This window comes from Amycolatopsis ponsaeliensis (assembly GCF_030182635.1).
GTDB classification, from domain to species: Bacteria; Actinomycetota; Actinomycetes; order Mycobacteriales; family Pseudonocardiaceae; genus Amycolatopsis; species Amycolatopsis ponsaeliensis.
Genome location: NZ_JAPZLD010000005.1, coordinates 112,494 through 327,936, shown reverse-complemented (window position 1 = coordinate 327,936; position 215,443 = coordinate 112,494). Strand labels below are relative to the sequence as shown.

The following is a 215,443-nucleotide window of genomic DNA, read 5'->3' as shown; positions in this document are numbered from 1 at the left end:
ACCACCGTGCCGTTCCCGTCCGGAACGAACCACCGTGCCGTTCCCGTCCGGAACGACCACCGTGCCGTTCCCGTCCGGAACGAACCACCGTGCCGTTCCCGTCCGGAACGACCACCGTGCCGTTCCCGTCCGGAACGAACCACCGTGCCGTTCCCGTCCGGAACGACCACCGTGCCGTTCCCGTCCGGAACGAACCACCGTGCCGTTCCCGTCCGGAACGAACCACCGTGCCGTTCCCGTCCGGAACGACCACCGTGCCGTTCCCGTCCGGAACGACCACCGTGCCGGGAACTCAACTTCGGCCGCGCTACCGCGTGAAGGCGGACCCCCTGCGGGGCCTCGCCGCGACACACGCCGTCACGGCGCATGACCTTGGATTCGAAGGCAACCTCGGATCGCTAGTCCGCCGAGCCGCGTCGTCGCCCGCCGTCGCATGGACTCCGCCCACGGACTTCACGTGTGTCCACGCCCCGCCGACCGGTTCGCCGCTGCACAGCAGCGGCCACTATCCGCATGACTGGCTGCTCGGCCCGACCGCGAGCCCGATGCTCCCCGCCTCCGCCACTGTCGCACCGCTCGCGTCGGTCCGTGGCACCGACGCACCCAGGATCCCGATCGCCCACAGTGAAGCGCTTGCCGCGGCCTACTGGCGGGCCGGCCCCAATGATCACCCAGCCAAGTACGTCGTTCCCGTCCGGAACGACCCGGCGCACGACGGCTTTCGGAGTGAGTTGGTCACGTGTCGGCATGCCGTCAGGACCCCCGCCTGAACGCCGGCAATTTGCCCACCGAGTTGTATGAGCGCTGGCCAACTATGAGATTCCATGATCATCGGCAGCTAGAAAACCCCAGGTCAGACGGGGTAAGAGAGCCACAGCTTGCCAACTTCACAAGTTGGCCACACTATGACCAGGTGCGCGATTTAGCTGGAAACTTGACGGAGCGGCCGGTCGAAATCACGGCGTCCATCATAGGTCGCTTGACTTCGAGCGACCGTGGCGTCGTGCCAGCATACCCACTCGGGGTCCTGGAGTACATCGCCCGGGGTGGCCCAACCAGTCGACCAAGCGATCGAGACATTCTCGACGCACTCGAGTTGGTTGTAGCTCTGCGTAACGTCTCGATCTACCTCGAAGTCCGGCTTCTCCGGCGAGGCCAGCACTGGAGAGGCTGGATATCCCAAGCCGAGATTGGCAAGAGGCTCGGAGTCAGCGTCTCAGCGGTAACCAACCGACGAGCTCGGCTCCCGCAGAAGATCGCATCCGGCAGCCCCGTCCAGGTTCGGCCAGGCACTCCACGCGTCGACACAAAGACCGCAGTAGCCCTCGCGACCGAAGTACTTGATCGCCGTGAAGAGACCCAAGACGAAGTCGAGCGGCTGCCCGATCCTGCCGACTTAATCTCAGTCGTCAGCTACGCCCTCGCAAACGAAAGGCTGGTGCCAGTCGAAGTCTTCGTCGAAGACATCCTTGCCTGCTTGAGCATCGTCGTATCTGTACGCCGTCAACTTGATGACCTCGAACTGACACTTCTAGACCTCGGCCGCAACCACCAGGTTCCAAACAAGCTACTTGGGCAGCCGTTTGGACGGAGAGACCAGCACGCAACATGGAAGGCGCGTCGACGACTGCGGAACTCGAGCACGGGAGGACGCCATGAAGTCGTTGGCTACCACGTCCAGGAGAGTGACTCCTCGGAGCCGAGCCGGAGCACTCCTGATACAGGCGCCGCGGCTGAGCTGCGGACTGTGGCAGCTGGCCTCCTCCAGCACCACAGGTCACTTGCTGATGACGAGGAACTCGACAGCTGGCTGCGATGGCTTGAAGAAGCCGGACTGCATCACGAAGAAGTGAGCCTGACCCGCGGTGGAATTGGTCTGCTATGGACCGTGTTTGATGACGTCGCCGAAGCAATTGGGAGTCTCAAGTCGGGAGCGTCAAGTCGGCTCCGGCTGACGAGCGATGAACTAACTGAGTTGTGCGAGCTTGTCGACGGGGGCAATGCCCTACGGCAGCGACTACGAGCGGCCCAGCGCGACCAGGGCAACGCATAAGCAACGGCTGGAACAGAAGGCCGAGCCTCGAACCTCCCAGGGTGAGGTTCGAGGCTCGGCCTTCGGACAGATCTACTAAGCGACGCGAAGGTCACCAATCCGGGCAGTCAGCCTCGCCCAGGCAACAGCGCCGACGGTCAGATGCCCACCTGCGGGAAACCGCGACGTGCGTATCAAGGCTTCGGACCTAGTGATGGCAACTTCCACGCACTCACCAGTTTCAGCGCTCTCTGGGGACTTCTCCCAGATCACACTGGCCAGTGCGTCACTTTCTCTCACTGAAGCTCCTTCCACAGCTGTTTCATCAGACGAGTCGATTGTTCCTGGCTCTTCGCTCGAGCACGAAGATGGTCCATGATCCGCTTGTAGCGCATGATCTCGTCGGCCTCTTCAAAGAACAGCCCCTTGATCAAGGTCTCGACGTACACCAAGCCAGAGTCACCAGGGATGGGGAAGGTCATGATCGTGAACGGCCCGTGCGACGCCCGATGCACACCGGTGCCCTTCGCGAGGACCTGGATGTCAACATGGGGCAGTTTGGCTAGTTCTACGAAGTGCTGGAGCTGTTCGCGCTGCACCTCAGGTGGGCCGGGAAGATCCTCTAGAACGGCTTGTGGAATCACCATCCAGAGCTTCAATGGGTTGCTCTTCCGATGAAGAACGCTCTGGCGTTCCAGGCGTTGCTCCAGTCGCTCCTGGATCTCGTCTTCGGTGTACTCCTCTTCGCCGGTGCGCATGATCGCCTCGGCAGTCCCAGCTGTCTGAGATAGGCCGTGGGGAACAAGGAGGCTGGCGGTTTCGACTCCGGTGGCACCTTCCTCCAGCCCGGCATAGCTCGTGTACCGCGTCGGGTCGCCGTTCACCACCGGAGACACGGGACGCCGCTTCTTTGCCAGCTTGACCAGTTCGAGGAACGAGTCAACAAGCTGAGGACATTTGTAGAGGCTAAAAAGAGCCTGCACCTCGAGTTTGTTCAGCATGTTGCGCCCAGACTCGAGGTGAGCCACCTTCTCTCGTCCGCAACCAAGCAGCTCAGCAATGTCTTCTTGCACCAGCTTGCGACCGAGAGGCGCTGACGACGTCCGTTGGCGCCGAAGGGCAAAGCCAATCCAGCGCTTCAAGACTGCAGGCGGCAGTTCAGTCAGCGAGGCCGGCAAGTCAGCCGGATCCTCAGGAAGATCCAGAAGTTCCATGAATTCAGCATCTCCTATCGCTGCCGGTTCGCATGTCTGCGCCGTGCCGCGCAAGAGAGCAACGGCAGGTTCACCCAATCGAACTATCCCGGCAGTAACGTCCACGTTGTAACGTTACTGTTGTTCGAATGGTACTCAAAGACCTGCTGGTCAGAGCACCTATGAACCCTAGTGCAGCCAGTGCATGGACGCCCTGCCCCCTCGGGAATCCGGGCACTGGTGTCCATGACGGTGGCCGCTGGCGGACCCCCGACCTGACAGCGGTCACCGTCTCCAATCAGCAGCGTCCGGGGGGACCGGGATGGGAAGCCACACACGCAGTGGCCAGGAGCTTGGCGTCTTCGTGGTGAGCGGCTCGGTCAGCGGCTCGCCGAAGAAGACCTCTACGAGTTCCCCGGCCTACGCTGCCGCTCTGCTGGCGAACTGGCTACGCGACGACCCGAACGCGAGGGAATTGTCGTGGGTCGTCGACGCCGAAGCGGCCGCGGCGGTCTTCGCCGCCCGCCTTCGCAAGGGCCTGATCGGCGAGACCGCTCGGATCGCTCACATCTTCGTCGTGCACCCGGGCAACGGCGTCGGGCCGACGCTGACCTCGGTGTGCAGGAAGCCGTTCCCGTGGTACGACCTCGAGTTCGAGACCGCCTTGGGCAAGCCGATGGGCCAGCCGTGTCTCGGATGCCAGGCAATGCTGGCGCCCCCTCCGCCGCCAGTGCCGATCGCGCCGCCGCCGGCGGACCGCACGTCGCACGCCGATTGGGCGGGCTGGGATCGCTACTACCGGGAGCTGGGCTGGCCCGTCTCGGAGGTCGACGGCCAGCTCCTGCTGGCCGCGGGTCCAGACGTCGACGTCGTGGTGATCAGCCTCGACCGTGCTCTTGGCGAGCAGGTGCGGGAAGCGCTGTTGCCGATGAGGGCGCAGCCGCCGGTGCTGGCCTTGCCGACCTTGCCCGATCAGCTCCTGTTCATCGTCGAGCGAACCAACATCCCGGCGCCGATCCCCAAGGGCGTGCTGATGCTGGCCGCGGCGGTGCCGCTGTATCCATCCCCGACCATCGCGGGGGAGGCCATGTGGCACATCGCGCCGGACGAGGTCGAGGACGTGCGTCGCTGCAACGACATGTTGCTCTTGACCACGGTGAACACCGTGCGCGCAGCGCGGCCGCGCCGGGAGATCACGTCATGAACCTCGTTGTCACCGCTGCGGGCCTGCCAGGTCCGCGACGTCCCGGAAGCCGTTGCGCAGCAACGAGTATTGCCGGGAATTCCGCTGCCCCAGGTAAAGGAACTCGGATGACCCTCACGCTGGACGCACCCCGCCACGCCGTCGTCGACGAGCAGGAGCAGCGAGAGCGAGCTCAGCTGCGCAAGGCGGTCGAGTGGATGCCGGCCGCGTGGCTCGCCGCGGCCAACGCGGCGCTGGCCGACCTCGCCGAGCTGGCCGGCCTCCAGGTGGCTCGTCGCGCGGTCAACTTGGGACGTATTCACACGCCAGAGGTGCGCGCGCTCATCAGCGAGACGTTCACGGAGCTGACGTACGACATGGACGAAGGTCCCGACGGCACGGTGGCTCACACCTGGCGGTGCGCGAACACCGGCGCCACCGTCCACTACGTGCAGGGCCCGGATGGGTGCATGGTGGTGGAGGATGCTGGGTCCCCGCGGCGGAGCCTGTGGGACGAGCTGGTGGTCCTGATCGGCGCCTACCAGATGCACGCGGAGAAGACCGACAGCGCGGTAAAGCGTGCGCTCGGAGACTGACCATCTGGCGGTCCCCGACTTCGTGGCCCCCGACGCCCCTCGTCGGGGGCCACGAGGTCCGTTGAGCTGTCACCTGCTGGCGGGGCAGCTCGGCGCTGTTCGTGTTCCTTCTGATCTAGGGGGCTTCGCATCGGCCGTGACAGGCGCAGTGCGGGTGGCTGAGGTTCGCCGATCGGTGGCCGGCGTTCGAACAGGTCGCGCCGATAACGGCGCGGGTGCGTCGTTTCCCACCTGGGCCGACTTTCCGCTGATCAGGGTGGGCGGCGCAGTTCACGATTGCGCTGCGCCGCGGTCCGCGTACCGAGCGGGGTTGGTCCTGCGTCGGAAAGGGGCGAGGTTCTAAACTGCTCGCCCATATGTCCTGAACCATTTTCAGATACCGAGGGGGAACCGACCCATGGCACAGCGTGTGGAGGTCGCACTTGTTGACGATCTCGACGGCAGCGACGCCGAGGAAACAGTGGAATTCGGCTTGGACGGGGTCAGCTATCAAATCGACCTGAGCGAGGACAACGCGGCCGAATTGCGTGACGCGCTGGCTCAGTACGTCGAGCACGCACGTCGCATGGGCGGCCGGCGCCGGTCCGCCACCCGTCCTTCGGTTGCCGTTGCGGCCGCGACGAAAGCCCCGACCCATGTTGATCGGGAGCAGAACCAGGCGATCCGCAAGTGGGCCCGCTCGAACGGGTACGACGTCTCCGACCGCGGGAGAATTCCTTCCGAAGTGGTCGAGGCGTATCACAAGAAGCGATAGCGAGACGGATTCGCGCATCGGCATACGAGGCCAGTGACGTTCTTCGCATCCCAACGCCGGACGGTGGGCCGCAGACGTTCAGCGCCTACGTCGAAGCCATCGGCTGACGCAGGTTCCGAGGTTCTTACGCGTCGACCTCTGATGCGGTCGCGGAGGCGCAAGAGCTGATCACGCAGGTGGCGGGCGGACGGTCATTCTCTCGGATGATCGTCCGCCGGGAACCTGCGCCACCGCGGCGGAGTTGAGCCCTGTGCTGTTGGTTGTTGTCGACTGGAGGTGCCTGCTGTTGTCCGCTTCTGCTGCTGATGAGTACGCCGACTGGCTGACCGCGCCCGGAGCGCGCGAGGCTGTCCGCCGGCTCGCCGACCTGTTCGCGATGGTGCCGCCGACCACCGATGCGAGCTGGTGGCAGCGGCTGTTCGAGCTGACCCGCACCGCTCCCCCTCGCGACGAGGACGTGGCGAGCCTGGAAGGTGCCCGGCGGCGCGGCAGTGAGGTGGACCAGCTGGAGAAGGCGCACCTCGCGTTTTCGGTGGACCCGTACTCCTCGGCCGCGTTCGACCTGGCGCAGATCGTCGGCTGGTGGTTCACGTCGCATGATCCCGAGCTGGTGGAGCAGCACATGGCTGATCTCAGTGCTCGGGCGCTGCCCTCGCAGCTGCATGGCGGGGTCTGGTCGTGGCGATCGCAGTCGTTCGGTGCGCAATGGGTCCAGGATGTCGTCGACGCCGCCTGGGTCGTAACGCGCGCCTACGCCGCCGCCCAGGTGCGGCAGGGTGGGCCGGCCCCGTGGCGGGATGTTGAGCAGCGCGACGATTGACGATCAACCGAGGTGTTCGGATCGTGTGCTCTGGGCCTCTGATCAGCGGCGTCATCCTCGCAGAGTCGCGGCGGATGCGGTGCTGAGGGCAAAAATAAACCCGGCCCACGAGGGGCCGGGCGGGTATGGCAATAGTGTAGCCGCTCTGGGAGCGGCTTTCAAATCAGGTCACCAGCCCAGCGGCTTGGTGTAGGTGCCGGCGGGATCGGGCAGCTGGTGGGCGGTGTAGTCCAGCGCCTTCAGTGTCCGCCACCAGTGATGCCCGGCGCCCCCGGCAGGTGCGGTCGAGAGATCGCCGGCGGTGTATCCGCTGCCGGGGTTGACCGCTCCGACCGGCACCCGGCTCCACGCCTGGTGCACTGGCATCCGCAGATCGCTGTCGTTGCTGATCACGACCGCCGCGTCGACGGCGTTGGTCAGGATGTCGACCAGCAGATGGGAGGCGACGTTGACGTCGGAGCCTTTTTCCTCCCAGGTGCCCACCGATGCCATGAAGGTCGCGTCGGGCTCCGGGATGCCGTGGCGCTGGACCTTGATCGGCCACTGCGGCGTGACGAGGATGGGCCGGCCTCGGCGGCCTTCAGTGGCCAACGGCCGCTTGATGACCTTGCTGATGTAGTTGCCGAACTCGATGTGGTCCACGCTGCCCGACGAGCGCAGTGCCTTGAGGTAGACGTCCTGATCAGCGGCGCCGCTCGGGTTGGCGGCGCCGTTGATCCTGGCTGTGCAGTACACCAGCCGGGTGACTGACGCTCCGGGCCAGACCTGGGCCTGTTCGGCGACCAGGGTGGCGGCCAGGGCGCGGACGTCGAGCCATCGCCAGCCCGCCGATCCTCGGCCGCAGGCCTTCCGGCCGCCGTAGTAGAGGTTGTAGCCGTCCACGTAAACCCCGACACGCATCCGGCGACCTTAGCGACCGAGCTTCCTCGTGAGGCACACGGCACGGCGGTGAACTCCGTCCGCCGGGTTGTCCTGACCCTGGCCCAGACCGCAGACTGCGCCTCGATGCCGCACCTTTCGGTCCGCTCGGAAGCTGTGATCAGCAGCTTCTGTCTGACGAGCACGTCTTGGTCGACGTCGGCAGTCGGCCCAGCACTCGGATCGATGTCCCAGCGGCGGTGGTGCTCATCGCCGGTCGAATCGGTCGGCGGAGGGCAACAGGACTCGCTGGTGGTGGATCAGCTTGCACAGCATCGGCAGGTCGACCGGGTGCGGCCGCGCCCCCTGGGGGACGCCGCGGCCGCTGCGGAGTGGGCGTGAGTCCCCCGGTCGACCTCGCCGAGCCCGAAGCACGGCCAGCGAGGTCGACGGGCCAGGCCGTTGGGGTGCCGGGCGCAGATGTGCGGTTCTGATCAGGAGACACCCGGCACCGGGCTCGGTGGCTGGGAGGCTCCGCGGCCCTATGCGACGGGAGGCATCACCTCGTTCCACAGCGTCGCGGCCGCGGTCGCGAGCAGGATGACGGTGATGATCAAGCGGTACATCGCGGCCGCGAGCGACCGCAGGGCATTGAGCACGGTGCAGGCCGCCCGGGCCCATTGGGTGATGCGAGTGAAAATCGACATGCCCACAGTGTGATGACTGCACATCCGTGGGTATTAAAATCAAAACCCGTGGTAGACGAGGTCGAGATCCGGAAGTGGCTGACGAAGCACCTGCGCGGCGCCGTCACGGAGCGGGAGTGGGCCTTCCTGCAGAAGAAGCGAGTCGTCGGGCAGCTGCAGGAGGCGGCGGACGACGAGCTGCAGGAGGAACTGGACTCTTGCGCCTCGCTGATCAAGGACATGCGGGCGACCTATCCCGACGTCGAGCCGGCCGGATCTACGTCCCCGGAGCAGACCCTGGCGCCGGTCTCGGTCAGCTCCCGCTCAGCTGACGTCGGCGCGCGGTCGGCGGCGTACTCGCTGGCGTTGAGCGAGAACGTCGCGGCCGAGGCCGACCATGACCGTCAGGTCGCCGCGTTCCGCAAGAAGTTCCTACAGGGCGGACTCATCCAGCTCGATCAGGTCGAAGGCTGGATCGCCGAGCGCACCGGCCGGGGTGAGGACGCCCAGCAAGCGCAGGTGCGGATCCCGCCGGGCTGGGAACCCGGGCAGCCTCTGCCGGGCGAGGTGATCGAGGTGTTCGTCGACAGGCTGGCCTACGTGGCCCCAGGGTACGACCGGGTCCGCAAAGTCGTCGTGGCGCCGGGCACGGCACTGGGTCGGTTGCATCGGCTGGCGACCGGTCTGGCGGTGTCGCACGGCTGGGAGCCGGCGCAGGCCGCGACCTGGGTGCTCACCGGCGTCACGCCGCTGATCGGCCTGATCAGAGTCACCGAAGGAGCCCAGAACATCCGCGAACAGAACTGGACGGCGTGGTCGGAGCGGATCACCCTCGACGTGCATCCGGCGGCCGCGCCCGACGAAGTGGCGGACGCCTATCGCGCGGCCCGGGCCCGACTCGATCATCGCCGCACCGACGGCAACTACCGCGCGCGATCCCAATCGGTCCGGCAACTGGTGCTCGCCAGGTTCGTCGCCAGACCTCGCGCTCAAGGAATTGCCTGGGACACTCTGCGCAAGAAATGGAATTCCTGGATTCTCCAGCAAAACGAATACGCCGATCTCAAGCGCTTCGAGTCCGAAAACGCGTTCCGGCGCGCCGGTCTCCTCGCGTGTAAACGAGTTCTCTACCGCGGACTGTTCGCAGGCCGCGGTGCGACGGCCGCCGCGATCGCCGCTGATCAGAGCAGGCGATGATCGATGCTCGGCCGGGTGCCGCCCTCGGGAATGCCCCAAGTTCGAGTGTGCTCGCCGAGGGCCGACGTCAAGCGACCTGCTGAACTCGGCCAGTTCACGTCCGAACCGTCGGAACGAAGCAGCAAGCTACCGCAACGGGCCTGGCCCGATCTGCGAAGCCCGGCCGGTCCTGCCACAGCTGCTTGTCATCGACCCGCGCTGGAGGCTGTGATCAGCAGTTCTTGACCGACAACGTCGTCCTGGCTGACGTCGATGATCAGCCCGGCGCCCGGGTCGAGCACCCAACGACGGTGCTGGTCCCCCGCCAGGAACACCACCGGGACGGTTGGACGGCAGGGACAAGCCGGAAGTGCGGGCTGGTAGTAGAGCCGCTGGCAGAACATCGGCAGGTCGAGCGGCGCAAGCGCGAAGCGGGTGAGCCGCGTCGACGGGGCGACGCGGTCCGGGCAGCCGGAAGCCGCGGTCGCCGCGGAGTGGACAACGAGCCCCCAGCCGCCGAGCACGAGCAGGAGCACGGCGATGCCGGTGGCCAGGCCCGCGCGGCGCCAGAGCTGATGAGCGGTTCTGATCAGCAGGAACATGGCACCGAGTCCGATGGCCGGAAGGATCAGCAGCCCCAGGTCTGGCACGGGCTGCTGTGACCACGCCGGGCCGGCACCGAGCGCGTTGAAGGCCAGCAGGCGCAGGCCGGCGCCGACGAGCACGGTCGCCGCGACCGCACCGAGCAGCAGAGGAACCCAGGCCCGGACGCCGCGGTTCACGAGAACCACTCGTTCGGGTCGGGGTTGGCCAGCCCTAGCTCCTCGAGTTCGTCGTCGGTGACCTCAGGAACGCCCAGCGCCCGGGTGTGCTCGCCGAGCGCCGACTCGAAGTCGTCCAGGCGGCCGCTCACCTCCGCCAGCTCGGTCCCGACCCGCTCGCAGAACGCGGTGTCGTGCAGGAACGGCATCCTGTCGCGCATGAAGCGGTGCACAAGGTAGTTGCGGGCCTCGACCGCGCGGCGTGCTTCCTCCTCCAGCTCGGCCGGCAGGTCAGCCGCGGCGACGAGGTTGCCCAGGACCCCGCGGTTCCAGCCTTCGATCTTCGCCAGCCGCTGATCCAGCGTCATGCCGCGCTTCTGGCGGTGCGCCAGTATGCCCCAGAAGGTCAGCTCCAAGACCTGGAAGCGCGCGAGCAGCTCGCCGAAGGCACCGAACACCACGAACCTGGCAACGTTGCCGGGTTTGAGGTCAGGTTCGCCCTGATCACCGTCAGTTGTCATCGTGTCCCCTTCGTACCGCGACGCGGTCGTAGTGGCTACGCATCCGCGGGCCGCCCGAGCCGGCCAGTGTTCAGGAGGACATCGTGCGGTCAGCTGCCAGCCACAGCTGGGGCGCCTGCTTGGTACCAGGTGCAGGGGGCCAAGTACGAGCGTCGCCACGGCCGAGCACCACGCGGGCATCGGTGAACAGCGCCGAGTCGGAGGCAGCGAAATCGGCGATCGCGACGAACACCCCGAGGTGCGACGCTTGCCGATCAACGGTGTCCCCGAAGGCCGTTCCAGGTCCGGTGACCGGGACGGCATCGCTGCCGGCGAGGACATTCGCGCGCATCGCCGTGGCCGCCCAGGTGGCTGCGAGTGCATCCCGAACCGTCTGCCCGGTTAGGTGCACCGGTTGCACCTGGAGGGAGTCGAGTCCGCCGACAGGGTCGTGGTCGAGCAGGAAGCGCAGTTCAGTGCGCCGTTCCGCGGCGTCCCACTCGAGGTGGACGAAGAGCCCCGCCGCGCCGCTTGGCGTCTCGGAGGTCAGGTAGATGCACGGCACCACCCAGCGTCCGGGCAGATCACCGGGCAGCGTGTCGGCTGCTGCTTCGAAGCGCGGAACGAGCTGGTCGTGGATGTTGACCAGAGGCCGACCGCTGGCGCGCCACGACCCGACCGCGGCGAGCACTGCGGCAAGGCGAGATTGCTCGAGCAGGTCGATCATCGACCCTGTTGGCGGAAGGCGCTCGGCCAGGAGCTCGAGGATCCGGGTGATCGGCATCCAGCACCAGGACGGCCAGTCACCACGGTCAGCGGCAGCCTGCAGAAGGTGTTCCACCATTCCGGGAACCCGGGTCTCGAGTTGTTGTTCGAGTGTGTGCAGCCGTCGTGCGGTCGCGCGGTACAGCTCGGGGATCCAGCGGTACTGCCTGTCCAGTTCACCATCGCGGATCCGCGCAAAGGCCTCGTCCTGGCCTTCGGTCTCGCTACCGTGATGCATGCCGACCCCAGCGGGGGCCGAGGCGCCGAGGCAGCACACGGGCGGGATGGTGACGTTCATTCGGGCGCCTTGCTTGCGCAGCGGTTTCGGGGCGACGAGCTCAGCGGTCACGGATACGCTGCCGCTTGCCATTGCCGCCCAGGTGCTGATCACGGCCTGGTAGAAGTCGTGGAGGGGGTGAGCGGGGTCGTCGGCTTGGGCTGGCCAGCTCCGCGGGACGATGTGCGTCTCGCGGTCGTAGCCGAGGTGGCCGTTGACCTGGAGCAGGGCGTCCACGTCGTCTCCGAGCCGAATCGCCGCGGCTGCGTTGTCTGACCACCACGTGATCCAGAGGCCGCCGTCTTCGGCTTCGCCCCAACTCGCGGCGACGATCGGCACTCCGGTGTCGGTGGTGCAGGGCGGGGTCGCCCACATCACCATCCCGGCCGGGGCAGGCACGATCCCCGCGAGGTCGCATGGCACCAGGTCGGTCGCCAATGCGGCTGCCGTGGCTTCCTCGTTGAGGTGGTAAAGCGCGGCGGCGCCGAGCCGCCGTCGCTCGGCGGCGGCGAGATGCCGGGCACGTGCCTCGTTGGAGGTGAGCGTGGCTACCGCGGTCGGCAGTGTGAAGCCCACGCCGCTGTCCATCAGGTGCGTCCATACGCGGGTCGCGTTAAGACGCAGGAAGTCCAGGGCTGACAACCAGGCGAGATGCAGGTTGGCGGGGGCTGTGAAGTCCACTGGAACGTCCTCGGTGCGTTGAGCTGCGGCCGGTTTTGGCGTCGCGTTCACGACGACGGACAAGCAGAGTATCGGGCAGTACTGACAGTTCCCGCGCTCGCGGTGCTTCCCGGCTAGCGCGCTCGTCGAAGCCCACGAGCGGCCAGTCCAGATGGGGGTCGTTCGTCGGATTCATCTCACGTGGGTCAGCGGACGGTTGCCAGCTGGTCCCAGCGGGTGGTGTAGGCCGGGGAGAGCCGCTGCTGGCGCATCGCCCATGCGGCGCGTTGGCGGATCCCGGCCCGGCCGAGGCCGATCGCGTCCCGGCCGAAGCGCGCGGTGACGGCGTCGAGGGTGGCCGCGAGGGCGTCGTCGCGGGCCGGGTGTATCCAGAGGCCGGGGTGGCGCTGGTCGGGAACGAGGTCGAGCGCCATCACCCCGACCCGGCGATACTGGTAGCCCGGCTGCCACAGGCGTCGGGCGAGCCTCGCCGCGGTGCGCGCTAGCGGGACGGTGGCGCTGGTCGGGGCGAGCAGGGTCTGTGTGGCCTGTGCGTTGCGAGAGGGGCCGGTGTAGAAGTCGCCGCCGGTGGACAGCCACACGCACAGGGTGTTGGTGGCGCGTTGATGGCGGCGCAGTTTCGTGGCGATCGACTGGGCGTAGGAGCTGGCGACGTCGGCGACGTCGGTTTCGCTGGTCACCGGCTGGCCGAGCATCCGGCAGTGCAGCAGCTGCCGGCGCGGCGGCGGGGTGTGCTCGAGCGGCAGGCACGCCGTTCCGGCGAGTTCGCGCACGGTCCGCTCGACGACGATGGTGTAGGAGCGGCGGACCCAGCCGGGATCAAGGGCCGCCAGCTGCGCGGCGGTGGTGACGCCGTGGGCGGCCAGGCGGGCCGACAGTCGTCCGCCGATGCCCCAGATCTCCTTGGTGGGCAGAGAGTCCAGGATCTCGTGCAGGGCCGTGGGGCTGGTCGTGCTCAGGTCGTGGACGCCGGTGCCGGTGGTCTTCGCGATCTTGGTGGCGACCTTGGCGAGGGTCTTGGTGCCGGCGATGCCGACCGACACCGGAAGCCCGACCCACCGTCCGATCTGCTCGCGCAGGGCCGCGGCGATCTCGCCGGCGCGGCCGGCGGGCAGCCGCAGGAAGCACTCGTCGATGCTGTAGGGCTCCACAAGCGGGGTATGGCGCTCGACGACGGCGAGCATCCGGGCGGAGAAGTCGCCGTAGAGCGCGAAGTTCGACGACAACGCCACGACGGTGCGGAATTTGGGGCGGTCCCGGATCTGGAACCAAGGCTGGCCCATGCCGACGCCCAAGGCCTTGGCCTCGCGGCTGCGCGCGACGGCGCAGCCGTCGTTGTTCGACAGCACGATCACCGGCGCCGTGCGCAGGTCCGGGCGGAATACGCGCTCGACGGATGCGTACATCGAGTCGACGTCGACCAGGGCGTAGACCTGCTCACCGGGCACCGGACGCTCCCGGGAACACGTGGTGGATCACGGTCGTCACGACGCCCCAGATCTCGATGCCGCCTTCCGGGATCGGAATATTCGGGAATTCGGGGTTCGCCGGTTCCAGCCGCGGTGGGCGGGTGCGCAGGGTCTTGACGGTGAACTCGGTGTCGACGATCGCGACGACGATGCTGCCGTCGGCGGCGCGGAGGCTGCGGTCGACGATGATCTCGTCGCCGTCGCTGATCCCGGCGTCGCGCATCGACCAGCCGGTGACCCGCAGGATGTAGGTCGCAGCCGGGTTGCGGATCAGGTGCTTGTCCAGGTCGAGCGGCCCGTCGTAGTGGTCTTCGGCGGGCGAGGGAAACCCCGCCGCCACCACCGGCGGGCCCTGCACCGTGATCGTCTTCAGTCCTGACACCCCGCCATTAGAACACACGTTCGAGACGATGGCTGTGGCGTGGACGACCTGTGACCAGCGACAACAACTCTGCTGGAGCCCGCTATTCGCCACCCGCCCAGGTCGACTGTCGCGGAGTCCGCACGTGCAGGACCACCGAGCAGCAGCGGTACCGGAATACTGGGTCGCGTGGACGAGGTGGTGAAAGGGTGGCGAGCCCTCAGGCTCGTCAGCCGTTGGCAGGTCCGGCGACTTGAGCCCGGCGCGCAGGCCGGAGACCCGGTGGACGCCTTCAACCTCGCGCTCGCCCTTGAACGACTTGGCCGTGATGGTGACGCCGAGCGGTGGTACCGGTGGGTCGCCGAGACCGGGGACGTCGATGGCGCGTGCAATCTGGGCCTCCTGCTCGCACGAACAGGTCGCGAGAACGCGGCCCTCAAACACCTGGGGATCGCGGCCAAGCAAGGCGACTCCGGGGCCGCGTACTGCGCCGGCGAGGTATGCGAAGACACCGACGACATCGAGGGCGCCCGATACTGGTACGACATGGCCGCGAGGCTGGGCGACCAAGATGCCAAGACCTGGCTGGAGCGAAACCCGCCGAAGACCGGCCTCGCGGCGAACTGACCAGATCCCGCCGCGCGCGTGGTGAGCCGCTCGCGGGTTGCTTGAGACTGGTGATCACACGTGGCGGAGCCGGTCGGCGACGTCCGTGATGGCGTTCTCGTCGCGGCGGTAGAAGGTGAACCCGCCGCCACGTCGGTCGGCGGTCTTCACGCACAGCCCAGCCTCGACCAGCTTGCTCAGGTGCTGCAGCGCGGTCGGGCCGGCGATGCCGACCGTGCGCGCCAGCAGTGCCAGGCACACACCGTGTTCACTGACCTCACCCGGCGCGGCGTCGAGCTGTCTCGGATCCAGCATGGCCCGCAGCAACTCCAGCCGGGAGGCCGACCCGAACGCCCGCATGGCTCGGACCAGTTCCTCGGTCCGCGCTTGCGGCGGTGTGCTCGCCATGTCGGTTAGCGTATCGGCTAAGCAGCGCTCTGGACGGAAGGTGCCCGGTCGGTAGTCACGTGCTGTCGCCCCGAGCACGGTCATCTCCGGCGGCATTGCCCGCGGCTGTCGGGGTGCGGGTCTGCAGGCGGCTTCAGTTCCGAAGCAAGATCCACGTGGTGAATTCGGCTGCGGCGAACACCCACCAGCCCAGCGCGATCCCGGCACCGACCGGCCGGCCTCGGCCGCTGAGTACCGCGCCCAGAGTTCCCCCAGCGGCCATACCGATCGCCGCGCCAATCGGCGGAAGCCACACGATCCACCACTGCGCGGCCGTCGAACAGAGCAGCGTCGTCGAGTCCGCACGGCACGAGTCGGCGCCCATCAGCAGGAAGCTGCTCACCACGAACCCAACGAATCCCGCGGGGATGAGCATCAGCAGCCGGGTCGTCAGTCGGACGACACGGGCGTCGGCCGCGATCGACGCGGGATCGGCAGCGGGGAGGTTCGATCTGTTCACCTTGCGGAGCGTATGACTCGGCGGGCTGCACCGACACGGTAGGACTACTCAATGTCGCGACAGCGTCACGGGCGTTACGCCGAAGCTCAGCGCCCGTGATCAGGATGCGGTGTGGTCGGACGACCTCGCCGCTGGGCAGGTAGAGCGCGGCTCAGTTCCCGTCCTTCATCGGCGCCCCTGCCGCCGCGATTTCCGAGCTGTCTTTCGTGCGGCCTTCTTCCGGGCGTCCGCTGTCCGCGCCGGGGTGGACGGCTGGGGCGACGGCGCCGATGCGGCTCGGGGTGAGTCGAGCTTGCCTTGCGACAGTCGCAGGGCCGCGGTGGCCAGCCGGAGGTATTCCGCGTCCGGGTCGGGGACGCAGGCCGGCTCTTGCCACAGCGCGGCGGTGAGCGCCGCTGCCAAGTGCAGGGCCTCGAACGGCTGCTCATTGGCGGCTCCGGTGATCCGGATCCGGGCACGAGCCAGGGGCAGGCCCTTGGTCGAGGTGACGACCTTCAGCAGGTCCTGCACGTCACCCCGTCGTTCTGGCGCGACCAGCCCGTCCAGCAGCGTCGTCATCGAGGGCAGGAGATCGTCGATCGTGGCGTCGTATCGGGCGGCCGTCCACCACTGCTGGGCCTCGCGGGTGATCGCTTCGACGGCGTCTGGGGCGTCCGAGGGTCGCAGGTGCAGCAGTTCCTCGGCGACGTCGGGTGCGTGGTCGGCGAGCTGCAGGTGCACGTCGACGAACTTCTTCGCCAGGCGCTCACGCTGCGTGTAGGCCTCCGCCGACTCGCCGGCTTTCCGGGGCCCCGCAAGGGCATCCGGGATGTCGATGTGGCGATCAAGGATTGAGGTGAGGTAGTGCAGCAGGAGCGTCTGGCCGCTGATCGCGCCTTGCACGACGCGCAGCGCCCACTGCCTGCTCTCACGCGGGGGGTACGGCTCGTCGGCGGCCATGTACTCGGACAGCTCGTACGGCCGAGGATTCGGATCGACGAGTGGAAGGGGCTCCTGCGCAGAACCTTCAGCCCTGCCGGTGATGACCTGCAATGACGTGACACCGCGAGCTCGATCGGCCGAGGAAACGCAGGTGAGCAGCATGTTCGCCACGAAAGCCTGCCCGTCTTCGCCCCGTTCGTACCAGGTCCGGGCGCCGGTGCGGGCCTTCGCTCGACGCTGGTCGTCGGGCAGCGCGGCTCCCGGTTTGGTGGCGCGGTCGACTTCGGCCTTCATCCGGAAGAACAGCTCGTGCGCCGGCTCCCCGGCGGCGGGGATCACCGCCCGGTTGTCCGGTGACAACGTCGACACCGACGCGAGCAGGCGCGGAGTTTCCAGTCGCTCCCACAGCTCCATTCCCGACAGTTCCGCCAGGTCGGAGGGACTGGTGGCGTCGATGCCTTTTTCGTCGGCGTAGGCCGCCAGCGCGTAGGCGATGAGCATGGTCGGCGCGTCGAAGTACTCGGACCGCTCCCCAGAAGGATCGTGTTTGGCCGCCATGAGGTCGCGCATCACCTGCGCGTAGGCGTATGCCGCGCTCCACAACGTCCACATCGGACTCGCGTCCTGCTCACTACGATCCAAGCCAGCGTCGTCGGTCATGCACACAGGGTCTCAGGCTGACCACACAGCGCCGCACGCCACCTCGCCGGACGCCACCGCGGCGACACCCGGGGATCACCGCGGCACGGGGGGCACGGCGGCGGGGTGAACGGATCAGTCGATGTGAATCGAGTACGCCTGCGGGTACTTCTTGCCGGGCGCCGGCTTCGGAGAGCCGGTGAACGAGACCGGTGTACCGACGTCCAGGTTGTCGTACCCGTCGGGCAGCTCGTCGCGTGAGACGAACCAGGAGCCGCCTCGGTTGTCGGTGATGAAACCGCTGGTCTGTCCTTGGCGCCAGCCGGTCACCGTCCCGCGCCACCTGCCTGCCGGGTTCGTCGACGGCGCGGCAGCCGATGAGGGGTTGCGCACGAAGGGGTATCGCAGCGGGTAGTCATCGTGCTCGCTGGCCAGGAACAGTTCGTCGAAGGTGGGGTGGTCCTTCGTCGCGCTCGCCAGTTGCGGGGCGGTGCGCAGCGTTGAGGGGCCCGAGGTCGGTCGATCGGCCACGGCGTTGATCACTGGAACGACTACCCTCACGCCGCGGCTGATGAGGCGGGTGACGAGCGGAACGAAGTCGGCATCTCCGGTGATCAGGACGACGAACTCCAGAGGCGTGGTGGTGGCGCGCTCCCACACCTCGAGGGCCAGGTAGACGTCGGCGCCCTTCTCTCGTCCGTCGGCCAGCTCGACGTCGTGGCGTGTGATGCCAGCGTTGTCGAGGACGTTGTCAAAGACGGTCGAGGGTGTCGTGCTGCGGCCGCGGATGTAGTGCGCCTCCGTCATCACGCAGTTGTCGAGGTCAGCTCCGGTGCAGACATGGACGTACTGCCGAAACGCGTCGTGCAGTCCACCGAACGAAATCCGTGCCTGTCGCAGGTGTTCGGTGGCGTAGAAATCGCTGACGTGGGCAAACCAGGTGCCGTCGTAGAAGACGCCTATCCGATGTGCGGTCATCGTGATCGTCGGTTCGCGAGCCGGAGGAAGCCGGGTACAAGCAGCCGGCTGTCGGCCGCAGTTCTCGCGATGCCCTGTGGTGAGTCCATCGGAGCTCGTGTCCAGTTGCCCGGCACTGTGAGTGTCGACCAGTAGCCGGGCTTCGCTTCGGCGCTGACCATGAGGAAGGACTCTAGTTGCCGCACCCAGCGGTGACGCCCGACGTAGCTGGGCACGCCCGGGTGACCCCCGGAGCCGCCGCGAGATCCGCGTCGCGAGGATCCCTGGGCCGCTGTCACGGCATCGGGCGGGCTGCGCGCCGATCCGTGTCGGCCGGGGGCGGGTGCGGCTCCCAGCCAGCGTCGAGTTCGGCGGTCTCACCGCGGTCGTTGTCTCCGATGATCGCGATGATCCGGCGCAGCGGGATCCGCAGCACCGCGTGCTCGCCGAGCGGGAGGAACCCGATGTCGCGGCGGGCGAGGTCCACGTCGGCCAGGTTCCCGGCCAGTGTGTGCGTCGACGTCGACGGGCGCCGGCCGGTTTCCACCAGCACCCGCACCGGCGGGATGCGGTAGATCCGCGCCAGCATGCCGGTGAGCGCGGCGGCCGCCGCGGTCTCGGTGGCGCCGTCGTCGGGGATCCAGCTGATCCTCCCCTCGCACCACGCCCACGCCTCGTCCCGGGAACCGGAGGACACGTGCGGGGCCGGGCGCAGGCGGATCACGTTGTCGTGGGCGGGGCGTCGCTCGCCGCGGGCGCGGATGACCGCGCGGGTCGGTCGGGCTCGGACGCCGTCCGCGGCGGCGTCCTCGACCAGGTACGGGTACGCGGTGCGGGCGAGTGCGAGCGCCTGCTCGATCGTGCTGGCCGGGTCGTCGGCGAGGACCGGTCCGACGGTGATCTGCTGATCGCGGCGCCGCGAGGTGAGCTCGACGGCGTGGGTGGCGGCGAACGCGGGAACCGCCAGGGCCACCGACCACGCCGGTTCCCATCCCCACGGCCCGTAGTCCCCCACCAGTGGCCGCCGCCCCGCGGGGACCGCCGGGCCGTGCTGCTCGTACTGCGCGAGATAGGCCAGGTCTCGGTCCACCGGCCGGGTCAACGGCCAGTTGGCGACCATGACCAGCCGCTGATCATCACTGCCTGGGCCGCCGGGCCCGCGGTATACGTCTTCGAGCAGCTGGACCCAGCCGGTGGCGACTTCGCGCCAGAGATGATCGAACTCCCGCTCCGCCCACGCGCCGACCGAGCACTCCCCCGCGTAGGCGGTGTGCGAGGGAACCGGCAGCAAGGACACGTCCCGCACCGCGCGGCCGGCGAGGTGCTGCGCGGCGGTGGCCAGGGCGAAGGCCCGGCAGCCGTCGGGGGTGTCGCCACGGCCGCGTGCGACTTTCCAGGCCTCGAGGACCAGCCCGGCCAGGAAGTGCGCCTGGTTCCATCGGTCGACGTCGCCGACGATCCGCGAGAGCAGGTCGCTTTCCTTGCGCAGCGCGGGGTTCTTGATGACCTCGTCGCAGGCCGCCGACGCGGTGGCGGTGAGATCGGCATCGGGCGACGCCCGCCGGTAGTCGGCCAGGAAGATCTCCCAGTCCGCGGCGATCCTCGCCCACGCCTCGGCGAGCCGGTCCTGATCAGCACCGTAGACGGGATCCGGTGCGGCGACTGCGTCCAGCAGCGCGGTCACCGTGGGGTTCTCGTGGCGAGGGGACGCGGCGAGCGCGGCGGCGTAGCCGGACCAGCTGTGGGCGCGGGTCGAGGTACGCAACCTCCCGAGCCGGGCGTGGGCCGCCACGATGCGCACCGCGACAGCCCACAGCGCGCCGACCGGTGCGGGGACGTCGAGCCGGTGCCGACAACGCTTGCACACGTCCGGCAGCACCGTGATCAGCACCGCCGCGACGCCGGGCCCATCTGGGGAGTTGCGGCACGCACGGTTGTACGGCCTGGTGTCGCTGGGTTCAGGGACGTGCCGCTTTCCGCCGCCGGCGGCGGAGACCGTGACGGTGGCGTGCTCGAGCGCGGGCAGGATCAGGTTCACCGCGCGCAGGTCGGTCACCGTCAACGACGGCAACCCGACGTGCGTGTCCTGGCCGTGCATCACCGCGCTCCCATCCCGGCATCGTAGAAGGTCACTCGCCGGCGGAAACGTCGCAGCGGCGGTAGCCGCCGAGGGTTGCGATCAGGGAAGTCGGGCTCGGTGTGGATCGTGGCGGTTCAGGGCCGCATTGCGGGGAGCAATCGGTCCGCGGCCGCGCGGGCGGCATCGAGCCGCGGTTCGTGCGCGCCGGCCGGTGTCCGCAGGATGGCGGCGAGGCACAGCAGCTGCATCAGATGCCCGTCGCGGCTGTCGAGGTCGCTCTGGCGAAGGGCGTGGACCTGCTCGGCCAGACCCGGCACGGCCAGGGACGCGGACCACAGCATCGCCGCGTCGAGTCCCCGGGGCGCCAGGCCCCAGTCTTCCCAGTCGAGGATCGCCAGCGCCGGGCCGGTCAGGTTGGTCCAGGCGAAGTCGGCGTGCGCGGAGACCCACCGCTCGATCGTGGTGTTCAGGCCGGGGCCGAAGGCGTCCCGGATTTCCTCGTCCACTCGGTTTTGGCTGATCAGAACCGTGTGTAAGGTGGCGACCCGCGTGGTGTGAGCCTGAGCGAGCGCGTCGAGTGAGCTCCCCAGTGCGGTCCACCAGGTCGGTGGCAGCTGCGGGTCGGTGGTGAGGATGCCGCCCGGCTTGATCGGCGCGTCGGTGACGAGATCGGACTCGTCGGCCCGCCACATCAGGCTCGTGGTGGTCTCGGTCCAGGCGAGACTGGCGTGCCAGGCGGGCTTGGCGACGCCGGCCAGCGTCGCCGCGGCTTCGGGTCCGTTGAAGCCCTGACCGGCCATCTTCGCCAGCGGGCGGGCTTCGATGCGGATCCACGTGCCGCGGTCGGTGGCCGCGCCGAGCGAGCGGCGTTTGCGCACGGGTGCCGTCCGGTCCAGCCGAACATCCAGTGCGCGCTCGACGCGGTCGAGGATGTCGTCACGCGGGTGAGCCCGCAGGTCCGGCGCCGCGGGAACGGCGACAGGCCGTGCTGCGGCGGCTGGATGGACGGTCGGCATCCCCGTGCTCTCCCTCACGCCGGGCCGTATCTGCTGATCGGACGGTACCCGCGTGGGTCGAGTTGAGGATCCGGGGTCGGGCAGGTCAGGACGGTGGCAGCTGCGGGTCGGTGGCTTACGCGCACGCGTGTCAACGATGAACGCGCGCTTCGACGGGCCGCTGCGACCAACAGCACCACGTCGGTACGATCCGATCCCATGACAGACCACTCCGGTCCAGGACCTGACGAGTGGCTGGCTCGCTGCAAGACCAAGGCCTATGAATCGCTTGACCACGGCGACAGCACCCGCGACGCGTGGAAGTTATTCCTCTCTGAAATGAATAAGCATCCCGGCACCCGCGTGCACCCAGCCTTGGGTGAAGGCACATCGTTTGACCTGGACGGTGTTTTCACGAATGCGGGCATCCTGCGCCTCTACATCGAACGCGTCGGCTTCGACGTCGGCGGCTGAGTTCCGCGATCCTCACCCGATCACAGCGACGATCATCATGGAGCAGGAGTGAGTTTTCCCTTCAACCGCGTGCAGACAGCCATCGAGCGCTTCACCGCTCAGGGTGCCATCGATCTGCGGCGCCGTGGCGTCACGCCGCTGCTGGGTGTCCTCATCAGTTATGCCGACGACTCATTCCTCGCCGAGGTCATTTCTGCCGCGCACGCGGCCGGCGTCGACGTCCGTTGTCTTGACCTTGACAGCCAGGCACAGGACAACCATCGCCTGCCCCTGCAGGTGCAGCGCGAACTCGACACCCTGGGTTCCGCCTGGGAATGGGACGCGGGACACGCGCGCATGGAGTCCGGGCTCCAGGCCATGCTGACGCATCAAATGGACGCCGAGCTGACGCAGTTCCTAGCCCTGCACGGGCACTCCCAGCCTCCTTGCGGCTACCGCGCACCTGGGCCTGCCGAGCATGGATTGGCCCTGGGCGCGTGGGTGCACAAGCAGCGGGTTGGCCGCGTCGCCGGCGCGCTCGCGGCGCTCACCGAGGACGAGTCCGTCCATGGCGTGATCTGCCCGCCCCCGCTTTCCCACGGACTGTCGCTGCGTTCCGACATCGCGCCGTACCTTCCTGTAGAGAAGGACGTCGACGGTGTGCACCCAACCTCTCTGGCGACGCTGCTGCCTTTTCCCGAGCTGTCCCTCGACGAGGTCGTCCTCACCCAAACCGCAACGGCGGCCCTCGCACCCGACCCTGTCCGCAGGCTCGCATGCGCGCTACTGGTGATGGCCACCGTCGCCGCAGCCCAACGCCAGCACCCCCATGCGCTCACGGCGGGATGAGCGCACCCCTGATCGAGATAACCCGCGCATGCTACTCGCGGGCCCGAGTTGGACTGTTCCAAGATCGGTGGCTTCGGCCTGAGGGCCCGGCGGACGGGCACTGTCAGTGATGTCAACGGCGGGCTGCGTACTGCGGCGGCCGGCCCGACGGATAGGCACACCGGTGCTCCCACTTCGCGACGGGACAGTATCTGCTGATCAGACGGCTCGCCGCGCGGGCTGCGCGGTCGGCCGCGCGGCGTCGGCGCGCAGGACGCGGCCGTGGGCTGCGACGATCTGCGTCATCTGCGGGAGCAGTGTCGCGACGAGCATCCTGGTGTCGGCGATGATGTCGAGGGTGTCCAGGTCGGCCTCGCGACACCAGCGGAACGGGTGCTCCGGCGTTGCGACCGTCGTCATCGGGTCTTGGGCGATGGCGAGGTATTGGTGATCGACGTGAATGTGCGGCTCGGGGGTGTGGCCGTCGGCGGGCACGGCCAGCTCGTTCATCCACCATGGCCGCGCCACCTCCGGGACCGGGTAGCCCGCCGGCAGCGGCAAGCCCGGTGGCCGCAGCAGCTCGACGTGACGGCCGGTTTCCTCCAGCACCTCGCGCACCGCCGCTTCGGCCGTGTTCTCGTTCTCGACGTGCCCGCCGGCGTTCATCCACTGCTTCAGCCGCGGGTGGTAGATCAACCCGAAGTTCCAGGCGTCGTCGATCTGGGCGAACACGAACACGGTCGCGGTGGACTCTTTGATCACTGGCGCTCCTGGTTCCACGGGCCTATCGCCGCGGGGTGTCGGCAACCGGCCCAGTGTCGCCGGGACCACCGACAAGAACGGCTCCCTCTCCGCAACGAGCTGCCTGATCAGGTGACGCCGGGGATCGTGGGCGACAGAAATCGTCGGTGGGCGTCGCTAGCGTGGCGCCCGTGAGCGCCCACGCCGCGACCGAGCCGGTCGCCTCCATCGACTGCCCTGCCCTGGCCCTCGATGCCCCCTCGCAAGTGCTGATCCGCCGGGCCCGCGTCGAGAAGGTCACCGCCGGTCCCGCCGGGTTGGGCGACGCCGGCCGATGACGACGACCTACTGGAACCGCTACGCCTTGGGCGCGGCCAACGCCGCGGCCGACGACGAGTCCGCGCCGACCTTCAGGTGGACGCAGTACCCCTCCCACGGGCCCGGGATCGAGCTGCTCGGCGACCCCCGATCCAGTGTGGAGCTGGGCTGCGGACGGGGTGACGCGGTCGCGGCACTCGCCGCGCGGGGAGTCGCCGCGACCGGCGTGGACCTGTCCGGCACGCAGTGCGAGCAGGCGCGACACCGCTGGGGCCATGTCGCGGGCGCCCGCTTCGAACACACCGATGTGCTGGATTTCCTGGCCGCGACGGACCGGACGTGGGACGCGATCTACTCGATCTGGGGCGCGATCTGGTTTCTCGATCCCGCCCTGGTGCTGCCGCTCGCGCGGGAGCGCCTGGCTCCCGGCGGGAAACTGGTGTTCTCCCACGCTCCGCCGGTGCCCGGCGCCTACGGAATCCAAGGGATGTACGGCGCCGCGTTCACGGCCGATCCCCTGTGGGTGTACCGGTGGTCCTACGAGCCGGACGTGTGGGCGGAGTTGTTGCGCCGCCACGGCTTCGGAAACATTCACGCGCGCGTCGAGGCCGCTCCGGAGCCCGGGAAGCTGGGAACTCTCATCGTGGAAGCCGAGCGGCGGCCCGATCCGGCGCGAGTCTCTGCCCATGGCTGACGACATCGACGCCGGCGGCGACCTCGCGGTGCTGCGCCGGGAACTGCTGCGCCGCGCCGAGGTCGACCAGGCAGCCCGCGCCCAGCTGGATCCCCGCTCCCCCACCCCGCGGCAGTGGCAGCGGGTGGCCGAGGTCGACGCGGACAACACCGCCTTCCTGGCCTCCGCCGTCGACCGCGTCGGCTGGCCCGGCACGGAGCTGGTGGGCTCGGCGGCCTCGCACGCAGCCTGGCTGATCGCCCAGCACACCACCCGGGAGCGCCGGGCCCGCTGGCTTCCGCTGCTCGCCGCCGCCGTCAACGCCGAGGACGTCATCGCGGTACGCGACCACGCATACCTGGCCGACCGAGTCGCCACCGACCAACGGCATCCGCAGCGCTGGGGCACCCAGTCCTTGTGCTTCCCGAACGCGGGATGCCGGCTGTATCCCCTTGACGACGCAGCCGGAGTGAACGCGCGGCGCCGGTCGATCGGGCTGGAACCGCTGACCGAGGCCGACCTCGCCGCGGCGTATCCCAGCTACGCCGACATCGACGCTGCGCGCGGCCCCTCGACCCCGTAACCGGGACGTCGTCGAGCCGTCATGGTCTTCGGGTCGGGCGCGGGCGCCGTTCACCCTGCCCAGCTGCTCAGGGAGGCTCTGGAGCGGGGCCACGCGGGGTTCGCCGACCGCTGGCCGGCAGTCGCTGGTGTAGCCCGCGGCTATTCGCCGTCAGATCAAGCCCCTGTTTTTCAGGCGTTGAGCTGCATCTTCGAGATTTTTCAAGAATATTCACGGCCAGCGATTCGCAGACGGGGGTCTGGGCCGGTGTGGGGGTAAGTAGGAAAGGAGGCCCCATGGACTGGGACCCCGACGCGGACTTCATCCGGATTCCGCGCCCTCGTAGTGTGCTGAGGGTGCTGGCCGACCTCGCCTTGCTGCGCTTCCGCCGCTCGGTCGCCCGCGACCGCGGTGCGACGATCGTCGACGCCGCGCAAGTGCTCAGTGCGTCCGGCCGGGCCGGGCATGTGCTCAGCCGGGACAAGACCGGCGGCGAGTGGTCGATCACGCTCGGCCCGCCGGCCGCGCGCCTCGAGCCGCCGGAGGCGGCATGACCGGCGACGCGAAGTCCCGCTCGACGTGTCCGTCCGGCACCGACGAGGACGAGGACGCGGATCAGCCGGCGGACCAGTACGCCCATCAGGCCGAGGTCCCGTTCAGCCGGCATGCGCTCCAGGCGGTGATCGCCGATCACCGCCTGGAGGCGGTGCGGTCGGCAGCCGCGATCGTCGGCAACCACGCCAGCGGAGAGGACGTCGCGCAGGTGGCGTTCATCGAGCTGGCACGGAAGTGGAAGAAGAAGGGCGTCCTGCGCGAACCGCGACGCCTGCTCTTCCAGACCGTCAAGCTCCGCGCGCTCGACGAGCGGGCCAAGCGCACGCCGGTCCCCCTCACCGATGACGCGTTGATCAGCAAGATGACGGCCGATCGCGTGATGTCGATGCCGGACTTCGCGCCCGGGATCGACGGGTTGTTCACCAGCATGGCGGTGGTCACGGCGCTCAAGCAGCTGCCGATCCGCCAGCAGCAGGTGCTCGTCCTGCGCATCGGCCTGCAGTGGGAGCTGGCGGCCGTCTCGTCCGTCATGGCCTGCTCGGCGGAAGCCGTGAAGAGCCTGCAGGAACGCGGCCTGCAGACCCTGAGGCAATCGCCCCTGCTGATCGGCCGCCGCACGACCCTTCCGGAGGTGCACCAGTGACCACCACCATCGACACCAGCGACGTCAGCGAGGACCGCTTCGACGTCGACCTGATCATGGAGCGCGCGCTCGCCGCCGACGAAGCCGACCTTGCCACGCACGGACGGCTCATGCCGACGGTCGCGGACCTGGCCGAGACCGCCTACCGCGCGTTCGAGATCGGCATCTGGGAGATGTCGCGCGACCGCCACGCCGAGGCGGTGCCGTGGCTGTCCACCGCGGTCGACAGCGGGATCGAACAGGCTCGCCCGCTGCTGGCGATCTGCCTGCAGGTCACCGACCCAATTCCGGAACGTCGCGCAGCGGCGGCCGACGAACATGATGAGCAGCTCGCCGAAGAGCTGATCATCATGGAGGAACAGCCGAGTGAGGTTGCCGAGACACGCCCAACGCCGATCTACGAGGCGGTCCTGGCCTACGCGCACGCGGCGGCGCGGGAGGTGACGGCCCGGTGGTGGGGCGGGTCGGGCATGGTGCTACCGGCGCACGAGAGCGCGTTCGACCGCCACGCGAGCGCGCGGCTGGTGCACAGCCGCATCGACGTGGTCTACCCGGCGATGACCTGGTGCCCTGACCTCGTGCTGTTTCACGACCGGCTGAGCCGGTCGGCCGTCGTCGACCGGAATGGGCCCGCCTCGGCGAACCTATGTCCGGAATGGACCATGCTGCAGATCAAGTGGCGATCGCCGGAGGACACCGCCATCGACTTCCGGATGCGGTCGCTCGAAGTGCTGCCGCAGGGCTCCTTCAGCCGATCCACCCGGGTATCTCCGGCTGCGGACACCGCTGCGCGCGCGGCAGACATCAACCTGCTGGCCTGCGACGCCGCGGACGGGAATCCCGCGGCGGTCGGGGCGGTGCTGGAGCTGATGCGGCCGCTGGTCGTGCGGTACTGCCGCGCGCGCATCGGCGGGCGCGACCTGGCGTACCTGACCGCCGACGACGTCGCGCAGGAGGTGTGCCTGTCGGTGCTCAAGATCCTGCCGAACTACCGCAAGCGCGGAGGTTCGTTCCTTCGGCTGGTGTACGCGATCGCGGCCCACAAGGTTACCGACGCCGTCCGCGCCGCCGCCCGCGACCGCGCAAAGCCGATCGCCGACGTCCCCAGCCGGGCACTGCTTGAGCGGCCCGGTGCGGATGCAGGCGCATGGATGGATGTCGGAGCTCGCCTCGGCCGGATGCTCGCGGTGCTCCCCCGCGCGCAGCAGGAAGTGCTGGCTCTGCGCATCGCGGTCGGGCTGTCGGCCACCGAGACCGCCGAAGCACTCGGCGTCTCGGCGGGCAACGTCCGCGTCACCCAGCACCGCGCTTTGACGCGGCTGCGCGGAATGCTGCAGGAGGAGAAGTACTGACTTCCGCGCAGCGGTGCCGCAGCTGAGGCCGGTGCCGTCGCGTCGCGTGGGTAGCTGAAGGGCGCTCGGCGGCCGCGACTCGGTCAGTTGCCCGCCACGCCCGCGACCCAGTGGCGGGCCGCATCAACGTGTTCGCGCGCCAACTCCGCCACGTGCAGCTCGTACATCTTCGAGACGCGGCCTCCGGTCGCGCGGACGGCGGCCACCAACTGCTTGCGGGTGGTGGCCACGTCGCGGTGTTCCACGATGGCCGGCAGGAGGTCCAGGACCGCGGCGACATCGCCGTAGCTGCGCCAGGCGGAGACAGGCAGCGGAAGGCCCACGTTCAAGTGCCAGTGCGTGGTGGCCGCCCAGAGCGCAGTCGCGGAGTAGCCGCCCGCGACGTTGCGGGCCGGAACGGTCTGTCGCCGGGGAGCGTGGTGCGCGAACAGCGTCGTGAACTGCCGATCCAGGCCGTCACGGGTGAGCTTGTTCCCGGTGACGGCGGTGAACACGTCGGCCATCGAAGTCCACGGAACCGTCCCCAGCGCCCAGAACGGCCCCACGCAGGAGATCCAGGCCCGGACAACCGCTTCGTCGGCAAGGACATCGAGACTGCCGATCGCATCCCGCAGCCGGGTCCGGGCCGCCTCGATCGTCGATGTGTCACCGGTGGTCAGCGTGTCAATGTCGGTCATCGTCCGCACGAGATCCGCGCGGATGCCCTCGACGCGCCGGCGCGCGATCGGATCCAGCACTGTTGACATGACCGAGAAGGGTAGGCGGCGGCCCACGCGAACTCTTTCGGGTGACACCACCGGGCCCCTGGATTGGTCTGCTGGGGCACGCCGCGATCACGCTGGCAGCGGCCGCGAGGGCTGCTAGCGTTCGGATGCACAATCACGTTGCGAGACAAGGGGAACGGCATGACAGACTCCGGGAACAACACACCCGGGCAGCAGAACATCGTGCCCGCCCCCGGCCCCGGTGAACTTCTCGCCGCGATGTCCGCGGCGATCCGCAGAGATGATGAAAGCACCGCGCCGGCGTGGGACGACTGCGCGGTCGCCGGGCTGATGATCGCCCAGGCGCACGGGCGGTTCGGCGACATCGAGCGCGGGCTGATGGCCGCGTTGCTGTCCCGGATCCGTTGGCACGCAGGCAAGTCCGGAACGAACAGCGCATTTCCCGACGAGCACCGCGAGGGTGCCTATATCAAGGTTCGTGACGTGTTCGCCGCGATGGCCTTGGAGAACCCTCCGCTGATGGGGACGGTGTACATCAACGCTGTCACCGAGGTGTCTGCGTTTCCGTCGCCGACTTAGCCGACGAGCCGCGCACGGTCCAGCGGGCTGCCTGATCATGATCCGCCAACCACCTTCGACCGTGGACGCGTGCCCCTTCCGAGCCGGGCGGCGCGTGGGCAGATGACGAGTCGCTGGACTAGAATATGCAGGTGGGAGATGGTGCAAGGGCTCGAACGGCTGACGTCGGAACAGATCGTCAACGACGTCGTGGCCAGCCACGAGCTGGCCGGCTCCACCTTCGATGACGCGGATCGGCGACGTCTCCTCGCGATCGCCGGGGGCAGGCTGTCAGCGGATGACGCGGTCGCCGCCGCGATCCGGGAGGCCACTTCGATGAAGTGCGCCGTGCCCGGTGGCGGGGCAATCGTGATGTGCGACGACGGCATCTCACCCGACCCCACCTAAGACGTGCATTCGTCAAGTCCGCCCTGTCAACGCGGTTCCCGGTGCGGCTGACTGGTTGCGGTGGCATCGGCGGGACGCCGTACGGTGATCGCTGTGCGCGATCGGGAGGATGGACGGCTGTGACCAAAGGTAAGCGGCGCAAGGCGGACGGCTTGGCGAAGGAGGCGCGCCGACGCGCCCGGAAGGCCGCGACTGCACCGGTGCGGACCGGCTCGGCGGCCGCGCCCACAGCGCTCGAAGACCGCGTGGCTGTCGCCACGCAGGTCGATGCGTGGCAGTTTCTGCTGAATTACCTCAACTACATGCGCGACGGCGGCTTCGACGTCCCGCTAGACAAGTTCGGTCCCCAGCGCCCCGGCGAAACGGCTAAGGAAGCCGAGCTGCGCCTGACCGTGGCGCGCAAGACCAAGGAAGTGCAGACGCTGATCGGCGACTGGGCCGAGCTGTGCGCCGAGGTGGCGGCGCGCCCCACGCTCACGCTCAACCCCGGCACGATGGTGGCGCACGTCGTCGATGTGGGCCGTGGATGGCTGAAGGCGACAGGCCACGTCCCGGACCGAGACACCTGGATCGCCGGGGCACGTCCGCTGCTGGGGATACTGTGCGCCCCGCAGCACTGGCCCGACGCGCTGAACGTACTCGACCAGGTCGGCACCATGGGGATCACGCCGAGCGAAGACGCCTCCTTCGTTGCTGCCGCCGCCCAGGCCAAGCCCACCGCCGCGCTGCACGCGGCCGCGGCGCTGGTGGCCTGGCTGTTCGGGCAGCGCAGCATCGTGTTCGACCAGACCTCCGCGATGCACGCCCTCGCCCGCAAGACCCACGCCCTGGCCGAATCGCTGGAGTCCGCATAGTGCTGCTCTGCACGGCGAACCTGTTCGACTACAACAAGGCTCCTATCGACGCCGACCGGCAACTGCGGGAACGCGAGACGATCCGGGCCGCAGCGCCGGACGTGCTATGCGTGCAGGAGTTCTGGCACGCCACCCGCGACCCCGACGATCCCGCTTTGGCCCGCGCGTTCGCGGAGTTCTGCGACCAGCTCGGCATGGTCGGGCGTTTGGCCTACGCCCCGTCGTTCTGCCACGTCGGAGTCCTGTGGCGTCCAGATTCGGCGAGTGTGGAGTCCTGGCAGGAGTACAGCCGCTGGCAGTGGCACCACGGCCTGGGCATGGCCGTGCTCGACATCGGCGCCGCGGCACCAATCCGGGTGGCGACCACCCAGCTGCACCCCGCCGATCCGGCGGGCCGCCTCACCGAGGCCGGCTATTTGGCGATGGCCGGGCTGGGCAACCCGAATCTGATCACCTTCCTCGGCGCCGACTTCAACGCCGCCGGACGTGAGCCCGCGCTGCCCGACCAGCACGGCCCGTTCTACGACCCCGAGCCCTACCGTGACCAGCAGCGTGGCCTGCCGCATCAGCAGTTCCAGATCGAGTGGAACGACGACCCGGACGCCGAGCCGCTGCTGGACCGGCGAGCACTGGAACGGGCCCGCCGCGCCGGGCTGGTCGACATCGCCCACCATCTGCGCGCGCCCTGGCGGCGGACCAGCGGCCACCACCCCGGCGATCCTCACGGCGATCGGCGCCCGGACGGCTGGCGCGGCTCGGCCGCCGCGCTCCCGCTGGTCACGAACTACCAGGTGGACGAAACCGCCGACAGCGACCACGCACGCGTCAGTATCCGCATCGCTCCCGACCGCATCGGGAACCGCTGATCCCACCGCGGTGGGCGTCGACTACCGTCGCCATCTCGGCGTCACGCCGGGCAAGTCTCGCCAAAGGCATGCCTCACCTCGATCCGGCCGCCTGCTGCGGCAAGATCGGGTACATGACATCCTGCAGCTGCGACCCGCCGGTGGATCAGCCGCCGCCCAGCGGTGCGATCGACACCCCGCCGCGCGTTCCGCCGGCCGCAGCGTGAGCGCGATCGGGACGCTGATCCTCGCGTTGGCTCGTCTGCTGCCGGAGGAGGAGCGCGAGCGCATCGGCCTGTACCTCGGCGAAAGCGTGAACAACCCGGACATCGTTCCCGCCGTTCCCGACGTGCAGGCCGGCGGCAAGCCGGACTGGGACTACGTGTGGAGCGCGTTGCTCGACGCTGCCGCTCACGCACACCGCATCACGGAGCTGCTGGAAACCGAGCGCGCGTACTTCGACTTCACCGACCTCACCCGCCTCGCCGTCGACCTGCGGACGCAGATCAATGAGGCCTACGGCCTGATGTGCGAAGCCGGCAACCTCAACGGCCTCGTCCCGCACGCCGGCGACAATCTCGATCAGCTCCGGACAGCGTCCGGACTGCGCCGCGCGGAGATCGTCGACGCCGAACTTGCCCCAATGCGCCCCGATCCTTCGCCCGACGCGTCGATCTGGACGGTCGACTTCGACCAGCACGGCGGCTTCGTCGCCGCGACCACCCCGCAGAACGACGACGTCGCGCCGTGGAAGTTCTGGGGTATGGCCTCGACCCCGGCATCGGCGGCCCACACGCTGGAGTGGTGCTTTCTCAACGCGCCACCGACCGTCGTCTTCGACCCGCCGGTTCGCACTCAACCCTGCGCGCGGACCGGCCCGGACGCCGATCGCTCCCAGGAAGGCCCGTCGGTGCCGGAGCTGCTCGCCCGCCGCGGCTCGGTCTACCAGCAGCACCTGACCGCGGTCCGAGTGGCGCGCGAAGCGCTGCGGAACCGGGCCGGCGACCTCGAGGCGTACCTCGCCGAACGTGCCACCGAGTTGAACGCCTCCGATCCGCAGCTGCTGGGAAACCACAAGGCACTAGACACGATCGGGTCGGCCGAGAACAACGACCACAGCGGCGTCGCCGACACCGTGATGTGGGTGCCCACCCAGCTGGTCGTCGGCACCGATCATCGTGTCTGGGGCGACTTCGGAGGATTCCGGGACGAGGTCCCGCTCGAGATCGCGACCGGACTGCTGAGCACCGACGATCTTGACGCCTTCACCGACGAACTGTTCTCCCACCCGATCGCTCTGAAACGTTCCCCCGGCTGGGCCGGCCCGGTCTACCGCGTCGGCAGCAACGGCAACCACCGCATCCACGCCGCCCGGATCCTCGGCTTCCCCTGGCTCGCCGCGAAGGTCGAAGTCGACGCCACCGCCCCATCCTGGAGCATGCTCGGCCTGATCTCCGACGACCCCGGCGACGACAAGGAGCTGCGACGCCCCTTACAGCGACGCATCCAAGAACGTGCCGGGCTCGTGGCAGGACTCCTGCGTCGTGAGGTCATCGACGGCGAACTCACCGACGCCAACGACCCCACGTTGCGCTGCCGACGCCTGCCCGCGGCATGGCTGCTACGCGGAGCGCAGCACGCCACCGCGGTCAACTCCGTCTACGAATCCCGCTACCCCGGCGCGCTGGCGCGACTCGGCATCCCCATCGCGGCAGGCACTGAGCCAGCGACCTGGTCCCGCTGGCTCACCACATCCTGAACAGCGCTTCACTGATGCGCCATTCGAACGATCCGCCGCGAGCAAGCCTGAGCCGCATGCAGGGGCACACAGGACTAGCGAAGTCGGGCCACTCTCACAGCCAGGTAACAGCCGTCACGCTCCCTCGCTAACATTCAGTACGTGGCGACTCTGAGGAACCTGCCGATGCCGATCGTTGCTGGTGCGATCAGTGGTGGTGCGATGCTGCTGGCAGTGGCCGTACAGGCGGTGGCGCCAGCATGGGCGGTCGGCGGAATCGCGGCGCTCCTCGGCGTCGCGGCCGGCCTGGTGGTGACTGCGTTGATCCGTGACCGGGACGGTCGCCGCGAGCACGCCGCCGAGGATGCCTATGCCGCACTGCCGTCCTATCGGGCTGTGACCGGTGCCGCCTTGGACCTGGTGGCACTGCCGGTCTGGCCGTCAGACCACCGCCGGTTGGCTGAGGACAAAAGTAACGGCAACCCAGACACGCTGGCCCAGCCCACGGTCGACGCGGTCCGCCACCTGGATTTCCGTCCACCGCCCGTTCGTCAGGCGGCTGATGCGGTCCTGACCACCGCTCGCGACCTGGCCCATGTGGTGGCAGACATACGCACCACAACCAAACCAGGTCATCGCGGCGCCATCGCCGCACGAGTCGCCAATCGCCACGAAACCGCGGTCGCCGCGCTTCGGGACGCGCACAACCAGTTCGTGGCCGTCTGCCGCGTCGACCTCGGGGCCGATCGTAAGCTTGCGCTGCTTCGCCCGGGGTTCCTACGCCGAACATCCCGCCGTGCGGAAGCGGCTGGTGCGCAGCTTCGCTAAGTGGGACACCCTCCGGCAGCCCGGCTATGCAAGGTGGTGCACGCCTGGGTGTTCGCGGGCGCGGAGTTGCTGGACGAACGGGTTGCCGCGCAACGCCTTGGCCACGCGGATCAGCACGCCGGCTTCGGCGAGCAGCTCGGAGGGCTGGGTGAGTTCGGCTTCGGTTTCGGCGGGCCCGCTGACGTCGAGCAGCTGGCGATTGCCGTCGCGATAGGCGTCGATGGCGGTGGCAAGGGCTGCGGCTTCGAGCAGAATGTCGGACTGCTGATCAGCCAGCTGGCCATTGCGTGACTCCTCGACCAGGCGGTGGAGGTCGGGACGGACATAGGGGCGCAGGATCAGCATTGCGTCGCGAATCGCTACAACTTTGGTATAGAGGTGCAGTTCCGTGGCGCAGGCGGCGGTGATCCCCTGGTTGTCGGAGTCGTGCGGAAAGACGACCTGAGGCAACAGCGTCGTCAGTTCGGTCCACAGTGGAGTGATTCCGGTAAGAGCGCGCCGGGTGCGGCATCGGGTGCGACTGCGGGCCAGTCGCGCTCCCCAGGTGGGCAGGAGCAGGCCGATCGCCATGAGGCCCACGGAGATCCCGGCAAGTCCTTCGGAGACCGAGGCAGGACTGTCCACGAGATGGGTGCCGAACCGGGTGGAGATGATGGTGGTGACTTTCCAGGCAATCCACAGCATCCCGGTCACGGCGGCGGCCATGTCGATGCGGACTCCGACTCGCAGCAGGGCCGACACCCGGGATCGAGCGAACGTGCGCATCAGCCAGAGAAACCGGATGAGCACGAACGCAATGAAGCCGAAGTAGATCAGCTCGTAGCCCAGGATCAGCGGGTCGTGGGCGTAGGCCAGGTTCAGTTCGACAACGGGCCTGACGTCGGCGGCGGTCAGCAGCGCGGCCATTGCCGCAACGCACGATCCCAGGACGAGGGCGCCGATGCGGATACGTCGGATCGCGACGGGGCGTGGCAGCAAGGACAGTCCGAGTGTGGACATGATGCTGTACGAGGAGCACATCGCCAGCACGTTGCCGAGCAGCCGGGTTGCCTGCGGGAACGGCTCGAGGAAAGCCACCGCGGCCAGCGTCGGGGTGGCGGTCAGCGCGAGCGCCGTCCCGATGCAGCCGAGCGACGCGAGCATGAACCACTGGGATGCCGTGGGTCGCCTGCCGCGCAGGCCGATGGCTTTACCGATCGCGGCCGCGAGAGCTAGGACGGAGCTGGTGTACCCGATCGCGTTACCCACGGGCGCCGTAGCCGGCTGCCGGGGCGTCGAAGACCTCTCGGATTCGCTCGAGGACGTTGTCGCGGGGCTGCGCGGGGATGCGTGCGGCGCGGGTGAGGGCCGGTCCGGCGAGAAGGGCGAACAGTTCGGCTTCGCGTTCCTCGCGTTTGTCGAACACGGTGCGGCCCATGATCCGTTTGATCACGGCTTCGGGCAGGTCAGGCAGCAGGGTTTTCAGCGCGGCCAGCGCGGAGTCGCCGAGATCCTCCGCCGCGTCGGCCGTCGGGTCGGTCGATGCCACGCCCGACACGGCGATGGGTGTGGAGTCGAGCGCGACGGTGGTTCCCTTGTGCGCCAACCACAAATGCCCGACCTCGTGCAGCACGATATGACGGCGATGCAACGGAGACGTGTTGGCCGCGAAGCAGATGTAGTCGACATCATCGGTACCCACCAGCATCCCGCACGGCGCCGTGGCACCCAGGATCGCCGGCAGCAACTCGATCCGGCGGCCACTGTGGTCACCGACCTGCTCGAGAAACCCCTCCAACGTGAACGGCGCCGGAATCGGCAGCGTATGGACGGCTGACTCACACCATTCCCGAAAGGTCCGGGTGGTGGTGATCTTCACGTGTACTTCCCCCTCGGTGCTCGTGTTAGCCGGCCAGGACAGTGGTCCTGGCCGGTAACCCTTCACGACACGAGGCGAGCCCCGAGCTGCCTTCACCTTCGCCCTCGACGATGTCCCCCGGTTCCCCAACCGGACGAATCGTGCTCACGAGTGGAGGTAGGCAGTCACACCCCGTGTCCCTACGTACAGCACAACCCCGATCTGCGGAATGTGACTGCCGCAGATCCCCCTTGGGATCGGCCACGCCCTAGGACTACTGGGATCGGGCCTGTGACCAGCGGATCCCGCTGGCCACGCAGGCGTGATACTAACGGAGAGTCGTCTACGCCGGGGGGAAGTTTCCGAACCCGGGGCGAGCGGTTGCTCCTGCCAGGGGTATCCCTGCCAGTTGCACGCATTACTCTAAGTAGTTTAGGGTATTGCTGATGAACGACGCCGACGCTTCACCAGGCATCACGCTCGGTCATGCTGATCAGCACTCCTGCGAACACGGTGAATGAAACGTGACGGTGATCACAGCTCCCACTTTTGCCGACTATCTCCGTCATCTGCGGCGTGGAGGGTCCGCGTGCGAGTTTCCCGCGCAGACTCCGCTGGAAGCCCGCCCGACAATCAGCCGGACCCAGCTCGCCTCCGACGCCGACATCAGCACCGGCTACCTGATCAAGCTCGAGCAGGGCCACGCGGACAGCCCGACTCCGTCGATTGTGGACCGCCTGGCGTCAGCTCTCGGTGTGGGCGACCTGGTGCGCCAGCACTTGCACGACCTGGCCACCCCGCCGCAAGCCCACCATGCGCCTCCGCCCGGACGCGTTTCCGACCTGCAGAAGCAGTACGTCGACAGCCTCCACCCGTCGCTGGCGGGATACGTCGACGAGGCGTGGAACGTGGTGTACGCGAACGCGGAGTACAACCGCATCTTCCGGCAGCTGGACAAGCACGGAAACGTCCTCGTCTGGTTCTTCGCCGAACGGCAGTCGCGCAAGGTCATGGTCGAGTGGGAGATCGAGGCACGGCTCACCGTCGCGTGGCTGCGCGGTCACATGGCCCGCCGCCGCGGCAACCCACTGTTCGACACCGTGCTCAGTGAACTGGCTCGGTACAACGACTTCGTCCAGATGTGGAACGCACGCGAGATCCTAATGGGACGACACAAACCCGAGATGCTGGTGCGCGACCTCGACCACGGAGTGGACGTGACACTGTTCGCACAAGTGTTCTCGACCCCTGATCCCAGCGAAGCCCTGCAGCTCTACCTGGGCGCCAAGATGACAACCGGGGCCGGCACCAGCACCTGAGCCGTCTCCGGCTACCCGGCGAGGAACTCGCCGAGCAGGCGGTTGGTCTGGACCGGGTGTGTTAGCGGCGGCGTGTGCGCCGCACCGGCGATCACGTGGACTCCGAACGCGGCGGGCAAGCGCTGGTGTAGCAGGTCCATCCGGTCACGCGGCAAGGACACGTCGTGTTCGCCCCACATCAGCAGCGCCGGGCAGCTGATCTCTCCGAGGCGCCCGCTGACGTCGTCGCGGTCGAGCAGGCAGCGGGCGGCCGGACCGAGCGGCAAGTTGCCGCGGCGCCAGGTCGCGCGCCAGTGTTCGCGCTGATCAGAGTCGCCGAGCAGCTGCGTCGAGAGCGGGACGGTGAGCTCGTCGATCGCGCCACGCGCTGCCAAGGCGTCGAACATGCCTTGGTAGCCGATCTTGTCCTCGGGGTGACAGGCGGTCGCCTCGGTGTCCCACAGCACGAGCCCGCTGACCCGCTCGGGCGCAAGCAACGCGGCACGCAGTGCGATGAAACCTCCCTGGCTGACACCTCCGACGACGGCCCGCTCCAAGCCGAGGTGGTCGAGCAGGCCGAGCGCGTCACGGGCCTGATCCCAGTAGGTATAGGGAGTGCCGGGAGTGTCGGGCGTGGCGCCGTGCCCGCGGGCATCCCAGCAGATGACCCGCCACCGCGGGCTCAGCGCCGTCACCTGGGCGGTGAAGATGCTGCTGTCCAGGAAGTAGCCGTGCCCCAGCAGCACGGCCGGGCCGTCGCCACCGCTGTCGGTGTAGGACAGCGGCAGGTCGTCGATCATCGCAACAGGCATTGTTGAACGTTTCCCCAGTTCGAAAAAGTACAGCCCCCTCGTTGGGCTGCACCTTAGCAACACCCCACTCGCACAGGTGTTGTATCCGCAGGTCAGTAGTAGTAGGGGACGTCCTTGAAGTCCGGGTCGCGCTTCTGCAGGAACGCGTCGCGGCCTTCGACGGCCTCGTCCTGCATGTACGCCAGCCGGGTGGCTTCGCCGGCGAAGAGCTGCTGGCCGACGAGGCCGTCGTCGGTGAGGTTGAACGCGTACTTGAGCATCCGCTGCGCTGTCGGCGACTTGCCTGCGATCGTCCACGCCCAGTCCAGCGCCACCATCTCCAGCTCGGCGTGCGGGACGACCTCGTTCACCGCGCCCATCCCATGCATCTGCTCGGCGGAGTACTCGCGGCCGAGGAAGAAGATCTCGCGGGCGAACTTCTGGCCGACCTGCTTGGCCAGGTAGGCCGAGCCGTAGCCGGCGTCGAACGAGCCGACGTCGGCGTCGGTCTGCTTGAACTTCGCGTGCTCGGCTGAGGCGAGCGTGAGGTCACACACGACGTGCAGGGAGTGCCCGCCGCCGGCGGCCCAGCCGGGAACGACCGCGATCACCGGTTTCGGTATGAAGCGGATCAGCCGCTGGACCTCGAGGATGTGCAGCCGGCCAGCGCGCGCGGGGTCCACCGTGTCGGAGGTGTCGCCGCTCGCGTACTGATACCCGGAGCGTCCGCGAATACGCTGGTCACCACCGGAGCAGAACGCCCACCCGCCGTCCTTGGGCGAGGGGCCGTTGCCGGTGAGCAGGACACAGCCGACATCGGAGCTCATCCGGGCGTGGTCGAGGGCCCGGTAGAGCTCGTCGACAGTGTGCGGCCGGAAGGCGTTGCGAACCTCCGGGCGGTCGAACGCGACGCGCACCACACGCTTCCCGCCACGGCTCTCAGCCGAGCGGTGATAGGTGATGTCGGTGAAGTCGAAACCGCCGACTTCGGTCCACGATGCCGCGTCGAACAGCTCGGAAATAGGGGCGTTGTCCATCCGCTGAAGCCTAGTGGTGATCACGAGCTGTCGTCCGCATCACGTGGTGTTGATCTCGGCGGAATACCCTCCCAGAACCCCCGCGCAGGGGTTCTGATCAGCACTTTCACCCGGGACGAACCCCGCGCGAACTGGAGTGTCGGCGGCGATGCGGACCCTGCGGCACGCGGTGGGAATGTCGCCGACCTCGCGACGCGGGCGGGCGGCTTCGCTCGGCGTCGTGGTCGTTGCCAATACGGGAAGTGATGGAGCCGGTTCGGCCATTCGCATGAATGTTGCGTGTCGAGCAGCCTTGCCGATTACGCTGATCGGGTGGCTGACGACATGCGCGCATCGGCGCTCCGAACGACTCGTTCGAGCAGCACCGAGCATCTTGCCGCCACCGTGCTCGTCGTCGGCTCCGGTGTGAAGCTCAGCCTGCATCGCCCGATGGACACGAGTTGCCCGGCCCGCGGATGACACCGGCGCCCAGCCCTGATCGCCGTCACCAGCTCCAGTGGGTGGTGACGGACGCGCGTTTCCACCTGCTGGCGATCGGCGACTCCCTGTATCGCGGGGTATCCCCGCGCACCACGCTGGACCCCGCGGCACGCAGGATCCTGCTGCCGGAGATCGGCGCGGTCGCGGGCGACGGCAAGCCTCGACAGCGCACCGTCGAGGCATTCGGTCGCCGCTGGAGCGTGCGCGCGCTGCCAGTCCTGGGCGCGGTGTCGGGAACACCGCTGGCGATGCTGGGCTGCTACGGCCCCGAGGGCACGCTGTTCCCGCCGCGTCCCTCCATCGGCAGCTGGGAATGGAAAGTCACGCCACCCGGGCCGGATCAGCAGGTACGGACCTACTGGTCGGACGAGCTCTACGACGTCTACGGCATCCCGAAGCCCTCAGCGGCCGCGCGGGTGCTGAGCGGGCGCGCCCCCGACACGCTGTCGTGGTGGGAAGGCCCGCAGTACCTCGACGAACTGGTCGCCGAGCACGACCGGCCCCAGATGCGCCGCATCGTCGACGAATTCCTGACCGCCTCGACCGACGCGTTGTACGTGCACTGCTTCACCGGACGCAACCCCTTCACCGGCGAGCTGCACAAGCTGCGCATGGCCGGGCGTAGCGAGGTTTCCGAGCCGGGCGAGGTCACCTGGTTCCGGGGTACGACGCTCAACATCGATCACCTGTCCCCAGACCAGAACGACCGGGTAGGTGCGCGTGACTACCTTGACGCCGCGCTGGCGCTCTCGCGTGAGGCGATGATCGGGATCGACACCAGCTACGAGCACATCTACCTGACCACTGGCGCCTTCGCGCAGCTGGGGGTGCGGCTGCCGCCGAGCCGGTGGCTGCCGAAGATGTGCCACCACGACGACCTGGAAACCCTGCGGCACATGCTCAAGCAAGCCGGCGAGCGTCCCAACGACATCACCGAGCCGATTCGCGTGCGCTTCAGATCGACCGACGGGGACTGGCGCTGGCTGGAGATGGCCGGCACCGGGGTCCGCCGTCCGACCGGCGAGCCGTATCACGTCCTATGCCGGGTCAGCCCGGCCGAACCGGCCACTTCCTAGGTGCCTGTTTCGGACAGAGTCGGAGCTCCCGACCGGGGACATCAACCTTCAGGTCGGGACAGCCCCTTTGCTGAGTGGGTCGACGCCGTGTTGAAGGCGATGCTGGCCGGACTGCGTGAGCAGGGCATGGCTGCGGACAAAGCCGTGGTCAACATGAATGTTGTTGTCGATGTCGCCGGCCGCAGCGCCGATGAGGTCGAGCCGGCTCGGTGGCAGTGGCCGGGCTAGACCGATCAGCAGCTGGTAGCCAGCCCACCGTCCGTAGTATCGGCGTGGTTGACCGCAGCAAGCTGCTGGAGAGGATGTCGTGAACCTGGCACTTCCGCCTGGATCGAGGAAGCCACTGCGTGAGCACCAGGTGCAAGCGGTTCGGGCCGGATGCGCGGAGCTCGCTGTCGCTTCGCGGGCGCAAGTAATCATGGCCTGCGGCACAGGCAAGACGTACGTCGGCGCCGAAGTCGCGGCTGAACTGGACGCGCGCACCATCTTGGTGGTCGTGCCGACCTTGGAGCTGCTTGCGCAGACCGCGGCAGCGCACGCCGGACAGGGTACGGCCGGACGCCTGGTAGCCATCTGTAGCGACATTGACGCACTGGCGCACGCGGACGAAGTCGCGGAGATGGCTCGCGCGGTGACCGGGCTGGCCGGCAAAGTCTCGACCAGCCCCGCCGCTCTCGCCGCCTGGCTGTCCGAACCCGGTCGGGTCACGATGTTCGTCACCTATGCCAGCCTGCCGGTCGTCGTAGCAGCACACCGAGACCACTTCGCCCAGGAGTGGGACTTGGCAGTGATCGACGAAGCGCACCGAGCGGCCGGCCGAACAGACCGGACCTGGAACGTCATCAACGATGATGCCGCGATTCCCGCTCGGCACCGGTTGTATATGACTGCCACGCCTCGGGTGATGAATTCCAAGCGGTTCGAGACCACCTCCATGGACGACCCGGGCGTCTTTGGTCGTCAGGCATACAGGCTCAGCTTCGCCGAAGCGATCGACAAGAAGTTGATCGCCCCCTATCGAATGGTGGTCAGCGTCGTTACCGACGACGAGGTCTATGCCCTGACCGGCGCCGAGGACTCGGTGCTAGAAGTGGATAGCCACCCCGTTCCCGCGCCGATGCTCGCAGCGCAGATCGCGCTTCTGCGTGCCTGCCACGAGTTCAACCTGCACCGGGTCATCAGCTACCACCACCGAGTGATTTCGGCGTCAGGTTCGCCACTAGCCTCGCGAGAGCGCGCGACCTGCTGACCTCGACCGGTGCGCATGTGCCACCAGTCACCGCTGACTGGGTCAGCGGTGACCTCCACCCTGAACAACGTCGCAACGCATTGCGAGCGCTCCGCGATGCTGCAGAAGGCGTCACGGTCGTGGCCAACGCGCGGATGCTGAGCGAAGGCGTCGATGTTCCTGAACTGGACGGTGTGCTGTTCGCTGACAGCCGTTCGAGCCCGATCGACGTTGTGCAGGCAGCCAGCAGGGCGCTGCGCCTGGGATCAGATCCAGACAAGGTCGCCACGATCGTCATTCCCGTGCTTGTTCGTGCAGGTGAGGATCCCTCCGCCGTGCTCGAGTCCTCGGCGTTCGACGTGGTGTGGCAGGTGGTGCGTGGGTTGCGCTCCCACGATGAACGGCTTGCCGACTGGCTGGACGAGTCACGTGTTCGCCTTACCCGCGGCGACCCCCATCAGCCCGGCAAGCCCCTGGCGCCACCGCACTGGCTGGTGTTGCACGGCACCCCAGTTACTCGCGCGTTCGCTGATGCCATCACAGTCCATGCCGTCGAAACAGGGTCGTCCTCATGGTGGCAGACCTATGCCCTAGCGGGGGACTTCTATGCCCGAACCGGACATCTGATGCCAACTTTGGCCGATGATCCGCAGCTCTACCACTTTGTGACGACAAGCCGTGTCCAGGACAACGCTCAACGACTGGCTGCTGACCGCAGGGCTGCGCTTGACCGAATAGGAATGGTATGGGATGTCTACGCCGCACGCTGGGACGAATTCCTTGCGGCTTGCGACATCTATCGCCAGAAATTCGGCGATCTCCACGTCTCCCAGAAGTTCCGCCTCGTCAACGACCGCTTTCCCGAACCCGGATATCCCCTTGGCTCCCGCATCAACACCGCGCGAGCCAACCCCTCACGCGTCCCGGGCCACATTCGCGACTCACTTGATCGATGGGGTTTCGCCTGGAGTGTTCCTGACGCCAAATTCGCCGAGTTGCTCATACACGTTCGCCATTGGACTGAACACAACGGCACGTCCGATCCGCGTGAGAATGACATGTGCTGCGGCTACTTTCCATTGGAAGCTAGGCTCAGGCAAAAACGTGACACGTTCCGGCATGGACGGCTCTCCACTGTTCAGCGCGACGCGCTCGAAAAAGCTGGGGTCGCGCTGATCAAGCAAGACCCCCGAGTTGCCATGCTGCTTGCAGCGTGCGACCGATGGCTTGACCAGCAACGCAAGGCAGGAGTCACCTGTCCTCGCTTGGATGTGCCGAAAGGCTACGTTGACAGCGCCGGTTACCAACTCTATCGCACGATTACCTACTACCGAGTTCTCAACTCGCGCTCCCAAAAGGAACAGAGCAGCGCCGGGAACGAGGTGAACCCCGAGATTCGGGCCGAGCTTGACCGCCGAGGCATGATCTGGCGCGTCAAACCCGATTTCCGACCTGCCACAGCGGCGGAAATCGAGGACTTGAGTCAACGCCCCGAAAAGGAGCAGACTCAGGAGATCCTCAACCTGGTCGACCAGATGGTTACCGTAACCAGCATCGCTGGTGCGTTGGGGATTAAAGAAACCACTCTGCGGGCGCGCATCGCGCGCGCAAGAACACCCCGGGCATCGCGGCGCCCACGGGCTGTTACATCAGCCGAGATGAACACAGTGCGCCAACTTGCCGGACTCGACCAGACGAAGGCCATCATCGAACTGGTCGACCAGAAAATCAGCATGACCAGCATCGCCAACGAATTGGCCCTGCCCCTTGTGACGTTAAGCGCCCGGATCCGGAAAGCCCGCGCCCGCCAAGCGGAACCGACGCCGTCCGGTGAGCCAGAGGCCGCACCGCAACTGCTCTTCACCCACCCAGAGCCCCAACCTGAACCGGCAGCTCGAACTGGTCGGCCCGCTTCCATACTGACGTTTCTCTCCCCCGATTCGTAGCGGGCACCACCGCTGAACCCCACGGCACAACCGGCGAAGTGCCGGAAAGCGGCCTCGCACAGCGCCGTCCCCTCCGCTGTCTTGTCCGACTGCGGAGGCTTGCTTGACAGAGCGATCGCGGCTGTTCCGCCAAGGCCGGGTATGCTGCTGGCTGCGGCCGACTCCTCGGCCGGGCCCGGCGCGCCGCTTCCCGGTTGCGGTCAGCCGGCCAGAGCAGGCGCCCATGCCCGCAGGGTCGTGAATCTTCCTGCACGTAAACGATTTGCGGCACATCCGCAGTTCCTGACTTGGGTCGACCGGGCGACCGTTCGGGAGCAATGCTATGTCCACCATCGTCACGCCCACACCTCGCTTCAAGGCCCTGGTCCGTCGTCGCCGTGAACACACCGGTGAAACCCACGCCCAGGCAGTCACCGAGATCACGCGGTGCGGGCTGTTGCCTGCGGCGGGGAGCCGCTGGCAGGAGTACCTGGAATCGTGGTTGCTGTCGGAACTCAACCGGTGGAACGACTGGTCGGAACCCGATGAGCAATGGCCCTGGCCAGCCAGCACCGTCTTGGGCATTACTGCGGTCACCCCGCGCCCGCATGAACTCGTGCTTCATGTCCACCCCGCCGCCCAGTTCCCGTTTCTCGAGATGGTGCTGCCCGGGGCGGTGCCGGACAAGCAGACTGACATCGGGCGGTCGGAGGTGCCTCTGGCGTATGCGGGCGGGGTGCCGGGGCTGCGCGCTGTGCACACGCGGCGCGGGCTGGAACTGTCCTGGCCCGGCGCTGGGGCGCTGATTCTGCTGGCGGGGATGCGGCGCGATCGGTGGCTCAGCCTGGAACGTGAGCTGCGCGCGTTCTGGGCCGAGGACGAGGACGAGATCGTTCCGCAGTGGGACACCAGGGGGTGGCTCACCGGCGAGAAGGCGTGGATTCTGTTCGACCCGAAGTTCGACGCTGGTGTCCGTGCCGCATGGGTGGACAGCGGGTTGTTGCGCCGTCTGGGGCTGTTCGGCGAGACACAGCCGCTGTGGGTGGCCTGCTCGAACGACGCGTTGCGCCGCTCGGTCACCACGGTGGATGTCGACTTCGGACCGCTCGATCGACGCCCGCGCGGCCCGGGCACCGCGCTGCCTGAGACCGCCTCTGTAGACCTGGTTGCATCGCCGTTCCGCCGCGGCGATTCGCCGTGGCCAGTGCGCCCGTCGAAGCACCCCCGCCTCTTGGAGGACGTCGACCCGGCTCTCCGAGCCGAGATCGAGGCGCTGGAAACCGAGGGGGTTGCGGAGATGGAGACCTGGACGGTGTTCGACCGGTTACCGGCGGCGCCGTGGCTGCCCAGCGCAGACCCGGCATGCGAGACGTCCTAGGTCCCCGACCGCCGAAGACAAGGAGCAGGGCGGGCACGGCGCTGCGGCACTACTGCGGGTCTTCTTTCTTGCTCTGCCGGACCCGGCGCAGCGCTCGCATCGTCTCGGTGATCACTGGCACGTCGGCTGGGTCGAGTTCCTGCAGTTCTCGCAGCACCAGAGCGCGGGCGTCGGAGTCGGCGAGGATGGTCGCCAGTTCCATCTGCTCCATCATCGCCTGGGACCTGGCGTCGTCGAAGAAGTACGCCGGCGGCATCTCGAAGAAGTCCGCGATGGCCTCGACGACCGCCATCTTGGGCTCGGCGCTCGCGCCGGAGCGCAGCTTGCCGATGTAGTTGTGGCTGCACGGCTCGCCGGTGTAGGCGGCGACGGCCTTGGCGACCTCGTCGTTGGAGTGCTGGGACTTCCGCCGGTGTTTCCTGTCGTCGTCGTTCTTCGGCTTCACGGTGTCGAACAAGAAGTTCAGCTTGTCCGCGAAGGACGTCTTGACCTGCGGGTGTGCCGGGTGCACAGCGACCTCCCGGGTGTACGCGGGTGTGGGCGCCCCGCGCGTGCCTCCCAAAATCTTGGGAGGCACGGTTGACAGATTTCGTGACTTCTCTATGCTTCTAGGTGTTGATGGTACCTAGCTTCACAGGATCTGAGAAGACTGGTGACACAGCGTTCCCCCTCACGGGGGCCACGCTAGCCCGCTGCAGGGGCCCCGGGGCAGCACTTCGGGGAAAACATGCGGGCTTTCGACCAGGCTTGAAAGGGGAGGCAATGACTCAGCAGGCGAAGCCCGCCCGGCGGCGTGGTGCCGACCCAGCCATCGCAGCCAGGACGTCGCGAACGACCGGCTGACGAGGCACCCCGGCGACCGCGGCGCCGCCACTGATCGCAGGTCAGGAAGTTGACAGATCTGCAACCAGCGCCAAGCGACGCGAGCCGGACACAAACTTCACCGTCACGGAGCACAGCTGGATACCCCCACAACAGGTCCAGCTGCTCCAGCGGTGTGCGATCCAGGCGGTGGGACCGGGGAGGGGACCGCCGTCTGGGGAAAGGTCGGCCAAACAGGAGGCTGACCCCGAAGGCGACGGCTGGCGTGCTGATTCACCCGTGCTGACCATCAGCGCGTCGGCACGCCAGCCGGAGCCTCTCACCGCGCGGTCCACCCGCGCGTCCAGGCCATCACCACGATGCCCCTCCCCCGACCGAGCAGGGGGAGCACCAGATGTCACCGCACCACAACCCAAGTTGGCAGCACAGCGAAGACGGGCTGACACTTCGACTCGACCGCCGCGTCGACCGGGTCCCCAGCCCCCTCGACGACTGGCTGATCGGACCGGAAGGAATCGGCACGACCGCCGATCCCGCCTCCGACCTCGTCCGGCTGGAAGGCCACATCCGCGGCATCGGCGCAGAGCTACTGTCCAAAGTAGGCACTGCCGAATCGACGATTTCCCGCTCCCGCAAAGACTTGGACAACGCGGCAGGACCATGGTGGTCGCTCAAAGCCCGGGATCAGCGCAAGGAAACCTCGGCGAACCTCCTCGATGCCATCGAGGAGCACACCACCACGGTCGCCGAGCTCGACCACATCCGCGAGGTGCAGAACCTCGTGCGCCAGTTCGTCATCGGCGCCGACGCGCCCGAGGGACTGCTCGCCGAATCCGCAGCAGGCTGGCAACGCTCGCCCGACCTTCCCACGAGCGTGATCACGTTCGACGACGAAGACGCGTTCCTGACCGCGGACTCCCGCCGCACATCCAACTCCCAGTGGGGATACCCGATCCTGGGCGGCGATGTGTTCGGCCACCAATGGCGCCGCGACGGGGACGACGACGAACCCGATAGTCGCCCCCTCGACCGCAGCGGGCCGTGGATGCTCGGCTACCTGGAGCGCACCGGCGAAATCTACGCGACCCGGCGAGGCAGCTACCTGCTCCCGCAGGTGTGGTTGCTCGGTGCACCGTTCAGCACCGCCCGCGCACACGAGATCCTCGCAGGCATCCAGCCGCGGATGCGCGAGCCGAACTCGATCATCCTCGCCGCCGCCACCGTCGCCGAGGCTTTGCTACACGAGCACGGCGACAACACTGGGAGCGCGGCATGAACGCGCGAGCGCTGGGAGCCGCAGTGGCCGGCATCGCCTTCGTGACCATGGCTCTCGCCGCCTGCTCGCCTGGATCACCGTCTCCCCCGCCGTCCCGGCCTCCAGCGCCGGCCGCTTCGGTGAACACGCCGCCACCAGATCAGCGCGGACCCGAGGTCACCGTCGAGGGAACCGTCGCCTGGCGCACCGAACACGTCGGCTGCGCCGAAATGGTCACCACCACCGGTCAGCGTCTGCGGATCACCGGCCAGATGGCCACTGACCGCGAGCGCGCCGTGTTCGGCGGTGCCGCGCCGAGTGAGCAAGTCCGCATCACCGGCTATGCCTTTCTCCCGCTGAACAGTGCGACCCCATGCGGAGCGGGACTTCCATTCGTCGCGGAAAAGGTGGAACCCGTGCACCAGTAGTGAACAAAAAACAATAGACAACATCTTGCAGGACCCGTTTATCTCTCGATAAATGGGCGCTTCAGCCTGCCCTAAAGTAGACAATAAATACGGCTCTAAAATAATCCGCAGAATCGGTTGACACGCTCGTATGCCATTGTGCAGAGTGAAGCGCGAGCAGGGAAAGCCCAGCTCACAAGGCCAGCAGGGGAGACGCTGGCAGCACCGGGTGCGACATTGCCGCACAGAGGAGCCGACACCGGCAAGTCGTTAATTCGACGACGGGGATCTTTGCGCCCAAATTCGCCGAACAATGACAAAGCGCCGTGCCGTTCTCTGAATTCCGGTGTGTTTCGGGTAAGTCAACCGAGTACGGGGGCTTTACACATGGCAGTACGACCATCTCGCGCGGTCAGCGTGATCGCCGGATGCGCGGCGCTGGCCGGGATCGCAGCGGCCGCGCCGGCGATCGCGGCGAGCGACCAGGACGGCGATCGCGTCGCCGTCGCGGGCAGCACACCGGCGTGGGCCACACCGGCCGCCAAGGTGGGCGACACCGACGCCCACGCGCAGCGCCAGATCCAGGTCGCGCTCTCACTGCGCGATCAGGCGAGCGCGGAGGCGCTGGCCAAGGCGATCAGCACGCCCGGATCGCCGCAGTTCCGCAAGACCCTCACCGCCGGGCAGTTCACCGACCGCTTCGCCGCGACGCAGGCGACCGTCGACCAGGTCAGCGACTGGCTGCGCGGGCAGGGCCTGCGCGTCACCGGCGTCTCGTCGAACCGGCACTTCGTCGACGCCGTCGCCGACACCGGCACCCTGGAGCGCGCGTTCGGCACGCAGCTGGCGACGTTCCGGCACAAGGGCAAGGACGGCAAGATCCAGAAGCTGGTGGCGCCCGAAAAGGCGATCACACTGCCCGCAGCGGTGCGCGGGACCGTCACCGGCGTCCTGGGGCTGGACGACTCCGAGAAGATGAGCACTCCGCAGAATGTGCTCCACCCCGCTCCCGCGGCACAGGCCGCGGGCGGCGCGAACTGCGCCACGTACTGGGGCCAGACCGTCAACACGAGCGTCCCGCAGAAGTACGCCGACCAGTCCAACGTCCTCTGCGGCTACAACACCGCGCAGACCCGGGGAATTTATGGCCTGACCAGCGCAAACACCGGCGCTGGCACGAACATCGGCATCGTCGGCGCATACAACGGGGCGACGACCCTCGCCGACGCCAACCGTGCCGCCGCGAAGTTCGGCTCGCCACCGATCGCCGCGAACCAGTACGCGGTCAAGCTCCCCGACGGCGGTTTCAACAACGACCCCACCTGTGAGCCAGACAGCTGGAACGGCGAGCAGGCACTGGACGTGCAGGCGGCCCACACCGCCGCACCGGCAGCGAAGTTGACCTACTACGCCGCCAAGGACTGCCGCACTCTCTACGACGCGATGAATCGCGCCGTCGCGGACAACCAGGTCGGCATCATCACCAACTCCTGGGGCAACAACGGCGGCGAGGCAGGAGTCGCCCCCACGACCCGCGCACAGATGGACAGCATCGGCGTGCAGGCCGCGATCCAGGGTCAGTCGCTGATGGTGTCTTCGGGCGACGCGGGCGACGCGTCGGCCATCGCCGGCAAGCCGACCCCGCAGTTCCCCGCGGCCAACCCTTGGATCACCGCCGTCGGTGGGACCAGCGTCGCTGTGAACAGCGCGAACAAGAAGCAGTTCGACACCGGCTGGACCTCCTCCGCGCTGGTGCAGTCCGGCAACGGATACACCCCGACCCAGGACAAGGACGGCCCCTTCGCCGGTGGAGCCGGCGGTGGCGTGGCAACCACCTACGACTTGCCGGACTACCAGACAGGCAAGGTCTCGGGCACGAAGCGCTCGGTGCCCGACATCGGCGCGCTCGCCGATGCCTACACAGGTTTCGCCATCGGACAGACCATCCCGGGCCAGGGATATTTCGAGTTCAACTCCGGTGGCACGAGCCTGGCATCGCCGCTGCTGGCGGGCATGGTCGCGAACGCGGCCCAGGCAGCGGGCACTGACCGGTTGGGATTCCTGAACCCGGCGATCTACAGCCTCGCGGGCACTGCGGCGATCTCCGACGTCACCCACCACTCCACCGGCGTGTGGACCAACTTCGTCGGCGGATACGGCGGCGTGACCACGCCGACGACGCAGGGGTCGTACCTGATCGATTTCGACCAGAAGCCCCAGACGTTGCAGAGCGGTCCCGGCTGGGACCCGCTCACCGGTGTCGGTACTCCGGCGCCCGGCTTCGTCGCCGCGCTCGGCAAGTAATCCCGCTCGCGGAGTGGCGGCGCATCGCCGCTCGGGACGGCCACGCGTCGCCACTCCGCGCCGGCAAGCCCCCCAACAACCAGGAAGGAGGTCTCGATGAGCAGCGAGGACGGCGGCCAGACCCCGGATCAGCTCGGACCCGAGCAGGACGCCTCGCTCGGCCCGACACCCCCATCGGGAGTGCGCAGCTCGACGGAGCCGCCCTCGGGCGATCGGAACCGCCGGACCGGCCTGCTACTGGCCGCGGCGCTGGCCGTCGTCGTCGCCCTGGTCGCGATCATCGCCTTGGCCTCCGGCGGAGAGAGCACCCCACTGGCCGAGCCAGTCACCGACACAACCGCTGCCGCCGAGGCGGACGCCGGTGACACCGGGGAGCAGATCGTGGCGCCGCAGGACGTCACCGCCGCGACGCTGGCGGCACTGCCGCAATCGACGACGTTCACCACGGTGACGGGCGCTCCTGCCGACCCGGCGCCGACCGCACGCACCTCCGGCAGGATCGTGCATCCGACCACCACGGTCGCGGTGTTCGCCGCGCCCGGAGGCGCGCCGATCGCCGCATTGCCGCCCCAGCAACACTTCGCCGAGCTGGCCACCGACACCAAGGTGCCCGTGATCGACGAACAACCCGGCTGGGCGCAGGTGCTGCTTCCCAGCCGCCCCAACGGATCCACCGGATGGGTCTATCTCGAAGATCCGGACGTCACCACCGAGCACAGCAGATACCGCATCGCGGTCGATCGCGAGCACTTCGCGCTCACGGTGTTCGAGAACGACGCCCAGATTGGGCGCTGGACGATCGGGGTGGGCAAGGCCGGGGCGGTCACACCCGCGGGGCGGACGTTCGTGTTGTCGTCCATTTTGGAGGATCACCCCACGTTCAGCCCGGTGGTTCTTCCGCTGGGCGCCCATTCGGACACCCACACGACATTTGGCGGCGGTCCGGGGACCGTCGGCATCCATACCTGGCCGACCGCAACGGTTTTCGGTCAGGCCTCCTCAGACGGTTGCGTCCGGATTCCGCCCGACGCACTCGACGTGATCTCAACGACCGTGCCGCTGGGCAGCGTCGTGGACATTACGTGAACACCACATCCAACACACCAAGGGGGGACCTCGTGGTCCGCACTGCAACACATCGCGCCACTCAGCGGGCGCTGACCGCCGCCGGAATCGGCGGCATCCTCGCCGCCGGAATCGTCGGCCTCACCCTCTCCAGCGCCGCATCGCCGGCCGCGGCCGCCTCGGGGTCGACCGCGTTCGGCGTCAAGGCCTCCGGCATCGACAACAAGTCGGCCAACAGTGGCTCGGTCTCCGGAACCTCGTTCAGCGCATCGGGAATCTCCACCGAGGCACGTCCCGGCTACGCCAAGGCCTCGGTGGGGAGCCTGACCGTCGGGGGCAAGGCGATCGGCTCGGTCACCGCCACCTGCGAACAGGGCGTGACCAAGGTCAGCCACTCCGGTTCGGCGCAGAGCACCCAGTTCTTCCACGTCTCCTTCGGCGCCGACGGGGGCAGCTCGGCGACCGGCGTCACGGTGACCATCACCGACGCCAAGGGCAAGGTCAGCCAGACGGTCACCGCGGCCGGCGTGTCCTGCGACAAGGCCACCACCCCGCCGACGAGCGAGCCGCCCACCGGCAAGCCGACCACCGATCCCACCGGCAAGCCGGGCCCGAAGCCGACGAAGACCACCAAGCCCGGCAAGACCGGAGCCGGCAAGGCACCGGACAAGGACGCCGTCCCCGTCAAGCCCAAGCCCGGCCACCACGCGGTGACCGGCTGACCAGTGGCGGGGGGGGGGGGGGGGGGGCCGGCCCCCCCCCCCCCCCCCCCCCCGCCGATGCCGCGCCGAGTCACCAGGCACCAACAGGAAGGAGCACACCGTGCACTTCGCCCTTCGGGCCTGCGCGGAACCGGCTGGGTATCTCGCGCCTATCTGCGACCCGATGTCTGACGCGCCCAATTTCCTTTGTGTTCCAACGAAATTCAGGAAGTGAACCTCTGCTGTGACCACCTCTACTGCCAGTGGGCGGACCGGTCCGGTCGGCACGCAGATCAGCTGCTGAGCCGCACCATGACCGCCGACCGCGCCGAAATCACCGCACCGCTCGCCCGTCGAGCGCGTGCCGGTCGGCGCGCCCACACGACGTCGATGCGGCCACACCTGCAGGTCCTCGCGTACGGCTCATTCCGGCACGCACAGGGAAACCAAGTCGCGCAGGCGCACTTCGTCCAGGCCTACGTCCGGCTGCTCGCGCAACTGGGGATCCCGTTCGAGCCATCGGGCATGCGCGTGCTGGACGCGATCGTCGGGCACCTCCGGCTGCCGCACGGGCACGCCGACATCAACGACCCGGTGCTGGTTCACGCGCAGTTCGCGTTCTGGGCACGCAACATCTGGGACGTCATCCGCTCCGTCTACCACGCCGATCCCGCCCTGATCCCAGACCGGCGCCGTCTTGACCAGCGCGCGGCCGAGTTGGGCGGAACTCCGGAGATGACCAGCTTCACCAACGACGAGCTCGGCGCGCTCGCTGCCGCGTTCGGGCTCTACCGCACCCGGTCCAGCGTCCAACTCTCCGCGACGGAGATTGTGGACACCTACCTCGTGCCCGCAGTTGTGAACGCCGAGCTCGGCTTCCAGGGCGAAGGTACCCGGTTCGTCCGCCGGCCCCGCACCGACGGCGGGGACGTGCACGAGAGCCGGATGCTCAGCCACTGCGGCAAGTCCGCGCAGCGCTACCGGGAGGGCCGCCCGGACGTCGTCAACCAGATCTACCGTGCCGTCTGCGCCCGGCTGGACCGCGCTACCGACGTCGCCGACCCACTGGCTTCCCGCTACCGCGACCTCGTCGCGGCCTACAACCGCTGCCATCCCGACGCGACCGTCGCCCGGCTGCATGTGCCGGAAGACAGTTTCCCCGACCTGCGCGCGGGCGGTGACCGCGGATGAGCGCCGTCAGCCAGATCGTCCAGGTCGGTGGCTCGGTGCTGTTACTGGCTTCGTTTCTGCTCGCGCAGATCGGGACCCTGCACCAAAAGTCGCGGGTCTATCTCGCGATGAACTCCGCCGGATCCGCCGTGCTCGCGCTCGACGCGCTCGCCGAGCACCAGATCGGCTTCCTCCTGCTCGAAGGCGTCTGGTCCGCGGCGTCCGTGGTCGGCCTGCTGCGCGAGTGCGCGCGCGGTGCCGATCCGGCCGCGACCGCGCCTCACCCAAACCCCTCCGCACGACACACCCCCGCGAAAGGACCGATCTCATGATCAGCACGAAGACCACACTCGCCGGCGCCCTGCTGTTCGGCGCTTTGGCCATCGGATCCGCGTTCGCCACCACCGCGGCCGCCGCAGCGGACCCCATGCCCTCCCAGGGCAGCAGCGCTATCACGGCAGTGGCTCAGGAACCCACCGGCACACGGATCAGCGCTGTGATCGCTGACCGGGACCTGGCGATGTCACCGGACGGCACCCGCATCAACTTCGCCACCCCGAGCACGCGCGAGGGAGTGGTTTCCCCCGACGGCACCCGGATCAACTTCGCCGCTCCCGGCACGCGCGAAGGCGTCGTCTCCCCCGACGGCACCCGCATCAACTTCTGAGCCCATCTGCACCCATTGCGGCCCTCACCACCAAGGGATTGACCAGCATGACTCAACAAATTCAGCGGACGCTGCAGAAGACGACCAACCCGATTCCCGAGTTCACGATGGGACCACAGCGCCAGCAGCTGGCCCCCGCAGTGCACTCCGGAGTAGCCCCGATCAAGACGCTGTCCTCCGGCGTCGTGCGCATGGCCTGCAGCCATCACGCCGTGCCGCACATCCACGAGCACTCCGAGATCACCGTGCTCGTCGTCAGCGGGATGGTCGCCAGCCTCGCCGGGGACCAACTGGAAGAAACGTTCCTGCATGCCCCCGGGTCCATCATGTACATCGGGCCGGGAGTGCCGCACATCGGCATCAACCTCGCCCCGGACGCGGAGGCCACGGTCTTCGAGGTCCGCACCGATCGCGCGTTCAACGACGACGTGGTACGCCTGCCCGAATTGGACGCGATCGCCGCGGCCCGGGTCGATCAGCTGCAGCGCGACTTCGAACTCGGGATGCTCACCGATCAGCTCGAAGCACCTACGGCAAGCACCGCGCTCTGGTGATCGAGATGACGACGGCTCCTGAACCGCGGTACGCGCGCGAGCGCCGGATCGGCGGCATCACCAGGCTGGCGGCCAACGAGCTGCCCGGTGATCCGCCGGCTCCGGTCCGCGCGGCGATCCTGAACAACGCGAGGATCAACCGCTATCCCGACCCGACCTACACGCCGCTGCACGACGCGCTGGCCGAGCAGCTGCGGACACCGAGCGAGCAGATCATGCTCGGTGCCGGCTCGTCCTCGGTCCTGCAGCGGCTGATCCGGGTGGTCTGTACGCGACCGGGCGACGCGGTGATGTGGGCGACGCCGGCGTTCGAGGCGTTCTCGATCTTCGCGCGTCAGGCCGGTGCCGTTGCGCAGCGGGTCCCGACGCAGGCGGACGGCTCAGTGGATCTCGAGGCGATGCTCGCGGCAGTCACAGCACGCACGCGGATGATCATCCTGGTCAATCCGCACAACCCGACCGGTGCTGTCGTGCGCGGCGATGAACTTCGCGGATTCCTGGACCGGGTCGGCGAGGGCGTCGTCGTCGTGCTGGACGAGGCGTATCGCGATTTCTGCGATGACCCTCGTGTCGCTGACGGGGCCGAGCTCGCACGGGCCCGCTGGGCAGCGGGGCGCCACAACGTGGTCGTGGTGCGCACGTTCTCCAAGGCTTACGGGCTGGCCGGTCTGCGCGTGGGGTACGGCATCGCTCCGGCCGGCTTGGCTCGGCAGGTCCGCGATGCCGGGGTGCCACGCGAGGTCGGGATCCAGGCCGAGATCGCGGCGGTCGCCGCGCTCAAGGCCCGCTCGGCGATGCGGGAGAACGTGGAGCGCATCATCGGCGAACGTGCGCGTGTGCTGACCGAGTTGCGCAGGATCGGTTACGCCCCAGGGGATTCCTACGGAAATTTCGTCTGGCTTCCCCTCGCCGAAGATTCCGGGCGGTTTGCCGAGCACTGCTTCGCTGACGGTGTTCTCGTGCTCGACATCGCCGAGCGCGGAGTGCGCGTGAGCATCGGCCACCCGACCGACAACGACTGCTTCCTGCGCTCGGCCCACACCTGGGTCACCGGGCGGGTAGCGGCGTAGCCGCACTGACTTCCCTTTGCACACCAGGAGAACTGATGAACACCAGCGGACCGCGGACACCCAGGCCACCATCCCGGCGCCAGGTTCGCCACCAGTTCCCCGCGACCTCGCGGACCGCGGCCCGGTTGCCGGCCGCGCGCATCGCGATCCCCAGCTGAGCGGGAGCGGCGGCCCCCCGGCCGCTCCCGCTCACCTCCCGCCGTCGATTCACGTCAAGGAGTTGCTTCGTGTCGGTTTCCGCGCCCGCCGCACCCGCCCCACGCCAATGGACTACCCGCCCGATGGCCGTCCACCTCGTCGGCACCGCGCCGCTGGGGACCGGAGGACATCCGCTCTCGACCATGCAGTGGCATCTCGACCACCAGCACGGGGTCCCCCTGACTGCCCTGCCCTTCGATGCCGACGACCGGTGGATCATCGACTGGCTCGAGGCCCGCGAACAGGTTCCCGGTCTGGTGAAGGTGCACTCAGGCACAAGTCTGGGCTACGACGACTTGTCCTACTACGCGATTGATGACGGTCACGTGCTCTCACCCGCCGATGTCACCCTGGGCCGGGTCGAGCAGACAGCCGCGGCGTTCGCCTCGCTCGAGCGGCTGCAGGGCGGGACCAACATCCCCGAGCGGCTGCAGGTCAGCATCCCCAATGCCCTCGATCTGGCGTTTTTCGTGTCCGGGTCGGTGGAGGCGTCCGCGGAGTGGATCGGCGACATGCAGGCCATGCTCGTCGGCGAGATCACCGAGCTCGCCACTCGCTGGGGCGATCGTGTTCAGCTGCAGCTGGAAAGCCCGGCGATTCTGCTGGCCTACCACCGCACGCCACGCGAGGACTGGCCGTTGCTGACCGGAGAGCTCACCGGTCAGGTCGCGGCGACCTTGGCCGCGGCGCCGTCGGCGAGGTGGGTGCTGCACCTGTGCTACGGCGACCTCGAGCACGAGCCGCTGTTCGAGCCGAGCGACCTGACCGCCCCGGTGACATTTCTCAACGCGCTCGCCGACCTGCTGGACACGCGGGGCGTTCCGATGCCCCTGGTGCACCTTCCGATCGCGCACGGCAGCGCCGCGCCCGCCACGGACCCGGCGTTCTACGCCGCGTTGCGTGAGCTCCGCCGCGGAGTGGAGGTCATCGCGGGCGTGGTGGACGAAAACCACCCGGAGGCAACCCGGCTCGCCTTCGCACTACTGATCGACGCGCTCGGCGGGCCGGTGACGGCGCTGGGTGCGTCCTGCGGTCTCGGGCGGCGATCAGCCGTCGCGGGCGCCGCGAATACCGCGCTCGCCTCCAGTGTCGCGCGTGCCTGGACCACCACCTCAGCGCGATGACCGGCTGCGGGACCTGGCTCGCTCGACCATCCCACAAAGGAGTCCACACAGGACAGTGGGGTGTTTTTGTTACTAGAAGGGGGAAATTCCATGAGGGGACGACACGCACGAGGACCTGACCAGCCACGGATGACGCTGCCTGCGCCGGCCGAGGGGAAGCGACGGCGAGGCCGGCATCGCGCCGCTCGCCGCGCGTTCGGAACGGCACTGGCGGCCCTGTTCGCAGTAGTAGCGGCGATCCTGGCCGGGCTAGGCCCGTCCGCGTCGGCGGCGCAGCAAAGCCGTTCGTGCACCGAGCTGGACATTCCGGTGAACAGCGGGCTGCTGGCCGAGGCGATGCACGCGACGCTCTGCGGGCCTGCCGACGGCCGCGCCGGAGCGCCGTTGCAGGTGCTTGTCGCCGGCGGCACCTACAACCGGAGCTACTGGTCCGGGCTGGGGTTGGACGCCTACTCCTACACCGCGCGAGCGAACGCCGCAGGCTTCGCGACCCTGGCGGTTGACCGGATCGGCACCGGCGCCAGCTCGCATCCGCTCAGCACGCTGATCACAGCGAGCTTGCAGGCCGACGCCGTGCACCAGGTCATCGTGCACGCCCGAGAAGGTTCCCTGGACGGGCAGCAACACGACCAGGTCGCGCTCGTCGGACACTCGCTGGGCAGCATGGCGGCCGTCATCACCGCAGCCAGGCATCCCGGCGACGTCGACGCGGTGATCCTGACCGGGTACTCCCACCGGATCGCCCCTGATCAGCTGCTGACGTCGCTGACCTCGATGCACCCCGCGGCGCTGGAAGGACGGCCGCTGGACCCCGGCTACCTCACGACCATTCCAGGCGCGCGCGCCGCGCTGTTCCACGCCGCCGACGATGTCGACCCTGCGGTCCTGGCCGCCGACGAGGCCACCAAGGACGTCGGAAGCGCAACCGAACTGCCCGACGGCGTCCTCGTCGGCTTGGCCCAGGCCACCTCACGGCGGATCACCGCGCCGGTGCTGGAAGCCAATGGCGGCAGGGATTCCTGGGCGTGCACAGCGGTCGACTGCACCAGCGCGGACACGCTGCACGCGGCCGAGCAGCCCAGCTTCGCCGCGCCGCTGACGACCTACGTGCAGGCCCGGTCCGGGCATTGCCTGGCTCTGGCGGCCGACGGCGGTGAGTTCGCCCAGTTCGCGTCGGTGTGGCTGCACCGGGTGCTCGCGCCCGTGCTCGCCGGGACGCTGCCATGAACCGCTGCCTCACGCGGGTGGCCGTGACCGTCGCGGCTGCCACGGTGCTCGGCGCTGGCTGTTCGGCGCCGGGGCCCGCCGGCCCCGAAGCTGCCTCGTCGCCGCCGGGTACGAGTGCCCCGGCAGCGCCGGCTCCGACAACACCGGGACAGATCGAGCTGCCCACGGTCGCGCCGGTCACCCCCACCGCAGGGGCAGGTGCGCCGTCGGGGATTCCCGCCGCGGCTCCGGCACCTGATCCCACGCCGGCGATCTACGCCGATCCTGTGCTCGTCGCGCAGGCATGGATGCGGCAGTTCTGCCAGACCGACTACCAGGAGCCGATCAACGCCAATCTGACCCGCGCCGCCGTCTTCGCGACCGTGGCCGCGACGGCGGCCGACACCGCGCGCGGGGACACACCGGACACCTACCAGCAGGTCCGCGCGCAGAAGCTGTCCGCGCGCTGCGACCACGTCGCCGCGCTGATCAGCCCGGAAGCTCCCGCATCGCCGACCTCGGTCTACGTCCAGGTCTCGGCCACCAGCACCCAGCTGGCCGACGGAGCACCGTTTCAGACGTTGCCGCTGTCGAGCACGCGGCGCATCGTCCGCGAGGCGGACGGGCGCTGGCTGGTCGACGCCGAAGTGGACGCCGGCTGATGAAGACGCTGATGGTCGTGCCCGCCACCGCGCTCGCGCTAGTCGTGGCGATGGTTCTGGTGTTCTCCGGCAGGGAGGCCCAGGCGACGACGCCAGGGCCGCCGACGTGCTCGGTGCCCACCGCCGAACCCGCCGCTGCGCCTGCGGCTCCCCCGGCGGGGCAGCAGTTCGCGGGGGTGACCTTGAAGCCGCCACAGGTAGACGCCGCGCAGAAGGTCCTCGGGACCGCGAAGGGTATGTCGATCACCCGTCGCGGGGCGACGATCGCCATCCAGACCGCGATGCAGGAATCCCAGCTCGGCGCGGCCGGAGACAAGGGGCGAGCTCAAGGGCTGTTCCACCAGATCGCCCCTGGCCCCTTCCGGGCGTATGTCGGTTACGACCCGCACGATGCAGCTGCCGCGACCAAGGGCTTCTTCACCGTGCTGACCAAGCAGATTCCGGGCTACGACACCGATCCGCGCTCGAATCACGATCTTGCGCAGGCAGTGCAGCGAAGTGGTGCCGGAGCGCAGGAGTACGCGAAGTGGCAGGGGTTCGCCGAAGCAGTCACCGGCGCGCTCTTCGACGGATCGGGACCGCCGTTGAAGTGTGCCGACCAGTCGGTCAAGGGACCGATCGCGGTCACCATCCGCGGAAACGAGGTGACCTTGCCTCCGCAGGCCGGGATGACCGGTGTGGTCACCGCCGCGTCGCCGACGGTCGCGAAGGCGATCGGGTCGGGACTGGCGTGGCTGGGGACCCCGTACGCCTGGGGCGGCGGAAACGCGGACGGCCCTACTAAGGGAATTAGCGACAACGGCGGCGCGGCCGATAAGCATGGTGATTTCAACAAAGTCGGATTCGACTGCGCCGGACTGACATTTTATTCGTACGCCCAGGTCGGCGTGATGCTGACTCGACCGTCCCGGACACAACTCACGAATGCCAAGTCGGTTGTGCAGTTTTCTCAAGCACAGCCAGGAGATCTGCTGTTCTGGGGCACCCATCACGTGGCCCTCTATCTGGGAAATATCGGGGGGAAACACATCATGTTGGAGGCACCGCAAAGCGGTGATGTCGTCAAAGTCTCGAATGTGCGCACCGGTGGAGATTTCCGCGGTGTGGCCGCTCGACCGATTCCGGGGGCGGTGAATGCCTGATGCGACCTGGTGACACCGAAGGATACGGGACCGAAGCCCCGGTGGACCTTACCCGCACGCCCGGTGCCGTCGCGCCGGCACCCGCAGCGCAGCCGCCGACGCCGCCTCCGGCTCCTGCCACCGGGCTGGCGGCGGCTGCGCCGTCGGTTACCGCAGACCCGGCCCGCTGGGGCTGGCGCGGCCGAGTCCGCCGGTTGACCGGCGGCTTGATCAAGCCCCGGCCTGGCCGGGAAGAGGCACGGCATCGGCTGGCCGAGGTCGCGGTGCGCCAGCACATCGGCGGCGCGCGGCTGGTGATGGTGGCCAACCCCAAGGGCGGCGCCGGCGTGACCACGGCCGCGCTGATGCTGGCGCACACCTTCGCCACGCTGCGCGGCGGGTCGACGGTGGCCTGGGACAACAACGAGGCGCGGGGCACGCTGGCCGACCGCGCCGAGGTCACTGCCCCGGCCACGACGGTGTGGCACCTGCTGGGCGCGTTCGAGCAGCTCGCGGGACCGTCCGGGTCTGCCGGGGACATGGCCCACTACCTGCGATCGCAGCCGAGCAAGGCTGACGTCCTCGCGGCCGATCTCGACGCCGCGCGGCGTGAGCAGATCGGCGCCGGCGAGTGCGGCCGTCTGGGCCTGCTGCTGTCGCGGTACTACCGGCTGACGGTCATGGACACCGGCAACAACCCGCGCGCGGGTAACTGGCAGTGGGCGGCGCACTGCGCGGACGTGCTGGTGGTGCCGATCACGCTGGACCCCGACGTCGCCCAGATGGCGGCCTGGATGCTCGACGGCCTGGCCGCGAGCGGCCGGGCGGACCTGGTAGCCGACGCGGTCACCGTGATCCGGCCGTCGGCGGCGGCGCCGAGCGGGGAGACCCGCGCCCGGGTGCTGGAGTACTTCGCCGCGCGGACGGCGCTGGTGGTCGAGGTGCCATTCGACGCGCAGCTGGCCGGTGGGACGCCGGTGGTCTACGGGCGAGTCAGCGAGCGGTCCCGGCAGGCATGGGTCGCCGCGGCCGCCGCGGTCACCGACCGGCTCGCCGCGGTGCACAGCACCCGTCCGGACCAGATGAAGCCACCACCGCCTCGCCAGTCGCCACAGGCCGGGATCGCTCGCGCGCCAACGGCATCGCCACAGCAGGAAAACGCTGATCAGGGGGGTGGGCAAGCGTCGGTGACGGCGCTGCCTGTCAGGAGGGCCCAAGCACAATGACGATCCAGTTTCTAGTTCATACCGCCACCGAGTTCCTCGCCCAGCAGGGCACCAGGAACCCGTTCGACGGCATTCTCCCGGACTTCAACGTCTTCGGGCTCGCCTTCACCAAGGCCTGGCAGAAGGTGCTCGCCGGGTTCTGGGGTCTCGCGTTCGTCGTGGTGGCCATCGGGGCGATCAGGGCGGTCATCGAGCTGCAACACGCCAAGAAGGGCGGCTACCAGTCGAGCGTGCTCGAGCACACCGACAGTGCCAAACGCAGTGGGCTGGCGCTGGGTGCCCTCGCGGCGCTCGGGATCATCTTCGGAGCAGTTGTCGCCCTCTTCTAGGAGATGATCATGGTCAACTACGCACCTCCCACGCCCACCAGCGGCCGTTCCTCGCGGATCTGGCCGTGGATCGCCCTGGCGATCGCGGCCCTGGTCGTGGGCGTGATCGTCGGCCGCTGGGTGCTCCCCAGCGACCCGGCGCCCGCGGCCCAGCCGGGCACCAGTGCCACGCCGTCCAGCGGCGCGGTCGGCGGGCCGCACGGTCCGGCCAAGATCACGCAGGGTGTGCCTTCGGGCTACACCCACGACCAGGCCGGTGCCGCCACCGCTGGCGTCAACGCTGTGCAGCTGATCGTCAACGTCGCCCACGGCCAGGCCGACTCGGCCACGGCCGGCAAGACGTGGACGGCGAGCAACGCCGACGAGGCGGCTCGCGCGGCACTGTCGGCCGGCCCCGACTCTCCGGGGAGCAACCAGACCAGCAAGCTCCCGGCGACCACTCGGGTCACGGCGTACTCCGACTCCTCGGCGACCGTCGAGATCTGGGTCGTGTCGGTCGGCTCGACCAGCGGGATCGGGGGCGCAAGCACCGCGGACGACTGGAGCACGCACACCGTGCGGCTGAGCTGGGAGAACGGCGACTGGAAGGTCAGCAGCCTGCGCGCGTCGAAGGGCCCGAAGCCCGGTGACACTGGCACCACGCCGTCGACCACGCCGCTGACGAACGGCCTCTACACGTACTACATCAATTAACGCATGATTGTTTGGGGGGAGAATGATCCGTCGACTCGCCGCGCTGTTTATCACGGTGCTGGCGTTGCTGGCCTTCAATTCACCGGCGGCACTGGCTGATCCCGGTCAGCCGGTAGGGAAAGTCCCACAAGGCTTCCCCGCCGAACTGAAGAAATTTGTGGCCGGCACGCAGGAGTTCAAGGACGCGCCGTGGTTTCACGATGCTTCGTGCATCGACAAAGGCGGCAACATCGGCATGTACATCAACGCCGTGATGTTCGACGAGCCACGGCTAATGTACTGGTCGACTCCCCCCGAAGCCCGGATGCAGTTCTGGTTCACGGACCCACTTCACCCGCCGACGGACTTCGACGCGAACAAGGAGCCGCCGAACCTTCCGAAGCTGTTCCCTTCCAGCAACAAGGACCGCGACGCGTACCTCATGCCGACCGGGCAAGGAGGATGCGCCGACACGCTCAAAGAGTTCACCACTCCGGCGAACAACGCCTGGGGATTCACCTGGGCCGCCGCACCGGATCCGGCGACCGTCGAAAAGATGAAATCCCAGTCGCCGACCTACCCGGCGGACCTACCGGAGGAACAGTTCACCAACGCATGCGGCGACAAGAGATCACCCTATTGCGAGAAGGCGTTCTTCACCGACTGCAGCAAAGTCGCGATGAACCCCAGCAAGCTGGAAATGTGCCAGAACTGGGACATGAATGTCGCCCAGCTCTTTTCCGGGCTGGCCGCCTATATCGAGAACAACACCAGCTGGCTGGAGAAGGTGGGGCAATTCTTCGGCCTGGTGGGCGACGGGATCGTCACCGCGGGGGGTTGGGTGGTGGACGCGTTCGTCGGGATTGTGTCCTTCGCCGTCGATGTGGCGAAGTTCGTCGCGGATCCCGCATCGGCCGTCGACGACCTGGCCAACTCGCTGCACGACGCCGCGACCGGGTTCACCACCACGATGCTGCAAGGACTGGCCAGCGTCGGAGATTTCGATCCCGGCACACCCTGGTTCCTCGAAACCTACGCCGCGAGCAGCGGGATCGGGCTCGTGGTCATGGCGTTCATGGCGATCCTGATGATCTGGAGAACAGCCTCCGGCGGTGGAGGCCGCGAGGACCTGCAGGAAGCGCTGTTCAAGCAGCTGCCCCTAGGATTGTTCCTCGCGGTGTTCTCCCCCGCCATCGGCGCCGTGCTGACCGAACTGACGAAGGGGCTGACCAACGGGATCGCCGGCTGGGAGGCCGGCTACCTCAACGCGGCCGTCGCGAAGCTGGCGCTGCTCGGCGGCGTCACCGTCACGCTGATCCCGGGTGGGGCGTTCATCGGGATCATCATCTTCCTGCTGATGATCATCGGGGCCTTTGCCGTGTTCATCGGGCTGGCGATGCAGTCCATTGCGCTGCCGATGTCGGCGGTGGTCGCCGGCATCGCGTGGGGTATGTGGGTCCATCCCAAGTGGCGACGCAAGGCGCTGAAAGTGCCGTACACCTTCCTGGGCGTGCTGTTCGCCAAGCCCCTGCTGTTCTTCCTGCTCGGGGTGATCTTCGCGCTCATCGACGGCAACCTCAGCGTGCCGGCGATGAAGTCCGGAGGCCTGACGCTGCTGCTTCAGCTGGTGCTGGCCGCGGTCGCCCTGATCGTCGCCGGTCTCGCCCCGTTCTCCCTGCTCAAGTACGCGCCCCTGCTGCCGACCCAGTCCGACAGTCACGACTCGCAGCCCAGCTCCGGTTTCGGCACGGCGGCAGTGGTCGGCGCGGGCATGGCCGCGGTCGGCAGCCGCGGCGGAGGCGGCGGAGGCGGTGCCGGGGGTTCCCCTGGTGGCGGTGGTGGTGGCCAGCACACCATTCAGCAGAGCTACGCCCAGCAGCAACCCCAGGGCGGACAGCCGCAACAGCCGCGCACCAGCTCGCCGGTCTCGCGTCCGCCGGGACGGACCGGTTCCGGGGGCACAGGCCCAGGAAGGCAGACCGGTGGCCCCGGTCAGCAGCAGATCGGGCGGACCGCGGCCGTCGGCGCTGGCAGCCCCGGCCCGGGCACGGCCAGCTTGGGCGCCGGTGTGCCCGGCACGACCGGCGGCGCGGCCGCGGCCGCCTCGGCCGGCGGCAAGGCTCTGGGCCCGTGGGCCGCGGCGGCGCAGGTCGCGGTGGCCGGGGTGAACAAGGTCCGCGCGGCCGCGCACACCCGGCACGTGCCCGAGGTCGACGACGACGTGATCAGGGGGGACGGCCGATGAGGATCGCCGTCCTGGGCGGGGAAGTCTCCCGCCGCGGCCTGTTCGGGTCGCTGTCCAAACCAGCCATCGTCATCCTGGGCCTGACCGTGATGGGCTCGTTCATCCTGTGGCTCGGGGTGGGCGGGATGACCGGCGCGCTCAGCGGCTTCGCGCTGCTGTTCGCGGTGTGGGCGCTGGTCAGCCCCTGGGGCCGGCGACGCTCGAAAGCCGAAGACTGGCTGTGGGCTCTGCGTTGGCGGGCCCGGCGCCGCGCGGGGCAGACGGTGTTCCTGGCACCGGGCGAGGCTCGTCAGCGCGACGCGGACGACGTCACCGGGCCGCTGTGGGAACTGCCGGTGCCGCTGGGCCGGGTCGAGCCACTGGACCTGGCCGGCACCGGATACGAGCAGATGTTCGTGCTGCACCACCACAACCCCGGCGAGCGGTCCTACCTGTCGGTCGTGATGGAAGTCCAGGGCCAGGCATCCGGGCTGCGGACCGATCGAGCCTACAACTCGGTGTCCATTCGCTACGGCGTGCTGCTCGCGCAGCTGGCCAAGGGGGGCAGCTTCATCCGCGGGCTGCAGCAGATCAACCGGATCGTCCCGCACGACCCGGCGCCGCACCGGGCATTCGTCTCCGAGCGCGTGTCCGGCCAGCCCGGCCTCGACGAGGTGATCGCCTCCTATGAGGAGCTGATCGACCTCACTGCCAGCTCCGCTGAGCAGCACCGGAACTACCTGATCGCGCGGATTCCGCTGACACCGGAGTTCTTCGAGGAATCCCAGTCCTACGGCACCGGCGTCGCGGGATGGGCGGGCCTGGTGCGCGAGGAACTGGCGCGGATGGCTGACCTGGCGGCCCGCGCGGAGCTGACCCGGCCCCGTGTCCTCGGCGAGCAGCGCACCTGCGCGGTCCTGCGGTCGTTGCAGGATCCGCGGTGGCCGATCGACCAGCACGAGGGCGTGCGGTGGAGCGACTGCTGGCAGTCCTACACCACCGAACGCGACCGCCTGGTCGTCAACGACGTCTGGCACACCCGCACGGCGTTCCTGCCGCGCGAGGGCATCGCCCCCGCGCAGCTGGGCCCGCGATGGCTGTCCCCGCTGCTGACCAAGGTCAACCCGTCGGTCATCCGCACCCTCTCGGTCCGGATGGAGTTCATCCCCGACAAGGTCGCACGCGCACGCGCCGTCGTCGACGTCGCCCAGGACGGGGCGTCGATGCAAGGCTCGGACGAGAAGAACAAGGTCGGCGACGGCACCGACGAGGTCATGCTGTCCGCGTCGGCGCGGAGACTGCGCGACCTGGCCCCGGGATCGGGACACCAGGGCGTGGAGTGGTCAATGGCGATCTCGGTGACCGCCTCGGACCCTGGGGAACTGCGCCGCGCGTGCATGCGCGTGGTCAACGAAGCAGCCCAGAGCGCGCTGACCGACCTGGACTGGCAGGACACCCAGCACGACGTCGCGGTGCTGGCCACCTACCCGCTGGCCCGCGGCATGGCGGTGGGCCGATGAGGCGCCCAACGACATTCCACCTCGGCCTGCTCACCGAGCTGGCCGGCTACGCCGACACCGACTGGCGCTGGCTGCAGCGGCACGTCGAGTCCGCAGCCGCCCGGCCATGCCGGGACGCCGAACCAGCGACGTTCTTCCCGCCCGATGGCGCCCGGTTCCCGGCCCAGGCCCTGCACGCCGAGCGGGCCCGTGTCGCCGAACTCTGCGACGGCTGCCCGGTGCGGCAGGAATGCCTCGCCGCGGCGCTGCTGCGAGGCGAGACCTGGGGCTCCTGGGGCGGGGTGGCGCAGCCGGACTACCAGATGCTGCAACGACTCTGGCGTGATCAGGTCGAGGCGAGCGAGGGGGCTGCGTGATGCCGTCGCACTCCCCCGCCACAGACACAACGCCGCGGCGAACACCGGTGGTGGGCTGGCAGCCACCGCAGCCCCCGCTGCCGCCTCGCGAGCCGCAGTTCCGGCCGCCGCCGCGTCGGCGGCGGTGGCTGGACAAGTGGGGCTGGTACGAGCCGCGGGTCGAGCCGATGGTCAGCACGACCCGGCAGGCCGAAGCGCTCAACCTCGCGTTGTCCTCGCCACCGACGAGCTACCGGGGCCTGATCGTCGGCACCGACCTGCTGTCCGGGCAGCTCGTCACGCACGACCAGTTCGTCGCCTACGAGGACAAGCTGATCTCCAGCGTGAACGCGGCGGTCGTCGGCGATGTCGGCAAGGGCAAATCCTCGCTGCTCAAAACCTGGGCCTGCACCCGGCAACTGCTGCTGCGCGACCGCCGGGTCGTGGTGCTGGACAAGAAGCTGCAAGGCGGTCTCGGCGAATACACCGCGCTGGCCCGGTTCCTCGGCGCGCCCAGCATCAGATTCACCACCGACGGCCGCGGCTCACGGCTCAACCTGCTGGATCCGGTGATCGCGCTCGGCGGCGACCAGCCCGACGACCCCGCTAGCGAGACCGGCACCGGCCTGTCCCGCCCGACCGGCCAGATGATGCTGCTGCGCGCCGTCCTGGCCGAGGCGCTCGGGCGCCCGGTCAGCGAGCGAGAGGGCAAAGCGCTGCGGCTGGCGCTGGTAGCCGCCACCCGGGACGCCCGCGAACGACGCCGGGTCCCGGTGATCGGCGACATCGTCCATCACCTGCTCAACCCGGCCGCCGACGACGCCGCCGCGCTGCAGCGGCGGGTGCGGGAACTGCAGGAATGGGGACTCGACCCGGCGTTCGCCCTGGAGCGAATGATCGAGGAGGACCTTGCCGGGCTCGTCGACGCCGAGACCTCCCCCGATGTCCACCTCGACCACTCGTCTGGCTTCACGCACTTCGACATCAGCGGCCTGCCCATCGACGGTCCCGCGCTGCGCGTCGTCATGACACTGATCAACACGTGGCAGAGCAACATGCTGGCCAAACGCAGCGAGCAGTTCCGCCAGACGGTCAACGTCGTGGAGGAGGGCTGGCACGTCGCCGAGGGCAGTGTGGGTGCCATTTTCCGGCGCAACACCAAGCTGTCGCGGGGACTGGGTCTGTCCACTGTGGCCGGTTTCCATCACATCAGTGACCTGCCCCCAGACTCCCCGGCCCGGTCTCTACTTCAGGAAGCCGAGACCGTGTTCATCTACGGGCAGGGATCCTTGGATGACGCCGCGGCCTGCGTGGAGCTGTACAACCTGCCCTCGGGCACCGAAGAAACGATCATGGCGCTGGAGCAGGGCACCTGCCTGCTCAAGGTCGGCAACCGCGACCCGATCCTGCTGCGGCACGAACGAAGCCCGCGGGAGATCGCGCTCACCGACACCGACACCGCGCTGACGGGGATGATTCTTCGTGACGCAGCCTGATCAGCAACCCCAGGCCGCGCCGCAAACCCCGCCCCGCCCACTGGTGGGCGTGTTCTACCCGATGGTGTTCGCGCTGCTGCTGGGCATCGTGCTGGCGGGGCTGCTCGGCGCGGCGCTGTCCGGACTGCTGACCGGCGGCGGCTGGGCGTGGCCTCCGGCGCGGGCCCTACCCGGGGTCGTCGTCCGGTGGGTCGCCGACGCAGCTGATCCGGCCGCCGCGTGGCGGGCTGATCCCCGCCCGGGCCCGGCGGCACTGACCTACGTGATGGCGGGTCTGGTCGCGCTGGCCGAGGCCGCCTGCTGGGTCTGGTTCTCGACCTGGCGGCGAGCCGTGCGCCGGCGTCGCGCCGAGAAGCGCTCGGGCCTGGCGCCGCAGGCGACCGTGGACAAGCGACTGAGCCAGAAGGCGATCGCCAAGACCGCGGTGCGGCTGCGCCCATCCCTGGCGCAGCAACGAAAACTGGACCCCGATCAGGCAGGCGCACGATTCGCGGTGCAACGCGGGACCCGGAACCCGCTGTTCGCCAGTCACGAGGACAGCAAGCTGGTTGTCGCGCCGGTCCGGATGGGCAAGACGGGCCGGCAAGCGGTCCTCGACATCATGCTGGCCCCCGGCTCGGTCGTGGCGACCTCCACCCGCTTCGATCTGCTCGAGCTCACCATCATCGAGCGTCAGGAACTGGGTACCGTCTGGGTGTTCGACCCGGAGGGCCGGACACCGTGGCCGCGCAAACTGCGCTGGTCACCGATCGCGGGATGCGAGGACTACGACACCGCGCTGCGGCGCGCGGTGGCGATCTGCTCGGCCCGGCCACTGGGCGACACCAAGGGCGGCGGGTACTTCGGCGGCAGCGCCGAAGGCGTCATGGCCGCGCTCCTGCACGCGGCGGCGTTGTCCGAGTCCGGCGTGGACGAGCTACGACTGTGGACAACGACGAAATCGCGGCGGCCGGAGCAAATTCTCGACACCAACCCGCGCGCTGCGTTCGGCGTGGCCGCGGAACTGCGCGGCATCCTGGACAGCGCGGCCAGCTCCAACGACTCTTCCGGTGCCGGGGCGATCTACTCCACGCTGGCGCTGCTGTTGCGTCCGCTGGCGTCGCCGAAGACACGGGACGCGTGCACACCGCGTCCCGGCGAGCCCCAGCTGGACATCGACGCCCTGATCCGGTCCGGGTCGGACACCCTGTACCTGGTCAGCCGGGGCCGTAAGAACTCCGCGGCGCCGATCGTCAACGCCCTGATGTCGGAAGTGCTGCACCGAGCGGAAGTTCTCTCCCAGTTCCAAACTGAGGAACAGATGGCCTCCCCCGCGTTCGCCGATGGAGACCTCAGACTCGACCCTCCACTTAGGATCGTCATGGATGAGGCGGCAAACGTTAGCCCGCAAGAAGATTTGAGCATGCGACTCGCCGACTCCGGTGGGCGCGGAATTGAACTGTATGTATTTGTACAGAGTTTCAGCCAGCTTCGGCAGCGATGGGGCCCGGAGCAAGCTACTGAGATCTGGGACAACGCGTCGGTCAAGCTGATTCTCGGTGGCCTGTCCAACACCCGCGACCTCGAGGCTATGTCGCGACTGCTACAGGAGCGGGCGATCGACCAGACCAGTGTGTCCACCGGCCCGGACCGCAGTCAGGTTCAAGTGTCGCAGCGCTACCAGAGTGCCTTGCCGGTCAACGAGATCCGTGAGCTGATCGACGGTCAGGCACTGCTGTTCTACCGCAACATGGCCGCCACGATCGTCGACTTGCCCGGCTGGTGGGAAACCCCAGACCTGGCCGAACGGGTCCAACGTAGCCGAACCAAGACGCGGCAACTGGTCGCGGCCTCCGGCGGGGTGATGCCCGCCGAACCCGCCGAGGACGATCCGCCCGACGAGACCGAGGAGCCCGGCGATGAGTGAGGATCCCCGCCACGGCCCCGAGGACACCGACGTGGACACGTCTGCGGAGCCCGGGGGCACCAAGGAGAATCCGAGTGCCGGAAGTGAGGCCCCGGACGAGGGCGACGAGCCGTTGCCTCTACTAGCTCCGGAGCTTCTTCCCGAGGTCGTCACCGAGCTCGCGTCCACCAGTGAGCAGCACGAGCGCCAGCTCGGCAAGCTCGACGCGACGGTCAGCGCGCTGGACGACACCGTCACCGAGCAGTCCGATGTCCTCGAGGAACTGACCGCGACGTTCGCGGCGTTCGAGGAAGGACTGATCGAGAAAGTCAATCAGGCCAAGCCTTCGCGCTGGGCCTGGGGCTGGCTGACACAGGACGAAGCGCGTGCCCTGTGGACCGAAACACGCTGGTTCGTCGACTGGTTCATCAGCCGCTATCCACTCACCAGCGAGGTCAGCATTCCGCCGTGCTGGTACCGGCACACCGTGGCGGTCGACGAACTCTCCGACGCGTACGCCGCGTGGCGCGAGGCCTACTGCGGAACCTCGCGGCCCACGACGGCGATGATCGCCTGGCGCGACCGATGGCTGTGGCCGGCCATCACCAGGCTGGCCACTCACGCAAATTGGCGTGAATGCAAGGAAAACCGCCAGCACGTCGAGCCTTCTGCGCGACAGGACCTCACGGATCCGGAGTTCGAGAGGTTCGTCGAGGACGACATCGCCAAGCGGCCCGAGGTACGCACCAAAGACATGCCCTGGCCAACCAAGACCGACAGCCCAGCGGGGAGAACAGCATGACATCACCATCAGCGCTCGCACCCGGCACCGACGGGGCGGGCCGCGCGATCCCGCGTCCCGTGCTCGAGAGGTGCGGGGACCGGTTCGGGCCGACGCCTCCGGACACCGAGCACGGCGGTTGGGTCTGCGCGGAGCCGGCCGGTCATCTACCTGGAAGTGATCACCGGGCGGCCGACGGGACAACATGGTGATCACGGTCCCGGCCGACGTCACCAGGCGTCCCCGGCGCCGCCCCTGAGGCATGCATCGACGCGACCCCGAAGATCAGGCACGCGGTCCCGCTCCCCGGCACCCGCGTTACTGCAAATGGATGACGAGGTGAGCGAAGGTCTAGGCAGAACCCCACGCAGTAACGTTACTGTAGGGGCGTTACTGGCGATGGTGATCGGGTGAACCACCCGACGACGGCTGGTGACCGGTACTGGCTCACAGGACGGGGAGGCGCGACCAATGCCCGACACCGCCGCGACCGCGAAGGTCGTCTTCGGCAAGCCGCTGCAGCTGGACAAGGCCCGCGACGACGCGGACCTGATCGCCGCGGTCCGCCGCGGCAAGATCGAGGCGTTCGGCGAGCTCTACGCCCGCCACGAGACCGCCGCGAGCTTCCTCGCCCGCCAGTTGTCGAGCTCACACGCCGTCGCCGAGGACCTGGTCCAGGAAGCGTTCGAGAAGATCCTCGACCTCTTGTGTATCGGCAAAGGACCTGACTCCGCGTTCCGTTCCTACCTGCTGACCACGCTGCGGCATTGCGCCTACGACCATGCCCGCAAGCGCAAGAAAGTTGAGCCGGTCGGCGACTTCAGCGACCGGCTGGGGCACCGCGACGAGCTGATCGTGCATTTCCGCGATACCGAACTCGCCAGCCTCGAGGAACGCCTGGCGGCCAAGGCTTTCGCGCTTCTCCCCGATCGCTGGCGCACTGTGCTGCTTCTGCGTGAGATCGAGCAGCTCACCCCGGCCGAGATCGCGCCGATGATGAACATGACCTCGGACAGCGTCTCGGCCTTGCTGTACCGGGCCCGCCGGGGACTACGTGATGCGTTTCTGCAGGTCCACGTCGAGCGGGCGGCCGAGGGGACCGGGTGCCAGGACGTCGTCGACAACCTCGGCAAGTGGACTCGCGAGCATCTGCCCTCCCAGGAGTCGGCGAAAGTCGAGTGGCATCTGGATCAATGCGCGCGGTGCTCTGCGCTGGCTCGCGAATTCGCTGATCTCAACGTCGGCATCCCCGCGTAGCAACGGGTTCTGCGTCACCTCGTGCTCCATCACTGCTCGAATCCCGTTCCCTCGAAGGACCCGTCGCATGTCCGCGCTCTTTCCCCGCCGCCGTCCCGGGTCTCATCTTCCCCCCGGGGCGTATAGGGGAACTCCCGCGGCACCGCTGAGCAGCGCGGCGGGGTTGTTCGAGCCCGCCACTCCGGTGCAACCGTCCACCGAGGTGAACACACCGCGGCACGTCACGCCGGATCCGGGACCGCCGACGCTCGTCATTCCGGTCGAGCGGCGGGAGGAGTTGCGGTGGCCGGAAGCCGATCAGGATCCCCCGTCGGCGCTGCGTACCGCCGGCGATGTGGCGTTTCGCAACCGCATTCTGGCGAATCTGCACCAGATCTGGAGGTAAGGGATGTGACCACCGACGACAAGCCGGGATCAGCGGAACGTGAACGCGCCGGCGCCTCCGGAGGCGTCGAGATTGGGGAACAGCGCGGGCAGTTCCTGTCCGAGGCGCTCCGCCAGCGTCGCGCCGTCACCGGCCTGCCATTCGTAGCGGGCGGACACCCCACCTGCCGCGGCACTGGTGCCGCTGGTGATCGAGGCTTTCCAGACGGGACTGTCCGGGCGTGGCAACAGCAGAACCGGAGATCCGGGGGTGTGCCCGAAACGGGTCATGTCCCGCCCGGCGGGAGTCGTCCACCATTCGGCCGAGGCCACAACGCCCACGTTGAGAACCAGCCAGGGGCGCGGCGCGCATCCGACCGTCCGGTCCTTGGCCAACCACAACGCATAGTCGCCGGCGAGGTAGTCGTCGTCGGCGGCCCAGAAGTTCACCAGCGGGGCGCGCTGCTGGGCTCCATCGCTGCGCAGCCCGAGCAGCGTGTCTTCCACCGGGCGCAGCAGGTCCGCGTAGACCTCGCGCATCGCGTCGCTGACGGCAAGGCGGCGCGTGCGGTCGGGGTCGAGCCGGATGAACCAGTCTTCAACCCCATCGGGCAGCAGGCTGCGCAGATAGTCGGTCAGCGCAGCGACGGCGAACGGGACGTCGTTCTCGGTGCGCCGTCGATGTTCGGCCTGCGGTATGCGCACCTGCCAGCGGTAGTAGGTGCCCTCGGGTGTGAGGTCGTGAGAGTCGTCGTCGACACAACCGAGGTAGACGCAGCCGGCCGACTCGCACATCTCGATGAGCGCCTGCTCCGTGCGCGCGCCGATTCCCGGTTGGGTCAGCCGCGAGGGGTCTCTCGCTTCGATTCCCCAGACGATCCAGTCCGCGTCCAGCTCGGTTGTTACGTTGTCGACCACGATGTCAGTCTGACGGACGAGCTGGAGTTACTGCAGGTATACGTCCCCAACGGGCAAAAACTGGGGTCATGGACACCTGCGGATTCGGCTCCCCAACTCGTTATCCGCGCTGGTAAGGGCCTGATCGGCATCTTGCTCGGGGTGACGCAGTTCATATCGGCCGACCGACCGGTATCAGGTGCCGTGCGTCGCCTACCCCGAGTCCCGGTGCCTCAGGCCGCTGGCCTGGCGCAGTCACGGGGTCACGTTCCGCACATCATGCGGGACGGGACGGTCACCGCCCGCGCCGAAAGTCCGCGCGATGTGCGGCCGCAGGAAACTTCGAACGAGGGCGGCGCTGGCACGGCGGCGCTCTCGAACGGTGGCCGCCTGCGGGCGCGGACGCCGTGCCGGCGCGCGCCACGCACGCCGGGAGTCGTCCTGACGATTGGCAGAGGAGATCCGCGTTCCGATGCCACACATGCGGATAGCAAAGGAATGTCCACTATGGAAAAACTGGTCACGTCAGTTGATGAACCGCGCGAACGCGATGCTCTTGTCATCGTGGCGCTTGGCACGAGGCAGTTCGATCGCCGCCGGATCACGGCGAGCTTCCCAATTCTCGCATCGGCGCAGGATCCGCTGCAGCACGGCTGCGTCGCAGGACGCCAGACGCGGCCAGTCGTCGAGCCCGAGGTGCCGCATGGGTTTGTAGGCACCGTCGGTGGCCAGCCCGGCCCAAGGAACATCGTCGAGCCGGAAGCGGCGGGTGAGGGCATGGCACGCCGCTGCGGGATCCGCCTCGGCGATCCAGTATCCGCCCGCTCGGTTGCGCCGGGCGGCTTGCTGGGTCTGCAGCTCGCGCAGGATGGAGCGGTGAGTCTCGTCGAATCCGGTGCCATGCGCGAGGCGCTTCCGGTAGCGCCTGCCGGGCTCGAGATCGAGCTGGCTCAGCCTCGGGTCGGTCAGCGTTGCCCCGGGCAAGACAACGAGGTTGTCACCCAGCAGAAGGACGTCGAGCCAGCCGTCATGGGCACGCAGGATGGTGACCGTGCTGGAGGGGGATCGTCCGGGGCGGAGATCCAGCCGCCCGGCGACGTCGTGGATGGCCGCGGCGAGGAGTTCGACCAGATCGTCGCCCGGCGTGCGGACGAGTTCCCGCGTGAGGCGGGTGGCAAGTTCGTCGGCGTAGACCGCTGGCGCTACTGGCACGGGCACGAACGCCGAGGCACCATCGAGCATGATCACGGCGTTGTCGGTGGTGGCGATCTTGTCGTCGCTGGCGTGGATCGCGGGAAGCTGGCAGGTGACGGTGTCCACGCGCTCACCAGGTGAAGGGGCCGGCGACGAGTTCGCTGGCTGTGACGTGCCGATCGTCGAGGACGCAGCGAATCACCATCGAGCAGGACGTGTCGTCGGTGAGAGTGAACAGTGCCGCGAGGTTGTTGGTCAGATAGTGCGCGGCGCCGAGCGACCCGATGGTGTGAATTCCGGCGATGTGCACGACCACCCGACCTTCTCGGATCTGACGGGCGACGTAGGCGACGTCGCCAGCCTGAGGCGACGATTCGTCGGCCGGCGACCCGTGTCGCGTACCCGTGACGACCTCTTCAATCCACCATCGGGATCCGTGCTGGGTCATCCGCAGGGCCGGATCGGCCTCGAGCAGCGAGGCGCCAATCGGCGCCGACTTCGGGCCGCAGACGACCACGGCGTCGCCGTCGGGAAGAGTCTCCCGATCGGGCTCGATCTGATGGCGAGTAGTCACGAAGGCCATCGCGCTGAGCAGTTCGGCCAGCTGGTCGGCGGTCTCGGCGTCCTCCGCGGCGATCAGCGGCCGTTCCCGGTCCGTGGTCTGGTACCGGTACGGCACGCCGATGCTGACCGGACCGTGCCCGAAGAACAGGCGTTCGACCACAGGGGCCTTCTTCATCAGCTGCGACAGCCGACTCTTGGTCAGCCCGATCTTCGGGGCGATGTCGGTGTCCTTCATGTCGAGCTCGCTGCGGGCGCAGTCGATCGCGTGCCGCCGGATGCGAGCAAGCTCGACGGCGAGCTGGTTGTACTGCTCGATCAGTTCGGTCGCCCGGCGGCCGCGGCGAAGCGGATCAGGGTCACGTCGCAGATCATCGAAGTCACGGTCGGCGCTCACCCCCGAGAGTTTAGACCCCTTGACTGCGCTGGTCAGCACGGCCTAGCATCCAGTTAATACCCCTAAACTTCGTCTCCGGATGAAGACCTCGTCAAGAGTTGAGGGGTATCAACTTTCTTGGGAGAGGTCACCACATGGCACGCACGCGGCGCTCAGGTCGGCACGCCGGGCCGTCTGCTGCGCCGTGCTGCGCGGAAGCAACCGCTCACCGCACCCACTCCCACCCCAAGCAGGTGCTCCGCGCCGGAGCGCCGTGACGACGACGCGGTCCCGGGCGGTCACCAACGCCCGGGGCAGCGCAGGCGGCCGCCACAGTCCGGCGTTTCCCCGATCCGGCGCGGAGCACCACCCGACCACAACCGACAACCACGAGGAGCTGGTCCTCCATGGCTCAGACCACTGCCGCAACACCCACCAGGCCTGTCCCCGTCGTGCGGCTGGGGGTGCGCTTCACGGTCGGCGGTCACAGCTGCGCGACCTGGAAGCCGGCCGACAAGGCCTACGAGTGCACTCACGGGTTCGTCATGTGGCGATCGCAGGTCGCCGAGTCCTACGACCCGGAGTCCACACAGGACGGTGCCGAGTGATGACCGCAACCGACGATGCCACAACAGATGCCGCCGTGGAGCGGGCCAGGGTCCTGCTCGTCTGCAGTGTCCTTGCCGAGCACTTCAGCCCCTTGGCCCTGCGCGACATGGAAATCCCCGAGTTCCGGATCACGCACACCGTCGCCATCGAATTGCGCGACGTACAGCCGGACTACGTGTTCGGCTGGCGAAGCCGCGTCACGGCGTGGTCGGTCAGGTGGGACGCGGCCCGGCTCGCGACCGCGAGGTACTTCCCGGATCTTCCTGGTGCGAAAGAGGTCCCGGAGATATACGCCCTGGACGGCCTTGACCTCAGCGACGCCGAGCGGGCGCAACTCGCAGCGCCATTGCCGCTCTAGACCGCCCATGCCGTGCAACCCGACTCCCCACGCTGCTCCGGCTGCGCCCGCGAGCAACACTCCTGGGGCGTGGCCGCCACCAACGCCGCGCTTGAGCTCCCCGCCGGAGCCGTGCGCCTGACCTGGCGAACCTGCGCCTGCCCACGCTGCGCGTGCCGCCACGTCGAGCTGACCCTTTCCGCTGCCGCACGGGCCACGCCCGCGCACGCCAAGACCGACCACATCCCCACCGAATACCTGTCCCTGGCCGGATTCGTGGATGCCAAGGAGATCACCGACATCATGCAGACACCCACGGTGCCGAAATACCTGCTTCCGGAAGACGCTTTCCGCGCCAGCGGGCTGCGCACCTACATTCCCCCGGCAGTTCCGCTAGCCCCCAGCGTTGAACCGCTCGTCCGGGACCAGGGCCCTCCGCCCGATCTCCAGCGCCCGCAGATCCCGTTCATGGAGCGGGTCCTCGAGAGATTGCGCGAGTGGCCTGCCACCGGTCCGGGCGACATCCCGCCGCCCCATCCGCCCCAGAAACCACCGACGTGAGCCGGCCGCGAGTCGCCCCGACGCTGCCGCAGATCGGCACGCTGGTGACAGCGATCTTCGAGGACCACACCGTCCAGGGCAAAGTCATGCACTACGAGCACCACAGCCTCGCGCAGAGCACCTTCCCGGTGGCCTTCGGACCGCGCTGGCGGACGATGACCACCGACTCCATCACTGAACTGCCGAACCAGCCACCCGGTCGCCGGCCGCCGCCTCTGACCGGTGAGTGCCGCAGGGCTGCGAAGAATTCCGCAGACGACGGTGCGGATCCGGCAATCGTGGCACCGGCCGCGCGATTGACCGCGGCGTAGAGCCGCTCCCCCGGCGCCCTGTCGCATGAACCAAGCCCCATGGTCCACGATGGTGAGACCCTCTCCGCCGCGCCAACACGACGTGGCACCGACCGAAAGGATCAGCTTCCCCATGGCACTGCCCACCTTGACTCCCGAGCAACGACAGGCCGCGCTGGAGGTGGCCAAGGTGGCTCGCACCGCGCGCGCGGCAATGCTGATCGCGCTGAAGTCGGGCCAGATAACGCTCGCCGACGTGTTCAAGAAGGCGGAAGACGACATCGTCACCCAGAAGACCAAGGTCTTCGCCGTGCTGAAAGCGCTGCCGGGCATCGGTGACGTTCGCGCCGGCGAGCTGATGAAGAAGATCGACATCGCGGACACGCGTCGGATCAGAGGGCTCGGTGAGCGGCAGCGGCGCGAGCTGATCGAGGTAGTCGGATAGCCCCGCTGACGGAGCAGACCACGCGCGTCCGCTCCTGGACCGAACTGACCGAGGCCGGGCCGACCGAGTTGCACACGGCGGGCCCGGCCTCTTGTCGTCGCTGCGCGGGTCGTTTAAGGCAGGTCCAGCTGGTAGACGGCGCGGTCCTTGCCGGGCCCCTTGTAGTTCGAGGTGACCGAGACACCGTCGACGTCCCGGTCGCCGGGGACGTTGACGAAGCCAAGCGCCTGCCAGGTCGCCTGGGCCGCGATGTTGTCCGGCTCGGAGGTGAGATACAGGCGGGAGCAGCCCCAGCTGATCGCCTGGTCCCGCACGGCCGCGATGAGGGCCTTCGACACGCCCTGCTGCCGGTAATCCGGGTGGGTCATCACGTCCTGGACGTAGATGTCGCGCGGGTCTTCCTGGCTGCGGAAGGCCATGACCGCGCCGGCGACGTCGTCCCCGACCAGCGCCACCGGGCACGTCGAGGCGAACAAGGTGGCATAGCCCCAGTAGTCGGAGTAGGTGCGTGCGCGGATGTACGGCTCGCCGAGTTCCATCAGAGCGATGACCTGCGGAATGAGCTCCTGACGCAGTGGCGTGATCTTCATCGGCTTCCTTCGTCGTGATCGCGGACCGATTCGGCGATGCGGCGGGCAGCGCCGCCAGGGTCGACCGCGTCGGCGACGCTGCGGCCGACGATGAGTATGTCCCAGTCCCGGCTGGTGATGATCGTCTGGTCGGCGGCGCTGAACCCGCCGGACACCGCGACCGGAAGCTGGGTCCAGCCACGGATGGACCGGGCGGTCGCCAGGGAGTGCCGGCTGCCGATGCCGACGTCGATGTTGGTGGTGACCGTGAATCCGTCGACGCCGGCGCGTTCCATCGCCGCGACCCACGGCTGGGTAAGTAGCGCGGTGGGCGCGTCCAGGACGATGGGGACGCCGAGCCGGTGCCCAGCCTCCACCGCGGCCGCCACGCTGGCGATCGTGGCCGGGCCGATCAGCTGGACAACGTCCGCGCCCGCCTCGGCCGCCAGCACGACCTGGTCGCGGCCCCAGTCCGCGGACATCATCTCCGCGACTACCAGCACGTCCGGAATCTCTCGTTTCACCCGCTCCACGGCCCGCAGTCCCACGCGCTTGATCAGCGGATCTCCCACCTCGACGAAGTCGACGCCCGCTTGCCCCGCCGCGCGGGCGACGATGAGCGCGTCGTCCAGGTCGTGCATATCGAGCGCCACCTGCAGCGAGCGGTGGCCGCGGCGGCGCCGGAAGGATTCCCGGTACATCCGCGGGTCGTCCAATCCACCCGGTTTCGGATCGGCCGCCACCGGTTCGTCGAGGGCTGCCGCCTCGCGCACCACCAGCCAGTTCGGGCTCCGACGCGCGATCTCGACGACAGCGGTGAACACGGGCTTGGGCAGGCTGGTCCACCCGGTGCGGGTTTCCCGCAGCATCGCGAACAACGCCTGCCCCGTGGCGGCCGAGTCGTCGACGGCGTCATGAGGTCCGTGGGTCAGGCGCAGTCGCTGGAGCATCGGCCGCACGTGGGCTGGACAGCGGGCCCAGCTGGGTTCCGCCGCGATGGCCGCCGCCGCGGTGTCGGCGAGTTCGGCGAGGATCCGCGGGGGGCGGGGTGCCGTGAGCAGGTCGTGCAGCACTCGCTCGCGCACGTGCCAGTTCTCGTCGGTCAGCAAGGTGGTGAGGTAGCGGCGCGCGGGTGCCGGGGTGACCCGGTGCAGGCTGAGCGCCGCCGCGGCACGCACCTTGTAGTCGGCGTCGGCGACGAGGCGGTCCATGACGGTACGGCTGGTTCCAGTCGGGGGAGAGTGCTCGTCGCGGAGTGCTTCGGCGAGACCGGCGCGCACCCGCCAGCTTTCGTGCTCGAGCAGGCGCTCCAATGCGCCGCTGGTCACGCTGTCGTCGCCGATGAACAGGAAGTAGTAACGGGCGAAGAAGATGGATTCCGCGCCCATGTCGAGGTCGGCGAGGTCGAGCAGGATCCGCACGGCCGCCGCATCGAGGTTCAGCTCGATGAAGGTCATCACTGCGCGCCAGATCGCGGCGCCGAACCGGCGCAGCAGGCTCAGCAGCCACTGTGGGCAGTCGCTTCCCAGTGCGGGATAAACCGCGGAGGTCGCGAGAAGCGCTCGGGCCAGTTCCAGGGCGGTGTCTTGGTCGCAACGCTGGGCGCAGGCGCGCAGGACGTCGGGGGTGGCGAACCTGCCGCTGTCTCCGGCGATGGACAGCATGAGCGGCAGGGTCGTGCCGGTCGCGATGGTCGGGGACATCGCGGCGAGACCGAGCAGGTCCCGGTCGACGTCATCGAGGCAGTGGATCACGAGCTCGAAGAGGGTGCGGGCGGCAGCGGAGTGCACTGCCTGATCGGCCAGGTGGTTGAGCGCTCCGACCGTGGGAACCAATCGGCCGCGATCACGCAGCAGCCCCGCGATGCGGGTGGCGAGAAAATATTCACGCAGGACGTCGTGGGTGAATTCGACACGGCCCGCCGGGGTGCGCACCAGTACCGCCGACGAGATCCGGCCGTGCTCGTCCCGGTGGGTGTCGTGATCGTCCCTGAGCGCGCCGACGGTCAGTCCAGCCGGGACGAGGTCGGCGGTCTGGCGGGCGGCGATGTCGGACAACTCGGCGATCACCGACTCGCTGTCCTGGCCTTCGGCGCGCAGGATCGCGTGCACGCAGTGGTCGATGAGCCGGTAGGCGTTGCCGTCCGCGGCGGCCGTCCCGTCCCCGGAGGTCAGCACCAGCTGCATGTAAAGCGGGAGCCGTGTCAGCTGCTGGACCGACGCGGGAAGGTGCTCGAACGGCGGGCCGTCGCCGGCGCGGGCCGAGTTCCAGATCTGCCGGGCCGTGACCGTGTCCCAGGGGCCGAGCAGATGCTGCGGTCCCTGGTCCCTGCCAGACGGCGGGTCGAAAATGGCGGCGTTGAGCACCGGGTGGGCCCTGGTCTCCACGGCCGGCGGGGTGCGCAGGACCAGCAAGAACCGCAGCCAGCCCGTAGTCACCTGGCGAAGGATGGTGTCGAGCTGGCGACCAACCCGATCGAACTGGCTCTGGGAGCTGATGCCGTCGATCACAACGAGGCAAGGCCGGCGCAGCCGAGCGCTTTCGGCCTCCAGCGTCAGCAGCGCGTCGTTCTCCTTCGGCACGGAGCTGTAGCGCAGGATCTCGACGGCCAGATCCAGGCTGCCAATTTCCCATGATCCGACCGTGTGGAGCTGGAAGTCGGCTGCCCCGGCGAGCTCGGTCACGAGCTGGTAGACGAGCCGGGTCTTGCCGACCCCCGCTGGGCCGGCCAGGAGATACACCCGAGCGGAGGAGCGCAGAAAGTCGCGCACGCGGCCGGTGACACCGTCGGGCGCCTGGTAGTCCAGGCTGCGGGCGAACTGGGTCCGCAGCTGCGGAAGCAGGTCTCGTGTCCGCGCGGACGAACTGGTGCCGAGAGTGTCGGAGTCCATCTCGTCCTCGTCCGCCTTCAAGGCTTGTTCGAAGCGCCCCCGAACGTCTTCGGGAGCGAGTGCGAGATCGGCGTCGAGCACTTCCTGGGTGTTCTGGCGCAGGTTGGCGTCCGATCCGCGTGCTTCCCAGTACGACACCGCGGCGGCGGTGTAGCCGAGGTGTTTGGCGAACTGGCGAACCCCCATCCGCCGGGCGTTGCGCAGTGCCCGTGCCTCCCGGCCGGACCACTTGACAACCGGTATCACCAGCACGTTCCTTCGCAGTCGACGGTGGGACGGGCGTTCGCGACGTCCCAGCGTAGCGACCTTCCCACTCGCTGTGTCTCCACCGCGCCGCAGCCGGACTTGACGCCATTGGGACGGGCCTTGACACCAACCGCTGTCGCGCCGCGGAGATCCGTTGCAGGGTAGAAGCCGCACGAACACCACGCGGTGCCCGTCCAGGCGGAACCGCACGCACAGCGGCCGCCCGAGGTGCCCCCCGATCCCCGGGCGGCCGCTGTGCTCCGCTGGCCCGCAGCAGGAAGGCGTGACGACGTGAGGAAGCCGGAACATCGGCAGGCGCACCGCCACCAGGGATCGCCGTCACGCCATGACTGGCCGACAGCCCCGGCAGACCTCGTGGAACGGCTCCACGGGTGCGCGGCCCCGTTCGCCATGGATTCACCGGGAGTGGAATTGACTGTGTAGCGCCACGCCACAAAAATTGGTGAACGGCAATCGTGGCCGTAACACCATCCGTAGCTCGTGCGACTTCCCGACACCACGACCACGCACCAGCAACGCGCAAGCGAACGACAGAAACGTTGCTGGACAAGCGAACCGATCAGGTGGAGTTGCGTTCGGCACGCCGTTTCCGAGCTGCGACCCCATGATCCACAGCGAGATGGTGGCCCACGGAAAAGAATCGGAAGCCCGGCCCTACCAGGGTTTGTCCGAGTTTCCGTTTCCCGACGCGGGCGCCATCTCGCTGTGCCGCGCTGGGACTGGTGGGGCAAGGGCGACTTTCAGGCGGCACTCGAACTCTCAGCCTGGCTTGGACACCGGAAACCGGAACTCGAGACCCTCTACCGCTTCGCCGCCATCCGCCGTCATGACCACAGTCCGAGGATCTGATGTACGACGAGTTCGCCCACCCGCTGCGGTGCCGCACCGACTTCATGGGCACCTTGCTCGACGTCACCTTACGTGACGGCGGAGCTGACGCCGGCTTCCGCTGGCCTGCAGATGTCTACAGCACGGTGCCGGCAGCGCTCTCCTCACTCGGCGTGGACATGGTCGACCTCGGCTACCTCGGCGGTACTCCGCCGGGGCACTCCACGACCGTCCCCGATGTCGGCAGCTTCCTGACCCCGGACGACGTCGCCGCCGCCCGGCATCCCGGCTTGCGGCTGGCAGCGACGGTGCACCCCCGAACACTCGAGCAGGTGCTGGACTTCGCGCCGTACGTGCAGGCCGGGCTGGCCACGCTGCGGCTGGAATATCACCCGGCCTGGCTCTCGAGCATCGTGGTGCTGGCTGCGCGGGCGCGCGAGGCCGGGCTTACCACCACGGTCTCGGTCACCCTTGCCTCCCGATACACCATCTCCGAGTTGTGCCGCCACAGCGAATCCATCCAGGCGCAGGCAAGCCCCGACGTTCTCTTCGTCGCCGACACCTGCGGGGCGCTGCTGCCCTATCAAGTCGAGGAGCTCGTGAACCGGCTGACCGAGCACCTCGACGCCGAGCTCGGGTTCCATGCCCGCAACCCCCTGAGCCTCGCCTACGCCAACGCGCTGGCCGCCGTGGACGCCGGCGCCACCCACATCGACTGCGCCCTGCTCGGCCTGGGGCCCGGGGCCGGCAACCTCGCCACCGAGCTGGTGCTGCTGCACCATCGCCTGCCTGGACATCCGGCGCCAGCCACGCTCCCAGGCTTCTTGGCGAGCCGGAATCGGCTGGGCACGGTCACAGGACGTCCGCCGGGGACCCTCGTGCCCGCGGCCTGCGCGGCGCTGAACTTGACCCCGGTGGAAGAGCAGGCCCTGCGGCAGTTCGCCGACGACGAGCACATCGACGTCGAACTCGCCGCGTTGTGGCTGGTGACAGTCCATGCCCAGCTGGCTTCGCTGCGCCCGGACGACCTGCACGCAGCGTGGCAAGCCGGGCATCCGGAGCGCTGAGCATGCACACCTGCATCAGTAATCGCGCCGCCGCGGTGGTGACCTACGACTACGACGATGTCGTCCCCGCCGGTCAGCTCGACCTGCGCGGGGACAACTCGCCCCCGCTGGCCACCGCCGTCCCGATGCTGGCGCAACCCGGCCTGAGCGCCGACGAGCTCAGCTCCTACGGCGGGGTCGCCGGCGATCCCGAACTGCGCGCGATCCTCGGCGCCCTGATCGGGGTGACCGGCGATCAGGTCCTGGTGACCACCGGTGGCAGCGAAGCACTGTTCCTGGCCTTGACCTGCGTCGCAGATCCCGGTGACACCGTCTTGCTGCCGCGGCCGGCCTTCCCCGGCTTCGAGCAGCTGGCACGGCTCGTCGGCCTGCGGGTGGTGCACTACGACGTCCCCGGCGTCCCGCCCCGCCGCCGGGCGGGCGAACCGGTCGTCGTGTGCACCCCTCACAACCCGACCGGGATCATCACCACGCCCGGCATCTCCGTGCGGGACGACGGCTGGACCGTTTGGGACATCTCCCACATGTCGCTGGCCGGCAGGCGCATCGCGGATCTCACCGCCGAACTCGCCGCCCACGACATCCTCGTCTTCAGCCTGTCCAAGCTGCTGCGCCTGCCTGGCGCGCGCGTCGGCTGCCTGGTGGCCACCGACCCCGCGATGCTCGCCGCGGCCACGCGGGTCAAAACGCACCTGTCGATGTCGAGCAGCCGTCCCGGCCAGCACCTGGCGAAGCGGATCCTGTCCAACCCAGCCACTCAGGACGAACTCGATACCCGGATCGCCAGGTTCGATGACCTGCGCGGGGAACTGCTCGACGCCGTCGCCGCATCCCGCGGCCTGATCGCCGTCGCCGCCGCTGATGGCACGTACGTGTTCGTGCGCACCCGCGATGGATCCGACGCCTGGCAGCGGCTAGCCGACGCGGGCGTCGTCGGCATGCCGGGAGTCGTGTTCAACAGCGCACCCGACACGGTCCGCCTCTGCATCGCCCAGTCCGACCAGATCGTCCGCGAAGCGGCACGGCGGGTGAAGTCGCTGTGATAACAGGGATAAGCGAGGGAACGTCATGACCGCCACCCGCACTGGACGAGTCAGCGGTACCCGCACGGTCGTGATCTATCTGAGCCTGGTCGTCCTGCCCGCGGCGGCCGCCACCGCACTGCTTATTGCGGTCGGCGGCGGGAAAGGCCGGGCCATGTCGATCGCGGCGACCGTGCACCCGTATGCGCGGCTGTTCTTGGCGATCGCGCTGATCGTAGTCGTGTGCAAGGCAGTCGGAACGCTCGTCGCGAAGGTGGGGCAGCCAGCGGTTGTCGGTGAGATCGCTGCGGGAATCCTGCTCGGCCCGACGCTACTGAGCTCGGTGTCTCCAGCGGCACGGCAGTGGCTGATCCCGGATCCCACGCTCGCCCAGTTGCAGGTACTCGCCCAGATCGGCGTGGTGCTGTTCGTGTTCCTCGCCGGGCTCGAACTCGACGTCGCCCGCCTCCGTGGCCGCGGGCGCCTCGCGCTCGTGGTCAGCCACGTCAGCATCGCGGCGCCGTTCCTGCTCGGTGTGCTGCTCGCCATTGCCGCCTTCGCCCGGTTCTCCCCGCCTGGGCTCGGGTTCCTCCCGTTCGCGTTGTTCCTCGGGGTCGCGTTGAGCATCACCGCGCTGCCGGTGCTTGCGCGGATCTTGCTGGACCTGGGGATGTACCACCAGCAGATCGGGGCGCTCGTGATGACCTGCGCGCTGGTAGACGACGTAACCGCCTGGATTCTGCTGGCCTTGGTCGTCGCCGTGGCCACCGCGTCGTCGGTGCTGGGAGTGCTGGTGACCATCGTGCTCACCGCCGCCTTCGCCGGCGTGCTGTGGGCGTTGCGTCCGACGCTGGGCCGGCTGCTCGGCGCGGACGGCGCCCCCGGCGAACGCGGGGCGCTGCACCTGGTCCTCGTCGGGGTTCTAGTGGCCGCGACCTGCACCGAGTGGATCGGTGTGCACGCGATTTTCGGCGCGTTCCTGTTCGGACTTGCACTGCCAGGTGAGTCCGTCGTCGCCAAACGGGTGACGTCGATGATCGGCGGCGTGACGAAGACCCTGCTGCTCCCCCTGTTCTTCGCGATCAGCGGGCTGAGCACCGACCTGCGGCTGCTCGGCATTGACGGCAGTCTCTGGGGATGGTGTGTTCTGGTCGTCGCGGTCGCGGTCCTCGGCAAGTTCGGCGGGGCCGTGCTCAGCGCCCGCGCGATGGGCGCTCCGGCGCGGACGGCCGGACAGATCGGTGCGCTGATGAACTGCCGTGGCCTGACCGAGCTGGTCGTGCTCGACGTTGGGCGCCAGCTGGGCATTCTAAGCCCGGCGTTGTTCGCGATCCTGGTGCTGATGACGCTGGTGACGACCGCAATGGCAGTGCCGCTGGTGAAGCTGTTCCGACGAGGTGAACAGCGTGATGCTCTCGACATTCATCTGGGTCAACCCGGCTGTTGACGGATCCGTCGACACCGACCGAACAAGGGTGGGGAACCAAACGTGCAGGAAGATCGTACGACCGCGACAGTGCTCAGCTGGAACGTGGCCGAGTACATCCGGCCAGGCAAAGCAGCAGAACGTGCACCGCTGGTCGAACAGGTGCTACGTGACGAGCGCCCGTCGGTGGCGTTGCTGCAGGAGATCTACGCTCCCGATCGGGCAGAGCTGATGACCCGGGTCCGGTCTCTGGCACGGGAAACCGGCTTGGAGTGCGAGTACGAGCCCGGAAACGTCGCCGCCGCCTACGGCTCCCACGACATGCACGCCGCAGTCCTGTGGGACCCCGAGCGGGTCTCTCCCGTGGAAGGAACCTGGCGTTTCTACGGCCACGGCGAACTCTGGCACGCGATGGTCGTCGGCACACTAGAGATTGACGGCATCGAAGTCTCGGTCGCCAGCTATCAGGCCCCGTCCTTGGGAAAAAGCACACGCGTCAACGAGTCCGAGCGACTCGTGCTGGCGGCGACGAGCGGCTACACGCGAGACGCGTTGATCTTCTGCGGCGACTTCAACAGCCTGTCCAACGCCCGCACCACGGCCGGGGAGTTCTACGACCCCGAGCCGTACACGGGCAAAGACCCCGATCCGCAGCAGGTGTTCCAGTGTCTCTGGGACGAGGACCCGGCCACCGGCGAGATCATCAACGTTCGCGCCGACCGGCGCCCCGCGCAGTCCCTCTCCTACGGGGGTCTGCTGCACGACGCCGCCGCAGCCCTCGGCGGGACCTGGGAGCCGACAATCGGACACTGGTACCCCGACGGGCCGCACGGGCTCCGGCGGATCGATCTGGCCTGGGTGAGCACCGCGGTCTTGCCCGCGATCGTCGGCTGCTCCCCCGTCGTCACCGACGTTGCGCGCAAGGCATCGGACCACCTTCCGCTCAGGACGGTCGTGAATGTGCCGGAACTGCGCACCCGGCTCGCGAGCCGCTGACGAACCCATCACTGGGATGTAAGTCCACTGAGGACACGAGCCGCCGTGCTGGCCAAAGGCGAGTCCCTCCAGTTATTGATCATCGACGTCATCGCACCTACCGACGAACAGGGATCCGTACTGCAGTGAAAAGCGCATTCCAGCCCGAGCGGCTGTGGCCGCGGGGGCATCGAGAGCTGAACCTGCTCGTCACGCCCGACCTCCACCGCGATGACGATCTCGCGATCATGCTCACCCGAATCCGCACGCTCTTGAAGCAACATCCGGCCACCGACCGGCCTGTCCCCGACGAATGGGTTCACCTGACCGTGCAGTCGATCAACCACGGGCTCGCCCGTGAGCCTGTCGGGCCGGCGGCCCGGACGAGGCTGATCGAGGAGCTGGCAGGCCTGTTCGCCTCGCTGCCCTCGTTCAGTCTGCTGCTCGGCTCCCTCCTGGCCTACAACACAGGTGTCCTCGCCGACGTCCACTACGACGAGCCGTTCAACGATCTTGTGAACCGTGCCCGCACGATCATCGCCACGATATGCGGGCAGGACTCGATCGGCCACGACTCCACCCCTGGGCACATGGCCCTCGCCTACGCACACGGAGAACAGGAAACCGATACCCTGCAACGCCAATTGCGGCGAATCCGGCCCAGTCACGCGACGCTGACAGTCGACTCGATCGTCTTGGCCGAGGTCCAGCAGGACCCGGCCCAGTGCGTGTACCGATGGAACGTCCTCCACCGGTTCCCCCTTGCCATTCCCGTGCGCGACAACAGGACGGTGAACACCCGGTGACGACGATCGACCTGGCATACTTCAACTTCGAGCACGGTGGCTTGATCGGGGGCGGTGCCCGCGGCGGCGGCTCCGGCTACGACTTCACCGGCCTCGTGCGAGTCATGGGTGAGGACGACCGCTGGCCGAACTTGTTCGTGATGGGCGAAGGCGATCGCTACGAATTCAACGGCGGTGAGGGCAAATGGGGCGCTGTAGCGGCGATGCGAGCCGCCGGTGGCCGCCCATACGTGCCACTCCCTTGCGAACTTCCCCGTCAATGGGGCCCGTTCGCCCCGGTCATCTTCTACGACGCGCAAACGGTCGTGGTGAGCCGCTTCTACGACCATCGGGCACCGGACTTCGCCGCAAGGAATTCCAACCTGGTGACGATCAGGCCCGTGACCGGCGGCGACGAGCTGTACGTGACGACCACGCACGGCGATCTCAACGACCCGGCCTTGCGTGAGTCCGACGCCAAAGCGATGCGCTGGCTCGCCAATCCCACCGTGCTGTCCGCGATCCTCGCGGACTGGAACGAGGTCCTGTCCGGCCCCCACCACGAGCCGCAGGATCTCGACGCGCCTCACTACGACAAACCGCACCAGATCTTGTACCGCCTGCGCAGAGGCCTGGACGGCAGACCCGTCGAGCCGCGCCGACTCGAAACACGGGCGATGGACTACCTCTGCGGCTGGTGGGACGAGCAGCGCGATGAGCGCGTCGGCGGCGTGGGGTTCCACGACGCGGCCGAGCTCGCCGGCATCTACACGGGCACCAACCTGCCCAAGCCGTCCGGACGGCAGTGCACCCAGATCGACCACATCCTGCTCAACACGCCGCTGGCGGCGCGCGTGGTTCCCGGTTCCACCCGGATCCACGAGCCGCTTGATCCGGCGAAGCCGGACTCCGACCACAAGCGCATCTCCGTGACGGTGGATCTCTAACGTCAGACGCCCGGCAACGATCCGGCTGGCCGGACTCGCCTTTTCACCCTGCAGCGCGTTGCGGTGGAACTCGCCGAGGCAGAGGAGTAGCGTCCGCTGTGCGTGATCGTTCCCGTGCCAGCCGGGCTGAGCCGATCTTCCTGCGCAAGCAGGCTTGATTGAGAGGTCATCGATCACGCGACGAGCAGACCGCTGGTTTCAGGTTCTGCACGCACACACGCGCGCCCCCGGCTACTCCCCCCTCGGCCGGGGGCGGCGCCTTGTCCTCACCCGGCGCTGAAGCCGCCAGCGGAGCACCTGGTCGCCGCGCACCCCGCCGCGACCAGGCCTTATTACCGGTGTCCCAGTGCCTGGCAACTACGGTGACAGTAACATCGCACAACGCGGCGTTACTGTCACCGGACCGGTACGAGCCACGGGAGTTCGGCAGCCGTTCGGGGTTACTGATTACGGGAGGGATTCGCACCATGGGGGAAAGCCTCGCCCGGTCGCCGAAGCTCTGGCCGCACCAGGTCGAGGCGTTGACGTCGGTCAGGAGCGCGATCGCCCGGGGTGGGCGGACAACCCTGGTCGGCGCCTGCGGGATCGGCAAAACCCGGATCGGCGGCGCGCTCGTCGCCGACCTCCGCGCGCGACGTCAGGCCCTGGTGGTGCTGCCGACGATCGAATTGCTGGTGCAGACACTGCGGGCCTACCGCGATGTCGGTGACGGACCGCTCGGAACCGTCGTGGCGGTGTGCAGCGACCTCACGATCGCCGAGATGGAGCTGATCGCCGGCGAACCCGACGTCGTGGTCACCACCACCGCCGACGTCCTGGCCGGCGCGCTGGTCGGCCGCGGCCGCGCCACCGTGCTCTCGACGTACATGTCGATGCGGGTCGTCGCGGCCGCACACGCCAACCACGGGCTCGGCCCCTGGGACATGGTCATTATCGACGAAGCGCACCGGACCACCGGACACGCGGCCGGGCCGTGGAAGGTGGTGCACCACAACGAGCTCGTTCCAGCGAAGCGACGCGTGTACATGACCGCCACGCCGCGGGTCGCGACTTCCTCGGCCGAGAACGTCGTGTCCATGGACGACACGCGCATCTTCGGTGAGGTCTCCTACCGCTTGCCGTTCTCCCGCGCGATCGACCTGGGGCTGCTCGCGGACTACCGCGTCGTGGTTCCGGTTGTGACCTCGGAGGAAATCCACCACCTGACCACCGACGAAGGCCTATCCATGACCTTAGGCGGGTCGGCGGTGGCGCCCGGCGTCCTCGCGGGGCAGATCGCCGTCCTGCGCTCGATGACCGAATACGGCGTCCGGCGCGCTATCTCGTTCCACAACCGGGTCGCCGACGCGAAACTGTGGGCGCACACGCTTCCCGCGACCGCGAAACTCATGCCTTCGGGCCCGATCGAGCTGTGGGCCGGGCATGTATCCGGGGTGCAGCCACCACCATTGCGGCGGCGCATCATCAACCGGCTTGCCGACCCCGGCGACGAGATCGCCGTCGTCTCCAACGCGCGGGTCCTCACCGAAGGCGTCGACGTTCCCGCCGTCGACGCCATCGTCTTCTCCCGTCCGCGGACGTCGGCGATCGACACGATCCAGGCCGTCGGCCGTGCGCTGCGGACCGGGGGGCGCAGCGGGAAGGTCGCCACGATCGTCGTGCCGTTGCTGCTGGGCTCCGGCGAGAGTCCCGAGGCCGCGCTGGAAGGGTCGACCTGGGAGCCGGTCTGGCAGGTAGTTCGCGCTTTGCGCGACCACGACGACCGGCTCGACGAGTACCTCCGCCTCCGGCGCACCGCGCTCGGCGAGGGACGTGAGCTGGAACCCGACCGCGAGGTCAAGCTCCCGCCGTGGTTGCAGATCCGCGGTGTCGCCATCCCGGACGAGTTCGCTGAGTCGATCACCATCCGCACGGTCCGCGCCACCACCGTGAGCTGGGACGAGTACTTCGGTGCGGTCCGTGCGTACTTTCACCTCAACGGCCACGCCAACGTTCCCGTCAACTGGGTGAGCCCAGGTGGGCTGCGGGTTGGCAGTTGGTTGACCACCCAGCGCAGGTATCGACGCGATGGAAGCCTTCGCCCGGAACGGGAAGCCGCGCTCGACAGCGTCAACATCGTCTGGGACATCCTCGACGCGATCTGGACGACCGCTCTTGGTCACGTTCGAGCGTTCCACAAGATTCACGGGCACATCGACATCCCGGTGAAGACGGTCGCCGAGGACGGCTACCGAATCGGAACGTGGCTCGGGTGGCAACGGAAGTTCTACAAGCAGGGTGCTCTCACCAAGGAACGAATCCAGGCACTCGAGCAGCTCGGCATCACCTGGAATCTGGGCGAGGACAAGTGGACACGAGCCTGGGACGCCGGCATCGAGGCTGCGCAACGCTACCGGGACGAGCATGGCGATCTGGAAGTCCCCCACAACCACATCGCGGCCAATGGCCACAAGCTCGGCATCTGGCTCGGCAAGCAGCGCCAGGACTACGCGAAAGGCAAACTCAGCGCGGAGCGGATCACGGCCCTGGCCGAGATCGGCATGGTGTGGGTCAAGCTGGACCACGTCTGGCAACAGGCATACAAACACGCATGCGCCTACCGCGAACGCAACGGTCACCTCGACGTCCCCAGCGCCTGGAAGACGACCGACGGATTCTCCCTGGGAACCTGGATTCTCAACCAGCGCAAGAAGCATCGCGAGGGAACCCTTCTCGCGGATCAGGTCCGCGCGCTCGAGGACATCGGGATCGTGTGGAGCATCCACGACGCGAAGTGGAACCGCGGCTACGAAGAAGCCCGGGACTACTTTGACCGCAACAAAGACCTGCGTGTCCACTACAAATGGGTCGCACCGTCCGGCTTCAAACTCGGCGCATGGATCGCCGATCAGCGCAAGGCTCACGGTGCCGAATCACTGGCACAGGCCCGGATCGAGAAGCTCAACGCGATCGGGATGTACTGGAAGGTGCCCGACGAAACCTGGCAGACAGCCTACGATGAACTGAAGTCGTACCGCGACGAGTACGGGAACATGTTTCTTCCCAACGGTTTTATGTCGCTGACGGGCATCAATCTCTACGCTTGGTGCCAGAACCAGCGCGGCTACCGGAACAACGGAAGCTTGTCTGCCGAGCGGATCGCGTTACTCAACAAGATCGGCTTCCTATGGGATCTCGAGCAGGAGAAGAAAGCTCGCGACCGCGAACTGTGGATGCGCCGCTACAACGAGGTGTCCGCCGCTATGGGCGAGAAGAAGCACCCGAGCCGACTGCCATCCGGACGTTCGACCGAGCGAACCTGGCTGGACAACCAGGCGGTGGCGTATCGCAAAGGCAACCTGGACCCCGAACGACGTGAACTGCTGGAGGCCATCGGGGTCACCACGGATCAGAAATGGGCTACATGGCTTGCCAACTACGAGGAACTGGATGCCTTCCGCCGGGAGGAAGGCCACTTCAAGGTCCCCGAAGACTACCGCACCGTCGATGACGTCGCGCTCGCGTCCTGGAAGAACCGGCAACGATCGTTCCGCAACCTGGGCAAGCTCGGCGACAAGGAAATCGCGCTCCTGAACAAGATCGGCTTCCCATGGGACCCGTACGCCGAGACGTGGGACAAGCGTTACGCCGAGGCGGCCAGCTTCAAGAAGCGTCACGGCCACCTGCAGTTCCGCAACGGCAACGCGCTGCACAAGTGGCTGGCACGGCAGCGAAAGCTGCTCGCGGGTGACGCCCTGGAACAGGAAAGGATCGATCGACTGTGCGCCCTTGATGAGAACTGGGCCGACGAGTAGCCACAGCGGGTCGAGGATTTTGGCGCACCGGCCGCCGAGTGCCCCACCGGCGGCCGCGTGTTTGCCCGGATGAAGCCGTGGTACAGGCACTGGCGAGCTGCTGCGACATGCCGGTGCATTCCCGCACGATGGCGGAGGGGTGTTAACCATCTGGTCGGCTGAGCCGGCCCGCGCACCAGGCACCGGGATGTCGTTGTGCCGGGTCGTGACAGTTGATCAAGAAGAGGGAGACAAGTGGAGCGGTGTGTGTGTTCATGTATGGCTCCGAGCCGTGGCCGCCGGGGTTCACGACGCTCCAGCTGTACGCGCCGGTCGAACTTTCGGCGAACCCGGAGTTGGCCGAACTGCTGCCGAAGTGGCGCGCGGCGGTCGACGGCGCCCGGTCGGCTTGGTGCAGGACAAAGGCCTCCACGTCACCCTGGCCATCTACAGCTGTCAAGACGTTTCGCAGGTAGGCGCACGTTTAGGTAGTCAGGCACATCAGACATGCGGCGGTCGTGCCCGTTGGCGATGCCGGGACAGCACTCGGCCCGGCACGCCAACGTCAGTCGGCGCGCAGCGGGATCGACGGGGCGATCGGCTTCCAGCCGAGTTCCTTGGTCACGTTGTCCGGGCGGACGTCGACCAATTCGACCGTGGTGATGGTCAACGGGACGACGGCGGGGTCGATTTGCCGAACCTTCCGTGACCACGGGTCGGTGTCGGTCGGCGTGTGGCAGTAGCCGAGGCTCATGTGCGGCTTCGCCTGGCGGAACGTGCACGCCGTGTCGCCACGAGCAGATCGGATGGTGTCACGGGCGGCCTGCTGCAACGTGCGCAGCGGGCCGGCGGGGCTGATGTCCATGATCGGCCCGACGGCGTAGGCGATGGGATAAGCGAAGCCGTGGTAGACGGGCATGTCGGCGAGCCGGGAACGAAGGGCATCCTCGAGGTCGTCCCGCTCGCTCTGCGTCAGATCCTCGATCACCTTGTCCGCGACTAGGTCGAGGGTCACATGCAGTCCGGGCGTGTCCAACATGGATACGGGAGCGCCGTCCATCGCGTCGCGAATCTTGTCCACCAGCGCCGCCGCTTCCGGGTTGATCGTCAGGTCGATCGGCGCGTAGACCTGAAGCACTCCTTTGCCGTCCGGCCAAGGCCGGTCGCCGAACTCGTACTCGTGCGGCTTCACAAAGTCCCCTCTCGTCGGGTGTCCGGGTGCTCGACAGTGTCAGTGCGGCTGACGGTCGCCGATCAGCGTGGTGAGCGGCACCCGCAACCAACGCCACCGGCATGTGGTCGGATCGGCCTGGGCGAGGTCGCGATGATTCACGCTGTAGTTGACCAGGACATCGCCCGTCCGGCCGGTCCAGATGCCGGGGTGGGGCTTGGCGTTGCAGGTGACCACGCCGCTGGTGGTCTCCGGCGTCCGGTACACCAGGGTCGGCGTGCTCCACGGTCCCCACGGCTGCGCGGCGCGGTAGGACACGATGTCCGGGCTGAATGGCTCACGGGCGTCGTGGGTGAGCAGCACCCAGCCGCCCCCGTTCCGGTCAGGCACGGGCAGGACGCCGAATTCGTTGGCCACACCGTGCAGCAGCCGGGAGGAGTCCGCGCTGTCGGCCGACCAGCGCTCGCCTTGCCAGAACTCCCATTTCGCTTCCGGGTCAGCTGGGCGGCGGGGCACGCGAGCCAGGTGCAGCCACTTCTCCGCGCCCAGATCTTCCACCCCGTACACCAGGACGTGCTCGCCGTACCGTTGCACGGCCACGCCCCACCGGATCGGACCTGGGTGCAAGTCGGTGACCTCGACCAGCGTGAGGTCGGGCAGCGTGAACCGGGCCAGCGCGGTGCCGGTGAACGCGGAGTCCGAGATCCCGGTGGCGACCTGGCGGTGGGCGAAGACGACCAGTTCGGTGCCTTCGGTGGTGGCCAGTCCGGCTCCAGGCCGGTACCAGCGCTGCCGACCATCCTCGTCCGGGCCGGGGGCGGGAATCATGTCGCCGCGCTGGCCATCGGGGCCGACGCTGCCGGTGTAGGTGGTGCGCGTGGTGCCGTCGTCGAGAACAAAGCTGTTGCGCACCATCATGTTCTCGTCCTGGCCGGTAGCGGGCAGGAAGGTGTCTCCGCAGATCCACAGCTCGCGGCGGCCAGGCAGCACCACGCTGTACCCGCCGTTCGACGCCAGCCATCCGGTGCGAGTGTCGGCATACTGGTGCCACTCTGATTCCCGCAGGTAGTCGCGTTGCAGACCACACCCGAGCGCGTCGAGGTCGATGTCGGGCAACGGCGGCGGTGTGAAGTCGGCCCAGTCGGTGCCGGTGCGTTCGTGCCAGGCGGTATGGACCTTCTCCTCGATGGCCGCGGGGTCTGACGAGCCCACCACCTGCGGAGCCAAGTTCGTCAGGGATCGGCGCAGCAGCGCCAGCCCGGCCTGCCGAGCGGCACCAGCATCCAGCAGCGGCAGCTCAATGATGTCGAAGGTGTTCGGGTCGTAGGTGTTCAGCACGAACAACTCGGCGGCCGACCGGTCAACGCAGGCAGCCCGGAGACGTCCGCTGACGTGGAAGACCAGGCAGATCGACTCACCGGCCGGAGCTGTGCTCGCTCCGGCCGGAGTTGGGTGATGATCGTTCGCCATGGACTCGTCCTTCACTCGCCGCCGACAGAGGTGCCTTGGTTGTAAGGATGCATCGCGAGCGGATCTGCGGCACCTCCGGGCAACGGTAGTGCCCCACGGCTCCTCGGCTCCCGGCAGCAACGCCGCGTCGTTAGACTCAGGGAACGACGACTCGGCGGCCTTGCTCAGAAGTCGGAGAGCGCCTGGGTGCCGAGCTGAACACGGCGGAACCGAGGCCGGAAGAGAGATTCATCCGCGAGGACTTCCGAGAGGCGCCCGTTCACGTTGTAGGCCAGCAGGTAGCTCTGGCCGGCCAGGTGCAGGAACGACGGGTTGTAGGCGTAGCGGGTGCCCTTGTTCTCCGGTGGATCGAGGACGAGCTGTGGTCCCGCCCATGGCCCTGCCGGGTGCGGTGCGCGGTAGGCGACGATCGGCCAGGAGCCGTGGGGCCGGGTGGTGTCGGAGGTGACCAGCAGCCATCCACCATCATCGGCGTCGCGCAGGGGCAGGACATTGAACTCGTTGCTCACCCCGGTCAGCAGTCGCGCCGCGTCGCCGGGCTGAGTCGACCAGCTGCCGTCCGCAGTGCGGTACCGCCAGGCACGGCCTGGCCGGACGGCTGTCGTCGTGGCGAGCAGCAGGTGCTTGTTCTCGCCCTCGTCGGCGACGCCGTAGACCAGAAGGTCATCGCCTTCGCGGTGGGCCGCCGCACCCCACTGCACGCCGGTGCCGTCCGTGATGGGTGTCCTGCTGATCACGTGCAGGTCGGGAAGGGACAGTTCGACGAGGACTGTCTGGGTCCAGGCGAAGTCCCATTCCGCTTTCTGCTCGTCGGGGACGGTGGCCTGGTACTCCTGGTAAAACACCCACAGCCGATGCTGGTCGGTGGGCGTGCCGGGGTCGTCGATTGCAATGCCGTGTCCGGTCCACAGCCATCGCGACAGGCCGTCGGGCCCGGTCGTGTTGTGCGGGCTGACGAGGGCGCCGGGTTCGGCGGGGGTGCCGCCGAGGACTGTTCGCAGTTCGCCGCGGGCGATGTCTTCGACCACGATGCAGTTGTTGACCATACTGCCGCCGGTGAGCAGTGTGTCCGAGAACAGCCACAGGCGTTCGCGGCCGCCGGCGAGTTCGACGGCGTAGGCCGAGTCTCCTCCGCACCAGCCGGATTTCGTCGCGGCCAGCACGGCGAACCGGTGCGCGAGAGGATGTGGCGCGGGATCGACGGCGATGTTCAGCCCTGCGGAGGCGCCCGGCGCATCGGAGTTCACGTCTCATCATGGCGGACCGGAATCGCCGCGTCCTATGAGGGCTTGGTGATCAATTGAGGATCCCCATGGGTGGCGAAGTCGTGAACGAGCAGGAAGGCCGTGCCAAGGGCGTTGAGACTGAGTTCGAGACGCCAGTAGGCGATTTCCCCATCGTCGGTGTAGGGCCTCAAACCGGGTAGTACCACTCTGCCCTGCTGCCAATCACGGAAACTTTCCCCGGAGTGCCGGTCGCCTTCGTTGTCGTAGCGGACGCACTCCTGTTCGTAGAGATCGAATTCCGCGTTGTCGTAGGTGTACTCGTGTAAGGAGACGTCGGCCCAGGCGAAGAGCCGGGGCACCGCTTCGTCGTAGCCGCGGCTGCCGAGGCCGACTTCCCAGTCGGCCAACCACTCGGGTTCGTCACTGTCGTCGACGATGGAGCTGAGGGTGATCGAGCCGCGTCCCGACGACTTGTGCATCCACTCGTCGATACTCACGAGGAGTCGTTGTCCGGATGTCAGCAACTGCATCCACGGCTGGGCGAGCTGCAGTTCGCGCACGCGCAGCACGTAGGGGTCGCCGTCGGCAAGGGCGCGCAGCTGCTGCCGAGCCGTGGAGTCCAGGATGTTGTTCTCCGGGACCCGTAGTTTCCATCCGCCTCGGGAGCTTTTCTCCAAAGTGTCGCGTGTGACGATCTGCCAGTGGATGCGTTCGGTCTCGGGGTTCACCAGCACGACGACGACGGGGAGGACGTGGTTGGTCCAGTACTTCACGTGTGCGTCGCTGGGCCGGAACCACCAGCCGTTGCCGTCGGGAACAGGCTGGTCGAAGAAGCTCAGGCCCGACTTGATCTGCACCGCCAGCAGCCTGGGGATGACTTCGCTGTTTTCAACGATCTCGACGTGCGCGTCTATGCCGACGTCGTTGACTGGCTGCTCACGGAACAGCCAGCGGAGGTGCTTGCTCACGGCCAGGGCGACGAGTTCGACGCCGATGCGTTCCGTCGCGGCTGACTGCGGTCGCTGCATCCGTTCCATCCGTCCGTGAGCTGCGGGAACTCATCGTAGAGGGGCCGTCTCAACCAGGGCCGGGCAGGCGATGAGTGATTGCTCGCGGCCGGGTTCTTCTCGCCTCGCCCGCGTGCGTCGGCCATCGCGCAGTTCGCCCCGGTTCGCGCCGGTGCTCGACGTGGCCGGTCAGACCTGACAGATCGGCATCGCGAACCTCGCAGACGGCGGTCCCGAGCCGGACCGTTGGGGATCAGCTGGTTGAGCCGGATGTCATGGGGAGCGGAAGTTTGTCGGGGTCGAACACAGCCACAACCGCGTCGTGGTCGCTGAACGGCCGGGCCTCGACGCGGCGGTAGTCGATCAGCGCCGGCAAGAGCTTTCGGGTGATGTGGATCTGGTCGGTGCGGACCATCCCGATGTGGCCGGTCCAGGCTCGCAGCGTCGGGTCATGACGCTGCTCGGCCAGGTGGGCGGCGACGTCGACGAGGTCGCCGCGCGCCAGCACGTGCCCGACGGCGTGGTTCGCGCGCAGGACGGGATCAGCAGCGACGGTGCGGGCGGCGCGGTCGTGCGGCGGGACTTTGTTCCAGTCGGGTTCGGCGTCGCCGGGTGGGACGTGGTTGATGTCGCCGCCGAGGATGCCGTAGCCGCCGGTACGGTGTACGTGCCGGATGAGGACCTGCGCTTCTTGCGCGGCGAGGTCGGCCGAATCCGGGCTCAGGTGCGCTGAGAGGACGGTCAGCGGAGCGGGAAGCCAGGGCACGGTCGCGATGAGCTCCGAGTGGCCGTGCATGCTGAAGTGCGCGTGGTCGGTGTCCCAGTCGTCCCAGCTGACGGCTTCGCCGTCGATGAGGATGCCGGTGTGGAAACCGCTGGGGCTCGGGGCGATCGCGCCCCGCAGCCCGAGATCCTGCTCTGCGGTGGCGAGCCGTTGGTCGTCGGGGTCGGCCCATCCGTTCGCCTCTTGCAGCAGCAGGATCTGCGGACCGACGTCGCGGATCAGCGCGGCGATGCCGGTCCAGCGGCCGTCGCCTGCGCCGTGGCGTAGGTTCACGCTCATCACCTGGAACATGCAGGGGCTCCCTCGTGGAGGCGGTCGTCGGAGGCTCAGGTTCGGTGTTTCCGCCGGGCTCGACGGCAGTCGGGTTGTTACGCCCCGCGATCGGTCGATCGCAGTAACGTGGCTACAGTAACGCCCGTAGTCAGGCCGGGGGTGAGCGTGTGAACCTGAACATCAGCAAGGTCCTTCGGCTGTCGCTGGACGAGCTCGACGCGGACACCGGTCTGGGCGTTCGCGCCAGCTCGATGCGCAGCGCGATCCTCGGGGATGTGCGCGAGATCGTCCTGTGGACCAATCGCGAAGGCGGCTGGCCGGCCGAGGAGGACAAGCGCGCCGCGGCCGCGCAGGCCGCCGCGGCGAATCTCGTTCCCCCGACGCCGGACGAGCGGGAGATGGAGTTCGCGCTCATCGTGTCCGCGCAGCCGCACCTGAATCTCGACGGCCTGGACGAGGTGCCGCCTCAGGTGCGGTTCGACGCTGTGGGTCGGGCGTTACAGACCGCCTACACGCAGGCCATTCTGAAGCTGGTCGAGCTGGCGTCCCGTACCGAAGACACCTGAGCGCGGGCTGCGGGTCCGGACTTCGCGGGCCCGCGCGCCGCAGTCGGTCAGTACCCGGGGCGTGGTCCCTGCGCAGGGCCTTGCCGCCGGGGATCCTGATCGGCTTGCGACTGGGTTCGACGCTGCTGTTCGAGAATCCGCTGCGCCCGTTGCCGAGCGTCGTCGGCACGCGACGTCGCCGGCTTTGCGTCGTCGCGATCGGGACGTCGTCCACGCTCGCTGGTTTCGGTGGCGGATCGGCCTGCCTTGTCCGTGGCCGGTGTCTTCGGGGCCTGAGTGAGCCGGTCGTGCGCCCGGCGCGCTGCGGCGTACGCGGGCGCGGATGTCCCGGTCGGTATCGGGCCGAGCGGGTCGGGGCCGGTGACGCCGTGTTGTTCGCGGTAGGCGGCAATGGTGGTGATCGCGGCGAGGTAGCGGGCGCGAGCCGCGGCTCCGGCAGGCGCGGGCCCGAGTTGTTGCACCCAGTCGGGGCGCTCGCGGGCCGCGTCGCGGCCCAGTTCGACGACGCGAGCGCGGATGCGCTGCGCGTCGGCGGCCGCGGCAGTGGCCATCGCCCGGTCGCGGCCTGTCAGCGGCCGCGGGTCGGGCGCGGTGGGCAACCAACTCGGCCACATCGCGTCGCGTCGCGCCGCTGGCTGGGTCGCCGGGGCGGGAGACGCGGTGGCTGACGCGGGCGGTGTGGTGACGGGCCCGACGGGAACGGGGGTCCGGACGAGCTGCTCGGCGGCACGGGTATAGGCGGGGACCAGGATGTCCAGCCGGGCAGGAGACTCCGGCGCCGATGGTGAAGACTCAGCTGGCACCGCGCCGGCCTGGCCCGCTTCGGGGCCGGGATCGGTCATCGTGCGGATCTTCCAGGCGGTGAACGCACTAGGGCTGTCCTTGCCGGCGAGCTCACCGGGGTCGATGCTGGCCAGGACGGCACGAGGGTCGTGTCCGGTCGCCGCGGCGGTGGCGAGGTTCTGCGCGACGGCGCCGAACGCAGCGCCCTCGACGACCCGCTGGACTGCGGGGTGGTCGCCCCATTGTTCCCGGAGCAGGTCGGCCACCTGATCGCGTTGTTCGTTTTCGACTCGGTCGCGCTCCTCACGGTCCGTTCGCCGCTGGTGCTTGTTCTTCGGTGCGCCGGCCCCGCCGCGCTCGGGGTCTGCGGGGTCACTGGACTCGGTGGTCGCGGTCTTCTTCAACGCGGCGGCGGTGACCCGGCTGGGGTCGAGCACGGTGGGCAGAATGACGTCGTCGGGATCGATCTCGCGGAGCGCAGCGCGCGGGTCTCCCCCGTCGCTGGTGATGCGGTCGAGCCATCGGGCGACGGCGCCGAACGCGGCACCTTCGCTGACCTTCTTCACCGCGGGGTGCTCGCCCCATTCCTCGCGGAGCAGTTCCGTAGCGGTGGTGCGGCGCTGGGTGTCGGCGGCTTTGCGCTCGGCGCGCTGGGGGCGTTGCGCCGCGACAGCGGGGTCGACGCCGTGGGCTTGTGCGGGTGTCTCGGCACTGCCGGACTCCTCGAGGAGACCGAGGTCTACCAGGACAGGCCGGTCGTTGACGTTGGTCTCGGTTGCCTTCGCCCGGTCGATCAGCTTGGTGACGACGCGGCGGGTGCGCTCGAAGGCAGTCTTCGGAATGCCGAGCAGGTATTCGTCTTGATGGCCTTCGACGTCCTTGCGCGCCAGGAACATCCACATCTTCAGCTTGTGCCGGGAGGCTGCCACGAACGAGCCGGGGTTGTCCGCGCCGGCGGCGTAGAACAGAACGGCGCCACCTCGGCGCTCGTTGTCTTCGCCGGTCCATGTGGCTCCGTCGGAGCCGATCGTCATGCCCTGGCTCTTGTGGATGGTGATCGCGTAGCCGTGGGTGATGCCGCCTTTGGCTATGTATTCGGGCGAGAACTGGGCTCCCTCGATGAGGCGGCCATCGCTGCTGTTGCGGTCCCAGCGGACATCGACCCGACCGTCGGCGTAGATGCGGTCGATGATGCCGCGGTAGCCGTTGAGTGCGTCCGGCTGGCCGGGCTGGCGTTCGTTGACGCGGATCATGATGTAGTCGTTCTCGCGCAAGTGAATCGCCCGGCCACCGACGAGGTCGTAGGTCCGGCCCGCGCCGAGTTCCCCTTGCGCCTGGCGCACGGCCTGCGCGCCGGCGTTGAGACGGTCGACCTGTTCGTTGGTGCTGGCGACCATGAGCAGACCGCGCATCTCGGTAAACTCATCCGGTGCACCGCGGCGCTGGTCCATCCAGGTCGCGAGCATCGACGCGGTGGCCTCCTGGCCGGTTTCGCCAACGACCAGCCGGTCGCGGTCGGCCCAGGAGGTCAGCGCCTCGGAGTAGTTGCCCTCGCGCCAGGCGGCAATCGCGGCGCGTTCGTCGGCGTCAGCCTGGCGCCGGTTCTCGATGAGTTCGCCACCGTCGACGAGTTCGTGGACAACGGCGAACATGGAGCCGCAGCCCACGCCCCTGAGCTGCTTCGGGTCACCGCTTTCAACGATTTTCGCGCCCGCGGCGTCGGCGGCCTGGTAGAGCACGGCCCGGTCGCGGTCGTTGGTCATCCCGGCCTCGTCGAGGACCAGGACGTCCACGCCGTTGAGGCCCGGCCCTTCCTTGATGCGATACAGCCACTGCGCGACGGTTCGGCTGGGGATGCCGGACTCGGCTTGCAGGTTCTGGGCCGCGGTGCCTTGCGTCGCGGCGCCGGCGATGACGAACCCTTCGGCCTGGTAGGCGATACGGACCGCGTCCATCAACGTCGTCTTGCCTGCGCCGGGGCCGCCGATAAGCGCATCGATCGCGCGGCCGGAGGTGACGATGTTGAACAGCTCGCGGCGTTGCTCGGCCGAGAGTGCAAACCCGTTGGTGGCCTCGATGGTGGACGCGGCCATCGCCGCGGTGGCGTCCGGCACGCGGATGGCGGTCTGGTCGTCGTGGCTGGCCTGGGCCGCGGCGACGATCACCTTCTCGACGTCGATGATGTCCTGGGTGGTGTACAGCGTGGCGTCGGCCATGTGATCGGCGCCGAGCTGCTGCTTCTCCCCCTGCGAGGGTTGCGCACCGACCTCGGGGCCGGGAGCGTTTTGCAGCGGTACGAACCCGGTGTTCTCGAGGACCTGGTCGGTCAGGGCTTCGATTTCTTCGTGGTCGCCTCCCTCGGGTAGTGCGTCGGCGACGGCGCAGATGGCGTCGATGCGGGAGAAGCGGCGGGAGTGCGAGGTGAGGCCGGTCTGCACGTTCTGAAGCAGCTCGGCGAGCTCAGCAAGGGTGGGTTGCTGCGCGGAGCCGGGATCGCCGGCCGCGGTAGACCCGCTTATCGCTTCCCGGGCGATCGCGCGGGAGTCAAATCCGGCCTGGTGGGCGCGGTCGTGGTAGTGCTCGCTGAGGTTGGTGTCCGACAGCGTGGTCGCTTCGGTCTTGGGGAGCCGTGTCTCCTGTTTGACCATGCGCAGCAGTGCGGAGGAGGCGGTCTGTTCGGTGAATCCCAGATCGAGCAACATGGCTTTCACGTCGGCGCCGCGCTGGCTGAACTCTATAATCGCGGCGTCGGGGATAGCGGCGACCTGCCACAGACCGGTGCGCTCGTTTCGTTTCCAGGAGATGCCGTACCGCTCGGTCAGCACCTTGCGCGCTGCTGCCCGGTTCAGCTTGTCCAGAGCTGGGGCGTGGCGCATGAGGTCGCGTCCGCCGGCGGCGACGGTGCTCCACTTGCCGTCTTCGCCCTTGGTCATGTTGGCGATGGTGAAGTGGATGTGCCAGTGCGGATCTCCGATCGCGTGTCCTTCGGTAGGCCTCGCGGAGCGATGGATCATTGCCCAGCCGGCGAAGCCGTTCCCGGCGACCGTCTCGGCGGTCTCGCCGTCGCCGTGATGTCCGCGCATTCCGTAGGCGAGCTTGCGTTCAGCCCAAGCGAAGGTTTCCAAGGCCTTCTCGGTGAAGATGTTGTCGATCTCGCTGCCGGTGTCCTCGTCTACCCATTCCCGGAGCAGGCTGAGGTCTTTGTCGTAGGGCAGTGTGATGTCGTACGCGAGGTTTCCCACGACCACGCGGTTGTCGACGACTTCTTCGCTGGTGGTTCCGTCAGCGGCGGTGACCGTGATGGTTTTGGTGAGTTTGGCGGCGGCCTGGGTGTAGGCGTCGATTCCCCAGATGTCCTCGACGGGGATGCCCGCGGCGTCGGCGAGGCGTCCGGCGTGGTCGGCGCGCAGGATGGCGAGTTCGCCTTCGCGGGCGACGGCGCGCTGGGCGCGGCGGAACGTCTCGAGCATCGACTTCGAGGTGCGGCCGGCCCAGCGACCTTCGGTGTGCCGAAGGACCTCGGCAATGTCGATGTTGGCTTCGCGGGCAACGCCTTCGATGGCGCGGACCAGAGGCGCGAGCTGGACTTTCGCGTCGCGGGGAACGCCGAGCTTGTGCTCGACGAGCTGTTCGCCGGTGTGTGGGTGGTAGCCATTGACCAGCTTGCGAGCCAGGTCGAACTGGTCTTCGGTGAGCTCGGTGCCGGCTTGGATTCCGAGGTCGGCCAAGGCCTCGCCGACCCAGATCAGCGGGCGTTCCTGCTCGGTGCGGTAGTCGAGCTGGGCGTCGTCGATCTCGCCGACGGTGCAGCCGTGTTGCTGGCCCAGTCGGTAGTCGATTTGTTCGGGTGCGCTCCCGATCGGCGTTACCCAGGCCACCTGGGCACACCTCTCCCCTCGCGTCGCGCGGGGGAGGTCCGGAGTCAATTTCTCCGTATCGCGATAGCGATACCTTAGTCCAAAGTCCCTGTCTTTCGCTGGCGCAAAGCGCCAGCGCAGCCCGCGGATGCGGGCTATGTCACTGTCGGCCGCCAGGCCGACCTTTGTCTTTTCTCGCCGCAGGCGAGGCGCGTGGCCGGCCTTCGGCGGGCCACGCGCTGGCGCGCGAGCGCCCGCGCCGCGTCGCCGCGCGACGCGGACCGGGCCGCGGCCACGCGGGCCGGTCAGAGGCAGCCGGCCGAAGGCCGACCATGATCTGGGAGCGCCGTCGGGCTCCCGGGGCCAACCCGGCTACGCGACTCGCGCGCGGTCGCGCTGGGCGACAACCGTCAGCCGGAAGCGCGGCCCTGTTTGGGCCGGGTTCGCGTGGCCGTCGCGGCGGGTGGCGAGGCGGCTACCAGCGGGAATTGCTCGCGCGGCCGTGCCGGTGGTTGATCTAGCCTCGGGCTCGGACAGGAACACGTCGATACCGGGGAGGGGTCGATCATGGCGAGTGCACGGGAGGTCCGGGCCAAGCTGCGGAAGAAGGCTGCCGACGAACGGCGCCTGCAGGAGGACGCTGCGGTGGCGGTCAGCGAGGCCGCGAAGATCGCGGTGAAGGCGCGCACGGACAACGACGCCGCGTTGCGCAAGGTGTTCGAGGCGGCCCTCAAGCCGGGCGCGGACGAGGAACGCGCGGCGAAGCTGCGGGAGCTGCTCGACGCGGCGCTGGCCGAGAGCCCGCAGGTCATCGAGGCGGAGATTGCCGCCGGGCGCGCGGTGCTCGCGGCGGGAGTGCTCAAGGTTCCGCAGACGGAGCTGGCGGAGGTGACCGAGCAGCGGGTGGAGGTCCTGCGGCGCTGGACGCAGCTGGTGCCGCAGGACAAGGCGAACCCTGCAGTGTCGACTGCCGAACCGGGCGCAGGTACGCCCGAGCCGCCGGGAACTTCGCGCGCCGGTTCGCGTCCGGAGCCGGAGCTTGCGGAGGCCAACGCGGTGGCTGCGACCGCGGATCCAGGGGTTCGGTGACCGTGGGGACGTCGCGGCGGTTGGTTAGTGCAGCGGGACGAAGGCGTCGAGTTGTGCGGGGTCGATGCGGAGCAAGACTTCGCGAACTCGCGCCTCGTCCCAGCCGTCGATGACCGCAGCGCGAAGCTGGCGGGAGCGTTCGTCGCGTTCGTGTTTGCTGAGCTTGGACCAGCGGCGGATGAACCAGTTGGACCCGCCGACGCGTTTGCGCTGACCGCCGCGCGCGAGGTTTTCGCGTTGGGTGCTGGGCCAGATGTGGCCGACCTTCGGGTCGGGGTTGGCCTTGACGCAGATCGGGTTGTCGCAGACCGCGTGTTCCACGACTCTGCGGATGCCGCCGGAGCGGTCCGCGCGCTCGCCGCGCGGCACCGGGATTCCCAGCAACCACGCGGCGGCGAACTTGTGGGCTTTGATGCTGTAAGCGAAGCCGCCGCGCACGATGGAGAACTGGCCGTAGGAATCGGTGATGGCTCCGGTCCAGATCCAGCACATCGGATTGGCGCTGCCGTCGGGCAGGCGCGGCGGGTGAGCCATCTTCGCGCGGAACCGCGCGATGTCGCTGGCGTGCTCGACCGGGTCGACGACGAGTTCGGTCAGAGGTGGCGCGGTGGGCCGCCGCCGCGGGCGGGGCGCCGCGGCAGGTGTGGCGAGCGGGAGGTCGAACGGCAGCGGCGTCGCGTCCTGCTCGGCGAGGGTGATGTGTCGGCCCATGCGGCGACGGTACGGCGGGGGTCCGACACTTTCCGTTGACCGAGTCCGCCCGCTCGTCCCGGCCGGGGCGAGCAGGCTGGCAACCGTCAGCCGGGTCGGTGCCCGTGGAACGTCGTGATTCGCTCGTGGATGCCTCTGTACTTGCCGGAGTTGACGTGCTCGTCGACCGCTGCGGTGATCTCGTCGGCGGCGGCACGCCAGTCGGAGGTGGCGTCGGCGGGCATCGTCGACAGAGCACAGCCGATGGTGAGCGGGTACGGGTCGTGCGGGCCGAGCTCGCCGGGGGTCCGGGCGAGTACGGCGGCGCGACCGCGACGCGACAACGTCGGGGCGCGATCGGCGGCAAACCGGGCCGCCGTTTGCTCGACGATCGGGTGGTCGGGGCCATGGCGCGCGATGAGCGGGGCGAGGAACGCGGCGTCGACGTCTTCCTCGGTGCGGTCGTCGCGGGTGATGTCGACGAGTTCGCCGGCGGACCAGTCGTAGCCGTTGCCGAGCACGTAGAACAGGGCGTGCAGGCATTGGGTGCGGTTGGCGAAGAGCGACGGGAAGCGGCGGATCATCCGCTCGACGGTGTCGGTGACGCTGGCCATGGGGGCACCTTCTTCCGGTGGCCCGGCGGTTCTCGCGCCGGGCCACCTGCCTCGGGTCGGGTCAGAACGGCGGCATGATCGGGAAGCCCAGCGCGTCGGCGCAGCCGGGGCAGTGCCCCTGGAGTTCGGCCATCCGGATGTGATGTTCGGGCAGCGGCGTGTCGCAGCCGGCCGTGTGGCATAGGGCCACGCCGGGGCGGATCCAATTCAGGCTGGCGCGGTGCAAGCCGCTGGCGTAGTCGAGCAGGTCGCGGTCGTTGACGGTCGTCACGGCGAACCTTTCGGTGAGCTGGAGCAGGAATGGGGCGGCGCCCCGGCACCGGGTGTTCCGGTGCCGGAGCGCGGACGGCTCAGGCCGCCACGGCAGCCAGCTGCTCGCGGTTGGCGTCGTTGCCGCGCTCGGTCGCGGTCTTGGCGACCTTCGTGACGTCGGCGGTGGCGAAGCTGAGGTCGGGGCCGGCGATGGTGGCGATGAACTTGGTCCGGGTGACCGGGTAGTCCTGGCCCTTCGGGGTGAAGCTGTCGTCGCGGAACTTGCCGACGACGATCAGCCGCATGCCGACGCCGTTCTTCGCGTAGGTGGCGAAGGTGGCCTGGAGGTTCTCGGCCAAGGCGCGGTAGACGACGACCTTCTGGAACACCGTGTCGGAGATCCAGCGGCGCTTAGCGTCGTAGTAGCCGTTGTCGATCGCGATCTTGAAGGTCAGCTCGGCGTCGCCGGACTGGGTGGTGCGGTAACCCTCGATGTTGGTGACGTTGCCGACGAAGGTGTTCTCGTTCATGGTGTTGCTCCCTTGAGGCTTGGGGGTCGGTGGAACGCGGCATGCCTCAGCGGGGCGGTGCAGGGGTCCGTAGGACGGCGGGGGTTCTGGTCGGTTGATCGGGCGGCCCGCAGCGCAGCGAGGACCGTCGCCCGATCAGTCGGCCAGGTTCATCGACGCTTGCCCCTGCTCCGTTCTGCTGACCTCTGGGCGGTTCACGGGCCCGGGCTGAGGGGGCATCCGTGACGCGAGGCCGGTGCGCGGGGGCACTCCCGACGATGGGAGCCGCTCCGTTCAGCGGTGCCGCGGTGCTCGGGGAGGTCAGCCGCCCGAGGGCTCGGAGTGCCGCTGCGAGCGGCGCGTCGTCGGGCAATGCCGGCCGGCGCGTGCCGGGACGGCAGCCTGGATCTGGCTAGTGCTGGCTGCGGGTGCGACGGGTAGCGCGCTGCGGTGTCGACGGTGTCGACACCGTGCGCGTGCCCGGGGCCGGCTGCTGGCAGTCGTGTCCTGTCGCGCTTGGAGCCGGTGAGGACGGGCGACATGGCGGTTCGGCTGGACGACCCGATGGCGTCCGGGCGGCCAGGCCGCAGGTTCGATTGGTCGTCCTCACCGGCTCGGAGTTGGCGTCGCGCTTGGGACGGCGCCCGGTTCCCCTGCGGGAACCGGGCGAGCGACGGTGACGGGTGTTCAGGTGTAGCGGCGGTAGCGGTCGGTGTGGCCGCCGGTGCGCGCGATCGACTGGCGGCCCACGGTGTGCAGCCGGACGATGACGTCTTCGTCGTCCATGATCAGTTCGAAGGAGCCGTCCGGGTTGATTGCGACGACGAAGTAGATGTCGTGCAGATCCGTCAGCGAGCCGGCGTAGGTCACGTAGTCGCCGGGGACCGGTTCCCCGAGGCCTTGGCAGAGCGGCATGTCCAACCTCCGGTGTGCGAGTGGGATGGGTGCGGGCGGGGACTTCCGCGACGCCGGTGGCAGCCGGGCTTGCGGCAGCGAGTGACTGCGTAATCCCGGCCGGGAAATCACCAGTGGGTGACGGCGTTGGCTTGGGCGGAGGTCGCAGTGAGGCTGTCGTACTGGTCGCGGTACAGGGCGGCGGTGACCTTGGTGAGCTTCACTTTGCTGGTGTCCACATAGGACTTGACGAATTCGATGATGTCGGTGGCGTTGGTGTATTCGCCGCGGCTCATGCCTTCCCAGAGGATGTGTTCCGGGCCGCTGCCGGCGTCGCGGTAGACGCGGGCGAAGAAGGTGGCGTCCCGGCGGTCCCAGCCGACGAGGACCACGTGGTCAGGAGAGGCGCTGTTCGGGGTGAGGTAGTGCTGGGTCATCGTCGGAGAGCCCTTCGAGCGGGTGGTGGCGAGCTGACGGGCTCCGTGGCCTGAGCACCCCGGGCGGGGGCCCGAAGGGCGCCGGGGGTTCCGCCCCGCCGAGAAGGCGGGGCGCCCGCGGCGGAGCAAGGGCGGCCCGCTCAGGCGGGGCGGGTTCATCGGCGCGCAGCCCCCGCCCGGGGTGCTGGTCTCGTGCGTCAGCTCGGCCGCCCGCCTCGTGGGGCGTCTCGGGCGCGGCGTGTCTCGCGCCTCGCCGCCGTGCCCCGGGCGCGGACCCGGGACACGGCGGGGCGGCTACCGGGTGCGGGCCTTCGCCTGCTTGCGGTGGCGGGCGAGGAGGATGCCGCTGGTCGTAGCGGCCAGCGCGAACAGGGTGCTCAGGATCGCGTCGGGCGCGTAGTACTTCAGCGTCGAGAGCGTGCCGCCGTAGGCTTTGCGGTCGACGACGGCCCAGATCTCGATCTTCAGGCCGTCGAGTTCGCCTTCGTAGGCAACGGTTCCCCGGCTCGCGGACTTCTTGGGGGCCAGGCCGAGAACGTTGGCCCACTGCAGGGCCGCCTGCCGGGCGGAGGCCGGCCGGTGGGCGGTGATCATGCCGGACAGGATCGGCAGCCGCGGGCCCGGGTTGCGGTAGTCGTATTCGGTGTGCCAGTACCAGCCTGCGGGCAGCGCGCCGGCCTGGTTGCCGAGGTGCTCGATGTGGGAAAGCAGAGCTGTGCCGGACTCGATGAACGAGTGGGTACTGGTGCGCAGGCTGTAGGACGACGCGGGCAGGTATGGGTCGCCGGGCTCGTACACGGTGCCTCCTGGGGCTGGGGTGTCAGCGGAACGCGGCTGTGCCCAGCACGGTGCGGTCGAGGTCCGTAGGACGGCGGGGGTTCTGCTCGGCCGGGCGGGTGGCCCGCAGCGGAGCGAGGACCGTCACCCCGCGCGGCCGGGCGGGTTCATCGCCGCCCCGCCTCGCCCGGGTCGTGCTGCCCTCGGGCGGTTCGCTGACGCCCTGGCCCGGCGGCGGGTGTCCGCGGCTGGCGTTCCGTCCCGATCTCGGTCAGCTACCTCGCGCCGGTGGCCGCTGGAGGCCTCGGCGGCGGCTCCGGAGCTTCCGCGTGGGAACTGGAGCACGGGGTGACTTCGGGACGGTCCGACACCGCGGCGGGAGTCGGCATGTACTCACCGGCCATCCCTGCCGGAGAGGTGAAGCGGTGTCCTCGGGTGCCCTACATGGCGACGGGTGCTCGGGTGCCACTTCGGCCGTGTAGCGCCGCCAGGCGCGGAACGGCCGCGCGGTGGTCGGTGCCGCCAGGCGCCGGCCACCGCAGGAAAACAGCAGCATCCGGGGTCCGGCGCCCCGGCGCCGGACCCCGGATTCCGTGACAGGTGTTGTTGGCGTAGCGCCGCCAGGCGCGAAGCACGCGTGGTCGGCGCCGCCAGGCGCCGGTCACGCCAGATGCGCAGCATCAGGGCGGAGGCGCCCCCGGCGCCGGAGCCCGATTCAGTGCCCGCCGTCAGGCGGGCCGGGTGGGCGGGCGGGCGCGGGGAGCCCGAGGGGGCGCGAGCCCCCTCGGATCGGGGGGGGCGGGGGGGTGGCGGGGGCCCCCCTGGTTGGGGGGCCCCGGGGGGGGGGACCCCCCCCGGGCCCCCGGGGGGGGGGGGGGGGGGGGGGGGGGGGGCCGGGGGGCGGCGGGGGGGGGCGCCCCCCCCCCCCGCCCCTCGGCGGGGCCGGCTCGATGCCGGTCCCGCCGATGTTTCGCGCCACGCGGGCGGGAAGCCCCGAGCTTCCCGCTCGCGTGGCGCGCGAGCTGTGTCAGGCGGCGACGTTCGCCCGGTCTGCTGCCGGGGCGGGGAGCTTCTGGGCGGCCTGCCAAATGACGGCCGAGACGTAGCGGGCGCTGTCGGAACCGTGCACGGTCATCCGGCGGACGCGCTGGCCGTTGAGAACGGCGGCGGTGGTCTTGGCGTGGGGTCGGGTGGGGATGAAATGCCCGGTCGGGAGGGTGACGCCGTGGCTGTGGGGATCGTCGGGCCGCGTGGTCCACGCGGCTTTGATGCCGTCGAGCATGAGGCAGATTCCGACGGTCTGGGCGAACGCCCATGCGGCGAAACGGTCCGCCGTTTTCGCGGCGTCGGCGTCGCCGTTCGCGCGGTGCTTGGCCGCGATGGCGGCAAGGGTGCGCGCTCCGCGCTCGCGGGCGTCCATGTACTTGATCAGTGCGGCGGTGTCCATGCTCGGGCTCCTGGCTGGGCGGGCGGGCGGCGGGCTGTCAGCGTTCGGGGCTGGCATCGCTTGGCGGGTAAAGGAAGTCGTGCATGCATTCGGGGCAGAACGTGACTTGTGAGCCGCTGGTCACTTCGGGGGCTTCGTCGTCTGCGTAGGTGTTGTAGGCGTCGACTAGGTCGGCTTCGGTGGGGTAACTGCGGTTGCACTCAAAGCAGTACTGAAACGCGTTCTCGTCGTAGGGGTCGCCGAACTCCGGATCGTCCGGGGCGTCGCCGTATGTTTCTTGGTCGTCGAACTCGGCGACGCTTTCGCCTTCGTCGTACTCGTCTTCTTCGTCGTAGGACTGGCTAGGGCGTGGCTGAGGGCTGGTCACGTTCGCTGTCTCCTGGCGGCGCTGACGGGGGGCGGCGGCCGGTGTTGGTCCGGCCGCCGGTGGCGTACGCCAGGGTCACCGGTTCATGATTTGGTGCACAAATTCCGCGCTGCTGAGTTCAGCATGGTTGCTGTGTTTGGTAATCAGGTTTTCGATGTGCTCCGCCTCGCTGGGGGTCGCAAGAGCAATCCGGACGTTTAATGTGCAATCGGCGCAAGTCGCGTTAACGGTGGTGTAACGCGTGGTGCTGGTGATGACCTTAACGGCGGTTTGATTCAGGAACGCGGACAGCTTAGTCATGGTGTCGGCCTTTCAGCGCTGGGAAAATGGAGGAGTGGGAACCGGCGGCCGGTGGTGGTCCGGCCGCCGGTGGCACATGTCAGGCGGGGAGGTGGGCGGCGAGGTATTCGCGTGCGGCGCGTACGGCCGACTTGAGGATCGGGAGCGCGCGGCTGTTGGCGCGGCCCTGCTCGCCGTAGTGCATCTGGGAGTAATCCTCGTCCCGCGACGTCCAGGCGCGGGCGGCGGCGGCGATTCCGCGCCCGGCAACCTTGCCGTTGCTCCAGTGCTGCATAGCGGCCTTCAGGCCGGTTTCTGCCTGGTACTCGGTGATGTCGGGATAGGCGAACGTGACGATTTCGACGGCGATGGCCAAGGCGGCGGCGCGGACGGCGGCGGTCTCGCACACGGGAGAGCAGTACTCGGCGGCCGGGTTGTCCGCGACCTTGCGCGCGATGTTGGCGTCACACTGGCCGCACCGGACGACGTCCCCGGTCTCGGGGTCCAGTCCGATGGTGGCGAGCCGCGCGGCGGTCTCCTCGTGCGTTTCCTCGGCGGCCTGCTCGGCGGGCTCGGGTGCGGTGACCGGCTGCGGGGTGGCGGCCTGCTCGGGGACGCTCACGCCGTCGGTGAAGCACTCCGCGCAGAGGCCGTTCCGCCGGACGCTGAGAGCTTTCTCCGTGCGGGAGAGTTCCAGGTTGCACTCGGGGTTCGTGCAGGTGATGACGGGACCGTCGGCTGCGGAGAGGTGGGCGTTCGCGGGGGCGGTCTTGACGGCTGCGGTCATGGTGGTGTTTTCCTTTGATTCTGTGGGGTATCTTCCGGAGTTTTGGCGGGCTCCGGGTGGGGTTTTCGTTTCCCCCTGACAACGAAAATATTACCCGATTCTGGCCGGTCACGGAAGGGTTATCACCCTTTTTTCTTCTTCTTTTTTTGTCACATTGTCGACCGAATCGCGCGGCTTTCCACGGATTCTTTCTGTCTACAAAGGGGGGTCTTTGTGCTTCATTCCCTCGGCCTGATGTCGTTAAGCCAGGGGTGTCAAGGGCGCTTTTCCCTTGACACCCCTGGTAGACATCAGGAAGGCCGAGGGAATGAAGCGCGAAGACCCACCGAACCGCAGCCTTCCATCCCCTCCATTCCCGAGGCCTGCCTGGGGGGTCCGGGGGGTGGCGAACGCCCCCCGGAAACAACAGCGTTTCCGGACCTTTCTTCAATTACTTTGCACGTCGGAAGCCATTCATTAAACAGCTACATTTGACGGCGACTTTAGTTATTTTCGGCTTTATGTTCGGGCGGTCAGTCGCCCTCGACAAAGAAGATGTATCCGCCGACGACGGTGAGGATGCCCAGCAGGCCTGCCAGCGCCCATGAGATCGGCTGGTCGAAGGCGGCGAAGATGACCTTGTAGACGACGGTGGCGGCGCCGGCGAGAAGCGCTTTGACAAGCACGAGCGGCACGAGGTGGGCCTCCTTGGCCGGTGGGTGGTGAGGGGTCTGGCCCGGCTGCGCGCGGCCCGGGAACGTCAGCAGCCAGGAACGAGGCCGCAGAAGATGAGGTGCAGGAGCGCACCGGTGTAGAGGTTGATCAGCGTCATCAGCCACAGGGCGGTGACCGCGAGGGCTCCGATGGCGAGAGCGGACCACCAGGGAATGGGCACGCTCTCCAGCCTGAGCAGGAGTCGCAGCAGGTAGGCCAGCGCGACGACGAGCGGGAGGCTGGCGAAGGCCAGGACGTGCAGGGGCATGGCTGTCTCCGGTGAGGGTGTGCGGTGACGGGGGGCGCGACCGGTGCGCGCCGGCCCGCGAGGGTGACTCAGTTGTGGAAGGCGGCGACAAGGGCGAACAGAAGCGCCAGGCGCCAGGTGATTCGGTGGCCGCACAAGGGAACGACGATGACCTTGATGATGAACGCCCAGATGAGGGCTGCCGCGATTTTGGCGAGGAACATGTGGACTCCGAGTGGAGCGCGAGGGCGATGTGGACGGCGGCCGTGCGGCGGGCCGGTTTCCGGCCCGCCGCTCGGGCGGCTCACCAGTCGGCGCCGACGAGGTCTTCGGCCAGGAGTTCGTAGTGGAGCCGGTCCTCGACGGCGGTGCGGTCGTCGAAGTGGCGCCAGGCCTCCTCGTCGGTCACCTCGATGACTCGACCACCGAGCAAGTCCTGGATCATGTCCGCCGCGGCGGCCTCGGCGGTGACGTCGGCGAAGAGGGTCGTGCTCATCGGGCCTCCTGGGCTGGGGTGTCTGTGGAACGCGGCTCTGCCCAGTGCGCCGTGGGAGGGGGCCGAAGGCCGGCGGGGGTTCTGGGTCGGCCATTCCGGTGTGATCGCCGGAGGCGACCCCGAAGGGGCTTGTCTCACCGGAATGGCTGGCCCAGGTTCATCGCCGCTTGCCCCTCCCACGGTGTACTGCCCTTGGGCGGTCCACTGGCACTCCAGCCTGCGCGCCCGCTGTGCCCGGCCCGGACCGTGACCAGCACCGTCGCGGTGACGCGGCACCAGAGCCCCGGCGTGCTCGTGCCGCGGAACCTGAGGGACCGCCGCCATGGCTGGCACGCGACAGCCGCGTGCACGTAGGGACGGCGGCATGGAGCAGGGCCACGGCGGCAACCGTCAGCCGAGTCGAGCAGCTGCCGGCTGTCGGAATCTCCCGCGACTGCGGGAGATTCCGATGCTCTGGCGAACCCCGACACCTGCAGCCCGGTCTGAGCGGCGCGGGCGGCCTGGTTGTCGGCCGTCAGGCCGCAGGCCGGGAGCCGGTTCGCAGCGTCGACAGCGCAGCGGGCCAGCTTTCTGGCTCCGCGGCCGCCCGGTACCTGCTGTAGACGGCGTCCACCGCGCTTCGCTCGGCGTAGATGGTGGCCAGTATGTCGGCGGCGCTGGATTCGGCGGCCTGCTGAAGGCGGGTCGCGTAGGTGCGCAGGGCCCGGCGCCACGCGGCTTCGAGGATCAGCGCCTTGTAGTGCTTGCCGGTCAGGGGAACCGGCGCGGCTTGGTAGAGGGTGATGAGCTCGTGGCCGAGCCAGGCGTGCTGCTGTTCTCCTCCGGCCCGGCCGGTGGTGACCGCGTGACCGAGGACGAGCCCGGGCGTCGGGTCACGGTCGCTGGCGACGACGTCGATGACGAGTTCGAGGATGAACGCGCTCATCGGGGTGGCCAGGTCGTCCGGGTCGATTCCGGCGAGCAGGGCGCAGGCCGCGCTCGCGGGGAGCTGCAGCAGGCAGCCGAGAAACTGGCGTTCCGGGTCGAGCAGTGCGGCATCGACTGCGGTGTCCCGTGGCCGCACGTCGCTCTGCGGCGGTGGCCCGCAGGCAGGTCCGGGCGGGCGTGGCGCAAGCGCGTCGTCGGTGGGCATGGTTCCTCCCCTGGTGTTGAGGTTAAGCGATGGTGTTGTCGCCGCGCATGAGGAATCCGCTGGTCACGACCCCTGCACGGGGTCAATGAGCAGGGCGGTGGAGTTGTCGGTGCCGCCGTGGCGCGGGCCAGCCAGCGCGATTCGATGCGCTGCGGTCTCGACGTTGTCGGTGGAGGTGACCAGCTGCGCCAGGACGTCGTGCGGGACGGGTTTGTGGACGCCGTCGCTGGTGAGCAACAACCGGGTCTCACGGTCGGGTGTGCTGGAGCGTCCGATGGTGTCGGCGGTGGCGGTGGCCACGCTGGAGGTGACGATGTGCTCCCACGACGGCAGGCGGTGGGCGTACCAGCCGGGGACGGAGTCGGGGTCGTCGTAGTTCTCCCGCAACCAGGCGCGGGTCTCTTCGGCCCGGGTGTGATCGGTGGTCAGCTGACGTAGATGGCCATCTCGGCTCTCGTACCCGCGGCAGTCGCCGACCCAGGCCAGTTCATAGCCTTCGTGCTGCTCATGAGCGACCGCGACGACCATGACGGTGTCGCCGTCGATGTCGTGGCGCAGGATTTCGTCGCGGGCCGTCAGCAGCGCGTCCGCGGGATCAAGGCGGTGGCCGAACGCGGCCCGCACGGCGGTGGTCGCGGCGACACGCGCGGCTTCAGCGGCGCCAGGACGATCGCCGATCCCGTCGGCAAGTGCCCACGCGGCGGTGTCTCCGAAGACGTCGTCGACGAACACCGCGGCGTAGTCGGCGTTGGTGCGGCGACCGCCGATGAGACTGGCCAGCCCTCGGTGGAAGACGGGCCACTCGGGCGGGCGGTTGAGATGCTGGCGCGCGAGGGCGCGGGCTTCGGCCCGGCCGCCGGGCGGGTCGGCGGTCTCCGACCAGCCGCAGAGTGAGCAGATCGCAATCGGATGGCCGTCGGGCCCCGAGCGATGGGTGGAGACCTTGTGCAAGACGCGGCCAGTGTGGTCGGCGCGGATGACGGATGTCATGACGGAACTCCTTGGTATGTAAAGAAAGGCGCACAGGAACTCGGTGCTGGCGAGCGCCATGGCTTTGTCGCCGGGCTCGCCAGCACCGGAGGCTGATCAGCTGGCCTGGCTGGTGATCAGCGCCTGCTCGAACTTGAGCCGGATCGGGTAGTGGGTCACGCCGTTCTCGACGTGGAACCGGCTGCTGTCCTCCAGGCGAAGCTGCTTGGTGGAGTTCTCGTCAAGTAGCACCCGACAACCGCCGGCGGCCTTGTCGACGGACTGCACGGTGCCGGTCAAGCCGACAAGGAACTTGGGCGAGACGTTGGTGATCATGACGACGTCGCCCGCGGCCAGGCTCTCGGCGAGGGTCTGGATGCGCTTCTTGCGACCGGTTTCGACCTCGGTGATCTGCTGTGCAGTGGCGTGGGAGACGAGAAACGTCACCAGGTCGTCGAAACCGTCAGGTGCGTCGAGGACGTCGAGCGCCGCGACGGGCATGCCGTCAAGTGGATGGCGGGTCGTGCCCTCGGGGATCCAGATCGACCGGCTCGCCTTCCCCGAGCTGAGCCGTGCGGTGGACTCCTCGTCCAGCAGCACGGTGGCGACCTTGCCGTTCTTGGCCTGAACGGTGCCGGTCAGGCCGCGCAGGTACGCCTGCTTGATGTTCTGGCGAACTTTCACCGTCGCACCGACGGTGACCCGTGCCGAGACCAGGGCGTTCTGCTGGTCGGCCAGCAGTTGACGGCGTAAATGGAGGACGTCGCTCAAGGCGTGGGCTTGGGACTGGGTCAGCTCCTCGCGGGTGAATTCCAAGGCTGATTCGAACTGCACGGCGTACCTCCGAGGTGTCGGGGTGGGACGCCATGGCCGGAGCACGCCTCGGAGCGCGGGGACCGGCCGGCTCCGGCAAGAGCTGCTCGCCCCGGCGGCAACTTCGCCGGAGCCGGGCGGTCCGGCGGGGCCGCGCGCTCCGCCGGACCGGGGTGAGACCGCGGAACGCGGCCGAGTGAAGCGAGGCTGGTCTCACCCGGTCGGCGTGGGCGGGCGGCATCGGCGCGTCAGCCCCCGCCCGGGCGTGCTGGCCTGCGAGCGGCCCCATCCCCGGGCAGCGCGGAGGGCAGAGAAAGGGTGTGGCCACGATTCCGAGCGCTCGACGCAAAAGCGGCGCACGGCGCCGTACGCACCGGACTGATTTAATCGATATCGACAGACTTCGCCGAAGCGTCGTGGTCGGGGCCCACGACCCCGGCAACCGGGCTGGCGACACCACACCCTCGGCAATCGGCTCTTGCGAGATCCCTCTGCACGGGGATGCAAGCAGCGGAACACACACGGAAAGTCCTTCATGGACCCCACTCCGTCAGAAGGACAGGGTGCTCCGGAGTTTTGCTGTTCCTCCGGCAGGACGTCAGACGGGGTCAATTTAGTCGATATCGACTAAATACGTCTCGTGAGTGAGCGAGAAGTAGTTGTCGGCGAAGGCCGCGAAAGCGTCGAGGTCCCCGCGGATCACATTGGAGACGTCGGTGATGTGCGCGCCGGTCTTGCTGTCGAACAGGTCGAGCAGCACGGTGATCCGCCGCGGGGAAAGCAGGGCGACGCCGGTGACACCGTGCAGGCTTCGCACCGCGAACTCGCGGCCCGTCTGCGACGGTGTGGACGGTCCAGGTGTCGATGGTGATGACGAACTCCTTCGTCCGATGTCGTGGCAACGGTGTCCTGGCTGGCGCTCAGGGAGTTGAGCGCCAGCCAGGACGCCGGGGCGTCAGCTGGCGAACAGGGCGACTTCGTCGCGGACAGGACGGTGCCGCGAATGGTCGGTGGCCAGCTTGCGAGCGGCGCGCAGTTCGCGGCTGCTGACGTTGGTGACCGTGCATTCGGCTGAGCAGTGCTTGCAGCGGAACGTGCCGGAGCGCCGGGTGAAGGTGCCGGTGATCGCGTCGTCGAGCGCGACCATGAATCGGGCGTAGAGCCCGAGCGCGACGTCCAGCAGGGAGTTCTTGATGCGGTGACGGCCCATTGGGTCGGGTCCTCTCGGTGCGGTGGTGAGCTGACGGGCCTGGGCTCATCAGGCCGTGGCGAGGTCCGTAGGACGGCGGGGGTTCTACTCGGCGGGGCGGGTGGCCCGCAGCGGAGCGAGGACCGTCACCCGCCCCGCCGGGCGGGTTCATCGCCGCGTTGCCTCGCCGCGGGTCTGGTGACCTTCGTGCGTCAGCTGGCCGGCCGAGCGGAAGGGCGTCGACCACGTGCCCGCACCGCTTGAGGTAGCGGGATTGCTTGTGATCTGGGTGTCCACTTTTTGTCAGGTTTGTGTCAGATAGTTGGCATAAACGCAGGTGGGGCCGCCCGTGTTGGAGCGGCCCCACCTGGTCGAGTGGATCAGGCGGCCAAGTCCGCTTGCAGGTCTGCTACCGATTCGGCAGTGCCGGGCTCCTCCCCCGCGGTCGGTTTGATGGCCGCGCCTTCGACGGCGTCGTCCTCGTCGTCGTTGCCGTCGGGGACCTCGTCATCCCCGTGCTCCTCCGCGGCGGTCTCGTCACCATCGTCGGCGATGCCCAATTCGACGGGGGTCGTCGTGGTGGACTGCGATGGCGTGAGGACCAGCTCCTCCACCGGGGACAGCGCGTAGCCCCAGTTCTTGAGCTGCGTGAAATACGAGCGCTGGGCGGGCGAGGGCTTCTCCCAGGTGTTGCGTCGGTCGGTGCCCTCCTCGAGCGCGGCCAGCAGCATGACCAGGTTCAGCACGGTGGCTCGCGAGGGAGTCGCCTTCGTGGCGGCGTCCGCGATGGGGTGCGCGAGGCGCCGGTCATAGCGGCTGCGGCCGGCCTTCTTGTCGAGTCCCAGCAGTTCGACAGCCAGGGCGTGATCGGACTCCATTGCCTTGCGAAGGTCGTGGCTGCCCTCGGCGATCGTCTGCGCGATCCACGTCGTGGCGTCCTTCGGTGCGCTCTTGCGGCCGGCGAAGTTCTTGAGGAAGGTCTTGCGGACCTTCTCCGCCGAGTCCCAGTCCTTGCCGTTCTGGATGACGCGGCGCCGGTTTGCCTTCTCCTCTTCGGTCATCGGTCCGGTGGCCCGGCCGGTGCCGGCGGAGTAGGTCGCGGTCACCTTCCCTTGTCCGGCGTGGATTTCGGCGTGGCCGTGCTCGGTGAAGCTGGTGCAGACGTAGACGATCTCGACTCGGTCGGCCTCCGGCCGGTGGGACCGGTAGTCCAGGAACGCCGCGTGTCCGGGGCACTTCGTGTGGCGCTTGGCGGTGAGCTTGGTTCCGGGCTTGGTCTGCGGGGTGGCGCGCAGGTCGGTCAGCTTGCGGGTCTTGCCGCCGTAGAGGGTGTCCGGGCGGGCAATGACGGTGACGCCGTCGGCCTGCAGCTTGTCGGTCGTTTCCTGGCGCAGCCTGCGCTCCTCGCGCCGGTCGCGAAGCCGCTGCGCCTGGTGGCTGAACTGCTCGGGCTGAGTGCGCGCGCATTCGGTCAGCGTTGCCTCGGCCGCTTCGTCGCCCTGGAATTCCGCGACGACTGCGGCCTGGGTGAGGTCGAGGGTGCCGTCGTTGAGGGCCTTGCGAGCCGTGTCGCTTGTGGCCACCTGGATGGTGGTCTCGACCTCCTTGACGGGGATCGAGCATTCCCGGGCGATGGCCCGGGCGTCCAAGCCCAGGTCCAGCAGTTGCTGGGCGGCTTGCACCTGGTCGGCGCCGCAGATGTCGGCGCGGTGGCGGTTCACCACGACCTGGTCGACGATCCTGCGGCGTTCCTGTGCCTTCTCGTCGAGCGACGGTCGAGGCTCGACGATGACGCGGACGCGTTCGCGCTGCGTCCGGATCGCTGCGAGCGTACGACGCTGGCCGTCGTGGACCACCAGCTTCCCGGTGTCGTCGCGGTAGGCCCGGATCGGCTCGCGAACGCCGTGGCGGGCGATGCTGCGCACGAAGTCCTTGTCCAGCACGACGTTGCGGCGGGTGTTCGCGCCGATGAACAGCTGGTCGGGTGCGACTTCGAGGAGCTCGACGTCGTCGGTCGACCGCTCGTGGGGGAAATCGCCGGATTCGAGACCGGACGTCTCGGTCGTCGTCGAGATCTCGACGGCGACCTGGCGGTCTGGCTGTGCCTCGGCCAGAAGCGTCGTGGTGAGGTCGAGGTTGACCTCGGTCGGAATTTCGATGGTGGTCACTGGTGTTCTCCGTTTCGTGGGGTGGACCGGCGTTTTGGCGGGCGCCGGAATTCATGAAATGTGTCGCGGATTTGGTGGATCCACTGTGTCGCGCTCTGCGCGGGACGCACTCGGGAAAGCACGATCGCGTGTCCGGCCGAGGAGACAGGAAGCCGTGTCCAAGCGAGATTTGCCTCCTCGGCCGGACACGCGATCGTGCTAGAGTGCGCTTCCCGCACTGGAGCGACATTCGGTTCCCAAATGCGTCGCGCGGATTGCTACCGTGAAGTAACTGGCGAATGTGTTCGGAGATTTCTCACTGGTGGGCTTCAGTAGCGAATGTGGAAATGTCGTGCTACTTGCAGTATCCAGGCGTGCCTTATGTTCGGCGTTGTTTCGGGATGCGGTAAGGCAGGCCGGCTGGGTCGGCCTGCCTTACCGCGTCAGCTCTCACGGTGGTCGTGGATCTGCACTGCGGCGTCGAATCCGACCAGTGCGTGGTATTGCTCGTCGGCGCGGTAGGCGAAGTTGCCGCCGAAGATCCAGCCTGTCAGGTCTGGCATGCCGTCGACCAGGATGGAAGCCGGCACGATGATCGTGCGGTGGGGCTCGCGAACGAGCCACACCGCGGGTGCTTCGGGACTGGGCAGGTACATCTGCGCTGCCTGTGGCAGGGGCCGCAGGGTCAGGCGTGCTCCGGTGGTGACCAGGCCGTTGACTGTGAGCAGGTGGTGGCGCTCGGATGTGCCGGTGCGGTCGGAGGCGGTGAGACCGTCGCGGTAGACGGTTACATAGACGCCGGCCTGCTCGTGTCGATAGGTGCAGAACGTGTCGGGGTCGCGGGTGCTGGACATCGTCATCGGTGGGTTTCCTTCCTTGTGGGGTGTTCGGCGTTTTGGCGGGCGCCGGCAGGAGTGCGATTGAGTGGTGCCGTCCGCTTGGCCGGTCTTCGGCGGTGGTGCGTGCGGATGCCGCACCGGCTGCGGGCCACCGGGTGCCGGGGCCGAGGTTCGGCGGAGCCGACCGCGGCAGCGGTTGCCTTGCCCTGGCGCCCGGTGGCGTGCTCGGCTTGGCATCCGAAGCAGCCGGGCGGCACGAAGGGGCAGGAGGAGAGCGGAAGGGTGCGTTGATGCGGGACCGCGTCGTTTCAGCTGGAGCGGATCCGCTCCAGCCAGAATCCCGGCGAGTGTCGGTCGTCGTGTACTCGGCCTGCACGCCATCCGGTCAGCCGGGCAAGCTGGTCCCAGGCCCATCGTTGGTGTGGGCTGTTCCATCCCAGGTCAGGGTCGGTCACGATGTAGGGGATATCGACGGTTTGGGTGGCCAGCCACGAGCCGGTGGTGTGGCGTTGGATCCGGACTAGAACGCGGTCGTGCGTAGTGTCGAGAGTGGACGGTTCGGCGGTCAACACCGGGCAGCTGCGGCAGTCTGGGTAGCGTCCGGGGTTGTCGCGGACGCAGCGGCCGTGGTTGCCGAACCTGGCCAGCTCGGTCGTGCGTAGCGTCTCGTGCAGGGTGGCGAAGGTGCGGGGGCGCAGAGCGCACTGCGCGGGGATCGTGCTGTAGTAGGCGCCGAGGCTGAGACGATTCCAGCCTTGTCCGTCCGGTCCTCGTGGATCGAGCTTCGGTGCCGGTAGGTAGATGGGCACGACAGTCCTTTCTGCCAGTGGCGGGCCAGCGGGGTCGCGTAGCCGGCCGCGGCCGGGATGGGTCGGCTACGCGACTGCTTGGTATGGACGGGAAAACGCAGGGTCAGGTCCGCGCCTGACGGTTGCCGGGGAAGTTCTCCGGGATCGGCATCTCGCCGGCGGCTACCGGGCACGGCGTGAAGCCGTCGCGGTGGACGACCAGCAGCGCCCGGGGATGGGACTCGAGGTGAGCGGCAATACGTCCACATCGGACACACGGTCCGAATGTCGGGATCCTGGTGATGGCGGGCTTGTTCACGACAGTTGTCCTCCTCGGATCGGCGGGCGAGGCGCCTTGATCGCCGTGATGGCGGAAGGGCACGTGGGACCCCGGCGGCGCCTGGGGTCCCACGTGCGATGTGGTCAGTCGAGGAGATCGGCGGCAGCGGGCAGGGCACGCTGGCCGGCGGTGAGCGCGGGGAGGTCCTCGTCGGGCTGATCCGCGCGGGTCGCGGTGACGCGGATCGGAGCGGGGTTGTCCTCGCCGACGACCGATTCATCGGTGTAGACGATCGTGCCGTTCTGCACGGAGACGACGTTGTCGCGTACGACCAGGCGCCAGCGGTCGTCAGGTGCTTCGCCGTCGGCGTCGATCTCGCCGTTGCAGATGTGGTCGAAGGTGAAGTGCTTGAACTCCTCGGGATAGGTCCACCCGGACGCGGGCAGCCGCATGAGGGCCGTGTTGCCCTGCAGGGTTCGCATCTCCCGCTGCACCGTGGCTCCGGGCTTGAGGAAGGTGTCGATCAGGTACTTCATCCACTCCGGCGAGTCGTAGAACTTCTCCGCGCCGTTCCATTCGATGGCACCGCCGTCGTCGGTGGGCATCCAGTGGCACCACAGGCCGGGCTGGCCGTGCGGCGGCATGTTGAAGTCGCGCACGTCCTCGTTGCTGCCTCGGGCGAAGTCGTTGCCGGGTTCGGCGTGGTAGGGGCCTTTGCGGCGGTCCATCCGCCGGGAGTCGGCGAAGCTGTTCAGGTAGGCGATTTCGTGCTCGTTGAGCGGCGGAGTGATGGTGACCTCGCCGGTGAAGTAGGTGGTGTAGCCCATGCAGGCGGCCTTTCGTGCTGGCCACCAGGGACGTCGTCCTGGTGGCGGCTGGCGCCCCGCGGGATCCGGGGTGCCAGCCGCGTAGGCCGGCGTGCGGGTAACAGCGGCAAGGCCGCGCGCTCGGCCGACCGGGGTGGGATCGCGCGCAGCGCGACCGAGCGGAGCGAGGCTGGTCTCCCCCGGTCGGCTGGGCTGGCGGGGTCCTTGCGCGCGCCCGCACGTCGGCCAGCGTGCGCAGCCCCGCCCCCGGGGCCGCCGACCCCAGCGACGCGGTCGCCAGGTGGCGGCGGGCCGGGGCTTGCTGCCGGGCGCTCAGGGCAGGCGCGGGGTGTGCTGCACGGGGATGCCGAGTTGTGTGGCGAACTCTGCGAACTGGTCCACGCTCGCCGGCTCCAGGGATGACAGCCGTTGCAGACCACCGGTGAGCGGGGTCTCTGGGCTTCCGCCTTGCCGGACTGCGCGGGCCGGCGGGGTGGGAGTCGGGTCGATGTCCGCGGTGAGGAACAGGTGCGCCGCGATCGGCGGCGCGAGGTCGAACCGCACGATCGGGGTGATCGGCGGGATCACCAGGTCGGCGCTGTCCAGGGCCGCGGCCAGCGAAGGCGGGGTCTGGTCCGGGGACAGCATCCCGAAGGGGTTGCGCCCGGGTGTTGGGTCCGCCCACGCGACGACGTCGCCGTCGGGCAGGACGGCGAGCAGGCGCAGCACCGGCCGCTCCTGCACCGCGGTGCCCGCTGGATTCTCTTCAGCGTCGGTGTGCCGTGCCGAGGCGAACAGCGTCTCGAACTTGTAGGTGATCGCCCCGTGCTGGGTGGAGACGAGGTTGTCGCGTACGACGAGGCGCCATCGGTCGCTCGAGTCCTCGCCTTGGGCATCGATTTCGCCGTTGCAGACGTGGTCGAAGGTGAACTGCTCCAGTTCCTCGGGGTAGGCCCAGCTGGGGATTCGGTGGGCCAGGTCGTGCTGTGCGGTGGCCCCGGGTTTGAGGAAGGTGTCGATCAGGTACGCCATCCAGATGGTCGAGTCGTAGAACTTCTCCTGCTGGTCGTATTCCAGTTCGGTGCCGTCGTCGCTGGGAATCCACTGGCACGCCGAACTGGGGGCGTCCTGGGCGGGAGAGATGCCTGCCGGCGAAGCCTGGTCTGCGTCGGCACCGTCGTCGCGGGGCGCGACGGAGTACGGGCCGGTCGTGGTGGCCTCGGGATCGCATTCGGCGAACTGCCGGAGGTAGTTGATCTCGTGCTCGTTGAGTGGCGGGGTGATGGAGATCGAGCCCCAGAAGTCGGTGTTGTAGCCCATGACCAGTGCCTTTCCTGGCGGCCACTGCGGAGGTGGCTGGTGGCGCTCCCAGAGCCGGGAGCGCCGCCGGCCGGGCCGGCGATCGGCGAGGCGCACGCCGCGTCCGTGCTCGCCCGACCGGCGTGATCGGGCCCGGGCAGGGTCATCGGGCTGGCGGGCGAGGTCGGGGCCGGATCACCCGTGTCGGCGCGGGCTGTCGGGTCGCGGTCGTGGTGGCCGCCGCGTCGGCCAGCCTGGTGAGCGCGCCCGGCTCGATGGCGCCGCGGCGGGTGTTCTGGCGGATGGCGGTCGCCGAGAGGCTGCTCCTACGCTGGACGCTTCGCTGGAAGGAGCGCTGTTACCTCATGACCTCTCCCTCGGAGCCACGCACGCCCTCGGTCAGCGCGCTGGTACGCGCGCTTGCCCAGTTGGGGGTGCCGCACGCACTCGACGAGGCCACCCTCAGCGCTCTTCCCCCGGCGCGGCGCAAGACGGTGCTGCTGGCGCACATCGCGGCGGGGGCGACCTATCTCGAGCGCCGTCACAACTGGCTCGATGACCGTGGCTTGAGCGGTGACGAGTACCGCGAGATCAACCGGAAGGCGGTCGACGCGGTCACCTCCGGCCGAGCCGATCAGCACCACGTCCGCAAGGTCATCGTTGCCAATGATCTGCTGCACCTGGCCGGAGACGTCGCCGCGCTCGCTGCCGCGGACAGGCTGCGGGTCGAGGCGGAGCAGGGGCTCGATCGCATCGACGTGTCGCCGATCGGGGTGCTGATGCCGGCGTTGCTGGCATGCGCGGCGATCCTGCAGGACTGGCAGCGTGCTCTGGCCGACGAACGCGAGTTCAACATGCCCGCGGCGGTGGGCGAGCACCTCGAGGCCGCGCTCAGCGCGTTCGACGAGCTGTGACATCGGCGTCCGGCCCCGATCCCGTGGTGGATCGGGGCCGGACGCCGCAGCTGCGGTCAGAACTGCAGGTGCTGGTCACCGGCGGGCACCGCGGCGTCGCGCGGACGGGCGTGCGGGTCGTGGTCGAGGTGTTCGGGGACGAGCGGGTCCTTCTCGCCGTACAGTTCCAGCGCGGTCGCGAGGTTTTCGGTGCGGCAGCGGTGCTTGGCGCGCTTCATCGCGAGGTCGGCGGCGTGCATGAGCCGGTCCAGTCGGCGGCTGGCAGCGTGGGCGGCCGCGGTCGGCGATTCCCGACCGACGATGTCCACCGGGCGGGCGAGGCCGAAGGCCGCTCCGCAAGTTCTGCCTGCGACCTCCACCTGGCAGGCGTCCACGGCTGACTGCACGGTCGCGGGCCAGGACGCGGGAAGGTCGAGCAGGGCGACGAACTCGTCGCCGCCGACCCTGCCGAGCAGCGCCTGCTCGCCCAGCTGCGCGCGGAGCCGATCGGCGATCTCGCGCAGCAGGCGGTCTCCGGCGCGGTGGCTGATCGTGTCGTTGACCCGCTTGAGCTTGTTGACGTCGACGAACAGCACCGCCGGGTGCGCGAGGTGCGGCAGCATCTGCGACGCGGTCGTGGTCCACGACTCGCGGAGGAGCAGGCCGGTCACGGTGTCGTAGCGCAGCCGGTTGTTTTCGGAGGTCAGCCGATGGTTGTCCTGGCTCAGCTGGTGCACCTGGAGCCGGGACAGTGCCCGTGCGCGGCGGTCCCGCAGGATCACGACGACGAGTGCGGCTGTGGCCAGCACTGCCAGCAGGTGGAAGAGAAGCATGATGGGCCCCTTGTGGAGACGCGCCCGGCCTCGGGCGCGGTCAGCCGCCGAGGGCGCCTCGGTGGCTGCACGGCGAAGGCGGGACCGGTGGCGTGAGCGCCTGCGGTCCCGCGCGGACGCGCTGCCGTTCAGCAGCCTGCCCCGGCGGGGTCAAGAACCCGATAGCCAAGGGGCCTGGTGCAGGTGAATGGACCCTTGACGCCGCCGGGGCGGGCTGCTCGGATTCCGCGTCCGGACGTGGGCCAGGGAGGTGGATTCGCCGGGTCCGTGAGCATCGGCGCAGGTCTGGCGCGATACTGGCTGCGCGAGCGCAGGAGAAGATGCTGGAGGGGCGGAGATGACGAGCACGGAGCGCCGGAGCCGGATCGAGCAGATGTACGGGCCGGGCTGCATGATCGAGTGCATCTCGCCGTCGGTGGCCACCGAGCGGGCTGAGGAACTGACCCGGGCCTCGACAGCCGGTGACCTCGGCTCGAGTAACGGGTACTTCGCGGGGATGGCCACCGAGCTGTTGTCCCGGTACCTGCTGGCGGCGGCGATTCTGGGTGAGGATTCCGCGACGATCCTGAGCTGGGCGAGGTCCCGTGGCGCCCAGCCGTGGACAGCGCTGGCCGAACGCGACGACATCGTGCCGGAGGGCTGGTTGAGCACGCGCGAAACGATCGACTCGCTTCCGGCCGCCACCCAGGCGGCCTGTTTCGCGACGGTGCTGTCCGCACTGCGCCTGCCCGCGGACGGATAGATGGTCGTCGTGCCGGACGGCGAGCTGGCCCGCCGTCCGGCACGCAGGACTCAGACGTGGCAGTCGAGTGCCACCAAGGACATGTCGCCGGGCAACGCGTCGAGGTAGGCGTTGGCCTCGGCAAGGTAGGTGTCGAAGCTCTCGGGCGTCTCGTCACCGGGTCCCGATGTCGACGCCGGTGCGAGCCACCGGCCGTCGTGGGTCAGCGTCGCCCACCCGGGAATGGCGCCGTCGCGGCACTGCTGGATGTAGGTGTCGCGGTCGAGATCGCCGATGATGTCCTCCGGCCACAGCCCGACCAGCAGCTGCCCCTGGTACGGCCGGTGGGAGTGGATCGCGGCGACCCGCGGCTGGGCGCGGTACTCCCGGTGCGCCTGGGCGGGGGTGTATTCGGGGCGGTTCAGGAACTCGTCCAACGTTCGGTGCGGCGGGGTGCCGGCGATGACGGTGTTGTACTCGTCCCAGTCCGGTCCCGCTTCCTCGGCGAGCTCGGCTCGCTTGCGTTCGAAGTCCAGCGCGCGGACGCGGCCACCGTCGCTATAGGTCGGGTCGCGGTGGTAGCCGATAGCTCCCCTGATCACGTCCGCGGCCGCGGCACCTGCGCGCAGCGGCAGGTAGGACCCGAATTCGTAGCCGCCGATCCGGAAGCGATCCAGCTTGCCAACCGGGTTTTCCCATCGCTCTACGCCATCTTCGACGATGCGCTCGATCGGCGTGATCTTGTTGTAGGGCGCCAGCGCCGAGGCGATGGCCGCGTGCAGCGGTTCGTCGGTGAGTTCGACGTCCGCCGGTAGTGCGAGCAGGACGTGGTAGTGCGTCATGGAGGGTGATCACCTTCGTCAAGTCGCCGGCTGGCGGCGGAGCGGATCCCCTGGTCCGGGGCTGCCGCTCCCCCGGGCCGCCGAGGCCGGACCGGCCGGGGCGCCGCGCCAGCGGTGCATCGGGCGCAGCCGGCACGGTGGTCCAGAGTGGACAGCCCCGGACCACCGCTCCCGGCGCAGGCTCCGCGGATGGGCTGGAACCTTCACCAAATTCGCCTGGAACTGTCTGCCGCCGGGCTGTCGAACTTGCATCCGACCCGAGCGCTCGCCGTCGGCGGCGAGGACGTATCTGCGGGGGTTTGGAGCGACCTGATCAGCGGGGCTGTCCCGACGTTTCGAGGCAGCCCCACCAGCGGTGCTGGCTCAGGTGTGGCAGTCCACCAGGATCAGGATCATGTTGTCGGCCAAGGAATCGAGGTAGGTGTTGACCTCGATGAGGTGCGCGGCGTGGCGGGCGCGGTCGTCGCTGCTGGGAACCCAGGGCATGTCAGCGGAAAGCCACCGGCCGTCGTGGGTGAGCGTGGCATACCCGGGGATCGCCTGATCGCGGCACTGCTGGATGTAGGTATCGCGGTCGAGATCGCCGAATTCGCGCTCGGGCGGGTTCATGCCCCTGCCCCGGTAGGCCTCGTGCGCGCGCAGCGCGGCGATCCGCGGCTGGGCTTGGTAGTCCCGCTTGGCCTGGTCGAACGAATAAGCCAGGGACGTGTTCCACGCGGCCCTCGCGCGGTCCATTTCCTCGTCCAGCAGTGCGGAGTATCGGTCGGCGGTGTCGTCGGGCGCGGCGTTGTCTCCCAGTCCGGCGTTGGCGCGCGCCTTGGCTTTGGCCTCGGTGTAGAACTCGTGCCACGGCCGCGACGCGGCTTGTTCGGCCTCCTTCGCCCGCGTGGAGAACGTCTCCCACGCCTGGTGCTGGGGTGTCCCGGCGATCACCGCGGCGTAGTCGTTCCAGTCGGCCAGAGCTTTCTTCGCTTGCGCGGCGCGCTTGCGCTCGAGGTCCAGGGCGCGGATCCGGCCGCCGTCACAGAAGGTCGGGTCCAGGATGGCGTGCGTGTTGCCCCAGCTGCGCGAGCCGAAGATGAGGTCGGCGGGGTCGGCGGGGTCGGCGCCGGCGCGGATGGGCAGGTGGTGGCTCCAGCGGCCGCCGATGAGGTACCAGTCCCAGCGTCCCGCTGGATTGGTCCAGTAGGTGCGGCCGAGCGGGTCGGTGGCCTGCTCGACTTCCTTCTCCTTGTTGAACGGCTCCAGAGCACCAGCCAGGTTCTTCTCGACCTCGTCAAGCTGGGTCTCGCCGGGCAGCGCGACGGTCACGGTGTAGTGGTGCATGGCAGGTGATCGGCCCTTCGTGTGGCTCGCCGAGTGAATGCGAGCGAGGCAGGTCCCGGGATCGGGGCGCCGCTCGACAGGACTACCGGCCCCGGACCGGCCGGGGTGCCGCGCTCGGCCGACCGGGGCGGGATCGCCGAAGGCGACCGAGCGCCAGCGAGGCCCGTCTCCCCCGGTCGGCCGGGCTGGCGGGGCTTCGGGCGCAGCCGGGGCGGTGGTCCAGCGTGCGCAGCCCCGTCCGGCGGCCAGCGCGGCAGCCGACGCCCTCGTCTGGTGGGTGCTCGGTCAGCAAACCCGGCAGGGCAGGCGCCGAGGCCGTGATGCGGTATGTCACGGACACCCTCCCCAGCAGCTGTGAGCGCGGCTGCCGGGGAGGGTGTCCCGTGGACCGTGGACGACTTTTCAGGTGTGGCAGTCGACGAGGACAAGGATGGTGTTGTCGTCGAGTGCGTCCAGATAAGCGTTGGCCAGTGCGACGAACGCGTCGTAGGCCGGGCCGGATCGCTCGGTGACGAATCGGACGCCTCCGGGCGAGAGCCATACGCCCTCGTGGGTCAGTACGGCGCCGGTGGGGATGGCGGTGTCGCGTGCCCGCTGAGCGAGCGCGACCCAGCTGTGGTCGGCGGCTGAGGCTTTGGCCGAGGGGGTCCTGAGGTGGCGTGCGGCGTTGACGCGCTTGCGCTCGAGGTCGAGGGCGCGAATGCGGCCGCCGTCGCACACGGCATCGTGCGTGTCGGCGCCGTCTGCGAGGCGGGGGTGGATCAGGTCGGCGCGCTCGGCGCCGGCGCGGACGGGGAAGAACCCGCTGAAGCGGTCACCGATGGCGTATCGATCCCAGGTGAGGGGCTGGTCATCGGGTAGGTCGGCGATGTCCTCGCGGTTCTCGTCAAACGGGGCCATGACGTCGGCGAGGACGTTGTCGAGGTCGGTCAGGTCGGTGCCGGCGGGAAGCACGACGATCAGGGGGTAGCGCATGGATTTCGCCTTCGATCGGTGGCCGCGGTGTCGGTGCGGCCGGATGGGCGCCCTCGGGCGAGAGCGCCCATCGCCCCGGCCGCCGCCGCCGTCTCCGCCGGTCGGGTTCGTGCCGGCGCGGCGACCCTGGTGGGGGCGGCGGCGGTGGTCGAGACTGGGCGCGCCGAGCCGCGCGGCGACCTATCGCTGGCGCGGCTCGGCGACACGGGGTGCTCAGTCGTCGGCGAAGTTCCAGGTCCAGGCTCGTGCGCCGATCCCGTACCGGCCGCCGCGATCGGGCGTGATGCGCTCGGGCGTGTAGCCGGGCTCGGCTTCTGCTTCCGCTTCGATGAGCACGACGGTGTCCCCGTCCCAGTGGGCTCGTGCCGCGTCGCGGTTCTTGGCGTGGGTGGCGTTGATCCAGTCGACGACCAGTTTGGCGACGTCGCGGCGGAAAAACGGGATGGCGGCGCCGTTCCAGGTTCCGTTGGCGACGACCGCGGGGAACAGCGGGGTGCCGACGATGTCGTACATGGTGACCAGCGTTTCGCCTTCGAGGGGTCGAAGGACACGTCGCCGGCGGGCGCCACCGGAGTACAGCTGCTGGTGGCGACGGCGTGCTGCGGCAGCGTCTTTCTTGTTGTTCGGCACGGAAACTCCTGGATGTGGAAGGGAAACGCCCGTCGCGGCTGCGCGGAAGCGCTGGCGCGACGGGCGTGGGCGTGGGCTCAGAACGGGAGGCCGGCGGTGTCGATCGCGACGGGCGGGTCGCCGATGACGGTGTGAGTGGCAAGGTCGGCGGCGACGGCGTCGTCCGCGGTGAGACCAAGGGCCGTCCAGGCTTCGGGCTGGATCTCGTAGCGGCGGTGCCCCAGGCGGGCTTCCGCGTGGCCGAGCACCGGGTGCTCGGGGCCGATCTCGTGCAGCTGCAGCAGGTCCGCGATGGCGAGCAGGCGCAGTTCGGCCGGGTTGTGCATCCAGTAGTCGGCGAGCAGCAGCAGGGTCTCCGACAGGACGCCGCTGGCGAGTGCTGGGAGTCCGTCTTGCTCGTCTGCGCTGGTCAGCACGACGACCTCGAACTGGTCGTGCGCGAAAGGGCGAGCCCAGGCCGCAGGCAGGATTTCGACGTAGCCGGGGCCGGGTGACCACGTCGTCGAGTCGTGGGTGGGTGCGAAGGTCGGTGCGGGCATCGTGATCGTCACGCGGGGCGCTCCTTGGTGCGGTGGTCGGCTGCACCGGCCCGGCGGGGTCGCTTTCCGGCGTGGCCGGGAATTCCCTGGTCGGGCTGGTGCGTGAACGACCTCCGGTCAGCGGGCCGCGACGGGCGGTGGCTGGGGTCTCCGCGCCAGCGGCGCGCAGCGCCCTAGCCACCGCCCGTGGTGGTCTGCTGCGCTCTGCGTGTTCATGCAGCCGCGCCGGGCAGTGACGACCGACGCGGGAGTGCCGGCTAGCGGCGGAGTTTGCCCTTCGCCACCGCCCTGGCCATGCGTGCTCCGGCGACTCGGCCCTGGCGCACCACGCCGCCGGTGCCTCGGCGGCGTGCGGGCTTGATGAAGTCGCGGACGGGTGGCATCGGCTGGTCGGCGAGGTCGGTGTGCTCGGGCCCGGGGTCCTCGGCGGGGTGTGGCGCGGCAGTGGAGGTCTTCGGGGCCATGGGTTTGCGTGCGCGGGCAGGTGTGCGCGGCGAGGTGCGGGCCGCGCGCTGTCGCTGGCGCCCCGCGTTACTGCGGCGCTCGTTCCACGTGTCGAACTCGGCCGGCCACCGGTTCCAGGCCCAGCCCGCGATGACGGAGTCGCCGTTGACGGTCGGTACCTCGATGTCCGGTGTCGGGAACGGGGCGGCGCTGTCCGGTCCCCAGCGCTTGCGCATCATGGTGACCGCGCTGCGGTTGATGCCCCACCAGTGCGCGATGTGCGCCTGCGTGAAGCACTGCATCGGCTCGTCGGCGCTCGACGGAGTATCCACAGTGGACATATCTTGATCTGAAGACATGGCAATCTCCCTGCGTATAGGAATATTCGTGCTGGAAGAAGCGGGGTGCTCGCCTCCACCCGAAGGAAGCGAGCACCCCGCGATCTCAGTTCTCCCCGGCGGTTTCCTGACGGTTCTCGGTGGCCTTGACGGCGTCGCTGATGCGCGTGAGCAGCTGCTCGTTGACCGGCTCGGCACGCCGCACGACCCACCACAGGTCCCGCAGTTCGTCCACGCCGCCCTCGGCGGCGTCGCTCAGTGCCTGTTCCCAGTCGATCGGCTCGGCATTGAGGGCCTCGTCCTCTGCCCCGGGCTCCTCGGATCCGTCGGTCTCGGCTGGCGAGGTGACCACTACCCGGTCGCGATCGGCCTCGGCCGGTTCAGGCGCGGCCGGCTCTTGGAGCGCCCCGGTGCGGGCCCGTTCCATCGCCTCGTCGATGGTCGGGGCGTCGGCGAAGTGGTAGCCGGCTCCGTCGGCGACGTCGAGCAGCTGTCCGGTCGGGCGGCCTTCCTGGTCGACTTCGGCGCCGAGCTCTTCGGGGGTGTAGAGCAGGCCGAACAGCGCGTCTTGGCAGGCGTCGCGTGCCACCTCGGTGATCGCGCGGGCCTTGAGCAGTGCGGGGGTGTAGCGCTCCCATGGCAGCGCCCGGTCGTATTTCTTGTCGCGCGCGTAGGGACGGTTGTTGACCAGCCGCACCAGCTGTGACTCCAGCGCGCGGGCGAACGGCCAGTCCGCGCGGAAGGTGAACTCCGGGTCGTCCTTGCGGATGATCTCGGCGAACGCCGGCTCCTTCCAGGACGTGCCGCCGCGGATGCGCAGCTTGTGCCCGGCACGGCGGACCAGCATTCCGATGAGCGCTGCCGAGGCGCTGGGCCGGCCCTCGATGACGAACACGCCGGTCATCGCCGCCATGGCGGGGATGTTGAGCATCCGGCCGAATTCGATCGCCCACAGGATGTTCGCGGGCTGGCGCCGGTAGTGCGCGGGCAGCAGGATCGACTTCGACAGACGCTCGGCGTAGCTTTCCGCGGTGTCGAGCGCATCGGAGGTCGGGGTGAGTGCGCGCTGCGGCGCGGGCACCAATTCTCCTTGGCGCGCTTGGTGTGTGGCCTTGAGATGCTCTCGAAGGCGTGCGGTATCCACGTGGCTTCTCCTTGGGTGAACGACCGGCCGGTGACTCCGGCCGGGGAATCAGGGCGGGTCAGGCGAAGGACTGCTTGGGCAGGAAGACCCGGCGGCGGAAGCGGAGGTCGGCAGGCCGGTCGGCCACGACGGCGCGCCAGTCGACGTACTCCCGGGTTCGCGTGTAGGCGGCGACGACCTCGGGTGTGTGGGCTTCGCGCCAGGCGTCTTCGTCGAACTTGCCGGTGTGGCGCCAGGTCGCGGCGAGCGCGCCGTGGACAGTGAGGACTTCGGCGTCGCCGGTGATGGCAAACAGTTCGGTGGTGACCGCGTCGAGTTCGGCTTCCAGGTCCTTGATCTGGGCTTTGATCCGCTGCTGCCGGCGCAGCGCGACCGCCGCGGCGTCACCTCCGTCGCGGGCGGGAAGTTCCGCGACCGGGTGCAGGCGCCGCAGAATCGGGCCCGCGCCGATGTCGAGTGGAGGTGCGACCTGGGCGAGCACGTGGTGGTGCCAGAAGTCGCTGCCCAGCGTGACCAGCAGGTCGATGAGTTCCTCGTCGCGCTCGACGCGCCGGTAAACGAACTTGCGGGTGTCGAGGAACAGGCAGGCAACCCAGGCGTGGCTTCGGCCGGAGACTTTGAGCTGCCACTGGACCTGCAGCAGGTAGTGGTCGGGCACCGAGTCGTTGCCGTACTCGTCGCTCCAGCCGTCGGCGAGGTCGCTGGTGGTGGTCTTGGCTTCGACGACCCCGCCGTCGTCGCTCAGGGCGTCGAGGCTGGCGAGCATCCAGGGGTGCTCGCGGCTGGCCAGCAGCCCGACTCTGCGGGTGCGCAGCCCAGTGGCCTCGCGAAAGCGGGCCAGGACATAGCCTTCGAGGTCCCGTCCGACTCGCATCAGGTCGTTGTCGGGGTCGGAGATGCCGTGGACCTTGTCGGCGTAGAGCTTGGTCAGGTTCGACCATGGGTTGATGCCGGCCACGGTGCTCGCGTCGGAGGCGCCGATGCCGTCGCGGCGGCGTAGCAGCCACTGCTCGTAGGAGGCGGTGGCCGGGAGCAGGAGCTTTCCGGCCGGGCTGGCCCAGTTGGGAGGTGGTGCCGTCGCGCGTGGTGTCGACGGCGAAGTCGAGGGGATGGTCACGCGACTGCTCGCTTTCGGTGGGGTGCGCCTTCCAGGCGGGAGGCGCACCCCGGCCGACCGGGGTGCGAGACGTGGTCCAGGTCGCGAGCTGGGCCGACCGGTGTGATCCGGCTTCGCGGGCGAGGAGTTCCTGTTCGGCGTCGGCCGGATCACCCGTGTCGGCTCCGGCGGGGCGTACCTGGACGACGGCGTGGCTCGCCGGTCAGGGTGTGTGCCCTCTCGCCCAGGGCGGCCCCGCACGGCCTGAGCGCGCGGGATCGTCCGCCGGCACCCGCGCGGTGCCGGTTCATGAGCTCAGTCCGGCCGGCATCGTCGGGTTGTTCGTGCCGAGCTCCGCTGGCGCAGCTGACGTGCAGGGGCAGGACCGGGCTGGCCGCGGGGTTCGGCGGCCAGCCCGGTGAGTGCTGGTCAGTCGCGGTTCGAGATCCAGGCGAGGCCGAGGAAGAAGATGACCAGGAGGGCAAGGCAGGCGACGTCGAGCCAGGTGGTCGTCATGCGGTCACCGCTTCCGTGGTCTCCGCACGATCGGTGATGTGGATGCCGGGCGCGTGGGCGTCCGGGGTGATGGTGCTGGTTTTCACGAGTTCTCCTGGCTGGTCGTGTGGTGCGTTGACGGGCGCACGCCCAGCGGGACGAATCGGTGCGGGGCAAGGGTTTCCGCGTCAGCGGCGCGGGAGCGCCCTTGCCCAGCACCGAGGCGATCTGCTGCGCTTCGGCGCGTCCAAACACCACACCGGGCGGGAAACGGGTGGCCAGGACTCGGCGGCCGAGTGGGGCGCGACTCCTGCCCAGCAGGGCGCGCCCCGGACCCTGCGTTATTCGGTCAGGTCGGTCGGCTTCTCGACCACGATGACCACCGGGCGGATGCGCACCGGGGCGTCTTCCGGACCGCGCCAGTGACGCTTGATCCAGATGCGCTTGCGCAGCGAGCGGCCTTGCCCGAAGGGCTGATCGCGCCAGAACCCGCGGACGGGGAACCGGACGCTTACGCTGCGGCCGGTCGGCGCGGACGGCGGCGCGGAGCTTGTCCGGCGGCGGGCGCTGACCACTCGGACCGAGGGCAGGGGCTTTCCCGTCCGCTCCGCGCGACGGCGCTCCGCCCGGGGTGCGCGTGCCTCGGTGATCTCGACGACCTGGTTCCGGATGAAGTTCCAGGCCGCGAAGACCGTCTGTAGCCAGGGCGCGGCTTCCTGGTGGACCACGATGCCGGTCACCTCGTCGGTGGGCACGCACCGGCTCGTCGGGGTGAAAATCGGGGTTCCGGAGGCCGACCAGCACACCAGTGCTTCGTCTGCCCACAACAGTGGCGGGGTTCCGGTCTCGACGTTGTAGCGGGCTTCGGCGGGCGGGGTGCCGTGGGCGATGGACTCGGCGATGAGCGATTCGCGGTCGCCTGCCGACCAGAACGTCACCCAGACCGCGCCGCCCGGCGGTGCTGTCTGCGGAGATGGTCCCCAGGAGCACGCGACGACCGGCAGCGGAACCCGGGCGCGACCTTGGCAGTAACCGATCGGACGGTCGAAGACCATCAGCCCTTCGGGCGCCGGCAGGTCGTCGGGCTCGACCGACCAGTCCGGCAAAGCCGCGCCGGCGGCGAGTGCGTCCTCGGTTGTTTCCGCGTCGAGGGTGAACGGCTGCGCCGAACTGAGCCTGTTGGCCTCTTCAGCGTGGAGGATGACGGTGGATTCCAGCGGCGTGTCGGCCGCCGGAACGATCGTTCCCTGGCCAGCTTCGAGGGCGCCGCAGGTCGTCATGAGGAACGTGGGGTGGCTGAGCCAGCGGCCCATGGAGATTTGGAGGGCGGGGATCTGCTCGGACTGGGGCGGTGTCCAGGTCACCGCCGCGGGTTCTGGTGCGGAGTCATTGCTCTGGGGCATGGCCGGGCCTTCCGGTCGAGCGCGTCGTGGACGAGCGCGACCCCGAGCGGGCCGACCGGGTACGGGCAGGGGTGACCGCGTGCGGGCATCGCCGCAGGCGACGCGAAGCGCCCTTGCCCCGTGCCTGGGCGGGTTGCTGCGGTGCAGGTGTCCACCGGCGCCGACGTGACGACGGGGCGCGCGGGCACCAGCTCGGGGACTCGAGGTGGTGCCCGCGTGGCGGGGGTCATTCCGACGCCGCGACCAGCCGCCACTGCCCCTCGGGCAGGCTGGTGTCTCCGGGGGTGGCGTCGAGGTAGAGGTCCCAGCCTTTCGACCCGCAGCAGCCGTCGTACTCGTCGTCGGCGAACAGCTCGAAGTGGCCGTCGGTCCCCCGCGGGCAGTAGTAGCCGACCCAGTACCGCCACGCCTTGCCTGCGGGCGCGGGGGTGAGCTCGGGGTGGTCAGCATCGAGTTCGAGGTACGACATGGTGAGCCTCCTGGCTGGTCGTGTGGTGCGTTGACGAGCGCACGCCCAGCGGGACGAATCGGTGCGGGGCAAGGGTTTCCGCGTCAGCGGCGCGGGAGCGCCCTTGCCCAGCGCCGAGGCGATCTGCTGCGCTTCGGCGCGTCCAAACACCACACCGGGCGGGAAACGGGCCATGCCTGCCGGCGAGGTCGGGCGCCAGGGCCACGAAGGCGCAAGACTTTCCGCCGCGAACTCTCGCTCGCCTGCGCGGGCATCTCCCGACAGCACAAGAGGTTCCGCGTCAGCGGCGCAGGAACATCCTTGTGCTGTCAGGAGTTCTCAGCACGTCTGCGCATCGGCCTTCGTCTGGAGTTCTTGAGCCGGAGCGCGCAGCGTCGTCCGGCGGTTGCGGACGTCAACCCGGATGATCGGCAGGGTCGCCGGGATTTTCCGCAAGGCCTGGACGGTCCCGCCGGCGGTGCGAGTCGGGTCTGTGACCGCGATAATCGCGTCACAGTCCCGGATCATCCACTCGCTGCGCGCGTGCAGGACGTCGACGCTGAATCGGGTGCCCAGGGTGTCGGTTCGGGACGCGAACCGGCGCGCGGCCAGCAGCCGCTGCTGCCAGTCGTGGTTCCACCGCTGGTCGTGGCCGGGGTAGGGCTGGTACAGCCACACCGGGACGTCGGCGTCGCGGGCGGCCTCGGCCCAGAGCAGGTCGGCGCCTGCGGCGGCGCCGCTGATCGCGACCTCCATGCCACGATCGGTGGCGAGCTTGGCGGCGATCCGCCGCAGCTCGACGGCCAGCCACGGCTCGCTGCCGGGCGGCAAACCCTGTGGGCGGTGCCCGGTGCAGGCGACCCGGGTCCACCTCCCGGCGAGGTGGGGATCGAGCTGCGCGCGGTGGCGCATCAGGTACCGGCCGAGCAGGTTCTTCCCCGGTATCGGCTGGTGCCGCGAGCAGGAGCAGCAGCCCCACGTCTGGTCGTGCCAGGTGTTGCGCTCGATCAGGCAGCTCGTGCCGGTGGCCAGCAGCCGCTCGGCCAGCGCGGGATCGGTGAACTTCGCGGCGATCACCTGCTGCATGACGAGGTAGCGGTGCAGGTCGTCCCAGTCAGGGCGCAGCCGGACCCGGCGGCCGCGGTGTTTCGCCTCACCGGCGGACGGGGCCGCGGCGATCCAGGCGCGCTGCCGCGGGTCGAGAGTCTTGCCGGCGTTGTAGGCGGCCTCGCCGCTCGGGTAGTCCGCGTCGTCCCAGGTCAGCGGGTGCTCGTGGAAGTTGGACAGGAACCGGTGCTCGCCGGCGAAGCCGTTGACGAGGTCGAGCATGGGCGCGCTCCGTTCGGTGGGGTGCGGTGACGGGCGCGCATCCAGCGGCCGTGCTCGGGCCGGGGCAGGGGTTTCCGCGTCAGCGGCGCGCGAGCGCCCTTGCCCCGGCCCCGGGTGGCCGCTGCTCTCCCGCACGGGCTGCCACCCCCGCTGAACAGCGCGCCGCCGCGGCGGTGTCGGCCACGACCGGTCCGGACCCGCGGTGCACAGGCCCGGACCGACGCCTCACGCGACGCGCAGCGCGCGGACGAGGACGTCCTCGACCTGGTGCGGGATCTCCCCGATGTTGGCGACCCGGATCGGGATCGCCCCGGGCGGCACGATCGTGGTGTCGTGCTCGGAAGCCAGGTCCAGCCACACCACGTGAACGCCGTGCCGGGCGAACCGTTCGACGACCTCGGCGGCCTGCCGCTCGATGGCAGGGCCGTAGTGGCCATCGCTGACCACGAACACCAACCGGGCGCCCTGGCCTGCCGTGAGCTGCAAGGCGCCGTCGAGCGCGCGCATAGCGGGGACGAACTCGTGATAGCCGTCGGGTGCGTCGAATTCCTGCACCGCGGCCGGCGGGACACCTGGGGCGGTGATCGCGGTGACGCGCTCACCGAAGGCGACGGTGGCTGTCATCCCGTCGACCTCGGCGGCGGCGTGCGCAACGATCCAGGCCAGGCTGGCCAGCATCTCCGTCGCCCAGTCCATCGAGCCGGAGATGTCGACGGCGATCCCGACGGTCAGCGGCGGTTCGGGGGTGTCCTTGCGGATAACCCGCCGAAACGGCTTGGCCGTGATCGGCGTGCCCATGCTCCGCTGCGCCGCGCCGAGCATGGCCTCTCTGCCCCGCAACCGGCCGGGCGGGACCGCGGAGTCCACGACGATCTTGCCGCGCTCGCGGAACTTCGCCCGCCGCAACGCCTTTCCCGTCCGCCGGGCAAGTTCGCGCTCGATCGCGGTTGGCGGGCGGAGCTCGCCGCGCGGATCGCTCGCACCGGACCGGCGGTTGCCGTGGAACACCCGCTCGGCTTCGGTCTCAGCGGCCTCCTGTTCGGCGGCATCTTGCGCGCGGCGACGTTCGCCGTCGTCGGGGACGGAGTCCTCGTCGTGCCCCAGCTCGGCCGCGGCCTCCTGCTCACCGGAGGCCGCCACGAGCACCATCGCACCCTGAAATGCCTCGGCGAGCGCCTTCTCGAGCTCGTCGGCACCGGTGTCCTCGTCGGCGTCCGGGGTGGATGCGGCGTCCTGCTCGTCGCGGCCGGATTCCTGGTCCGACGCAGTGGGTTCCTCAGTACTGTCGGGCAGCACACCGTGGCCGCACGGCGGTGCCGGAGCATCGGCGGGGTCTTCCACGCCGATGATGTCGGCCCAGCGGGTAGCCAGTTTCATCAGCCCGTCGACGTCGCCGTCCGGCACCGTCAGCGCTTTGCGCCACACCCGCCGCAGCCGGTCGAAGTCCTTGCGCCCCAGCGTCGTGCGGCAGACTGCGGCGACCTTGCGCACTTCACCGGTGGTGAGCACGCCGGCGTCCACCCTGCCGGAGGTCAGCAGGGCCGCCTGGCCGGCGCGCCAGCGGGTCGCGGCCGCCGACGGGGCGTCGGCGCCGGGCAGGATGACGCGCCGGCTGGCGGCGCGCAGGTAGAGCCGGTCCCCCGGTCGCCGGCGCAGCTGGCGGTGCTCGATCCGGATCTCCTCCAGGAGCACGGCGGCGCGGGTGGGGATGACGTCGATCCCGTCGCCGAAGTGGCTGTCCCACTGGGTGTGGGCGGCGTGCCCGGCCTCGTGGCAGAGCAGGCCGATGATCACCGGGTGGCGCAGCCGCCCCTCGGGGGTCAGCGGGTTGATCTCCGAGGGCTTGGCGCCGTCCAGCGCGACGGGGCCGTTGAGGGTGACCTCGCCGGTCGCCGGGGTGAACCAGGCGGGCGGATCGTCCGGCTCGGGCTTCCACCGCACGGTCGTGATGAGGTCACCACGTCCGGCGAGCAGATTGATCCCGCGGTTGAGACGCACGACAAGACGTAGCTGGGCGGGGGTCGGTGTGGCGTCGGCGGGGGTCACGACTCGACCTGCTTCCCCAGCTCCAGACGGTGAATCACCTTGCCGAGCATCTGGGTCAGGACGCCGTGGACGACGTCGCGGTCATCCGGCGGGACCTTGCCCAGCAGGTTCGCCAGGGCGTACTCGCGGCCGCGGCGTTGCTCGTGGCGGGCGAAGGACAGCAGGCTGCGCAGCTGCGGGGACCAGGCGAGCGTGCCTTTGCGGCGTCGCTCGTCGAGGTTGCGCGCGACCGTGATGATGTCCGGGGACACGCCGAGGTTCGCGGCCAGGCCCCAGTCGGTGCCCACTTCAAGGTGGTGCTCGAACCGGTCGCGCAAGGCCTCGGAAAGTCGCGCGCCGGGCACATCGGGGTTGAAGGCGGCGATGACGAACCAGCCCTTGCCCACGGTCAGCGGCTCCAGCTGCGGGTTCATCGGGAAGCGCAGCACGCCGCGGCCGTCCATCAGTGGGTACAGCACGCTGAGGACACGCGGGTCGATCAGCGCGATCTCGTCGACCAGCAGTGGCACGTCCAGCAGCACGGAGCGGTGCAGCGGGCCTGGTTGCCAGGTCCAGGACTTCGTGGCCGGGTCCTCGATGAAGGTGCCGATGAAGTCCATCTCGGTGGTGTCGGCGGTGCCGACGATGCTTTCCAGCCCGTCGTGCTCGTCGGTGGCGTCCTGGGCGAACGCGGCCTCGCACAGTGCCGTTTTGCCGGTGCCGGGCGGGCCGTAGAACAAGACGTGTTCCTGGTGATCGCGTGCCGAGCGCAGCAGTGCGACGTCCTCGAACACCTCCGCGACCGATCGCGGGTGGTAGGTGGCGCCGTTGGGGCGAACCTGACTGCCTTGCGGGACAAGGGTGTCGGCCAGGTCCAGCGTGGACGGGGCGGTGGAGACGGCTCCAGCGAAGGTTCCGTCGTCGTCTTGCCAGTCCGGCTCCGCGAGTTTGGATCCGGTCGGGGTGCGGCCGATCTTGCTGAGCATGTCGTCGCCGAGGGTGCTCACCACGACGCCTCCCCGCGCTCGGTTTCCTGCTGCAGGGCCGCGTTCTTGAAGGTTGTGACGACCTCGTCGCAGACCTGTTCGGCGGGGTTTCCGTACCCGCCCGGGGGCGGCGTCGTCAGAGCGAGCGCCAGGTGCTGTGGCACCTCGAACACGGTCATGTCCCGGCTGAGGCGGTAGCCCTTCGCGTTCTTCTGGTTGGTCAGGTCGCGCGCTGCGCGCTGGGCGGCCTCGGCCGTGCCTTTGCGGTGGGCCTGGAACTGGCCACGAGCGTTGCGGCGGCCGTAGTTGACGAGCAGCGTGTTCTCCACGAGCAGGAGTCGGTAGTACTTGTCGCTTCCGCCGCTGGTCATGTGCAATTCCCAGGCGTGGACCGTGACGGTTGATGCGCTCACCGCCGGCTCACCTTCCCTTCGCGTTGTGCACCCCGCCCGGGTTGGCGGGGTGCACTCGGCGGGCACCGGCACCGGGTACGGGGTGCAAGCCGCACGGGTTTCGCGGCTTGCACCCCGCCGGGGGTGGTGCAGAGTGCGAACGCCGCCGCCCGGGTTCCGGGCGTGCGGGACGAGGTGATCAGCCGCCACTCGGGGCGCCGCTGGGTTCCGGGCGATGGGGAACCCCGACCAGATACGCGGCGGCGGGTATGCAGGCGGGTTTCTGTCAAGAAACCCGGCGGTGGCACGGAAATGTTCGCGATCTGCGGGAGAAGAGAGCATGGCACCGGCGGGTGGTCAATCCGCCGGTGATCATGCGGTGATCAGCAGTGTGATCCCAGGAGGGACATCAGTCGTGACCTCATGCCGCGGCGGGACGCGGCGATTGGTGTAGCGGAGTGCAGTTCGGGCGGGATGGGCGCCGGGCCGGGGTGGCGCGCAGGTGGCCGGTCGCAGGAATCCTGGCTGAAGTCCCAGGAGGTGCAGTGGGTGGTGTGGTGGCCGTCGTCCCACTGCACCGTCATCTTCCAGCTCGGGCTGGCGGGGTCGCCGTCGTAGAAGGAGTAGTCGATCGAGACAACGGTGTAGCCGGCGCCCCAGTACTTGCTCCAGTACCAGCCGCCAGCGCGGCGGGGACCGAGAGACTTCGCGATGCCGTCCCAGGCATCCCGCGCACGGTCGGGGTTGCCCCTGGCCCGGTATCGCCTGTCGAGCTCCTCGAGGACATCCTCATCGGGCGTCCACACGCAGTCGCAGTCGTTGTCCTCGCGGTACAGCGGTGCGTACTCGTTGATGTCGTGGTCCCACACGTTGGTCCAGACGATTCCGGTGCCGTCGCAACGATCGCAGCCGGGATCGGCCCACATCCACCGGGCGTGCTCGACCGCGTGATAGCCATGCGGCGGGATGATCGTGAGGTCCATGTGGCTCTCCGTTCCGGGTGGTGTTGCGGGGACGGGGAGCTGTGCGAGCGGGGCGCGCCGTGGCGCGGAAAGGGTGGGCCGCAGGCCCATCGCGTGCGACGCCGAAGGCGCCCTTGCAGCGCTGCGGACGGTTCTGCTGGCATCGGCCCGTCTTCGCGGCGGCACCAGGGTGGAGAGCCCTGGCGCCGCCGCGCGTGCGCCGCTCAGGCGGCGAGGCCTGCCCGGCCGTGCAATCCGCTGCAGGCTCTGGTCCGGCGGTGCCGTTCACCCAGCCCGCCACACTCGAGCCGGCGCGGACCTCGCTGTCGCTTCGTGATAGACGCGGGCAGGTACAGATCCACGATCAACCTGCACCAGGCGATGAGCGGCAGCTCGCTCACGGCGAGTCTCCCGAGGCAGACTCCGTCTCCGATGATTCCGGCGGCTCCTCGGCGTCTGTGCACGCTGCGGCGTCGAGCTTCAGAAACGACCTGACGGCGGAGAGTTGGCGCATCAGGATGATCGGTTCGTTCCGCTCAGCGATCGCGCGCGTGCGCCAGTCGGCTGCCAGGGTGTCGCCGACGCCGAGCAGCACGCGCGTGCCCAGCCCCCACAACACGACGTTGATCGCGCAGCACGCGACGGCCAGGTGATCGAGGTCGTTGCCCTCCCAGGAGACGGTCGCCGGGTCGTGCCCGGCGGCGCGCATTGCCTCCGCGGCGGCCCGGAACATGCCGCCGCTTCCACACGTCGGGTCATTCACCGACTCGCCGGGCATCGGCGGCGGAAGTATCCGTGCCATCAGCGTGGTGACTTCCGGTGGCGTGTAGTACTGCCCGCGGGCTTGCAGTGCCGATTTGGTGCGCACCAGCGTCAACACGGTCCCGAGGAGATCCACTTCCCAGCGGGTCTCGTCGGTGAGCGCGAACAGGTCGGTGCGCAGCACCTCGACCGCGACGGCGTGGGCGTCCCGCACCGTCTCCGGAGTCATCTCCCGCTCGCCCAGCCACGGTTCGATCAGTGGCCAGGCTCGGTTTACCAGGTCCGGGCGGCTTTGCACGAAACGACGCCACAGCCTGCGCACGGTGTCGGCGAACGCTTCGGGTGTGAGCTCTATCAGTTCACCTGCCACCGCGTTCCGTTCGTGCACGGGCGGATCCACCAGCGACAGCACTGCCACCACGGACACGGGCACCTCCAGGTCTCCGTGTCCGTGCCAGGCGTGCCACTTCTCGTCGACTCGCTCCGCGAGCTTCACCACGTGCGCGTTCAGGTCGCCGGTGAAGCGGGCGATCTTCACCGTCGCCATCACGCCATCCCCAGCTGTGCCAGTCCGGCGGCCGCGAGCGTGCGCGTGGCCCAGGCGGGCGGCGAGGTCGTGGGCGGTGAGGCTGGGGCGGTGAGGTTGGCGTGGATGACGGCCATGTCCGGGTCCGATCTGCCGGCGCCGGACGATGTCCGGCGGGTGGACGCCCCTGGTCCGGGGCGCCGCCCGCCGGGTCGCCGCCGACCAGCGGAGACCGGGGACCCGCGCTCGCCCGGCCGGGTGATCCGGATCCGGGTGTCTGTCGCCGCTGGCACGTGAGGCCGGATCACCCGGCCGGGCCGGGCTGGCGGGGCATCGGGCTCCGGGTCGGCGGCGATCACCGTCGGGTGTCCCGGACCGGTGTCGTCACGCCTGGACCGCGGGGATCTGCCGGGCGTCCAGCACCGGATGGGTGCGTGGGGAAGACGGCGCGCGCACGCGGGCCAGGGAGGGCAAGCGGGTCAGGTACCTCAGATTCGGCCGGATTCGGCCGCCGCCGTCATGCCTTCCTCAATGCGCGCGATGATCTCCGAGCGCCGCTTCTGTGCCGCTTCAGAGGCGTTCTCGGCCTGGAAGTAGACGCGGGCCAGCCGGATGAAGTCGTGGATACGCCAGCCCGCGACGCCGAGCAGCACCACGGCGCAGACCAGCAGGACCGGCCACACCGGGTGAGCCAGAAACACGGTCGCGGCGAGGGCGGCCAGAGACGCTCCTCCCAAGGCGGTTGCCAGCCAGAGCGACAGCGTCACCGAATCCACGCTGCGCTTGTAGACGCGGTCGCAGATCGTGGCTGCCTCTCGGATTTCCGCATCGGCAGCGTCGAGCGCCGGGCCGCCGAGGTTCCTCAGCATGTCGCGTCGTGCGGCCACGGCGGCGATCTGGGCTCGGCACGCCTCCGCGGCGGAGGTGTCGTCGTCTCCGTGGTTGACGACGTCGGCGAAGTGATCGCCGAGACGGTGGATCTCGGCAGTGAGCGCGTCGAGTTCCTTCTCGTACCGCATGGTTGTTTCTCCCCGTGATGGACGAGCGATCGCGCCACCTGATCCGCGCGGGCGGGCCGGAGCGGGTCGGCGGTGGCGTTGGACGGGCGCTCGCCCAGCGGGCCGGCTCGGTCGGCGCCAGGGTTTCCGCGTCAGCGGCGCGGCAGCGCCCTGGTGCTGCCCGGAGGCGGTCTGCTGCGCTCCTGCGCGGTCAACCACGCCGGTTTCATCCGGGCCGTGCCCGCCGGGGCGTCTACTGCGGACCGTTCGTGAGGGTGTCGCCGACGATCCGGGCCCACTGTTCGGCGAAGGAGGCGCGCCGTTTCTCCGCGATGCCCGCGGTGGTGGCGACAAGGAAGTGCTCCCCGCGGGGATAGAAGGCAGCGTCGTCCTGTCGGCGCATCCACACGCGATCGTCGCGGTCCGGCGGGCCCGCCTGCGTGAGCCAGGCGCGGGCTTCGGCCGCGGAACCGGTGAACAGCGGGCGCACCGATCGCCAGGACGTTCCCTTGCGAGCTCGGTCGTTCTTCGCGGCGAAGTGGATGCGCCGGACGTCGTAGACCGACCATGGCTGCTGTTCGAGGCGGCCGAGGAACAGGTCGACGGCGATGTGGTTGCCGTCTTCGACGAGTCGTTCCAGCAGGCTGTGAGTCCCGTACAGTTTCGATTTCGGATTCAGCTTGACTGCCGGTTCTTCAAGAAGCAGCGCAGTCGCTGCTTCGTCGGGGTTCTCACGCATTCGTGTCAGCGTGTTCTCCAGCGATCGCCCGCCAGAATACGGACAGAAAAAACAAGCGGATTTTTTCCATATCACGCCGAATTCGGCGAGCAGCCGCGACAGGCACGCTTCCCTTGTCCAGCCCCAGGAAATCAGGGGATGCACCGGTGTCCTGGTCGCGGTCGCATACACGAGATCCCGTTTCGCGCGCGCTGTTTCCTCCACGCTGTATCCGATGACGTGATCATATTTCCGGCCACCGAGATTGGCCGCGATCCAGGTATCAAGCGGCCATCCTTTGAATTTGAGTGAACACCGTCGATGACTGAGCTGGGGAACCGTTCCGGAAAGCCTCGATTCCTCGGCCAGAGTCCAGGGACCTCGCCGGTGCACCCGGTGCGGGCGGGTGGTGTCGTCGAGGACGACGATGCCGTCGCTGTCACGCGGTCCTCCGCGGGCCAGCTGAACGGTGCGGACTCTCCTGTCCGCGAGAAGTGGCAACAGGAACTGCTCGGCGTCGGTGTAGGTCTGTGTCCACTCGCTGCCGACGACCGCGTGGAGCACGATCATGTTCGCCGGGTCGACGCCGTGGCGGTCGGGGTCGGACAGGACTTCGACCAGGTAGCCGGAGCTCTCGACGCCGAGTCCCCAGCTGACCAGGTGCACGGGCTCGGCCGCGGGTGCCGGGGCCGTGCTGAACAGGTCCATCGTGACCGCGTCCATGCTCATCGCCGGTTCCCGGCGGCGAGGTCGCCCACCGGGGAGCCGGCCAGCGCGGTCAGTGTGGCGGCGTGCTCGTCGAAGAGGTCGACCTTGCGCGTGCGGACGAGACCGTCCGCGCTGGGCCGTACGACATGGTCGCGTGCCCACGCGGCGTCCTCGGCTCGCTCCCGCAGGTTGGCCGCCAGATCCGGGTCGCCGCCGTCAGGGTGTGCCTCGGTGGGAACCGGAACGAACTGCCAGCGGCAATATCGCCGCCAGTGGTCGAGGTCGGGCGCCGGCGGGAGCGCGGGTTTGCCCACCCCGATCCAGGCCAGCCGCTCGGCGGCGTCGGCGTGGGACCACTGGAAGTGGAGCAGGATTTCCTGGACCTGCAGGGCGAAGCCGAGCAGGTGCCGGGGCAGCGTCCAGTTCTCCCGGTAACTGCGGCTGTCGCGGTGCTGCAGGTTGACCCAGTTCGCCATCGCCTGGGAGCGCAGGTAGAGGTAGTCGACGTAGGCGGCGGTGAGGGTCTCGCGGCTGGAGGTCCGGGCGAACCGGTCGACGCCGGCCGGGAACGCCGCGGTCGAGCCGGTCACCGCCTTGAACACCCAGGGCAGGACGCCGTCGCTGGCGGTCTGGATGCTCCATCGGACCTCGGTGTGCGGGCGGGCGTGCAGGTGGTGGACGTCGAGCCAGCTCTGCAGGTGGGCTCGTCCGGCCGGGGTGTCGAGGATCCACAGCGTGGCTTCCTCTGCCGCGGTGTCGGTGGTTCCGAAGTCCGGGTTGCCGAAGCGGGTGGTCAAGGTGTGGTAGCTGGCGTGGATGGCGCCTCGGGTTGACAGGCCGTCCGCCGGCGCGGTGCACGCGATGGTCTGGATGTTGAGGTCGTCGTGGATGACGGCCATGACAGGCTCCGCTCTGCGCGAGCCGGGTATGCCCCGGCAGGTGTCTGCCCCAGGTCGGGGCGTCCCGCCGCGGACCGGCACTGCCTGGCGGAGGTCGGGGTGCCGTGCTCGCCCGACCGGGGTGATCCGGCTGCGAACCGGTCGGGTTGCTGATGTCGTCGCCGGCCGGATCACCCGTGTCGGGTTCGGGCGCAGGCGCCTCGAGCGCGGCGGCGGTGCGGGTCAGGCTCGGGTCGCCCTCGTCCGGGGCGACCCGGGGTGCTCTTCCCCGGCGTGCAGGTGGGCTGCAGGCCGGGGAAGGCGTGGGGATCACCGGCTGAAGGTGGCGAGAGCGTCCGGTCCTGGGATCGGCGTGCCGGCCAGGGCCTGCAGGGTCTGCTCGTGTTCGTCGCGCAGATCGAAGTCCAGGTGCGGGTTGATCTCGCGGAGCATGGGCTGGTGCTCGCGGCTGGTGTCCGCCAGGCCGCGCAGCATGCCGGCCAGGTCCGGGTCGCCGCCGTGCGGGTACTGGGTGGTCTTGGTCGGCGAGTACAGCCACCTGCTGTTCTCGAGCCAGTGGTCGAGGTCGGACTGGGAGCCGCCCTGGACTGGGCGGCCCATCGTGGTCCAGGTCTGGCGTTGCGTCTCGGTCGCCTGCGACCACTGGTAGTGGTGCAGGACGGCCAGCACCTCGCGGGCCGCGTGGTGAAGTTGCTCGGGTCGGCGGCGCCATGTCTTGTAGCGCGGGTCGTTCCAGTCCTGCTGGAGGCACCAGTCCTGCTCGGCGTCGGCGCGCAGGAACAGGTAGCTGACGTAGGCGGCGGTGAAGGTTTCGAGGGTCGACTCAGAGAAGTGCCGGCGTGCGGCATTCACGAAGGTCGCCGTCGAGCCGGTCACCGCCTTGAAGATCCACGGCAGGACGTCGTCGCTCGCGGCGAGGATCAGCCAGCAGGAGACGCCGGTGGCGCAGCCGAGCGGGGTGCGCAGTCGCCGCGGAGCCAGGGGTACGCGTCCGGCCGGGGTGTCCAGCACCCACATCCCCGCCTCCGCGTGCCCGCTCAGCGAGCGCGTCGGCTCGCCGAACAGGGCGCGCAGGCGGCTGCTGGGAACGTGGATGTGCCCGTGCACGGTCAGCCCATAGGCGGGGACCGTGCACGGGTCGAAGTCGATGGTCAGGTCAGCGTGGATTCGTGCCATGCAGGGACTCCCCTTGTCAGCCGGCCACCGATGCCGGTGGCGGAGGGCGCCCTCGGGTTCGAGGGCGCCCTCCGCAGAGCCGTCGGGTGTTCGCGCAGCGCACGCCGCCGCGCTCGGCCGACCGGGGCGGGATCGCCGGAGGCGACCGAGCGCAGCGAGGCTGGTCTCCCCCGGTCGGCCGGGCTGGTGGGGCGTGTGCGCAGCGGCACCGGGCGGCTAGCGTCGGCGGCCTCCTCGGATCCGAACGCCGGAACAGCCACAGGTCGGACTTCGCCGGGTTGCCTGATCAGGTTCCCTGCGAGCGGACCGGCATGAGCAGGTGCCGGAACGCGCCCGGGTCCTCCAGTTCGCTCGGTGTGTCGGTGAACACCACGGGCCGGTTTGTGCTGCCGGTCGGGTGCAGGGTGATCAGGTTCCCGGTGAACGACTCCAGCGCGTCGACGAGATACGCGGGGTTGAACAGGTACTCCAGCGGAGCGGGGATGCCGGCGACGGCGGCGTCCCGCCCCGGGGAGCTGACCTGCTCGCCGCGTTCGCCCAGTACCGGCGTGACCCGCACCTCGAACGGGTCGAGTGTCACCGCGATCTGGCCGGCGGGGTGCTTCTTCGCCGCGAGCACCGCGGCCGCGCGCTGTGTTTCGGCCAGCATCCACGGTCGGTCGACGACTGCGCTTCCCCGCGGGTCGGTGGGGAAAAGCTTGCGATAGTCAGGAAATTCGGCGCTGGTGGACGTGGAGATCAGGGTCGTGTTGCCGCTGCTGAGTGACACCGACGGCGGAAGTCGCAGTTCCGGCTCGGGGTTGAGGTCGCTCAGCCAGCCCACACGCAGCCGGTCCCCGGTCATGCGCTTGAGGTATTTGGCCAGCAGTGCGCCGGGCATCACGGCTCCGCCGCGGGTGGTGTCCGCGGGCGCGGTGATCGCCGGGACGCTGGCGGCGGCCAGGCGGTAGCGGTCGGTTCCGGCCAGCGTGAGTGCTCCGGCGGCCACGTCGAGCAAGATCCCGGACAGCATGGGCAGCGTGTCGTCGGTGCCGATCGCGCGCAGTACCCGCGCGGCTTCGGCGGTGAACAGCTCGCGGTCGAGCTGGGCGACCACCGTGTGGTCGGGCGGTAGTGGCGGGAAGCCGTCCATCGGCACGGCGGCCAGCGGGACCGCGTAGCCGTCGAGTTCGAGGACAGGCTTGTCCGGGTCGCTCCCGTCGATCGTGGCACGCATCCCGTCGACGTCCTTCTTCCGGCGTCCCTTGACCAGGGCTCGCAGGAGTTTCGTCAGCTCGACGTGGTCGATGAGGATGCGGCCGTGCATGGTGTCGACGTCGGGAACGTCGACCCTGATCGTGTTCTGGCCGTCGGAGGTGGTGACGACCAGGTGATCCCTGTGCCCCTCCAGCAGCACACCGCCCCAGCCCAGCTGGCCGACGCGAGTCGAGATCAGTCCGGTCGTGGCCAGGGCGTCGACGAGCGCGCTGCGGCCGATGGTCAGGGTCAGTGGTTGGGCTGGGCCGGGCGGGGTGAGGATGGTGATCTCGGCGGAGTTCGCGGGCATCGAGGTGTCCTTCCCGACGCGCCACCGGATGTGACAGCCGGTGGCGAGGTGGATGTCCCGGGATTCGGGGCCGCAGCCGCGCGGCCGATGCCCGCGAGCGGAGGGCCGGACCTCGCGCTCGCCCGACCGGGTGTTCCGGCGGAAGAGTCCGCGGCCAGCCTCGGGGCCCGCGGCCGGATCTCCCGTGTCGGGCTGGGCTGGCGAGGTCCGGTGTGACGCCGTGGCGTCGGCCACCATCGGCGTGGCCGCGATCCGGGACATCCGCCCGGGCGGAGCGCGATCGGTGCGAGCACGCCCCGCCGGAGCGGGCAGAGGGCTACCCGATGTGGAAGTCGGGGTTGACCCTGCGCAGCAGGGCCCGGATCCGCAGGGTCAGGGCCTCGGTTTCCAGCAGCTCTTCGACGATTGGTTCCGGGGTGGACAACCAGCCTCCGGTGTGCGGGTCGACCCCGACGACAACCACCGGCCCGAACAGCGGCAGGTGGCGAGGGTCGAGTTCGAGCATGGTGTGGGCGAGCCGGACGTCGTCCGTGGTGGACGGGTACTCGCCGTTGACGACGCTGCTCCACAGCCCGATGCGGTATCCGCTGGCGCGCCGGTTGTAGTGCCGGTGCGGGTGATTGGTGCTGTGCCCTTCGTTGTTGGTCAGGAAATCGACCGTCGGCAGGCAGGTGGCAGCGTCGACGGTGCTTCCGAGGTAGGGCGCCAGCGCCGGACGCAGGGAGCCGTCGGCGGAGCGCGGCAGCGTGACCTGGCGCATCGGCTCGCGCGAGTCGACTGGAATCAGCAGGCCGTCGACGGATGCGTGGTCCTGCGCGGCGCCGGGGCGCCACCGCATCGCATCCGCGGCGAAGCTCTGCTCGGCGGTGATGGTCTTCGGGCGGCCGGTTCGGACCAGGTCGGCGACGGCGTCATCGAGCGAGCGGAGAATCAAGTCGATGTCGGGTCGTGCTGTGGGCTGGGGCATCGGGGGCGCTCCTTGGAATGTGGCGTCTGGGACGCGGCCCTGGTGAGCACGGCGGGGTGGGAGCCGAAGGCCGGCGATGAACCCGCCCGGCGCCCCGAGGGCCGGAGCGCTGCGACGTGACCACGCAGGCGCCGGGCGGGTTCATCGCCGCTCGTCCCGCCGCGATGTGCTCCGGTGGGCGTCCCAGACGCAGGCGTCCCCGGATGCGGCATCGAAGCTCACAGAGAGCCGCCGCGACGATGGGGCAGCCGACAGCCCGGGCGGGCGCGGTAGGCTGGTCAGGTGTTTTCCTTCCCAGAGTCGACGCCTGGGGCTGTGGGGTAGACACATCGCTGGACGCTGTTTTGGCGACCTCGCCCGCGAAGCGAGGCGACCTTCGGGTCGGTAGTGACCAGCCGGCCCACCCCGGGTCTCCGGGGGTGGGCCAACTCATCGGCAACGACGGATCAGGCCACATCGAATTCGTCGTCATCGTCGGCCCGGTCCAGCTCCGCGAAAAGCTCCGCGTCCTGCGGGTCGGCCGCGATCACCAGGAACGCATGGCGCTGGAAGTCGCTCCCGCCGTCTTCGCTGTCCAGGGCGGGCACGTTGCCGGGCAGGACAGCGGCGACGAAGAACTCGTCGCTGGAGTAGTCGCGCAGCCCCACCACGGTGTAGTGGTGGCGGGCCTGGCGCAGCTGGCGCTCGACGGTGTCGGGGTCCTGGGTCGTGTCGATGCCGACCCGTGTCAAGAACTCCACCAGCACCGAGTTCTCTTCGCCGAGCGGAGTGCCTTCGGCGCAGCAGAGGTCTCGGTAGAAGGTGAGGATCGCCGCGCCGAGCGGGTGCTCGGGGTGCAGCAGCGGCGGATCCTGCTCGGAACTCGGCTGGCTGCTCGGCATGCTGGTGGTCATGGTGGATTCGGTGTCCTTCCTGGATTTCGTGGGGTGGTCCGGCGTTTTGGCGGGCGCCGGTCGAGGCGGAGTGACGTGTCAGGCAGCGTGTCGGGAGGCTTCTGCGCGCAGCTTCTCCGCGGTGCGGCGGGGACTGCGCAGCGCGTCGCGGAAGAAGCGGACGTCGTCCTGCCATGCCTGCTCGCACAGATCGCAGGGCAGGCGAGTCCAGCCGCCGGACGCCGGGTAGTGCACCCACTCGCGGGTGCCGGAGCAAAGTTCGCAGTGGGCACGCCAGAAATTGCAGGCCGGTGACTGGGCGAACCACCCTTCGCTTGCGCAGGAAGGGCACAAGCACTGCACGCCGACTCGTTCTGGCTTTCGAGGCAGGGGTGTACAGCCAGGCATCCGCGGCTGGAAGAACATGTAGTAGGCGTAGCCGCCGAAGTCGACGGCCCGGGCCGCCCAGTCCTTGGCGAGCTGCGCGGCGCTGGGAACGAACATGACCGACTTCCTTTACCTGGTCGGGATGGGCGAAAAGCGGGAGGCATGCCGGTGTACGTCATGGGAAGCAGTGGGCGGCGACGTTGCAGCGCCGGATCGGCGGGTCGCGGAGGCAACGCTGTCCCCTTGGCCGGCCCGGTTATCGCCGGGCCGGCCAAGGGACGGTGCGCCTACATGACCTTCTTGCCGTTCAGCCACTCCGTCACGACCAGAACACCGGCAGGGCCGCCGCGGTCCTTCAGGACGATCACCCGGCGTGCGTCCGCAGCGATGTTTTGGGCAGTGCTGAGCGCCTCCTTCCGGGTGAATTGACGCGGGATCATTCGGCCGTCTTTCTGGACGATGTAGTTCGGCTCGGTGTCTTCACGGCCGCGGTCTCGCGGTGAAACCTCGCACCTCCAGTGCGGATTTGTTGTCCGGCAGGCAAAAGGTGTGTGTCGGCCTAGAGTTCGTGGATCCGTGCCATCGGGCGGGCCGCGGCGCGTGAGCAGGCGGGCTTGTTGTGGGACCGGCCGTCGAACGGCTTGTTGCAGCCGGCGCACGGGCCTACGCCCGCGATGGTGGACTTCACAACCTGCGGCTTGGTCGCCGACGCAACACCGCGGGACACCTTGGTGGCGGTCTTGGTCGCGGCCTTCTTGGCAGGCTCCGTGACGGACTTCTGCACGACCTTCTTCGCGGCTTTTTTGGCTGCCTTCTTGGCCAATTCCTTCATGCCCATGTGGCGTTCTCCCGCTGGTTCGGCTCGCCGGGCTTTCCGGCGAGGGGACGCCCCCGGTGCTTGGGGGCGGAACCAGCAGGGCCGGCGAGCGCGGACCGGCCGGGGCGTCGCGCTCGGCCGTCCGGGTGGGATCGCGCGGCACGTGCGACCGAGCGCAGCGAGGCTCGTCTCACCCGGACGGCTGGGTGTGCGGCGTTTCGGGCGCAGCCGCGGGCGTCGGTCAGCGTCGGTGAGCCCTCAACACGGCGGGGAGTCACAACGCCCGGAACCTCGAGCACCTCCGGCGGGGTCCGCCAGGCTCCCGGGGGCGCGACGCCGCGCCGTGAGGCAGGGCTGGATCAGGCCTTCAGGCCGTTGACGGCGGCTTTGATGAAATCCCGGTTCACCATTTTCGACGCGAGTCCGTAGTGCTTGATGAGTTCTTTCCGAATCGACTCCACGTCAGAATTGATTCGCCGGTACTTGTCGATGAGCTCGACAGCGCGGGTGATGTAGCGGTGCGGGTGATTTCCTCCCGCGATCTGCGCGACTTCTCGTGCTACGTCAGCGGGTTTCTTCATGGCCATTGCTCCGGATCTGCAGGCGTGTCACCGAGATGGGCTTGCTCGGCACCCCGTGGTTGGGGTGATCGCCAGCAGGACTGGCGGCCGCGGACCGGGCGGGGCCTCGTGCTCGGCCGACCGGGGTGGGATCGAGCACCCAGCGCGGCCGGGGCAGGAATCGTCGATCTCACCCGGTCGGCTGAGGCACGTGAGGTATCGGGCGCAGCCGCGGGACGTCGGTCAGCGTCGGCGACCCCAACCCGACGGGTGCCGATGGAAATCCGCCGCTGCAGAAGCCGGGTCAGGACAGACCAATGGCAGGGAGAAACGGAAGTGGGCGGGGCGTGGTCGGAGTGTTCGGTCCTGGAATCGGGACCGAACACTCCGTTCCCTGTCGCGTTGTGTCAGCCGCGCTGGTGGATCGGGTGTTCACGCCCGTCCACCCAGGCGACCCAGGACTCCGGATTGGTCGGCGGGGTGAGCACCCAGCCGCCGGAGGCGATGACCTTTTCAACGGTGTGGCGCACGACGCCGGGACCGTAGGACTCGATGACACGGCGCCCGTTGTCGAGGTCCAGGACGTGGGCGCAGGTGCTGCTGTAGTCGATGCGGATCAGGTACCTCCCGCGCTTCGTGGTGGGTTGCTGCCGCGCGGGCGGCTTTTTCGGTGCGGCCATCTGCTCTCCCGAAGACTGCTGGCTCCGATGTGGACAGAGGGCGGCTGAGCAGCCCGGTCCGGTTCGGGCATGGGGGCCGCGTGCGGCCATCGCGTGAGCGACGCCGAAGGCGCATTGCGCGAGCCGGATCGGGCTGCTGCTCTGGCACCCGTCCGCGACGGTCGGCGGTCGGGAAACGTGACCGCATGGCGCGCGCTTGAGGCCGCGGGCCGCGGGGAGACCTGAAGTGATGAGCGAAGCGCCGAATGCAGCCAGGTCCGGCCGAACCTCGGCAGGACCTGGCTGTGACGTCGTCGATCAGAACGACGCCCAAGACTCCCCTGGGGTAAGCGTCGACCAGCCCCGGCAGCAACCGGGCGTCATCCAGGTCGTCGTCATTGCACACGCCGTGGAGGTCGGCGGTCGTGGGCCGGGCCGGCCGTCACCCGGGATGAGCTCGACGTGTTCGGCAGCCGGAGACCAGTGTGGCTCGGTCCCGATGGGGCGTTCCGAAGGATGATCGTGACGGGTAGCGGGTAACCGCCGCTTGTCGCGGCCGTGCAGTCTGGGGCTGCGGACGTGGTTAAGGAACTCACGAGCGTGCTCGTCGACAGGGGCCTGGCCGGGATGCCACGGGGGCGGGGCATCCCGGCCGGACCGAGCCGTCCGCGGTGACCAGACCGGCGGGCGGCTCATTCCGGTGCGCGCGATCTTGTCCGTTCGGGCCGGACCGTGCTGCGCACCCTGGGCGCGTTGGCTACTGCTCGTCGTGGACGGTCCAGCTGGCGATCCGGTAGCGCGATGTCAGCTCTGCTTCGAGTCCGTCGGCGTCTTGGGCCAGGATCAGTGGCTCGAACACGTCCTGGATGCCGTCGGACAACGTGTCCGGATAGCAGTCACCACCGAGAACCGGGCAGTCGGCCAGGACGGACACGGCTGTATAGGTCGGGTTCCGGGAGTGGAAGGCCAGTGCCAAGGCCGGGAACTGGCCGGGGCGGAACTGCAGTTCGACTGCGCCGAGCGGGCCTTCGCAGATCAGCGACGTGCTGAAGCCGTGCCAGTCGAGCGTCCGGAAGGTCAGCTCGGGGTCGTGGTCGCCCGCCGGGGCAAGATCATCGGTGGTCATCGGGAATCCCCTGTTCGGTGAAATGCCTGGACAGGGCCGGGCCCTCAGCGCGCCGGACGGGGGTCCGCAGGACGGCGGGGGTTCCGCCCCTGCGGGCAGGCGGGCGGTCCGCAGCGGAGCAAGGGCGGTCCGCCTGCCCGCAGGGGCGGGTTCATCGGCGCGAAGCCCCCGGCCGGGGTGCTGGTCTCGTGACGTCCAGGCATTGACCGGCCCAGGGGTCCTGGGCGCCGACGCGGCACGGCTCGGCGCGGCAGGGTGCTGCTGTGCCGACCAGCTCGGCCGGCACAGCAGCACCAGCGTCAGTAGGTCGCGAACCCGCCGCCTTCGGCGGCCGCGCGGTTGAGGAAGGCGATCCAGCGGTCCCAGTAGTCGCGCTCGATTTCGCTGTCGGCGAGGACCTTCGCCACGATCTCCGGATCGGTGTCGCGGTAGGTGCGCAGGGCGCCGGCAATTTCCTCGGGGGTGTTGATCCATCCGTCGTTCGTTCCGGCGATCTTGTGCCACCACATGCGATCCGAGCTGGGGCTGAACCGCAGAACGCGGTTCGTCGCGGCGTGATGGGCCTGGGCCTGGGCGATCGCCTCCGGGTGTTCGGTCAGGTAGCGCCACTCCGCGGTTTCGTACTGGGACAGGACCTCGCCGGTGATGGCGGTGAACAGCTCGCCGCGCAGCTGCTCGGAGGGCTCGACCTGCTTCTCCGAGCCGGCGCTGGTCTCGGCTGCCGCGGTGGCGGCGACGGCGGGCACGGTGGCGGTCCGGTAGGACCGGAGTCCGGCCATGATCTGCTCGGCGCGAGATCGGGCCGCGTTCTGCTCGCCGGGGGTCAGGTGGTCCACCTTGCTCAGTAGCGAAGACAGGCTGCGCATGGCGACGTCGGACAGTGCATCCGCCAGGTTCGGGTGGCGCACGATCAGTTCGGTCATGGCCCCCTGGTCGATCTCGTCGGGCAGAGCACGCAAAGCCGGATGCGCGGCGAGGTCGGGGAAATTGGGAGCGCGCGTATCTCCGACCATGTTCAGGTGATCCATGGCCGAGGCGTAGCGGCGCCCGCCGAAGAGGTTGAGCCGGAAGGACCAGACCTGTTCCTGCGACATCGCGTCGTAGGCGTCCTCAACCGCCGCCTGTGCGGCGCGCCAGCGGTCGCTCCCGCCGCAGGGCTTGAGGTCCCGGTCGACTCCTCCTCGTTCGGAGGGGTCGAGGGCATTGCGTGCTTGCGCGGCCAGGCTGAATTGTTGGTGCGCTGTGTTGTACTTCGCGCGTTGCTCGGCGCTCGGCTCGTTGATCCAGTAGTAGTCGTAGCCCATGTGGTGCCTCGGATCCTGGTCGGGCGCAGGGACCGGGGTGAGCCCGCCGGTGCCCTTCGCGATCGGCGCCCCGGCATGGCTGTTCCGGGGCGCGACCGGTCAGGCCGGCGGCTGACCGCAGCGGGCAAGGGCGTGCGATCGGCCGGGCGGGTGGCCCGCAGCGCAGCGAGGACCGTCACCCGCCTGGCCGGGCAGGGCGGCCCTTGCGTGCGTGGTCGGCGGTGGCCAGGGTCCGCGCGTCCGGAGCGGCGGGCCGCCGCCGTGCAGGGTCCACCGCGATGTCGAGGTGATCTCGTGCCCGCATCGCAGCGGGGTGACATCGATGGCTCGGTGGCGTGCGAGCGAGCTCGGGCGGCCCTTGCGTCGTCGCGGTCGCCGATGCGTCCCGCGGTCCTGATGGGTGGCGTCTGCTCGACCAGAGCTCGCGCTTGCGCTCCAGACCGCGGCCGCTCGCAGGGGAACGGCCGGGGGTTGACCCCTCAGCCGTTCCCGTGACGTCAGTTTTCCTGTTGCTCCTTCAGCTTCTTCACGGCCTTCTTGCGGCCTTCCACCGCGGCCGTCAGGTCCCGCGGTGGCGGCTTGGTCTCGGCGGCGGAGGCGGCCTTGGCTCGTCGGCGGGCCGAGCGCGCGATGAACTCCTCGGTGGTTTCCTCACTCAATGGTCTGTCGCTTTCCGTGTGTGCTCGCGCTGATGCGGCATCTGGTCAGTCCGGTCGACGAGGCGACCGGCCTTCCCCGCCGGTTGGTGGGGCGCGATACGGAGCGACCACCAGAGCCCAGACCGGCCGGGGCGGCGCGCTCGTCCGGCCGGAGCGGGATCGCGCAGCGACCGAGCGAAGCGAGGCCCCGTCTCCTCCGGCCGGATCGGGCAGGTGTCGCATCGGGCGCAGCTGGCGCCGGTGGTCCAGAGTTCGACGCCCCCGCACCCGCGGAAGGGGTCTCGCCGGGACCGGGCGGCCGCAGGAACAGCAAAGCGGTCGGGCTGGACGACCGCCCGGTCCGCCCGTCCTTGCCGTGGTTGACCGTGGCCGCCCGGATCTGAGTGACTCGAGCCTCAGTGCGGCAGGACGAATGGCGTCCTGCCGCACCAGGCGCGCGGGTGGGTTCAGAACAGAAGCGGAGGAGTCCAGTTGTCACACCGCGGCGGAGGTCCCCACGGATCAGCGGGTGTCAGGCCCGCCGACAGCGCTGCCAGCACATCGCCATGACACCGATTCGGAGCGCACCAGCATCCGAGGGTCTTGCCGGACAGCTCAGCGAGTGCGGCGACCAGCTCGGGCTGCGCGAGCAGCCACCGCTCGTAGCGGGTGATCACCTGCTCGCGGCTGCCGTCGCGGCCGATCACGAAGGGATTGCCCCACTTCGACGGTCGGCCAATGTAGACGTCGTGCGGCGCACGTTTGCAGTGCACTACCAGCGGGTGTGCCATTCGCGTTCCTTCGCTCTCCTGAGTCCGGCGTCATCCGCCGGGAAACTGCTTCGCCGGCGCGTTCGGCCGAAGGGCCGTCGATCTGCGGCGGAGGAAGTCAGGCCGTGTCGGGGCCTCGCAGGGCGGCGGGGGTTCCGGCTCGCGCGGTTGGGGCCGGGTTCATCGCCGCGCACCCTGACGCGGTGTGATCGAGTTCGAGCAGATCAACGTCCAGGTCGGGCTGCGCCAGCCGAGTTGGGAAGCGGCAACGTCGCCAGGTGTGGCGGCGGGGGGTGGCGGATGACCGGGGGCGGCCGGGGTCGAGCAGGGTGCTGGAGCCGTGCCCTGCCACCCTCGGATGGCAGGGCACGGACGTCCTGTGCGGCGGTGGTCAGCTCCGCCCGGGCAGCTTGAGCGCGGCGGCCTGCTGCGGGCAGTAGCTGCGGATGGCCGCCACCGCGATCGCGCTTCCCCAGTCCGGGTAGCGGTCGTCGGAGAGGCTCTTCACGATCGCGGGCAGGGCCGTGCCGCTGTTGAGTGAGGTACAGACTCGCCGTCCGACGGTCACCAGGTCGGTGGAACTGCCCGTCGAGGTGTAGTCGATGTCGGCATTGCGCGTCTCACTCAGGAACACGATGTCGGCGTTGGTCAGTTCGGGACCACCGCCGCGGTTTGCGCCCAGGGCCGAGCAGCTGGTCAGCGCCATTGTGGACGCGATGGCCGCGAGAGCGAGAGCGCGGGGACGAAAGCGGTTGTTCACCGGGAACCTCCGGATCGAGGGTGCGTGGACGCGCGCGTGCACAGCGGGCTGGGCGGGCACGGGCAGGGTTCGGCGGAGCCGACCGCGTAGCGGTCTGCCTTGCCGGCGCCCCGCCCGGTCTGCTGCCATCCGGCGTCCGCGAACCCGGCTGGCCGGATGCTCCGTCAACCGCCGGCGATGTGGCGCGAGGTCGTCGGCCGGGCATGCTTGCGCTGATCTGCTCGGGCGAAGCACGCCGTAGAGGTGAAGGTGCGCGGTGCGGAAGGCACAGTCGGCAGGCGGACGTGCGACGTTTCGGCTGCGAGTCGGGCTGGTTTGCCAGGCAGCCCACTGCACGGGCGAAGGCAACGCCACCCGCGGTCAACTGCCTGGCATAGCCGCGATATCTAGGCGTCCGGCTTCGTGTTCTCCAGGGTGGCGAACAACTCTCGCAGACTGGCCCGGTCGAGCTTCGGCATGTCGGCCCTCTCGATCGTCCACACCTTGACCGGCCGGCCCTGCGCGTACCTCTTCATGTCCCGCACCTCGGCCGCGGCTGCTGCTCGGGCGTTCTCAACGCTGCGCGCGGCCAGCGCCGACAATGGCCCCTGTTCGCAAATCACCGTGGATTCCCATTTTTTGGCATCGGAGGGGTGCGGGTGGAACACCACGGCGATGCGGACGATTTCTTCGGTCAACGGTCAGGCCTCTCGTACTCGCCGAAGGTCTTCTCCTTGCGGCGCGGGGCCCGGGCCTTATCCGGTCGGGACGGCACGGTCAGGGGTGTAGCCGGAGGCCGCGCGAAGCGCGCCCTTGACCGTGCCGTCCCGCTCGGATCGTGTGTGGCCGCGTGTCCGGGAAGTCTGGCGCGAGTTGCCGACGGGCAGACCGGCGACCGTGTCGATCCCTGAGGGTCAGGCTTCCTTTGCGCAACAGGGTTTTGCGGCTGTTGTGAGTAGCGCGATGCATGCCTGCTATCCGGATCTGCGGGGTGGCCCAGCGGAGTGGCGAGGTGCTTTCAGCAGTCGAGGAGGCCGCCAAGGACGTGACCGGAGCGCGGACACGCCGCCGGACGGGCTGCTGCGCTTTTCGCATTCACGCACGCCGACATGGTCTGGGTCGTGCCCGCGCTCCGGTCAGCAACTGGCGCCGCCGAGGTCCCGCGGTTTGGAGGTAGGCCGCGGGTCCGGCGCTGGTGAGTGCCGGGCCCGCGGCCGGAATCGGCTAGCCGGTCTTCATTTCGATCTGGTGCCACCGGTGGACTTCCACGAGTGCGCCGTCGATGGAGGGGAACGCAGATACTCGTTCGTCACCGAAAGAGCTGCTGGTGATTTCAACCCCGACGCGGGCGGCTGTGTCAGCCGTCCAGAAGCGGGTGGGAAAGGTCAGGCTGATCGAGCCGTCGTTTCCCGCCGCAACACCACGTGCTTCCATGTGTTCGTACAGCTGGAACAACAGCCACTGCAGTTCGGTGAGCTTGACCTGGAATGCGTTGGTGGCGTGCTCGGTGAACCCGCCGCGCAGGCCGTGTTCCTGGATCACGCAAAGCCGGTCACGGTGGTAGAGGCGCTGTATCAGCGCGTCGGCGCCGATGAAGATCGCCGCGTAGATGGCGAACGGGATCAGCACGTTGAGCCAGTTGATCCAGTTCCAGTCCAGGATGTTCAGCAGTGTTTCAGATCCGACCGGTGGGGATCCGCTGATCAGCGGTGCGATGTGCTTCACACGTGTCTCCTGTAGACGGTGGAATGGGGCCGCTCGCCCGCGGGCGAGCGCGTCACTGGGAGACCGGGTGCCGTCGGTGAGGCCGAGTGTTCCGTGCTCGGCCGACCGATGTGAGATCGCGCGGCACGTGCGACCGAGCGCAGCGAGGCTGGTCTCACTCGCGTCGGCTGCGGCGCTGGAACGCTCGGGCGATCGCGGCGCCGGTCTACGGTGTGACGCCCGCCCCGGTGGTGGACCGGGGCGGGCTGCGGCGTCAGGGCTTGCGGTGTACGGCGCGGATGTCGCGAACGACCTCGGCGATCTCGTGCTGCTGCAGCCCGGCCACGACGGCTTCGCACTGCTGCATCAGGCGAGTGATGATCTCCGCGTCACCGAGACGCAGGTTGATGTCGGTGACGACAAAGGCCACCAGCTTGATCAGGTTCGACTCGCAGATGCGCCGGTGCCGCGGCGCGAGTTCGTCTGCGATGGCCATTGGCTTCATGCGCGGTTGGCCAGGTTCTTCACGGCTGCTGCGATGAACGGCAACTGCGTGAACGGCGCACGGCTGGAGAGGATCTTGGTCAGCTGCGCCTGGATGTGTTCGGGGGACGGGTTGGCCGTGCGGTGATGGTCGATCAGCCTGACGGCGCTGACAACGTCTTTGAGACGTCGATCAGGCGCCATGTGGTGAAGTTGTTGTGCCACGTACTCGGCTTTGTCCATGTGCCGGCTCCCGGTTGCGGTCCTCGCCAGCTGGCCTGGCGATGCGGTCCCCCGGTGTTGGGGGCGGAGCCGGCAAGACCGGCGGTGGCGGACCGGCCAGGATCGCGCGCTCGTCCGACCGGGGTGGGATCGCGCGCAGCGCGACCGAGCGCAGCGAGGCTGGTCTCCCCCGGTCGGCCGGGCTGGTGGGATCTTGGGCGCAGCCGCGGCCGCCGGTCAGCATGGGTGAGCCCTCGACGCGTGGGGCTGCTCCGTCCGGGACGTCTCGATGAGCGTCCCGGTCCGGGCGGCATCAGCTGGGGTGCGGCCACACACCAGACCGGACAGGTGTTGCCCCCGGGACCGCGGGAAGCTGGGCCCCGCGGTCCCGGGGCTGAGGTCACGGATTGTCCAATGGCTCGGGCGGCGGGGTCGACCGGCCGAGATCCTCATTGAACAGTGAGTGTGGAATGTGGCCGTAGTTGTCTACCGGGCTGGCGTTGCCGTGGTTCCCGCGTGCCCACCAGTAGTGCAGCGCGAAGTCCAGGTGCAGATCGTGGGGATTGCGCGTGTATTCGGCGGCGGGTTTCGGGTTCGGCCAGCGATCGTCATTGAACGCGCGCCGTCCGTCGTTCCAGGCCTGCATCCATGCGATGATCGGCGGTTCTTCCGCCGAAATCTCGACAGGCAGGGAAGGTTGGGAGTCAGGGGTGCTGCTGTGCGGGGCGAGCAGATTGCCGATGTTCTCCAGCGCGATGGTGGCAGGAACGTCGTCTCGGGTCCAGGCCGTGACCTGCTCGCGGATGCTCAGCACGAGCCGTTCGGGGTCGTGGAGTGGGTCGTGGGTGTTCATCGTCGTGTCCTTCCGGACTCGAGTTGCGGGGTCATGTCCAGTGCGGCTCGCCGGCGGGTCTGCCGCCGGCGAGCCGCGAGAGTCAGGCGTGCACGGGGATGGCCTCGTCAAGCACCTCGATGCCCCAGGGGGCGCGCTCCCAGTCAGGAAGGGTCCGATAGCGATAGGTTTCGCCGAAGGGCCCGGTGACCAGCACGGCGAGGTCAGGGTGGCGTTCGAGGATCGCGGTGTGCAGCGCGGTCGTCAGCTCGTGGACTTCGCTGTCGTGCCAGCCTGGGTGTTCGCAGGTCTGGTAGTCGAAGCAGGACACGGCCTTGAGCACCACGATCGGGTCGAGGCTGGCCTCGGTGGTGCGCAGGAGGTAGTCGGGCGACCGGGTTTCCTTGCCGTAGCGGTAGTCGACGGACGTGTGGTTTTCCTGCCAGAGCTTCTGCCCCAGGGCGCGGAAGCCTCGGGCGCCGAGGTCGGGGGCGACGACGCCGTACTGCGCCAGCGCGTTGACGAGCACATCGATGTGCCCGCTGGAGACAATCCATGCGGACATGCGAAGACCTTCCTGTATAGGAAAAGGGGCTGTGCGGCGCCGGTCTCGCTCGGCGGCGCTGTCGCCGGTCGCGTCCGGCGCCGAGAGGTGGTCAAGCCACGCGTTTCGGCTTGACCACCGGAGGGGACGGGCGCACGGTGCGGGCGGCCGCCGAGCGGGACCGGGCTGCGCGAGCACGGTGATCAGCAGCCCGCTGGCCGGGTCCTTTGCGTTACAGGTAGGTACCGCACACGCATTCGCAGTAGTGCTGGCGGTCGAGCGGAGCGATGTAGCAGCGGTGGATGCTGTCGCTCACTGCCGGGCAGGAGATCCTGGTGCTGGTGCGCTCACACCGGTGTTCTGTAGTACGGGCCAGGTGCAGTAGCTGGCCGGCGGCCCCAGCCCGGGTGTCCTGCACTGGCAGGCCGCGTCCGTCGGCAGCACAGTAGGAGCCCCAGTCGCCCCAGGCGAAGCGCACGACGTTTCCCAGCAGGTGTCGTCCGAGGAAGACCTCGTACGAGTCCGGCGGCTGAGAAGCGGCTAGAGCGGTCAAGGTGGTGAAGATCGGCCGATAGAACACGTGTCGGGGGTCCCGCACCACTGGGCCGTCGCGATGGCCCGGGGGCCGGTTCGCGCGGACGAGCTCGTGCAGTGTCGCGAGGCTGTCGAGGTTGTGCTTCACGTGTGGCTCTCCTTCGCGGTGACGCGGGTGGTCTGCTCGGCGCAGGCCGGTTTGAGTCAGCGCTGTTTTCGCGGCTTCGCGACGAGAAGTAGGTGTCCACAGTGGACCTTGCCTTGAGTGCCGCAAGTTCATCGCCTGAGAACGGACTTGCGTGCTCCCCTCCTCGTGCGAGGAGGGGAGCACGGCACCGCGCTCAGGTGGTGTGGATGGCGGCGAGAATTCCGCGCGCGCGGTCGACTTCGGCGTCGGGAAGGCCGGCCTTGCCGAGACGGGCGAGCAGGTCGTTGCACGTCTTCGCGTTGCCGCTGGCCGCGGCCGCGCAGAGCTTTACTGCGATGCGCTCGAGGTTCTTTTCCTGGCCGCTGCTGAATCCGGCCAGCTGGATCTGGACAGTCGGGGTTGCGCTCGCAGCGGTGTGGCTGATGATGACCGAAGGCTTGCCGGTGTTGCTCGGGCGGGTTGGGTCGGCGAAGTCGTAGGTGGACATGACTGGGCTCCTTGGGGGCTCGGGCGACGGCGGGGAGGTTGATCGCGCTCTCACGCGGCGGTGCTGCGATCGACGAAGAGCGCCGGTCGGTCCGGCGGGCGCGCCGAGCACGCCCGCCGGATCCAGTTCGGCGTCAGGAGCGCTTGCGGGAGCCCTTCGTCCGCGGGTTGGTCGCCTTGAGGTAGGCCTGGATGACCTTGTTGCTCAGGCGACCCACCGAAGCGACGGTGTAGCCGTTCGCGCCGGCCCAGGCACGGACCTGGCCCTTGAGGTCGTCCGGCTGGGACTGCGCCGACGCGGGTACTTCGGACACGGACTTGGGCGAGGTCTTGCGCCCGCCGACCCGGCGTCCGGCGCTGGCGTACTTCAGCAGCAGTTCTTCGAGGTAAGCGAGGTTGTCGGCGTCGAGGTCGATCTCGTAGTGGACGCCGTCCAGCGCGAACTTCTTGGTCGCGACCGCGGGGTTGCCGCTGATGTCGTCGACGGTGATGACGGTTTCCTTTGTCGCCATGGGCCGGTGGCTCCTTCTGGTGTGCAGGTGTTGCTGACGGCCTCGGCCTGAGCACGGCGTTCGGGGGTCCGCAGGACGGCGCGGCGAGGAGTGGGCGTTCGTTCGGGTGTGATCGCGCGGAGCGCGACCCCGCAGGGGCGTGTCTCACCGGAACGGACGTGCGTGGAACGCTGCGCCGCTCGCCCCCGGGCGTTGTGCTGGGCTTGTGGCGTCAGCAGCACCCGTCACCAGCAGCGCCGGCGGATCCGCCAAAGCCGAGCTGTCGACCTGCGGTAGGCGGGAAGGGCGGCGGGACTCGCAGCCCGCGCCGATCGGTGCCGCGCCGAGGCGCTGGACGGAGGTTCTGCCGGACACTTTCGTCGAGCGAGCGCGGGAACGAAAGGGGCAGACTGCCCGGTATGAGCACTTCCGCGAACTCCCGCAATCACAATGCTCGGCCTGGCTACCAGTTGCACGACGCCATTGACCTGCTCGGCTGGGAAGACCAGAGCATCTGGGGCTGGGACGAGGGCACCAGCAGCTTCTTCGCCCAGCTTTGGCGCAACGGGTCAAGCTCTGAAGCACCGGAGATCTGGCTAACCGGCGCCCGCAAGCCCTATCCGTGGCCAGGCTGTATCGCACTGGACATCGTGGAACTCATCGAGGCAGACCCGCTGGCCGTCGTCCAGGCACTGGGCATCGCCGATCCCGAGCCGGCGCTGCGCAGTGAGGACGACATCGCCCGGCACGCCGATCAGCTGACATCGCTCAACGACCGAAGCGAGTACATCGGTGGCCAGCTCGCCGCACTGACCTGGACACGAGGACAATCTGAGCTCACCCTGAGCACCCGCGCGCCGTGGGACCAAGGCAGGCCGAGCGCGGCGCGCGCCGACGCAGAGCATCATCTGATCACCGGGCGCGTCTACCTCGGCGGAGATCCGGTTCACGGCGGCAGCTTCTTTAACGGGGCCGACGAAGCGCTATGGTGGACACTCGGCCGCTGATGCCCGTCCTGCTCGGCATCTTCGATGCGAATTTCATGCGGGCGAGGGCGCGGGCAATCCACAGTTTTTCGGTGCCGTTCATGGACGACTACTCGATTCCCTTCGTTCATTGCGACGCCGTAGTTCGGCAAGCGTGAGGGGACGCACGACACCGTCGCGCTGCTCCTTGAGGATCGCGACATCGCCGAACTCGGCACGGAACTCGTCCTCACGTCGCTCGTAGTCAGCGAACCGATCAGGATGACGTTCCAGCAGGCGCAGCCAGTGCGCCTGTCCTCCGCGCACACAGCAGCCCGCGCAATTCGCGTGGGCGAATCCTTCGTCGTATGCGGCCGGCGGGGTCAGGCCGAGGGACCGCGCCTCAGCCAGCATCGCGGCCTTGGTCAAACCCGGCTCGTTGGTCAGCGGGAACTCCACATGCCAGGGCGCCCAGCCCTTGCGAATGCCGGGTATCCGCCGGGTTTCCCCGGCATCGATCCCGACGTACAAGGTGGTTGCGTCAGGATCGGCGTGCTCGTCGAGCCAGCGACGGGCGGGTTGCTGCTTGAGAATTTTGGAGCAGGGCGCGAGACGCGCGTTGCCGAGGAACCGTGCGTGCCAGTAGACCTCGAACGGGGTGCGGCCGTCAGTTGAAGCGTGCGAGTTCGCCAAATCCCGTAACGCGTTGAGCGCGAACCCACGCGAGGCAACCAGTTCCTATCCTGGTCTCAGCTTGGGTTCGCGGTCAACTTCGTCGCGCGAACGACCGCCGGTCCGAGTTGTTCGAGGTCGAGCGAGCGGCGCAGTCGAGCGCGTCCGAACGGGAGCCACGGCCGTTTCAAGATCGATTGTCTTGGGTTCACCGTGACGTTCGTCCTGCGCGGATAGCGGTCCGCGTGTCGCATGTGGACATGGGTGAAGCCCCGATATGACAAGGGTCCCTTCACAGACCTACGTCACCCGGAGCTTCGCTGTGGTTCAGTCTGTCATGTCCGCCCGGCGGATGTCGGTGCCGGTCGTGCCGGTGGTGGTGCCGGTCGCGCAGGTGTGTACCGGCCTGCTGCAGTCGTTCGCCCAGGTCAGCGACGGCCGGTCCGATCAGGGCCGGGACCATCCGGTGGCCGCGGTGTTGGCGTTGGCCGCGGCAGCGACGGTGGCCGGCATGGGCGGCTACACCGCGATCACCGGATGGGTAGCCGAGGTGCCGGCCGAGATCCGCCACAACTTGTATCGACGCAGCGGCGCGGCGCCAGCGGCGGCACCGTCGAAGGCCACGCTGTGGCGTGTAGTCACCGGCGCTGACCCGCAGGCGTTCGACGCGGCGGTCGGCACCTGGCTAACCCGGGGCCTGTCCGCGATGCTCAAAGCCGCCGAACACGTCCCCGCTACCGGCAAGGCGCCGCTGATGATGCAGATCCGCCTCGACGGCAAGACCAGCCGGGGCGCCACCGACGCCGAGGGTAACCAGATGCACCTGCTGGCCGTCCTGATCGGCCAGCCCGGAAAGACCACGGTGGTCGCGGCCCAGACCGAGGTCGGCGCCAAGACCAACGAAGTGCCCAAAGCCGTCGACGTGCTTGACCAGATCGACCTGACCAACACCGTGTCCACCGCGGACGCGCTGCACACGGTCAAGGCCACCGCCGACTACATCCACCGCCGCGACGGGTTCTTCCTGCTACCGGTCAAGGAGAACCGCGCCGCGTTGTACGCCGCCTGCGACGCCCTGCCCTGGGCGAGCACCCCGATCGCCCACAAGCACACCGAGCGCGGCCACGGGCGCATCACCCGCCGCACCATCCGCGTCCTGCCCGCCCCCGAGGATCTGCCGTTTCCCCATGTCAAGCAGGTGTACCTGATCGAACGCTATGTCACCGACACCACTGGGCAATCACCATCAGCGGCTGCCGCGCTCGGCGTCACCAATCTGACCGACACCCTGGCCGGCCCTGCAGATCTGGCTACCTACGTCCAAGACCATTGGGGTGTGGAGTCCCTGCACTGGCTTCGTGACACCTGCTACCGCGAAGACAACAGCCACGCGCACACCCGATCCGGCCCCAGGATCCTCGCGTCCCTACGCAACCTGGCCATCGGGGCACTGCGCCTGGCTGGCCGCCACGACATCACCGAAGCCACCCGATGGGCCAACCGCTACATGTATCGGCCATTCACCATCCTCGGCCTCACATTCTGATGCGTCCGCCATGGACGCGCCCCGGCGCAGTCGCTCACCTAACATTGATCTTCCGCGATCAGGTCCAGATGAGTTCCTCGGCGATAGCGCCGTCCTTCCAGCGCGCGACCGTCACCATTCGACTGCCGTCCTCGAACTCACCGACGACGCAGGTCCACTCGCCGGAGCCGAACCGGATAGGGTGCGCTGTGATCTGCGGTACGGAGCCGCCCACGGAGTCTACGAAGGCTTTCATCGCCCCGATGTGATCCTCGATTCCGTGGGTGACAGGCATTCCCTTCATGTCGACGACGACGTCCTTCGTGTGCTTATGGGCGAAGACGCCCTCCCAGTCGCCGGCATTCCAGCCGTTGAAGTCGAGCTCGTCCATGCTGTCCAGGTTGCGGTCGACATCAGTCATGTCAGTGCCTTTCTCTGTTGTGGTTGTCTGCTTGGCAGGTCAGGCAGTTGGGAACAGGTAGCCGTTTTGGATGTCGAGGAGGCCAGCGCCCCCGGCTCGGGGGAAAGCGGTGAGTAGGGTGCTTTTGAGTTCGGCGCCGTTTGTCGCGTTGGCCAGGGCCGGTTCGGCGACATCAAGGTAGGCCAGCACGTAGTCGTAGAGCTCCGGTCCACCAGGCGCTCCGTGGCCGGGCAGTACGGTGGAGAATCCCTTGCTCCGAAGCTCCTCGACGCTCGTGCGCCATCCCGCGAGGTGCTTCTCCGCAAGGTAGAGGTGCAGATTGTCGTAGACCAGGTCCTGGGCCAGCACGACTCCTTCGTCTGCAAGCTCGATGATGAGCATGGCTTCAGCTTCGGTCTGGGTGACGGCCGCGAACTCGAAACGAACGCCGTCGATTACCTCGACGCCGGGCTCGACATCGATCGTCGGGACTGTGACCTTGTCGGGGACGAAGTCCCCGACGGCAGCCTTGTTGCCAGCCAGCATCACGTCTCCGGCTGCAGCGATGGTCTCGCGGGTGGAGGGCAGAGCATGAACCGGTGTGTTGAAGACGCCTGCGCCGAAGAAGTGGTCTGGATGGGCGTGCGAGACGTAGACGCGGGTGATCGGCTTTCCCAGCGAGGCAGCGAACTCGGCTGCCTCGACGGCGAACGGCAAGCCGTACTGGGTGTCGAGGATCAGCAGTTGGCTGGCCAGCTCGATGACGTGAGTGTTGACGGCGAGCCCGGATTCGGGCGACGTGTAGGTGTGGATCGCGACCTGCTCGCGCCTCGTCGTGGTGATCGTTCCCTGCATGATCAGCTCCTGGCGAATCGGCCGCCGCGGGGGGGGCGGACTGTGGACGTGGCTTTGGCATTCCAGCGTGTGTCTGGCCGATCGAGCCGGGTCACGCCGCTTGAAGAGAGCGTTTGGACAGCCCGAGGGCGTACCCGCCGACGGTGGTGGTCGGTGGCTCCGTCGGGTCGGTGGTGGCGCGGAGGGTGACGAACAGCGGTGTGAAGTGCTCCACGGTGGGATGCGCGTAAGGCATTCCAGGCGCGCGGTCGCCGAAATCGGCGAGTTGGTCGACGGCGCCACGGTTCAACGCGTTCGATGACCAGGAGTCGAAGTCCGAGGACCAGCCGGGCACCTTGTCCAGCTTGCCTGGCCGATGTACGGCAAGCCGTGGGTCATGTAACCCGAGCCGATCACGAGGACACCGGAGTCACGCAGCCGTCGGCGGCCCGCCGTGGTACTGATTCCAAGGAGTGCCATTGGGACTCCTCAGTGCAGTCGGACCCAGAGCCGGTTGGAGTGGTGTCGGTTTAGGCGACGATGGCGAACCCGCCAGTCCAGGAGACCTTCTCCCTGACGGCGAGCGTGAGCTGGAGGAAGCCGACCGCTTCCAGTTCGCGGGCCCGATCCAGAGTGCCGGCGTCGGTTGCACGCAGGCCTCCGGCCGTGACAATTTCGGCGAGCCGTGCCTTGGCGTCCGCATCGTCGCCGGCAATGAGCACGGTGCTCAGCAGCGGGCCGATGGTGCCGGTGGCGAGGGTGGCGGCGAACGTGGTGTTGAACGCCTTGAGCACGCGGGACTGCGGCAACGCAGCGGCGATCTCAGCGGCGGCCGAGCCGTCGGCCGCGACGGCCAGGGAGTCGAACGTCTCGAAGTTCAGCGGGTTGGTGATGTCGACGACGATCTTGCCGGCGAGTTGGTCGCCGCGCTTGGCCAGAACCTCGGTCACAGCCAGGTAGGGGATGGCGAGCACAACGATGTCGCCGGTGACCGACTTGTCGGTGTCGACGTGCCCGATTGTCTCGACCGTGCTGCCGCCGGCCGCGACGATGCCCGCGATAGCCCGACCCATGTTGCCGGTGCCGATGATGCTGACGTGCGCCATGATGAGCTCCCGAGACCATATGGTTGTAGTTACAACTAAGACCGTACGCTACGATAGTTGTAGATGCAACCGTTTCCGGAGGGTGCGACTGTGGACACGAATTGGCTGAACCAGCAGGAGCTGAGAGCATGGGTGCGACTCGCCGCAGTACTGGAGCTCCTGCCCGGGGTACTCGACTCCCAGTTACGACGCGACGCCGGCCTGACCCACTTCCAGTACTACGCGCTCGCGATCCTCTCGGAGTCACCGCAGCAAACACTGCGGATGACGTCCCTTGCCGCAGCCACCAACTCGACGTTGCCTCGGCTCTCCCACGTAGCACAGCGGCTCGAGGACCTCGGATTGACGGAACGGTTCCCCTGCCCGGAGGACGCCCGGGCCACAAACATCCGGCTCACGGCCAGCGGCCGGAAGAAGGTCCGGGCGAGCGCGCCAGGGCATGTACGCAACGTCCGGCAGCACGCCATCGACGCTCTGAGCCCCGAACAGGTCAGCCAGCTGACCGCCATCACCGATGCGATTCTGCGCCGCCTCGACCCAGCGGAGACCATGTCCCAGACCTATCGCCGCTACGACTCCGCCCCGCCGGAGTCCGGCCGCGAGAGTACGGCCACGAAAGCAGGACGCTGACTACGGGTCCGAAGGCCACGAACGTGCCCGCCCGCGCTCGAACGTCCGCATAGCTGCGGGGTTCCGGTTGGCGCAAGCTGCGCCCCCCTCGATGGGCTCGAGGCCCTCGACGAGCAGCCCCGGCTGCGGCGTCGTCATCATCGCCCGTCCTGACGATCTGCTCGAAAGCGCTCAGGCCCAGCCCGACCCGGACACCCCCTGGCGCAAGGCCCCGCCGCCGGCGCACGTCGACGACTTCCGCGCCCTGCTCAAAGCCACCGCCATGCGATTGGGCCGGCCCATCCAGATCCTCCGCCGCACGACCTGGGACCCGACCGACCTTCAAGCCAACAGGCGCCGAAAAGCGCCGGGTGCAGGACGAGGCCACCCGCGCCTGGTACCTGCACTCTGCCCGCTACTACAAAGCCGGTGACGTACCTTGGCGCCTACCCCGCGAGGCCAGTGACCTGACCAGCTTGCTACGTCGGCGAACGCCACAGTGAACCCAAGGCAATCGATCTTGAAACGGCCGTGGAACGGGAGCGGATCCGCTGGTGGAACGCGCACGCGATGGAGCTACCTCCTGATGAAGGTCGCAATAGCAACAGTGGCGCTCGCGATCGTGGCGATGCCGACGACGACTGTCCACCAGATCGAAAAGCTCCGGCCGGTCTGCTTGGAGTCGCGGCTCGGGTTGACGGTCGGGAACTTCAGGAGTGCGACGAGTGCCAGCAGGAACATCGCCACCAACGCCACCAGCAGCAGCATCGTCAAGGAAGGAGTCATGGCCGTGAGCGTGCCTTGCACCGATTAAGCGTTGTATCCGGAGGTCGGAGGTATGTACGAACAACACTTAAGCGGTAGGGTGAGGTCTATGAGTCGAGGCTGGGGCAAGGTGCAGCGCCACGTGGTGGCCACGTTGACCGAGGCCGCAGAGCGGCGCGAGGACGCTTGGGTGCTCTTGCGCAGCTTGGCTGGTCAGGACCCGGCGTGGGACGACAACGGAGAACCGGTGAAGGTCAACAAGTCCCGCGCCGAGGCGACCAGACGGGCTGTGCGCGGGCTCGTCGCGGAGGGAGTCGTCGAGAAGCGAACAACCCGGCTCGGCACGAAGACGCTGGCCGTGGTGCGACTACGCCGAAAGGAGCCAGACGAGCCTTCGATACTGCCGAAGTCGATGGACCAGATGTTGAATGCCGACCTGCATCGCCAGAATCTCGTGCACAACGAGTTGCTGCAGGCGCTCGGATCGCGCTATCGACGGCAACTGGTCGCAAGGCTCGACACGGAGACGGCGAGGTTGTACGTCCCGGATGACCCTCAGGGCACCTACCAGACAATTTATCTGAACCAACCAGCGCCGCCGAACGAGCACCAGTGGTTCGCGGAGTACGCGACTTTGTTCTCCCGCCCCGGAAAGGAGGCAGGCAGCGCGGTCGGAAGAGAGATCGAGATTCAAGTAGAGGCGGCGCTCACTCGCCGTGGGGTGGCACGCTGCGACAGTTGCCGTGCTGCGCAACGCGAGCAATGCGATGCGTTCACTCGCCCGGTTAAGGCGATGACAGATCGTGAACTCCAACTCGAAATGTCAGCATTGTTGGGCTGGGATGCCCGGAAGCTCCTGGACAGTGCGTGGCGAGAACTGTCAGCACTGCCGGACGAGCAGGACGAGACCTGGGTGGCTGTCGCCACTGACGCACCCATGACCGGCGTGCCAGGCGGTTCCCCGTCGAAGGCAAACCGATGTCTGGATTCCTGAGCCTGCACTGGGAGCACTGGCGAAAGAACTCCCGTTTGGTGGTCATCGCGGCAGAGTGGATCTGCGCTCGGGATGGGCGGCGTGCACGTAGTCCATCGCGGTGGTGACGCTGATACCGAAGATCCGCATGAGGTGCACGGGATCGGCGGTGTGGCGGGCCTCGTCGAGAATTCGGTCCTGTCTCAGCGCAGACGGGCGGACGCCGAGAGGCCGGAAGATCACGTCGATGACGTGACTGGACACTGGTGGCTCGCTAACCATGTCCGCCGACTGTTCGCTGATCAGCAGGTATGGGTTAGACGCAGCTGGCCAGCGACGATGTCGCTCTCGCAGCCAGGCCAGCGCGAGCTGGAGGGTGAGCTCATCGAGATAGACGACGTGACGTCCGCCGCGGCGGCGGACGATCAGCGTGCCGCACGCCCGATCGAGGTCGGCCAGCTTCAGTTCGGTGACCTCGCGCTTGCCGAGAGCGTGGATCGCGATGAGCGCGACGACAAGCTTGGCCAACGGACCGTCCGCGCGGTCGATCAGGCCGCGCAGCCGGTCGGTGGAGATTGAGGCGGGCAGTCTCACGATGGCAGCGACGGTGAAACCTCGGGTGGGGTCGCGGAAGATGACGCGTTCTTGTTTGAGTGCACGGAAAATGCTGCGGAGCGCGGTGAGCCGATCGGCGGCGGGGTGGCCGATGAGTCCGTGCATCGCGCTGTCGATGTGTTGCGGAGTGATCTCCCGAAGGCTGTCGTATTCGTTGCTCCAGTGCTGAAGGACTGGGTAGGCGTAGCCGAGGTACTTGCGGATGGTCTCAAACGACCGGGCCGGATGAGGGCGCCGCCCTTCGCCACGAAGGACCTGCGCCCAGCGGCGCAGCTCGTCGGCCAGGCCAGCTGGCAACGCCTGAATCCGTTGCTCGAGAACCCGTTCATGGGTGCCGACCCGGCGATCCGGATCCGGAATGAGCATGGCCCGCGAGGCAAGGAATTCAACGGCACGGCGCGCGTTCGTGCCAGGCCGATCCGACGGGAGAGAACGAACATCCGCTTCATGAATCGGGGCGTCGGCGCCGATCCACGCCAGCACGATGCGGAGACTGCGAGCCACCAGGCCTCGAAGCGCATCCTCCCAATGCCGGCTACGGGCATAGCGGTCGAGCTCTGTCATCAGTGCCTTGGCGGAGGGAGCCAACGCAGGCAGCTGGTCCAGCGAGCCGGCAGCGATGCAACTCCAGTCGCGCCGGACCTCGAACAGCTCGTCTTGGCGAGGATCGACCAGATGCGGCGAAAGTCGAGCTTGCGGTCGATCTGCTGCTGTGCGTCGACGGGCCCGGTAGCCGGGAAGATCCGCGCCGAGATAGCCCGCGCGGTGTCGCAGCTTGAGCGCGAACTGGCCGCCGAACCACAGCTGCGTTCCGCGCTGACCGGTGGCGTCCGGTCCATGTTCAGCAATGTGCACCGAGCAGCCTCGACAGAGGCCGTCAGCCCGGACCGGCGACTTTGTTCGCCGGCATCGCGAACAAGGGCCGATCGGATGCCGCAGGCTGAATTTCCAGCTCTGGCAAGGCCTACAGCGTGGATAGGCGTGGATGCCCCAGCAACCACAGTCGATACATCCACGCGCTACTGAAGTGTCTTTGGTCGTGATCGGAAGGGCGACACGGCGCGGACCTAACATGCCTGCTCGACGCAAGATCTCGGTCATGTGCTTGTCGAACCTCGGCAGATCGTCCAGCACATCAGCCGTGACCAGCGTTTCCCCGTCAGCGTCACGTATGGCGAGCACCAGCCGACCGATGCGCGCCAGCCAGTACTGGATTCCTTTCGAGAAACCGCGCTCTGTGGCGAAAGCGAACGCAACGGCACGCACCTCGTCCTGCCCGTGCAGAACACGGTCGCGGATGCGGGCCTCGTCCGCTTCGAGGATCTGGCGCCGCGGCCGCATCAACATGAGCTGACCAGGAGTCGCCGGAGGCAGGACCCGCAGATCGTCCGCGAACCGCGGAGCGGCGGCGTGTAGCCGTTCCAGCCACGATCGTGGCCGACTGCGGTCCGGTGTTTGGCCCCGCAGCGGGCGGTCCAGTGGTTGCGCTGACGGTAGGCGAACTCCGGGCAGGATCAGGCCCAGCTGGCACGAACCATCGGAGCGTTGATCGATCATCCAGCCGGGATCGCTGGTCCGTATTTCGCGCAGACACAGGCGACATAGGTTGTCGGTGTTGACATGGCTGGAGTGCCCACACCGCTGGCAGTCCGCCACGGCGACATGCTTCTGCCTCCAGGTCGAGCAGCTGACGCAGTCTGCGTACTGGCGAAGCTCACCCCAGCCGAAGCAGACCCGGCACTGGCCGACCGGCCACTGACGTCGCGCCACGTCAGTTGGGCGGCAGCGAACGACGACCGCCCGACCGGCCACGCCGTGGCGTCGGCCGCACCGCGCCACCGGATTCGTCTTCGGCGCCGACGGCGCGCTGTTGCCGGGTCTCGTCGCTGCTGGCCAAGGGCTCGGCTTCCAGCAGGTCGGCGACCGTGCAGTGCAGCGCGGCGCAGATCTTGTCTAGATCGTCCAGCCGGAGGCTGATCGGTTTGTTGCTCCACAAGGCAGCGACCTTGGACAGGGACGGTTCGAACCCGACTTCCTGGAACGCGGCCAGCAGGTCGCTGGGCCGCCAGATGTCGCGCTTGGCCGCCGCCCAGCGCAGATTCCACTTCATCGCAGGTTCCCCTTGTCCATAACGAGTCGTTGCACCGCCCTGCCGGCGGCATCCAGACTGGCCCTCTCTGGATCGGCGTGTGCGGTGGCTAGGTATGAAACTGTGGTCGTCGGCCGATCATGGCCGAGAAGTTTCTGTACTTCCCACAGCGACATCCCGCGCTCGTAGTTGTGCGTCGCGCACGCATGCCGCAGCAGGTGGGGATACAGCTCGGTCACCGGGCCGGTCACGAACCGGTGGCCAGCGGCCTTGAGCGTTCTCCGGAACGTGGACGGCGTCACCGCGATGCCTGGGACATCGACGTTCAGCGCTGTCACGGCCGTCGGGATCCGCTCGGACGGAAACAGCGGCGCGGTCAGGTCCTCGGGGTCATCGCAAAACTCACCACGGACTTCCTCGACGTACCACCAAAGCAGGGCGCGGCCGTCCTCGAACAGGTATGCCTCGCGCTGCCTGGGGCCCGACCCGCGAGCGCCCTTGCCGTTGACCAGGAACCGGCCCCATTGGCCAGATTCCCAATGCACGTCGCCGATCTTCACCGAGCACAGCTCGGCGGCCCGAACGCCAGAGATGTAGGTCAGCTTGCCCATCACATAGTCGCGGCGAGCGATGACTGGCTTGCGCGCTTGATCCAGCGAGTCTCTCCAGCGGGTGAAGAACTCGCGTGTCGCCCGCTGCGACGGCGGCACCCGCAGCCCGAAGTCGCCACGGTGCCGGGGCCGGTTGAATGGATCTATCGGTGACTCGACGCCGATGCCGAACAGGCGGGCGATCTCGCCGGCGTAGCGTTGCTCCAGGAACGCGAAATAGTGGTCGAGCAGGTTCATCTTCTGGCGCACAGTGGAGCGGCCGCGCTTACCCGGCCCGGCGAAGTAGTGATCTACCTGCCGCGGAGTCAGCCGCCACGCGACCACGCCGTAGTGCTCACAGATCTCGACCACCGGCCTGACCAGCCGGTCCAACGTGGTCGCAGCCAGGCCGGACACGTCGCGCGCCCACTGGTACTCCGCCAGCGTGTCGAGGTAGAGCGTCTCCTCGCCGCCGTCCGATGCGCTGGCTGCCTTCCGCCGCTGCAACGTGACGACCTCTGCCAGATCTGCCTCGGCGATCGGCTCGTCGCCGGCTGGCGGGGTCGTCGACGAGAGGAGCGACAGCCTGCGACTCCTGGAATCCGACACAGCGAGGTAGATTACACGAGTTACTCCTGAAATCCAGGAGTTACGCCCGGAATCCTGGACGATTCACTGTGGACAAGGGGACCGGTCCTGGCCTGCTGAAATGCGACTACGCGGCCAGCTCCATGGGCGGGGAACCTGTGCGTACTCCAGTTACGCGCACAAGTCGCGCGCCGAGCTGCTCGGCTGACTCGGTCAGGAAGGCGTAGAGGCTGTCTTCCTCGATCAGTGTGTCGCAGAACAAGAGGATCATGTCGTGGGTGCCGTGCTTGGCGGCGACGCGCTGAGCGGTGGCCCAGCTGCCGATTCCGCCGCTGGCCTGGATGACGTGCATGAGAGCGAGGTCCTTTCGAGGCGGGGCGACGCCGAGGCGCGAAGTCGGACCGACGGTCGCCGCCGGCGCCGGACGACCTCCGTTGGAACGGGTCCGGCACCGGCGGACGTAGCGGTGGGAGTCAGCTCTGAATGCCGGGCGTCGGTCCGGTGCTGCCGGGTGTGTCTTCCGGTGCGAGATAGACGTCGGTGCCCCAGGTGCGGCAGGTGACGTTGAGCGCTTCCCACGGGTTGGCGCGGAGGAATCCGTTGCCGGCCAGGGCGGCGTCGGCGGCCGTAGTGTCAGCGAGGTTGCCGTCGTCGTCGACCTCGGTGACACAGGCCGGGGTGATAGTCACGTCCGCTCCGTCGGGACCGGCTCCGAGCGCGGTGATTTTGCCGCTGGCCGGATCCCAGCGTGTGTTGTAAGGCTGCGGTTCGACCGCGTCGTCGGTCGGCATCGCCGCGATCGCCTCGGACCACGGGACTCCGAGTGCGGCCCGCCGGTCGCCGGGACTCATCTGGTCCAGTTCGAGGACTTCCCGTGCGGTGAACACGGCATCCCCGTCATGGTCGGTGCTCGCGACGAACCGTCCCAGGCCCGGGACGTAGCGGCAGAAGGAGCCGAGCCACTCGTCGGTCGAATCCTCGTAAACGGTGAAGGACGCCTCGGGGGCGGTGTCGATCAGGTCGTCCGCCAGGTCGAGCAGATCTCCCGGTGAGCAGAGGTCGGGAGTGCACGTCAGTCCAATGAGGAGTGTCCTGCGCTCGACGTGTTCGCGGTGGATCAGGCCGCGGTCCTCGAGAATCGTGGCGACGGAGCGCACGCGGTGCGGCGGGCAGGAGTGGATGGTCAGGCTTGCGGATGCGTCTCCCACGGTCATCGGCTCCCTAGGTCTCGGGTTCGGCGTGAGCTCGCCCAGCTGGTGCCGGGCGGAGCGCGGCCCGAGACGCCCCAGAGACAGGGAGGTGGCAAGCCGACGCCTTTCCGGCTTGCCACCTCGACGAGGCTCTGGGGCAGCGTGGGCCAGGCGCCCGACGGCACCGGCTGCCGTGGCCAGCGACGCGATGTCCTGAACAGCGCCCCAGAGAAGAGACCTATGTGAACTTCCGGCATTTCAACACGGCCTCATAGCAGTTGGCGGTGTGCTTGTGCCGGTACTTCGGGCAGTCCTGCGGAATGCAGCGACTGGTGTGGGTGTGAGCCTTGAGCGTGCAATGCTGATGCGCGTCATAGCATTTTTCGTTGTGAGAGTGAGCCAATCGTCCGTCCACTTCGGTCGCGCTGGAGTTGGAACGGGCGCGCCGGAGCATGGTGGATGGGGGCCGCAGGGCGGGCAAGCGTGCCACGCTCGTCCGTCCGGGGTGGGATCGCGCGCAGCGCGACCGAGCGCAGCGAGGCTGGTCTCCCCTGGACGGCCGGGCGTGATGCGCTTGCCGCGAACCCCCATCCATCGTGCTGGGGTAACCGGTTCCGTCTCTGGCGCCGAAGTGGTGGTTGGAAGGATCGAAGCGACGGGAACTGCTTGGCTTCTCGGTGCCGACCGGTGTCACGGCCGGATGCCGCGCAGGCGACCACCCGGGTCACCTGCCAGCGGCCGATGCGACGGTGGTGCGGCTACGGGAGGTCGTACACGGTAGTGGCGATGCCTCGGGCCGTCAGTGTGTTGTCGATGACGGGAGTGATCTGGTCCCAGGTTCCGCCGGCGAGTCCGGATCCGATGCGGGGCATGTGCACGCTCGCGTCCAGCTCGGCCGCCTGGGCGGCGAGGACGGCCAGGCACTCCTCGAGTGCGTCATAGCGCAGCGGCACTGGGTTGCTGCTGGTGCGGTAGCCACGCTGGGCGACCATGTTCGCGACCCACGTGTCCGGCTCCACCTGCACCAGCTGAACAGCTCCGAGCCGGAAGCCTGCGGTTCGGCTCCAGGTTCGGTACTCGCGCTCGGGCTGCGGCCAGCGCCGTGACACCGCGACGACGAATCCTCTCCCCCAGCCGCCCCGGTCGTTGCAGACGTGGCTGATCACCTTGTTCCCTGAGGCGTCCGGACGGGTGGCGTCCCCGGTGGCGTACTGCAGCGTCATCAGGCGATCCTCTCAGGATTCAGTCGGCTGTCGGCTGGCGGGTGCCTAGCGCCGGAAGTGTCCGGCCGACGTCGACTCGGCACCTCCGGCGGCTCGGCGGACTGCGTGCGGTCCGCCCCGTGCTAGCGGGGTCCGGGTAGAGCGGCCGCGTAGTCGAAGGCGCCTTTGTCGATGTCGATGGGGCCGCCGTCCATCGCGACCGGGATGACACCTCGACCGGCCAGGAGCCCGGCTTCCTCGGGGTCGGCCGCGTAGTCCCAGCCTTCGGCATGGCGGGCTTCGGCGCGGACATGCTCGTGGCCGAACTCGCAGGTGTGGCCGCGGTCGTCGGGCAGATCCCAGGCAAGCCCGCCGCATTCGAGCGTGTAGATCTCGCCGTCCTCAGGATGCATGTGGGGCACGAGCCAGTCGCAGGTCCAGGTGCGCTCGGCCGTGCAGCAGGCGCGGACGGCGTCGATCGTCGCGTGGATGGCAGGGCGTCCATCGAGGTGACCAGCTCGGTTTCCGCAGGTGATCGGCATCCGGCTCTCCTGTTCGGGTGATTGGGTGCGGGGACGCTCATGGTTCGAGCGGAGCCCGCTCCCGGCGCGGAAAGGGTGGGCCGCAGGCCCATCGCGTGCGACGCCGAAGGCGCCCTTGAAGCGCCGGGAGAGGATCCGCTGACGTCGGTGCGTCCTCGCGGCAGCACCCGCAAAGGCGGACGGCAGGAGGTCCCGCCTCGTCAAGCGGGCCATGACCGCGGCCGCGCTCGGGTTCGTAGCGCGGGGCGACAAGGAGTGCCCCGTCCTCGTCCGGCTGCCGGAATGCCGAGGTGCGGCTGGGCATCATCGCGAAGAGCCAGGGTGCCCGCCGCTGTCGGCGCCATGCTGCGACGGGCTGAAGGCCGGTGTCGTAGGATCGTCGCCGCTCGTTCCCCGCGGACGCGGGGCTGGTTCAATTCCGCCCACGCGAACGGGAACAAGATGGATCGTCAGACTTTCGATGCCTTCATGACCTCTGTCGGGGCCCAATCCGCAGGACTCCCGCGCCGCCCTCGCCGATGCGCGGCGTCTCGGCCACGCGCAGTTCGACGACCACCTGGCGGCAAGGGCCTCGGATAGCGAGCCAGCGACCTATGTGACCCAGCACCTGCTGGCGTTCTGGGACGACCAGAGCCGCCAGCATCTCGGCGATGTCCTCATCGGGTGGCTGGAAACGCAGGACTCGGCCGGCGACGCCGCGAGCAAGTGGAAATTCTTCAACGCAGGCTCGGTTATCCGGTCAAGCTGGCGGACTTGATCGAGAGGTTCCGCAATCCGAACGGCCGGGAGATCGTCGTTGACGCACGGCTGGAGAACGCCCTCGCGCACCTGCGCAGCGCCCGTGGTCATGAGGGCGCCGACTTCCTCAATCGGCTCTACGCGAGCACAGTCGTTCGTGCCCTGTCGCGGTGAGCGGATCACGGCGACACAGCGGAGCAGGGCATTTCCGGGAGGCCCGTCCGGGAGTCGAACCCGGTGGACGACGGCTTTGCAGGCCGCCTCACGACCGTCATGACACGGGCCGGAGTCAGCATGGGCTGACCGGTTGTCGCGCGCCGTGGTGCCGACCCACGTCGGCCGGGCTTATGAGGCCCAGCTGGTTGCCGAACCGCGCGCGTCGTCGTCGCGGGGGCGCCCGAGACGAGAATGGGGTGACCGACCGGACTCGCACCGGCTTCGCCTGGAGCCACAATCCAGGGCCTCGTCTTCTTCGGCCTCGGTCACAGTCGTCCCGCCAGGGTTTGAACCTGGGGCCTTCCGCATGTCGCGCGGATGCTCTGCCAACTGAGCTACAGGACGTCGTCACCGTGTCGGTGACGGATGGGGCTGTACGCGTACCAGGACTCGAACCTGGGGCTTCCCCGGTGTGGGCGGGGCGCTCTCGCCGCTGAGCTACACGCGTTCGGCCACCTGTGGGTGGCGTAGTGGAGAACGAGGGTGTCGAACCCTCCACGACGATCTTGCAAGGATCGTCTGCGCACCGGCGCGTCCCCCGTTGTGCGGCCGAGGCCGGCAGGTGACTGCCCGGGTTTCGGGCAGCCACCTGTCGTCGGTCACCGTGTCAGAACGGCCACTTCGTGTCGTGGCCTGCTTCCAGCAGCGGGATCATCGCGAAGCCCTGGTCGGTCAGGCCTGCGAAGGTGTGGCGGTTGCGGCCGCCGCTGGGTGCGTGGCCGTACTTGTATCCGGCGAGGTTCCAGGTGTAGAGCGGTGTGGAGGCCGGGAGCACGTGCCCCACGTCGCCGTAGCTGGCCTGTTCGTCGGTCAGGATCACCACTCGGTCGTGGTCGCGGAAGTGGGTCCGCAGCGCGCCTTCGGTGTCGGTGCCGCCGCCGAGGAAGAATCCGCCTGCGTCCCATCGCTCGACTGCCTTCAGCAGCGACTCGGCCTGCCGGAGGTCGAACACCTTTGTGGCGGTGCGGCTCCAGGCGCCGCTGGAGAACGACACGATGTCTGCCGACGCGCAGCGGCTGCCGAGTGCGAGCCCGAAGACCGCTGCCGCGTCCCATCGCGCGAGGGTGCCGTCCTTGCTGAACACCTCCTGCATCGAGCTGGAGGTGTCGACCAGGATCAGGGTCTTGCCGTCCAGCCGCGGAACGTTGGCCAGCGAGTGGCCGATTGCCTGCTCGAGCGCCCAACCCCAGCGCAGCGACGGCGCCGAGCGGTAGGCGGAGAGAAACCGCATCGGGAACATCTGCGACTTCGCGACCTGTTCCGGGTCGGCCAGTCGGTCCCCGATCTGCTTGGCGACGGCGTCGGAAACTCCAGCGTTGTCGAAGTTGCGCAGGTTGCGCGCGAGGGCCATCAGCCCCATTGACGGGATGATTGCCTCCCATGCTGCCGCGTCCATCGGGCCCTGCAGCCAGCCGGCCAGCGATTCCCAGGTCATGCCCGCGGCGCGCAGCAGGTCCGGGTTCTCCAAGACCGTGCGGCGCTCGTCGACCGGCATGTCCAGCAGTGCCTGGCGTCGTGTCAGCAGCGGCAGCGACGTCGGCGCCGGCATGTCGGGCTGGTGCGGCTTCTTGACGATGTAGCCGAATAGGTCGTGCTGCCAGTCGCCGCGGATGTGCTGGGCGCTGCCCTTGCGGTCGCCGGGATGGGTCAGGTTCAGCAGGTCGGCGAACCGGTACCCGCGGCCTTCGGAGTCCCACTTGACGTAGTTGAACTCGGTGCCCAGGCGCAGGATGGCGTCCGCGACGCCGCGCTTGACCGGCATCGGGAAGGCTCGCCCGTACATCTCAGCCCAGTACGCGAGCAGCTCGCCGGGTTCGTCCGCGCGCTGCAGCACCGATGCGATGACCGACCGGTTGGTGACGGACTCGCTGGCCTCGCCGAGGTCCAGGCGTGCCTTGACGAATTCCGCCGCACCGACGATGGAAGCGGTGCGCATGTTCGCGTCCTGCCGCAGCCAGCGCAGGAACCGGGCGGTCCAGTCGGCGTCGTTCGCCGCCGCTGCCCGGATGAGCTCCGCGTAGCGCGTGTCGCGGTTGTCGGCGGACTCGTAGAAGGTGTGCTCACCGACCATGTTGCTGACCGCGAGCACAAAGAGCTCGGACTGCAGGGCACGGGCATAGCCCGCGGCGCCTTCAAAGGTGAGGCCACTCGGCGACGTCTCCGAGGTGATGGGTGAGGTCGCGGCCGGGCGGGTCCGGGGCGTGTTGAACTTCGACATGCTGGCTCTCTCGGGTCGAGGGAGCCGACAGACAGGTTCAGACGAGGCCCGAGATCACAGCGGCGAAGGTGCTTGTATTGAGCCGCTCTGCCAGTTGAGCTACCAGACCGCAGCCTGGACGGGACTCGAACCCGTAACCCGCTCATGGCGTGAAGTAACCCTCGCCTTCGCAGCGGGCCTCGTCTGAACGTGTCGCGACTCCCGAGATCAAGTCGCCCTACGGTGTTGGATTTCCAATGCGGGGAAGTAACCGTGGGGCTTCGCAACGGGAGTTGCATGTCCACTCCGGACCGCAGCCTCCGGCGGCGGATTCGGTTGCGGGAGGGGGAGCTTCCGCGTCCGGTCCGTCGCTGTCGGCCTTCCTCGTCGGTGGTCTGGCGTGTGGACGGGCGCAGCCCAGCAGGCCGGGGGAAGGTCCGCGCTCGCGCGGATCGGCGGGGGTTCCGGCTCGTTCACCTGGGGTGTGATCGCCGGAGGCGACCCCGAAGGGGCTTGTCTCACCCAGGTGGACGGGCGCGGGTTCATCGTCGACGTGCCTGTCCCGGTCTGCTGCCGTCCGGCGTCCACATCCAGGCCGCCGTGCAGGAAGCCGTCTGACGGGTCCGACGTGGGACTCCGCCTGCCGGGCGTCCACAGCCGCTACAGGTGTGTGCTCCCCCGCCAGGGCTCGAACCTGGTGCCTCCCGGGTAACAACCGGGTGTGCAACCTCTTACACCTCAAGGGAATGGGCTACGAGCCCCCGGCAGGAGTCGAACCTGCGTCTCCGGCTTCGGACACCGGTGTCGTGCTCCGTTGGACCACGAGGGCGAGATCGTGCGCGGTGGGCCGCCAGGGACTCGAACCCTGAACCCGTCGCTTAAAAGGCGACTGCTCTGCGCTGTTGAGCTAGCGGCCCGAGTGCCGGCGCGCGATTGAGCACGCCGGTGGAGTAGGTCGCCGGGGACTCGAACCCCGTACCCGTCGCTTAAGAGGCGACTGCTCTTGCCCGTTGAGCTAGCGACCTGCGGAGGATGCAGGAGTTGAACCTGCGCGGCGCTCATCACGCCGACCACCGTTTTCGAGACGGCTGCCTTACCGGACTCGGCCAATCCTCCAGGCACGGCAACGGGATTCCGTTGTCGTGGTTGTCGAGGTGTCAGGAGTCGAACCTGATCCGGCGCTTCATCAGAGCGCTGCACAGACCGCCATGCTCCACCTCGTTGTCGTGCGCGGAGGGCGCGCGATTCGAACGCGCGCCGGGATGTTCGGTCCCGGACCACGGGTTAGCAGCCCGGTGCCTTGCCTGGCTCGGCCAGCCCTCCAAGTTTGTGTGCCCCTGGCAGGAGTTGAACCTGCAAACCCGTTGCGGGCGCGCGGGTTTGGGCCGCGTGCGTCTGCCAGTTCCGCCACAGGGGCCTTGCTGCCCGTCGAGGGTTCGAACCTCGGTCTCCGCGGTCAGAGCGCGGTGTCCGTGCCAGCTGGACCAACGGGCATCAGGGGTTTGTGTTGTCGGCTCCCGGTCCAGGGATCGAACCTGGGCTGGCGGATCCAAAGTCCGTCGTGCTGCCGACTACACCAACCGGGAATGTGGTGCCCCTACCAGGATTTGAACCTGGACTGGACGCGTTCTGAGCGCGTTGCCTCTGCCGTTGGGCTACAGGGGCGTCGTCGCACCGGCCGCTACGGCGACCGGATGCGACCACGAGCCTCTTCCGGGACTCGAACCCGGTCCTCCCGTTTACGAGACGGGTGCTCTGTCCTGCTGAGCTGAAGAGGCATGGTGGTGAACGTGCGGCTCCGGGGAGTCGAACCCCGACTGTGCTGGTTCTCGACCAGGTGCCTCTGCCAGTTGGGCTAGAGCCGCGGGACTGAAAGTGCGTTGAGGCGCCATTGCCCGGCGTGCCGAAGCTCTGGTCCACCATGAGTGGCTCCCCAGGGACTTGAACCCTGACGCCCGGGATTTCACCCCGGAGCTCTGCCGCTTGAGCTAAAGAGCCGAGTGTGGGAGTTCTGTTGGAGCTGGAGCACCGTGCCCGAGGGCAGGCCCTCCATCCCGAGGGGGTCACCCTCGGGACCCGGTGACGAGCCGGGACCCCTCGCGTAGCGCGTGCGGGGATCGAACCCGCGTCTTCGGCGTGAGAAGCCGGTGTCCGTGCCAACTGGACCAACGCGCCATGGGGAAGCCGCCTCCACGGCGGCGATCGTGGTCGGGTACCCGCGAGTCGAACGCGGTGACTCCTGATCCCAAATCAGGTGGGGTCGCCAGTGCCCCTCGCACCCGGTGATCGCCGTGACGCAGCGGCTGCGTTGTCACGGCGTTCGTGTTCGGTGGCCCGGCTTAGGGCTGTCGAACCTGCGCTCACGACGGGACTCGAACCCGCGATCGACTCCTGGACAGGGAGTTGCCGTTGCCGCTGGGCCACGTGAGCTTGAAACCGCCGGCGTGCTCGGTGAGCGCGTCGGCCAGTACCCCTACCAGGATTCGAACCTGGCACCTCCGCGTTCGTAGCGCGGCGCTCTGTCCAGCTGAGCTACAGGGGCATGTCGTTGGTGCGTAGCCGATCCGGGTATCGATCCCGGTCCCCCGCCTTGAAAGGGCGGTGACCTAGCCAGCAGTCGCATCGGCCTTGTCCGGCGCCTTGCGGTCCCGGCGTGCTGCGAGCGGCCGGAGGGCATCGAACCCTCTGCTTCGGTTTGGAAGACCGACGTGTCCGCCAAGTTCACCACGACCGCAGATCGCGCCCGGCCGGACGATGACCGGGCGCACGTGCCCCCAGCAGGAGTCGAACCTGCGCGTGACGGCTTAGGAGGCCGCGGCTCTGTCCGCTGAGCTACAGGGGCGTAAGTGGTGGAGGAGGGAGTCGAACCCCCTGTGCCGCATGGACGTCCGGTTTACAGCCGGATGGGGCTCCGCTGCCCCGTCTCCACCGAGTAGATCCGGCCGCCCGTGGACGGCCGGACCCGGTGCTCGCCCTGGCCGCGTGTCAGGCGACGGTGACGAGCATTGGGAAAATGTCTGCTCCGCTGTGTAAGTATCAAAGATCTGCACTGCTCATCGAAATGGGCAGCGTTAAGCACCGGCGGAGGGAGTCGAACCCCCGGCAAACGGTTTTGGAGACCGCCGCGCTTCCGCAAGCTCGCCGATAGGAATTAATTGTTTTCGGGCGCGCTAAATAGAGAAAGCCGCCCGGATCGGTTTCCCGATGGGCGGCTCCCTCGACATGACGAGTCCTACGTCATGGTGGGGAGCCTGCGCCGCTCAGAAGGTCCTGTTCCTGCAAAGAGAAGGGCTTCCTGTGGTCGTTCGACGGGCACACGACAGCGATCGCGGCGGCCAGATACTGGCACTGCGCCCCTCGCTCCCGCACGTTCGTCATGACCACTCCTTCGTTGCTGGTGTCCATTCATCATCGCTCAGACAGGCGTTCGACGTCAATCTTATTTAGTAGAAAACTTTCACTGGCGCACCATGTTCCCCGGATGGGACACATTTTCAGAGCGATCGGCACTCTGTCGACGTTGCGAAGCCGACCGCTGCGGCCGACCGGCCGGCCGCCGGGCGATGACCGTGAAGGACGTCACCGCCCGACGCCTCGCGTTCAGTACCCGGCGTCCGGCTCGTAGTTGGGGTCGTCCTCGGTGCCGATCGCGGCGAAGCCCCAGAACTTCGCCAGCGGGAACAGCGCGCGCAACGGGGTCAGCAGTGCCGGGTCGCTCGGGTCATCATCAGGGAAGGTCGCGGCCCAGGCGTGGTAGGCGCTGAGCGGGAACTGGCGGCGCAACTCGTGCCAGGTGAGGTCCGAGCCGAAGATGCCCTCGACGTTGACGCCGTAGACGCGGTCCTGGTCATCGTCGGCCGCGACGAACCCGGCCACGATCGCGTGGGAGACCGCGCTGAGGCGGACCGCAATGAGCGCGGAGGGCTGCGGGATGGCGTCCTCGGGCACGGGCGCGTGCCGGTCGTCGGTGGTGGCGACGCGGTAAGCGATGACGGCGCGCTGATCCCAGGTCAGATTCACCTCGATGGGCTCAGCGTCGGGGTCGCGGAGTGCCCGCGCTGTCCGGTAGGCATCGGCGATCGACCACGAGGCGGTGTCGAAGCACCGCAGGCAGAGCCGTTCCGGATCGATGTCGAGCCGGACGAGCGCGGCGAGGATGTCGAGCATCGTCGGATCCCGACCGTCAGTGCCGACGACGCGAGCAGCGGCGAAGTCGATGGTCTTGGTGAGGCTGGTGCCGCACAGCAGCCGATGGGCACGGTCGACGAAGTGGTCACCGGTGCTGCAGTGCAGTTTCCGATTGAGCTGACGGCGGCCGCCCTCACGGATGCCGCTGGTGTAGCCGAGGAGTACGTGCGCGAGGTCGTCGAGGGTGGTGCAGGTGAAGGTCATGGCGGCGTCCTTGGCCTAGGTGGGCACGGACCCGCCTTCGGCTGCCGTGACGCGTGCGACGGGCCGGGCTGCCGCCGGCGGGTGCGCTGCCGACCGCCACCGGCCCCGCAGGCCTGTCACACCCGTTTCGAGCGGAGCGAGGGTTGCGGGCCTGCGGGGCTGGTGGCGATGCTTCGCGCGGGGGCGCCGGGCGCCGGGCGCCCGGTCAGGCACCGGCGCGGGCTGCGGCGTGTCGTGCGGCCACGCGCTCGTGCCAGTCCTCGGCGTAGACCAGGCAGCTGGAGCAGACGCGGTGGAACGCGGTGCACCGGGGGTGTTTCGCGCGGCGGGCGCGCGCTGCCTTGCTCCAGGCCATCGAGTCGACGTCGTCGAACAGGCCGATCGCTTCGGCGTGCACGCCGAAGCCGTGTAGCCGGGCTGTGGTGCGCTCGCGCAGCCCGGCGACGATGTCGACGATCTCGGGAAGGTCTGTCCTTTCGCGCCGGCAAATTGAGCCCACGCCGAGGACGTCGACCGCGGCGAGGTCGACGCCACTCTCACCGGCGATGTCCCAGCAGCGCACGTAAGACTCGACGGTGTCGCCCTGCATCACGAGGCGGAACGGGCAGGGCCGCTGCGGCGCGAGACGCCTCCACCAAGTGGTGAGGTCCAGATACGACTGGACGGACAGCACCTGGTGTTCGAGCACGGTCAGCCCGGTCTTCGCCAGCGCCTCTTGTTCGCAGGGGTAGTCCTGGCTGGATGCCCAGCGGAGGTTCCGGATCTGGACGTCGTAGTTCCGGACGGCGCGAACGTAGGTCTCGGGGTCGTCGGGATAGCCGCCGTGACGAGTGACGACGTCATAGGCCCCGGAGTCGAGAATCCACGGCGCCGAGTACGCGACGGGGAGGTTGAACGCGCTTTTGATCCGTCGCAATCTGTTGTGCGACACCATCAGCGGGCGGTCGCAGACACCGATCCACTGTGGATCGGGGGCACCGAGGTACACGGGCACGGGATGCTCCTCACCGGCTTGCCGGCGTGGAGTCCGGCGATGGCCGCGCCCGGGCTCGGGCGCGGCCATCCGGCATGCCGACTGCGCCTGCATCGGCGCGTATGTGCAGGAGCGGCCGCAGCGCGCGGTCGGCTACCGTGGGCCGGCGCCTGGACCCGGGCGGCAGCCGGTTTTCGGCCGGGTGTCCCCTGGTTTCTCGCTAGGCCGCCGGGGCCAGTGCGGCACGGCGTGCTTCTGCTGCAGCTGCGTCCATTTCGCGACTCAGTCGAGTCATCCAGGCATCGAGGGAGACCAGGGCCCGCACGAGCTGCCACCACTGCGGCGGAGTCAGTTCGAAGGTGTCGACGTCGGCTGCCAGCGGACTCGTGATGGTGAACTGGGCCCTGCTGGCGCCGATCTGGTCGACGAGCAGCAGCCGGGGGATGATCGACCAGGTGGTGTAGTCGTCGCTCTCCAGCTGGTCAGGCTGGGCCAACGGCACCTCGGCGTAGTCGTGGCCGCGCTGTTCTTCGGGAAGGACATCCGGCAGCGTGAGCAGTCGCTCTGCGAGGACCCTGGGCTTGTTGCGCACGAGATCCCCGTGCCCGTCTTGCACCATCAGCGTTGAGCGGCGAACCCCGGCGACCGGGTGGTCCAGCACCCTGGCACCGCGGCTGTCGATCACGACCAGCGCGTGAGATCGGGCCGGACGGATCTGGATGCTCTTGGTGGTGTCGGACTGGAACAGGTCGCGAAGGGACTGCATGGCCGGGGCTGCCTTTCTGCGGTGGTGGCGTGCTGATGGCCGTGGCCTCAGCACGCCGGCCCCGGGGGTCCGCAGGACGGCGAGGGTTCGGCTCGGTCACTCCGGCGGCCCGCAGCGCAGCGAGGACCGTCGCCGGAGTGACCCGGGCGGGTTCATCGCCGTGTGCCCCCGGGTCGGCGTGCTGACCTCGAGCGTCAGTTCGCACCCGCAGTCGGGGCCCGGCTTCCGCCCCGCAACGTCGAGGCGGAAGCCTGTGTCTGGTGAACACACCGGTCACCGCGTTCAGCGTTTCCGCTGGTCGGATGGATAGGGTGGCGAAGCGCTAGCACTGCTGGGTCTTGCGACCCACCGGTGCGGGGGCCGAAGAACAGCAGGCATCGAGGGGGTTCAGTGGTGGTTTTGGCCGTCGTTGATCTGGTGCTGGGCGCGCTGGCGATCATCGTCGCGGGCTTCGCCCGGATGAGGATCGACACAACCGGACAACCGCTGCTGCCCGATCTCTGGAAAGGCTTGGCGGCACGGCAGCTTGCTCGTTCCCGGCAGCTTGCCGCCGTTGGCGTGATCGCGGTTCTGGTTGCGCTGGTGAATGTGCCTGCGGCGCTGGTCGACGACTCAGAGCCCCTGCTGGGCGGCCCGACGCAAGCACCCTGGGAGCAGTTGGCGCTCGGAGCGCGCGCCTTGGTGGCTGTGATCCTCGTGGTGATCGCGCTGTGGAGGGGCGTCGGCCTCGTCAGGGACCGGCGCCCTGCTTGAGCTGCGGCTGGTCACCTGTGTTCGACGCAGCGGTGTGAAGGCCGGCCGACGACTTCATGAGCCACTGCTTCCGGCCTTGCCCGAGCTTCCGAAACCGCCTCGGGTGATCGCTCCGCCGGAGCGGGGTGTTCCGCCTCGTTGGATGGCGGGTGCGCCGCCCTTGCCGGCCTTCGGCGTCGTGTAGCTGCCGGCAGATCCGGCGATGCGCTGACCAACCGGTGGAGCGGTGTAGCCGCCGCTCGTGGGCACGTAGAACCACATGAAACTCGGCTCGCTGCCGCCGCTGAACTCCTGGGGCGCGGTGCTGCACTGATCGTCCTCGACCCGGTTGCCGGTGCGGGAGTCGGTGCACACCGCGACGTAGTCGTACTCCTCCAGCGTGTCGTCCAGGAGGTCGAGGCCGCAGGCGGAGGTGAAGTAGAACGCGCCGATCGCGGGAACCAGGATCAGGCGGGGAACGTGGCGAGAGCTTCGTCGTGCGGGCTTCACGGCATCGGTGTGAGTAGCGGTGTGTGCTGCGCGGCCCATCGACGTGCTCCTCTGCTGGTAGGGCGTGGACGGTCACGCGCCCAGCAGGTCATCTCCAGGCGGGCAAGGGTTTCCGCGTCAGCGGCGCGCAGCGCCCTGGTCCCGCCTGGAGGTGGTCTGCTGCAGTCGGAAGTCCGCGCGAGCCAGGGGCACGGCGTAGTCGGCGCCGCCGGTCGGAGCAGCTGGTGGCGGGTCCCGACCCGGGGCTCCGCCACCAGCCGGCTGGTCACGTCGTGATGTCGTTGCGGTGTGCGTGGAGCAGCACGGTGCGTACCCGGGTCCCGGACTCGGCGAAGGCGTCCTCGGGCAGTTCTTCGAACCCGCCGTAGGCGGTGATCAGCTGCCGGACGTTCTCGTGCTGACGGTCTTGGCGGAAGGTGAAGCCGCTCGGGACGATCGCCAGGAGCTGGCCTTCGGCGGCGATCATGTTCCACGCGGTCAGCACGTGGTTGATCCAGACCGTGGGCTGGCCGGGGATCGCGAACGGCGGGTTCATCACGCAAGCCGCATAGTGCCCGCGCGGTGCGGTCTCGGCGAACTCCTCCAGCGTGCTGCACACGACAGCGACACGCGGATCGCCGCTGATGGCGGCCGCGCGCTCGGCGTTGGGCTCAATCGCCGTGACACGGACGCCGGGGTTCGCGGCGAGGATGGCGCGAACCAGGGCGCCATCACCCGCGGAGGGCTCCAGGACCTCGGCCCCGGCCTCGAGGTCGACGATGTCGGACTCGGTGACGATCTTCTCGGCGAGGTCGGCCGGGGTCGCGAAGAACGCCTCGATCACCTTCGGCGCTGCAGCGACGGTGCCGCCATCGAGTACGGCGTTGATCGCGTCCGTGGGATCGCTGGTGAACAGGTGTGCCTTCGCTTTGCGGTTCCAGGTGCCGCCCATGCGCTCGAGCACCGCGTTGACGGCGGTGTAGACCTTGCGGTCGAGCTGACGCGGCGGCAGGTACAGGTACAGGCCCTCGATGCGGGATTCGGCGAGGATCTCCCGGACGGTGTCGTCGATGGGAAGGGTGGTGCGCATGCGGTTCCTCCTGGTCAGCGCGATGCGTGGACCAGGGCGAGGCAGCGGGAGCCGGCGGTGGGCGGGGCAAGGCTCGGCGCGCGCGCCGACCGCGCAGCGGCGCCGGCCTTGACCGCCCAGCCGGGGCTGCTGCCATTGCCGGTCCGCGCATGCGCGCCGTACAAGAGGAAGTGCTACGTCCGGAAGGATGGATCGGTTGTCTCCCAGTCACTTCCGGGAGACAACCGATGTTGCAAGATGGGTTAAGGCTGGATTTCGGTGACGGCGATCCGGACCTCGAATCGCTGGACGGGCCGCTCGCGGTAGTCCTCGCTGCTGTAGGTCATCGGCTCGAAGAGCCAGGTGCCGTCGTCTTGCGGCCGGGCCCGGTACTGGATGGGCACGTCATCCTGGGGCGCGGTCCAGCCTTCCAGCCATTCCTCGAGGGTTCCGAGCGCCCAGTCGGCGACGATCTCGGTGGTGAGCTTGTCGAAGTTGAAGCTCATCGGCGGGCTCCTTAAGGCAGAGGACGGGGTCGTTGTGGACGGGCGCAGCCCGAGTGCGGCGCGGTCGAGGTCCGTAGGACGGCGGGGGTTCTGCTCGGCCGGGCGGGTGGCCCGCAGCGGAGCGAGGACCGTCACCCCGCGCGGCCGGGCGGGTTCATCGCCGCCCCGCCTCGCCCCGCGAAGTGCTCTACTTCGGACGTCCGCAATCCCGCCCGGCTGCAGATGAGCCGCCGGGCCACAACAGTCGGTCAGGCCACAGCGGGAAGCGGTGTCGGGGTGGATGCGTCAAGCCCGACGAGGGCGACGGAAGTTCCAGCCTGCGGTCGAATCGGCGACGCGCACATCGGCAAGCCCTGGCCACAGTCCCATGGGAATCAACACCGGCGGGATCGCTGCGATTGGCTGCACAGAACATTCTGGTGATTTCTGGCCGCCACGAGGGCGGTTGACTTCCCCCGGGGGCCTGCGGAAACCAGATGCCAGGGGCCCGCCGAGGAGATGGTGCAAGCCCCTCGGCGGGCCAGGCGGCGGTTGCCTCAGAAGTCGATCGCGCGTTTCCGGGAGCGGCTGAGCACGACGGAGGCAACAGCCGGTAGCTCGCCGTCCTCAGCCTTCCTGTGCGCACTCCGCATGTCGACCATCTCGAAGGCGCCAGCACTGAGCCGGTAGCCGCCCTTGGTCGACACGGCATCCCTCATACGGAACCGTAAGGTCACGTCGATCTCGTAGTCGTTGATCGCCTGCACGCCGTCGCGATCGAAAAGGTCGATGGAACCGGTGATGACGTCGCTTTCGCCGTCCTGCCAGATGATGCGGGCCTCAACGGCGCAGTCGGGACGCTCAATGCGTTTGATGTTGAGGTCACCGATCACCTCGGCGAACGGTTCACCTCGGCGCAGCTCGAAAGCGATGGACCGCAAATGATCGAAGTTCAAGTCGTACTTCCTCGAAAATTCGACCACCTCGTCGACCTGGGTCGCCGCGACCCCGGATACCTGGTCACGCAGGTAGGTGGCGACCGTCTCAGGATCCGGGTAGGCGAATCGCATGTGGTAGTGAAAGCGTCCGGGGCGGTTGAGCATGAACTCGTTGACCCTGCCTAGATCGTTGACCGAGAGGACATAAAGACGCTTGGTCACGCTCAGTCCGTCGAAGAGGGAAAGGAACTGGGTCTGCGCCTCGTCCTCGCCGTTGCTGCCGAAGACCTTTTCGAACTCGTCGAAAATGACCGCAACCTCGCCTAGGTCGTCCAAAAAGGACGCCAGCCCGGGGGTCGAGTGCTGGACAAGAATCGTCGGCAGCTCCAGCTGCTCGCGTGCTTGCTCGGCAAGCATCCGGAGCAATAGTGACTTGCCCATTCCCTTGTCTCCGGAGAGGATCACTCCCAGGGATCGATCCATGGCTACGTAGGCGCGCATAATGCGATCCACGCGCTGTTCATGTGAGCCGTAGACAGTTTCGTCGCCGGAAGCAAGTGGGGCGACCTGGCGGAGGCTGTATCCGTCCATTTTGGAAAAATTGATGGCGTATGTAGCCACTGGCAACCGGTCGAAGGTCTGCACGGAGTCGTCGTAAAGGCGGAACTGGCCACCGGAGACAACGATGGTGGATGCAGGCATGTGCGCTCGCTTTCGCATAAAGGGGTGGATGGCTGCTGATGCAGCGACATCACCGCGCCCCGCGCCTCCCTCAATCCGGCGAGACGTTGCCGGCGGGTTCGGCCGAGAGCAGGTGATCTGCGTGCCGAACATCAGGCCGTGCCGGGCCCGAAGGGGTGGAGATGAACCCGGCCCACGCATTTCGGGCCGGGTTCATCTCCACGAACCCGGCGACGGTCTGATCGGCTTCACGCAGATCACCAGCCCCGGCGACACCCGCATGGGTTCCACCAGGCGCCACCGCGCCCGTCACGAGCGCGTCGGACCAGGGACGGACACCTGCCGCGCTCAGCGCAAGAATGCGATCATCATCCGGCTATTTCATTGGAGCTGAGCCATTCGGCGATCCCGTTCCGCAACTCCGTGACGCTGGACGGTTTCAGCAGCGCGGTGCCAGACGTCTTGGGGAAGGCGTCGCCACGGCTGACCCGGAAACTCAGCCCGTCCGGCGAGTTGTTGATGTGCAGGGTGGCGCCGTAATACTGATCGTGTTCTCGGAAAGTCACCTCGACTGCGGCACTTGGCTCGGCCGCCAGCAGCGTGTCCAGCTGATCCCGCAGGTCGACGACGCAGCAGGGCTTGACGAGGATCGAGTAGCCAGCCTCGGTCGTGCGCTGGTACACGCCGAGCACCAGGCCGTGCTGCGGGAGCCCGGCGTACTGCTGGGCCGCTCGGACGATGAAAGGGGTTCGGTCGTCAGACCGAATCGTGATTCCCCATCGCTTTGTGTTGCGGGACATGACAAAGCTCCTTTTCCGGAGGGAGTTTTTGGGTGTGGCGCCGACAGGGGCCGGCCGGGGCGTTCCCCGGCCGGCCCGTGGGGTCGATCAGCGCTGGAAGGCCGCGGCGTGGCGCATCGCGGGCAGGCCCTGGCGTTCCATCTCGTAGGCCTGGTCGGCGTCGTCGAGGGTCTGCGCGGCGCTGGTCACCGCGTGCAGGACACCACCGGAGGTGCGGTCGCCGCCATCGAAGAAGTGGTCGAGAATCGTCTTGCGTTCGGTCTCGGTGAACCGCAGCTGCTTGCCGACGTACTCCAGGGTCGCGTCAACGTCGCGCACGCGAACTCCGGCCTCTGCCTCGACCTCGGCGATCTTGGCCTGGACGTAGGCCGGGTTGAGGAACGTGGTGACGGCGTCGCGTGCCTGCTTGATCAGCACGTCCAGCACGGCGGCCTGGGTATCGGAGCTCCAGCGGACCACGCCGTCGGCGAGCTTGCCGCCCAGGTGGACCTCGCGCATGGCGTCCTGGGTGAAGGTCATGCCGTTGTCGCAGATCTGGACGACGATCCGCGGGGTGATGGAGAAGCTGCCGTGCCCGATTTCGGAGTTGCTGAAGACGAATCCGGCGAACACCAGCGGGTTGTCGGCGCCTCGCCGGCCAGTGAATGGGCTGGTGTAGTTGCGCAGCAGAGCCGGGGCGTGCGCGGCGACCTCGGGGCAGCTGACCTTGACGTACATCCGGGTCTCGGTCAGGTCGCACTGGTTGACGTCGACGTGGACGCCGGCCAGCCGGATCCCCTCCAGCATCGCCATCAGCACGTCGAGGTTGTCAACGAACCGGTAGTTTTCGGACAACAACGCGCGGGCGACGCCGGGCAGGTTGCCGCCGCCTTTGAGGGTCCGGGTGAGGAACCGCTTCTCGGGCTCGTCGGACAGCCACTCGTTGACGTTGTGATCGAGCAGCGCCAGCTTCCCGGTCGCGCGCATTTCGCGCAGGTACTTCACCGGGATGCCCAGCTTCTCGGCGAATCCGCGGTCGCAGGTGGCGGTCGGCACAAACAGGGCGCCGCGGGTGACGCCGCTGGCGGTGATCGTCGGCTCGCCGATCCCGTCGATCTCCAGACGACCGTCGACCATCCGCAGGTCATTGGCGGGGCGGACGATATCGAGCTTGCGATCTTGCTGGATCTCCAGGAGGTTCGCCATATCCCGGAGGCTGGCGTTGCGGGTGGTCAGGACGGACTCCACGGTGGTCATCGCGGTGGTGCTCCTTCGGTTCTGTGGGGAACCGGCGTTTTGGCGGGCGCCGGGCCAGGACTGCCGCCCCCGTCATGGGTGCGGCTGGTCCCCCGCGGGCAGCGGGGCGCGACTCGCCGGGGACCACCGAGGCAGGACCGGCCGGGGCGCCGTGCTCGGCCGACCGGGGCGGGATCGCGCGCAGCGCGACCGAGCGCAGCGAGGCTGGTCTCCCCCGGTCGGCGCGGGCTGGCGGCGCTTCGGGCGCAGCCGGCGCGGTGGTCCAGCGTGCGATCGCCCGCAGCCCGTGGCGACCGGGTCGCGACTTGGCGCACGGGCGAATCCGCGCTCGAGCCTGGCGAACGGGTAGGTCGGACCAGCGTGGACGCGGTCGGGTATACCTTCGGGCTCGGTTGACCAGCAGAACTGTGAGGACCATGAAGATGCGCAGGACCAGCGCGCCGATCTACAGCAAGAGCGGTGACGTCATCGGCCACCTGGACCTGACCGACGCACACTGGCAGGGCGGTGAAGATGTCGAGGACGGCGTTGAGGTCATCGAGGTGGCATTCGTGCCGCACACCGACGGCGTCACCTACACCGCGGTCCGCAAGACGCCCCCGGATGACGCCGACGACCTGGTCATCACCTACACCCCGAAAGAGTGGGAGTTCTTCGTGAAGCGAGCCTCCACCGGCTACTTCAATCCCGACGCGGTGCTCGAGCGCCGTAGACAGCGCGCCGAGGACGACGCCGGCACCACGGGATGACCCGACAAGACCCGCTAAGCCACCGGACCGGCGGTCCGCAGCCGGCTGACGGGCCGGGGCCCCGCCCGGGCGCTAGGGTGCTTCGATGAGGCCTTTCCAGCGACAACGGGAGCAAACGGACGTCGCCCTCGCCGACGTGCTTCGCCTGCTGGCCGACGCTGCCCGGCCGCTGTCTGGGCCTGCTGCCGTGGCAATCGCGCGGAAGGTCCAGAGCACGCTCGTCGACGTCATCGGATCCGACTCCCGTTCGGACGCGATCGGCCTGGCCATCCGGACGGGTCAAAGCTGCGAAACTCTCATTCTCGGCGGCTGGGCTCACGACGACATGGTCCGCCAGCGTCCGCAGGACTGCGCGCGCGCCGTTGACCGGTTCGTCGCGGAGATCAGCGTCGTTCACGCGCAGCTGCTGGCCTCTAACCCGCGGCTGAACGAAGATCCATACCCTTCCGCCACGGCTCTGCACACCGAGTTGGTGTGTTTCCTGCGCGTCCACTCGGACGGCCGTGCCGATCTGATCGACGCTGTCCACGATGTGCTGACCTGGTGTCGCGCGTGTTCTCGTGGCGGGCCACGGGGGTTCGCGGAGCTCGTCACGCGCTTGATCAGCGCCGGTGAGCAGCTGGTGTCGCGATGGCCTGAACCACCTGGTCCGCCGAGCCTGGGTGTGTACGAGCTGTTCGACGACGATGTGCGGGCCTTCGAGAACACGGCCGAGGACGTTCGCCACTCGCTGGTGACGCTCCATCCTCGCCTGCAGGCGAGGCCTGCGCCTCGTCGGCGGTCCGCCGTCAAGCAGCGGGCCCTCTGAGCTCGGCCCGCACATCGCCGATCGGAACTACAGCGGCGCGGTCCAGATGTCGCTGCCGGGGTACTGCTGCTCCAGCTGCGGCAGGAACTGCTCGACGCGACGTTGCGCCGACTGCTCATCGGGGAACACCGCGGCGTTTTCCTCGTCGTCGGTGCTTCGCCCCGACGGCGTCATCCGAAGGACCTCACGTGCTCCGGCAAGCCGGATGAACGCCCCGTGCCGGACGCGGGCCGGACGGCCGTCCGTCGTCTGACGCTGAGCACCACTACACCCGGGCAGCGCCTTCAAGGTGGCTGACTGCCCGGCCGAGACCAGCACGTCGTCGACGACCACGGCTTTGCCGATGCGCAGCGACCACGCGAATCGCCGATCGGGCTTGCGTTCCACCGACATCCCGCAGATTTCGCAGGTACGCGTGTCTTGTCCGAGGCGAACCCAGCCGTGCCGGCTCACCGGGCGCCCCGAAGCTCAGTGGGTCCGCGGAAGCCCGACGGGGGGCCGCTTGCGCAGGACCGGCGCCCGGCTCCGCCCACGCAATGGCAGCCGCAGGGCTGCCGCGTCGTCATGGCTGTGCTCAAAGATCGGATCGACATCATTCCCTCTCGCAAGATTTCGTTGGTACACAAGGGGGCGTGTTCTCGCTGCGGCGCATGTCCACAGTGGTCTCACCGCCCGATAGGGCGCGCCCACGGACGAAGGGCTGGTGCGCTGCCGGTGGGCGAGCATGAGGTCTGCGGGAGCACGGTTTCGCCGAGCGCGCCAAGCCCGGTCGTCGGGCTCGAACCACGACGCCAACGAGCCTGGCAAGCCGAACCGGGCAGTCTCATCCCGCCGACGTTCTGACGGCACGAGGCGCCCTGCGTATTCGAATACACAGGGCGCCTCGAACGGCTAAATCACAGCCTTCACTGACGCGGAAACGAGATCAGTCGTTGCAGCGGGGACACGCGCCGGACTCCGAGTCGAACGAGCCGTGGTAGAAGCAGTTGCCCGCTACGGACGGCACACTCGAGTTCAGAACGAACGAGAAGGCGTGAATGCACGTCTTTTTGGCCAGCTTCTTCAGCTTCATTTCTCTCCTTCAACATAGAGACTGCCATTGACTGACTCAGTCCCCGCCCTCATCGATTAGCGAGATCGGGACCCCTTGGCAGCCGCCGTGGTTTTGAGGGCGACGTCAGCAGGGCAGGCTCCGCGGACCGGCCGGGGCGCTGCGCTCGGCCGACCGGGGCGGGATCGCGCGCAGCGCGACCGAGCGGTAGCGAGGCTGGTCTCCCCCGGTCGGCGCGGGCTGGCGGCGCTTCGGGCGCAGCCGGCGGGAGCCTGCCAGCGTCGGAGAGCCCTCCAGGTCGCGGCGGGTGTCCAGGTCGCCGATCGACAGTCGAGCGGGCGGACAGCAGCTGCGCCTCGCTGGCGGGGGGAGGCTTGTCCTGGGCCAGCACGTCCAGGTACCTGCCCTGGAAGGCGACGCGCGCCGGCGGGCGGTGAGCGAGCTGGCGCGCAACCCGATCTTGTCGGTCCCCCCTGCGATACTCCCATCCAACCGGTGACAGGACGTGGTCAGACGACTGCGGGCAGGAGGAGACGAACACCGATGACGACGAGCACACGCGGCTACCTCGGCCCCCTTGCCCTGGCCGACGAGGTGGGTCTGGCCCGATGGCAGTTTGAACGCGCCCAGGAGGCCGGCATGATCCCGGACCGGGGCCACTCCCGTGGCTGGCTGCCCGAGCAGGTCGAGCAGGTACGTGGGCTGGTCACCGGCATCGTGCAGCGGTTCGGCGCCGAACGCCCGGTGGGTCTGCACAAGTGCGCCACTCGGCTGGCCACGCGCCTGGACCGGCCGGTCGAGGCCGATGATGTGGCCGCTCTCGCACAGGCCGGGCACCTGACGAAGGCCGAGGTGTTCAACGGCTACGACCTCTACGCCCCTGCTCAGGTCGACGCCCTCGCGCCCGAGTTGGTCGCCGAGGTCGTGGATGCTCGTCTGGGCTGGGAAAAGTCCTCGATCCCGGTCCAGGAGCTGGCGCAGGGGTTGGACTGGAGCCGCGACGAGCTGACCGCGGTCCTGGCCGAGCGCGGTGTGCCGGCCGGCCAGGACTGGCGGATCTCGAACGAGGTGGCCGAACGGCTTCGTGCCGACATCGCGCTTCGCGAGCGCGTTCATGCGGACCGGCCCATGACCGTGGTCGCGGCCGGACTGCTGCTGGAGCGGGTGCTGGACGTTGAGGACGGGCGCCGGCATGTCGAGGCGGCGACCACGCTCGGACTGCTCACGACCGCACCTGCCCCCTCGACGCACGGTCGACGGCAACACTCGTTCTCCGGCCCCCGCTACCGCACCGGCGATATTGAGGCCCTGGCCGAGCGGCTGCGCACCGACACTGCGCAACGGGAGCGGGTCCGGGCGGAGCAGACGATCACCGCGGACGCGGCTGCGTCGCTGCTGGAGAACCTGCTGGACGTGCAGGGCGTGCGGCGGCACTTCGACATCGCGGTCAAGGCCAAGCTGATCGGAACGGTGGGCAGCCACGAGAAGCAGGTCGGGCGGGAGAAGTGGATCACCATCCCGCTGTATCGCACCGGCGATGTGGAGTCGCTGGCCGAGAACTCGGTCTGGCACCTGGTCCGCGAGACCGGCCCCGGCCAGCGATCCCCGCTGTGGGACCTGGTCACCGAGCGTCCGCCAGAGCGCGCCACGCTGCTGCGACGCTGGCTGCGCGAACTCGGTGACGCGCACGGCGTCGAAATGTGGGGCTGGTACCGGCCCGGGGCGAAAGCGTGGGAGATCGACTGGGAGCGCACTCCGGAGTCCGCCCTGACCCGGGACCAGGTGGTGGCCTCGCTCATCTCCCGCCCGGAGCTGACGCAGCACCGGAAGTCGATCACGATCGGCTCGGCCGCCGGCGCCGCGGTCAACTTCGCCCGCGCCATGCTGGAGCAGGGCGTCGCCGTGATCCTGGATACCGAGACGGTGTCGCTGGGCGGCGCGGTGTGCGAGATCGCCGTGATTGACGCCTGCACGGGCCGGACGTTGTTGGACACCTTGGTCAACCCGGGCGTGCCGATCGAGGCGGGCGCCTACGCGGTGCATGGCATTACCGACAGCGAGGTGACCGCCCCAGGCGTGCCGACCTGGCCCATCGTCTACAAGAGACTTCTACGCGCCACGGTCGGCAAGATTGTGTTGGCCTACAACGCAAGTTACGACCGCAACGTGATCACGTTCGATTGCGAACGGCACGGGATACGCCGCAGCCGCTTGGCCAACGCTGGGCACTGGGCTGATGTGATGGTGCCGCGGTCCGAACACGCTTATTCCAGGCGGTTGCTGCGCAACGGCGGCGGCCACCGCGCCCTGGGCGACGTCCAGCAGACCCGCCAACACTTGCTGCGGATGACCGCACCGTGACCATGTAACCACGTCCCATCACAGGAGGAACCAGCGTGAGCAAGACCGTGTCCACGGTGTGGCTGGAGCACGCCGCCTTGATTGTGCGGCAACACATTCTGGACGCCGGGTATCAGGTGCAGACGTGCCTGGAGTCGACCCGCGCGATGGAGTACGTACTCCGCGCGCACGGGCTGCGGTTCGAGCCGCAGCCGGTCGGAGCCTGGGCATGTTGCCCGCAGTGGTTGGCCGACATGTCATCCGGCGTCCCTCAGGACCAGTGCAGGGGGTTCTCGTTCGGAGTCGGCGACCCGATGCCGGGAGAGGAACCCCTGCCGCTCGTCGCCGCCGGCAGCGCATGGGACGGGCACCTCATCTTGAGGTCGCCGGACGCCGACGTACTGATCGATCCGTCCGCCGATCAGCTCGGACACCCAGAACGGAACATGCCGGTGATGGGGCCGTTCGTCGCCCGCCCACAGAACCCAACAGCGTGGATGGCTGGGCAGCGAGCGTTTTTCCCCAACAGCGCGACCGGTGTCGTGCTGGCCTATCGTGCAACAGCGGATCAAACCTGGCGCGGCACTCCGGTGTGGACGAGGATGCCGAAACGGCTGCGCGCGGTGGCGGACGATGCGCTACGTCGGACCTGGGCCATCGAGGCTCCCAAGTAGCCGCGTCGACCAGCGGCCGCACTCTGGCCAGGCAAGGCGATGGCGATCATTTCGTTGTCTACGCGGTCCATTGCCTTCCCTGCCCGCCAACAGCGGCCGGTGCCCGCTACCTCTGGTGCGGGTTCAGCTCGCGCAGCCGCGTCAGGAACCCTTTGGGCGGTACAGCTTTGGTGTAGTTGCCGTCGGCATCAAGGTAGCCCCAGTGGTTCATTCCGGGCCCGTACATCATGTACGTCATCGACCCAGGCTCGACATCGATGACTTCGTGGAAGACCTCGCGGCCAACGTGGTTGATGTCCCCGGTGCGATGCTCCACACCGGGGGTGTAGACGAACTTGCCGTCGGCGCGGACGATCCGGTCTTCGACCAGTAACCCACCCAAGGTAGCGGAGTGGAAATCCCAGGGATGGTTGTGCCACTTGGAGACTTCGCCACCACGACGATCTGGCGCCAACCAGTAGTTCAGGCCGCTGAATTTGCTGAGGCGCAGTTCGGCTTTGTACGGCTCGCCGGTGAGCTCGTCCGGCACGAGCGTCCACTGTCGTGAGATGAAGTCTTCCCAGCGCAAGGGCGCAAGATCCGGCGTGTGCTCGACGACGCCAGCGGCCGCGACCTCGTAGAGGTCACTGGTGAGCGTCAACCCGGGAGCGATGCGGATCAACTGCTTCGGCGGGGTGATGAGTGCAGCGGTCATGCAATCCACGATGGACATGAATTCGGCGCTGCACAACGAGATGATGGTTGCGTGATTAGCTGGAAACGGTAAACCCACAGGTCAGCACCGTCCGGGGAAACGCCGTCAACAGCTGGAAGACGAGCACAACAAGGCGGCAGCGCACCAGGCCCCGTGCTCACGTCCGCTTTCTGCCTCGTCCCAGCCCGTCTAAAGTCCCGGTCCCAGCGCTCGCCTAGTCGCTGGGCGCCGGGGACCGCCGCAGTGGCGCTGGCGGCCGGGGTGAGTCGCACCGTCAGGCCGGTGCCCGAGGTGGGCACCGGCCTGTAGCCGGCGAGGTCGGCAGGATCAGAACGGAGGCTCGTCCGGAATCTCGGGCCCAGCGGGCGGAGCGCTGGTCCAGGCGTCATCGCCACCTCCGCCGCTGCCACGGCTGACCTTGTTCACCTTCGCTGTGGCGTAGCGCAGCGAGGGCCCGATCTCGTCGACCTCGAGCTCGACGACGGTCCGCTTCTCGCCTTCCTTCGTCTCGAACGACCGCTGCTTCAGCCGGCCCTGCACGACGACGCGCGCGCCGCGGGTCAGGGACTCGGCGACGTTCTCCGCCGCCTGCCGCCAGATGCTGCAGCGCAGGAACAGCGCCTCGCCGTCCTTCCACTCACCCGACTGCTTGTCCAGCGTGCGCGGGGTGGACGCGACCGTGAAGTTCGCGACCGCCGCACCGGACGGGGTGAAGCGAAGCTCCGGGTCGGACGTGAGGTTGCCGATCACCGTGATGACGGTGTCTCCAGCCATGGGATTCTCCTTGTGCTTTAGGGACTCTGTGTCCCTTGGGGTGGGTGGTGGTGCGTGAACACGCGCCGAACAGCGGGCCAGGGCTGGCGGAGTACAAGGTTCGGCGCTTGCGCCGACCGCGAAGCGGTCTGCCTTGACCCGCCAGTCTCGGTCTGCTGGCGTGCAGCGAGTTCCCGAATCGCCACAGGCCCTCTGGGGCACCGGGCACCGCGGGTACGAGGTGGGTTTGTTGGCGGGCAACACAACTTGCGTCAGGCAACAGACACCGACACACCTAGGCGATGCGTATTTGCCACGACCGTTCCCGATCGCGTCGTGGGCATGCCATCCATCTGCGCCTACCCGGCCGACCGGGCTTGCGAACACGCGCATGCACGTCCTGGCAAGTGGCAGTGCCTGGCCGGCAACTGGAACAGGTGCCGGCCAGACCGCTGCCGGGTTGCGTGGGCTACTTGCCGAGGAGTTCGGTGTACAAGGCCGCGAATTCAGCGGCGGGCATCGTGTCGATGCCGAGCTGACCGGCCTTCACTTCCTTGCCGACCGAGGCTCCGGGTCCGAGGATGAGCAGATCGGTGCGGGCGCTGACCGAACTCGCGACCGTCGCTCCCAGCCGCTCGGCGGCCTCTTGCGCCTGGGTCCGGTTCATGCCGTCCACCGATCCGGAGATCACGACTCGTTTGCCCGCGAGCGGTGAACTCTGCACGACCGGTGCGGTCTCGATCTGACCGGTGATGCTGGCCGCGACCAGCTTGTCGATGACGTCACTCAGCTCGCGCAGTCCTGCGTGGATAGACCGTGCCTTCTCCGGCCCGACCCCGTCGACGTCCGCCAGTTCCTCTGCTGTCGCTGCGCGCAGCGCGCTGAGGGACTGGAAGTGGGTTGCCAGAGCGCGGCCCATCCGGCGGCCGGTCATGCGGATCCCCAGTGCGGTGATGTGCCGTGCCAGCGGTTGGCTTTTCGCTGCGGCGATCCCGGCGAGGAGTTTCTCCGCGGTGGCGGTGCCGATGTGGCGAGCACCGGTCGTGCGTGCGTAGGAAACGGCCGAAATCTGCGCGGCAGTCAGGAAGAACAGATCGGCGATCCCCGTGACCAGGCCCGACTCGACCAAGGCGGTGGCGATCTCCTCGCCGAGGCCGTCGATGTCCCAGACGTCGCGCGATGCGGCGTAGGTCAGCAGGGACACGAGTGAGCAGGCCGGCGTGGTGCACCGCCACAGCTGGCTGGACTGATCCCAGGGCTCGTCGCACTGCGGGCAGTTCGGCGGCGGTTCCCAGGGCGCGATGCCTTCCGGTCGCTCGCCCACCACCGCCGTGATTTTCGGGATCACATCGCCTGCCCGCATCACCGCCAGGCGCGACCCGAGCCCCAGCCCCTGTTGCCGAATCCACGCGACGTTGTGGAGCGTGGCCGCGCTGATCGTGGTGCCGCCGACGGTCACCGGGTCGATGATGGCGCGGAACCCGGCGCGTCCTGTCCTTCCGACGGAGACTTCGATGTCGCGCAGGACGGAGAACGCCGTGTCCGGTGGGTACTTGAACGCGGTCGCCCAGCGCGGCGCATTGGATCCACTACCCATTTTGCTGCGCACGGCTCGGGACTGGGCCTTCACCACGGCGCCGTCGATCGGGAAGGACAGGCTCGGCCGCCGGTCACCGATGGTGTCGATGACCGTTTGGACGTCGCGGGCCGTCCGGCACGAGATGGAGACATCGGCGGGCAGCGCACCGATCGTGAGCATGGCCGCGGTGCTGAACCCGAATGCCTTGGCCAACGCCATGCGCTCGAGGTGGTTGTCGAGGTGGTCGAGTTCATCACCGCTGATGGCGTAGGCTGCGAAGCTCATCGGCGCGATGTAGAGACGGTCCACCTTGCGAATGGAACCTGCGGTGGCGTTACGCGGGTTGACGAACAGCTTCTTGCCGGCGCTGACGCGCGCTTCGTTGGCCGCCTCGAAGTCCTTTGTGGACATGAACAGTTCCCCACGGACGGCTCCTGTCCACGAGCGGAGCAACGTCACGGGAAGTCCCGCGATGCCGGGATCGCGAGTCACCTGCGAGGTGATGTCGTCGCCCGCGAGTCCGTTGCCGCGGGTCGCAGCACGGACCAGCCGACCATCGCGGTAGTCGGCGTGGACGGCCATCCCGTCAATCTTGACTTCGACGATGGTCTCGCAGACAGGGAGAGCGCGGACGAACTCCGCCATTTCAACATTGGTGGTGACCTTATCCAGGCTGAGCATCGGCGGGCTGTGCTTGACCGGACCGGCGGAGGCGCCGGGGGCGACGCCCATGGCGGCGCCCGGCTCCTGCCAGTCCGGGTGCAGCGCCACAGTCGCCGCGATCCTTGCCACGAGGTTGTCGTAGTCGGAGTCGCTGAGCATGGGGGCGACGTCGCTGTCGTAGTAGGTCACGCCGGCCACGTGAACGTCGTGGACGGCCTCATCAAATTCGGCTCGGTCAGCGAATGGCTGCGTCGGTGTCGCGGGCATGGGTACGTGCTCCTCGCGCGTGCGGGTACGGGGTACCACGCGCGGGAAGCGCGCCCGGGGGCCGGGCGGGCAAGGCGGTCTTCATCGCGCCGGAGCAGCGGGCTTGCCCGCCCGCCCGGTCCCCGGGTGTGCTCCGCTGCCGGGTGCCCACGGTGCCCGCGCCGAGGAGGCGCTGTCGTCCTGTCCGGCCGAGGCTGACGGAACGGCTGACCGCGGACCTGCGTGTTCCGTCCGCTCGAACCTTGCGGTATCCGGGCCTACTTTGCGGGTCGCCCAGCCCTGGCATACTCGACGCTCACCCAGCGGCAGTCGACGAGGCCGTGTTGAACGAGGGATGCTCACCAGTGCCGGACAACGACCTGCGGTTCACGGGACACGAGGTGTCGATCCTGATCGCCGCCGACTGCCCCGTCGACACGAACGCCTCCGCGATAGGCCAACTCATCGCCGATGCGGTCACCGCGGCCACACTGTCGATGGTCGCCACCGTCGCCCTCGTCCTGGACATCGTCGACCCTCCACAGAATCCGGAACTCTTAGCGGACCTGGACGTCATCGACCCCGGCGGTCGACACACCCAGCCGGCACGTCGGCAGCTGTCCTACACAGTCACCCTGTATGCAGACCCAATCACGGTCGCCGACGACAGCACCGACCTGATCACAGCGGCTTACCAGGCGATCGCCGTTCAGATCGACGCCGCGCACACCGGGACCATTACCAGCTCGGTCATGCCCCTCGAACGTGGTCGCCACCAGCACCTCACCAACCAAGCCCTCAAGCACTTCCGCACCTGCGCACCACGGGACTGACCCCGTCTGGGCACCGAATCCGCCGGGTTCCCGGGAGAAGGTGCGTCACCGCTGCCCGGATCTACTTTCGTGTAGCAGGTCAACGACGCGCGCATCCGCAAAGTCCGGCCGGGCAGACACTGTGGTCCGTCATGTCGGTCCGAATGGTCACTGGCCTGAATGTCCAGACCTGATTGGCGGAATCGGTGATCTCATGTTGTGGATCGTTGCATGCACGCTCGTCGGAGTTGGGGCGTCTTCTCGGGGCCGGCGTTCGTCTTTGCCAGCCCACGGCTTGGTTTCGTTTGTGTGGTGCCGCGCCAGCGTTCCGCGCGGCACCACCATGATCAACGGGTGATCCGCTCGAATAGTCGATCCGCTGTGGCGGTCACTTCCCTCGCCGCGGGGTGATCGGGGTGGGTCAGGGTGAGTGGTATGCCGCGGTCCCACAACATGCCCATCACCTGGCTCCACGAAAGACCCGTGTCCAGAACCGGGTAGACGAAGGAACTGGCCAGGCGCGCGCAGTGCTCCAGGGCCTCGGGGGGCAGTTCTTGGTCGAAGATGGGGACGGCCGCGATGACTCTCCCTGCGGCGGATGAGGGATCGAGTCCATCGCGGACAAGACTGGTGTTGACGTTCGCGATCGCCGTTTCGTCCTCATAGGACCGATATACGTGAGTGATGTCGCCCTGCCGTGGGGCCTCTGGATCGTCTGCGGCTTCGATCCCTGGCTGTTCGGGCCCCTCAAGCGGGGCGCGCTGGTGCTCGATCCATCCGGCCGGATCCCACTCCATGCCGAACAGCTCCCGGCCCAGGGTACCGACCGCGGTCAGAAACGGCTCGCGCTGCGCCTCGATCCATGGGCCCACCCGCGTGAGACTGTCGTCCGCGTCCTCGACGCCCAACCAATTGGCACCGTCATCGCCCGGCCGCGCCAGCACCTCGACGTCGGTGTCCCTGTGCGAATGCAGGTCCCACAGCGTGTCGGCCAGGGGCGTGCCGGTCGTGCGCGCCTGCACGACAGCGTCATCCAGCAGGGCGGTCGGTGCGACAGGTTCGGGGCCAGCATCCATGCCGATCTCCACGTACACGTCGTAGGTGTCGTTCAGCCAGTTCATCATCGCCGTGCGACGTTGCCGACGTTGGTGGATGGGCCAGTAACGATCGGAGTACACGGTCTCGGTCCATCCGAACAGATCACCATAGATGCGGACACAGGTGATCGCGACGTCGGCGAACCCAGCCGCGAACCGGACCTCTGGGCCTGCGCCGATGGGAGCGGTGTCGAGCAGAATCAAGTCAGCGTGGGCCTGCGCCGCCTCCAACACTCGGCGCTGATACTCGACGCTGGTGCCTACCAGCCCGGTGAGCAGCCGCAGTTCACCATCGTTGTCGCCACGGTGAAGTACCCGTTCCCCACCGCCAGCAGCCCACGGCGCTGTTCCCTCGTCCAACGCCTCGCCTTTCACCGCGTGCTCGAGCGAGCGCTGAGGGTCGAGGTCAGCCACCAACACCCGCTTGCCCTGCCTTGCCCACGCCGCGGCCACCTCCAGCAGCATCGTCGAGCGTCCGAGTCCTCCTCCCCGGGCCAGGCACGCCACGGTGATTCCACGCCGCGCTTCCAGCCCAGCGGAGGCCATCAGCTCGGGATAGGGACCTGCCAGGAACTCCGGTGCGGGCAGCTCGGCCGCGAAATCGACGGTGTTCGCGTCCCGCCACAGCGCGACGCGACGCAGCATGGTGCTCCACCTGGCGATCAGCCACGGTGTCCGCGTGTCCTCGTGCTCCGTGTCGGTGCGTTCGGTGGCAAGCCAGCACGCCGACGCCCCGGCAGGCTGTTGCGCCGCAAGGTCCTCGCAGACTCGACGCCACCTCTGCCCCGCCCGGGTGAGGACGATCTCGCCACCGCCGTCGAGCCGGTGCAGCCGGACTCGACCCCGCGACAGCGCGGTGAATCGCAGCCCCGGTACGCCGATCAGTCGTTCCTCCCCGCCTGTCTCATCGCCGGGGATCGTGCGGGGCAGGATCGCCTCAGCCAACAGGGAAATCCCGTCCTCGGTCAGGTCGAGGTCGATACTGGTGGTGGTCGGCGAGACACTGCGGATGCCGTAGACGCCGCCGAGCTGCGCGGGTCGGTGCCACCCGATGTGGAGGGCCAGAGCGACGAGCACAACGGCTTCGATCGTCGCTTGACCTACGGTCGCCGCAGTCGGGACGAGCGGTCCGCCGCCGTGCTCGTGCTGCTCTACTACGCGTTGACGCGCGAGCTGGTGTGCTTCCCCCGTGTAGATCCTGCGCTTGGCAGGAAGATCGAACAACTGCCGCTGAACGGCCATGGCCGACGCCTTTCCCCGACACACCCCCGCCCGGCTCGGTCGTGTCGAAGTCACGCACCGACAAATTGACGACCCACACGTACACGGCGAGCTTCAGCTAGTTCTGCCAGCCCGAATGCAGCATCCAAAGCCGGGGGATGCCGCGCCAGCAGGGCCGCCGTCCGGCCCGCAAAGGACAGCATACCCACGGCCGCGAGACATCACCGGCAGGCGACAGGCCATGTACCTCCGAACCCCCCGCTGCTGCCTCCGCCTCTAGGTCCGAGCACCGTCACCTTCGTCCGGGACAGGGCAGCTGCGGCGCAAAGCGCTTCAGGCTCTTCCTGTGGCGCGTGAGCAGGCAGAACGGGACTATTTAATCGATATCGACTAAATAAGCGTTCGATGGCCAAGGTTCGCCAGGTTCGTGCAGGTTAGGTGTCCGGCAAGCCGGTGGCGGCGAGGAGGAGGGCGACTGCGTCGGCAAGGACGTCGGCCGGTGTCACCGTGTGCCCTGCTTTCGTGCTTTCCCAGTAGCAGGCTCGCTCAAGGTGGATACCGAACGGTCCCGCCAGGCGCAGACGGACTTGGTGGTCGCGAGCTTCGTCTTGGTCCGCGTCGGGCGGCCGAGGCGCATTCTGCCCTGCCGTGCGCGCAGCCTCGGGTGGCAGTGGCTTGTACTCCTCGGTCCAGCCACGGCTCTCAAGCTCGGCATGAATCGCAGCTGTGAGCAGGCCGTCCATGGTGACGATGAGTTCGCCGGCGTTCACGGCCGCGGTGAACGCGGCCTCATGTCCATCGCGAGCCCGCTTGCGTTCCTGTGGGTCCGTCATGCGTTTCATCGCCTTGTTTCGCGGGCGCCACCAGCGGCGTGCGCGTTCTTTTTCCGCGAAGAGGACCACGTGCAGAGCGACGTACTGGTCCTGCGTGACGTTGACGACGGCCGGGATGACGCCGATGACTCGGTCGATCGCGGCGCGCATAATGTCACCGGTGGTAATGATCTCGGAGCGCAACTGGTCCCGGTAGCGGGCGGCGAGTGCCGTGGGCTCCTCACCGGGCCGGGCGTCAAGCAGGTGGGACGAATCGCCGAAGTTGCCGTAGAAGGCCTCGAGCTGGTTGACCAGGTCTGCCGTCTCATGAAAGCAGGCTGCTTCGAGACGTTCGTGCAGGTCGTCGTCGAGCCGAACGCTGATCTGGTGCCGCTTGTCGCCGTGGATGTTGGTCGAGCCCCAGCGTCGACCGCCGCCGCGGCCGAGTGGCGGCACTGGATCATAGGGTCCGGTCCAGCCGCGGGCGTCGAGTTCGGCTTTGACGGCGGGTCCGATCAGTGTGTCGCGCGTGGTGATCAGCCTGCCGGCCTTGACCTCCTCCTCGAAGTCCTTCTTCTGCTGGGCCCGCAGCATCGCGCGCTCGGTCGGGTTCTCGATCTTGCTGGCTTCTCGCTTGTGTGGCGCCTTCCACTGGCTCACCCGGATCTGCTCGGCGCGCATGAGCTCGCGCAGGGCTTCGCCTTGGTCGACGAACGGCACGAAGGTCTTGGACGTCACATTTAAACGATATCGACTAAATTTGTCCGTCGCATCGCCAAGCCTGGCCGGGTCGGACGACCGCAGTGTCCGCTGGACGAAGCCTGAGCGACAGGGCTTCAGCTCAGCGAGCCGGACCGGCCGCGCTTGGGTGGTCGGCGGCGCTCCGCATTCATCGCCACCACGGTCCAGTCGCCCACAGCGCCCACGAGGCGGTCGACGCCGGCCTCGGTCGCGAAGCGATAGCCGGACGCCGTGAGCCGGAACCGAGTCGGCGCCGTCCTGGTGCCGGACGTCGGGCTGCTTATCCAGCTGGCTGCGATGACGCTTTGTGCAGCGCTTCGGCCTGCGTAATCAAGGTAGCGGTGAGGGCGAGCTGGTCATGGTTCGACGGAGTGCGCAGCGCAAGGGTGTCACTCTCCCAGGCGAGGCGGCCGTCGTCAGCGATCCTGATGGTGACGCGGTGGCGGGTCTCAGCGTCGTCGTCATCGAACTGCGACACGATCAGATCGGCCTGGTTGATCAGCAGCTCGCCCAACTCAAGGGCGCCCATCCGGCGTTCCTCTTCCTGGGCGGCGATGTCCGCCGGGGTCTGCAGCTCGGCCAGACGCCGGTGTGCCGCGGTGATGACGTACCCGCAGCGGACCGCGGCTTCGGTCAGGTTGTCGGCGCGCTGTTTCGGAGTCGCGGCGGGATCGAGCGCGTCGAGCGTCCACCTGGCGGCGGTCAGGGCTTGGCTGATCGCGTCCGCTTCAGGCGCCCGCTCCCCCAGCTCACCGACTTCGGCCGTGGTGCGTGCGCTGTCCAGCGTCGCCAGCAGCTGCGTGAGCTGCTGGCGCAGCTGCGGCAGCAGGGCGACCAACTCGGAGCGGTGGGCGCTAGATTCGGTTGTCACGTCTCTACTTCCTCGTGTTGCTGGGCCGGGTGGCCGGGTCGCTCCGGATCGAGGTCCTGGCGGGGCAGCTGGTTGGAGATCGCACCGTCGGTGCGCTGCATCAGCCCAGCGATGACGGCAATGACCTTCGCGGGCTCCCGGGTTGCCTCGGGCGTTCCGAACTTGTCCTTGACCGTATCCGGCGTCGTGCCGAGGGCTTCGGCGATACCGTCGACGATCTTCTGGGGCGGGGCCGCAGGGTCGGCGACCATCCACGCAGCGTGCAGTGTCGCCTTGAGCTCATCGGTCCAGGGCTGGTAGGACCTGGTGGGTTTGCCGTAGCCGCGCCGGCGCGGCTTGCGCACCTTCGCCGGCTGGTCAACTGGGAAAACCTCGCTAAACATGGGCCCGAGGTGCTCCAGCGCGCTGGAGCGCACGGTGAGCCGGCCTTCGATGCTGACCTCGGCGTCCGGTCCGGCACCGAGCACCTCGATGATGAGGGTGTCGGCCGCGGTCCGGTCAGTGCTTGCGGTCAGGACGTAGCGGCTGTCGTCGAGATCGACGGTGCGGGTGAACTCGAGCTGGGTGCCGTCGTCGTCGGGCTGTGGGCTGGACATCGGCTTTCCCTCCTTGGTGCGTGCCGGTGCTGGATGAAGTGTGGCTGGGCGGGTGCGCCCGGGGACCTGAGCAGCGGGCGCTGGTGGCCGGCGGCCAGGCTTGGCGCGTGCGCCGCCCGCGGCAGCGGGCGCCTTGCCGCCGGCCACCGGGTCTGCTGCGCTCGGCTCCGGTCGCCGCGCCCACCACCAAATCCCAGGTCGGCATGGGTGGCAATCTGATTGCCACCTTGTGGCAGCAGCGATGGGGGTCTCGGCAGCCACCGTGTCGGGTGCCCACCGAAGATTTCAGTCCGGCACCCAAGATTTCAGTGGGGGCCTGGCGCTGAGTCGATCAGGCTGCGTCGTTGAAAAGCTTCCGCTGGACCTCAAGGTAGCGACGCAGGTCCACGACGGGAGCGTCCGTCGAAGTCGGGGTCGACTCCGGAAACTCATCCAGATCGATCGAGTCGGACTGCTCCACAGAGAAGTCGACCGTGATGTTGCCGTTCTCGGAGTACGCCTTAACAGCACCAAGATCGGCGATGAGGCGGTCGATGATCTCGGCATCGAGGCTCTGGTTGCGGACAGCCTCGATGTAGGCGCGAAGTGAGTCGTTGTAGTTCTTGACGCACTCCGGTTGCACCCGCTTCCGCTTGCGGACGATCGCGACGGCTGCAGTGGCCGTCCCGACGACAGTCAGTGTGGCGAGCCCCGCGATGACGACTGGCTTCTTGAGCATCCAGGCTGCCGCTTCAACCACATCCTCGTTCGGCTTGGAAGCCGAGATCTCCTTGAGGTGGGCTACGAGGCGTCCTGCGGGGTTACGCACCACGCCGCCCCAGCGGATCAGTTCGCCGGCGGCTAGACGCTCCGCGATCTCTTGCGGAATGTCGAAGTCGACCTCAGTGATCATTCGTGGTCCTCGGCTGTGCTCGTGTGGCTACTGAGCCAGATGCTAGCGCTGACTTCCGACAGGCTCGGGTCTCTGACTGCTGCCGTACTGAAGTCTTCGCCAGCACGCACGGCGGGACGAAGAGTGCCCGGATGATTTCAGTGCCCAGGTCACGGGGCCCCGGCTACTGAAATCCTCGGTGGCGCGCAGCACATCGTCAGGAGTGTTCCGTCTCGTCCTCGAGTTCGGGGAGGTCGCGGAGCCTGATGCCGTCGGTGGGAAGCGTGCTGAGGTCGACGCCTTCGCGGATGAGCCGGGAGACCACCACGGAGGTGGATTTGCGCAGGTTGGTGCTGTTGTCGAGGTAGAGCTGTGTCGTGGCCAGCGAGGCGTGTCCAAGCTGCAGGCGGATCTGGTTGAGCGAGGCGCCGGCGTCGTCGGCCTCCTGGGCGTGGGCGTGTCGGAGCTGGTGCGGGTGCAGCCGACCAGCATTGGCCAGGACGAGCGCGGCCTCGGCGACGATGGGGTGATCGCAAGTGGGATCGAGCAGGCCGCCGAGCCGGTTGAGGACGTAGGTGACCGCCTGCGTCGACAGCCGCCGTCCGTTGATCGAGGTGAGCAGCGGCTGCGCGACGGCGGGCCGGTTGCCGACCTGTCCGGCGAGGGTGACGTCGATGCCGGTATCTGGGGGAACCCGGTCGAGCAGGTAGTCGTCGATGAGCGCGAGCTGGTGGTCGTCGAGCCCGACCCAGCGGTACTTGCCGCCCTTGCCGCGCACGTAGAGCGCGGGGACGCCACCGGGGCCGGAACGGTGCAGGTCGTCGATGTCCAGGTTGCACAGCTCGGCCGCGCGCAGGCCGGTGCCCGGTAGCAGCTCGGCGATCACGCGGTTGCGGGTCCGCATGGGCGAGGGGTCCAGGAGCGCGGCGACCTGCACCGCCTGCACCACCGCCAGCGGCGCGGCCACGGTCGGCGAGGCCGGAACGACGGTGATGCCGAGGTTTTCGCGGTCCTGCCGGGTGATCAGGTCGGCGAACACGATCGTGGTGTGCTCGCGGCGGCGCATGGCTGAGTACCAGGCGCTGATCGCGCCGACACGGCGGTGCAGCGTGGTGTCCGCGTCGCCGCAGTATCGGCCGTACCGCGTCCAGGCGTGTGCGAGGTCGACGTCGATGTCGGTGAACGGGTTGACGTCGAAGGCCGCGCACCAGCGCAGGAACGCCTGGGGTCGGGGGCCGGGTGAGCGGCGTCCGCGTTTGCCGGTGACCGGTTCGCGCCAGGTCTGCATCGCCCGCGGCACGCCCAGGTCGATCGCGTAGTTCTTGGTGGTGTTCTCGCTGCCGCCGTTGCGGTGGCTGCCCTCGTAGCTCAGGGTCAGCCACATCACGGTCTGCTCTATCGCGAACGGCAGCCAGTCCGGCACGCCGGTGTTCTGCAGTTCTGGGTACTCCTGCACGAACGCCGGTTCGGCCAGCACGAGGCTGGTGCTCACGTTCTTCCTCCTCTGGGCTGGTGTGCTCGTTCGCGATGGACGTCGGGGCTTCGCCGTCTACGTCGGTCCGGGTTACTGGTCGTCGGGTCCGTGCGCCCGCAGCGACCCCAGGGTGGTGAGGTGGGTGCGCAGCCGGTCGAGGACCTTCGCGTCGTCCCAGCCGAAGATCGTGGCTTCGGCCGCGAACTCCTCGTCGGACCACACCGCGGCGAGTTCCTCGTCGGTCGGTTCGAAGTCGATCAGGCCTTCCGCCCGGACGCGCAGCGCCGTGGTGGGCAGCCTCGAGTCGGCGGACCACAGGTCCCGCGTGGGCAGCCCGAGCGCGGTTCGCATCGACTCGATCCAGGCCATCGGGTTGACTTCCTTCCCGTCGAATAGCTCGCGGGCCGCGTCGCGGGGCGTGCGGTTCTTCTCCTGGATGTACCAGTGCTGCAGGAGCACGAGCGCCACGGCAATCTGGTCGGCTTCGGGCCACTCGGCGGGGATGTGACCGCCGGGACGAACCTCGTTGCACAGCTCAACCACGTGCTCGCCGAACTCGTCGAGCTCTTCTTCCAGGGCACGTTCGGGATCCGGGCCCAAGGTGGCCAGCAGAGGGTGGTGGTGTTCGCCGACGTCGAAGCCGTAGGCCTCCAGGACGTCGTGGACGGCCTGGTTCATCGTCCTGGTGATGTGGGCGCGCAGCGCCGGCCTGCTGGAGTCGTTGCTGAGCGCGTCGGGGATGGTCCAGCCCACGTACACCCCGCCCTCAGGGTCGGTGCGCGGCATGATCATCGCTCCGCCGAGCGGGTTCTCCGCGACCCGGTCGTAGAGGGTGAACCCGGCCTCGACCAGCGCGGCGGCGATCCGGCGGGCGAGCTGCGCCTGCGGGTCGACCCGGTCGTGGATGTACTTGTAACCGCCGGTCGAGATCCGCGCGAGCTGCTGCCTCCGGTGCCGCTCGTACAGCTCCTGGTAGGCGCGTCGGCGGGCCGCCTCGTCCTCGGTCACGGTGATGAAGTCCTTCCTGGTCGATGGTCGCGGTGACGACGATCGTCGACCTCTTCTGGTCACGTCGATACCGCCTGGTGGTGGTTTCGAGTAGCGAGCCAAGTTCGTCAATCTTTGCATGTCAGAGGGCTGTTCGACCCTTTCGAGCAGGCGTTCTAGTGGCACTCGGTAATCAGGGCAAGACGGTTCGTTCAGTCCGAACTCCCTGTCGCGCCGCCCGGGCGAACCTCGTCGTCATCCTCGTCTTGCGCCGCGTTCACGAGCGCGGCGAGTTGCGCCCGAAGTCCGGCGTCGTCGCCCGGGCGGGCCGTGGCAAGCGCGGTGAACAGCCGAGCGCGAAACCGGCTCAATTCTTCGGCGGCACCCTGGTTGCGTTCTGCGGCGGCCGTGGCCTGTTCGGCGCGGGTCGCGAGCGTGGCGACCTGGCCGGCCAGGTCGGTGATCGTGCTGTTCAGTTCGGTAACCCGGGTGGCCGTCTCGCGTTCGGTGTCCTTGCGCTCGCGATCGAACCTGTTCTGCTGGTCGTTGAGCTTGCCCTCGAGTTCGGTGCGCTGCTCCTGCAGGGCCGTCGCTGCTTCTGTCCGCGCGGTGGTGAGAGCGGTCTCGTGCTCGGTGCGCTGCTGGCCGATCAGGCCGCGCAGTTCCTCGGTCGTGTTGGTGAGCTGCTGGGCCTGGGCGGCGAGCTGGTTGTTGGTGCCGGTCAGTTCCCCGATCTGGGTGGCCTGCTCGGAGATTGTCTTGTTTGCCGCCGTCAGCGACTCGGTGGCTTCTTTGGCGGCTTGCCGGGCGGCCTCTGCGCGGGTGCTGGCGTCCTTCTCCCGAGTCTCGGCGTCCCTTTTCGCGGTCCTGGCCTCGTCGGCTTCGACGAGCGCCGTGCCCTCGTTGCGCCGGGCTTCGGCGGCGTCCTCGACGGCCTGCTGCTTGGCGGCGAGCGCGTCATTGCGGGCAACAGTGGCGACCTGCGTCTCCCGGCGAGCCAGTTCGGCGTCGGCCACGGCCTGCTCTGCGCGAGCGAGCGCTTCGACGACTTCCCCGGCCAGGCGTCCGTTGAGCTGAACGAGGTCGCCCCGCACGGGGTCGAGCACGGCGAAGAGGTCGTCGAGGGCGGCGCGGAGGGCGTCGAGGTGGCGGGCCTGGGCATCGACGTCGAGGTGGGACAGGGGGCCGGTGCCGCCGTAGACGGCTAGCCACAGGTCGTGCGCGTCGTCGAGCCGGGAGCAGGTGACGTTCTTGCCGCGGTGGTCCCGGCCCCAGACGTGCGCGCAGTGCTTCGGCTTCGGTCCGCCGCCGGCGCTGGGCGGCTTGCGCGGGTGCTGCTGGCAGAACTCGCACAACTCCGGGTCGGCGAGCCGCTCGCGCCGTTCGTCACCGCGACGCAAGGCCGGCGGCGTGGGTGGCCGCTCGGCCAGCGCGTTCGCGGCACCCTCAGCCGCCTCACCAGCGGGAACGGCCGGGTCGCGCTCATCCTCTGCCATGATCGAGAGTCTACAGGACTAAGTTATAGAACTCTAACTTGCAGTCTTAGTTATCTAACTTTGTATAGGTGCATAGCTGCGTTTTCGATAACCTGTGTTATCGAATAAAAGTTGATCTCTGTGGCGTCTCGCGCGCGCCGAGCGCGATTTCTGCCAACTGAAACTGGGGCCCCGGGCTCACACCGGGTCGTTTCGTCACGGTGACGACTGGAGGCGATGGCCGGGGAAGTGCGGATGCCCGCGGGTGCACGGGGGGCACGCACGTGCGCTCTCTCGGTCGCCCCGAACTCGCCGGCTCGCTGCCCCGAGCTGGGGGGTCCCCGACCTTCTCCGAGGTCAGCAGCAGGGTCGGGATTCTCGCGGGCAGGAACATGAATCCCCGCTCTTCGGCCAGTCCGGCGTGGGCGCCGGGAGTGACTGCGAGGTCAGTGCCGTTCGGGGATCATCACCGGGTTGTCGGTCTGAGTGTCGATCTCGCCGACCAGCGTCCACTCCGCGCCGTCCTTGCGGCACAGAAAACTCAACCGCAGGACCGTGCCGCGCTCGCGTCGCCAGTCTTGCCTGGTCTGGCCCTCCGACCAGACCGGCGGAGTGGTGGGCTCGAGGAAGAACGGCAACATCTCGCCGACGGGCAACCCGCTGGTCGGCGTGGTGCGGCCGGTGTCATCGGCGCCGGGCACGCCGAACGCTGGATCGGCGCCGGGACCGGTGCCCCGCACGAACTTCAGCGGGCTCCACAGGTGCGCTGCGACGGCTTCGGAAGACGGGCCGCCCGCAAGAGGAGCACTCTGACCGCGCCACGGGTTGTCGTTGCGGATGGTCACGACCAGCTCGTCCAGCCCGCCAAGTTCGGGCGGGCCGAGCAGTTCCACGGTGAGCTTGGAGTCCGGGGAGCCGGCGTTGGCCGGGGTACACCGAACCCGCAGCCGCGGGGTGAGTTCGGCGTGCCGACGATCGCCCTCCAGCGCGGCTGTGGTCTCGTCGGCGACCGCCGAGCGCTTGTTGGCCCGCGCCGCCATGCGGGCGTAGCCGACGCTGCCGAGCGAAATGAGCCCGGAGACGATCGCCACAATCAGCGCTGCCTGGTCCATGCCCGCGGACTCTAGACCTGTCGCGGGGCGTCAGTCGCCGACGACGCGGTCGGCATTTCGCTCGGGCGTGAGACCGGTGATCTGCTCGTCGAGCAGCACGGTGCCTGGCAGGGGCTCGAACGTCTCGTTGTCGTCGCGGGTGCCGTGCAGGACGATGGCCAGCACACCGTCGGCGTTGAACAGGTCCGGCGCGACATCGAGCGGTTTCCTTGTGGTGTAAGGCAAAGGCATGGGTTTCCCTTTTCGCGGATGTGATCGGCGCCGGACCGACAAGGGCGAGCTCGGAGTCGTTGTGGCTCGCGGTCGTTGAGGCGCCACGGTAGCGGGCGGGTGGTTCGGCCAGGTAGGGCGATCGGTGTCGTTCACCGATCCGGTCGTGGTGTCACGGGCGCGGGGTGGTCGGCTGGAGCGGGTGGGAATTGCGGGCCAGCAACGCGCAGAGCTCGGCCCAGGTGAGCGGTGTGCCATTGAGGTGGATCTCAGCGGGCTGGTTGTCCAGGCCGGCGACGGCCAGGTAGTCGGTCTCGCCATCCGGGCCGGTGCGGGCGTAGGTGAACTTGACGCCGGTCGTTCCGGGCCCGTGATCCGAGGTCGGCGCGAAAAGCCGGGCGGGCTGGTCGAGGCGCCAACCGGCGTCCGTGGCCAGGTCGGTGAGGGCGCGACCGACGAGGTCGAAGGTGATGGGACCGCCGTGCCGGGCGAGGACGAACCAGCGATCGAAGAGGTCCGCCTCGGGTGAGCTGGCAGCGGGCGGGGGCACGTGCGCGAAGGCTGCAGCCGCTGCCCGCTCGGCTGAGGTAGCGGAGCTGGTCACGATGGTCACTGGGAACCTCCAGGTGGCGTGTCGGTCGAGGACGCGGTGGCGGTCAGCAGGCTGAAGCCGGGCAGGCGAAGGCTCGGCGCAGCCGACCGCGCAGCGGCGCGGCCTTGCCTGCCCGGTCTGGGTCTGCTGATGTGCACCTCGGCTCGCACCGGCGCCCCTGGTGTTCCCTGGGTTCCCAGCATCCCCGGCGACCCAGGGGTTTCAGGGATTCTGCGGCGACTTCGTGGAGAAGCGCGGTTTCATGGCCTCCGCCATCAATCGGAAGCCGTTCACCAGGGCGAGGTGTTCACGGCGGTCTGCCTGGGTGTCCTCGCGGGGATCGTCTCCGCGGATGGTGAGCAGCTCGCCCTCGTCCCGGGTGATCTCGACGTTGACGGTTCGTCCGTCTGGCAGGGAAAGCCGGAAGGTGGCGGCCTCGACATACGCGTCGAACGCGGTGTCAGTCATGGCCGTTCGCGAAAAGGCCTTGGCCGCCTGCGCGTCCGTCGTGTTCTCGGCGAGCGCGGAGCAGGTGATCTCCAGCAGCGTCTCCAGGTCGTCGAGAATGTCCACCAGCCGCCATGCCCGGCTGTCCTCGTGCTTCCAGTCGTCGTCGATCGCGTCATCGGGCGGGGTTTCCACGAGCCGGCCGACGAGCTGCAGCAGGGCGCCGGCGCAGAACACGAATTTGGGATCGCTGGTCGGGGATTCGCCCTCCTGCCTGAACGCGGCGGCGTACGCCGCGATCAGGGAAGCAAGATCGGCGATCACCTGACCAGACATCGGCGGGTAGGTCGGTTCGACGGGTTCGTCGCGAAGCTTGGGGTTGATGCCCCGGCTGCGCAGGTCTTTGTAGATGGTGCCACGGGAGAGGTCGACCTCCCGGGCGAGTTCGTTGATGTTGCGGAGACCGACGGACCAGCCAAGGGCGAGCACGGTCGCGCGCAGGCCGGGCAGAGAGTTCCGGATGCGGTCGCAGGCCTGGAGGTCTCTGAGGACGCTCTCGGGCTTCGGTTTCACCATGCGAAAACGGTATGTTCAGTGATTGCACATGTCAAGTCATTGAACACTCGCCCGAGCATCTCGCACCGAAGGCGCTGGGGTGTCCCGCCGACACGGAAGGCAGCACTGGCCGAGACCGCTAGCGTGACCATGTGAGCACTAACAGCCAGGACACCACCTCCGAACCCGCCCCTCAGCGCGCCGGGGCGACCTGGTCGGCCCAGGACAGCTCGACCCTGCTCGATGGGCTCCGCAACGGTGTCCCCCTCGACGATCTCGCCGAGACGTTGCAGCGCCGGGTCAGTGCGGTCCAGGCCCGCTGCAAGAAGATGCTCCCGCCCGAACTCCAGACCACCGTGCTGCGGGCCGACGCCGACGTGGTGTTGCGAGGGCTGCTCGCGTCCGACCCGGATTTCGACGCCGAGGCCAACCTCGACCACAACACAGCCCGGCGTTGGAATCCCGAGCGGGACGAGATTCTGACCCAGGGCTGGAAGGACCGCCGACCGCTGGCCGAACTGGTCGACGCGGTGCCGGCATCGGAGATCGATATCGCCGGGCGGCTGATCCGCTTAGGGCTGGCGGCCGACAGCCTCGCCGTGGCCGAGCGACTCGGCTACGAACCCGGCGGCACCCTGGA

The 215,443-nt window shown here is 68.5% G+C and carries 225 protein-coding genes and 25 tRNA genes (1 of these 250 running past the window's edge); 82 read left to right on the top strand and 168 right to left on the bottom strand.

Translation table 11 applies throughout. The features are described from left to right. Positions 1 to 979: 979 nt before the first annotated feature. Positions 980 to 2,053 carry a hypothetical protein gene (locus QQ657_RS10705; RefSeq protein ID WP_284741907.1) on the top strand — a complete coding sequence of 358 codons (1,074 nt, stop codon included), beginning with the start codon at positions 980 to 982 and terminating at the stop codon, positions 2,051 to 2,053. A gap of 75 nt (positions 2,054 to 2,128) precedes the next feature. Here the strand turns inward: QQ657_RS10705 and QQ657_RS10700 are convergent, their stop codons facing one another. Then, the gene (locus tag QQ657_RS10700) at positions 2,129 to 2,305 is read right to left on the bottom strand and encodes a DUF397 domain-containing protein (RefSeq protein WP_143086545.1); all 177 of its coding nucleotides are present in this window, start codon (positions 2,303 to 2,305) and stop codon (positions 2,129 to 2,131) included. Positions 2,306 to 2,328: 23 nt separating this feature from the next. After that, positions 2,329 to 3,351, bottom strand: coding sequence for a DUF5753 domain-containing protein (locus QQ657_RS10695; protein ID WP_284741906.1), 1,023 nt, complete (start codon positions 3,349 to 3,351; stop codon positions 2,329 to 2,331). Between the two features lie 241 nt (positions 3,352 to 3,592). Here QQ657_RS10695 and QQ657_RS10690 point away from each other — a divergent pair, with 241 nt between their 5' ends. From QQ657_RS10690 to QQ657_RS10675, 4 genes are all read left to right on the top strand, one after another. Further along, positions 3,593 to 4,429: a hypothetical protein gene (locus QQ657_RS10690; RefSeq protein ID WP_284741905.1), complete on the top strand. Its 837-nt coding sequence runs from the start codon at positions 3,593 to 3,595 to the stop codon at positions 4,427 to 4,429. A gap of 107 nt (positions 4,430 to 4,536) precedes the next feature. Further along, positions 4,537 to 5,004 carry a hypothetical protein gene (locus tag QQ657_RS10685; protein ID WP_284741904.1) on the top strand — a complete coding sequence of 156 codons (468 nt, stop codon included), beginning with the start codon at positions 4,537 to 4,539 and terminating at the stop codon, positions 5,002 to 5,004. Between the two features lie 397 nt (positions 5,005 to 5,401). Then, positions 5,402 to 5,758 (top strand): histone-like nucleoid-structuring protein Lsr2, encoded by a 357-nt coding sequence (locus tag QQ657_RS10680; RefSeq protein WP_091629519.1) that lies wholly within the window; start codon positions 5,402 to 5,404, stop codon positions 5,756 to 5,758. Positions 5,759 to 6,044: 286 nt separating this feature from the next. After that, entirely contained in the window at positions 6,045 to 6,578 is a 534-nt protein-coding gene (locus QQ657_RS10675; protein ID WP_284741903.1) for a hypothetical protein, read from the top strand. Between the two features lie 168 nt (positions 6,579 to 6,746). Here the strand turns inward: QQ657_RS10675 and QQ657_RS10670 are convergent, their stop codons facing one another. Then, positions 6,747 to 7,478, bottom strand: coding sequence for a PIN domain-containing protein (locus QQ657_RS10670; RefSeq protein WP_284741902.1), 732 nt, complete (start codon positions 7,476 to 7,478; stop codon positions 6,747 to 6,749). Positions 7,479 to 7,978: 500 nt separating this feature from the next. Continuing rightward, positions 7,979 to 8,143 carry a hypothetical protein gene (locus QQ657_RS10665; protein WP_177231857.1) on the bottom strand — a complete coding sequence of 55 codons (165 nt, stop codon included), beginning with the start codon at positions 8,141 to 8,143 and terminating at the stop codon, positions 7,979 to 7,981. A 48-nt stretch (positions 8,144 to 8,191) separates the two neighbouring features. Between QQ657_RS10665 and QQ657_RS10660 the strand changes: the two genes are divergently transcribed. Then, positions 8,192 to 9,319 carry a hypothetical protein gene (locus tag QQ657_RS10660; RefSeq protein ID WP_284741901.1) on the top strand — a complete coding sequence of 376 codons (1,128 nt, stop codon included), beginning with the start codon at positions 8,192 to 8,194 and terminating at the stop codon, positions 9,317 to 9,319. Between the two features lie 185 nt (positions 9,320 to 9,504). Here QQ657_RS10660 and QQ657_RS10655 read toward each other — a convergent pair whose 3' ends face one another. The 5 genes from QQ657_RS10655 to QQ657_RS10635 form a co-directional block, all read right to left on the bottom strand. Then, a complete protein-coding gene (locus QQ657_RS10655; protein WP_284741900.1) occupies positions 9,505 to 10,080 on the bottom strand; it encodes a hypothetical protein in 576 nt (191 codons plus the stop codon). Next, positions 10,077 to 10,580 carry a hypothetical protein gene (locus QQ657_RS10650; RefSeq protein WP_284741899.1) on the bottom strand — a complete coding sequence of 168 codons (504 nt, stop codon included), beginning with the start codon at positions 10,578 to 10,580 and terminating at the stop codon, positions 10,077 to 10,079. Before QQ657_RS10650 ends, QQ657_RS10655 begins: the two co-directional genes overlap by 4 nt. Positions 10,581 to 10,650: 70 nt before the next feature. After that, the gene (locus QQ657_RS10645; protein ID WP_284741898.1) at positions 10,651 to 12,345 is read right to left on the bottom strand and encodes an AcrVA2 family anti-CRISPR protein; all 1,695 of its coding nucleotides are present in this window, start codon (positions 12,343 to 12,345) and stop codon (positions 10,651 to 10,653) included. 122 nt (positions 12,346 to 12,467) lie between these two features. After that, the gene (locus tag QQ657_RS10640; protein WP_284741897.1) at positions 12,468 to 13,730 is read right to left on the bottom strand and encodes a Y-family DNA polymerase; all 1,263 of its coding nucleotides are present in this window, start codon (positions 13,728 to 13,730) and stop codon (positions 12,468 to 12,470) included. Next, positions 13,720 to 14,133, bottom strand: a complete 414-nt coding sequence (locus QQ657_RS10635; protein WP_091629503.1) for a LexA family protein — start codon at positions 14,131 to 14,133, stop codon at positions 13,720 to 13,722. The genes QQ657_RS10640 and QQ657_RS10635 overlap by 11 nt, the downstream gene beginning before the upstream one ends. A gap of 168 nt (positions 14,134 to 14,301) precedes the next feature. On the opposite strand from QQ657_RS10635, the gene QQ657_RS10630 reads away from it, so the two are divergent. Next, entirely contained in the window at positions 14,302 to 14,739 is a 438-nt protein-coding gene (locus tag QQ657_RS10630; RefSeq protein WP_091629501.1) for a tetratricopeptide repeat protein, read from the top strand. Between the two features lie 54 nt (positions 14,740 to 14,793). Here the strand turns inward: QQ657_RS10630 and QQ657_RS10625 are convergent, their stop codons facing one another. The 6 genes from QQ657_RS10625 to QQ657_RS10600 all read right to left on the bottom strand — a co-directional run bounded on the left by QQ657_RS10625 (position 14,794) and on the right by QQ657_RS10600 (position 21,238). Then, positions 14,794 to 15,126, bottom strand: coding sequence for an ArsR/SmtB family transcription factor (locus QQ657_RS10625; protein WP_284741896.1), 333 nt, complete (start codon positions 15,124 to 15,126; stop codon positions 14,794 to 14,796). Between the two features lie 133 nt (positions 15,127 to 15,259). Beyond that, on the bottom strand, positions 15,260 to 15,625 hold the full coding sequence (locus tag QQ657_RS10620; RefSeq protein WP_284741895.1) for a hypothetical protein: 366 nt from the start codon (positions 15,623 to 15,625) through the stop codon (positions 15,260 to 15,262). A gap of 165 nt (positions 15,626 to 15,790) precedes the next feature. Then, the gene (locus QQ657_RS10615) at positions 15,791 to 17,206 is read right to left on the bottom strand and encodes a hypothetical protein (protein ID WP_284741894.1); all 1,416 of its coding nucleotides are present in this window, start codon (positions 17,204 to 17,206) and stop codon (positions 15,791 to 15,793) included. A gap of 114 nt (positions 17,207 to 17,320) precedes the next feature. Further along, positions 17,321 to 18,163 carry an NYN domain-containing protein gene (locus QQ657_RS10610; RefSeq protein ID WP_091629493.1) on the bottom strand — a complete coding sequence of 281 codons (843 nt, stop codon included), beginning with the start codon at positions 18,161 to 18,163 and terminating at the stop codon, positions 17,321 to 17,323. 274 nt (positions 18,164 to 18,437) lie between these two features. Then, complete coding sequence (locus tag QQ657_RS10605; protein ID WP_284741893.1) at positions 18,438 to 20,240, bottom strand: hypothetical protein; 1,803 nt, start codon at positions 20,238 to 20,240, stop codon at positions 18,438 to 18,440. A 116-nt stretch (positions 20,241 to 20,356) separates the two neighbouring features. Beyond that, positions 20,357 to 21,238 carry a phosphotransferase gene (locus QQ657_RS10600; protein ID WP_284741892.1) on the bottom strand — a complete coding sequence of 294 codons (882 nt, stop codon included), beginning with the start codon at positions 21,236 to 21,238 and terminating at the stop codon, positions 20,357 to 20,359. Between the two features lie 198 nt (positions 21,239 to 21,436). Here QQ657_RS10600 and QQ657_RS10595 point away from each other — a divergent pair, with 198 nt between their 5' ends. Together QQ657_RS10595 and QQ657_RS10590 are read left to right on the top strand one after the other, a co-directional pair. Then, positions 21,437 to 21,691 (top strand): hypothetical protein, encoded by a 255-nt coding sequence (locus QQ657_RS10595; RefSeq protein WP_284741891.1) that lies wholly within the window; start codon positions 21,437 to 21,439, stop codon positions 21,689 to 21,691. A 48-nt stretch (positions 21,692 to 21,739) separates the two neighbouring features. After that, complete coding sequence (locus QQ657_RS10590; RefSeq protein WP_284741890.1) at positions 21,740 to 22,519, top strand: helicase associated domain-containing protein; 780 nt, start codon at positions 21,740 to 21,742, stop codon at positions 22,517 to 22,519. 198 nt (positions 22,520 to 22,717) lie between these two features. Here the strand turns inward: QQ657_RS10590 and QQ657_RS10585 are convergent, their stop codons facing one another. After that, a complete protein-coding gene (locus QQ657_RS10585; RefSeq protein WP_284741889.1) occupies positions 22,718 to 23,260 on the bottom strand; it encodes an NUDIX domain-containing protein in 543 nt (180 codons plus the stop codon). A gap of 170 nt (positions 23,261 to 23,430) precedes the next feature. On the opposite strand from QQ657_RS10585, the gene QQ657_RS10580 reads away from it, so the two are divergent. The 6 genes from QQ657_RS10580 (at position 23,431) to QQ657_RS10555 (ending at position 27,342) form a co-directional block, all read left to right on the top strand. Further along, positions 23,431 to 23,577, top strand: coding sequence for a hypothetical protein (locus tag QQ657_RS10580; protein ID WP_284741888.1), 147 nt, complete (start codon positions 23,431 to 23,433; stop codon positions 23,575 to 23,577). After that, entirely contained in the window at positions 23,574 to 24,251 is a 678-nt protein-coding gene (locus QQ657_RS10575; RefSeq protein ID WP_284741887.1) for a class I SAM-dependent methyltransferase, read from the top strand. The genes QQ657_RS10580 and QQ657_RS10575 overlap by 4 nt, the downstream gene beginning before the upstream one ends. After that, on the top strand, positions 24,244 to 24,813 hold the full coding sequence (locus QQ657_RS10570; protein ID WP_284741886.1) for a DUF6624 domain-containing protein: 570 nt from the start codon (positions 24,244 to 24,246) through the stop codon (positions 24,811 to 24,813). The genes QQ657_RS10575 and QQ657_RS10570 overlap by 8 nt, the downstream gene beginning before the upstream one ends. Positions 24,814 to 25,088: 275 nt before the next feature. After that, complete coding sequence (locus QQ657_RS10565) at positions 25,089 to 25,346, top strand: hypothetical protein (RefSeq protein ID WP_284741885.1); 258 nt, start codon at positions 25,089 to 25,091, stop codon at positions 25,344 to 25,346. Beyond that, positions 25,343 to 25,990 carry an RNA polymerase sigma factor gene (locus tag QQ657_RS10560; RefSeq protein WP_284741884.1) on the top strand — a complete coding sequence of 216 codons (648 nt, stop codon included), beginning with the start codon at positions 25,343 to 25,345 and terminating at the stop codon, positions 25,988 to 25,990. The genes QQ657_RS10565 and QQ657_RS10560 overlap by 4 nt, the downstream gene beginning before the upstream one ends. 713 nt (positions 25,991 to 26,703) lie before the next feature. Beyond that, complete coding sequence (locus QQ657_RS10555) at positions 26,704 to 27,342, top strand: sigma-70 family RNA polymerase sigma factor (protein WP_434056729.1); 639 nt, start codon at positions 26,704 to 26,706, stop codon at positions 27,340 to 27,342. 83 nt (positions 27,343 to 27,425) lie between these two features. Here the strand turns inward: QQ657_RS10555 and QQ657_RS10550 are convergent, their stop codons facing one another. After that, positions 27,426 to 28,079 (bottom strand): hypothetical protein, encoded by a 654-nt coding sequence (locus QQ657_RS10550; RefSeq protein WP_284741883.1) that lies wholly within the window; start codon positions 28,077 to 28,079, stop codon positions 27,426 to 27,428. 168 nt (positions 28,080 to 28,247) lie between these two features. Between QQ657_RS10550 and QQ657_RS10545 the strand changes: the two genes are divergently transcribed. The 6 genes from QQ657_RS10545 to QQ657_RS10520 all read left to right on the top strand — a co-directional run bounded on the left by QQ657_RS10545 (position 28,248) and on the right by QQ657_RS10520 (position 33,298). Beyond that, positions 28,248 to 28,646, top strand: a complete 399-nt coding sequence (locus tag QQ657_RS10545; RefSeq protein ID WP_284741882.1) for a hypothetical protein — start codon at positions 28,248 to 28,250, stop codon at positions 28,644 to 28,646. 138 nt (positions 28,647 to 28,784) lie between these two features. Further along, a complete protein-coding gene (locus tag QQ657_RS10540) occupies positions 28,785 to 29,033 on the top strand; it encodes an antitoxin VbhA family protein (protein ID WP_284741881.1) in 249 nt (82 codons plus the stop codon). Between the two features lie 119 nt (positions 29,034 to 29,152). Next, on the top strand, positions 29,153 to 29,887 hold the full coding sequence (locus QQ657_RS10535; protein WP_284741880.1) for a hypothetical protein: 735 nt from the start codon (positions 29,153 to 29,155) through the stop codon (positions 29,885 to 29,887). Then, the gene (locus QQ657_RS10530; RefSeq protein WP_284741879.1) at positions 29,887 to 30,753 is read left to right on the top strand and encodes an endonuclease/exonuclease/phosphatase family protein; all 867 of its coding nucleotides are present in this window, start codon (positions 29,887 to 29,889) and stop codon (positions 30,751 to 30,753) included. The genes QQ657_RS10535 and QQ657_RS10530 overlap by 1 nt, the downstream gene beginning before the upstream one ends. A gap of 202 nt (positions 30,754 to 30,955) precedes the next feature. Next, positions 30,956 to 32,491: a hypothetical protein gene (locus QQ657_RS10525; protein ID WP_284741878.1), complete on the top strand. Its 1,536-nt coding sequence runs from the start codon at positions 30,956 to 30,958 to the stop codon at positions 32,489 to 32,491. 141 nt (positions 32,492 to 32,632) lie between these two features. Next, positions 32,633 to 33,298, top strand: coding sequence for a hypothetical protein (locus tag QQ657_RS10520; protein WP_284741877.1), 666 nt, complete (start codon positions 32,633 to 32,635; stop codon positions 33,296 to 33,298). Between the two features lie 24 nt (positions 33,299 to 33,322). On the opposite strand, the gene QQ657_RS10515 is transcribed toward QQ657_RS10520, so the two are convergent. Then, entirely contained in the window at positions 33,323 to 34,546 is a 1,224-nt protein-coding gene (locus QQ657_RS10515; RefSeq protein WP_284741876.1) for an MAB_1171c family putative transporter, read from the bottom strand. Continuing rightward, positions 34,539 to 35,156, bottom strand: a complete 618-nt coding sequence (locus tag QQ657_RS10510; protein WP_284741875.1) for a hypothetical protein — start codon at positions 35,154 to 35,156, stop codon at positions 34,539 to 34,541. The genes QQ657_RS10515 and QQ657_RS10510 overlap by 8 nt, the downstream gene beginning before the upstream one ends. Positions 35,157 to 35,659: 503 nt before the next feature. Between QQ657_RS10510 and QQ657_RS10505 the strand changes: the two genes are divergently transcribed. Next, positions 35,660 to 36,454 (top strand): helix-turn-helix transcriptional regulator, encoded by a 795-nt coding sequence (locus QQ657_RS10505; RefSeq protein WP_284741874.1) that lies wholly within the window; start codon positions 35,660 to 35,662, stop codon positions 36,452 to 36,454. Positions 36,455 to 36,465: 11 nt separating this feature from the next. Here QQ657_RS10505 and QQ657_RS10500 read toward each other — a convergent pair whose 3' ends face one another. Continuing rightward, the gene (locus QQ657_RS10500) at positions 36,466 to 37,245 is read right to left on the bottom strand and encodes an alpha/beta fold hydrolase (RefSeq protein ID WP_284741873.1); all 780 of its coding nucleotides are present in this window, start codon (positions 37,243 to 37,245) and stop codon (positions 36,466 to 36,468) included. Positions 37,246 to 37,337: 92 nt separating this feature from the next. Continuing rightward, positions 37,338 to 38,261, bottom strand: coding sequence for a 1,4-dihydroxy-2-naphthoyl-CoA synthase (locus QQ657_RS10495; protein WP_284741872.1), 924 nt, complete (start codon positions 38,259 to 38,261; stop codon positions 37,338 to 37,340). Positions 38,262 to 38,573: 312 nt separating this feature from the next. On the opposite strand from QQ657_RS10495, the gene QQ657_RS10490 reads away from it, so the two are divergent. The 6 genes from QQ657_RS10490 to QQ657_RS10465 all read left to right on the top strand — a co-directional run bounded on the left by QQ657_RS10490 (position 38,574) and on the right by QQ657_RS10465 (position 44,348). Continuing rightward, a complete protein-coding gene (locus tag QQ657_RS10490; RefSeq protein ID WP_284741871.1) occupies positions 38,574 to 38,720 on the top strand; it encodes a hypothetical protein in 147 nt (48 codons plus the stop codon). Positions 38,721 to 38,761: 41 nt separating this feature from the next. Continuing rightward, positions 38,762 to 39,817, top strand: coding sequence for a PAS domain-containing protein (locus QQ657_RS10485; protein ID WP_284741870.1), 1,056 nt, complete (start codon positions 38,762 to 38,764; stop codon positions 39,815 to 39,817). An 87-nt stretch (positions 39,818 to 39,904) separates the two neighbouring features. After that, positions 39,905 to 40,045, top strand: coding sequence for a hypothetical protein (locus QQ657_RS10480; protein WP_284741869.1), 141 nt, complete (start codon positions 39,905 to 39,907; stop codon positions 40,043 to 40,045). 79 nt (positions 40,046 to 40,124) lie between these two features. Then, entirely contained in the window at positions 40,125 to 41,066 is a 942-nt protein-coding gene (locus QQ657_RS10475; protein WP_284741868.1) for a DEAD/DEAH box helicase family protein, read from the top strand. Positions 41,067 to 41,083: 17 nt separating this feature from the next. After that, on the top strand, positions 41,084 to 42,991 hold the full coding sequence (locus tag QQ657_RS10470) for a Helicase associated domain protein (protein WP_284741867.1): 1,908 nt from the start codon (positions 41,084 to 41,086) through the stop codon (positions 42,989 to 42,991). Positions 42,992 to 43,313: 322 nt separating this feature from the next. Further along, positions 43,314 to 44,348, top strand: a complete 1,035-nt coding sequence (locus tag QQ657_RS10465; RefSeq protein WP_284741866.1) for a hypothetical protein — start codon at positions 43,314 to 43,316, stop codon at positions 44,346 to 44,348. Between the two features lie 49 nt (positions 44,349 to 44,397). Here QQ657_RS10465 and QQ657_RS10460 read toward each other — a convergent pair whose 3' ends face one another. Next, entirely contained in the window at positions 44,398 to 44,859 is a 462-nt protein-coding gene (locus QQ657_RS10460) for a helix-turn-helix domain-containing protein (RefSeq protein WP_284741865.1), read from the bottom strand. A 705-nt stretch (positions 44,860 to 45,564) separates the two neighbouring features. Between QQ657_RS10460 and QQ657_RS10455 the strand changes: the two genes are divergently transcribed. The 25 genes from QQ657_RS10455 to QQ657_RS10335 all read left to right on the top strand — a co-directional run bounded on the left by QQ657_RS10455 (position 45,565) and on the right by QQ657_RS10335 (position 70,784). Next, positions 45,565 to 46,446, top strand: a complete 882-nt coding sequence (locus QQ657_RS10455) for a hypothetical protein (protein WP_284741864.1) — start codon at positions 45,565 to 45,567, stop codon at positions 46,444 to 46,446. Further along, positions 46,443 to 46,853: a hypothetical protein gene (locus tag QQ657_RS10450; RefSeq protein WP_284741863.1), complete on the top strand. Its 411-nt coding sequence runs from the start codon at positions 46,443 to 46,445 to the stop codon at positions 46,851 to 46,853. The genes QQ657_RS10455 and QQ657_RS10450 overlap by 4 nt, the downstream gene beginning before the upstream one ends. Positions 46,854 to 47,219: 366 nt before the next feature. Further along, complete coding sequence (locus QQ657_RS10445; protein WP_284741862.1) at positions 47,220 to 49,136, top strand: S53 family peptidase; 1,917 nt, start codon at positions 47,220 to 47,222, stop codon at positions 49,134 to 49,136. Positions 49,137 to 49,232: 96 nt separating this feature from the next. Next, positions 49,233 to 50,222: a L,D-transpeptidase family protein gene (locus QQ657_RS10440; protein WP_284741861.1), complete on the top strand. Its 990-nt coding sequence runs from the start codon at positions 49,233 to 49,235 to the stop codon at positions 50,220 to 50,222. 32 nt (positions 50,223 to 50,254) lie between these two features. Further along, complete coding sequence (locus QQ657_RS10435; protein WP_284741860.1) at positions 50,255 to 50,923, top strand: hypothetical protein; 669 nt, start codon at positions 50,255 to 50,257, stop codon at positions 50,921 to 50,923. Between the two features lie 210 nt (positions 50,924 to 51,133). Next, complete coding sequence (locus QQ657_RS10430) at positions 51,134 to 52,093, top strand: hypothetical protein (RefSeq protein ID WP_284741859.1); 960 nt, start codon at positions 51,134 to 51,136, stop codon at positions 52,091 to 52,093. Next, positions 52,090 to 52,404, top strand: coding sequence for a CBU_0592 family membrane protein (locus QQ657_RS10425; RefSeq protein WP_284741858.1), 315 nt, complete (start codon positions 52,090 to 52,092; stop codon positions 52,402 to 52,404). Before QQ657_RS10430 ends, QQ657_RS10425 begins: the two co-directional genes overlap by 4 nt. Next, a complete protein-coding gene (locus tag QQ657_RS10420; protein WP_284741857.1) occupies positions 52,401 to 52,739 on the top strand; it encodes a TolB-like translocation protein in 339 nt (112 codons plus the stop codon). Before QQ657_RS10425 ends, QQ657_RS10420 begins: the two co-directional genes overlap by 4 nt. Before the next feature lie 47 nt (positions 52,740 to 52,786). Beyond that, a complete protein-coding gene (locus tag QQ657_RS10415) occupies positions 52,787 to 53,293 on the top strand; it encodes a cupin domain-containing protein (RefSeq protein WP_284741856.1) in 507 nt (168 codons plus the stop codon). Positions 53,294 to 53,298: 5 nt separating this feature from the next. Beyond that, positions 53,299 to 54,363, top strand: a complete 1,065-nt coding sequence (locus QQ657_RS10410; protein WP_284741908.1) for an aminotransferase class I/II-fold pyridoxal phosphate-dependent enzyme — start codon at positions 53,299 to 53,301, stop codon at positions 54,361 to 54,363. Positions 54,364 to 54,644: 281 nt separating this feature from the next. Further along, positions 54,645 to 55,685 carry a hypothetical protein gene (locus QQ657_RS10405; RefSeq protein ID WP_284741855.1) on the top strand — a complete coding sequence of 347 codons (1,041 nt, stop codon included), beginning with the start codon at positions 54,645 to 54,647 and terminating at the stop codon, positions 55,683 to 55,685. A gap of 129 nt (positions 55,686 to 55,814) precedes the next feature. Then, positions 55,815 to 56,912, top strand: coding sequence for an alpha/beta fold hydrolase (locus QQ657_RS10400; protein WP_284741854.1), 1,098 nt, complete (start codon positions 55,815 to 55,817; stop codon positions 56,910 to 56,912). Then, a complete protein-coding gene (locus QQ657_RS10395) occupies positions 56,909 to 57,553 on the top strand; it encodes a hypothetical protein (protein ID WP_284741853.1) in 645 nt (214 codons plus the stop codon). Before QQ657_RS10400 ends, QQ657_RS10395 begins: the two co-directional genes overlap by 4 nt. Then, positions 57,553 to 58,695 carry a C40 family peptidase gene (locus QQ657_RS10390; RefSeq protein ID WP_284741852.1) on the top strand — a complete coding sequence of 381 codons (1,143 nt, stop codon included), beginning with the start codon at positions 57,553 to 57,555 and terminating at the stop codon, positions 58,693 to 58,695. Before QQ657_RS10395 ends, QQ657_RS10390 begins: the two co-directional genes overlap by 1 nt. A 194-nt stretch (positions 58,696 to 58,889) precedes the next feature. Further along, positions 58,890 to 59,900: a MinD/ParA family ATP-binding protein gene (locus tag QQ657_RS10385; RefSeq protein ID WP_284741851.1), complete on the top strand. Its 1,011-nt coding sequence runs from the start codon at positions 58,890 to 58,892 to the stop codon at positions 59,898 to 59,900. Next, positions 59,897 to 60,229, top strand: coding sequence for a hypothetical protein (locus tag QQ657_RS10380; RefSeq protein WP_284741850.1), 333 nt, complete (start codon positions 59,897 to 59,899; stop codon positions 60,227 to 60,229). Before QQ657_RS10385 ends, QQ657_RS10380 begins: the two co-directional genes overlap by 4 nt. A gap of 9 nt (positions 60,230 to 60,238) precedes the next feature. Next, on the top strand, positions 60,239 to 60,922 hold the full coding sequence (locus tag QQ657_RS10375; protein ID WP_284741849.1) for a DUF8175 domain-containg protein: 684 nt from the start codon (positions 60,239 to 60,241) through the stop codon (positions 60,920 to 60,922). Positions 60,923 to 60,944: 22 nt separating this feature from the next. Further along, positions 60,945 to 63,146 carry an AI-2E family transporter gene (locus QQ657_RS10370; RefSeq protein ID WP_284741848.1) on the top strand — a complete coding sequence of 734 codons (2,202 nt, stop codon included), beginning with the start codon at positions 60,945 to 60,947 and terminating at the stop codon, positions 63,144 to 63,146. Then, positions 63,143 to 64,645 carry an SCO6880 family protein gene (locus QQ657_RS10365; protein ID WP_284741847.1) on the top strand — a complete coding sequence of 501 codons (1,503 nt, stop codon included), beginning with the start codon at positions 63,143 to 63,145 and terminating at the stop codon, positions 64,643 to 64,645. The genes QQ657_RS10370 and QQ657_RS10365 overlap by 4 nt, the downstream gene beginning before the upstream one ends. Beyond that, positions 64,642 to 65,001: a WhiB family transcriptional regulator gene (locus QQ657_RS10360; RefSeq protein WP_284741846.1), complete on the top strand. Its 360-nt coding sequence runs from the start codon at positions 64,642 to 64,644 to the stop codon at positions 64,999 to 65,001. Before QQ657_RS10365 ends, QQ657_RS10360 begins: the two co-directional genes overlap by 4 nt. 47 nt (positions 65,002 to 65,048) lie before the next feature. Beyond that, on the top strand, positions 65,049 to 66,476 hold the full coding sequence (locus QQ657_RS10355) for an ATP/GTP-binding protein (protein WP_284741845.1): 1,428 nt from the start codon (positions 65,049 to 65,051) through the stop codon (positions 66,474 to 66,476). After that, on the top strand, positions 66,463 to 68,382 hold the full coding sequence (locus QQ657_RS10350; protein ID WP_284741844.1) for a type IV secretory system conjugative DNA transfer family protein: 1,920 nt from the start codon (positions 66,463 to 66,465) through the stop codon (positions 68,380 to 68,382). The genes QQ657_RS10355 and QQ657_RS10350 overlap by 14 nt, the downstream gene beginning before the upstream one ends. Further along, complete coding sequence (locus tag QQ657_RS10345) at positions 68,375 to 69,163, top strand: hypothetical protein (RefSeq protein WP_284741843.1); 789 nt, start codon at positions 68,375 to 68,377, stop codon at positions 69,161 to 69,163. Before QQ657_RS10350 ends, QQ657_RS10345 begins: the two co-directional genes overlap by 8 nt. Positions 69,164 to 69,613: 450 nt before the next feature. Then, on the top strand, positions 69,614 to 70,399 hold the full coding sequence (locus tag QQ657_RS10340; RefSeq protein WP_284741842.1) for a sigma-70 family RNA polymerase sigma factor: 786 nt from the start codon (positions 69,614 to 69,616) through the stop codon (positions 70,397 to 70,399). A 163-nt stretch (positions 70,400 to 70,562) separates the two neighbouring features. Further along, entirely contained in the window at positions 70,563 to 70,784 is a 222-nt protein-coding gene (locus tag QQ657_RS10335; RefSeq protein ID WP_284741841.1) for a hypothetical protein, read from the top strand. A gap of 29 nt (positions 70,785 to 70,813) precedes the next feature. Here QQ657_RS10335 and QQ657_RS10330 read toward each other — a convergent pair whose 3' ends face one another. The 3 genes from QQ657_RS10330 to QQ657_RS10320 all read right to left on the bottom strand — a co-directional run bounded on the left by QQ657_RS10330 (position 70,814) and on the right by QQ657_RS10320 (position 73,811). Beyond that, the gene (locus QQ657_RS10330) at positions 70,814 to 71,680 is read right to left on the bottom strand and encodes a hypothetical protein (RefSeq protein WP_284741840.1); all 867 of its coding nucleotides are present in this window, start codon (positions 71,678 to 71,680) and stop codon (positions 70,814 to 70,816) included. Positions 71,681 to 72,184: 504 nt separating this feature from the next. Beyond that, positions 72,185 to 72,979, bottom strand: a complete 795-nt coding sequence (locus QQ657_RS10325) for a hypothetical protein (protein ID WP_284741839.1) — start codon at positions 72,977 to 72,979, stop codon at positions 72,185 to 72,187. A 4-nt stretch (positions 72,980 to 72,983) separates the two neighbouring features. Continuing rightward, positions 72,984 to 73,811, bottom strand: coding sequence for a hypothetical protein (locus tag QQ657_RS10320; protein WP_284741838.1), 828 nt, complete (start codon positions 73,809 to 73,811; stop codon positions 72,984 to 72,986). Positions 73,812 to 74,197: 386 nt separating this feature from the next. Here QQ657_RS10320 and QQ657_RS10315 point away from each other — a divergent pair, with 386 nt between their 5' ends. The 5 genes from QQ657_RS10315 to mihF all read left to right on the top strand — a co-directional run bounded on the left by QQ657_RS10315 (position 74,198) and on the right by mihF (position 76,032). Then, positions 74,198 to 74,398, top strand: coding sequence for a hypothetical protein (locus tag QQ657_RS10315; RefSeq protein ID WP_284741837.1), 201 nt, complete (start codon positions 74,198 to 74,200; stop codon positions 74,396 to 74,398). Next, entirely contained in the window at positions 74,398 to 74,757 is a 360-nt protein-coding gene (locus tag QQ657_RS10310) for a hypothetical protein (RefSeq protein WP_284741836.1), read from the top strand. Before QQ657_RS10315 ends, QQ657_RS10310 begins: the two co-directional genes overlap by 1 nt. A gap of 69 nt (positions 74,758 to 74,826) precedes the next feature. Next, positions 74,827 to 75,297, top strand: coding sequence for a hypothetical protein (locus QQ657_RS10305; protein WP_284741835.1), 471 nt, complete (start codon positions 74,827 to 74,829; stop codon positions 75,295 to 75,297). Beyond that, a complete protein-coding gene (locus tag QQ657_RS10300) occupies positions 75,294 to 75,608 on the top strand; it encodes a hypothetical protein (protein WP_284741834.1) in 315 nt (104 codons plus the stop codon). The genes QQ657_RS10305 and QQ657_RS10300 overlap by 4 nt, the downstream gene beginning before the upstream one ends. A gap of 112 nt (positions 75,609 to 75,720) precedes the next feature. Next, complete coding sequence (mihF, locus tag QQ657_RS10295) at positions 75,721 to 76,032, top strand: integration host factor, actinobacterial type (RefSeq protein ID WP_284741833.1); 312 nt, start codon at positions 75,721 to 75,723, stop codon at positions 76,030 to 76,032. A 113-nt stretch (positions 76,033 to 76,145) separates the two neighbouring features. On the opposite strand, the gene QQ657_RS10290 is transcribed toward mihF, so the two are convergent. Together QQ657_RS10290 and QQ657_RS10285 are read right to left on the bottom strand one after the other, a co-directional pair. Then, on the bottom strand, positions 76,146 to 76,622 hold the full coding sequence (locus QQ657_RS10290; RefSeq protein WP_284741832.1) for a GNAT family N-acetyltransferase: 477 nt from the start codon (positions 76,620 to 76,622) through the stop codon (positions 76,146 to 76,148). Then, the gene (locus QQ657_RS10285; protein ID WP_284741831.1) at positions 76,619 to 79,738 is read right to left on the bottom strand and encodes an orotidine 5'-phosphate decarboxylase / HUMPS family protein; all 3,120 of its coding nucleotides are present in this window, start codon (positions 79,736 to 79,738) and stop codon (positions 76,619 to 76,621) included. Before QQ657_RS10285 ends, QQ657_RS10290 begins: the two co-directional genes overlap by 4 nt. An 869-nt stretch (positions 79,739 to 80,607) precedes the next feature. Between QQ657_RS10285 and QQ657_RS10280 the strand changes: the two genes are divergently transcribed. The 7 genes from QQ657_RS10280 to QQ657_RS10250 all read left to right on the top strand — a co-directional run bounded on the left by QQ657_RS10280 (position 80,608) and on the right by QQ657_RS10250 (position 90,603). Then, positions 80,608 to 81,654 carry a hydroxymethylglutaryl-CoA lyase-like TIM-barrel protein gene (locus QQ657_RS10280; RefSeq protein ID WP_284741830.1) on the top strand — a complete coding sequence of 349 codons (1,047 nt, stop codon included), beginning with the start codon at positions 80,608 to 80,610 and terminating at the stop codon, positions 81,652 to 81,654. Positions 81,655 to 81,656: 2 nt separating this feature from the next. Next, positions 81,657 to 82,697, top strand: a complete 1,041-nt coding sequence (locus tag QQ657_RS10275) for a pyridoxal phosphate-dependent aminotransferase (RefSeq protein WP_284741829.1) — start codon at positions 81,657 to 81,659, stop codon at positions 82,695 to 82,697. A 25-nt stretch (positions 82,698 to 82,722) separates the two neighbouring features. Further along, positions 82,723 to 84,123 (top strand): cation:proton antiporter domain-containing protein, encoded by a 1,401-nt coding sequence (locus tag QQ657_RS10270; protein ID WP_284741828.1) that lies wholly within the window; start codon positions 82,723 to 82,725, stop codon positions 84,121 to 84,123. 42 nt (positions 84,124 to 84,165) lie between these two features. Further along, a complete protein-coding gene (locus tag QQ657_RS10265) occupies positions 84,166 to 85,098 on the top strand; it encodes an endonuclease/exonuclease/phosphatase family protein (protein ID WP_284741827.1) in 933 nt (310 codons plus the stop codon). Positions 85,099 to 85,223: 125 nt separating this feature from the next. Then, positions 85,224 to 85,883, top strand: coding sequence for a hypothetical protein (locus tag QQ657_RS10260; RefSeq protein WP_284741826.1), 660 nt, complete (start codon positions 85,224 to 85,226; stop codon positions 85,881 to 85,883). Then, entirely contained in the window at positions 85,880 to 86,809 is a 930-nt protein-coding gene (locus QQ657_RS10255) for a hypothetical protein (protein ID WP_284741825.1), read from the top strand. Before QQ657_RS10260 ends, QQ657_RS10255 begins: the two co-directional genes overlap by 4 nt. A 467-nt stretch (positions 86,810 to 87,276) precedes the next feature. After that, positions 87,277 to 90,603 (top strand): DEAD/DEAH box helicase, encoded by a 3,327-nt coding sequence (locus QQ657_RS10250; RefSeq protein WP_284741824.1) that lies wholly within the window; start codon positions 87,277 to 87,279, stop codon positions 90,601 to 90,603. A gap of 544 nt (positions 90,604 to 91,147) precedes the next feature. On the opposite strand, the gene QQ657_RS10245 is transcribed toward QQ657_RS10250, so the two are convergent. The 5 genes from QQ657_RS10245 to QQ657_RS10225 all read right to left on the bottom strand — a co-directional run bounded on the left by QQ657_RS10245 (position 91,148) and on the right by QQ657_RS10225 (position 96,531). Then, entirely contained in the window at positions 91,148 to 91,774 is a 627-nt protein-coding gene (locus tag QQ657_RS10245) for a hypothetical protein (RefSeq protein WP_284741823.1), read from the bottom strand. Between the two features lie 39 nt (positions 91,775 to 91,813). Continuing rightward, on the bottom strand, positions 91,814 to 93,223 hold the full coding sequence (locus QQ657_RS10240) for a DUF5005 domain-containing protein (protein ID WP_284741822.1): 1,410 nt from the start codon (positions 93,221 to 93,223) through the stop codon (positions 91,814 to 91,816). 164 nt (positions 93,224 to 93,387) lie between these two features. Further along, the gene (locus QQ657_RS10235; RefSeq protein ID WP_284741821.1) at positions 93,388 to 94,470 is read right to left on the bottom strand and encodes a DUF5005 domain-containing protein; all 1,083 of its coding nucleotides are present in this window, start codon (positions 94,468 to 94,470) and stop codon (positions 93,388 to 93,390) included. A 32-nt stretch (positions 94,471 to 94,502) separates the two neighbouring features. Then, the gene (locus QQ657_RS10230; RefSeq protein WP_284741820.1) at positions 94,503 to 95,486 is read right to left on the bottom strand and encodes a DUF4365 domain-containing protein; all 984 of its coding nucleotides are present in this window, start codon (positions 95,484 to 95,486) and stop codon (positions 94,503 to 94,505) included. A gap of 223 nt (positions 95,487 to 95,709) precedes the next feature. Then, a complete protein-coding gene (locus QQ657_RS10225; protein WP_284741819.1) occupies positions 95,710 to 96,531 on the bottom strand; it encodes an exonuclease/endonuclease/phosphatase family protein in 822 nt (273 codons plus the stop codon). Between the two features lie 149 nt (positions 96,532 to 96,680). On the opposite strand from QQ657_RS10225, the gene QQ657_RS10220 reads away from it, so the two are divergent. Next, on the top strand, positions 96,681 to 97,079 hold the full coding sequence (locus tag QQ657_RS10220; RefSeq protein WP_284741818.1) for a hypothetical protein: 399 nt from the start codon (positions 96,681 to 96,683) through the stop codon (positions 97,077 to 97,079). 47 nt (positions 97,080 to 97,126) lie between these two features. Here QQ657_RS10220 and mobF read toward each other — a convergent pair whose 3' ends face one another. Further along, the gene (gene mobF, locus QQ657_RS10215; RefSeq protein WP_284741817.1) at positions 97,127 to 101,740 is read right to left on the bottom strand and encodes a MobF family relaxase; all 4,614 of its coding nucleotides are present in this window, start codon (positions 101,738 to 101,740) and stop codon (positions 97,127 to 97,129) included. Between the two features lie 546 nt (positions 101,741 to 102,286). Here mobF and QQ657_RS10210 point away from each other — a divergent pair. Next, complete coding sequence (locus tag QQ657_RS10210) at positions 102,287 to 102,808, top strand: hypothetical protein (RefSeq protein WP_284741816.1); 522 nt, start codon at positions 102,287 to 102,289, stop codon at positions 102,806 to 102,808. Between the two features lie 24 nt (positions 102,809 to 102,832). Here QQ657_RS10210 and QQ657_RS10205 read toward each other — a convergent pair whose 3' ends face one another. The 26 genes from QQ657_RS10205 to QQ657_RS10080 all read right to left on the bottom strand — a co-directional run bounded on the left by QQ657_RS10205 (position 102,833) and on the right by QQ657_RS10080 (position 121,676). Then, positions 102,833 to 103,519, bottom strand: a complete 687-nt coding sequence (locus QQ657_RS10205; RefSeq protein WP_284741815.1) for a hypothetical protein — start codon at positions 103,517 to 103,519, stop codon at positions 102,833 to 102,835. 86 nt (positions 103,520 to 103,605) lie between these two features. After that, positions 103,606 to 104,112 carry a hypothetical protein gene (locus QQ657_RS10200; RefSeq protein ID WP_284741814.1) on the bottom strand — a complete coding sequence of 169 codons (507 nt, stop codon included), beginning with the start codon at positions 104,110 to 104,112 and terminating at the stop codon, positions 103,606 to 103,608. Between the two features lie 61 nt (positions 104,113 to 104,173). Further along, positions 104,174 to 104,383 (bottom strand): hypothetical protein, encoded by a 210-nt coding sequence (locus QQ657_RS10195; protein WP_284741813.1) that lies wholly within the window; start codon positions 104,381 to 104,383, stop codon positions 104,174 to 104,176. Between the two features lie 79 nt (positions 104,384 to 104,462). Continuing rightward, a complete protein-coding gene (locus tag QQ657_RS10190) occupies positions 104,463 to 104,894 on the bottom strand; it encodes a single-stranded DNA-binding protein (protein WP_284741812.1) in 432 nt (143 codons plus the stop codon). A 666-nt stretch (positions 104,895 to 105,560) separates the two neighbouring features. Beyond that, complete coding sequence (locus QQ657_RS10185; protein ID WP_284741811.1) at positions 105,561 to 105,788, bottom strand: hypothetical protein; 228 nt, start codon at positions 105,786 to 105,788, stop codon at positions 105,561 to 105,563. Between the two features lie 107 nt (positions 105,789 to 105,895). Continuing rightward, positions 105,896 to 106,204: a hypothetical protein gene (locus tag QQ657_RS10180; RefSeq protein ID WP_284741810.1), complete on the bottom strand. Its 309-nt coding sequence runs from the start codon at positions 106,202 to 106,204 to the stop codon at positions 105,896 to 105,898. 294 nt (positions 106,205 to 106,498) lie between these two features. Next, positions 106,499 to 107,002 (bottom strand): hypothetical protein, encoded by a 504-nt coding sequence (locus tag QQ657_RS10175; RefSeq protein ID WP_091628930.1) that lies wholly within the window; start codon positions 107,000 to 107,002, stop codon positions 106,499 to 106,501. 1,006 nt (positions 107,003 to 108,008) lie between these two features. Next, complete coding sequence (locus QQ657_RS10170; protein WP_284741809.1) at positions 108,009 to 108,428, bottom strand: hypothetical protein; 420 nt, start codon at positions 108,426 to 108,428, stop codon at positions 108,009 to 108,011. Between the two features lie 37 nt (positions 108,429 to 108,465). Next, positions 108,466 to 108,795, bottom strand: a complete 330-nt coding sequence (locus QQ657_RS10165; protein WP_284741808.1) for a hypothetical protein — start codon at positions 108,793 to 108,795, stop codon at positions 108,466 to 108,468. 75 nt (positions 108,796 to 108,870) lie between these two features. Beyond that, a complete protein-coding gene (locus QQ657_RS10160; protein ID WP_143086528.1) occupies positions 108,871 to 109,095 on the bottom strand; it encodes a hypothetical protein in 225 nt (74 codons plus the stop codon). A gap of 79 nt (positions 109,096 to 109,174) precedes the next feature. Then, the gene (locus tag QQ657_RS10155; protein ID WP_284741807.1) at positions 109,175 to 109,861 is read right to left on the bottom strand and encodes a hypothetical protein; all 687 of its coding nucleotides are present in this window, start codon (positions 109,859 to 109,861) and stop codon (positions 109,175 to 109,177) included. Between the two features lie 512 nt (positions 109,862 to 110,373). After that, on the bottom strand, positions 110,374 to 110,535 hold the full coding sequence (locus tag QQ657_RS10150; protein ID WP_177231866.1) for a hypothetical protein: 162 nt from the start codon (positions 110,533 to 110,535) through the stop codon (positions 110,374 to 110,376). Positions 110,536 to 110,600: 65 nt separating this feature from the next. Next, on the bottom strand, positions 110,601 to 110,822 hold the full coding sequence (locus QQ657_RS10145) for a hypothetical protein (protein ID WP_091629749.1): 222 nt from the start codon (positions 110,820 to 110,822) through the stop codon (positions 110,601 to 110,603). 68 nt (positions 110,823 to 110,890) lie between these two features. Beyond that, positions 110,891 to 111,025 (bottom strand): hypothetical protein, encoded by a 135-nt coding sequence (locus QQ657_RS10140; RefSeq protein WP_281246976.1) that lies wholly within the window; start codon positions 111,023 to 111,025, stop codon positions 110,891 to 110,893. Between the two features lie 80 nt (positions 111,026 to 111,105). Continuing rightward, a complete protein-coding gene (locus QQ657_RS10135; RefSeq protein WP_091629747.1) occupies positions 111,106 to 111,297 on the bottom strand; it encodes a hypothetical protein in 192 nt (63 codons plus the stop codon). A 514-nt stretch (positions 111,298 to 111,811) separates the two neighbouring features. Beyond that, positions 111,812 to 112,429, bottom strand: a complete 618-nt coding sequence (locus tag QQ657_RS10130; protein WP_284741806.1) for a hypothetical protein — start codon at positions 112,427 to 112,429, stop codon at positions 111,812 to 111,814. Between the two features lie 63 nt (positions 112,430 to 112,492). Continuing rightward, positions 112,493 to 113,419 (bottom strand): PP2C family protein-serine/threonine phosphatase, encoded by a 927-nt coding sequence (locus QQ657_RS10125; protein ID WP_284741805.1) that lies wholly within the window; start codon positions 113,417 to 113,419, stop codon positions 112,493 to 112,495. 96 nt (positions 113,420 to 113,515) lie between these two features. After that, positions 113,516 to 114,232, bottom strand: coding sequence for a hypothetical protein (locus QQ657_RS10120; protein ID WP_091629742.1), 717 nt, complete (start codon positions 114,230 to 114,232; stop codon positions 113,516 to 113,518). A gap of 592 nt (positions 114,233 to 114,824) precedes the next feature. Beyond that, positions 114,825 to 115,028, bottom strand: coding sequence for a hypothetical protein (locus QQ657_RS10115; protein WP_284741804.1), 204 nt, complete (start codon positions 115,026 to 115,028; stop codon positions 114,825 to 114,827). 138 nt (positions 115,029 to 115,166) lie between these two features. After that, on the bottom strand, positions 115,167 to 115,421 hold the full coding sequence (locus tag QQ657_RS10110; protein WP_091629739.1) for a hypothetical protein: 255 nt from the start codon (positions 115,419 to 115,421) through the stop codon (positions 115,167 to 115,169). 359 nt (positions 115,422 to 115,780) lie between these two features. After that, positions 115,781 to 117,568, bottom strand: coding sequence for a ParB/RepB/Spo0J family partition protein (locus QQ657_RS10105; protein ID WP_284741803.1), 1,788 nt, complete (start codon positions 117,566 to 117,568; stop codon positions 115,781 to 115,783). Positions 117,569 to 117,990: 422 nt separating this feature from the next. Continuing rightward, complete coding sequence (locus tag QQ657_RS10100; protein ID WP_284741802.1) at positions 117,991 to 118,407, bottom strand: hypothetical protein; 417 nt, start codon at positions 118,405 to 118,407, stop codon at positions 117,991 to 117,993. A 287-nt stretch (positions 118,408 to 118,694) separates the two neighbouring features. Further along, positions 118,695 to 119,195 carry a hypothetical protein gene (locus QQ657_RS10095; protein ID WP_284741801.1) on the bottom strand — a complete coding sequence of 167 codons (501 nt, stop codon included), beginning with the start codon at positions 119,193 to 119,195 and terminating at the stop codon, positions 118,695 to 118,697. Positions 119,196 to 119,298: 103 nt separating this feature from the next. Then, positions 119,299 to 119,493 carry a hypothetical protein gene (locus QQ657_RS10090; RefSeq protein WP_143086526.1) on the bottom strand — a complete coding sequence of 65 codons (195 nt, stop codon included), beginning with the start codon at positions 119,491 to 119,493 and terminating at the stop codon, positions 119,299 to 119,301. Positions 119,494 to 119,597: 104 nt separating this feature from the next. Continuing rightward, on the bottom strand, positions 119,598 to 120,281 hold the full coding sequence (locus QQ657_RS10085) for a hypothetical protein (protein ID WP_177231864.1): 684 nt from the start codon (positions 120,279 to 120,281) through the stop codon (positions 119,598 to 119,600). 312 nt (positions 120,282 to 120,593) lie between these two features. Continuing rightward, complete coding sequence (locus QQ657_RS10080; protein WP_284741800.1) at positions 120,594 to 121,676, bottom strand: hypothetical protein; 1,083 nt, start codon at positions 121,674 to 121,676, stop codon at positions 120,594 to 120,596. A 113-nt stretch (positions 121,677 to 121,789) separates the two neighbouring features. Between QQ657_RS10080 and QQ657_RS10075 the strand changes: the two genes are divergently transcribed. Beyond that, positions 121,790 to 122,473 (top strand): hypothetical protein, encoded by a 684-nt coding sequence (locus tag QQ657_RS10075; RefSeq protein WP_284741799.1) that lies wholly within the window; start codon positions 121,790 to 121,792, stop codon positions 122,471 to 122,473. Positions 122,474 to 122,529: 56 nt separating this feature from the next. Here the strand turns inward: QQ657_RS10075 and QQ657_RS10070 are convergent, their stop codons facing one another. After that, positions 122,530 to 123,285 carry a GGDEF domain-containing protein gene (locus QQ657_RS10070; protein ID WP_091629727.1) on the bottom strand — a complete coding sequence of 252 codons (756 nt, stop codon included), beginning with the start codon at positions 123,283 to 123,285 and terminating at the stop codon, positions 122,530 to 122,532. Between the two features lie 337 nt (positions 123,286 to 123,622). Between QQ657_RS10070 and QQ657_RS10065 the strand changes: the two genes are divergently transcribed. Then, positions 123,623 to 124,027, top strand: coding sequence for a hypothetical protein (locus QQ657_RS10065; protein WP_284741798.1), 405 nt, complete (start codon positions 123,623 to 123,625; stop codon positions 124,025 to 124,027). Between the two features lie 50 nt (positions 124,028 to 124,077). Here the strand turns inward: QQ657_RS10065 and QQ657_RS10060 are convergent, their stop codons facing one another. The 42 genes from QQ657_RS10060 to QQ657_RS09855 all read right to left on the bottom strand — a co-directional run bounded on the left by QQ657_RS10060 (position 124,078) and on the right by QQ657_RS09855 (position 161,017). After that, positions 124,078 to 124,848, bottom strand: a complete 771-nt coding sequence (locus QQ657_RS10060; protein ID WP_091629725.1) for a hypothetical protein — start codon at positions 124,846 to 124,848, stop codon at positions 124,078 to 124,080. A 363-nt stretch (positions 124,849 to 125,211) separates the two neighbouring features. Beyond that, entirely contained in the window at positions 125,212 to 126,174 is a 963-nt protein-coding gene (locus QQ657_RS10055) for a hypothetical protein (protein WP_284741797.1), read from the bottom strand. Between the two features lie 402 nt (positions 126,175 to 126,576). After that, positions 126,577 to 127,149 carry a hypothetical protein gene (locus tag QQ657_RS10050; RefSeq protein ID WP_284741796.1) on the bottom strand — a complete coding sequence of 191 codons (573 nt, stop codon included), beginning with the start codon at positions 127,147 to 127,149 and terminating at the stop codon, positions 126,577 to 126,579. A 213-nt stretch (positions 127,150 to 127,362) separates the two neighbouring features. Then, complete coding sequence (locus tag QQ657_RS10045) at positions 127,363 to 127,779, bottom strand: hypothetical protein (protein ID WP_143086524.1); 417 nt, start codon at positions 127,777 to 127,779, stop codon at positions 127,363 to 127,365. A 77-nt stretch (positions 127,780 to 127,856) separates the two neighbouring features. Continuing rightward, positions 127,857 to 128,330 (bottom strand): hypothetical protein, encoded by a 474-nt coding sequence (locus tag QQ657_RS10040; protein ID WP_091629717.1) that lies wholly within the window; start codon positions 128,328 to 128,330, stop codon positions 127,857 to 127,859. A 245-nt stretch (positions 128,331 to 128,575) separates the two neighbouring features. Further along, positions 128,576 to 129,121, bottom strand: coding sequence for a hypothetical protein (locus QQ657_RS10035; RefSeq protein WP_143086523.1), 546 nt, complete (start codon positions 129,119 to 129,121; stop codon positions 128,576 to 128,578). 85 nt (positions 129,122 to 129,206) lie between these two features. Continuing rightward, positions 129,207 to 130,244: a hypothetical protein gene (locus QQ657_RS10030; protein WP_284741795.1), complete on the bottom strand. Its 1,038-nt coding sequence runs from the start codon at positions 130,242 to 130,244 to the stop codon at positions 129,207 to 129,209. A gap of 58 nt (positions 130,245 to 130,302) precedes the next feature. Next, complete coding sequence (locus tag QQ657_RS10025) at positions 130,303 to 131,361, bottom strand: YqaJ viral recombinase family nuclease (protein ID WP_177231863.1); 1,059 nt, start codon at positions 131,359 to 131,361, stop codon at positions 130,303 to 130,305. 815 nt (positions 131,362 to 132,176) lie between these two features. Then, positions 132,177 to 133,238 (bottom strand): hypothetical protein, encoded by a 1,062-nt coding sequence (locus tag QQ657_RS10020; RefSeq protein WP_143086546.1) that lies wholly within the window; start codon positions 133,236 to 133,238, stop codon positions 132,177 to 132,179. A gap of 226 nt (positions 133,239 to 133,464) precedes the next feature. Further along, positions 133,465 to 133,707 carry a hypothetical protein gene (locus QQ657_RS10015; protein WP_091629923.1) on the bottom strand — a complete coding sequence of 81 codons (243 nt, stop codon included), beginning with the start codon at positions 133,705 to 133,707 and terminating at the stop codon, positions 133,465 to 133,467. A gap of 318 nt (positions 133,708 to 134,025) precedes the next feature. Beyond that, a complete protein-coding gene (locus tag QQ657_RS10010) occupies positions 134,026 to 135,015 on the bottom strand; it encodes an NADAR family protein (protein ID WP_091628525.1) in 990 nt (329 codons plus the stop codon). A gap of 225 nt (positions 135,016 to 135,240) precedes the next feature. Next, positions 135,241 to 137,061, bottom strand: a complete 1,821-nt coding sequence (locus tag QQ657_RS10005; RefSeq protein ID WP_284741794.1) for a VWA domain-containing protein — start codon at positions 137,059 to 137,061, stop codon at positions 135,241 to 135,243. Continuing rightward, on the bottom strand, positions 137,058 to 138,050 hold the full coding sequence (locus QQ657_RS10000) for an AAA family ATPase (protein ID WP_091628521.1): 993 nt from the start codon (positions 138,048 to 138,050) through the stop codon (positions 137,058 to 137,060). Before QQ657_RS10000 ends, QQ657_RS10005 begins: the two co-directional genes overlap by 4 nt. Beyond that, entirely contained in the window at positions 138,044 to 138,439 is a 396-nt protein-coding gene (locus tag QQ657_RS09995) for a WGR domain-containing protein (RefSeq protein WP_177231788.1), read from the bottom strand. The genes QQ657_RS10000 and QQ657_RS09995 overlap by 7 nt, the downstream gene beginning before the upstream one ends. Before the next feature lie 362 nt (positions 138,440 to 138,801). After that, complete coding sequence (locus QQ657_RS09990; RefSeq protein WP_091628517.1) at positions 138,802 to 139,401, bottom strand: hypothetical protein; 600 nt, start codon at positions 139,399 to 139,401, stop codon at positions 138,802 to 138,804. A gap of 376 nt (positions 139,402 to 139,777) precedes the next feature. Beyond that, positions 139,778 to 140,689, bottom strand: a complete 912-nt coding sequence (locus QQ657_RS09985; protein ID WP_091628515.1) for an N-6 DNA methylase — start codon at positions 140,687 to 140,689, stop codon at positions 139,778 to 139,780. Between the two features lie 467 nt (positions 140,690 to 141,156). Continuing rightward, positions 141,157 to 141,687, bottom strand: a complete 531-nt coding sequence (locus QQ657_RS09980; RefSeq protein ID WP_091628513.1) for a hypothetical protein — start codon at positions 141,685 to 141,687, stop codon at positions 141,157 to 141,159. A 232-nt stretch (positions 141,688 to 141,919) separates the two neighbouring features. Beyond that, positions 141,920 to 143,113 (bottom strand): hypothetical protein, encoded by a 1,194-nt coding sequence (locus QQ657_RS09975; RefSeq protein WP_284741793.1) that lies wholly within the window; start codon positions 143,111 to 143,113, stop codon positions 141,920 to 141,922. After that, positions 143,110 to 143,991, bottom strand: coding sequence for a hypothetical protein (locus QQ657_RS09970; RefSeq protein ID WP_091628510.1), 882 nt, complete (start codon positions 143,989 to 143,991; stop codon positions 143,110 to 143,112). Before QQ657_RS09970 ends, QQ657_RS09975 begins: the two co-directional genes overlap by 4 nt. A 309-nt stretch (positions 143,992 to 144,300) precedes the next feature. Then, positions 144,301 to 145,167, bottom strand: coding sequence for a hypothetical protein (locus QQ657_RS09965; RefSeq protein ID WP_284741792.1), 867 nt, complete (start codon positions 145,165 to 145,167; stop codon positions 144,301 to 144,303). Positions 145,168 to 145,453: 286 nt separating this feature from the next. Then, positions 145,454 to 146,713 (bottom strand): DNA polymerase III subunit beta, encoded by a 1,260-nt coding sequence (locus QQ657_RS09960; protein WP_284741791.1) that lies wholly within the window; start codon positions 146,711 to 146,713, stop codon positions 145,454 to 145,456. 316 nt (positions 146,714 to 147,029) lie between these two features. Further along, the gene (locus QQ657_RS09955; protein WP_091628506.1) at positions 147,030 to 147,680 is read right to left on the bottom strand and encodes a hypothetical protein; all 651 of its coding nucleotides are present in this window, start codon (positions 147,678 to 147,680) and stop codon (positions 147,030 to 147,032) included. Between the two features lie 446 nt (positions 147,681 to 148,126). After that, positions 148,127 to 148,573: a hypothetical protein gene (locus QQ657_RS09950; RefSeq protein WP_284741790.1), complete on the bottom strand. Its 447-nt coding sequence runs from the start codon at positions 148,571 to 148,573 to the stop codon at positions 148,127 to 148,129. Positions 148,574 to 148,651: 78 nt separating this feature from the next. Next, a complete protein-coding gene (locus tag QQ657_RS09945) occupies positions 148,652 to 149,056 on the bottom strand; it encodes a hypothetical protein (protein WP_091628502.1) in 405 nt (134 codons plus the stop codon). 170 nt (positions 149,057 to 149,226) lie between these two features. Further along, positions 149,227 to 149,379, bottom strand: a complete 153-nt coding sequence (locus tag QQ657_RS09940; protein ID WP_177231786.1) for a hypothetical protein — start codon at positions 149,377 to 149,379, stop codon at positions 149,227 to 149,229. Between the two features lie 119 nt (positions 149,380 to 149,498). Then, positions 149,499 to 149,777, bottom strand: a complete 279-nt coding sequence (locus QQ657_RS09935; protein WP_091628501.1) for a hypothetical protein — start codon at positions 149,775 to 149,777, stop codon at positions 149,499 to 149,501. Positions 149,778 to 150,115: 338 nt separating this feature from the next. Next, a complete protein-coding gene (locus tag QQ657_RS09930) occupies positions 150,116 to 150,337 on the bottom strand; it encodes a hypothetical protein (protein WP_091628499.1) in 222 nt (73 codons plus the stop codon). A 386-nt stretch (positions 150,338 to 150,723) separates the two neighbouring features. Continuing rightward, positions 150,724 to 150,996, bottom strand: coding sequence for a hypothetical protein (locus QQ657_RS09925; protein WP_091628498.1), 273 nt, complete (start codon positions 150,994 to 150,996; stop codon positions 150,724 to 150,726). A gap of 736 nt (positions 150,997 to 151,732) precedes the next feature. After that, entirely contained in the window at positions 151,733 to 152,101 is a 369-nt protein-coding gene (locus QQ657_RS09920; protein WP_091628496.1) for a hypothetical protein, read from the bottom strand. A gap of 299 nt (positions 152,102 to 152,400) precedes the next feature. Continuing rightward, positions 152,401 to 153,405 (bottom strand): hypothetical protein, encoded by a 1,005-nt coding sequence (locus tag QQ657_RS09915; protein ID WP_284741789.1) that lies wholly within the window; start codon positions 153,403 to 153,405, stop codon positions 152,401 to 152,403. A 497-nt stretch (positions 153,406 to 153,902) separates the two neighbouring features. Then, positions 153,903 to 154,064: a hypothetical protein gene (locus QQ657_RS09910; protein ID WP_177231785.1), complete on the bottom strand. Its 162-nt coding sequence runs from the start codon at positions 154,062 to 154,064 to the stop codon at positions 153,903 to 153,905. A gap of 446 nt (positions 154,065 to 154,510) precedes the next feature. Further along, a complete protein-coding gene (locus tag QQ657_RS09905; RefSeq protein ID WP_091628493.1) occupies positions 154,511 to 154,834 on the bottom strand; it encodes a DUF4326 domain-containing protein in 324 nt (107 codons plus the stop codon). Between the two features lie 370 nt (positions 154,835 to 155,204). Then, entirely contained in the window at positions 155,205 to 155,519 is a 315-nt protein-coding gene (locus QQ657_RS09900) for a DUF732 domain-containing protein (protein WP_177231784.1), read from the bottom strand. Between the two features lie 440 nt (positions 155,520 to 155,959). After that, entirely contained in the window at positions 155,960 to 156,250 is a 291-nt protein-coding gene (locus QQ657_RS09895) for a hypothetical protein (RefSeq protein ID WP_284741788.1), read from the bottom strand. 526 nt (positions 156,251 to 156,776) lie between these two features. Beyond that, a complete protein-coding gene (locus QQ657_RS09890) occupies positions 156,777 to 157,277 on the bottom strand; it encodes a hypothetical protein (RefSeq protein WP_284741787.1) in 501 nt (166 codons plus the stop codon). Between the two features lie 253 nt (positions 157,278 to 157,530). After that, the gene (locus QQ657_RS09885; RefSeq protein ID WP_091628487.1) at positions 157,531 to 157,752 is read right to left on the bottom strand and encodes a hypothetical protein; all 222 of its coding nucleotides are present in this window, start codon (positions 157,750 to 157,752) and stop codon (positions 157,531 to 157,533) included. Positions 157,753 to 157,757: 5 nt separating this feature from the next. Continuing rightward, entirely contained in the window at positions 157,758 to 157,982 is a 225-nt protein-coding gene (locus QQ657_RS09880; protein WP_284741786.1) for a hypothetical protein, read from the bottom strand. 379 nt (positions 157,983 to 158,361) lie between these two features. Next, positions 158,362 to 158,814, bottom strand: coding sequence for a hypothetical protein (locus tag QQ657_RS09875; protein WP_091628484.1), 453 nt, complete (start codon positions 158,812 to 158,814; stop codon positions 158,362 to 158,364). Positions 158,815 to 158,896: 82 nt separating this feature from the next. Continuing rightward, positions 158,897 to 159,358: a hypothetical protein gene (locus QQ657_RS09870; protein ID WP_091628482.1), complete on the bottom strand. Its 462-nt coding sequence runs from the start codon at positions 159,356 to 159,358 to the stop codon at positions 158,897 to 158,899. A 211-nt stretch (positions 159,359 to 159,569) separates the two neighbouring features. Continuing rightward, a complete protein-coding gene (locus QQ657_RS09865) occupies positions 159,570 to 160,019 on the bottom strand; it encodes a hypothetical protein (RefSeq protein ID WP_284741785.1) in 450 nt (149 codons plus the stop codon). Positions 160,020 to 160,212: 193 nt separating this feature from the next. Next, on the bottom strand, positions 160,213 to 160,506 hold the full coding sequence (locus QQ657_RS09860) for a hypothetical protein (RefSeq protein ID WP_284741784.1): 294 nt from the start codon (positions 160,504 to 160,506) through the stop codon (positions 160,213 to 160,215). A gap of 133 nt (positions 160,507 to 160,639) precedes the next feature. Further along, positions 160,640 to 161,017: a histone-like nucleoid-structuring protein Lsr2 gene (locus tag QQ657_RS09855; protein WP_284741783.1), complete on the bottom strand. Its 378-nt coding sequence runs from the start codon at positions 161,015 to 161,017 to the stop codon at positions 160,640 to 160,642. 398 nt (positions 161,018 to 161,415) lie between these two features. Between QQ657_RS09855 and QQ657_RS09850 the strand changes: the two genes are divergently transcribed. Next, on the top strand, positions 161,416 to 162,003 hold the full coding sequence (locus tag QQ657_RS09850) for a hypothetical protein (RefSeq protein WP_143086441.1): 588 nt from the start codon (positions 161,416 to 161,418) through the stop codon (positions 162,001 to 162,003). Positions 162,004 to 162,081: 78 nt separating this feature from the next. On the opposite strand, the gene QQ657_RS09845 is transcribed toward QQ657_RS09850, so the two are convergent. Beyond that, positions 162,082 to 162,654, bottom strand: a complete 573-nt coding sequence (locus QQ657_RS09845; RefSeq protein WP_284741782.1) for a hypothetical protein — start codon at positions 162,652 to 162,654, stop codon at positions 162,082 to 162,084. Positions 162,655 to 162,970: 316 nt separating this feature from the next. Between QQ657_RS09845 and QQ657_RS09840 the strand changes: the two genes are divergently transcribed. Then, a complete protein-coding gene (locus tag QQ657_RS09840; protein ID WP_284741781.1) occupies positions 162,971 to 164,179 on the top strand; it encodes an ISAs1 family transposase in 1,209 nt (402 codons plus the stop codon). Between the two features lie 58 nt (positions 164,180 to 164,237). On the opposite strand, the gene QQ657_RS09835 is transcribed toward QQ657_RS09840, so the two are convergent. The 4 genes from QQ657_RS09835 to QQ657_RS09820 form a co-directional block, all read right to left on the bottom strand. Next, positions 164,238 to 164,579: a nuclear transport factor 2-like protein gene (locus tag QQ657_RS09835; RefSeq protein ID WP_284741780.1), complete on the bottom strand. Its 342-nt coding sequence runs from the start codon at positions 164,577 to 164,579 to the stop codon at positions 164,238 to 164,240. 39 nt (positions 164,580 to 164,618) lie between these two features. Next, on the bottom strand, positions 164,619 to 165,413 hold the full coding sequence (locus tag QQ657_RS09830; protein ID WP_284741779.1) for an MBL fold metallo-hydrolase: 795 nt from the start codon (positions 165,411 to 165,413) through the stop codon (positions 164,619 to 164,621). Positions 165,414 to 165,504: 91 nt separating this feature from the next. Then, positions 165,505 to 165,747: a class III extradiol ring-cleavage dioxygenase family protein gene (locus QQ657_RS09825; protein WP_284741778.1), complete on the bottom strand. Its 243-nt coding sequence runs from the start codon at positions 165,745 to 165,747 to the stop codon at positions 165,505 to 165,507. A 175-nt stretch (positions 165,748 to 165,922) separates the two neighbouring features. Beyond that, a complete protein-coding gene (locus QQ657_RS09820) occupies positions 165,923 to 166,498 on the bottom strand; it encodes an NADPH-dependent F420 reductase (protein WP_284741777.1) in 576 nt (191 codons plus the stop codon). 90 nt (positions 166,499 to 166,588) lie between these two features. Here QQ657_RS09820 and QQ657_RS09815 point away from each other — a divergent pair, with 90 nt between their 5' ends. Next, on the top strand, positions 166,589 to 167,128 hold the full coding sequence (locus QQ657_RS09815; RefSeq protein WP_284741776.1) for a MarR family winged helix-turn-helix transcriptional regulator: 540 nt from the start codon (positions 166,589 to 166,591) through the stop codon (positions 167,126 to 167,128). Between the two features lie 555 nt (positions 167,129 to 167,683). Here the strand turns inward: QQ657_RS09815 and QQ657_RS09810 are convergent. Next, complete coding sequence (locus tag QQ657_RS09810; RefSeq protein ID WP_284741775.1) at positions 167,684 to 167,893, bottom strand: hypothetical protein; 210 nt, start codon at positions 167,891 to 167,893, stop codon at positions 167,684 to 167,686. Between the two features lie 121 nt (positions 167,894 to 168,014). On the opposite strand from QQ657_RS09810, the gene QQ657_RS09805 reads away from it, so the two are divergent. Next, the gene (locus QQ657_RS09805; RefSeq protein ID WP_284741774.1) at positions 168,015 to 168,866 is read left to right on the top strand and encodes a hypothetical protein; all 852 of its coding nucleotides are present in this window, start codon (positions 168,015 to 168,017) and stop codon (positions 168,864 to 168,866) included. 42 nt (positions 168,867 to 168,908) lie between these two features. Here the strand turns inward: QQ657_RS09805 and QQ657_RS09800 are convergent, their stop codons facing one another. From QQ657_RS09800 to QQ657_RS09770, 7 genes are all read right to left on the bottom strand, one after another. Then, positions 168,909 to 170,807 (bottom strand): site-specific integrase, encoded by a 1,899-nt coding sequence (locus QQ657_RS09800; protein ID WP_284741773.1) that lies wholly within the window; start codon positions 170,805 to 170,807, stop codon positions 168,909 to 168,911. 424 nt (positions 170,808 to 171,231) lie between these two features. Continuing rightward, on the bottom strand, positions 171,232 to 171,570 hold the full coding sequence (locus QQ657_RS09795) for a helix-turn-helix domain-containing protein (protein WP_284741772.1): 339 nt from the start codon (positions 171,568 to 171,570) through the stop codon (positions 171,232 to 171,234). Further along, positions 171,567 to 172,748 carry a tyrosine-type recombinase/integrase gene (locus QQ657_RS09790; protein WP_284741771.1) on the bottom strand — a complete coding sequence of 394 codons (1,182 nt, stop codon included), beginning with the start codon at positions 172,746 to 172,748 and terminating at the stop codon, positions 171,567 to 171,569. The genes QQ657_RS09795 and QQ657_RS09790 overlap by 4 nt, the downstream gene beginning before the upstream one ends. A gap of 106 nt (positions 172,749 to 172,854) precedes the next feature. Then, positions 172,855 to 173,079, bottom strand: coding sequence for a hypothetical protein (locus QQ657_RS09785; RefSeq protein WP_284741770.1), 225 nt, complete (start codon positions 173,077 to 173,079; stop codon positions 172,855 to 172,857). Positions 173,080 to 173,200: 121 nt separating this feature from the next. Then, complete coding sequence (locus QQ657_RS09780) at positions 173,201 to 173,941, bottom strand: hypothetical protein (RefSeq protein WP_284741769.1); 741 nt, start codon at positions 173,939 to 173,941, stop codon at positions 173,201 to 173,203. Positions 173,942 to 174,675: 734 nt separating this feature from the next. Further along, positions 174,676 to 175,140: a macro domain-containing protein gene (locus QQ657_RS09775; RefSeq protein ID WP_177231783.1), complete on the bottom strand. Its 465-nt coding sequence runs from the start codon at positions 175,138 to 175,140 to the stop codon at positions 174,676 to 174,678. Positions 175,141 to 175,262: 122 nt separating this feature from the next. After that, positions 175,263 to 175,661 (bottom strand): hypothetical protein, encoded by a 399-nt coding sequence (locus QQ657_RS09770; RefSeq protein WP_143086439.1) that lies wholly within the window; start codon positions 175,659 to 175,661, stop codon positions 175,263 to 175,265. Positions 175,662 to 176,256: 595 nt separating this feature from the next. Here QQ657_RS09770 and QQ657_RS09765 point away from each other — a divergent pair. Both QQ657_RS09765 and QQ657_RS09760 read left to right on the top strand, forming a co-directional pair. Then, complete coding sequence (locus QQ657_RS09765; protein WP_284741768.1) at positions 176,257 to 176,418, top strand: hypothetical protein; 162 nt, start codon at positions 176,257 to 176,259, stop codon at positions 176,416 to 176,418. Beyond that, complete coding sequence (locus QQ657_RS09760; RefSeq protein ID WP_284741767.1) at positions 176,415 to 176,573, top strand: hypothetical protein; 159 nt, start codon at positions 176,415 to 176,417, stop codon at positions 176,571 to 176,573. The genes QQ657_RS09765 and QQ657_RS09760 overlap by 4 nt, the downstream gene beginning before the upstream one ends. A 39-nt stretch (positions 176,574 to 176,612) precedes the next feature. Here QQ657_RS09760 and QQ657_RS09755 read toward each other — a convergent pair. The 30 genes from QQ657_RS09755 to QQ657_RS09610 all read right to left on the bottom strand — a co-directional run bounded on the left by QQ657_RS09755 (position 176,613) and on the right by QQ657_RS09610 (position 184,943). Continuing rightward, a tRNA-Cys gene (locus tag QQ657_RS09755) sits at positions 176,613 to 176,684 on the bottom strand. Positions 176,685 to 176,887: 203 nt separating this feature from the next. Continuing rightward, positions 176,888 to 176,960: transfer RNA gene (locus tag QQ657_RS09750), tRNA-Val, on the bottom strand. A gap of 30 nt (positions 176,961 to 176,990) precedes the next feature. After that, positions 176,991 to 177,063 (bottom strand) — tRNA-Val (locus tag QQ657_RS09745). 159 nt (positions 177,064 to 177,222) lie between these two features. After that, entirely contained in the window at positions 177,223 to 178,833 is a 1,611-nt protein-coding gene (locus QQ657_RS09740; protein WP_091628463.1) for a TROVE domain-containing protein, read from the bottom strand. Between the two features lie 652 nt (positions 178,834 to 179,485). Further along, positions 179,486 to 179,558: transfer RNA gene (locus QQ657_RS09735), tRNA-Asn, on the bottom strand. 10 nt (positions 179,559 to 179,568) lie between these two features. Further along, positions 179,569 to 179,641: transfer RNA gene (locus QQ657_RS09730), tRNA-Arg, on the bottom strand. Between the two features lie 14 nt (positions 179,642 to 179,655). After that, positions 179,656 to 179,729: transfer RNA gene (locus QQ657_RS09725), tRNA-Lys, on the bottom strand. A 34-nt stretch (positions 179,730 to 179,763) separates the two neighbouring features. Then, positions 179,764 to 179,837, bottom strand: a tRNA-Lys gene (locus QQ657_RS09720). Position 179,838: 1 nt separating this feature from the next. After that, positions 179,839 to 179,928 (bottom strand) — tRNA-Ser (locus tag QQ657_RS09715). A 115-nt stretch (positions 179,929 to 180,043) separates the two neighbouring features. Then, positions 180,044 to 180,135: transfer RNA gene (locus QQ657_RS09710), tRNA-Ser, on the bottom strand. 9 nt (positions 180,136 to 180,144) lie between these two features. Then, positions 180,145 to 180,229, bottom strand: a tRNA-Leu gene (locus tag QQ657_RS09705). A gap of 4 nt (positions 180,230 to 180,233) precedes the next feature. After that, positions 180,234 to 180,306, bottom strand: a tRNA-Gln gene (locus QQ657_RS09700). A gap of 20 nt (positions 180,307 to 180,326) precedes the next feature. Further along, positions 180,327 to 180,398 (bottom strand) — tRNA-Gln (locus QQ657_RS09695). Between the two features lie 3 nt (positions 180,399 to 180,401). Next, positions 180,402 to 180,477: transfer RNA gene (locus QQ657_RS09690), tRNA-Leu, on the bottom strand. A gap of 40 nt (positions 180,478 to 180,517) precedes the next feature. Then, a tRNA-Thr gene (locus QQ657_RS09685) sits at positions 180,518 to 180,590 on the bottom strand. A 13-nt stretch (positions 180,591 to 180,603) separates the two neighbouring features. Further along, a tRNA-Leu gene (locus tag QQ657_RS09680) sits at positions 180,604 to 180,677 on the bottom strand. 61 nt (positions 180,678 to 180,738) lie between these two features. Then, positions 180,739 to 180,810: transfer RNA gene (locus QQ657_RS09675), tRNA-Phe, on the bottom strand. Positions 180,811 to 180,914: 104 nt separating this feature from the next. Next, positions 180,915 to 180,987: transfer RNA gene (locus QQ657_RS09670), tRNA-Glu, on the bottom strand. A gap of 30 nt (positions 180,988 to 181,017) precedes the next feature. Then, positions 181,018 to 181,094 (bottom strand) — tRNA-Pro (locus QQ657_RS09665). A 75-nt stretch (positions 181,095 to 181,169) separates the two neighbouring features. Then, positions 181,170 to 181,242: transfer RNA gene (locus tag QQ657_RS09660), tRNA-Asp, on the bottom strand. Positions 181,243 to 181,280: 38 nt separating this feature from the next. Beyond that, positions 181,281 to 181,354: transfer RNA gene (locus tag QQ657_RS09655), tRNA-Arg, on the bottom strand. 14 nt (positions 181,355 to 181,368) lie between these two features. Further along, a tRNA-Glu gene (locus QQ657_RS09650) sits at positions 181,369 to 181,440 on the bottom strand. A gap of 33 nt (positions 181,441 to 181,473) precedes the next feature. After that, positions 181,474 to 181,546, bottom strand: a tRNA-Gly gene (locus tag QQ657_RS09645). Between the two features lie 35 nt (positions 181,547 to 181,581). Then, positions 181,582 to 181,654: transfer RNA gene (locus QQ657_RS09640), tRNA-Arg, on the bottom strand. 5 nt (positions 181,655 to 181,659) lie between these two features. Further along, positions 181,660 to 181,742, bottom strand: a tRNA-Tyr gene (locus QQ657_RS09635). A 146-nt stretch (positions 181,743 to 181,888) separates the two neighbouring features. Further along, a tRNA-Trp gene (locus tag QQ657_RS09630) sits at positions 181,889 to 181,958 on the bottom strand. A 91-nt stretch (positions 181,959 to 182,049) separates the two neighbouring features. Next, a complete protein-coding gene (locus QQ657_RS09625; RefSeq protein ID WP_284741766.1) occupies positions 182,050 to 182,190 on the bottom strand; it encodes a hypothetical protein in 141 nt (46 codons plus the stop codon). Between the two features lie 222 nt (positions 182,191 to 182,412). Further along, a complete protein-coding gene (locus QQ657_RS09620) occupies positions 182,413 to 183,204 on the bottom strand; it encodes a hypothetical protein (protein WP_284741765.1) in 792 nt (263 codons plus the stop codon). A gap of 205 nt (positions 183,205 to 183,409) precedes the next feature. Next, on the bottom strand, positions 183,410 to 184,198 hold the full coding sequence (locus tag QQ657_RS09615; RefSeq protein ID WP_284741764.1) for a deazapurine DNA modification protein DpdA family protein: 789 nt from the start codon (positions 184,196 to 184,198) through the stop codon (positions 183,410 to 183,412). Between the two features lie 199 nt (positions 184,199 to 184,397). Continuing rightward, positions 184,398 to 184,943, bottom strand: a complete 546-nt coding sequence (locus QQ657_RS09610; protein WP_284741763.1) for a hypothetical protein — start codon at positions 184,941 to 184,943, stop codon at positions 184,398 to 184,400. Between the two features lie 393 nt (positions 184,944 to 185,336). Between QQ657_RS09610 and QQ657_RS09605 the strand changes: the two genes are divergently transcribed. Then, positions 185,337 to 185,696 carry a hypothetical protein gene (locus QQ657_RS09605; RefSeq protein ID WP_284741762.1) on the top strand — a complete coding sequence of 120 codons (360 nt, stop codon included), beginning with the start codon at positions 185,337 to 185,339 and terminating at the stop codon, positions 185,694 to 185,696. Positions 185,697 to 185,750: 54 nt separating this feature from the next. Here QQ657_RS09605 and QQ657_RS09600 read toward each other — a convergent pair whose 3' ends face one another. The 6 genes from QQ657_RS09600 to QQ657_RS09575 form a co-directional block, all read right to left on the bottom strand. After that, positions 185,751 to 186,224: a hypothetical protein gene (locus QQ657_RS09600; protein ID WP_284741761.1), complete on the bottom strand. Its 474-nt coding sequence runs from the start codon at positions 186,222 to 186,224 to the stop codon at positions 185,751 to 185,753. A 226-nt stretch (positions 186,225 to 186,450) separates the two neighbouring features. Beyond that, positions 186,451 to 187,254, bottom strand: a complete 804-nt coding sequence (locus QQ657_RS09595) for a hypothetical protein (RefSeq protein ID WP_284741760.1) — start codon at positions 187,252 to 187,254, stop codon at positions 186,451 to 186,453. A 242-nt stretch (positions 187,255 to 187,496) separates the two neighbouring features. Continuing rightward, entirely contained in the window at positions 187,497 to 187,739 is a 243-nt protein-coding gene (locus QQ657_RS09590; protein WP_284741759.1) for a hypothetical protein, read from the bottom strand. A gap of 536 nt (positions 187,740 to 188,275) precedes the next feature. Beyond that, complete coding sequence (locus QQ657_RS09585; protein ID WP_284741758.1) at positions 188,276 to 189,358, bottom strand: AAA family ATPase; 1,083 nt, start codon at positions 189,356 to 189,358, stop codon at positions 188,276 to 188,278. A gap of 347 nt (positions 189,359 to 189,705) precedes the next feature. Continuing rightward, complete coding sequence (locus tag QQ657_RS09580) at positions 189,706 to 190,137, bottom strand: hypothetical protein (RefSeq protein WP_284741757.1); 432 nt, start codon at positions 190,135 to 190,137, stop codon at positions 189,706 to 189,708. Positions 190,138 to 190,224: 87 nt separating this feature from the next. After that, positions 190,225 to 191,373: a DUF932 domain-containing protein gene (locus tag QQ657_RS09575; RefSeq protein WP_284741756.1), complete on the bottom strand. Its 1,149-nt coding sequence runs from the start codon at positions 191,371 to 191,373 to the stop codon at positions 190,225 to 190,227. A 416-nt stretch (positions 191,374 to 191,789) separates the two neighbouring features. Between QQ657_RS09575 and QQ657_RS09570 the strand changes: the two genes are divergently transcribed. Further along, positions 191,790 to 192,122 carry a DUF397 domain-containing protein gene (locus QQ657_RS09570; protein WP_284741755.1) on the top strand — a complete coding sequence of 111 codons (333 nt, stop codon included), beginning with the start codon at positions 191,790 to 191,792 and terminating at the stop codon, positions 192,120 to 192,122. A gap of 85 nt (positions 192,123 to 192,207) precedes the next feature. After that, complete coding sequence (locus QQ657_RS09565) at positions 192,208 to 192,930, top strand: hypothetical protein (RefSeq protein WP_284741754.1); 723 nt, start codon at positions 192,208 to 192,210, stop codon at positions 192,928 to 192,930. Between the two features lie 27 nt (positions 192,931 to 192,957). On the opposite strand, the gene QQ657_RS09560 is transcribed toward QQ657_RS09565, so the two are convergent. Further along, positions 192,958 to 193,323 carry a hypothetical protein gene (locus tag QQ657_RS09560; protein ID WP_284741753.1) on the bottom strand — a complete coding sequence of 122 codons (366 nt, stop codon included), beginning with the start codon at positions 193,321 to 193,323 and terminating at the stop codon, positions 192,958 to 192,960. A gap of 532 nt (positions 193,324 to 193,855) precedes the next feature. Further along, entirely contained in the window at positions 193,856 to 194,002 is a 147-nt protein-coding gene (locus QQ657_RS09555) for a hypothetical protein (RefSeq protein WP_284741752.1), read from the bottom strand. A 522-nt stretch (positions 194,003 to 194,524) separates the two neighbouring features. Between QQ657_RS09555 and QQ657_RS09550 the strand changes: the two genes are divergently transcribed. Together QQ657_RS09550 and QQ657_RS09545 are read left to right on the top strand one after the other, a co-directional pair. After that, positions 194,525 to 196,342, top strand: a complete 1,818-nt coding sequence (locus QQ657_RS09550; RefSeq protein WP_284741751.1) for a 3'-5' exonuclease — start codon at positions 194,525 to 194,527, stop codon at positions 196,340 to 196,342. Between the two features lie 35 nt (positions 196,343 to 196,377). Then, positions 196,378 to 196,995 carry a hypothetical protein gene (locus tag QQ657_RS09545; protein WP_284741750.1) on the top strand — a complete coding sequence of 206 codons (618 nt, stop codon included), beginning with the start codon at positions 196,378 to 196,380 and terminating at the stop codon, positions 196,993 to 196,995. Positions 196,996 to 197,101: 106 nt separating this feature from the next. Here the strand turns inward: QQ657_RS09545 and QQ657_RS09540 are convergent, their stop codons facing one another. The 3 genes from QQ657_RS09540 to ligA all read right to left on the bottom strand — a co-directional run bounded on the left by QQ657_RS09540 (position 197,102) and on the right by ligA (position 200,951). After that, a complete protein-coding gene (locus tag QQ657_RS09540) occupies positions 197,102 to 197,689 on the bottom strand; it encodes a hypothetical protein (RefSeq protein WP_284741749.1) in 588 nt (195 codons plus the stop codon). A gap of 327 nt (positions 197,690 to 198,016) precedes the next feature. Next, entirely contained in the window at positions 198,017 to 198,463 is a 447-nt protein-coding gene (locus QQ657_RS09535; RefSeq protein ID WP_284741748.1) for a single-stranded DNA-binding protein, read from the bottom strand. A 448-nt stretch (positions 198,464 to 198,911) separates the two neighbouring features. Continuing rightward, complete coding sequence (gene ligA / locus QQ657_RS09530; protein WP_284741747.1) at positions 198,912 to 200,951, bottom strand: NAD-dependent DNA ligase LigA; 2,040 nt, start codon at positions 200,949 to 200,951, stop codon at positions 198,912 to 198,914. 344 nt (positions 200,952 to 201,295) lie between these two features. Here ligA and QQ657_RS09525 point away from each other — a divergent pair, with 344 nt between their 5' ends. Continuing rightward, entirely contained in the window at positions 201,296 to 201,763 is a 468-nt protein-coding gene (locus QQ657_RS09525) for a hypothetical protein (RefSeq protein WP_284741746.1), read from the top strand. Between the two features lie 326 nt (positions 201,764 to 202,089). Here QQ657_RS09525 and QQ657_RS09520 read toward each other — a convergent pair whose 3' ends face one another. The 12 genes from QQ657_RS09520 to QQ657_RS09465 all read right to left on the bottom strand — a co-directional run bounded on the left by QQ657_RS09520 (position 202,090) and on the right by QQ657_RS09465 (position 214,824). Next, positions 202,090 to 204,081 (bottom strand): nucleotide-binding protein, encoded by a 1,992-nt coding sequence (locus QQ657_RS09520; protein ID WP_284741745.1) that lies wholly within the window; start codon positions 204,079 to 204,081, stop codon positions 202,090 to 202,092. Positions 204,082 to 204,494: 413 nt separating this feature from the next. After that, positions 204,495 to 205,610 carry a hypothetical protein gene (locus QQ657_RS09515; protein ID WP_284741744.1) on the bottom strand — a complete coding sequence of 372 codons (1,116 nt, stop codon included), beginning with the start codon at positions 205,608 to 205,610 and terminating at the stop codon, positions 204,495 to 204,497. A 283-nt stretch (positions 205,611 to 205,893) separates the two neighbouring features. Continuing rightward, positions 205,894 to 206,484 (bottom strand): hypothetical protein, encoded by a 591-nt coding sequence (locus QQ657_RS09510; RefSeq protein WP_284741743.1) that lies wholly within the window; start codon positions 206,482 to 206,484, stop codon positions 205,894 to 205,896. After that, positions 206,481 to 207,080: a hypothetical protein gene (locus QQ657_RS09505; RefSeq protein WP_284741742.1), complete on the bottom strand. Its 600-nt coding sequence runs from the start codon at positions 207,078 to 207,080 to the stop codon at positions 206,481 to 206,483. The genes QQ657_RS09510 and QQ657_RS09505 overlap by 4 nt, the downstream gene beginning before the upstream one ends. 331 nt (positions 207,081 to 207,411) lie before the next feature. Further along, positions 207,412 to 207,972: a hypothetical protein gene (locus tag QQ657_RS09500; protein ID WP_284741741.1), complete on the bottom strand. Its 561-nt coding sequence runs from the start codon at positions 207,970 to 207,972 to the stop codon at positions 207,412 to 207,414. A 196-nt stretch (positions 207,973 to 208,168) separates the two neighbouring features. After that, positions 208,169 to 209,443, bottom strand: a complete 1,275-nt coding sequence (locus tag QQ657_RS09495; RefSeq protein ID WP_284741740.1) for a tyrosine-type recombinase/integrase — start codon at positions 209,441 to 209,443, stop codon at positions 208,169 to 208,171. Positions 209,444 to 209,515: 72 nt separating this feature from the next. Further along, positions 209,516 to 210,433: a hypothetical protein gene (locus QQ657_RS09490; protein WP_284741739.1), complete on the bottom strand. Its 918-nt coding sequence runs from the start codon at positions 210,431 to 210,433 to the stop codon at positions 209,516 to 209,518. A gap of 191 nt (positions 210,434 to 210,624) precedes the next feature. Then, positions 210,625 to 211,908 carry a coiled-coil domain-containing protein gene (locus QQ657_RS09485; protein ID WP_284741738.1) on the bottom strand — a complete coding sequence of 428 codons (1,284 nt, stop codon included), beginning with the start codon at positions 211,906 to 211,908 and terminating at the stop codon, positions 210,625 to 210,627. A gap of 425 nt (positions 211,909 to 212,333) precedes the next feature. Further along, complete coding sequence (locus QQ657_RS09480; RefSeq protein ID WP_284741737.1) at positions 212,334 to 212,999, bottom strand: hypothetical protein; 666 nt, start codon at positions 212,997 to 212,999, stop codon at positions 212,334 to 212,336. A 30-nt stretch (positions 213,000 to 213,029) separates the two neighbouring features. Next, positions 213,030 to 213,230, bottom strand: a complete 201-nt coding sequence (locus tag QQ657_RS09475; protein ID WP_284741736.1) for a hypothetical protein — start codon at positions 213,228 to 213,230, stop codon at positions 213,030 to 213,032. 151 nt (positions 213,231 to 213,381) lie between these two features. Beyond that, the gene (locus QQ657_RS09470; protein WP_284741735.1) at positions 213,382 to 213,822 is read right to left on the bottom strand and encodes a hypothetical protein; all 441 of its coding nucleotides are present in this window, start codon (positions 213,820 to 213,822) and stop codon (positions 213,382 to 213,384) included. A 201-nt stretch (positions 213,823 to 214,023) separates the two neighbouring features. Next, positions 214,024 to 214,824 (bottom strand): hypothetical protein, encoded by an 801-nt coding sequence (locus QQ657_RS09465; protein ID WP_284741734.1) that lies wholly within the window; start codon positions 214,822 to 214,824, stop codon positions 214,024 to 214,026. Positions 214,825 to 214,955: 131 nt separating this feature from the next. Between QQ657_RS09465 and QQ657_RS09460 the strand changes: the two genes are divergently transcribed. Further along, on the top strand, positions 214,956 to 215,443 hold the 5' portion of the coding sequence (locus QQ657_RS09460; protein WP_284741733.1) for a hypothetical protein. Its footprint extends 295 nt past the window's final position; only the first 488 of its 783 coding nucleotides appear in the window; its start codon is at positions 214,956 to 214,958; its stop codon lies beyond the right edge, outside the window.

Bases quoted from the DNA above. Each gene is read 5' to 3' on its own strand.
- QQ657_RS10500 (WP_284741873.1), bottom strand. From the start codon at position 37,245: ATGCCTGTTGCGATGATCGACGACCTGCCGCTGTCCTACACCGACAGC.
- QQ657_RS10340 (WP_284741842.1), top strand. From the start codon at position 69,614: ATGCCCGACACCGCCGCGACCGCGAAGGTCGTCTTCGGCAAGCCGCTG.
- QQ657_RS09960 (WP_284741791.1), bottom strand. From the start codon at position 146,713: ATGCCCGCGAACTCCGCCGAGATCACCATCCTCACCCCGCCCGGCCCA.
- QQ657_RS10240 (WP_284741822.1), bottom strand. From the start codon at position 93,223: ATGGCGAACGATCATCACCCAACTCCGGCCGGAGCGAGCACAGCTCCG.
- QQ657_RS09740 (WP_091628463.1), bottom strand. From the start codon at position 178,833: ATGTCGAAGTTCAACACGCCCCGGACCCGCCCGGCCGCGACCTCACCC.
- QQ657_RS10570 (WP_284741886.1), top strand. From the start codon at position 24,244: ATGGCTGACGACATCGACGCCGGCGGCGACCTCGCGGTGCTGCGCCGG.
- QQ657_RS10130 (WP_284741806.1), bottom strand. From the start codon at position 112,429: ATGCCCACCGACGACGCGCTTGCGCCACGCCCGCCCGGACCTGCCTGC.
- QQ657_RS09570 (WP_284741755.1), top strand. From the start codon at position 191,790: ATGAAGATGCGCAGGACCAGCGCGCCGATCTACAGCAAGAGCGGTGAC.
- QQ657_RS10575 (WP_284741887.1), top strand. From the start codon at position 23,574: ATGACGACGACCTACTGGAACCGCTACGCCTTGGGCGCGGCCAACGCC.
- QQ657_RS10280 (WP_284741830.1), top strand. From the start codon at position 80,608: ATGTACGACGAGTTCGCCCACCCGCTGCGGTGCCGCACCGACTTCATG.
- QQ657_RS09905 (WP_091628493.1), bottom strand. From the start codon at position 154,834: ATGGCACACCCGCTGGTAGTGCACTGCAAACGTGCGCCGCACGACGTC.
- QQ657_RS09900 (WP_177231784.1), bottom strand. From the start codon at position 155,519: ATGGCGCTGACCAGCTGCTCGGCCCTGGGCGCAAACCGCGGCGGTGGT.
- QQ657_RS10085 (WP_177231864.1), bottom strand. From the start codon at position 120,281: ATGGGCTACACCACCTACTTCACCGGCGAGGTCACCATCACTCCGCCG.
- QQ657_RS09465 (WP_284741734.1), bottom strand. From the start codon at position 214,824: ATGGTGAAACCGAAGCCCGAGAGCGTCCTCAGAGACCTCCAGGCCTGC.
- QQ657_RS09590 (WP_284741759.1), bottom strand. From the start codon at position 187,739: ATGAGCTTCAACTTCGACAAGCTCACCACCGAGATCGTCGCCGACTGG.
- QQ657_RS09820 (WP_284741777.1), bottom strand. From the start codon at position 166,498: ATGGCGCACGTCAGCATCATCGGCACCGGCAACATGGGTCGGGCTATC.
- QQ657_RS10365 (WP_284741847.1), top strand. From the start codon at position 63,143: ATGAGGATCGCCGTCCTGGGCGGGGAAGTCTCCCGCCGCGGCCTGTTC.
- QQ657_RS10665 (WP_177231857.1), bottom strand. From the start codon at position 8,143: ATGTCGATTTTCACTCGCATCACCCAATGGGCCCGGGCGGCCTGCACC.
- QQ657_RS10625 (WP_284741896.1), bottom strand. From the start codon at position 15,126: ATGGCGAGCACACCGCCGCAAGCGCGGACCGAGGAACTGGTCCGAGCC.
- QQ657_RS09535 (WP_284741748.1), bottom strand. From the start codon at position 198,463: ATGGCTGGAGACACCGTCATCACGGTGATCGGCAACCTCACGTCCGAC.
- QQ657_RS09970 (WP_091628510.1), bottom strand. From the start codon at position 143,991: ATGGCCGTCATCCACGACGACCTCAACATCCAGACCATCGCGTGCACC.
- QQ657_RS09555 (WP_284741752.1), bottom strand. From the start codon at position 194,002: ATGAAGCTGAAGAAGCTGGCCAAAAAGACGTGCATTCACGCCTTCTCG.
- QQ657_RS09620 (WP_284741765.1), bottom strand. From the start codon at position 183,204: ATGACCTTCACCTGCACCACCCTCGACGACCTCGCGCACGTACTCCTC.
- QQ657_RS10200 (WP_284741814.1), bottom strand. From the start codon at position 104,112: ATGGCCAGCGTCACCGACACCGTCGAGCGGATGATCCGCCGCTTCCCG.
- QQ657_RS10185 (WP_284741811.1), bottom strand. From the start codon at position 105,788: ATGCCGCTCTGCCAAGGCCTCGGGGAACCGGTCCCCGGCGACTACGTG.
- QQ657_RS10605 (WP_284741893.1), bottom strand. From the start codon at position 20,240: ATGCACGGCCAGGACACGCACGTCGGGTTGCCGTCGTTGACGGTGACC.
- QQ657_RS10380 (WP_284741850.1), top strand. From the start codon at position 59,897: ATGACGATCCAGTTTCTAGTTCATACCGCCACCGAGTTCCTCGCCCAG.
- QQ657_RS10615 (WP_284741894.1), bottom strand. From the start codon at position 17,206: ATGACCGACGACGCTGGCTTGGATCGTAGTGAGCAGGACGCGAGTCCG.
- QQ657_RS10370 (WP_284741848.1), top strand. From the start codon at position 60,945: ATGATCCGTCGACTCGCCGCGCTGTTTATCACGGTGCTGGCGTTGCTG.
- QQ657_RS10290 (WP_284741832.1), bottom strand. From the start codon at position 76,622: ATGAAGATCACGCCACTGCGTCAGGAGCTCATTCCGCAGGTCATCGCT.
- QQ657_RS09925 (WP_091628498.1), bottom strand. From the start codon at position 150,996: ATGGCCGCACCGAAAAAGCCGCCCGCGCGGCAGCAACCCACCACGAAG.
- QQ657_RS10315 (WP_284741837.1), top strand. From the start codon at position 74,198: ATGGCTCAGACCACTGCCGCAACACCCACCAGGCCTGTCCCCGTCGTG.
- QQ657_RS09500 (WP_284741741.1), bottom strand. From the start codon at position 207,972: ATGATCACTGAGGTCGACTTCGACATTCCGCAAGAGATCGCGGAGCGT.
- QQ657_RS10155 (WP_284741807.1), bottom strand. From the start codon at position 109,861: ATGACCGCAGCCGTCAAGACCGCCCCCGCGAACGCCCACCTCTCCGCA.
- QQ657_RS09770 (WP_143086439.1), bottom strand. From the start codon at position 175,661: ATGCCGATCACCTGCGGAAACCGAGCTGGTCACCTCGATGGACGCCCT.
- QQ657_RS10685 (WP_284741904.1), top strand. From the start codon at position 4,537: ATGACCCTCACGCTGGACGCACCCCGCCACGCCGTCGTCGACGAGCAG.
- QQ657_RS09780 (WP_284741769.1), bottom strand. From the start codon at position 173,941: ATGACCGTGGGAGACGCATCCGCAAGCCTGACCATCCACTCCTGCCCG.
- QQ657_RS10160 (WP_143086528.1), bottom strand. From the start codon at position 109,095: ATGACTAAGCTGTCCGCGTTCCTGAATCAAACCGCCGTTAAGGTCATC.
- QQ657_RS10545 (WP_284741882.1), top strand. From the start codon at position 28,248: ATGACAGACTCCGGGAACAACACACCCGGGCAGCAGAACATCGTGCCC.
- QQ657_RS10145 (WP_091629749.1), bottom strand. From the start codon at position 110,822: ATGCCCCTGCACGTCCTGGCCTTCGCCAGCCTCCCGCTCGTCGTCGCG.
- QQ657_RS10560 (WP_284741884.1), top strand. From the start codon at position 25,343: ATGACCGGCGACGCGAAGTCCCGCTCGACGTGTCCGTCCGGCACCGAC.
- QQ657_RS10050 (WP_284741796.1), bottom strand. From the start codon at position 127,149: ATGCGCTACCCCCTGATCGTCGTGCTTCCCGCCGGCACCGACCTGACC.
- QQ657_RS10070 (WP_091629727.1), bottom strand. From the start codon at position 123,285: ATGCTTCTCTTCCACCTGCTGGCAGTGCTGGCCACAGCCGCACTCGTC.
- QQ657_RS09775 (WP_177231783.1), bottom strand. From the start codon at position 175,140: ATGACGCTGCAGTACGCCACCGGGGACGCCACCCGTCCGGACGCCTCA.
- QQ657_RS09860 (WP_284741784.1), bottom strand. From the start codon at position 160,506: ATGTCCACCTACGACTTCGCCGACCCAACCCGCCCGAGCAACACCGGC.
- QQ657_RS10445 (WP_284741862.1), top strand. From the start codon at position 47,220: ATGGCAGTACGACCATCTCGCGCGGTCAGCGTGATCGCCGGATGCGCG.
- QQ657_RS09945 (WP_091628502.1), bottom strand. From the start codon at position 149,056: ATGTTCGTTCCCAGCGCCGCGCAGCTCGCCAAGGACTGGGCGGCCCGG.
- QQ657_RS09965 (WP_284741792.1), bottom strand. From the start codon at position 145,167: ATGGCACGAATCCACGCTGACCTGACCATCGACTTCGACCCGTGCACG.
- QQ657_RS10465 (WP_284741866.1), top strand. From the start codon at position 43,314: ATGTCCACCATCGTCACGCCCACACCTCGCTTCAAGGCCCTGGTCCGT.
- QQ657_RS09610 (WP_284741763.1), bottom strand. From the start codon at position 184,943: ATGCAGTCCCTTCGCGACCTGTTCCAGTCCGACACCACCAAGAGCATC.
- QQ657_RS10405 (WP_284741855.1), top strand. From the start codon at position 54,645: ATGGCCGTCCACCTCGTCGGCACCGCGCCGCTGGGGACCGGAGGACAT.
- QQ657_RS09585 (WP_284741758.1), bottom strand. From the start codon at position 189,358: ATGCCTGCATCCACCATCGTTGTCTCCGGTGGCCAGTTCCGCCTTTAC.
- QQ657_RS10140 (WP_281246976.1), bottom strand. From the start codon at position 111,025: ATGTTCCTCGCCAAAATCGCGGCAGCCCTCATCTGGGCGTTCATCATC.
- QQ657_RS09565 (WP_284741754.1), top strand. From the start codon at position 192,208: ATGAGGCCTTTCCAGCGACAACGGGAGCAAACGGACGTCGCCCTCGCC.
- QQ657_RS09875 (WP_091628484.1), bottom strand. From the start codon at position 158,814: ATGAACACCCACGACCCACTCCACGACCCCGAACGGCTCGTGCTGAGC.
- ligA (WP_284741747.1), bottom strand. From the start codon at position 200,951: ATGCCCGCGACACCGACGCAGCCATTCGCTGACCGAGCCGAATTTGAT.
- QQ657_RS10345 (WP_284741843.1), top strand. From the start codon at position 68,375: ATGAGTGAGGATCCCCGCCACGGCCCCGAGGACACCGACGTGGACACG.
- QQ657_RS09520 (WP_284741745.1), bottom strand. From the start codon at position 204,081: ATGGCCGTTCAGCGGCAGTTGTTCGATCTTCCTGCCAAGCGCAGGATC.
- QQ657_RS10310 (WP_284741836.1), top strand. From the start codon at position 74,398: ATGACCGCAACCGACGATGCCACAACAGATGCCGCCGTGGAGCGGGCC.
- QQ657_RS10600 (WP_284741892.1), bottom strand. From the start codon at position 21,238: ATGCCGACCGTCCATCCAGCCGCCGCAGCACGGCCTGTCGCCGTTCCC.
- QQ657_RS10395 (WP_284741853.1), top strand. From the start codon at position 56,909: ATGAACCGCTGCCTCACGCGGGTGGCCGTGACCGTCGCGGCTGCCACG.
- QQ657_RS10650 (WP_284741899.1), bottom strand. From the start codon at position 10,580: ATGACAACTGACGGTGATCAGGGCGAACCTGACCTCAAACCCGGCAAC.
- QQ657_RS10680 (WP_091629519.1), top strand. From the start codon at position 5,402: ATGGCACAGCGTGTGGAGGTCGCACTTGTTGACGATCTCGACGGCAGC.
- QQ657_RS09505 (WP_284741742.1), bottom strand. From the start codon at position 207,080: ATGTCCAGCCCACAGCCCGACGACGACGGCACCCAGCTCGAGTTCACC.
- QQ657_RS10670 (WP_284741902.1), bottom strand. From the start codon at position 7,478: ATGCGTGTCGGGGTTTACGTGGACGGCTACAACCTCTACTACGGCGGC.
- QQ657_RS09885 (WP_091628487.1), bottom strand. From the start codon at position 157,752: ATGGCCATCGCAGACGAACTCGCGCCGCGGCACCGGCGCATCTGCGAG.
- QQ657_RS10020 (WP_143086546.1), bottom strand. From the start codon at position 133,238: ATGCCCCAGAGCAATGACTCCGCACCAGAACCCGCGGCGGTGACCTGG.
- QQ657_RS09975 (WP_284741793.1), bottom strand. From the start codon at position 143,113: ATGAGCATGGACGCGGTCACGATGGACCTGTTCAGCACGGCCCCGGCA.
- QQ657_RS09540 (WP_284741749.1), bottom strand. From the start codon at position 197,689: ATGACCGCTGCACTCATCACCCCGCCGAAGCAGTTGATCCGCATCGCT.
- QQ657_RS10420 (WP_284741857.1), top strand. From the start codon at position 52,401: ATGATCAGCACGAAGACCACACTCGCCGGCGCCCTGCTGTTCGGCGCT.
- QQ657_RS10275 (WP_284741829.1), top strand. From the start codon at position 81,657: ATGCACACCTGCATCAGTAATCGCGCCGCCGCGGTGGTGACCTACGAC.
- QQ657_RS09980 (WP_091628513.1), bottom strand. From the start codon at position 141,687: ATGCGGTACGAGAAGGAACTCGACGCGCTCACTGCCGAGATCCACCGT.
- QQ657_RS09850 (WP_143086441.1), top strand. From the start codon at position 161,416: ATGAGCACTTCCGCGAACTCCCGCAATCACAATGCTCGGCCTGGCTAC.
- QQ657_RS10250 (WP_284741824.1), top strand. From the start codon at position 87,277: ATGGGGGAAAGCCTCGCCCGGTCGCCGAAGCTCTGGCCGCACCAGGTC.
- QQ657_RS09855 (WP_284741783.1), bottom strand. From the start codon at position 161,017: ATGGCGACAAAGGAAACCGTCATCACCGTCGACGACATCAGCGGCAAC.
- QQ657_RS09840 (WP_284741781.1), top strand. From the start codon at position 162,971: ATGTCCGCCCGGCGGATGTCGGTGCCGGTCGTGCCGGTGGTGGTGCCG.
- mihF (WP_284741833.1), top strand. From the start codon at position 75,721: ATGGCACTGCCCACCTTGACTCCCGAGCAACGACAGGCCGCGCTGGAG.
- QQ657_RS09550 (WP_284741751.1), top strand. From the start codon at position 194,525: ATGACGACGAGCACACGCGGCTACCTCGGCCCCCTTGCCCTGGCCGAC.
- QQ657_RS10400 (WP_284741854.1), top strand. From the start codon at position 55,815: ATGACGCTGCCTGCGCCGGCCGAGGGGAAGCGACGGCGAGGCCGGCAT.
- QQ657_RS09800 (WP_284741773.1), bottom strand. From the start codon at position 170,807: ATGTTGATGCGGCCGCGGCGCCAGATCCTCGAAGCGGACGAGGCCCGC.
- QQ657_RS09480 (WP_284741737.1), bottom strand. From the start codon at position 212,999: ATGGACCAGGCAGCGCTGATTGTGGCGATCGTCTCCGGGCTCATTTCG.
- QQ657_RS10565 (WP_284741885.1), top strand. From the start codon at position 25,089: ATGGACTGGGACCCCGACGCGGACTTCATCCGGATTCCGCGCCCTCGT.
- QQ657_RS09575 (WP_284741756.1), bottom strand. From the start codon at position 191,373: ATGACCACCGTGGAGTCCGTCCTGACCACCCGCAACGCCAGCCTCCGG.
- QQ657_RS10440 (WP_284741861.1), top strand. From the start codon at position 49,233: ATGAGCAGCGAGGACGGCGGCCAGACCCCGGATCAGCTCGGACCCGAG.
- QQ657_RS09580 (WP_284741757.1), bottom strand. From the start codon at position 190,137: ATGTCCCGCAACACAAAGCGATGGGGAATCACGATTCGGTCTGACGAC.
- QQ657_RS10060 (WP_091629725.1), bottom strand. From the start codon at position 124,848: ATGACGCACTACCACGTCCTGCTCGCACTACCGGCGGACGTCGAACTC.
- QQ657_RS10595 (WP_284741891.1), top strand. From the start codon at position 21,437: ATGACAGACCACTCCGGTCCAGGACCTGACGAGTGGCTGGCTCGCTGC.
- QQ657_RS09475 (WP_284741736.1), bottom strand. From the start codon at position 213,230: ATGCCTTTGCCTTACACCACAAGGAAACCGCTCGATGTCGCGCCGGAC.
- QQ657_RS10180 (WP_284741810.1), bottom strand. From the start codon at position 106,204: ATGACCCAGCACTACCTCACCCCGAACAGCGCCTCTCCTGACCACGTG.
- QQ657_RS09870 (WP_091628482.1), bottom strand. From the start codon at position 159,358: ATGTCCGCATGGATTGTCTCCAGCGGGCACATCGATGTGCTCGTCAAC.
- QQ657_RS09990 (WP_091628517.1), bottom strand. From the start codon at position 139,401: ATGGACCTCACGATCATCCCGCCGCATGGCTATCACGCGGTCGAGCAC.
- QQ657_RS09985 (WP_091628515.1), bottom strand. From the start codon at position 140,689: ATGGCGACGGTGAAGATCGCCCGCTTCACCGGCGACCTGAACGCGCAC.
- QQ657_RS10210 (WP_284741816.1), top strand. From the start codon at position 102,287: ATGGCGAGTGCACGGGAGGTCCGGGCCAAGCTGCGGAAGAAGGCTGCC.
- QQ657_RS10205 (WP_284741815.1), bottom strand. From the start codon at position 103,519: ATGGGCCGACACATCACCCTCGCCGAGCAGGACGCGACGCCGCTGCCG.
- QQ657_RS10170 (WP_284741809.1), bottom strand. From the start codon at position 108,428: ATGGACACCGCCGCACTGATCAAGTACATGGACGCCCGCGAGCGCGGA.
- QQ657_RS10100 (WP_284741802.1), bottom strand. From the start codon at position 118,407: ATGACGATGTCCAGCACCCGCGACCCCGACACGTTCTGCACCTATCGA.
- QQ657_RS09560 (WP_284741753.1), bottom strand. From the start codon at position 193,323: ATGTCGGTGGAACGCAAGCCCGATCGGCGATTCGCGTGGTCGCTGCGC.
- QQ657_RS10540 (WP_284741881.1), top strand. From the start codon at position 28,785: ATGGTGCAAGGGCTCGAACGGCTGACGTCGGAACAGATCGTCAACGAC.
- QQ657_RS10015 (WP_091629923.1), bottom strand. From the start codon at position 133,707: ATGTCGTACCTCGAACTCGATGCTGACCACCCCGAGCTCACCCCCGCG.
- QQ657_RS10555 (WP_434056729.1), top strand. From the start codon at position 26,704: ATGCGGTCGCTCGAAGTGCTGCCGCAGGGCTCCTTCAGCCGATCCACC.
- QQ657_RS09920 (WP_091628496.1), bottom strand. From the start codon at position 152,101: ATGACCACCGATGATCTTGCCCCGGCGGGCGACCACGACCCCGAGCTG.
- QQ657_RS10425 (WP_284741858.1), top strand. From the start codon at position 52,090: ATGAGCGCCGTCAGCCAGATCGTCCAGGTCGGTGGCTCGGTGCTGTTA.
- QQ657_RS09595 (WP_284741760.1), bottom strand. From the start codon at position 187,254: ATGCGCACCACCCTTCCCATCGACGACACCGTCCGGGAGATCCTCGCC.
- QQ657_RS10455 (WP_284741864.1), top strand. From the start codon at position 45,565: ATGTCACCGCACCACAACCCAAGTTGGCAGCACAGCGAAGACGGGCTG.
- QQ657_RS10010 (WP_091628525.1), bottom strand. From the start codon at position 135,015: ATGCTCGACCTCGTCAACGGCTTCGCCGGCGAGCACCGGTTCCTGTCC.
- QQ657_RS09625 (WP_284741766.1), bottom strand. From the start codon at position 182,190: ATGACGAACGTGCGGGAGCGAGGGGCGCAGTGCCAGTATCTGGCCGCC.
- QQ657_RS10390 (WP_284741852.1), top strand. From the start codon at position 57,553: ATGAAGACGCTGATGGTCGTGCCCGCCACCGCGCTCGCGCTAGTCGTG.
- QQ657_RS09830 (WP_284741779.1), bottom strand. From the start codon at position 165,413: ATGCAGGGAACGATCACCACGACGAGGCGCGAGCAGGTCGCGATCCAC.
- QQ657_RS09930 (WP_091628499.1), bottom strand. From the start codon at position 150,337: ATGAAGAAACCCGCTGACGTAGCACGAGAAGTCGCGCAGATCGCGGGA.
- QQ657_RS10495 (WP_284741872.1), bottom strand. From the start codon at position 38,261: ATGGACAACGCCCCTATTTCCGAGCTGTTCGACGCGGCATCGTGGACC.
- QQ657_RS10065 (WP_284741798.1), top strand. From the start codon at position 123,623: ATGACGAGCACGGAGCGCCGGAGCCGGATCGAGCAGATGTACGGGCCG.
- QQ657_RS10610 (WP_091629493.1), bottom strand. From the start codon at position 18,163: ATGACCGCACATCGGATAGGCGTCTTCTACGACGGCACCTGGTTTGCC.
- QQ657_RS10270 (WP_284741828.1), top strand. From the start codon at position 82,723: ATGACCGCCACCCGCACTGGACGAGTCAGCGGTACCCGCACGGTCGTG.
- QQ657_RS09935 (WP_091628501.1), bottom strand. From the start codon at position 149,777: ATGGGCATGAAGGAATTGGCCAAGAAGGCAGCCAAAAAAGCCGCGAAG.
- QQ657_RS09880 (WP_284741786.1), bottom strand. From the start codon at position 157,982: ATGGACAAAGCCGAGTACGTGGCACAACAACTTCACCACATGGCGCCT.
- QQ657_RS09485 (WP_284741738.1), bottom strand. From the start codon at position 211,908: ATGGCAGAGGATGAGCGCGACCCGGCCGTTCCCGCTGGTGAGGCGGCT.
- QQ657_RS10410 (WP_284741908.1), top strand. From the start codon at position 53,299: ATGACGACGGCTCCTGAACCGCGGTACGCGCGCGAGCGCCGGATCGGC.
- QQ657_RS09940 (WP_177231786.1), bottom strand. From the start codon at position 149,379: ATGATCCCGCGTCAATTCACCCGGAAGGAGGCGCTCAGCACTGCCCAA.
- QQ657_RS10225 (WP_284741819.1), bottom strand. From the start codon at position 96,531: ATGTTCCAGGTGATGAGCGTGAACCTACGCCACGGCGCAGGCGACGGC.
- QQ657_RS10450 (WP_284741863.1), top strand. From the start codon at position 46,443: ATGAACGCGCGAGCGCTGGGAGCCGCAGTGGCCGGCATCGCCTTCGTG.
- QQ657_RS09835 (WP_284741780.1), bottom strand. From the start codon at position 164,579: ATGACTGATGTCGACCGCAACCTGGACAGCATGGACGAGCTCGACTTC.
- QQ657_RS10190 (WP_284741812.1), bottom strand. From the start codon at position 104,894: ATGAACGAGAACACCTTCGTCGGCAACGTCACCAACATCGAGGGTTAC.
- QQ657_RS09785 (WP_284741770.1), bottom strand. From the start codon at position 173,079: ATGCACGTCATCCAGGCCAGCGGCGGAATCGGCAGCTGGGCCACCGCT.
- QQ657_RS10230 (WP_284741820.1), bottom strand. From the start codon at position 95,486: ATGGAACGGATGCAGCGACCGCAGTCAGCCGCGACGGAACGCATCGGC.
- QQ657_RS09955 (WP_091628506.1), bottom strand. From the start codon at position 147,680: ATGCCCCAGCCCACAGCACGACCCGACATCGACTTGATTCTCCGCTCG.
- QQ657_RS10375 (WP_284741849.1), top strand. From the start codon at position 60,239: ATGGTCAACTACGCACCTCCCACGCCCACCAGCGGCCGTTCCTCGCGG.
- QQ657_RS09915 (WP_284741789.1), bottom strand. From the start codon at position 153,405: ATGGGCTACGACTACTACTGGATCAACGAGCCGAGCGCCGAGCAACGC.
- QQ657_RS10415 (WP_284741856.1), top strand. From the start codon at position 52,787: ATGACTCAACAAATTCAGCGGACGCTGCAGAAGACGACCAACCCGATT.
- QQ657_RS10055 (WP_284741797.1), bottom strand. From the start codon at position 126,174: ATGCACCACTACACCGTGACCGTCGCGCTGCCCGGCGAGACCCAGCTT.
- QQ657_RS10135 (WP_091629747.1), bottom strand. From the start codon at position 111,297: ATGAGCACGACCCTCTTCGCCGACGTCACCGCCGAGGCCGCCGCGGCG.
- QQ657_RS09810 (WP_284741775.1), bottom strand. From the start codon at position 167,893: ATGACTCCTTCCTTGACGATGCTGCTGCTGGTGGCGTTGGTGGCGATG.
- QQ657_RS09795 (WP_284741772.1), bottom strand. From the start codon at position 171,570: ATGAAGTGGAATCTGCGCTGGGCGGCGGCCAAGCGCGACATCTGGCGG.
- QQ657_RS10035 (WP_143086523.1), bottom strand. From the start codon at position 129,121: ATGTCTTCAGATCAAGATATGTCCACTGTGGATACTCCGTCGAGCGCC.
- QQ657_RS10360 (WP_284741846.1), top strand. From the start codon at position 64,642: ATGAGGCGCCCAACGACATTCCACCTCGGCCTGCTCACCGAGCTGGCC.
- QQ657_RS09600 (WP_284741761.1), bottom strand. From the start codon at position 186,224: ATGGGCCGCGCAGCACACACCGCTACTCACACCGATGCCGTGAAGCCC.
- QQ657_RS09950 (WP_284741790.1), bottom strand. From the start codon at position 148,573: ATGACCACCAGCATGCCGAGCAGCCAGCCGAGTTCCGAGCAGGATCCG.
- QQ657_RS10110 (WP_091629739.1), bottom strand. From the start codon at position 115,421: ATGGGCCGTCACCGCATCAAGAACTCCCTGCTGGACGTCGCGCTCGGG.
- QQ657_RS10125 (WP_284741805.1), bottom strand. From the start codon at position 113,419: ATGACATCCGTCATCCGCGCCGACCACACTGGCCGCGTCTTGCACAAG.